Source organism: Kineococcus rhizosphaerae (assembly GCF_003002055.1).
Taxonomy (GTDB): domain Bacteria; phylum Actinomycetota; class Actinomycetes; order Actinomycetales; family Kineococcaceae; genus Kineococcus; species Kineococcus rhizosphaerae.
Map to the genome: position 1 here is coordinate 230,686 of NZ_PVZF01000002.1, position 229,579 is coordinate 460,264.

Annotated in this window: 217 protein-coding genes, 4 tRNA genes and 2 pseudogenes (1 of these 223 cut by a window edge); 134 read left to right on the top strand and 89 right to left on the bottom strand. The window is 74.3% G+C overall.

Features of this window, described 5'->3' with window-relative positions:
• The 3 genes in view from CLV37_RS05265 to CLV37_RS05275 are tightly spaced (at most 52 nt apart) and all read left to right on the top strand, a layout consistent with a single transcriptional unit that may run on beyond the window.
• Positions 1-446, top strand: partial view of an alpha-E domain-containing protein gene (locus CLV37_RS05265; RefSeq protein WP_106207863.1) — the final stretch only. 496 nt of this gene lie to the left of the window's left edge; 446 of the gene's 942 nt are visible here — the last part of the coding sequence; its start codon lies off the left edge, out of view; its stop codon occupies positions 444-446.
• Positions 425-1,294: a transglutaminase family protein gene (locus CLV37_RS05270; protein ID WP_211298413.1), complete on the top strand. Its 870-nt coding sequence runs from the start codon at positions 425-427 to the stop codon at positions 1,292-1,294. The genes CLV37_RS05265 and CLV37_RS05270 overlap by 22 nt, the downstream gene beginning before the upstream one ends.
• A 52-nt stretch (positions 1,295-1,346) precedes the next feature.
• Positions 1,347-1,856: a pyridoxamine 5'-phosphate oxidase family protein gene (locus tag CLV37_RS05275; protein WP_106207865.1), complete on the top strand. Its 510-nt coding sequence runs from the start codon at positions 1,347-1,349 to the stop codon at positions 1,854-1,856.
• A gap of 20 nt (positions 1,857-1,876) precedes the next feature.
• Here the strand turns inward: CLV37_RS05275 and CLV37_RS05280 are convergent, their stop codons facing one another.
• From CLV37_RS05280 to CLV37_RS05295, 6 genes are all read right to left on the bottom strand, one after another.
• The gene (locus CLV37_RS05280; protein WP_146149301.1) at positions 1,877-3,466 is read right to left on the bottom strand and encodes an LGFP repeat-containing protein; all 1,590 of its coding nucleotides are present in this window, start codon (positions 3,464-3,466) and stop codon (positions 1,877-1,879) included.
• A complete protein-coding gene (locus tag CLV37_RS28410) occupies positions 3,463-3,927 on the bottom strand; it encodes a hypothetical protein (protein WP_146149302.1) in 465 nt (154 codons plus the stop codon). The genes CLV37_RS05280 and CLV37_RS28410 overlap by 4 nt, the downstream gene beginning before the upstream one ends.
• On the bottom strand, positions 3,924-4,508 hold the full coding sequence (locus CLV37_RS26945; RefSeq protein ID WP_146149303.1) for a sulfite exporter TauE/SafE family protein: 585 nt from the start codon (positions 4,506-4,508) through the stop codon (positions 3,924-3,926). Before CLV37_RS26945 ends, CLV37_RS28410 begins: the two co-directional genes overlap by 4 nt.
• An 89-nt stretch (positions 4,509-4,597) precedes the next feature.
• Complete coding sequence (locus CLV37_RS05285; RefSeq protein WP_106207869.1) at positions 4,598-5,389, bottom strand: hypothetical protein; 792 nt, start codon at positions 5,387-5,389, stop codon at positions 4,598-4,600.
• Positions 5,386-5,928 (bottom strand): MauE/DoxX family redox-associated membrane protein, encoded by a 543-nt coding sequence (locus tag CLV37_RS05290; protein WP_170127070.1) that lies wholly within the window; start codon positions 5,926-5,928, stop codon positions 5,386-5,388. The genes CLV37_RS05285 and CLV37_RS05290 overlap by 4 nt, the downstream gene beginning before the upstream one ends.
• A 52-nt stretch (positions 5,929-5,980) precedes the next feature.
• Positions 5,981-6,916, bottom strand: a complete 936-nt coding sequence (locus CLV37_RS05295; protein ID WP_146149304.1) for a DUF4349 domain-containing protein — start codon at positions 6,914-6,916, stop codon at positions 5,981-5,983.
• A gap of 255 nt (positions 6,917-7,171) precedes the next feature.
• Between CLV37_RS05295 and lepA the strand changes: the two genes are divergently transcribed.
• Positions 7,172-9,040 carry a translation elongation factor 4 gene (gene lepA, locus CLV37_RS05300; protein WP_106207873.1) on the top strand — a complete coding sequence of 623 codons (1,869 nt, stop codon included), beginning with the start codon at positions 7,172-7,174 and terminating at the stop codon, positions 9,038-9,040.
• Between the two features lie 35 nt (positions 9,041-9,075).
• A complete protein-coding gene (locus CLV37_RS05305) occupies positions 9,076-10,161 on the top strand; it encodes a LacI family DNA-binding transcriptional regulator (RefSeq protein ID WP_211298414.1) in 1,086 nt (361 codons plus the stop codon).
• Here CLV37_RS05305 and CLV37_RS05310 read toward each other — a convergent pair.
• The 9 genes from CLV37_RS05310 to CLV37_RS05350 all read right to left on the bottom strand — a co-directional run bounded on the left by CLV37_RS05310 (position 10,122) and on the right by CLV37_RS05350 (position 19,396).
• Positions 10,122-11,438 (bottom strand): glycoside hydrolase family 32 protein, encoded by a 1,317-nt coding sequence (locus tag CLV37_RS05310; protein WP_106207875.1) that lies wholly within the window; start codon positions 11,436-11,438, stop codon positions 10,122-10,124. The two genes, CLV37_RS05305 and CLV37_RS05310, sit on opposite strands and share 40 nt — an antisense overlap.
• Positions 11,435-12,307 (bottom strand): carbohydrate ABC transporter permease, encoded by an 873-nt coding sequence (locus CLV37_RS05315; protein ID WP_106207877.1) that lies wholly within the window; start codon positions 12,305-12,307, stop codon positions 11,435-11,437. Before CLV37_RS05315 ends, CLV37_RS05310 begins: the two co-directional genes overlap by 4 nt.
• Positions 12,308-12,318: 11 nt before the next feature.
• Positions 12,319-13,278 carry a carbohydrate ABC transporter permease gene (locus CLV37_RS05320; protein WP_106207879.1) on the bottom strand — a complete coding sequence of 320 codons (960 nt, stop codon included), beginning with the start codon at positions 13,276-13,278 and terminating at the stop codon, positions 12,319-12,321.
• Positions 13,278-14,684 carry an ABC transporter substrate-binding protein gene (locus CLV37_RS05325; protein ID WP_106207881.1) on the bottom strand — a complete coding sequence of 469 codons (1,407 nt, stop codon included), beginning with the start codon at positions 14,682-14,684 and terminating at the stop codon, positions 13,278-13,280. Before CLV37_RS05325 ends, CLV37_RS05320 begins: the two co-directional genes overlap by 1 nt.
• Positions 14,685-14,888: 204 nt before the next feature.
• Positions 14,889-15,905, bottom strand: a complete 1,017-nt coding sequence (locus CLV37_RS05330; RefSeq protein WP_106207883.1) for an LLM class flavin-dependent oxidoreductase — start codon at positions 15,903-15,905, stop codon at positions 14,889-14,891.
• A gap of 1 nt (position 15,906) precedes the next feature.
• Positions 15,907-16,563, bottom strand: coding sequence for an aminoacyl-tRNA hydrolase (locus tag CLV37_RS05335; RefSeq protein WP_106207885.1), 657 nt, complete (start codon positions 16,561-16,563; stop codon positions 15,907-15,909).
• Positions 16,560-17,546, bottom strand: a complete 987-nt coding sequence (locus CLV37_RS05340) for an acetylxylan esterase (RefSeq protein ID WP_106207887.1) — start codon at positions 17,544-17,546, stop codon at positions 16,560-16,562. Before CLV37_RS05340 ends, CLV37_RS05335 begins: the two co-directional genes overlap by 4 nt.
• Positions 17,547-17,562: 16 nt before the next feature.
• Complete coding sequence (locus CLV37_RS05345) at positions 17,563-18,438, bottom strand: GTP-binding protein LepA (RefSeq protein WP_106207889.1); 876 nt, start codon at positions 18,436-18,438, stop codon at positions 17,563-17,565.
• 163 nt (positions 18,439-18,601) lie between these two features.
• The gene (locus CLV37_RS05350) at positions 18,602-19,396 is read right to left on the bottom strand and encodes a DUF1206 domain-containing protein (RefSeq protein WP_106207891.1); all 795 of its coding nucleotides are present in this window, start codon (positions 19,394-19,396) and stop codon (positions 18,602-18,604) included.
• A gap of 196 nt (positions 19,397-19,592) precedes the next feature.
• Between CLV37_RS05350 and hemW the strand changes: the two genes are divergently transcribed.
• The 3 genes from hemW to CLV37_RS05365 are packed head-to-tail and all read left to right on the top strand — an operon-like array spanning position 19,593 to position 22,332.
• Positions 19,593-20,798 carry a radical SAM family heme chaperone HemW gene (gene hemW / locus CLV37_RS05355; RefSeq protein WP_106207893.1) on the top strand — a complete coding sequence of 402 codons (1,206 nt, stop codon included), beginning with the start codon at positions 19,593-19,595 and terminating at the stop codon, positions 20,796-20,798.
• 56 nt (positions 20,799-20,854) lie between these two features.
• Entirely contained in the window at positions 20,855-21,307 is a 453-nt protein-coding gene (locus CLV37_RS05360; RefSeq protein WP_106207895.1) for an EVE domain-containing protein, read from the top strand.
• Complete coding sequence (locus CLV37_RS05365; RefSeq protein WP_106207897.1) at positions 21,292-22,332, top strand: LLM class F420-dependent oxidoreductase; 1,041 nt, start codon at positions 21,292-21,294, stop codon at positions 22,330-22,332. Before CLV37_RS05360 ends, CLV37_RS05365 begins: the two co-directional genes overlap by 16 nt.
• On the opposite strand, the gene CLV37_RS05370 is transcribed toward CLV37_RS05365, so the two are convergent.
• Complete coding sequence (locus tag CLV37_RS05370; RefSeq protein ID WP_146149305.1) at positions 22,316-22,741, bottom strand: DUF4870 domain-containing protein; 426 nt, start codon at positions 22,739-22,741, stop codon at positions 22,316-22,318. The two genes, CLV37_RS05365 and CLV37_RS05370, sit on opposite strands and share 17 nt — an antisense overlap.
• 22 nt (positions 22,742-22,763) lie before the next feature.
• Positions 22,764-23,630: a DUF3097 domain-containing protein gene (locus CLV37_RS05375; RefSeq protein WP_106207901.1), complete on the bottom strand. Its 867-nt coding sequence runs from the start codon at positions 23,628-23,630 to the stop codon at positions 22,764-22,766.
• Positions 23,631-23,772: 142 nt separating this feature from the next.
• On the opposite strand from CLV37_RS05375, the gene hrcA reads away from it, so the two are divergent.
• Positions 23,773-24,813, top strand: coding sequence for a heat-inducible transcriptional repressor HrcA (hrcA, locus tag CLV37_RS05380; RefSeq protein WP_106207903.1), 1,041 nt, complete (start codon positions 23,773-23,775; stop codon positions 24,811-24,813).
• Positions 24,814-24,852: 39 nt separating this feature from the next.
• Complete coding sequence (gene dnaJ / locus CLV37_RS05385) at positions 24,853-25,974, top strand: molecular chaperone DnaJ (protein ID WP_106207905.1); 1,122 nt, start codon at positions 24,853-24,855, stop codon at positions 25,972-25,974.
• Positions 25,975-26,009: 35 nt separating this feature from the next.
• Here dnaJ and CLV37_RS29295 read toward each other — a convergent pair whose 3' ends face one another.
• From CLV37_RS29295 to CLV37_RS05405, 4 genes are all read right to left on the bottom strand, one after another.
• On the bottom strand, positions 26,010-26,966 hold the full coding sequence (locus CLV37_RS29295) for a methyl-accepting chemotaxis protein (RefSeq protein ID WP_245885261.1): 957 nt from the start codon (positions 26,964-26,966) through the stop codon (positions 26,010-26,012).
• Between the two features lie 2 nt (positions 26,967-26,968).
• Positions 26,969-27,535, bottom strand: a complete 567-nt coding sequence (locus CLV37_RS05395) for a PAS domain-containing protein (protein ID WP_106207907.1) — start codon at positions 27,533-27,535, stop codon at positions 26,969-26,971.
• A gap of 130 nt (positions 27,536-27,665) precedes the next feature.
• Positions 27,666-28,799, bottom strand: a complete 1,134-nt coding sequence (locus tag CLV37_RS05400) for a Gmad2 immunoglobulin-like domain-containing protein (RefSeq protein WP_106207909.1) — start codon at positions 28,797-28,799, stop codon at positions 27,666-27,668.
• A gap of 37 nt (positions 28,800-28,836) precedes the next feature.
• Positions 28,837-29,355, bottom strand: coding sequence for an RNA polymerase sigma factor (locus CLV37_RS05405; protein ID WP_245885262.1), 519 nt, complete (start codon positions 29,353-29,355; stop codon positions 28,837-28,839).
• 133 nt (positions 29,356-29,488) lie between these two features.
• Between CLV37_RS05405 and CLV37_RS05410 the strand changes: the two genes are divergently transcribed.
• From CLV37_RS05410 to CLV37_RS05425, 4 genes are read left to right on the top strand one after another with little or no spacing between them, the layout of a single operon-like run.
• Complete coding sequence (locus tag CLV37_RS05410) at positions 29,489-29,854, top strand: HIT domain-containing protein (protein WP_106207911.1); 366 nt, start codon at positions 29,489-29,491, stop codon at positions 29,852-29,854.
• A gap of 22 nt (positions 29,855-29,876) precedes the next feature.
• Positions 29,877-31,661, top strand: coding sequence for an N-acetylglutaminylglutamine amidotransferase (locus tag CLV37_RS05415; protein WP_106207913.1), 1,785 nt, complete (start codon positions 29,877-29,879; stop codon positions 31,659-31,661).
• Between the two features lie 12 nt (positions 31,662-31,673).
• Positions 31,674-33,464, top strand: a complete 1,791-nt coding sequence (gene ngg, locus CLV37_RS05420) for an N-acetylglutaminylglutamine synthetase (protein ID WP_106207915.1) — start codon at positions 31,674-31,676, stop codon at positions 33,462-33,464.
• Positions 33,465-33,473: 9 nt separating this feature from the next.
• Positions 33,474-34,217 carry an Fpg/Nei family DNA glycosylase gene (locus CLV37_RS05425; protein WP_106207917.1) on the top strand — a complete coding sequence of 248 codons (744 nt, stop codon included), beginning with the start codon at positions 33,474-33,476 and terminating at the stop codon, positions 34,215-34,217.
• A 132-nt stretch (positions 34,218-34,349) separates the two neighbouring features.
• On the opposite strand, the gene CLV37_RS05430 is transcribed toward CLV37_RS05425, so the two are convergent.
• Entirely contained in the window at positions 34,350-35,285 is a 936-nt protein-coding gene (locus tag CLV37_RS05430; protein WP_106207919.1) for a hypothetical protein, read from the bottom strand.
• Positions 35,286-35,325: 40 nt separating this feature from the next.
• On the opposite strand from CLV37_RS05430, the gene CLV37_RS05435 reads away from it, so the two are divergent.
• Entirely contained in the window at positions 35,326-36,519 is a 1,194-nt protein-coding gene (locus tag CLV37_RS05435) for an osmoprotectant NAGGN system M42 family peptidase (RefSeq protein WP_106207921.1), read from the top strand.
• Between the two features lie 4 nt (positions 36,520-36,523).
• Here CLV37_RS05435 and CLV37_RS05440 read toward each other — a convergent pair whose 3' ends face one another.
• Complete coding sequence (locus CLV37_RS05440) at positions 36,524-36,961, bottom strand: VOC family protein (RefSeq protein ID WP_106207923.1); 438 nt, start codon at positions 36,959-36,961, stop codon at positions 36,524-36,526.
• A 120-nt stretch (positions 36,962-37,081) separates the two neighbouring features.
• Here CLV37_RS05440 and dhaK point away from each other — a divergent pair, with 120 nt between their 5' ends.
• From dhaK to dhaM, 3 genes are read left to right on the top strand one after another with little or no spacing between them, the layout of a single operon-like run.
• Positions 37,082-38,095 carry a dihydroxyacetone kinase subunit DhaK gene (dhaK, locus tag CLV37_RS05445; RefSeq protein ID WP_106207925.1) on the top strand — a complete coding sequence of 338 codons (1,014 nt, stop codon included), beginning with the start codon at positions 37,082-37,084 and terminating at the stop codon, positions 38,093-38,095.
• Entirely contained in the window at positions 38,083-38,679 is a 597-nt protein-coding gene (gene dhaL, locus CLV37_RS05450) for a dihydroxyacetone kinase subunit DhaL (protein ID WP_425433604.1), read from the top strand. Before dhaK ends, dhaL begins: the two co-directional genes overlap by 13 nt.
• Positions 38,676-39,065 (top strand): dihydroxyacetone kinase phosphoryl donor subunit DhaM, encoded by a 390-nt coding sequence (dhaM, locus tag CLV37_RS05455; protein WP_106207927.1) that lies wholly within the window; start codon positions 38,676-38,678, stop codon positions 39,063-39,065. Before dhaL ends, dhaM begins: the two co-directional genes overlap by 4 nt.
• Positions 39,066-39,168: 103 nt before the next feature.
• Here the strand turns inward: dhaM and CLV37_RS05460 are convergent, their stop codons facing one another.
• The 4 genes from CLV37_RS05460 to CLV37_RS05475 all read right to left on the bottom strand — a co-directional run bounded on the left by CLV37_RS05460 (position 39,169) and on the right by CLV37_RS05475 (position 42,986).
• Entirely contained in the window at positions 39,169-40,716 is a 1,548-nt protein-coding gene (locus CLV37_RS05460) for an alkaline phosphatase D family protein (protein ID WP_106207929.1), read from the bottom strand.
• A gap of 85 nt (positions 40,717-40,801) precedes the next feature.
• The gene (locus CLV37_RS05465) at positions 40,802-41,089 is read right to left on the bottom strand and encodes a hypothetical protein (protein WP_106207931.1); all 288 of its coding nucleotides are present in this window, start codon (positions 41,087-41,089) and stop codon (positions 40,802-40,804) included.
• Entirely contained in the window at positions 41,086-41,925 is an 840-nt protein-coding gene (locus CLV37_RS05470; RefSeq protein WP_170127071.1) for an aminotransferase class IV, read from the bottom strand. Before CLV37_RS05470 ends, CLV37_RS05465 begins: the two co-directional genes overlap by 4 nt.
• Positions 41,922-42,986 carry a Gfo/Idh/MocA family protein gene (locus tag CLV37_RS05475; protein WP_245885263.1) on the bottom strand — a complete coding sequence of 355 codons (1,065 nt, stop codon included), beginning with the start codon at positions 42,984-42,986 and terminating at the stop codon, positions 41,922-41,924. Before CLV37_RS05475 ends, CLV37_RS05470 begins: the two co-directional genes overlap by 4 nt.
• A gap of 253 nt (positions 42,987-43,239) precedes the next feature.
• On the opposite strand from CLV37_RS05475, the gene CLV37_RS05480 reads away from it, so the two are divergent.
• Genes CLV37_RS05480 through CLV37_RS05505 form a run of 6 tightly spaced genes read left to right on the top strand, consistent with a single transcriptional unit; the run spans position 43,240 to position 50,048 of the window.
• A complete protein-coding gene (locus CLV37_RS05480; RefSeq protein WP_106207937.1) occupies positions 43,240-44,301 on the top strand; it encodes a PhoH family protein in 1,062 nt (353 codons plus the stop codon).
• Positions 44,302-44,305: 4 nt separating this feature from the next.
• Positions 44,306-44,827, top strand: coding sequence for an rRNA maturation RNase YbeY (gene ybeY / locus CLV37_RS05485; RefSeq protein WP_106207939.1), 522 nt, complete (start codon positions 44,306-44,308; stop codon positions 44,825-44,827).
• A 3-nt stretch (positions 44,828-44,830) separates the two neighbouring features.
• Entirely contained in the window at positions 44,831-46,141 is a 1,311-nt protein-coding gene (locus CLV37_RS05490; RefSeq protein WP_106207941.1) for a hemolysin family protein, read from the top strand.
• Positions 46,134-47,066 (top strand): GTPase Era, encoded by a 933-nt coding sequence (gene era, locus CLV37_RS05495; protein ID WP_106207943.1) that lies wholly within the window; start codon positions 46,134-46,136, stop codon positions 47,064-47,066. The genes CLV37_RS05490 and era overlap by 8 nt, the downstream gene beginning before the upstream one ends.
• Before the next feature lie 20 nt (positions 47,067-47,086).
• Positions 47,087-49,117, top strand: coding sequence for a phage holin family protein (locus tag CLV37_RS05500; protein WP_106207945.1), 2,031 nt, complete (start codon positions 47,087-47,089; stop codon positions 49,115-49,117).
• Between the two features lie 49 nt (positions 49,118-49,166).
• Positions 49,167-50,048, top strand: a complete 882-nt coding sequence (locus CLV37_RS05505) for an MBL fold metallo-hydrolase (RefSeq protein WP_106207947.1) — start codon at positions 49,167-49,169, stop codon at positions 50,046-50,048.
• Here CLV37_RS05505 and CLV37_RS05510 read toward each other — a convergent pair.
• On the bottom strand, positions 50,033-50,965 hold the full coding sequence (locus tag CLV37_RS05510) for an aldo/keto reductase (RefSeq protein WP_106207949.1): 933 nt from the start codon (positions 50,963-50,965) through the stop codon (positions 50,033-50,035). The two genes, CLV37_RS05505 and CLV37_RS05510, sit on opposite strands and share 16 nt — an antisense overlap.
• Positions 50,962-51,861 (bottom strand): aldo/keto reductase, encoded by a 900-nt coding sequence (locus CLV37_RS05515; protein WP_106207951.1) that lies wholly within the window; start codon positions 51,859-51,861, stop codon positions 50,962-50,964. The genes CLV37_RS05510 and CLV37_RS05515 overlap by 4 nt, the downstream gene beginning before the upstream one ends.
• A 75-nt stretch (positions 51,862-51,936) precedes the next feature.
• On the opposite strand from CLV37_RS05515, the gene CLV37_RS05520 reads away from it, so the two are divergent.
• Positions 51,937-52,869, top strand: a complete 933-nt coding sequence (locus CLV37_RS05520) for a LysR family transcriptional regulator (RefSeq protein WP_106207953.1) — start codon at positions 51,937-51,939, stop codon at positions 52,867-52,869.
• Here the strand turns inward: CLV37_RS05520 and CLV37_RS05525 are convergent.
• From CLV37_RS05525 to CLV37_RS05550, 6 genes are all read right to left on the bottom strand, one after another.
• Entirely contained in the window at positions 52,812-53,585 is a 774-nt protein-coding gene (locus CLV37_RS05525) for a trans-aconitate 2-methyltransferase (RefSeq protein WP_106207955.1), read from the bottom strand. The genes CLV37_RS05520 and CLV37_RS05525 overlap by 58 nt on opposite strands.
• Before the next feature lie 24 nt (positions 53,586-53,609).
• Positions 53,610-54,935 (bottom strand): enolase C-terminal domain-like protein, encoded by a 1,326-nt coding sequence (locus CLV37_RS05530; protein ID WP_106208553.1) that lies wholly within the window; start codon positions 54,933-54,935, stop codon positions 53,610-53,612.
• Entirely contained in the window at positions 54,935-55,849 is a 915-nt protein-coding gene (locus CLV37_RS05535) for a 5-dehydro-4-deoxyglucarate dehydratase (protein WP_106208556.1), read from the bottom strand. Before CLV37_RS05535 ends, CLV37_RS05530 begins: the two co-directional genes overlap by 1 nt.
• 115 nt (positions 55,850-55,964) lie before the next feature.
• Positions 55,965-56,957 carry an adenosine deaminase gene (locus CLV37_RS05540; RefSeq protein WP_106207957.1) on the bottom strand — a complete coding sequence of 331 codons (993 nt, stop codon included), beginning with the start codon at positions 56,955-56,957 and terminating at the stop codon, positions 55,965-55,967.
• Positions 56,958-56,969: 12 nt separating this feature from the next.
• Positions 56,970-57,728 (bottom strand): aminoglycoside adenylyltransferase domain-containing protein, encoded by a 759-nt coding sequence (locus CLV37_RS05545; RefSeq protein WP_106207959.1) that lies wholly within the window; start codon positions 57,726-57,728, stop codon positions 56,970-56,972.
• Between the two features lie 7 nt (positions 57,729-57,735).
• A complete protein-coding gene (locus CLV37_RS05550; protein WP_106207961.1) occupies positions 57,736-59,001 on the bottom strand; it encodes a glucarate dehydratase family protein in 1,266 nt (421 codons plus the stop codon).
• 266 nt (positions 59,002-59,267) lie between these two features.
• On the opposite strand from CLV37_RS05550, the gene leuA reads away from it, so the two are divergent.
• The 4 genes from leuA to CLV37_RS05570 all read left to right on the top strand — a co-directional run bounded on the left by leuA (position 59,268) and on the right by CLV37_RS05570 (position 64,683).
• Positions 59,268-60,995 (top strand): 2-isopropylmalate synthase, encoded by a 1,728-nt coding sequence (gene leuA / locus CLV37_RS05555; RefSeq protein ID WP_106208559.1) that lies wholly within the window; start codon positions 59,268-59,270, stop codon positions 60,993-60,995.
• Between the two features lie 165 nt (positions 60,996-61,160).
• Entirely contained in the window at positions 61,161-62,723 is a 1,563-nt protein-coding gene (locus tag CLV37_RS05560; RefSeq protein WP_106207963.1) for a GGDEF domain-containing protein, read from the top strand.
• A gap of 83 nt (positions 62,724-62,806) precedes the next feature.
• On the top strand, positions 62,807-63,562 hold the full coding sequence (recO, locus tag CLV37_RS05565; protein ID WP_106208562.1) for a DNA repair protein RecO: 756 nt from the start codon (positions 62,807-62,809) through the stop codon (positions 63,560-63,562).
• Complete coding sequence (locus tag CLV37_RS05570; RefSeq protein ID WP_106207965.1) at positions 63,559-64,683, top strand: serine hydrolase domain-containing protein; 1,125 nt, start codon at positions 63,559-63,561, stop codon at positions 64,681-64,683. The genes recO and CLV37_RS05570 overlap by 4 nt, the downstream gene beginning before the upstream one ends.
• 1 nt (position 64,684) lies before the next feature.
• On the opposite strand, the gene CLV37_RS05575 is transcribed toward CLV37_RS05570, so the two are convergent.
• Positions 64,685-65,272, bottom strand: a complete 588-nt coding sequence (locus tag CLV37_RS05575) for a histidine phosphatase family protein (RefSeq protein ID WP_211298418.1) — start codon at positions 65,270-65,272, stop codon at positions 64,685-64,687.
• Between the two features lie 42 nt (positions 65,273-65,314).
• Here CLV37_RS05575 and CLV37_RS05580 point away from each other — a divergent pair, with 42 nt between their 5' ends.
• A complete protein-coding gene (locus CLV37_RS05580; protein ID WP_106208564.1) occupies positions 65,315-66,142 on the top strand; it encodes an isoprenyl transferase in 828 nt (275 codons plus the stop codon).
• Between the two features lie 66 nt (positions 66,143-66,208).
• Here the strand turns inward: CLV37_RS05580 and ppc are convergent, their stop codons facing one another.
• From ppc to CLV37_RS05595, 3 genes are all read right to left on the bottom strand, one after another.
• On the bottom strand, positions 66,209-69,046 hold the full coding sequence (gene ppc / locus CLV37_RS05585; protein ID WP_106207969.1) for a phosphoenolpyruvate carboxylase: 2,838 nt from the start codon (positions 69,044-69,046) through the stop codon (positions 66,209-66,211).
• A 208-nt stretch (positions 69,047-69,254) separates the two neighbouring features.
• The gene (locus CLV37_RS05590) at positions 69,255-69,533 is read right to left on the bottom strand and encodes an HU family DNA-binding protein (protein ID WP_106207971.1); all 279 of its coding nucleotides are present in this window, start codon (positions 69,531-69,533) and stop codon (positions 69,255-69,257) included.
• A gap of 202 nt (positions 69,534-69,735) precedes the next feature.
• Positions 69,736-70,137 carry a Fur family transcriptional regulator gene (locus CLV37_RS05595; protein ID WP_106207973.1) on the bottom strand — a complete coding sequence of 134 codons (402 nt, stop codon included), beginning with the start codon at positions 70,135-70,137 and terminating at the stop codon, positions 69,736-69,738.
• Positions 70,138-70,331: 194 nt separating this feature from the next.
• Here CLV37_RS05595 and CLV37_RS05600 point away from each other — a divergent pair, with 194 nt between their 5' ends.
• From CLV37_RS05600 to CLV37_RS05630, 7 genes are all read left to right on the top strand, one after another.
• Positions 70,332-71,714 carry a glycine--tRNA ligase gene (locus CLV37_RS05600; protein WP_106207975.1) on the top strand — a complete coding sequence of 461 codons (1,383 nt, stop codon included), beginning with the start codon at positions 70,332-70,334 and terminating at the stop codon, positions 71,712-71,714.
• A gap of 82 nt (positions 71,715-71,796) precedes the next feature.
• Positions 71,797-72,243 (top strand): MerR family transcriptional regulator, encoded by a 447-nt coding sequence (locus tag CLV37_RS05605; protein ID WP_106207977.1) that lies wholly within the window; start codon positions 71,797-71,799, stop codon positions 72,241-72,243.
• Complete coding sequence (locus tag CLV37_RS05610) at positions 72,240-73,436, top strand: benzoate/H(+) symporter BenE family transporter (RefSeq protein ID WP_106207979.1); 1,197 nt, start codon at positions 72,240-72,242, stop codon at positions 73,434-73,436. Before CLV37_RS05605 ends, CLV37_RS05610 begins: the two co-directional genes overlap by 4 nt.
• A 46-nt stretch (positions 73,437-73,482) precedes the next feature.
• Entirely contained in the window at positions 73,483-74,421 is a 939-nt protein-coding gene (locus CLV37_RS05615; protein ID WP_106207981.1) for an ABC transporter ATP-binding protein, read from the top strand.
• Positions 74,418-75,191: an ABC transporter permease gene (locus CLV37_RS05620; RefSeq protein ID WP_106207983.1), complete on the top strand. Its 774-nt coding sequence runs from the start codon at positions 74,418-74,420 to the stop codon at positions 75,189-75,191. Before CLV37_RS05615 ends, CLV37_RS05620 begins: the two co-directional genes overlap by 4 nt.
• A gap of 38 nt (positions 75,192-75,229) precedes the next feature.
• Positions 75,230-76,345, top strand: coding sequence for a sensor histidine kinase (locus CLV37_RS05625; RefSeq protein WP_211298419.1), 1,116 nt, complete (start codon positions 75,230-75,232; stop codon positions 76,343-76,345).
• Complete coding sequence (locus CLV37_RS05630) at positions 76,342-76,950, top strand: response regulator transcription factor (RefSeq protein ID WP_106207985.1); 609 nt, start codon at positions 76,342-76,344, stop codon at positions 76,948-76,950. Before CLV37_RS05625 ends, CLV37_RS05630 begins: the two co-directional genes overlap by 4 nt.
• Before the next feature lie 78 nt (positions 76,951-77,028).
• Here the strand turns inward: CLV37_RS05630 and CLV37_RS05635 are convergent, their stop codons facing one another.
• Together CLV37_RS05635 and CLV37_RS05640 are read right to left on the bottom strand one after the other, a co-directional pair.
• Entirely contained in the window at positions 77,029-77,961 is a 933-nt protein-coding gene (locus CLV37_RS05635; RefSeq protein WP_106207987.1) for a hypothetical protein, read from the bottom strand.
• A gap of 151 nt (positions 77,962-78,112) precedes the next feature.
• On the bottom strand, positions 78,113-79,126 hold the full coding sequence (locus CLV37_RS05640) for a LacI family DNA-binding transcriptional regulator (RefSeq protein ID WP_245885265.1): 1,014 nt from the start codon (positions 79,124-79,126) through the stop codon (positions 78,113-78,115).
• Positions 79,127-79,261: 135 nt separating this feature from the next.
• On the opposite strand from CLV37_RS05640, the gene CLV37_RS05645 reads away from it, so the two are divergent.
• The 3 genes from CLV37_RS05645 to CLV37_RS05655 are packed head-to-tail and all read left to right on the top strand — an operon-like array spanning position 79,262 to position 82,091.
• Positions 79,262-79,678 carry a universal stress protein gene (locus CLV37_RS05645; RefSeq protein WP_106207991.1) on the top strand — a complete coding sequence of 139 codons (417 nt, stop codon included), beginning with the start codon at positions 79,262-79,264 and terminating at the stop codon, positions 79,676-79,678.
• Positions 79,675-80,841, top strand: coding sequence for a tRNA dihydrouridine synthase DusB (gene dusB / locus CLV37_RS05650; RefSeq protein ID WP_106207993.1), 1,167 nt, complete (start codon positions 79,675-79,677; stop codon positions 80,839-80,841). The genes CLV37_RS05645 and dusB overlap by 4 nt, the downstream gene beginning before the upstream one ends.
• Entirely contained in the window at positions 80,838-82,091 is a 1,254-nt protein-coding gene (locus tag CLV37_RS05655; RefSeq protein ID WP_106207995.1) for a deoxyguanosinetriphosphate triphosphohydrolase, read from the top strand. The genes dusB and CLV37_RS05655 overlap by 4 nt, the downstream gene beginning before the upstream one ends.
• Here CLV37_RS05655 and CLV37_RS05660 read toward each other — a convergent pair.
• The 3 genes from CLV37_RS05660 to CLV37_RS05670 all read right to left on the bottom strand — a co-directional run bounded on the left by CLV37_RS05660 (position 82,077) and on the right by CLV37_RS05670 (position 84,616).
• The gene (locus CLV37_RS05660; RefSeq protein WP_106207997.1) at positions 82,077-82,574 is read right to left on the bottom strand and encodes a hypothetical protein; all 498 of its coding nucleotides are present in this window, start codon (positions 82,572-82,574) and stop codon (positions 82,077-82,079) included. The genes CLV37_RS05655 and CLV37_RS05660 overlap by 15 nt on opposite strands.
• A 126-nt stretch (positions 82,575-82,700) precedes the next feature.
• The gene (locus CLV37_RS05665; RefSeq protein WP_106207999.1) at positions 82,701-83,309 is read right to left on the bottom strand and encodes a CoA-binding protein; all 609 of its coding nucleotides are present in this window, start codon (positions 83,307-83,309) and stop codon (positions 82,701-82,703) included.
• Positions 83,309-84,616, bottom strand: coding sequence for an O-acetylhomoserine aminocarboxypropyltransferase/cysteine synthase family protein (locus tag CLV37_RS05670; protein WP_106208001.1), 1,308 nt, complete (start codon positions 84,614-84,616; stop codon positions 83,309-83,311). Before CLV37_RS05670 ends, CLV37_RS05665 begins: the two co-directional genes overlap by 1 nt.
• Positions 84,617-84,678: 62 nt before the next feature.
• Here CLV37_RS05670 and dnaG point away from each other — a divergent pair, with 62 nt between their 5' ends.
• The 7 genes from dnaG (at position 84,679) to CLV37_RS05705 (ending at position 91,666) form a co-directional block, all read left to right on the top strand.
• A complete protein-coding gene (gene dnaG, locus CLV37_RS05675) occupies positions 84,679-86,544 on the top strand; it encodes a DNA primase (protein ID WP_106208003.1) in 1,866 nt (621 codons plus the stop codon).
• A gap of 111 nt (positions 86,545-86,655) precedes the next feature.
• Positions 86,656-86,728, top strand: a tRNA-Asn gene (locus CLV37_RS05680).
• A 143-nt stretch (positions 86,729-86,871) separates the two neighbouring features.
• Positions 86,872-87,837, top strand: coding sequence for an AAA family ATPase (locus CLV37_RS05685; protein ID WP_106208005.1), 966 nt, complete (start codon positions 86,872-86,874; stop codon positions 87,835-87,837).
• Positions 87,834-88,742, top strand: a complete 909-nt coding sequence (locus CLV37_RS05690; RefSeq protein WP_106208007.1) for a DUF58 domain-containing protein — start codon at positions 87,834-87,836, stop codon at positions 88,740-88,742. Before CLV37_RS05685 ends, CLV37_RS05690 begins: the two co-directional genes overlap by 4 nt.
• Positions 88,729-89,172, top strand: coding sequence for a hypothetical protein (locus tag CLV37_RS27405; protein ID WP_106208009.1), 444 nt, complete (start codon positions 88,729-88,731; stop codon positions 89,170-89,172). The genes CLV37_RS05690 and CLV37_RS27405 overlap by 14 nt, the downstream gene beginning before the upstream one ends.
• Positions 89,169-91,019: a VWA domain-containing protein gene (locus CLV37_RS05700; RefSeq protein WP_106208011.1), complete on the top strand. Its 1,851-nt coding sequence runs from the start codon at positions 89,169-89,171 to the stop codon at positions 91,017-91,019. Before CLV37_RS27405 ends, CLV37_RS05700 begins: the two co-directional genes overlap by 4 nt.
• Positions 91,016-91,666, top strand: a complete 651-nt coding sequence (locus CLV37_RS05705; RefSeq protein ID WP_146149308.1) for a hypothetical protein — start codon at positions 91,016-91,018, stop codon at positions 91,664-91,666. Before CLV37_RS05700 ends, CLV37_RS05705 begins: the two co-directional genes overlap by 4 nt.
• A gap of 7 nt (positions 91,667-91,673) precedes the next feature.
• On the opposite strand, the gene CLV37_RS26950 is transcribed toward CLV37_RS05705, so the two are convergent.
• Entirely contained in the window at positions 91,674-92,474 is an 801-nt protein-coding gene (locus tag CLV37_RS26950) for a DUF4232 domain-containing protein (RefSeq protein ID WP_146149309.1), read from the bottom strand.
• Between the two features lie 112 nt (positions 92,475-92,586).
• On the opposite strand from CLV37_RS26950, the gene CLV37_RS05720 reads away from it, so the two are divergent.
• The 3 genes from CLV37_RS05720 to CLV37_RS05730 all read left to right on the top strand — a co-directional run bounded on the left by CLV37_RS05720 (position 92,587) and on the right by CLV37_RS05730 (position 95,396).
• A complete protein-coding gene (locus CLV37_RS05720; RefSeq protein WP_211298420.1) occupies positions 92,587-93,294 on the top strand; it encodes a response regulator transcription factor in 708 nt (235 codons plus the stop codon).
• 1 nt (position 93,295) lies between these two features.
• Positions 93,296-94,381 carry a sensor histidine kinase gene (locus CLV37_RS05725; protein ID WP_106208022.1) on the top strand — a complete coding sequence of 362 codons (1,086 nt, stop codon included), beginning with the start codon at positions 93,296-93,298 and terminating at the stop codon, positions 94,379-94,381.
• 223 nt (positions 94,382-94,604) lie between these two features.
• Positions 94,605-95,396 carry a peptidase gene (locus tag CLV37_RS05730; RefSeq protein WP_106208024.1) on the top strand — a complete coding sequence of 264 codons (792 nt, stop codon included), beginning with the start codon at positions 94,605-94,607 and terminating at the stop codon, positions 95,394-95,396.
• Between the two features lie 513 nt (positions 95,397-95,909).
• Here CLV37_RS05730 and CLV37_RS28420 read toward each other — a convergent pair.
• Positions 95,910-96,110: a hypothetical protein gene (locus CLV37_RS28420; RefSeq protein WP_245885301.1), complete on the bottom strand. Its 201-nt coding sequence runs from the start codon at positions 96,108-96,110 to the stop codon at positions 95,910-95,912.
• Here CLV37_RS28420 and CLV37_RS05735 point away from each other — a divergent pair.
• From CLV37_RS05735 to CLV37_RS05785, 11 genes are all read left to right on the top strand, one after another.
• A complete protein-coding gene (locus CLV37_RS05735) occupies positions 96,024-96,746 on the top strand; it encodes a BtpA/SgcQ family protein (RefSeq protein WP_245885298.1) in 723 nt (240 codons plus the stop codon). The genes CLV37_RS28420 and CLV37_RS05735 overlap by 87 nt on opposite strands.
• Positions 96,743-97,978, top strand: a complete 1,236-nt coding sequence (locus CLV37_RS05740) for an SIS domain-containing protein (RefSeq protein WP_106208028.1) — start codon at positions 96,743-96,745, stop codon at positions 97,976-97,978. Before CLV37_RS05735 ends, CLV37_RS05740 begins: the two co-directional genes overlap by 4 nt.
• Entirely contained in the window at positions 97,971-98,846 is an 876-nt protein-coding gene (locus CLV37_RS05745) for a carbohydrate kinase family protein (RefSeq protein WP_106208030.1), read from the top strand. The genes CLV37_RS05740 and CLV37_RS05745 overlap by 8 nt, the downstream gene beginning before the upstream one ends.
• Complete coding sequence (locus CLV37_RS05750; RefSeq protein WP_211298421.1) at positions 98,843-99,565, top strand: aspartate/glutamate racemase family protein; 723 nt, start codon at positions 98,843-98,845, stop codon at positions 99,563-99,565. Before CLV37_RS05745 ends, CLV37_RS05750 begins: the two co-directional genes overlap by 4 nt.
• Positions 99,562-101,082 carry an amidohydrolase family protein gene (locus tag CLV37_RS05755; RefSeq protein ID WP_211298422.1) on the top strand — a complete coding sequence of 507 codons (1,521 nt, stop codon included), beginning with the start codon at positions 99,562-99,564 and terminating at the stop codon, positions 101,080-101,082. Before CLV37_RS05750 ends, CLV37_RS05755 begins: the two co-directional genes overlap by 4 nt.
• On the top strand, positions 101,079-102,017 hold the full coding sequence (locus CLV37_RS05760; protein ID WP_106208032.1) for a polysaccharide deacetylase family protein: 939 nt from the start codon (positions 101,079-101,081) through the stop codon (positions 102,015-102,017). Before CLV37_RS05755 ends, CLV37_RS05760 begins: the two co-directional genes overlap by 4 nt.
• Entirely contained in the window at positions 102,014-103,819 is a 1,806-nt protein-coding gene (locus CLV37_RS05765; RefSeq protein WP_106208034.1) for an oligopeptide/dipeptide ABC transporter ATP-binding protein, read from the top strand. The genes CLV37_RS05760 and CLV37_RS05765 overlap by 4 nt, the downstream gene beginning before the upstream one ends.
• Complete coding sequence (locus CLV37_RS05770) at positions 103,816-104,676, top strand: ABC transporter permease (protein ID WP_106208036.1); 861 nt, start codon at positions 103,816-103,818, stop codon at positions 104,674-104,676. The genes CLV37_RS05765 and CLV37_RS05770 overlap by 4 nt, the downstream gene beginning before the upstream one ends.
• Positions 104,677-104,681: 5 nt before the next feature.
• Positions 104,682-105,608 (top strand): ABC transporter permease, encoded by a 927-nt coding sequence (locus CLV37_RS05775; RefSeq protein ID WP_106208038.1) that lies wholly within the window; start codon positions 104,682-104,684, stop codon positions 105,606-105,608.
• A gap of 33 nt (positions 105,609-105,641) precedes the next feature.
• The gene (locus CLV37_RS05780; protein WP_106208040.1) at positions 105,642-107,237 is read left to right on the top strand and encodes an ABC transporter substrate-binding protein; all 1,596 of its coding nucleotides are present in this window, start codon (positions 105,642-105,644) and stop codon (positions 107,235-107,237) included.
• A gap of 130 nt (positions 107,238-107,367) precedes the next feature.
• Positions 107,368-108,048 carry a GntR family transcriptional regulator gene (locus CLV37_RS05785; protein ID WP_106208042.1) on the top strand — a complete coding sequence of 227 codons (681 nt, stop codon included), beginning with the start codon at positions 107,368-107,370 and terminating at the stop codon, positions 108,046-108,048.
• Between the two features lie 15 nt (positions 108,049-108,063).
• On the opposite strand, the gene CLV37_RS05790 is transcribed toward CLV37_RS05785, so the two are convergent.
• The gene (locus tag CLV37_RS05790) at positions 108,064-109,119 is read right to left on the bottom strand and encodes an acetamidase/formamidase family protein (protein ID WP_211298423.1); all 1,056 of its coding nucleotides are present in this window, start codon (positions 109,117-109,119) and stop codon (positions 108,064-108,066) included.
• A gap of 44 nt (positions 109,120-109,163) precedes the next feature.
• Between CLV37_RS05790 and CLV37_RS05795 the strand changes: the two genes are divergently transcribed.
• The 10 genes from CLV37_RS05795 to CLV37_RS05835 all read left to right on the top strand — a co-directional run bounded on the left by CLV37_RS05795 (position 109,164) and on the right by CLV37_RS05835 (position 118,412).
• Positions 109,164-110,444 (top strand): pyridoxal-phosphate-dependent aminotransferase family protein, encoded by a 1,281-nt coding sequence (locus tag CLV37_RS05795; protein WP_106208046.1) that lies wholly within the window; start codon positions 109,164-109,166, stop codon positions 110,442-110,444.
• Positions 110,441-111,670 (top strand): allantoate amidohydrolase, encoded by a 1,230-nt coding sequence (locus CLV37_RS05800; protein ID WP_106208048.1) that lies wholly within the window; start codon positions 110,441-110,443, stop codon positions 111,668-111,670. The genes CLV37_RS05795 and CLV37_RS05800 overlap by 4 nt, the downstream gene beginning before the upstream one ends.
• Before the next feature lie 2 nt (positions 111,671-111,672).
• A complete protein-coding gene (locus CLV37_RS05805; RefSeq protein WP_211298424.1) occupies positions 111,673-112,518 on the top strand; it encodes a MurR/RpiR family transcriptional regulator in 846 nt (281 codons plus the stop codon).
• Positions 112,519-112,697: 179 nt separating this feature from the next.
• A complete protein-coding gene (locus CLV37_RS05810) occupies positions 112,698-114,158 on the top strand; it encodes an MFS transporter (RefSeq protein WP_106208052.1) in 1,461 nt (486 codons plus the stop codon).
• Positions 114,159-114,385: 227 nt separating this feature from the next.
• Positions 114,386-115,465, top strand: a complete 1,080-nt coding sequence (locus tag CLV37_RS28970; RefSeq protein ID WP_106208574.1) for a methyltransferase domain-containing protein — start codon at positions 114,386-114,388, stop codon at positions 115,463-115,465.
• Positions 115,427-115,500 (top strand) — tRNA-Ile (locus tag CLV37_RS05820). The genes CLV37_RS28970 and CLV37_RS05820 overlap by 39 nt, the downstream gene beginning before the upstream one ends.
• 371 nt (positions 115,501-115,871) lie before the next feature.
• The gene (locus CLV37_RS27410) at positions 115,872-116,174 is read left to right on the top strand and encodes a hypothetical protein (RefSeq protein ID WP_170127072.1); all 303 of its coding nucleotides are present in this window, start codon (positions 115,872-115,874) and stop codon (positions 116,172-116,174) included.
• The gene (locus CLV37_RS05825; protein WP_211298425.1) at positions 116,171-117,565 is read left to right on the top strand and encodes a DddA-like double-stranded DNA deaminase toxin; all 1,395 of its coding nucleotides are present in this window, start codon (positions 116,171-116,173) and stop codon (positions 117,563-117,565) included. The genes CLV37_RS27410 and CLV37_RS05825 overlap by 4 nt, the downstream gene beginning before the upstream one ends.
• Positions 117,565-118,062 carry an Imm1 family immunity protein gene (locus tag CLV37_RS05830; RefSeq protein WP_106208054.1) on the top strand — a complete coding sequence of 166 codons (498 nt, stop codon included), beginning with the start codon at positions 117,565-117,567 and terminating at the stop codon, positions 118,060-118,062. The genes CLV37_RS05825 and CLV37_RS05830 overlap by 1 nt, the downstream gene beginning before the upstream one ends.
• A 62-nt stretch (positions 118,063-118,124) precedes the next feature.
• Positions 118,125-118,412: a hypothetical protein gene (locus CLV37_RS05835; RefSeq protein ID WP_106208056.1), complete on the top strand. Its 288-nt coding sequence runs from the start codon at positions 118,125-118,127 to the stop codon at positions 118,410-118,412.
• A gap of 219 nt (positions 118,413-118,631) precedes the next feature.
• Here the strand turns inward: CLV37_RS05835 and CLV37_RS05840 are convergent, their stop codons facing one another.
• The 5 genes from CLV37_RS05840 to CLV37_RS05855 form a co-directional block, all read right to left on the bottom strand.
• Positions 118,632-118,802, bottom strand: coding sequence for a DUF4236 domain-containing protein (locus tag CLV37_RS05840; RefSeq protein WP_106208058.1), 171 nt, complete (start codon positions 118,800-118,802; stop codon positions 118,632-118,634).
• A gap of 145 nt (positions 118,803-118,947) precedes the next feature.
• Positions 118,948-119,109 (bottom strand): hypothetical protein, encoded by a 162-nt coding sequence (locus CLV37_RS27415; protein WP_170127073.1) that lies wholly within the window; start codon positions 119,107-119,109, stop codon positions 118,948-118,950.
• Positions 119,110-119,250: 141 nt separating this feature from the next.
• Entirely contained in the window at positions 119,251-119,523 is a 273-nt protein-coding gene (locus CLV37_RS05845) for a thioredoxin family protein (protein WP_106208060.1), read from the bottom strand.
• A gap of 45 nt (positions 119,524-119,568) precedes the next feature.
• The gene (locus tag CLV37_RS05850; protein ID WP_106208062.1) at positions 119,569-120,276 is read right to left on the bottom strand and encodes a response regulator transcription factor; all 708 of its coding nucleotides are present in this window, start codon (positions 120,274-120,276) and stop codon (positions 119,569-119,571) included.
• 1 nt (position 120,277) lies between these two features.
• The gene (locus tag CLV37_RS05855; RefSeq protein WP_245885266.1) at positions 120,278-121,450 is read right to left on the bottom strand and encodes a sensor histidine kinase; all 1,173 of its coding nucleotides are present in this window, start codon (positions 121,448-121,450) and stop codon (positions 120,278-120,280) included.
• Positions 121,451-121,595: 145 nt separating this feature from the next.
• Here CLV37_RS05855 and CLV37_RS05860 point away from each other — a divergent pair, with 145 nt between their 5' ends.
• The 3 genes from CLV37_RS05860 to CLV37_RS05870 all read left to right on the top strand — a co-directional run bounded on the left by CLV37_RS05860 (position 121,596) and on the right by CLV37_RS05870 (position 124,676).
• Positions 121,596-122,648 (top strand): 3-isopropylmalate dehydrogenase, encoded by a 1,053-nt coding sequence (locus CLV37_RS05860; protein WP_106208064.1) that lies wholly within the window; start codon positions 121,596-121,598, stop codon positions 122,646-122,648.
• 49 nt (positions 122,649-122,697) lie between these two features.
• Positions 122,698-123,801 carry a branched-chain amino acid aminotransferase gene (locus tag CLV37_RS05865; RefSeq protein WP_106208066.1) on the top strand — a complete coding sequence of 368 codons (1,104 nt, stop codon included), beginning with the start codon at positions 122,698-122,700 and terminating at the stop codon, positions 123,799-123,801.
• Positions 123,802-123,878: 77 nt separating this feature from the next.
• Entirely contained in the window at positions 123,879-124,676 is a 798-nt protein-coding gene (locus CLV37_RS05870) for a fumarylacetoacetate hydrolase family protein (RefSeq protein ID WP_106208068.1), read from the top strand.
• Between the two features lie 22 nt (positions 124,677-124,698).
• On the opposite strand, the gene CLV37_RS05875 is transcribed toward CLV37_RS05870, so the two are convergent.
• The gene (locus CLV37_RS05875; protein ID WP_106208070.1) at positions 124,699-125,355 is read right to left on the bottom strand and encodes a hypothetical protein; all 657 of its coding nucleotides are present in this window, start codon (positions 125,353-125,355) and stop codon (positions 124,699-124,701) included.
• Positions 125,356-125,522: 167 nt separating this feature from the next.
• Here CLV37_RS05875 and gltX point away from each other — a divergent pair, with 167 nt between their 5' ends.
• The 3 genes from gltX to CLV37_RS05890 all read left to right on the top strand — a co-directional run bounded on the left by gltX (position 125,523) and on the right by CLV37_RS05890 (position 127,329).
• Complete coding sequence (gene gltX / locus CLV37_RS05880) at positions 125,523-127,055, top strand: glutamate--tRNA ligase (protein WP_106208072.1); 1,533 nt, start codon at positions 125,523-125,525, stop codon at positions 127,053-127,055.
• A gap of 110 nt (positions 127,056-127,165) precedes the next feature.
• Positions 127,166-127,237 (top strand) — tRNA-Gln (locus tag CLV37_RS05885).
• A gap of 19 nt (positions 127,238-127,256) precedes the next feature.
• A tRNA-Glu gene (locus CLV37_RS05890) sits at positions 127,257-127,329 on the top strand.
• A 55-nt stretch (positions 127,330-127,384) separates the two neighbouring features.
• Here the strand turns inward: CLV37_RS05890 and CLV37_RS05895 are convergent.
• Positions 127,385-128,101, bottom strand: a complete 717-nt coding sequence (locus CLV37_RS05895; RefSeq protein ID WP_106208074.1) for an IclR family transcriptional regulator — start codon at positions 128,099-128,101, stop codon at positions 127,385-127,387.
• A gap of 49 nt (positions 128,102-128,150) precedes the next feature.
• Between CLV37_RS05895 and leuC the strand changes: the two genes are divergently transcribed.
• The 3 genes from leuC (at position 128,151) to CLV37_RS05910 (ending at position 131,075) form a co-directional block, all read left to right on the top strand.
• Positions 128,151-129,575, top strand: coding sequence for a 3-isopropylmalate dehydratase large subunit (gene leuC, locus CLV37_RS05900; protein WP_106208076.1), 1,425 nt, complete (start codon positions 128,151-128,153; stop codon positions 129,573-129,575).
• A 25-nt stretch (positions 129,576-129,600) separates the two neighbouring features.
• Entirely contained in the window at positions 129,601-130,206 is a 606-nt protein-coding gene (gene leuD / locus CLV37_RS05905; RefSeq protein ID WP_106208078.1) for a 3-isopropylmalate dehydratase small subunit, read from the top strand.
• 338 nt (positions 130,207-130,544) lie between these two features.
• The gene (locus CLV37_RS05910) at positions 130,545-131,075 is read left to right on the top strand and encodes an HU family DNA-binding protein (RefSeq protein WP_106208080.1); all 531 of its coding nucleotides are present in this window, start codon (positions 130,545-130,547) and stop codon (positions 131,073-131,075) included.
• A gap of 129 nt (positions 131,076-131,204) precedes the next feature.
• On the opposite strand, the gene CLV37_RS05915 is transcribed toward CLV37_RS05910, so the two are convergent.
• Entirely contained in the window at positions 131,205-132,734 is a 1,530-nt protein-coding gene (locus tag CLV37_RS05915; protein ID WP_170127100.1) for a UDP-N-acetylglucosamine 1-carboxyvinyltransferase, read from the bottom strand.
• A gap of 124 nt (positions 132,735-132,858) precedes the next feature.
• Positions 132,859-134,034, bottom strand: a complete 1,176-nt coding sequence (locus CLV37_RS05920) for a trans-sulfuration enzyme family protein (RefSeq protein ID WP_106208084.1) — start codon at positions 134,032-134,034, stop codon at positions 132,859-132,861.
• A gap of 38 nt (positions 134,035-134,072) precedes the next feature.
• Between CLV37_RS05920 and CLV37_RS05925 the strand changes: the two genes are divergently transcribed.
• Entirely contained in the window at positions 134,073-135,188 is a 1,116-nt protein-coding gene (locus tag CLV37_RS05925) for a D-alanine--D-alanine ligase family protein (protein ID WP_106208086.1), read from the top strand.
• A gap of 3 nt (positions 135,189-135,191) precedes the next feature.
• Here the strand turns inward: CLV37_RS05925 and CLV37_RS05930 are convergent, their stop codons facing one another.
• Positions 135,192-135,698, bottom strand: a complete 507-nt coding sequence (locus CLV37_RS05930) for a DUF3515 family protein (RefSeq protein ID WP_106208088.1) — start codon at positions 135,696-135,698, stop codon at positions 135,192-135,194.
• 45 nt (positions 135,699-135,743) lie between these two features.
• Here CLV37_RS05930 and CLV37_RS05935 point away from each other — a divergent pair, with 45 nt between their 5' ends.
• Complete coding sequence (locus CLV37_RS05935) at positions 135,744-136,685, top strand: thiamine-phosphate kinase (RefSeq protein ID WP_245885267.1); 942 nt, start codon at positions 135,744-135,746, stop codon at positions 136,683-136,685.
• A gap of 90 nt (positions 136,686-136,775) precedes the next feature.
• On the opposite strand, the gene rpmB is transcribed toward CLV37_RS05935, so the two are convergent.
• Complete coding sequence (gene rpmB, locus CLV37_RS05940) at positions 136,776-136,961, bottom strand: 50S ribosomal protein L28 (protein ID WP_106208090.1); 186 nt, start codon at positions 136,959-136,961, stop codon at positions 136,776-136,778.
• 307 nt (positions 136,962-137,268) lie between these two features.
• On the opposite strand from rpmB, the gene CLV37_RS05945 reads away from it, so the two are divergent.
• From CLV37_RS05945 to mutM, 11 genes are all read left to right on the top strand, one after another.
• Complete coding sequence (locus CLV37_RS05945; RefSeq protein ID WP_106208092.1) at positions 137,269-138,270, top strand: GGDEF domain-containing protein; 1,002 nt, start codon at positions 137,269-137,271, stop codon at positions 138,268-138,270.
• 23 nt (positions 138,271-138,293) lie between these two features.
• Positions 138,294-140,546 (top strand): ATP-dependent DNA helicase RecG, encoded by a 2,253-nt coding sequence (locus CLV37_RS05950; RefSeq protein ID WP_106208094.1) that lies wholly within the window; start codon positions 138,294-138,296, stop codon positions 140,544-140,546.
• 10 nt (positions 140,547-140,556) lie between these two features.
• Positions 140,557-141,282, top strand: coding sequence for an ABC transporter ATP-binding protein (locus tag CLV37_RS05955; RefSeq protein WP_106208096.1), 726 nt, complete (start codon positions 140,557-140,559; stop codon positions 141,280-141,282).
• Positions 141,279-142,916 carry a DUF6297 family protein gene (locus CLV37_RS05960; RefSeq protein WP_106208098.1) on the top strand — a complete coding sequence of 546 codons (1,638 nt, stop codon included), beginning with the start codon at positions 141,279-141,281 and terminating at the stop codon, positions 142,914-142,916. Before CLV37_RS05955 ends, CLV37_RS05960 begins: the two co-directional genes overlap by 4 nt.
• Positions 142,917-142,926: 10 nt before the next feature.
• Entirely contained in the window at positions 142,927-143,502 is a 576-nt protein-coding gene (gene rsmD / locus CLV37_RS05965) for a 16S rRNA (guanine(966)-N(2))-methyltransferase RsmD (RefSeq protein ID WP_106208100.1), read from the top strand.
• 10 nt (positions 143,503-143,512) lie between these two features.
• Positions 143,513-144,028, top strand: coding sequence for a pantetheine-phosphate adenylyltransferase (gene coaD, locus CLV37_RS05970; RefSeq protein ID WP_245885268.1), 516 nt, complete (start codon positions 143,513-143,515; stop codon positions 144,026-144,028).
• Between the two features lie 38 nt (positions 144,029-144,066).
• Entirely contained in the window at positions 144,067-144,615 is a 549-nt protein-coding gene (locus CLV37_RS05980; protein ID WP_146149312.1) for a F0F1 ATP synthase subunit B family protein, read from the top strand.
• Between the two features lie 124 nt (positions 144,616-144,739).
• Positions 144,740-145,333, top strand: coding sequence for a YceD family protein (locus CLV37_RS05985; protein ID WP_245885269.1), 594 nt, complete (start codon positions 144,740-144,742; stop codon positions 145,331-145,333).
• Between the two features lie 2 nt (positions 145,334-145,335).
• Positions 145,336-145,539: a 50S ribosomal protein L32 gene (gene rpmF / locus CLV37_RS05990; protein ID WP_106208109.1), complete on the top strand. Its 204-nt coding sequence runs from the start codon at positions 145,336-145,338 to the stop codon at positions 145,537-145,539.
• 76 nt (positions 145,540-145,615) lie between these two features.
• Positions 145,616-146,290 carry a ribonuclease III gene (gene rnc, locus CLV37_RS05995; RefSeq protein ID WP_245885270.1) on the top strand — a complete coding sequence of 225 codons (675 nt, stop codon included), beginning with the start codon at positions 145,616-145,618 and terminating at the stop codon, positions 146,288-146,290.
• A gap of 10 nt (positions 146,291-146,300) precedes the next feature.
• Positions 146,301-147,227 carry a bifunctional DNA-formamidopyrimidine glycosylase/DNA-(apurinic or apyrimidinic site) lyase gene (gene mutM, locus CLV37_RS06000; protein WP_106208111.1) on the top strand — a complete coding sequence of 309 codons (927 nt, stop codon included), beginning with the start codon at positions 146,301-146,303 and terminating at the stop codon, positions 147,225-147,227.
• 4 nt (positions 147,228-147,231) lie between these two features.
• On the opposite strand, the gene CLV37_RS06005 is transcribed toward mutM, so the two are convergent.
• The 4 genes and pseudogenes from CLV37_RS06005 to CLV37_RS06020 form a co-directional block, all read right to left on the bottom strand.
• Entirely contained in the window at positions 147,232-148,074 is an 843-nt protein-coding gene (locus CLV37_RS06005; protein WP_106208113.1) for a histidinol-phosphatase HisJ family protein, read from the bottom strand.
• Positions 148,075-148,176: 102 nt separating this feature from the next.
• Positions 148,177-148,491, bottom strand: coding sequence for an LLM class oxidoreductase (locus tag CLV37_RS06010; protein ID WP_106208115.1), 315 nt, complete (start codon positions 148,489-148,491; stop codon positions 148,177-148,179).
• A 139-nt stretch (positions 148,492-148,630) separates the two neighbouring features.
• A pseudogene (locus tag CLV37_RS29195) lies at positions 148,631-148,930 on the bottom strand (LLM class flavin-dependent oxidoreductase); the annotation flags it as partial.
• A 140-nt stretch (positions 148,931-149,070) separates the two neighbouring features.
• Positions 149,071-149,619: a DUF6083 domain-containing protein gene (locus CLV37_RS06020; RefSeq protein WP_106208117.1), complete on the bottom strand. Its 549-nt coding sequence runs from the start codon at positions 149,617-149,619 to the stop codon at positions 149,071-149,073.
• Positions 149,620-149,768: 149 nt separating this feature from the next.
• On the opposite strand from CLV37_RS06020, the gene CLV37_RS06025 reads away from it, so the two are divergent.
• Positions 149,769-150,503, top strand: coding sequence for a DUF4328 domain-containing protein (locus tag CLV37_RS06025; RefSeq protein ID WP_170127074.1), 735 nt, complete (start codon positions 149,769-149,771; stop codon positions 150,501-150,503).
• A 19-nt stretch (positions 150,504-150,522) separates the two neighbouring features.
• Here the strand turns inward: CLV37_RS06025 and CLV37_RS06030 are convergent, their stop codons facing one another.
• Complete coding sequence (locus CLV37_RS06030) at positions 150,523-151,515, bottom strand: TIGR03560 family F420-dependent LLM class oxidoreductase (protein ID WP_106208587.1); 993 nt, start codon at positions 151,513-151,515, stop codon at positions 150,523-150,525.
• A 102-nt stretch (positions 151,516-151,617) separates the two neighbouring features.
• A complete protein-coding gene (ppgK, locus tag CLV37_RS06035; protein ID WP_106208121.1) occupies positions 151,618-152,415 on the bottom strand; it encodes a polyphosphate--glucose phosphotransferase in 798 nt (265 codons plus the stop codon).
• Positions 152,416-152,646: 231 nt separating this feature from the next.
• Between ppgK and CLV37_RS06040 the strand changes: the two genes are divergently transcribed.
• The gene (locus CLV37_RS06040) at positions 152,647-154,071 is read left to right on the top strand and encodes a hypothetical protein (RefSeq protein WP_146149313.1); all 1,425 of its coding nucleotides are present in this window, start codon (positions 152,647-152,649) and stop codon (positions 154,069-154,071) included.
• A gap of 44 nt (positions 154,072-154,115) precedes the next feature.
• A complete protein-coding gene (gene pelF / locus CLV37_RS06045) occupies positions 154,116-155,924 on the top strand; it encodes a GT4 family glycosyltransferase PelF (protein ID WP_211298428.1) in 1,809 nt (602 codons plus the stop codon).
• A gap of 15 nt (positions 155,925-155,939) precedes the next feature.
• Here the strand turns inward: pelF and CLV37_RS06050 are convergent, their stop codons facing one another.
• The 3 genes from CLV37_RS06050 to map form a co-directional block, all read right to left on the bottom strand.
• Entirely contained in the window at positions 155,940-157,019 is a 1,080-nt protein-coding gene (locus CLV37_RS06050) for a putative glycoside hydrolase (RefSeq protein WP_106208125.1), read from the bottom strand.
• A 34-nt stretch (positions 157,020-157,053) separates the two neighbouring features.
• Positions 157,054-157,257 carry a PspC domain-containing protein gene (locus tag CLV37_RS06055; RefSeq protein ID WP_211298429.1) on the bottom strand — a complete coding sequence of 68 codons (204 nt, stop codon included), beginning with the start codon at positions 157,255-157,257 and terminating at the stop codon, positions 157,054-157,056.
• 124 nt (positions 157,258-157,381) lie between these two features.
• Positions 157,382-158,269, bottom strand: a complete 888-nt coding sequence (gene map, locus CLV37_RS06060) for a type I methionyl aminopeptidase (protein ID WP_106208127.1) — start codon at positions 158,267-158,269, stop codon at positions 157,382-157,384.
• Between the two features lie 111 nt (positions 158,270-158,380).
• On the opposite strand from map, the gene CLV37_RS06065 reads away from it, so the two are divergent.
• The 19 genes and pseudogenes from CLV37_RS06065 (at position 158,381) to CLV37_RS06160 (ending at position 182,365) form a co-directional block, all read left to right on the top strand.
• A complete protein-coding gene (locus CLV37_RS06065; protein ID WP_106208129.1) occupies positions 158,381-158,563 on the top strand; it encodes a hypothetical protein in 183 nt (60 codons plus the stop codon).
• Between the two features lie 257 nt (positions 158,564-158,820).
• Positions 158,821-160,089, top strand: coding sequence for a toxic anion resistance protein (locus CLV37_RS06070; protein ID WP_106208131.1), 1,269 nt, complete (start codon positions 158,821-158,823; stop codon positions 160,087-160,089).
• Positions 160,086-161,036, top strand: coding sequence for a hypothetical protein (locus CLV37_RS06075; RefSeq protein WP_106208133.1), 951 nt, complete (start codon positions 160,086-160,088; stop codon positions 161,034-161,036). Before CLV37_RS06070 ends, CLV37_RS06075 begins: the two co-directional genes overlap by 4 nt.
• Before the next feature lie 11 nt (positions 161,037-161,047).
• On the top strand, positions 161,048-161,893 hold the full coding sequence (locus CLV37_RS06080; protein WP_106208135.1) for a hypothetical protein: 846 nt from the start codon (positions 161,048-161,050) through the stop codon (positions 161,891-161,893).
• Positions 161,894-161,900: 7 nt separating this feature from the next.
• The gene (locus CLV37_RS06085; protein WP_106208137.1) at positions 161,901-162,731 is read left to right on the top strand and encodes a hypothetical protein; all 831 of its coding nucleotides are present in this window, start codon (positions 161,901-161,903) and stop codon (positions 162,729-162,731) included.
• Between the two features lie 54 nt (positions 162,732-162,785).
• Positions 162,786-163,595, top strand: a complete 810-nt coding sequence (locus CLV37_RS06090; RefSeq protein WP_106208139.1) for an AIM24 family protein — start codon at positions 162,786-162,788, stop codon at positions 163,593-163,595.
• A gap of 109 nt (positions 163,596-163,704) precedes the next feature.
• The gene (locus CLV37_RS06095; RefSeq protein WP_106208141.1) at positions 163,705-164,280 is read left to right on the top strand and encodes a TerD family protein; all 576 of its coding nucleotides are present in this window, start codon (positions 163,705-163,707) and stop codon (positions 164,278-164,280) included.
• Between the two features lie 139 nt (positions 164,281-164,419).
• Positions 164,420-165,541, top strand: coding sequence for a DUF475 domain-containing protein (locus tag CLV37_RS06100; protein WP_106208143.1), 1,122 nt, complete (start codon positions 164,420-164,422; stop codon positions 165,539-165,541).
• Between the two features lie 45 nt (positions 165,542-165,586).
• Positions 165,587-166,414, top strand: coding sequence for a hypothetical protein (locus tag CLV37_RS06105; RefSeq protein ID WP_106208145.1), 828 nt, complete (start codon positions 165,587-165,589; stop codon positions 166,412-166,414).
• Between the two features lie 64 nt (positions 166,415-166,478).
• The gene (locus CLV37_RS06110; RefSeq protein ID WP_106208147.1) at positions 166,479-167,057 is read left to right on the top strand and encodes a TerD family protein; all 579 of its coding nucleotides are present in this window, start codon (positions 166,479-166,481) and stop codon (positions 167,055-167,057) included.
• 6 nt (positions 167,058-167,063) lie between these two features.
• A complete protein-coding gene (locus CLV37_RS06115; RefSeq protein ID WP_106208149.1) occupies positions 167,064-168,308 on the top strand; it encodes an HpcH/HpaI aldolase/citrate lyase family protein in 1,245 nt (414 codons plus the stop codon).
• Positions 168,305-170,838, top strand: a pseudogene (locus CLV37_RS28975) (phosphoribosyltransferase). Before CLV37_RS06115 ends, CLV37_RS28975 begins: the two are co-directional and overlap by 4 nt.
• On the top strand, positions 170,838-171,656 hold the full coding sequence (locus CLV37_RS06130) for an HAD family hydrolase (protein ID WP_106208155.1): 819 nt from the start codon (positions 170,838-170,840) through the stop codon (positions 171,654-171,656). Before CLV37_RS28975 ends, CLV37_RS06130 begins: the two are co-directional and overlap by 1 nt.
• A 417-nt stretch (positions 171,657-172,073) precedes the next feature.
• Positions 172,074-173,327: a neprosin family prolyl endopeptidase gene (locus CLV37_RS06135; RefSeq protein WP_170127075.1), complete on the top strand. Its 1,254-nt coding sequence runs from the start codon at positions 172,074-172,076 to the stop codon at positions 173,325-173,327.
• Positions 173,324-173,575 carry a hypothetical protein gene (locus CLV37_RS06140; RefSeq protein ID WP_106208158.1) on the top strand — a complete coding sequence of 84 codons (252 nt, stop codon included), beginning with the start codon at positions 173,324-173,326 and terminating at the stop codon, positions 173,573-173,575. Before CLV37_RS06135 ends, CLV37_RS06140 begins: the two co-directional genes overlap by 4 nt.
• The gene (locus CLV37_RS06145; protein WP_146149315.1) at positions 173,562-175,904 is read left to right on the top strand and encodes a hypothetical protein; all 2,343 of its coding nucleotides are present in this window, start codon (positions 173,562-173,564) and stop codon (positions 175,902-175,904) included. The genes CLV37_RS06140 and CLV37_RS06145 overlap by 14 nt, the downstream gene beginning before the upstream one ends.
• A gap of 10 nt (positions 175,905-175,914) precedes the next feature.
• Positions 175,915-177,882: a hypothetical protein gene (locus CLV37_RS06150; RefSeq protein ID WP_106208162.1), complete on the top strand. Its 1,968-nt coding sequence runs from the start codon at positions 175,915-175,917 to the stop codon at positions 177,880-177,882.
• 24 nt (positions 177,883-177,906) lie between these two features.
• Positions 177,907-180,105 (top strand): hypothetical protein, encoded by a 2,199-nt coding sequence (locus tag CLV37_RS06155; RefSeq protein ID WP_106208164.1) that lies wholly within the window; start codon positions 177,907-177,909, stop codon positions 180,103-180,105.
• A gap of 19 nt (positions 180,106-180,124) precedes the next feature.
• Positions 180,125-182,365, top strand: a complete 2,241-nt coding sequence (locus CLV37_RS06160) for a hypothetical protein (RefSeq protein ID WP_106208166.1) — start codon at positions 180,125-180,127, stop codon at positions 182,363-182,365.
• 651 nt (positions 182,366-183,016) lie between these two features.
• On the opposite strand, the gene CLV37_RS27420 is transcribed toward CLV37_RS06160, so the two are convergent.
• Positions 183,017-183,454 (bottom strand): hypothetical protein, encoded by a 438-nt coding sequence (locus CLV37_RS27420; protein WP_170127058.1) that lies wholly within the window; start codon positions 183,452-183,454, stop codon positions 183,017-183,019.
• A 953-nt stretch (positions 183,455-184,407) separates the two neighbouring features.
• Between CLV37_RS27420 and CLV37_RS26960 the strand changes: the two genes are divergently transcribed.
• From CLV37_RS26960 to CLV37_RS06180, 3 genes are read left to right on the top strand one after another with little or no spacing between them, the layout of a single operon-like run.
• Positions 184,408-185,412, top strand: a complete 1,005-nt coding sequence (locus tag CLV37_RS26960) for a hypothetical protein (RefSeq protein ID WP_146149316.1) — start codon at positions 184,408-184,410, stop codon at positions 185,410-185,412.
• On the top strand, positions 185,409-186,326 hold the full coding sequence (locus CLV37_RS06175) for a hypothetical protein (RefSeq protein WP_106208169.1): 918 nt from the start codon (positions 185,409-185,411) through the stop codon (positions 186,324-186,326). Before CLV37_RS26960 ends, CLV37_RS06175 begins: the two co-directional genes overlap by 4 nt.
• Entirely contained in the window at positions 186,323-187,123 is an 801-nt protein-coding gene (locus CLV37_RS06180; protein WP_106208171.1) for a hypothetical protein, read from the top strand. The genes CLV37_RS06175 and CLV37_RS06180 overlap by 4 nt, the downstream gene beginning before the upstream one ends.
• Before the next feature lie 19 nt (positions 187,124-187,142).
• Here CLV37_RS06180 and CLV37_RS06185 read toward each other — a convergent pair whose 3' ends face one another.
• Both CLV37_RS06185 and CLV37_RS06190 read right to left on the bottom strand, forming a co-directional pair.
• The gene (locus CLV37_RS06185) at positions 187,143-187,937 is read right to left on the bottom strand and encodes an alpha/beta fold hydrolase (protein ID WP_211298430.1); all 795 of its coding nucleotides are present in this window, start codon (positions 187,935-187,937) and stop codon (positions 187,143-187,145) included.
• Positions 187,934-188,986, bottom strand: coding sequence for a PLP-dependent cysteine synthase family protein (locus CLV37_RS06190; RefSeq protein WP_106208173.1), 1,053 nt, complete (start codon positions 188,984-188,986; stop codon positions 187,934-187,936). The genes CLV37_RS06185 and CLV37_RS06190 overlap by 4 nt, the downstream gene beginning before the upstream one ends.
• Positions 188,987-189,045: 59 nt before the next feature.
• Here CLV37_RS06190 and CLV37_RS06195 point away from each other — a divergent pair, with 59 nt between their 5' ends.
• Positions 189,046-189,570 carry a hypothetical protein gene (locus CLV37_RS06195; protein ID WP_106208175.1) on the top strand — a complete coding sequence of 175 codons (525 nt, stop codon included), beginning with the start codon at positions 189,046-189,048 and terminating at the stop codon, positions 189,568-189,570.
• Positions 189,567-190,124: a hypothetical protein gene (locus CLV37_RS06200; RefSeq protein ID WP_106208177.1), complete on the top strand. Its 558-nt coding sequence runs from the start codon at positions 189,567-189,569 to the stop codon at positions 190,122-190,124. Before CLV37_RS06195 ends, CLV37_RS06200 begins: the two co-directional genes overlap by 4 nt.
• Here CLV37_RS06200 and CLV37_RS06205 read toward each other — a convergent pair.
• Positions 190,115-191,725 carry a glycoside hydrolase family 13 protein gene (locus tag CLV37_RS06205; RefSeq protein ID WP_106208179.1) on the bottom strand — a complete coding sequence of 537 codons (1,611 nt, stop codon included), beginning with the start codon at positions 191,723-191,725 and terminating at the stop codon, positions 190,115-190,117. The genes CLV37_RS06200 and CLV37_RS06205 overlap by 10 nt on opposite strands.
• 90 nt (positions 191,726-191,815) lie before the next feature.
• On the opposite strand from CLV37_RS06205, the gene CLV37_RS06210 reads away from it, so the two are divergent.
• Positions 191,816-193,006, top strand: a complete 1,191-nt coding sequence (locus CLV37_RS06210; RefSeq protein WP_170127076.1) for an ROK family protein — start codon at positions 191,816-191,818, stop codon at positions 193,004-193,006.
• On the opposite strand, the gene panB is transcribed toward CLV37_RS06210, so the two are convergent.
• Both panB and CLV37_RS06220 read right to left on the bottom strand, forming a co-directional pair.
• Positions 193,003-193,824, bottom strand: coding sequence for a 3-methyl-2-oxobutanoate hydroxymethyltransferase (gene panB, locus CLV37_RS06215; RefSeq protein ID WP_106208183.1), 822 nt, complete (start codon positions 193,822-193,824; stop codon positions 193,003-193,005). The genes CLV37_RS06210 and panB overlap by 4 nt on opposite strands.
• Before the next feature lies 1 nt (position 193,825).
• Entirely contained in the window at positions 193,826-195,562 is a 1,737-nt protein-coding gene (locus tag CLV37_RS06220; RefSeq protein WP_106208185.1) for an NAD+ synthase, read from the bottom strand.
• A gap of 361 nt (positions 195,563-195,923) precedes the next feature.
• On the opposite strand from CLV37_RS06220, the gene CLV37_RS06225 reads away from it, so the two are divergent.
• Together CLV37_RS06225 and CLV37_RS06230 are read left to right on the top strand one after the other, a co-directional pair.
• Positions 195,924-197,267, top strand: coding sequence for a glutamine synthetase family protein (locus CLV37_RS06225; RefSeq protein ID WP_106208187.1), 1,344 nt, complete (start codon positions 195,924-195,926; stop codon positions 197,265-197,267).
• Positions 197,264-200,410, top strand: a complete 3,147-nt coding sequence (locus tag CLV37_RS06230) for a bifunctional [glutamine synthetase] adenylyltransferase/[glutamine synthetase]-adenylyl-L-tyrosine phosphorylase (RefSeq protein WP_106208189.1) — start codon at positions 197,264-197,266, stop codon at positions 200,408-200,410. Before CLV37_RS06225 ends, CLV37_RS06230 begins: the two co-directional genes overlap by 4 nt.
• Positions 200,411-200,513: 103 nt before the next feature.
• On the opposite strand, the gene fgd is transcribed toward CLV37_RS06230, so the two are convergent.
• Complete coding sequence (gene fgd, locus CLV37_RS06235; protein WP_245885272.1) at positions 200,514-201,536, bottom strand: glucose-6-phosphate dehydrogenase (coenzyme-F420); 1,023 nt, start codon at positions 201,534-201,536, stop codon at positions 200,514-200,516.
• A gap of 166 nt (positions 201,537-201,702) precedes the next feature.
• On the opposite strand from fgd, the gene CLV37_RS06240 reads away from it, so the two are divergent.
• From CLV37_RS06240 to CLV37_RS06250, 3 genes are all read left to right on the top strand, one after another.
• Positions 201,703-202,053: a PLD nuclease N-terminal domain-containing protein gene (locus CLV37_RS06240; RefSeq protein WP_106208193.1), complete on the top strand. Its 351-nt coding sequence runs from the start codon at positions 201,703-201,705 to the stop codon at positions 202,051-202,053.
• A 67-nt stretch (positions 202,054-202,120) separates the two neighbouring features.
• Positions 202,121-203,131, top strand: a complete 1,011-nt coding sequence (locus CLV37_RS06245) for an acetamidase/formamidase family protein (RefSeq protein WP_245885273.1) — start codon at positions 202,121-202,123, stop codon at positions 203,129-203,131.
• A gap of 12 nt (positions 203,132-203,143) precedes the next feature.
• A complete protein-coding gene (locus CLV37_RS06250) occupies positions 203,144-203,902 on the top strand; it encodes an SDR family NAD(P)-dependent oxidoreductase (protein WP_106208195.1) in 759 nt (252 codons plus the stop codon).
• On the opposite strand, the gene CLV37_RS27430 is transcribed toward CLV37_RS06250, so the two are convergent.
• Both CLV37_RS27430 and glnA read right to left on the bottom strand, forming a co-directional pair.
• A complete protein-coding gene (locus tag CLV37_RS27430; protein WP_170127077.1) occupies positions 203,903-204,763 on the bottom strand; it encodes an NADase-type glycan-binding domain-containing protein in 861 nt (286 codons plus the stop codon).
• Positions 204,764-204,949: 186 nt separating this feature from the next.
• On the bottom strand, positions 204,950-206,374 hold the full coding sequence (glnA, locus tag CLV37_RS06265) for a type I glutamate--ammonia ligase (protein WP_106208201.1): 1,425 nt from the start codon (positions 206,372-206,374) through the stop codon (positions 204,950-204,952).
• Positions 206,375-206,535: 161 nt separating this feature from the next.
• Here glnA and CLV37_RS06270 point away from each other — a divergent pair, with 161 nt between their 5' ends.
• Positions 206,536-206,949: an RDD family protein gene (locus CLV37_RS06270; protein WP_106208203.1), complete on the top strand. Its 414-nt coding sequence runs from the start codon at positions 206,536-206,538 to the stop codon at positions 206,947-206,949.
• Positions 206,950-207,084: 135 nt separating this feature from the next.
• Here the strand turns inward: CLV37_RS06270 and CLV37_RS06275 are convergent, their stop codons facing one another.
• From CLV37_RS06275 to CLV37_RS06285, 3 genes are read right to left on the bottom strand one after another with little or no spacing between them, the layout of a single operon-like run.
• Positions 207,085-207,825 (bottom strand): DUF4191 domain-containing protein, encoded by a 741-nt coding sequence (locus CLV37_RS06275; RefSeq protein WP_106208205.1) that lies wholly within the window; start codon positions 207,823-207,825, stop codon positions 207,085-207,087.
• A 36-nt stretch (positions 207,826-207,861) separates the two neighbouring features.
• A complete protein-coding gene (gene lipA / locus CLV37_RS06280; RefSeq protein ID WP_106208207.1) occupies positions 207,862-208,878 on the bottom strand; it encodes a lipoyl synthase in 1,017 nt (338 codons plus the stop codon).
• Positions 208,879-208,898: 20 nt separating this feature from the next.
• Positions 208,899-210,272, bottom strand: coding sequence for a serine hydrolase domain-containing protein (locus CLV37_RS06285; RefSeq protein WP_106208209.1), 1,374 nt, complete (start codon positions 210,270-210,272; stop codon positions 208,899-208,901).
• Positions 210,273-210,323: 51 nt separating this feature from the next.
• Here CLV37_RS06285 and CLV37_RS06290 point away from each other — a divergent pair, with 51 nt between their 5' ends.
• Together CLV37_RS06290 and CLV37_RS06295 are read left to right on the top strand one after the other, a co-directional pair.
• The gene (locus CLV37_RS06290; RefSeq protein WP_211298431.1) at positions 210,324-211,244 is read left to right on the top strand and encodes an LLM class F420-dependent oxidoreductase; all 921 of its coding nucleotides are present in this window, start codon (positions 210,324-210,326) and stop codon (positions 211,242-211,244) included.
• 174 nt (positions 211,245-211,418) lie between these two features.
• A complete protein-coding gene (locus tag CLV37_RS06295) occupies positions 211,419-212,285 on the top strand; it encodes a glycosyltransferase family 2 protein (RefSeq protein ID WP_170127078.1) in 867 nt (288 codons plus the stop codon).
• 13 nt (positions 212,286-212,298) lie between these two features.
• Here CLV37_RS06295 and lipB read toward each other — a convergent pair whose 3' ends face one another.
• The 4 genes from lipB to CLV37_RS06315 form a co-directional block, all read right to left on the bottom strand.
• Entirely contained in the window at positions 212,299-212,967 is a 669-nt protein-coding gene (gene lipB, locus CLV37_RS06300) for a lipoyl(octanoyl) transferase LipB (RefSeq protein ID WP_211298432.1), read from the bottom strand.
• Positions 212,968-212,997: 30 nt separating this feature from the next.
• Positions 212,998-213,465 carry a hypothetical protein gene (locus CLV37_RS06305; protein WP_106208215.1) on the bottom strand — a complete coding sequence of 156 codons (468 nt, stop codon included), beginning with the start codon at positions 213,463-213,465 and terminating at the stop codon, positions 212,998-213,000.
• 200 nt (positions 213,466-213,665) lie between these two features.
• Complete coding sequence (locus CLV37_RS06310) at positions 213,666-214,400, bottom strand: Type 1 glutamine amidotransferase-like domain-containing protein (RefSeq protein WP_106208217.1); 735 nt, start codon at positions 214,398-214,400, stop codon at positions 213,666-213,668.
• Positions 214,390-215,718 (bottom strand): NAD(P)/FAD-dependent oxidoreductase, encoded by a 1,329-nt coding sequence (locus tag CLV37_RS06315; RefSeq protein WP_170127079.1) that lies wholly within the window; start codon positions 215,716-215,718, stop codon positions 214,390-214,392. Before CLV37_RS06315 ends, CLV37_RS06310 begins: the two co-directional genes overlap by 11 nt.
• Positions 215,719-215,786: 68 nt before the next feature.
• Between CLV37_RS06315 and CLV37_RS06320 the strand changes: the two genes are divergently transcribed.
• Positions 215,787-217,556: a serine/threonine-protein kinase gene (locus CLV37_RS06320; protein ID WP_170127080.1), complete on the top strand. Its 1,770-nt coding sequence runs from the start codon at positions 215,787-215,789 to the stop codon at positions 217,554-217,556.
• 12 nt (positions 217,557-217,568) lie between these two features.
• Here CLV37_RS06320 and CLV37_RS06325 read toward each other — a convergent pair whose 3' ends face one another.
• The 5 genes from CLV37_RS06325 to CLV37_RS06345 all read right to left on the bottom strand — a co-directional run bounded on the left by CLV37_RS06325 (position 217,569) and on the right by CLV37_RS06345 (position 224,328).
• On the bottom strand, positions 217,569-218,459 hold the full coding sequence (locus tag CLV37_RS06325) for a TIGR01777 family oxidoreductase (protein WP_106208222.1): 891 nt from the start codon (positions 218,457-218,459) through the stop codon (positions 217,569-217,571).
• Between the two features lie 87 nt (positions 218,460-218,546).
• Positions 218,547-220,364 carry a 2-oxoglutarate dehydrogenase, E2 component, dihydrolipoamide succinyltransferase gene (gene sucB / locus CLV37_RS06330; RefSeq protein ID WP_106208225.1) on the bottom strand — a complete coding sequence of 606 codons (1,818 nt, stop codon included), beginning with the start codon at positions 220,362-220,364 and terminating at the stop codon, positions 218,547-218,549.
• A 69-nt stretch (positions 220,365-220,433) separates the two neighbouring features.
• Positions 220,434-221,813 (bottom strand): dihydrolipoyl dehydrogenase, encoded by a 1,380-nt coding sequence (gene lpdA, locus CLV37_RS06335; RefSeq protein ID WP_170127081.1) that lies wholly within the window; start codon positions 221,811-221,813, stop codon positions 220,434-220,436.
• A 233-nt stretch (positions 221,814-222,046) separates the two neighbouring features.
• Positions 222,047-222,523, bottom strand: a complete 477-nt coding sequence (locus tag CLV37_RS06340; RefSeq protein WP_106208228.1) for a hypothetical protein — start codon at positions 222,521-222,523, stop codon at positions 222,047-222,049.
• Positions 222,524-222,828: 305 nt separating this feature from the next.
• The gene (locus tag CLV37_RS06345) at positions 222,829-224,328 is read right to left on the bottom strand and encodes a leucyl aminopeptidase (protein WP_106208230.1); all 1,500 of its coding nucleotides are present in this window, start codon (positions 224,326-224,328) and stop codon (positions 222,829-222,831) included.
• Positions 224,329-224,350: 22 nt separating this feature from the next.
• On the opposite strand from CLV37_RS06345, the gene CLV37_RS06350 reads away from it, so the two are divergent.
• On the top strand, positions 224,351-225,001 hold the full coding sequence (locus tag CLV37_RS06350) for a GNAT family N-acetyltransferase (protein ID WP_211298433.1): 651 nt from the start codon (positions 224,351-224,353) through the stop codon (positions 224,999-225,001).
• Here the strand turns inward: CLV37_RS06350 and CLV37_RS06355 are convergent.
• A complete protein-coding gene (locus tag CLV37_RS06355) occupies positions 224,947-226,113 on the bottom strand; it encodes a nicotinate-nucleotide--dimethylbenzimidazole phosphoribosyltransferase (protein ID WP_106208233.1) in 1,167 nt (388 codons plus the stop codon). The genes CLV37_RS06350 and CLV37_RS06355 overlap by 55 nt on opposite strands.
• Before the next feature lie 161 nt (positions 226,114-226,274).
• On the opposite strand from CLV37_RS06355, the gene CLV37_RS06360 reads away from it, so the two are divergent.
• The 3 genes from CLV37_RS06360 to CLV37_RS06370 all read left to right on the top strand — a co-directional run bounded on the left by CLV37_RS06360 (position 226,275) and on the right by CLV37_RS06370 (position 229,532).
• Positions 226,275-227,528, top strand: coding sequence for a GAF domain-containing protein (locus CLV37_RS06360; protein ID WP_106208235.1), 1,254 nt, complete (start codon positions 226,275-226,277; stop codon positions 227,526-227,528).
• Between the two features lie 122 nt (positions 227,529-227,650).
• A complete protein-coding gene (gene adh / locus CLV37_RS06365; protein ID WP_106208238.1) occupies positions 227,651-229,174 on the top strand; it encodes an aldehyde dehydrogenase in 1,524 nt (507 codons plus the stop codon).
• A gap of 1 nt (position 229,175) precedes the next feature.
• Positions 229,176-229,532 (top strand): DUF779 domain-containing protein, encoded by a 357-nt coding sequence (locus CLV37_RS06370; RefSeq protein ID WP_106208241.1) that lies wholly within the window; start codon positions 229,176-229,178, stop codon positions 229,530-229,532.
• Positions 229,533-229,579 lie beyond the last annotated feature (47 nt).

Consider the following 229,579-nt stretch of genomic DNA (forward strand, 5'->3'; position numbering starts at 1 on the left):
TGACGGCCCGGCTCGTCGACACCCGCGCCGTGTCCGGCACGGGCAGCCAGTGGCCCCTGCTGCTGCGCTCGACGGGGGCCTACGAGGCGTTCCTGCGGGCCTACCACGGGTCGAGCACCGGAGCGGCGGGCGAGGCCCACGCGGCCGAGTTCCTGCTGCTGGACCGGCTCTTCCCGCGCTCGGTGGTCAACGCGCTCGAGGTGGCCGAGGCCTGCCTGGACGCCCTCGACCCGGTGCCGCGGCGGGTGGGGTACACCGAGGACGCCCGGCGCGTCGTCGGGATGGCCCGCACCCGGCTGGAGTTCCAGAGCCCCGAGGACCTGCTCGCGGACCTGCACGAGCAGATGCGGCTGGTGACCCAGGCGTGCTCGGCGGCCTCCGAGGCTGTCGGCATGCGGTTCTTCCCGGTGGCGGGAGCGGTTTCGTGGACGGCGGGGAGGTCCTGATGCGGCTGCGCATCGTGCACACGACGACGCACACCTACGACGGCGACGTGGTGGCGAGCTTCAACGAGGCCCGCATGACCCCGTTGACGACACCGCACCAGACGACGCTCGACGCGCGCCTGGAGATCAGCCCGACGGCGACCGTGACGCCCTACTGGGACTACTGGGGCACGCACGTCACGGCCTTCGACCTGCACGCCCGCCACGACCGCCTCGTGACCACGGCGACCTCCCTGGTGGAGACCGACCGCGGCCGCGGCCGCGGCGGCACGGCGCACCGCTCGCTGTCCTGGGACGACCTGGGCGGTGACGACGTCACCGACACCCTCGCCGAGTTCCTCGCCCCCACGCCGCGCACCACCGCCCCCGCCGACGGCTTCGCCGACCAGGTCCGCGACCTCGTCGCCGGCGCCGACCCGCGCGAGGCGGCGCACCGGATCTGCAGCTGGGTCCACGACGCCGTCGAGTACGTCCCCGGCGCCACGGGCGTGCACGCCACGGCCGAGGAGTCGTGGGTGCTGCGCCGCGGGGTCTGCCAGGACCTGGCCCACCTCGCCCTGGCGGGTCTGCGGACCGTCGGGGTGCCCGCGCGCTACGTCTCGGGGTACCTGCACCCGCGGCGCGCCCCCGAGGTCGGCCAGGAGGTCGCGGGGGAGTCGCACGCCTGGATCGACTTCTTCGACGGCGCGTGGACGGGCTGGGACCCGACCAACGACATCGCCGTCGGGGACCGTCACGTGGTCGTCGCCCGCGCCCGCGACTACTCCGACGTCTCCCCGCTGCAGGGCGTCTACTCCGGTCCCCGCTCGACGGTGGACGCGCGGGTCCTCGTCACCCGCGTGGCCTGAACCGGCCGGCGCCGGGCCGCTCAGTCCGGGCCGCGGCGCGAGTCCTGAGGACGTGGACACCCCCGTGCAGACCTCGCTGGACCCGCGCTACTCGGCCGCCGAGGCGGCCCCGGTGCCGTGGGCGGACGCCGTGGAGCGGCTGCGCCGGGCCGAGCGCTGGCTCGTCACGACGGTGCGCCCCGACGGGCGCCCGCACCAGAGCCCCGTCGTGGGGGCCGTGCACGCCGGGGTCCTGTGGTTCTGCAGCGGGGCCCACGAGCGCAAGAGCCTGAACCTCGCGGGCAACCCGTCGGTGCTGCTCACGGCCCCGGGCGGCCCCGGCGGCCTCGACGTGGTCGTGGAGGGGACGGCCGAGGTCGTCGAGGACGAACCCCTGCTGCGCGAGGTGGCCGAGGCCGTCGTCGCCGCGCACGACGAGTCCTGGCGGTTCAGCGTCTCCGGCGGACGCTTCCACCACGGCCCCGCCGTCGCCGTGGTGTTCCGCGTGCGTCCCGTCGTCGGCTTCGGCTTCGCCACGGGGAACCCTCCCGGCCAGACGCGCTGGCGGTTCGGGGCCAGCTGACCCGGTCCCCGGGGGCGGGGTCAGCCGAAGGTGACGGCGCCGGTCGCCGGGTCCAGGACGGCCGTTCCCCGCTCGAACGACTGCCGCACCCGCCCGTCGGTGCGCTGGGGCTCACCCGTCGGGAAACCCCACGCCTGCGGGCCGCCGGCGTCGCGGAAGGCGTCCCGGACCGGCCCGGAGACCGTGTGTGCGACCCCGGCGGGGGACACGTAGACCGACCCGCCCTCGAAGTTCTCGAAGCTGCCGCCCGCCACGGGGGCCTCGTCCGTCGTGGGCAGCCCCAGCGGACCGGTCTCCCACCCGCCCGCCCGCCACAGGTCCCGCACCGCCCCGACGACGGCGTGCGCCCCCGTCGCCGGCGAGGAGTAGATCGACCCCCGTTCGAAGTGGTTGTAGACCGCCCGGCCGTTCGGCGTGGTGGCCTGGCCGGTCACGGGGAACCCCAGCCGGCCCGTCTCCCAGCCGAGGTACGCCCACGCGTCCCGGACCGCGTCGAGCACGACGTGCGCGCCCGTCTGCGGGGTCCAGTAGATCGAGGCGCCGGTCGAGGCCGCGGTGGTGGACCCCGTGAAGTGGTTGTACCGCCCCCGCCCGTCGGGGGTCGCGCGTTCGCCCGTCGTCGGGTACCCGACCGGGCCGGCCTCCCAGCCCCACGCCTTCCACTCCTCGCGGATCGCGCCCCACACGGCCTGCGCCCCGGTCTGCGGCGTCCAGTAGACCGACCCGCGCTCGAAGTGGTTGAACCGGCCGCGGCCGTCGGGGGTGCGCAGCTCGTCCGTCGTGGGGTACCCCAGGACCCCGGCCTCCCAGCCCAGGGCCGCGTAGATCGCCAGGATCGCCCCGTGGACCTCGTGGGCCCCCGTGGCCGGGGAGTGGTAGATCGAGCCGAAGTCGAACAACTGGTACGTCCCGCCCGGTGCGGGCGTCCCGAGCTCGGGGGTGCGCTGCTCGCCCAGGACGCTGCCGGGACCGCCGATCGCGGTGTACTCGCGGCCGATGGGGGTGCAGTCCTTCAGCGCCGGTGCGGTGTGCTGACCCGTGCGCTGGTCGGTCGCCGACGTCGTGGTGCAGTTCCACGCCGGGATCCGCCACGGGGGTGTGCAGGTGACGACGCGGCACCACACCGGACCGGTGCACCCGGTGTCCTGGTTGCACTGCCCGTACCGGAACTCGTTGCAGCACTCCTTGCGCTGGTCGCACTGCCCGGCCGGACCGCACCCGCACGAGCAGTTCCGGCAGCCCTCGCCGCAGAACCTGCTGCGCCCGCCGCACCCGCAGGAGCAGTAGCTGTGGCAGTCGATGTAGTAGCGCGCGCCGCCGCAGCAGTACCCCGAGCCGTCCGACTTCCACCAGCCGCCGACCAGACTGCCCGGGGGGCAGCGGTTCACCCCGTTGTTCACGGTCGCGCAGAACACCGTGTACCCCGACGAGCAGGTTGAGTCGATCCCGCAGACGGCCGCGTACGCGCTCTGCGGGCGGGTCAGGAAACCCCACGGCCCGACCGACAGGGCCGACCCCACCAGCGCGGTCCGGGTGAGGAACCCCCGTCGGTCCGTGCGGGCCGCCAGGAACTTCGTGACGGTGCCCAGGACCTTGTCGGCGACGTTCACGTGAGGTCTCCCTGCAGTCGGACCGAGCGGAGCAACGGGGTGAGCCGGTTGAACAGCTCCGCGCGGCGCGCGAAGGAGCCGAACACCACGTACAGCGTGAAGGCGCGCTCGCCGACGTGGAAGAACCACTGCCCGCCGCACTGGCCGGGGATGCTGCGCTGCAGCCGGTTCGGGGCGAAGTCGGACACGACGGGGACGGGGAACCCCTCGTCGGCGAACAGGGCCGTCCGGGCCGCGCCGGGGTCCTGCTCGAAGAGGCTGACGAACACGTCGGTGCTCGTCAGGGTGCCCGTGACCCCGCCGCCGAAGTCCCCGCGCACCGCGGGCAGCGGGACGGTCGCGGCGTGCAGCACGGGCCGGCGGTGCGCGCCGGGTTCGTGCCCCTCGGGAGCTCGCCGGGTGATGCGCACCTCCCAGCCGTCGGGGGCGTCCACGGACACGCCGTACGCGTCGAGCCTCACAGCACTCCTCCCGCCAGGGCCGCGACCGCGACCACCACCGACCACGAACCCGTCACGCGGCGGCCCACCGGGGCGAGCCGTTCCAGCCGGCGGTGCACCGCCGCGAGCCGGTCCGGGGTCGTCACCGACCGCGCCGCGAGCAGCGGCAGCGCCCGCACGAGCCCGAAGGCGAACCCCACGACGGCACCGGGTCCCGGCCCGCCGGTGGCGGTCATCAACGCCATCGCCAGGTACAGCACGGGCGAGGTGACGATGGTGACGACGCCGACGCCGAGCTGGGCGCCGTACCCGAGGCCGTAGACCCACCCGCGGTAGCGGTGCAGCCAGTCCTCGTCGACCTGCCGGTGCCAGCTCGGGAACCACGGTGAGCGGCCGGCCTCGGCGGCCACCGTCACGGCGGCCAGCAGCACCACGACGAGCGCGACGGCCGCCGCCGGGACGGGCAGCAGGGAACCGAGCCCGCCCAGCAGGGTCCCCAGCAGCGTTCCCCCCGCGGCCGAGCCGAGGAGGTGGAAGGCGACCGTGACCGACCACCGGCTGGCGCGTCCCCGCTCCCCGAGCGGGGTGATGCTCGAGAGCATCGACTCGCCTCAAGGCGACCAGAGGCTGCGCAGCGCCGCGACGGCGGCGGTCGGCACCCCCAGCACGAGGGCGGCCGTCGTGACGTCCATCAGTGCCGGTGGTCCGGGGCGGTCGCGTCCGGGCGCAGGCTCGGGTGGTCGGGCGTGATCCCCGCGGCCAGCAGCTCGGCGTCCGCGCGCGCCTCCCGGTGCGCGCCGCCGTGCCCCGACCCGTGCCCCGCGTGGCGCCCGTCGAGGTGGATCACCCGGTCGCCCACGGCTTCGGTGACGAGACGCTCGACCTGCTCCCAGTCGGTGGCGCTGCCCTCGCCGGTGACCCGGCCGGAGGCCGCGTCGACGTAGGCGAAGTAGGGCGAGCCGGGCACCTCGTAGGCCTCCCAGGCGCCCGTGGACATCACCACGTCGATCCCGCGGGCGTTCGGCCCCGCCGCGAGGGTCGCGACGGTGCTGGGCGACTCGGCCGTGCTGTCGCGGGTCACGACGACCAGGCGCGTCGCGGGCGGCAGCGCCAGCGGGGCCGGGTCGGCCAGGCGGTCCCAGACCCGTTGGCACGTCAGGCACCCGCTGGACAGGAACGCGACGAGGGTGTTCGTCGACCCGGCGCCGACCGCGACCTGGACGGCGTCGCCGGACGGGGTCGTACCCGAGATGGCCGTCGCCGCCAGACCCACCGGGCCGGTGCCCTCGACGACCCCGCGCCCCACCTCGAACGGCAGCTGCTGCCGGCCCGCGCCCGGCGCGGTGTCCTCCCGGCCGGCGCCGAGCTCGTGCAGGGACCGCAGGACCTCCGCGTGCGAGCGCAGGAGCCCGGCGACCAGGACGGCCAGCAGGACGACGGCCAGCAGGAGGCCGACCAGCAGGGTGGTGACGAGCGCGTTCACGCCGGGGTCCTCCGGATCGGGGGGCGCACCAGGTGCCGGGCGGCGACCAGGCGGGGCAGAGCGGTCAGGACGAGCAGCGTCAGCCCGGTCAGGACCGCCGCCACCAGCAGCGTCGCGACGGCCTGCGCGGCGGGTGCGGCCAGCGCGGCGTTCAGCCCGCGCGCGGGCCCGAGGGCGGCCGCCCCCGCGGCGAGGGCGAGCGCCGCGGTCACCGCCACGTGGACGCGGGTGGGCGGCAGGTCCGGTTCACCGAAGCAGCCGCAGGAGCTCAGCGGCCGCCGCCGGGTCAGCGCCAGGACGACGAACCCCGTGAACCCCGCGTACAGCGCCGCGCTCGCCCAGGCGGCGACGGCCAGCCCGGCGAGCGAGCCGGCGGCGACGAGGACCTCGGCGCCGCCCAGGGCGCGCACGAGACGGGCGTCGCCGGGCAGCCCCTGGGTCCGCAGGGCCTGCGCCGTGCCGGCGGGGTGCCGCAGCTTCGCGGTCCCGGCGACCAGCAGCAGGACCGTCCCGACGAGGAACAGCAGCTGCGCAGCCATCACCTGGACACACTCAGTGAGATCGTGCGGGTTGGTCAAGGGATCACCGGGATCAGCCGGCGCTCGCCGCCCCGCCCGCGGCCGGGTCCGTGTCGACGCCCCCGCCCGGGCGCCGGCGCCGGCGGCGCACCAGCACCCGCAGCGGGACGCCGACGAGCGCGAGGGGGAGGGCGAACGGGAGCACCGCGCCCACGACGACGGACAGCACGCGGCCCACCTCCCCGAGCGCGTGCCAGCCGGCCTCCAGCCCACCCCGGAACCCCGGCTGGGCCTCGGCCCGCACAGCCGCGAGCGGGGCGCCGCGCACGAGGTCGACGTCGATCGTCGACAGCGCCACCTGGTCGGCAAGCACCCGCTGGCGCGCCTGCAGCGCCTCCAGGTCGGCCTGGCGGCGGGCGATCTCGCCCTCGATCGCGAGGATGTCCGGCACCGTCGTCGCCCGGGGCAGCCGCGCGCGGAACGTCTCCAGCACCGCCTGCGCCGACGCGACGCGGCTGTCGACGTCGGCGACCTCGGCGCTCACGTCGTTCGACGCCGTCGTGCGGGAGGTCTGCTGCCCCAGGCCCGCCACGGCGTCCAGGACGTCCTCGAACGCCGGTGCCGGGACCCGCAGCGTGAGGTGGGCGGTCTCGTCCCCGGCGCCGCCGCCGGTGGTGCTGGAGGTGACGAGGCCACCCGCGCCCTGCGCGCGGGAGCGGACGTCGAGCACCGCGGCGGGCAGGTCGCGCACGCGGACCGCGAGGGTGGCGGTCGACACGACGGCGCGGCCGGTCTCGACGCCGTCCGTCCCGGAGCCCGCAGCGGTACCCGAACCGGTGTCAGCGCCGGTGTCCGCGCCCGAGGCCGCGTCCTGGGCGTCCGCCCGCACGGCGCCGGAGCCGGCCACCGCGCCGGCCCCGCCGGAGGAGCCGGAGGACTGGTCGGCGCCCCCGCCGCTGCAGCCCGCCGCGCCGATCAGCACGCCCGCCGCGAGGAGCAGGGCCGGCACCGGACCGGCGAGACGGTGCCGGGTGCGGGACGACGGGGTGGGTGACGCGGTGGGTGACGCCGTGGTGGACGGGGCGGGGGAGCGGGGTGGGGACGAGGACGAGCGCACGGGACACCTCCGTCGGTGGCGGTCGCCGTGACCGCGACGCTGGGACGCCGCGGGCCGGCGGCGGGTTCCGCGCACCGGACGCCACCGCGCCCGGACGTGCGACGATGGGGGCCAGCCGCCAGACCGATCGAGAGGTGCTTCCCGCCCGTGTCCCCGAGAGCCGCCGACGCACCGGCACCCGCCGCGACCGCGCCGGAGCTGCTGCGCAACTTCTGCATCATCGCCCACATCGACCACGGCAAGTCGACGCTGGCCGACCGCATGCTGCAGTTGACGGGTGTCGTCGACGAGCGGGCCATGCGCGCGCAGTACCTCGACCGGATGGACATCGAGCGCGAGCGCGGCATCACCATCAAGTCGCAGGCCGTCCGGATGCCCTGGGGCGTCGACGGCACCGACTACGCGCTGAACATGATCGACACCCCCGGCCACGTCGACTTCACCTACGAGGTGTCGCGGTCGCTGGCGGCGTGCGAGGGCGCGGTGCTGCTCGTCGACGCCGCCCAGGGCATCGAGGCGCAGACCCTGGCGAACCTCTACCTCGCCATGGAGAACGACCTCACGATCATCCCGGTCCTGAACAAGATCGACCTGCCCGCCGCGCAGCCGGAGAAGTTCGCCGAGGAGCTGGCCAAGCTCATCGGCTGCGAGCCCGAGGACTGCCTGCGGGTGTCGGGCAAGACCGGCGTCGGCGTCGACCTGCTGCTCAACCACATCGTCCAGCAGATCCCCGCGCCCGTCGGGGACGCGGACGCCCCCGCCCGCGCGATGATCTTCGACTCGGTCTACGACACCTACCGCGGTGTCGTCACCTACGTCCGCGTCGTCGACGGGATGCTCTCCCCGCGCGAGCGCATCGTCATGATGTCGACGAAGGCCACGCACGAACTCCTCGAGATCGGCGTCAGCTCGCCCGAGCCGACCCCCTCGAAGGGGCTCGGGGTCGGTGAGGTGGGCTACCTCATCACCGGGGTGAAGGACGTGCGCCAGTCCAAGGTCGGCGACACCGTCACCAACGCGGCGAAGCCGTCCACGCAGGCCCTCGGCGGGTACCGCGACCCCAAGCCCATGGTGTTCTCGGGGCTGTACCCGATCGACGGCTCGGACTACCCGCTGCTGCGCGACGCCCTCGACAAGCTCAAGCTCAACGACGCCGCGCTGTCCTACGAACCCGAGACGTCGGTGGCGCTCGGGTTCGGGTTCCGCATCGGGTTCCTCGGCCTGCTGCACCTGGAGATCGTCCGCGAGCGCCTCGAGCGCGAGTTCAACCTCGACCTCATCTCGACCGCGCCGAGCGTGCCCTACGAGGTGACGCTGGAGGACAAGCGCGTCGTGGAGGTGACGAACCCCTCGGAGTTCCCCGAGGGCAAGATCGCCGAGGTCCGCGAACCCGTCGTGCGCGCCACGATCCTGGCCCCCAGCGACTTCATCGGCGCCATCATGGAGCTGTGCCAGCAACGCCGCGGTGACCTGCAGGGCATGGACTACCTGTCCGAGGACCGCGTCGAGATGCGCTACCGGCTGCCGCTGGCCGAGATCGTGTTCGACTTCTTCGACCAGCTGAAGTCCCGCACCCGCGGCTACGCCTCCCTCGACTACGACGTGGACGGCGACCAGGCCGCGGACCTGGTGAAGGTCGACGTGCTGCTGCAGGGCGAGCAGGTCGACGCGTTCAGCCAGATCGTGCACCGCGACAAGGCGTACGGCTACGGCGTGATGATGGCCGGCAAGCTCAAAGACCTCATCCCGCGCCAGCAGTTCGAGGTGCCGATCCAGGCCGCCATCGGCGCGCGCGTCATCGCCCGCGAGAACGTCCGCGCCATCCGCAAGGACGTCCTCGCGAAGTGCTACGGCGGCGACATCACCCGCAAGCGCAAGCTGCTGGAGAAGCAGAAGGAGGGCAAGAAGCGCATGAAGATGGTCGGGCGGGTCGAGGTGCCCCAGGAGGCCTTCATCGCCGCGCTGTCCTCCGACGCCGCGGGCGACAAGTCGAAGGACAAGAACGTCAAGAAGTGAATCGGGACGGGGAGGCGGGCCGGTAACCTGACGCGGTGACCCGCCCGCCCTCCCGCAAGGCCACGTCCCAGGACGTGGCCGACCTGGCCGGGGTGTCCCGCAGCGCGGTCTCCCTCGTCCTCAACGGCCGCGGCGACGGGAACATCGCCCCGGACAAGCAGGCCGCGATCCGCGCCGCCGCCGCGCAGTTGGAGTACGAACCCAACCCGTCGGCGGTCTCGTTGCGCAGCAGCCGGACCCGCACGCTGGGGATGGTCACCGACGCCATCGCCTCGACGGCCTACGGCGGGGACCTGCTGCGCGGGGCGTCCGAGGCCGCGGCCCGTTCCGGGCACCTGCTCGTCCTCGTCGACACCCACTACGAGCAGCAGCGCGAGGCCGACGCGTACCGCACGCTCCGGGGGCGCCGCGTCGACGGGTTGCTGTTCGCCGCGATGAGCCTGCGCGAGTACGCCGTCCCCGCCGCAGCGGCGGGTGTGCCGTTCGCGCTCGCGAACTGCTACGACCCGGCCAGCCCGCAGGTCCCCGCGTTCGTCGCCGACGAGGTCGCCGGTGGCCGGGCCGCGGCGCGGTTGCTGCTCGAGGCGGGTCACCGCGACATCGTGCTGCTGGCCGGTGCCCGAGAGGCCGTGGCCAGCACCCTGCGCGAGGACGGGGTGCGCGCCGAGCTCACCGCGGCCGGGTGCCTGCTGCGGACGGTGGAGACGGGCTGGGACATCTCCGACGGCGTGGCCGCCGCCACGGCGGTCCTGTCCGGGCCCGGGCGGCCGACGGGGCTGGTGTGCGCGAACGACCGCGTCGCGGTCGGTGCCGTCCTCGCCGCGAACCGCCTCGGCCTCGACGTCCCGGGTGACCTGTCCGTCGTCGGGTACGACGACGACGCCGCGCTCGCCGCGCCGATGGTGCCCGCGCTCACGACGATCGCGTTGCCGCACCGTCAGATCGGGGAGGCCGCCGTCGCCCGGGTCCTGAGCGACCTGACCGGTGCGACGGAGGCGCGCACGACCGGACGCGCGACCGGGCACGGCACCGTCCTGGTGCCGTGCCCGGTCGTGGTGCGCGACTCGGTGGCGCCGCCGCGTCAGCCCACCGGCCGGGCCGGCGGTTCGCCCAGCAGGTAGCAGCGGGCCTGTCCGCGCACGTGCCAGACCGCGCCGGGCGCCGGGTAGGCGCGCAGCGTCGTCGCGCGGCCGGCCTCGAACACCTCGACGAGGCTGCCGTCGACGAGGATCCGGGCGGTCCCCTCGCGGCCGGCGGTGACGACCGTGCGCGCCGTCCCGCGCCGTCCGGTGAGCAGGAGTTCCACCGGGCCGTCCGCCTCGACCTCGAAGCTGCGCTCGGTGCGGACGGTGCCCGCGAGCGCTGCCCGGCGCAGGCCGAGGAGTTCGGGCGCGGGCTCCACGGCGGGACCGTCCGGTGTGGGCCGCAGGTCGCGCGGGAACGTGAGGACACCGGACCACCCGGAGGCCTCGACGTCGGCGGGGTCGCGCTCGTCCTCGCGCGACCACCCCCACACCAGGACGCGGCCGTCGTCGGTGGCGAGCAGTTGCGGGGCGTAGAACGTGCTGCCGCCGTCGAGCGCGCCACCGTCCGCGGGGACGAACCGCAGACCGGCGCCGGCCGGTTCGAGGTCACCCAGCAACCAGCTGACACCGTCCAGGGCGTGCGTCCCGTCCCGCCAGTGCCACAGGGACACCACGAGCAGCCAGCGGTCGCCGAAGGGGACCAGGTTCGGGCACTCCCAGGTGTTCGCGGGGGCCCACCGCGCGGCGAGGGGGTCGTCGGCGGTGAGGAGTTCCCCGGCCGGTTCCCAGGTGCGCAAGTCGTCGCAGCGCCACAGCAGCAACCGGCCGCGGCCCTGCGGGTGGCCGGCCCCCTGCACGGCCCAGCGGTGCCCGCCGTGGGTGAACAGGAACGGGTCCCGGACCTCCCGGACACCCTCCCGCGGGGCGGGCACGGCCACGGGAGCCGGCTCCCGGGTCCACGTCCGCAGCCCGTCGGTGGAGGTCGCGAGGAGCGTGACCGCGTGCTCCGGCCCGTCCGCGCCCACCCCGGTGTACACGGCCGTAGGGACGCGGTCCGGGCCGTCGAGGACGACGCTGCCGGTCCAGCACCCGACGGCGTCGGGGCCACCGGGGGCCGGACGCAGCGCGAGGGGTTCGGTGCGCCAGGTGATGAGGTCGGCCGAACTCACGTGCCCCCAGCAGATGTCGCCGTGGACGGGGGCGGCGGGGTTGTGCTGGAAGAACACGTGCCACACGCCGTCGACGTGGGCGAGTCCGTTGGGGTCGTTCACCCAGCCGAGGGCGGGGCGGCCGTGCAGCACGGGGAAGGCGGGATCCGCAGGACCCGCCAGTCCCTCCGCCGTGCTGCGTCCGGTCGTCACGTCGGTGCTCACTTGCCCACTCCTGCCGTCAGACCCTCGCGCAGCGGTCGCTGCCCGAGCACGAACACGACGAGGGCGGGCACCATCGAGAGCACCACCCCCGCCAGGACCGTCGACACGCTGCCCGTCCCGAGGTTGCCCTGCAGCGACACCAGACCCAGCGGCATCGTGAAGTTGCGTTCGGAGACGGTGAGGATCAACGGCCGGAAGAACTCGTTCCAGTGGTAGTTGAAGGCCAGGATCCCGACGATCGCCATGCCGGGCAGGGCCAGCGGCGCGTAGACGGACGAGAACGTCCGCAGCGGCCCGGCGCCGTCGATGGCGGCCGCCTCGGCGAGGTCGTCGGGCAGGCCGAGGAAGTACTGACGCATGAGGAAGGTGCCGAACGCGGTCGGGACCGCCGGCAGCACCAGGGCCAGCAGGGTGTCGGACAGCCCCATGCCGCGGATGAGCATGAACACCGGGACGATCGTCACCTGCAGCGGCACCATCATGGTCGCGAGAACGACGGCGAAGAGGGCTCCGGAGCCCCGGAACTGCACGCGGGCGAAGACGTAGCCGGCCATGGCGGCCGTCACCATCTGCCCGAGGGCGCACAGCGAGGTGACGAGGACGCTGTTCCAGACGAGCAGGAGGACGTCGGCCTGCCGGAACACGTCGACGTAGGCGGAGAACCCGGGCTGGACCCCGGCGCCGGCCACCTGGGGCCGGAAGGACGTCCAGACCGTCCAGGCGACGGGACCGAGGGTGAGGAACACCGCGACCGCGAGGACGGCGAACTTCCCGACGGTGCCCGCGCGGGGCACCGGGCGACGCCGGACGGGTCGGGGTCCGGGGCGGACCTGCAGGCCGGACGCGCCGGCCGGGGAGAGCGTGGCCATCGTGGTTCCCCTCACTGGTGGAAGACGTAGCGGCGGCTGAGCCGGAACTGGACGGCGGTGACCGCCATGATGAGCAGGGTGAGGACGACGCCGATGGCGGCGGCCCGGCCGAACTGCAACTGCTGGAACGCGGACTCGAAGATCACCATGACCGCGGTGCGGGTCGAGTCGCCGGGACCGCCGCGCGTCAGGACGTACGGCTGGTCGAAGATCTGCAGGGCGTTGATGACCGCCATGACCGAGGCGACGAGCACGGTCGGGCTCAGCAGCGGCAGCGTGATCCAGCGGAACCGCGCCCAGCCCTCGATGCCGTCGAGGGAACTGGCCTCGTAGACGTCGCGGGGGATCGCGGCCAGCCCGCCGACGAAGAGCAGGAACGAGAACCCGAAGTTCTGCCAGACGTAGACGAGCACGACGACGACCGCGGCACCCGTGGTCGAGGTGAGCCACGGCACGTCCGGCAGCCCGACCCCGGTGAGCACGGAGTTCACCAGGCCGAAGTCCTCGTTGAACAGGTACGCCATGACGAGCGAGACCGACGCCGCGGACAGGATCAGCGGGAAGAACAACGTGGACCGGAAGAACGACCGGAGCCATCCCGGCATCCTGGACTGGACCAGGACGGCCAGTCCCATCGCGATCCCGAGCTGCAGGGTGACGGCGACGACCACGAAGACGAACGTGTTGAGGAACGCGACGCGGACGGTCGGGTCGGCGCCGATGTCGACGAAGTTGTCCAGGCCCGCGAACGTCGGCGGGGTGATGACGTCCCAGCGGAAGAACGCCAGCAGCACCGAGGCCACGATCGGGACGAGCGTGAACAGCGCGATGCCGACGACGGTGGGAGCCAGGAAGAGGGTGACGAGGAGACGGCGGGCGCGTCGCTGCCGCGGGGTCTCCGGCCGTCGCCCGGCCGCCGGTGCGGTGCCGACCCGGAGGTCGGTCGTGGGGGTGGGGACCGTGGTGGCCATCAGTTCACCGATCCGTTCCGCAGGGCGCGCTCGAGGTCGCGCTGCATCGTGCCGAGGGCGTCGCGCACCCCACCGCCGGCCGGTGCGGTCACCGCGGCGAGGACGTTCTTGACCAGGGCCGTCTCCACGGCCGCCTGCTGCGGCGGGGCCGGGATGGGGCCGGTGTCGGGGAAGCGGTCGAGGGTGTCGTAGAACACCGACCAGTGCTTCGGGCCGGTGCCGGCGTAGAAGGCGTCGTCCACCAGGGAGCGCCGCGCCGGGGTGGTGGTGGGTTCGGGGAAGGACAGTCGCATGCCCCGACGGGAGGAGCAGAACTTGATCCACTCCCAGGCCTCGTCCTTGCGCCGGGAGGTGCGCATGACGGCGTAGCCGGCGGAGCCGAACTGGTGGCGCTGGGTGCGGGCGCGGGGGAAGAACGTCACGTCGAAGTCGTCGGGTCCCATCCCGCCGTCGGCCAGGCCCTGGGCCCAGAACCCGCCGGCCGGGGTCATGCCGATGACACCCTCGGCGAAGCGCGCGACGAGTTCGTTCCCGCCGCCCTGCGCGGGGGAGGATCCCAGCCCCTCGGCGGTGATCTCCCGCAGGAACTCGAACGTCTCCAGGACGGCCGGGTCGTCGGCGCCGGCCTCGAGCCACTGGTACCCGCCTGAGCGGGTGGCCGCGGTCGGGTCACCGGCGTAGAACTTCCGCCAGAACCAGTCCCCGCCGCCCGCGCGGGACTCGCGCAGGAAGCTCGTGCCGTGCACGTAGAGCCAGGGCACGACCCCGCCCCACAGGCGGTTGGTCCAGAAGTACGGCCGGAACGAGGAACCGCCGGCACCCTGCCGCATGGTGCGGGCGACGGTGACGAAGTCGTCGACGGTCCAGTCGTCGGCGGGGCGGTCGAGACCGGCGCGCTGCAGGGCGCCGGCGTTGTAGTAGACGTTGGCGGCGTTGAAGTCGGCGGGGAGCATGAACAGCGACCCCTGGTACATGAAGGACTCGACGAGCGAGGGGTGCACGTCGTCGAAGTAGTCCTGCAGCTCGGCGGCGTCGCGGGTGACGAACTCGTCGAGCGGGTGGGCGAGCCGGTCGGCGAACAGCTGCGCGCCCTCGGTGGCGATGAGGCAGACGTCCGGCGGGGTCCCGGCCGCGACCATCGTGAGGATCTTGGTGAAGAACTGGGTCCAGTCCTGGCCCTGAACGGCCTGCAGGCGGACGGGGATGTCGGGGTGGGTCTCGCGGAAGGCGTCCAGGAGGGCCTGCCGGGACTCCGCGTCGGCGGCCGTGCCGAGGATCGCCACGGTGAGGGCGTCCCCGTCGCGCCCGGGCACGTCGCGGCCGGTGAGGCGGTCCCAGGACAGCCCGGTGCCGAGGGCGGCCAGTCCGGTGACGCCGAGCACGGACCGGCGGGTGAGGTCTGCCATCGAGAGCTCCTTCGCGAGATGGCCTAACACGTGTGAGGGAAGGATGAACCCGCTCCCTCACACGTGTCAACCGTCTGCGGTACCCGGCTCGCCGCCGCCCCAGCGCGGGTCCGACCCGCTGCTCCACCGGCTGGAGGCACACCTCGCGCCCTCCGGGACCGGTCCTGGAGGGCGCGAGGTGTGCCTTCGGCGTGTTCGGGGCCCTCAGGGCGTGGCGGGGGTCCAGCCCAGCCGCGGGCCGAGGTGGGTGGCCATGTCGGTGAGGATCTGCACGTAGTCGTCCTGCTCGAAGCCGAACGGCAGGGCGAAGACGACCTCGTCGACGAGCTGGAACCCGGCGTCGGCCCACAGGCGTTCGGCGAGTTCCTCGCTGGTGCCCAGCAGGTCCTGGGCGAACAGCAGCCGACCCGGGCCCTGCGGCACGCCGACCCGGGCCGACCGCCCGGCGACGTACGCGCGGTACTTCTCCACCTGCGCGCCGGTCGCGGAGTCGGTCGGGACGACGACGAGCCCCTGGGACGTGCGGCCCGCGGGGTTCAGCCCGGCGAACGCCCGCAGGTGCGAGGCCTGGACCTGCGCGAAGTCGGTGGACCCGCCCTCGGCCCGCACGACGCTGGAGGCGAGCAGGTTCAGCCCCTGCGACCCCGCCCACCGCGCCGACGTCAGGCTCGCGCCGCCGTACCAGAGCCGGTCGGCCAGGCCGGGGGAGTGCGGTTCGACGCGGTCGGAGAACACCTCGACGCCCTGCGTCCCGGCGAAGTCGCTGGCCCGGTCCCCGCGCAGGAACCGGTGCAGGCGCAGGACGCGTTCGTAGCTGAAGTCCTCCACGTCGGCGGTGTCGGGGTAGAGGGACGCCTTGACGTGCTCCCACTGCATGGGCGGCCCGACGCTGACGCCGGGGTTCAGGCGCCCGCGCGCCAGGACGTCGACGGTGCCGAGGTCCTCGGCCAGCCGCAGCGGGTTCTCCCAGCCCAGCGGGGTGACGGCCGTGCCCAGGTGGATGCGGGAGGTCCGCTGGGTGAGCGCGGCGAGCACCGCGACCGGGGAGGAGATCCCCGGCTGCAGGTGCCGGTGCCGCAGCCACGCGCTGTCGAAACCGAGCCGCTCGCCCAGTTCGACGACCTGCAGCGTCGTCTCGTGCCCGGGTCCCGGGTCGGCCGGGTCGAACGACCCGATGGTCAAGAACCCCATGCGCCGCAGCGCGACACCTTCGACCGGCATGTCAGACCGTCCCTTCGAAACCTGCGCTGGCGGTGACGGTCCCCGGAGGGACCTCGGTGAAACCCCCGTCGCGCACGTCGACGCGCTCGTGCTCGGGCAGCACCGGCGCTCCGACGACGACGCGCACGCCGGAACCGCTCTCCTGCCAGCGACCGGCCTGCGGCAGCCGTTCGAGGGCCAGTTGCGCCGCGTGCCCGACCTGGGCCGCGGCCTTGCCGGTGCTCATCGTCACGCCCGGGGTCAGCCGGATCGTCAGCACCCCGTCGGGTCCGGGGACCGCCAGGTCCTCCGGGTCGCTCAGGTCCAGGCCGCCGACCTGCAGGGGCCTGAGCAGGTCGGGGACGTCGTCGCGCGGGTGCGGGGCGAACACCCGCACCACGGCGTCGCCCGAGCTCGCCTCGGCGTGCGGCAGCCCGGCCGTGCGGTCCCACTTCGCCCCCCGCGCCCGGCGGCAGATCTTGCGGATGCGGCGGTCGCGCCAGGCCTGGACGGCGGCCCGCAGCTCACCGTCGGGCTCGGTGACGCGGGGGTCGGACAGCAGCAGCACGACGGCCCGGGCCGCCGCGACCAGGGTGTCGGTGTGGGTCGGGGCGGGGTCGCGCTCGACGCGCGCCACCAGCGAGAGCGACCACGGGTCGACCTCGTCGGGATCGGTCACCGCAGCCCGAGCCGGTCGAGGAACCGCAACTGGCGCTGGGTCTGCCACCCCAGGCCGCCGCCGTGGTCGCCGAACTCCCACACGTCGATCTGCCGGTCCTCGTGCCCCCACCGGTTGAACGCGGCGAACACGGTCGACGGAGGGCAGACGGGGTCCATGAGGGCCGCGGAGAACAGCGTCGGGACGTTCGCGCGGGAGGCGAGGTTCGCCCCGTCGACGTAGGCCATCGTGGCGAACGTCCGCTCGACCTTCTCCGGGGAGTGCCGGCGCAGGTAGTCGACGACCTCCAGGTAGGGCCCGTCGCCGGCGACCTGCGCACCGCGGCGGACGTGGCACAGGAACGGGACGTCGACGAGCGCGGCGGCCACGCGGCCCGGGGACAGGGCGGCCGCGGCGATGGTGAAGGCCCCGCCCTGGCTGCCGCCGCGCACCACGACCCGGGAGGTGTCGACGTCGACGCCGAGGGAGGGCAGGGCGTGCGCGACGTCGACGGCGCGGGCGCAGTCGACGTAGGCGCGGCGGTAGAAGTAGGTCGCCGGGTCCTCGACGCCCTTGGTCATGAACCCCCGGGCCCACTGGCCCCCGGAGGCGTCGGGGTCGGGGTCGGGGGTGTCGGTGCCCTGACCGCGGGTGTCGACGACGAGCAGCGCGAAACCCGCCGCGGCCCAGGCGGTCCGGTCCAGGGGCAGGCCCCGGCCACCGGAGTAGCCGATGAACTCCACGGCCACGGGCAGCGGCCCGGGCAGGTGGGCGGGGCGGATCAGCCAGGCCGCGATGCGGTCCCCGTTCCACCCGGCGAACCGGACGTCGTGGACGGACAGGGCGGGCAGGGCCGGACCGTCGTGGTCGGTGAGCTCGACGGCGAGGTCGTGCCCGCGCGCCAGGGCCAGGCTCCCGGCCCAGAAGGCGTCGAGGTCGGCGGGTTCGGAGACGTCGCCGCGGTACTCGCGCAGCACGTCCAGCGGCAGGTCGGTCAGCGGCACGTGCTGACGCTACTGCTCAGGCGAAGGCGGCACGCCCCTGGGCCCGGAACTGCTCCACGGTGTCGCGCAGGGCGGCGAGGATGTAGTCCGGCACGCGCATGCCCTGCTCGCGGGCCCACAGCAGTTCGCGTTCGACGAGCCCGATCTGGGCGCCGAAGTCCTCGATGGTCGCGTCCAGGCCCAGGGTGGTCAGGACCTGGCCGAACTGCGCGCGCTGGCGCGGGGTGTGGGCCCCGACGGGGCTGAAGGACTTCCGGCGCAGCACCTTGGCCAGCCGCACCTGCCACGGGGCCAGCACGTTCTGCTGAATCATCTCCGTCGCCGAGAGGCGGTAGAAGGCGAAGTGGCCGGGCTCCTGGCGGCGGATGGGCTGCACGACGGTCCGGGAGATGGCGTCCTCGCCCATCTCGTCGAGGCCGTCCACCAGCAGGTTGTAGGCCACGACGGCCGCCTTCTCGGTGGCCGCGCCGGTCAGGTAGTAGAGCAGCCGCGCGACCTCCTGCACCGGCTTGAAGTGCGCCAGGGAGCCCAGGACGCGGATCTTGGCGCTGACCTCGTCGGTGTTCGGGTCGGCCGGGGCCAGGTCGATGTCCTGCTGCAGCCGGTCGAGGATCAGGCCGTGCTGGATCTCCTGCGGCTGCCAGACGTCGGCGTAGAAGAGCCGGTCGGTCTCGGACACGTCCGGCAGCAGCGTCAGCAGCTCCAGGACGTTGCGGTCGACCTCGAGCTCGACGCGGGCCAGGTAGTCGATGACGTGCCCGAAGGTCTCGCGCACCCGCCGGGGGTCCTTCACGGTCCGGTCGACGGACTCCAGGGTGATGGGCGGGTGCTTCTCACCGAGGCGCAGGACGTGGTCGCGGATGTCCCCGGGGGTGATGAGCTTTCGCGACACGTGCTTCTCCTGCTTCCTGGTGCCGACCGGTTCGAGCGCCCGCGCACAGTGTGCACTCCCGTGCACCGTGCTCATAAGGCCACCCTCAGTTCGCAACCGATCACCGGTCGGATGGGTTCCCGGTCCAGGGTGTGGTGCGGATCACGCTCGGGTCGTGCGTGGGTCACGCGCGGACGCGTCGGCGCGCCGTCGCGAGGGTGAAGACCGCGTACGCCGCCAGGCCCAGCGCCACGAGCAGCAGGAGCACCACGCCGAAGGGCTGGGCCGCGATCTCGTGGAAGGCCGCGTCCAGCCCGCGGGACTTGCCGGTGTCCCCGGTGGCCGAGACGACCACGAGCGCCCCCAGCACCCCGAAGGCGACACCGCGGGCCACCCACCCGGCCACGCCCAGCGCCGTCAGGGCGGGGGACAGGGAGCCGGAGACCTTCTCCTCGAAGTGCTTGCGCACCCCCTGCACGACGAGGGCGACCCCCACGCCGACGACCACCAGCCCCGCCACCACGACGAGGACGGCACCGCCCGGGGCCTCCAGGACCCGCTGGGTGAGGCTCTGCTGCTGGGCCCCCGAGGACGTGCCCGAGCCGGTGGCGAACTTCACGCAGGAGACCGCCAGGGCCGCCGCGACGACGGCCTTGACGACCGCCTTGACCCGGTGCGACGTCTTGTCCGCCGTCACGACCGTGACCACCTGCCAGGCCAGCAGGGCGAGGAAGCCGACGGCCAGCACGACCAGCAGCACCGTCCCGAAGGGCTTCGACGCGATCTGGGCCAGCGCCCCGCTGGAGTCGGCCGAACCACCCGAACCGCCCAGCGCGACCTGCGCGGCCAGCCAGGCCACGAGCAGGTAGACGACCCCCTCGGCCGCCACCCCCGCCCGCCCGACCCGTCGGAGCCCGTCCTCGTGGGCGCGCGCGAACTGCTCGCCCCTGCGGGCGTGGTGCTGGACCTGACCGGACATGCCAGAAGGGAACTGCCCGGCGCTCCCCGGCGCAACCGCAGACGCCGTCCAGTTGCGCCGGGGGAGCGACTCGGCTCTCCGGGTACCGGCACGTTGACTCCCCGGTCCCGATCAAAGGGACCGGGGAGTCAACGTGCCGGTACCCGGCGCCCGCAGGTGGACCGGAGCGGTCCCGGGCGGGGGTGACACTGGAGGGGTGCCGAGCACCCTGCCCGACGGTGAGACCGTCCCCGCCGACGGAGCCCTGCCCGCCGCCGCCCTGAGCGGCGCGGCGGAGCGCACCTTCGGCGTCTACCTGCACGTCCCGTTCTGCTCCGTGCGCTGCGGCTACTGCGACTTCAACACGTACACCGCCACCGAGCTGGGCGGCGGGGGCTCGCAGGCCGCCTACGCGCAGACGGCGGCGGCGGAGGTCCGCTTCGCCGCGGGCGTGCTCGGCGAGGCCGTCCGGCCCGCCGGGACGGTCTTCTTCGGCGGCGGCACCCCCACCCTGCTGCCCTCGGCCGACCTGGCGTCCATGCTCGCCGCCGTGAGGGACGAGTTCGGGATCTCGCCCGACGCCGAGGTCACCACCGAGGCGAACCCGGACTCCGTCAGCCCGCAGAGCCTCGCCGACCTCAAGGCCGCCGGCTTCACCCGGGTGTCCTTCGGCATGCAGTCCGCCGTCCCCCACGTGCTCGCGGTCCTGGAGCGCACGCACGACCCCGCGCGCGTCCCGCTGGCCGTGCGCTGGGCCCGCCAGGCCGGTCTCGACGTGAGCCTCGACCTCATCTACGGCACGCCCGGCGAGTCCCACGACGACCTGCGCCGCAGCCTGGACGCGGCGCTGGCCTGCGAGCCCGACCACGTCTCGGCGTACGCGCTCATCGTGGAGCAGGGCACGAAGCTGGCCGGTCAGATGCGGCGCGGGGAGGTGCCCGAACCCTCCGACGACGACGAGGCCGACAAGTACGAGATCGTCGACGACACCCTGGCCGCCGCCGGGTACGGCTGGTACGAGGTCAGCAACTGGGCCCGCGAGCCGCGGTTCGCCTGCCGGCACAACCTCGCCTACTGGCGCGGCGGGGACTGGTGGGGCGTCGGTCCCGGCGCCCACAGCCACGTCGGTGGCGTGCGGTGGTGGAACGTCAAGCACCCCACCGCCTACGCGGGCCGGATCGCGGCGGGGACCTCACCCGCGTACGCCCGCGAGCTCCTGAGCGCCGACGACCGCCGCCTCGAGGACGTCCTGCTGCGCTCGCGGCTGGGCGAGGGGTTCGACCCCGCCTGGTGGGGGGTCCGGACGCAGGCGGCGCAACTGCTGCTGGACGGGTTGCTGGAACCGGCCGCCGGCGGGCGCGTCGCGCTGACCCGGCGGGGCCGGTTGCTGGCCGACGCCGTGGTGCGCCGGCTCCTGGAGTGAACCCGCCCGTCTGAACCTGACAGGAGGTGTCGTGTTCAGCCGGGATCCTGGGGTCCATGGAGAACGCATGGCTCGGAGTCGTCAGCGCCGCCCACGTCCGCCTCGGCGTCGCGGGGGGTTTCGCCCAGGTCCAGCACGGCAAGCGGCACGGCCTGGACCGGATGCGCCGCGGGGACGGTTTCGCCTACTACTCGCCCGCCGAGACGATGGGCGGCAGGACCCCGTTGCGCGCGTTCACGGCACTGGGCGTCGTGGCCGACGACGCGACGTTCCAGCACGACGGGGCGATGTACCCGGGCACCTCGTTCCGCCCGTTCCGCCGCCGCGTGTCCTGGCTCGACGTCGAGGAACTGCCGTTGGACGAGGTGAAGGACCACCTCGACCTGACGAGCACCCCGAACTGGGGGTACGCGCTGCGCCGCGGGCTGCTCCCGTTGTCCTTGCACGACGTCGGGCTCCTGCGGGCGCGGATGGCCGCCGGTACCGTTCCGGCATGGACCTCGGCCTGACCCTCGGATACCTCACCGGCCCCGTGGGGCCCGCGGCCCGCAGAGCGCTCGAACTCACCCGCGCCGCCGAGGACGCGGGGTTCTCCTCGGTGTGGGTGGCCGAGGCGTACGGCACCGACGCCGTGAGCGTCCTGGGCTGGCTCGCGGGGCAGACGACGCGCATCGGCCTGGGCTCGGCCGTCCTGCAGGTGCCGGCGCGCGCGGCCGCCTCGACGGCCATGACGGCCGCCACGCTCGACGGCCTGTCCGGCGGCCGCTTCCAGCTCGGGCTCGGGGTCTCGGGCCCGCAGGTCGCGGAGGGCTGGTACGGGCAGCGGTTCTCCAGGCCGCTGGCCCGCACCCGCGAGTACGTCGCCGTCGTGCGGCAGTTGCTGGCGCGCCGGGAGTCGCGGTTCTCCGGGCAGCACCTGGAACTCCCGCTGCCCGGCGGTCCCGGCATCCCGCTCAAGCTCATGCAGCCCGCCCCGCGGGCGGACCTGCCGATCCACCTCGCCGCCGTCGGTCCCCGCAACGTGGAACTGGCCGGGGAGATCGCCGACGGGTGGCTGCCGTCGTTCCTCGTCCCGGAGAACGCGGCGGAGTCCTTCGACCGGCTGCGGGCCGGGTTCTCCCGGCGCACCCGCCCGGCGGAGGGCTTCGCCGTGACCGCCAACGTCCCGCTGGTCCTGACGGGGGCGACGGGTGCGGCGCGCGCCGAGGCCGAACTCCCGGTGCGCCACCTCGTCGCCCTCTACGTCGGGGGCATGGGCTCGCGCGAGCAGAACTTCTACGCCGACCTGGGCCGGCGGCTGGGTTTCGCCGACGCGGTCGACGAGGTCCAGGACCTGTTCCTCGCGGGCCGCAAGGACGAGGCGGCGCAGCGGGTCCCCGAGGGTTTCCTCGAGGCCACGGCCCTGGTCGGCTCGCCCGCGCACGTGCGCTCGAGGCTGCAGGACTACGAACGGGCCGGGGTCACGACGGTCGCGCTGGCGCCGATGGGGCCCGACCCGGTGGCGGACCTGCGCGCGGTCAGCGCACCATCCTGATGATCAGCGGGTAGCGGTGGACCCGGCCCTGGTTCGCCGCGACGGCCCCCAGGATGGTGAACACCAGGGCCAGGACCCCGGGCACGACCATGAGGACGTAGGCCAGGCCGAACGTGACCAGCGCGAGGACCGAGCACACGACGAACAGCCCGATCTCGTAGATCACGAGTGAGATCGTCATGTTCAGCGCCTCGGCGCTGTGCCCGCGCACGAACCCGCTGCGGTCCTTGAAGACCAGGAAGACGATCAGCGGCCCGAGGGGCGGCAGCGTCACGAAGCTCGCCGCGATCGCGGACAGGTGCGCGAACATGCCCCACATCCGCTCGTCGGACGGCGACAACGGCGCCGGGGCGTGGTGCTGCGGCGGGTACGGGGGCCGGTTCTGCGGCGGGTGCGGAGGCTGGCTCACGGTCTCGATCCTGACGCGTCCCTCAGCGGTCCGCCAGGTCCGCGGTCACGAAGTCGACGAGTTCCTCCACCCGGCCCAGCAGCGCCGGCTCGAGGTCGGCGTAGGTGCGCACGGTCCCCAGGATCCGCTTCCAGCCGTGCGCGACGTCGGCCTGGGTGGCGTGCGGCCAGCCGAGCTCGGCCAGGACGCCGTGCTTCCAGTCCTGCCCGCGCGGGATCGTCGGCCACGTCGTCCAGCCCAGCCGCTGCGGGCGCACCGACTGCCAGACGTCGATGAACGGGTGCCCCAGGACGAGCACGTGCGGGTTCGCGCCGACCTTCGCGACGATCCGCGACTCCTTCGACCCCGGCACCAGGTGGTCCACCAGCACCCCGATCCGCCGGCCCGGCCGCGGTGCGTGGGAGCGGATCGCGGCGTCGAGGTCGTCGACGCCGTCGAGCATCTCCACGACGACGCCCTCCACGCGCAGGTCGTCGCCCCAGACCTTCTCGACGAGCTCGGCGTCGTGCCGGCCCTCGACGAGGATCCGCGAGGCGCGGGCCGTGCGGGCGCCCGCGCCGGGCACGGCGACCGACCCCGACGCCGTGCGGGTGGGCCGGACCGGGCCCGCGGCCTTCGGGGCGACCAGGCGCACCGGCTGCCCCTCGACCCAGAAGCCCGGCCCCAGCGGGAAGGTGCGGGTCCTGCCCTTCGCGTCCTCCAGGACGACGACGTGGACCCCGCCGCTCTTCTCCACGCGCACGACGGCGCCGACCCAGCCGGTGTCGACGTCCTCGACCACCAGCCCCCGCACGGCGGGCTCGTCGCGGTGCGTCGGCTTCAGGTGGGAACGGGCGTGGGGGTCGGCGGAGAGCACGTCCGCGCCGTACCTGTCGTCGTACCGGGTCACCCGGGCACGGTAACGACGCGCGAGGGGTGGACGGGGGAGGCGCCCCGGCCGCGGGAGCGCCTAGACTTGGCACTCACGGGTCAGGAGTGCCAACAGGGGTGCCACCGGGAGTGGCACCAGGATCGCCCGCAGGGAGGGACGGATGAGCGACGACCGCAGGCTCGCCGTGCTGCGCGCCATCGTCGAGGACTACGTCTCCAGCCACGAACCCGTCGGCTCGAAGACGCTCGTCGAACGCCACCAGCTGGGGGTCTCCCCGGCCACCATCCGCAACGACATGGCCGTGCTGGAGGACGAGGGCTACATCACCCAGCCCCACACCAGCGCCGGCCGCATCCCCACCGACAAGGGCTACCGGCTCTTCGTCGACCGCCTCGCCACCGTCAAACCCATGAGCCCGGCCGAGAAGCGGGCCATCGAGACCTTCCTGCACGGCGCCGACGACCTCGACGACGTCGTCGACCGCACCGTGCGCCTGCTGGCCCAGATCACCCGGCAGGCCGCCGTCGTGCAGTACCCGTCCCTGACGCGGGCCACCGTCCGGCACGTCGAGCTCGTCGGCGTCGGCGGGCGCAGCGCCCTGCTCGTGCTCATCACCGACTCCGGCCGCGTCGAGCAGCGGGTCCTGGACGTGCGCTCCGCCGTCGACGTCGAGTCCCTCGGGGTGTCCCTGGCCGCGCTGCGCACCCGGGTCAACGCCACCGTCGCCGGCAAGCGGCTGCGGGAGGCCCGCGACGGGCTGACCGACCTCGTGCAGCAGACGCCGCCCGCCGACCTCGCGATCGCCGCCGAGGTGGCAGCGGCGCTCGGGGACTGCCTGACGGCCTCGCTGGAGGAACGCGTGGTCATCGCGGGCACCTCCAACCTCGTCAAGTCCGGGCCCGACCTGGCCACCTCCCTCGGCAGCGTCCTGGAGGCACTCGAGGAGCACGTCGTCCTGCTGCGCCTCGTGCAGGAGATGGCCGAGGACCCCACCGGTGAGCGCGGCGCCCTCACCGTCCGCATCGGCGCCGAGAACCTCCACCTGGGCCTCGACGGCACCTCCGTGGTCACCAGCGGGTACGGCTCGGACGGGGTGCTGGCCCGCCTCGGCGTCCTGGGCCCGACCCGCATGGACTACCCCACGACCATGGCCGCGGTGCGGGCGGTCTCCCGCTACGTCTCGCGCATCCTCGCTCAGTGATCGCCCAGTGATCAGAACCGACAGGAGAACCCCGACCTCGTGAGCGACTACTACGACGTCCTCGGCGTCTCCAAGGACGCGTCGACGGAGGACATCAAGCGCGCCTACCGCAAGCTGGCGCGCAAGCTGCACCCCGACGTCAACCCCGACGCCGGGGAGCGGTTCAAGGAGGTCTCGCAGGCCTACGAGACGCTGTCCAACCCCGACAAGCGCTCCGCCTACGACCGCGGCGGCCCCGGGGCCGGCGGCGCCCCGGGCGGTTTCGGCGCGGGTTTCGGGTTCTCCGACATCATGGACGCCTTCTTCGGCCAGGGCGGCGCCGGCGGCCGCGGGGCGGGCCCGGCCAGCCGCACCCAGCGCGGCCAGGACGCCCTCATCCGCGTCGACGTGGACCTGTCCGAGGCGGCCTTCGGCGGCGAGCGCTCCATCCAGGTCGACACCGCGGTCCTGTGCCCCACGTGCAAGGGGACCTGCTGCCAGCCCGGCACGAGCCCGCAGACGTGCGACATCTGCCACGGCCAGGGCTCGGTGCAGCGCGTCGTCCGCTCGCTGCTCGGCCAGGTCATGACGACCCAGGCGTGCCCCACCTGCCACGGGTTCGGCACGGTCCTGCCCTCGCCGTGCCTGGAGTGCTCCGGCGAGGGACGCGTCCGCGCCCGCCGCCCCCTGACGATCCGGATCCCCGCCGGCGTCGACACCGGCACCCGCATCCAGCTCGCCTCCCAGGGCGAGGTCGGCACCGCCGGTGGCCCGCCCGGGGACCTCTACGTCGAGATCCACGAACGTCCCCACCCGGTGTTCACCCGCTCCGGCGACGACCTGCACTGCACCCTGCAGGTGCCCATGACGGCCGCCGCCCTCGGCGCGACCATCCCGCTGGAGACCCTCGACGGCACCGAGGACGTCGACGTGCGCCCCGGCGCCCAGGCGGGGGAGACCGTCACCCTGAAGCAGAAGGGCGCCGAGCACCTGCGCGCCCAGGGCCGCGGGGACCTGCACGTCCAGCTCGAGGTCGTCACCCCGCGCGACCTCGACGACGAGCAGGAGGAGCTCCTGCGCCGCCTCGCCGAGCTGCGCGGGGAGGTCCGCCCCTCCGGCAAGCTCTCACCCGCCCACCAGGGGGTCTTCTCCAAGCTGCGGGACCGCTTCTCCGGGCGCTGAGGACCGGCAGGGGCCCGGCAGACCCGGCGGGGGGCTCAGCCGCGCATCCCCGCCAGGAACCCGCTGATCTGGGTGCGCAGCTCCTCGGCCAGCTGCGACAACCCGGTGGTGTCCTGCGCCGAGCCCCAGCCGGACGACCCGTCGACGGCGGTGCGCACGCCGTCGACGAGGCCGTTCATCTCCACGATGGTGCCGCCGATGCCGGTGATGGCGCGCACGGCCTCCTGGGCGTTCTGCCGGATGCTGTCGACGCGCTGGCTGACCTGCTCGGTGGCGCGCCCGGACTGGTCGGCCAGCTCCTTGACCTCGGCCGCGACGACGGCGAAGCCCTTGCCGGCCTCCCCGGCGCGGGCCGCCTCGATCGTCGCGTTCAGCGCCAGCAGCCTCGTCTGGTCCGCGATCGCGTCGATGACCGAGACGACCTGCTGGATCTCGCGCGAGGCCTCGGTGAGCGCCTGCATCGTCAGCGCCGCCTGGTCGGCCTCCTCGCTGGCCGCACCCGCGGCCGTCGCCAGACCCTGCGCGGACGCGCTGAGCTCGGTCGAGGCCGTGGCCAGCTGCTCGGAGACGCCGAGCACTCCCGCCTCGAAGTCGTCGGCCAGCGCCAGGCGCGTCGTCCGGGCCCCCTCGACGGCGGCGTTGCCCGCCTGCATCGTGGTGCGGCCGGAGTTGATCGCCGAGGCGGAGTGCCGGAACGCCCCGCCCAGGCCACCCAGCAGCAGACGACGGTGGAACCGCCCCTCGGCGGCGGCGGTCAGGACCTCCCCGGCCTCGCGCACGAAGGCGTCGGAGACGTCCAGGGAACGGTTGACCGAGGTCGCCAGCCGGGCCAGCTCCGGCACCGCGTCCGAGCCCGGCACCCCGGCCACGCGGGCCTCCAGGTCCCCGGCGGCCGCCTTCTCGCAGACCTCGGCCACCTGCCGGACGACCTCGCGGTACAGGGCCACCTCGTCGGCGGACGAACGCCCGCCACGACCGCTGAACAGCTTCACGCTCAGACCTCCTCGGGGACGATGGACCAGACGAACTCCTCGTAGGAGACGCCGCGCTCGGCGAGCACCTGCGCCAGCAGCGCGCTGGACGCCTGCACCGCAGCCTTGCCGCCGCTGTGGCGCCGCTCCTCGGCCAGCAGCCGGTCGTAGAGCGCGCTCGCGGCGCGCACCCCCTCCGCGCTGGGCTTGCGGCGGTTCGAGTGGTACCCGACGATCCGCCCGGAACGGTCCAGGCTGGGGGTGATGTGGGCCAGGACCCAGTAGTTCGCACCGTCCGCGGCGAGGTTGTTGACGTAGGCGAACAGCTCACGGCCGCTCGAGACCGTGTCCCACAGCAGCTTGAAGACGGCCTTGGGCATGTCGGGGTGCCGGATGATGTTGTGCGGCTGCCCGATCACCTCGTGCCGCTCGAAGGCGCCGACGCGCAGGAACACGTCGTTGGCGTAGGTGATGAGCCCCCGCGGGTCGGTCTTGGAGACGATGAGCTCGTCCGCCGAGAACGTCCGTTCCTGTCCCGTGGGCCGCACGGGAGCCCGTCGCTCCCGGCCCGTCGCCACCGTCGTCGTCATCTGAGCGCCTCCCGACCCGTGCTGGATCCGCAGCGTCCCGCCCCGGTGCTCCGGGACGGTGACGCTCTAGAAGGATCGGCAGCCGGTGATCGTCCTTGAGCCGTCCGGGCGACGGGCCCGGACCACCGGCTCAGCGGACCGTGACGACCTTCGTGTCGCCGACCTGCGGCGTGCCCTCACCGCCGGACTCGTCGGGGGCGAACACCGCCACCGTGTACGTGCCCGCCGGGACCTGCGCCGTGAACGAGAAGTCGCCGAACGTGCCGTTCGCCCCGGCCTGCACCGCGTTCCGCGCCACCTCCGCACCGGCGGCGTCGGTGATCGTGTACAGCAGCGTGCCCTCGAACGCCGTCCCGACGCCCTCGACCCGCACCGACCCCGTCCCCGGCGTCACCGCCGTGATCCACGCCGGGGCCTGGACGTCGGCCTGCGGCGCGCGCGAGACCGTCTGCGCCACCGCCGAGCCGAACAGGGTCGGCTGCGCCTTGCCGTCCACCCGGATCTCGACGGGCTGGTTCGAACCCGCGGCCGCCGTCACGGTGTAGACGAGCTGCTGCACCGCCGTGCTCGCGTCCGCCGTCGTCCCCGACGCCGCCGAGGCCGCCGAGGCCGCCAGGTCCACCACCAGCCGGCCGTCCGAGGCGCTCACGGTCGCGGACGGGTCCGGCGACCACGGGCTGGAGTAGTCCGGGTCGCTCGCCTTCCCCGCGAGCATGGCCCGCAGCGCGTTCGTGGCGTCGTCCTGCCCGCCGCCGGCCTCCACGTACTCCCGGAACAGCTTCGCGGGCTGCCCACCCAGCCAGTACACGGGCACGGTGCCCGCCCCGGACGGCAGCGTCCCCGACGACGCACCCGTCGTCGTCGTGTCCCCCGTGGCCACGGGCTGGGTCGTCGCGGCCGTCGCGGGCCCGGACGTCGCGCCGCTCGAGGGCGAGGGGCCCGCCGTCGTGGTCGCGGACGAGGCGGACGGGGAGGGGGACGTCGACGCGGCCACGGTGGTGACCGCGTCGTCGCCGCCGCGCTGGCTCAGGGCGAACGCCCCGCCCCCCACGACCACGGCGACGGCGGCCCCGGCGACGGCGACCCAGGCGCGGGAACGGCGGCGGTTGGCACGGCTGGACATGCGGATCTCCTCGAGACGGTCGGCGGGTCGGGCGTCGGCCGCGCGGGCGGCCAGGGCGTCGCGCAGCCTTCGCGCGGTGGGGCTGAGGTCGTCGTCGCCGTCGGGGTCCGGCAGGGGGCCCGACGGGGTCACGTCACTCACGGTTCGACCCCGTCCGCTCCGTCGCGCCGCTCGTCGCTCACTGCCGTTCCTCCCGGCTCATCGCCTCGCGCAGCGCGGACAACCCGCGGTGCGCGTGCGTCTTGACCGCGCCCCGGCTGATGCCGAGGGCGTCGGCGATGTCCTGCTCGGACATCTCCCCCTGGTAGCGCAGCACCAGGACCTCCCGCTGCCGCGGCGGCAGCCCGTCGAGGGCGCTCAGCACCGAGCGGTGCTCCGAGGCCCGCACGGCGTGCTCCTCCGGGCCGTCCGGCGCGGGGTCCGGCAGCGGCCGCCCGCGGTCGGCCACGACCCGGTGCCGCAGCACGTCCCGGACCCCGTTGACCACGCTCGTGCGCAGGTACGCGACGGCGGACCCCTTGTCCGCCATCCGGTCCCAGCGTCGGTGCAGGGCGACGAAGGCGTCGGCCACGACCTCCTCGGCGCTCGCCGTCTCGCCCAGGAGCGAGGCCGCGAGCGCGACGAGCCGCCGCCAGTGCGCCGCGTACAGCGCCCCGACGGCCTCGTCGGCCGACCACGAGCGCGGGTCGTCAGACACGACCGCACGCTCCCTCATCACCATCACGCCGTGTAGACGAGTCACGCAGGGTCACGGTTGACATCCAACCCGAGAAGTTTTCCGTGGGGCTCGTGGGGCGGGTGGCGACCGCCCGGACGGGTACCGTCGGGACATGGCCGAGGTCTCCCGCGTCGAGCGCGCCCCCGACGACCTGTTCCTCAAGATCGTCGCGGGTGAGATCCCCGCCACGATCGTCCACAGCGACGAGCAGGTCGTCGCCTTCGAGGACGTCGCCCCCCGAGCCCCCGTCCACGTCCTCGTCGTCCCGCGCGAGCGGTACGAGAACGTCGCCGAGCTCGCCGCGGCGGCCCCGCAGGTCCTGGCGCGCCTGGTGCAGGTGGCCCAGCAGATCGCCGACGAGCGGTGCGGCGGGGAGTACCGGCTGGTCTTCAACACCGGGACCGCGGTGGGCCAGTCGGTCTTCCACGTCCACGGCCACGTGCTCGGGGGCCGCGACTTCGAGTGGCCACCGGGCTGATCACGCGGTTCCATGGGGCGCCATGTGCGGTCTTTGCGGTGAGGTCAGGTTCGACGGGCGCGCGGCGGACGTCGCGGCGGTCCAGCGGATGTCGCAGACGCTCGCACCGCGCGGACCGGACGGGGAGGGCGTCTGGGCGCAGGGCCCGGTGGCCTTCGGGCACCGGCGGCTGTCGATCATCGACCTGTCCGCCTGCGGCGCCCAGCCCATGCAGGACCCCGAGCTGGGCCTGACGGCCGTCTTCAACGGCTGCGTCTACAACTACCCGCAGCTGCGCGAGGAACTCATCGGCCACGGGTACCGGTTCGTCTCCACCTCCGACACCGAGGTCATCGTCAAGGGCTACCACCGGTGGGGGGCCGACGTCGTCGACCACCTCGTCGGCATGTTCGCCGTCGCGGTCCACGAGCGCGACACCGGCCGCACCGTCCTCATGCGCGACCGCCTCGGCGTCAAACCCCTGTACCTGGCCGAGACGCCCGGGCGGTTGCGGTTCGCCTCGAGCCTGCCCGCGCTGCTGGCGGCCGGCGACGTCGACACCACGATCGACCCCGTCGCGCTGCACCACTACCTGTCCTGGCACGCGGTCGTCCCCGCGCCGCGCACGGTGCTGACGGGCGTCCGCAAGCTGCCGCCGGCCACCGTCCGCACGATCGAGGCCGACGGGACGTCGAAGGAGCACCGCTACTGGGCGCCGGACCACGTGCGGCGCGAGGAGTTCGCCGGGTTCTCCGAGCGCGACTGGGAGGACGCCGTCCTGCAGTCCCTGCGGACCGCCGTGGAACGCCGCACCGTCGCCGACGTCCCCGTCGGGGTCCTGCTGTCCGGGGGCCTGGACTCCAGCCTCATCACCGCGCTGCTGGCCGAACAGGGGCAGACGGGCCTGGCCACGTACTCCATCGGGTTCGAGTCCGTCGGCGGCCGCGAGGGCGACGAGTTCGCCTACTCCGACGTCATCGCCGAACGGTTCGCGACGAACCACCACCGCATCCGCGTCACGGGTGACGAACTCGTCGGGGCCCTCGGGCACGCCGTCGGCGCCATGAGCGAACCCATGGTCAGCCACGACGTCGTCGCCTTCGACCTGCTCTCGCAGCACGTCTCGCAGACCATCAAGGTCGTGCAGTCCGGCCAGGGGGCCGACGAGGTGTTCGGCGGCTACCACTGGTACCCGCCGCTGACGGGGCTCACCCCCGAGCAGGGGGTGGACGCCTACGCGACGGCGTTCTTCGACCGCGACCACGCGCAGGTGGCGCAGGTGCTGAACCCGCAGTGGCTGACCGCCACCGACGTCTCCCGGGAGTTCCTGCGCGAGCACTTCACCCGGCCCGGGGCCGACACCGCCGTCGACGCGGCGCTGCGCCTGGACACCGAGGTCATGCTCGTCGACGACCCCGTCAAGCGCGTCGACAACACGACGATGGCGTGGGGGCTGGAGGCGCGCGTGCCGTTCCTCGACCACGAGCTCGTCGAACTCGCCGCGGCGATCCCCCCGGAGCTGCAGCTCGCCAACGGCGGCAAGGGGATCCTCAAGCAGGTGGGGTACCGCGTGATCCCGCGCGAGGTCATCGACCGCCCCAAGGGGTACTTCCCGGTCCCGGCCATCACCCACCTCGAGGGCAAGGTCCTCGGCCTCGTCAAGGACGCGCTGTCGAGCCGGGCGGCCCGGGACCGGGCGCTGTTCCGCCCCGAGTACGTCACCGGCCTGCTGGACGACCCCAACGGGGAGCTGACCCCGTTGCGCGGCAACAAGCTGTGGCAGCTCGGTCTGCTGGAGATGTGGCTGCAGCAGCACGGCATCGGCTGAGGCGGGGTTCGGATGAGCGCGAGCACGAAACGGCGCAGCACCGTCGCGGGGCTGCGGCACCGCGGTCTGGACAGGCCCACGATCTCCAGCCGGACGTGGCAGCGGCCGTCGTCGTGGTTCACCGACGACATGGGCAGCGACGTCGTCCTCGACATGGGGTGGGGACGGCTGGTGTTCGGCCAGACGTTCACCGACCGGTCCGCGATCGTCGACGCCCTGCGCGCGGAGGAGACCGGCGAACGCGACATCGCGATGTACGTCCGCGAACCCCAGGTCCTCGTCGGGCTGGCCCCGCACGAGGTGTTCCTGGACCCCTCCATCACGTTCCGGCTGAACCTGTCCCGCTACCGGGCGCCGCGCGACCGCAACCCCGACGTGTTCGTCAGGATGGTCCGCGAGCGCGCCGAGCTCGACGAGGTGAACCGCATCTACGCGGCCTGCGGGATGGTCACCTCCGACGTCGACGTCATGTGGGCCAACCACCGGACCCGCACGTTCACCTACCTCGTCGCCGAGGACACCCGCACCCGCGAGATCGTCGGCACCGTCACCGGTGTCGACCACGTCCTGGCCTTCGGCGACCCCGACCAGGGTGCGAGCCTGTGGTGCCTGGCCGCGGACCCGCAGGCCGCCCCGCGCGGGGTGGGGGAGGCCCTCGTGCGGGTCCTGGCCGAACGCTACGTCGCCCGCGGCCGGGCGATCCTCGACCTGTCCGTGATGCACGACAACGCCGGCGCCATCGCGCTGTACCGGCGGCTGGGTTTCCGGCCCGCCGCCCCCGTCGTCGTCAAGCGCAAGAACCCCATCAACCGTCCGCTGTTCTCCCCGCAACCGGAGGGGCTCGCCGAGCTCAACCCGTACGCGCGGATCATCGCCGACGAGGCGTTGCGCCGCGGGGTGCGGGTCGAGGTCACCGACGCGCCCAGCGGTGAGATGCGGCTGACGTACGCCGGGCGGTCGCTGCTGACGCGCGAGTCGCTGTCCGAGCTGACCAGCGCCGTCGCGATGAGCCGCTGCGACGACAAGCGCGTCACCCGCCGGTTGCTGGCCGCCCAGGGGGTCCGGGTCCCCCGCGCCGTCGAGCTGGCGCAGGACCCGTTGCGGGACACCGAGGGTCTCGCCGCGTGCGAACGCCTCGTCGCCGAGACCGGCCCCGTCGTCGTCAAACCCGCGCGCGGGGAGCAGGGCAAGGGCATCACCGTGGGCGTGCGGGGCGGCGACGAGCTGCGCGCCGCGGTCGCCGAGGCCGCCGGGCACTGCCCCGACGTCCTCGTGGAGGAACTCGTCGCGGGTCAGGACCTGCGCGTCGTCGTCATCGACCACGAGGTCGTCGCGGCCGCCGTGCGCCGGCCCGCCACCGTCATCGGCACGGGCACCGACGACATCCGCACCCTGGTCGCGCAGCAGAGCCGGCGCCGGCAGGCCGCCACGGGCGGGGAGTCGAGCATCCCGCTGGACGCGACGACCGAGGCCGTCGTCGCCGACGCCGGGTTCGGCCTCGACGACGTCCTGCCCCGCGGGCGACGGCTGGAGGTGCGGCGCACCGCGAACCTGCACACGGGCGGGACGATCGACGACGTCACCGACGACCTGCACCCCGACCTCGTCGACGCGGCCGTGGCCGCGAGCCGGGCCATCGGGATCCCGGTGACGGGCCTGGACCTCCTCGTCCCCGACGTCTCCGGCCCCGAGCACGTCGTCATCGAGGCGAACGAACGACCCGGTCTGGCGAACCACTCACCCCGGCCGACGGCGCAGCGGTTCCTCGACCTGCTGTTCCCGGAGACCCGGGCGCAGGGGTAGCGGGCGCCGGTGCCCGAAGGCCACGTCCTGCACCGCCACGCCCGCGACCAGCGCGAGGCGCTGGCGGGGCAGGTGCTGTCCGTGACGAGCCCGCAGGGCAAGTTCGACGTCGCGCCGTTCGACGGGCACCGGCTCAGCGACGTCCAGGCCCACGGCAAGCACCTGCTGTACTCCTTCGACGGCGCGCCCGACGTCCACGTGCACCTGGGGATGAAGGGGTTCTTCCTCCGCACCGACGACGTCGCGCTGCCGCCGCTGCGCGCGACGCGGATGCGGTTGGCGGGGCAGCGGGAGGCGTTCTCGCTCGTCGCACCGGGCCGGTGCGAGGCGCTGGAGCAGGGCCGGGTGCAGGCCCTGCTGGACACCCTCGGCCCGGACCCGCTGCGGGTGGGGGAGGCGGGTCGCGACGAGGCCGCCCACCGGCTGAGCTCGGGGAAGGCCGCCGTCGGCGCCGCGCTGCTGGACCAGTCGGTCTGGGCGGGCATCGGCAACGCCTGGCGCGCCGAGCTGCTCTTCCTCGCCGGCGTCGACCCGGCGCGGCGCGCGACGCCGGAGGAGGCGGGGCTGCTGTGGGACCTCGCCGTGGAGCACCTGCGGCTGGGGGTCGAGGCCGGGCAGGTCGTCTCGGACGTCGCGGCCCCCGACGAGCGCTGGGTGTACGAGCGCGAGACGTGCCGGCGGTGCGGGACGCCCGTGCGGAGCTGGACCCTCACCGGCCGCACCGCCTACGCCTGCCCCGTCGACCAGCGCTGACGTTCGCTCTCCTCCCGCCGAAGGCACACCTCGCGCCCTCGCGCGGGCGTGGTCCGGGCGCGAGGTGTGCCTCGCGCAGAGGAGGAGGCACGGGAAGGGCGCGAGGTGTGCCTTCGGCGGGAGGAGAGCGCGTCAGTCGGGCAGGCGGGCCCGCAGGTGCTCCAGCTCGCGCTCGGCGGCGGCGACGCGCTCGTCCGCGCCGTGGGCGGCGCGCTCGGCGGCCCGCAGCGCCTCCCCGGCCGACGACAGCTGCTCGCCGACGGCGTCCAGCTTCGCCCGCAGGTCGTCGCGGCGGCGGGTGAGGTCGTCGTGACGGCGCCGGGCCGAGGACAGGTCCGCGGTCGTCGAGCCCGCCTCGTCCCGGGCGTCGTCGAGCTCGGTGCGCGCCGCCTCCACCGCCTCGCGCAGCTCGGCCAGTTCCCGTTCCCGGCGTTCGGCCTCGACGCGCTCGCGCTCGGCCTGCCGGGCGGCCTTCTCCTCCCGGCGGGCCTTCAGCTCGTCCCGCGGGACCGGCTGTCGTCGAACGGGTCCCGCCCCCGCCCGGGGGACCCCGGCGTCGGTGGCGGTGGCCCCGTCCAGGTCGACGGCACCGGAGGCCCCGCCGAAGCCCGTCGACTCCAGGGGCCGCACCAGCAACCCCGAGCGGACGGCGTCGGCGGCCGCGGGGTCGCTCATCGCCGCCCGCAACGTCGCGACCACCTTCTCGCCCGCGTCGAGCGACAGCTTCACGCCCGCCTCGCGGGTCAGGCGCCCCGCCTGCACCCGCACCGCGTCCAGCACCCTGCCCTGCTGCACGCTCATCTCCCGCAGCTCGGACCCGGCCAGCGAGGCCGTCGCCTCCCGCATCGCCGCGCCGAGCTGCAGCAGCTGCTCGACCTCCTCGCGCGCCCGCCGGACCAGCAGGTTCACGGCCCACGCCGGGACCGGGGGCTTCCTCAGGCCACCGATGCGGGCGGCGAGGTCGCGGTCCCCCTCGGCGCGGGCCCGGCGCGCGCAGGCGTCGCGCGTCGCGGTGAACTCCACGGGCGGGGAGCCGTAGAGGTCGTCGAGCACGTCAGCGAGGTCCACGAGGAGCATCCTCGCGCGCGACCTGGCAGCATCGCCGCCGATGAGCACCGCGAACGCCTCCCAGCCCGCACCCGTCGACGTCCCGATCGACGTCGAGTACCTCACGGCGACGTTGATGGAGATGCTGCGCATCCCGAGCCCCTCGGGGCGCACCGACGCCGTCATGCAGGCCGTCGGGGACCACATCGTGGCCCTGGGGCTGCCGTTCGACCTCACGCGCCGCGGCATCCTGCGGGCCACGCTGTCCGGGGGCACCGACACGGTCCGCCGGGCCGTCGTCGTGCACGCCGACACCATCGGGCTGATGGTCAAGCAGGTCAAACCGTCCGGCCGCCTGGAGGTCGTGCCGGTCGGCAGCCACAGCGCCCGGTTCTCCGAGGGCGCCCACGTGACGATCTTCACCGACGACCACGACCGCACCTACACCGGGACGGTCCTGCCGTTGAAGAGCAGCGGGCACACCTTCGGCGACGAGATCGACACCCAGGGCGTGGGGTGGCCCTACGTCGAGGTCCGCATCGACGAGCCGGTGGACTGCGCCGCCGACGTGCGCGCCCTCGGGATCGAGGTCGGCGACCACGTGGCCCTCGACGCCTCCCCGCAGCTGACCCGCGGCGGGTACGTGAAGTCGCGCCACCTCGACGACAAGGCCGGGCTCGCGGCGTGCCTGGCCGCGCTGAAGGCCCTCCGGGACGCCGACCTGCCGCTCGCGGTGAGCGCGCAGTTCCTCGTCACCATCGGCGAGGAGGTCGGCTTCGGCGCCACCCACGGCCTCGCGCCCGACGTCGCCGAGCTCGTCGCCGTGGACAACGCGGTCGTCGCCGCGGGGCAGAACTCCCGCGAGGAGCTCGCGAGCATCGCGATGCTCGACATGACCGGACCCTTCGACTACCACCTGACCCGGCGCCTGCACGCCCTGGCCCGCGAGCACGCGATCCCCGCGGTGCGCGACGTCTACCGGCACTACCGCTCCGACGCCGCACCCGCGCTGGAGGCGGGGATCGAGGCCCGGCACGCGCTGCTGGGCTTCGGGCTCGACTCCAGCCACGGCCACGAGCGGGCCCACGTCGACGGGCTGGTGGCCCTCGCGCGGCTGCTCGTGGTGTACCTGCAGTCCGGGCTCACCTTCGACGACTGGGACCGGGCCGAGGCCGGTCCGCTGGCCGACTTCCCCAGCCACAGCGTGCAGCCGGCGGACCTCGAACCCGTGGACCGGACGGTCGTCGCGGACTGAGCGCTCAGCCCCGGGGCGCGGCCAGTTCCAGGGCGATGCCGTCGGGGTCGCGGAACTCCAGGATCCACAGGCCGCCGGCGTCCTTGACGCCCTCGTGCGGGGCGCCGAGGGAGTCCAGGACCTCGACGGCCCCGTCCAGCGCGGCCCGGTCGGCCACGGCGAAGGACAGGTGGTCCAGCCCCACCCGGTCCTCGGAGAAGGAGTCGTGCGCGGCGGCGACGGGGCGCAGGCCGAGCAGCCCGAAGGGCGTGCTGTAGATGATCCCCCCGAACAGGAACCAGAGCCGTTCGCGGGTGGCGTCGTCGGCGTCGGCGGGCAGTTCGACGGCGACGTCCCACCCGAACAGCGCGTCGTAGAACCGTCGGGAGGTCGTCAGGTCGCGGACGGTGAGCCGGACGTGGCTGACCCCGGTCGTGACGACGGGGCCGGGGGTGCTGGTCATGGGCCGAGGGTGGCACGGCCACCCGGGTGGCGCCGTCCGAACCGCCGCCGCGACCCGGGGGCTGTTCCGTCCGTCGCCGACGGGGGATAGCTTGGGCGCACCCGGGCGAAGGAGCTCCTGATGACCGCTGTTGCCAAGCTGCTGGACGACCCCGCGGACGCCGTCACCGACGCGTTGCGCGGGCTGGCCGCCGTCCACCCCGAACTGTCCGTCGACCTGACGCAGCACGTCGTCTCCCGCGGCGACGAGCGGCGTCCGGGCAAGGTCGGTCTCGTCTCCGGCGGCGGGTCCGGCCACGAACCCCTGCACGCGGGTTTCGTGGGCCTGGGCATGCTCGACGCCGCGGCCTGCGGGGCCGTGTTCACCTCACCCGTACCCGACCAGGTCCTCGCCGCGACGAAGGCGGCGTCCTCCGGCGGGGGTGTGGTGCACATCGTGAAGAACTACACCGGCGACGTCCTGAACTTCCAGATGGCCGCCGAACTCGCCGACGACGAGGACATCGAGGTCGAGACCGTCCTCGTCGACGACGACGTCGCGGTCACCGACAGCCTCTACACCGCCGGGCGCCGGGGCACGGGCGGGACGCTGTTCGTCGAGAAGGTCCTCGGGGCCGCCGCCGAGAAGGGCCTGGCCGTGGCCGAGGTCGCCGCCCTGGGCCGGGACGTCGTGTCCCGCAGCCGCAGCTTCGGGGTGGCGCTGAGCCCCTGCACCACACCGGGATCGGACCAGCCCGGGTTCGACCTGCCGGCCGGCGAGATGGAACTGGGCATCGGCATCCACGGCGAACCCGGCCGCCGCCGCGTCCCGGTCCCCGCCACCGGGGTCGCGCGCGAGGTCGCCCGCACGGCGGTCGCCGCGATCGACGAGGACCTGCCGCTGGCCCACCAGGACCTGCTCGTGCTCGTCAACGGCATGGGTGGCACCCCGCTGCTGGAACTGCAGGTCCTGGCCGCCGACGTCGTCGCCGAGCTCGACGCCCGGGGGGCCCGGGTCGCGCGGGCCCTGGTCGGCAACTACGTCACCAGCCTGGAGATGGCCGGGGCGATGGTCAGCGTCTGCACGACCACCCCCGAACTGCTCGAGCTGTGGGACGCCCCCGTCCGCACCCCGGCCCTGCGGTGGGGCGTGTGAACCTCGACGCCGCGACCGCGCTGGCCTGGTTGCGGGCGTTCGCCGGGCTCGTCGACGAACGGGCGGGCGAGCTCACCGACCTCGACCGGCCCATCGGCGACTCCGACCACGGCGTGAACCTCCAGCGCGGGATGCACGCCGTCGTGGCCGCGTTCGAGCAGGAGGCCCCCGACACCGCGGGGGCCGTCCTCACCAAGGCCGGGTCGACGCTCGTCAGCACCGTCGGCGGCGCCAGCGGGCCGTTGTTCGGGACGCTGCTGCGGCGGACCGGGAAGGCGCTCGACGGCGGTGACCTCGCGAGCGCGTTGCGGGCCGGCCTCGACGGCGTCGTCAAGCTCGGCGGGGCGCAGGTCGGGGACGCCACCCTCGTCGACGCCCTGACCCCGGCCGTCGAAGCGCTCGAAGCGGGCCGCTCGCCGTTCGAGGCCGCCGAGGCCGCCGCCGAGGGCGCCGCCTCCACCGAACCGCTCGTGGCCCGCAAGGGCCGCGCCAGCTACCTCGGCGAGCGCGGCGTGGGGCACCGCGACCCCGGCGCCGAGTCGGTCGTGCTGCTGTTCACCGCGCTCGAGCAGGTCGCCGCGTGAGCGTCCGGGTGGTCCTGCTCTCGCACAGCGCCGCCGTCGCCCGCGGGGTGGCGGACCTGGCGGGGCAGATGGGGCGCACCGCCACCGTCGTCCCCGTCGGCGGGACCCCCGACGGCGGGCTCGGCACCGACGCCGACGCGCTGGAGACCGCTGTCGCGCAGGCGCTGGCGGCCGGCGACGACGTCGCCCTGCTCGTCGACCTGGGCAGTGCGGTGCTGACGGCGAAGACCGTCCTGGCCGACGTCGACGAGGACGAGCGCGTCGTCCTGGTCGACGCGCCGTTCCTGGAGGGCGCCGTCGCGGCCGTCGTCACGGCCTCGACGGGGACCGGGCTCGCCGAGGTCGTCGCCCAGGCCGAACTCGCCCGGACCCTGCGCAAGACCTGATCCGCGATCGAGGAGACCCTCACCGCGATCGAGGACGACCGTGACCCCCGGGCCGGATGCCGTCCTCGATCGCCGCGAACGAGTCCTCGATCGCGGGGAGGGGTCAGGTGGTGGGGTGCAGGGCCCTGCTCCACAGCGCGGCGCCGCGCAGGTCGCGCAGCGTCACGGTGAGGGTCTGGGAGTCGGGGTCGATCTCGACCTCGCCGAAGAACTGCGAACCCTCCAGCGGGGAGGTGTTCGCGTGCGGGGGGACGGCCTGGAACTCCACCGTCGGCCCGAACGTCGGGTCGAGGGCGCTGGGGCCGAAGGACCCCGCGTGCAGGGGCCCGGACACGAACTCCCAGAACGGGTCGAACTCCGTGAACGCCGCGCGGGAGGGGTCGTAGCGGTGGGCGGCGGTGTAGTGCACGTCGGCGGTGAGCCACACGTGGTTGCGCACCCCGCGGTTCTTCAGCTCCCGCAGGATCCAGGCGATCTGCCGTTCGCGGCCGCGGGGGACGCCCGGGTCGCCCTGGGCGATCGCCTCGATGCCGGCGGGGTCGGTCTGGGTGTCGGGGACCACGAGCCCGATGGGCATGTCGGCCTGCACGACCTTCCAGCGGGCCCGGGAGGCGGCCATCGCCTGCACGAGCCACTGCGCCTGCTCGGTGCCGAGGATCCCGCCGTCCGGGCGGATCCCGCCACCGGCCCAGCCCCGGGTGTTCTCGTCGCGGTAGCTGCGCATGTCGAGGACGAACACGTCCAGCAGCGGCCCGAACGAGAACTTCCCGTACACGTCGGAGGTGCGGCGGTGCGAGATCGGGACGTACTCGCGCCAGGCCCGCTCGCCGCGGGCCCGCAGGACGTCGACGCGCTTCTCGGTGTACTTCGCGTCGTCGAGGATCTCGTGCGGGAACCAGTTGTTGTGGACCTCGTGGTCGTCCCACTGGTTCACCTGCGGGACGCGGGCGAAGAACGCGCGGTAGGCGTCGTCCTCGAGGTTGTACCGGAACGCGCCGCGGAAGTCGTCGAGGGTCTGGGCCACGTGCGACTTCGCCTCGGTGACGACGTTGCGGTAGACGCGCCCGTCGGGCAGCGTCACGTCCCCGGTGATGGGGCCGTCGGCGTAGATCGTGTCGCCGGAGTGCAGGAAGAAGTCCGCGTCGCGGCGCGCCATCGCGCGGTAGATCGGGAAACCCCCCAGGTCGGGGTTGCGGCCCCAGCCCTGCCCGGCCTGGTCGCCGCTCCACAGGAACCGGATCCGCCGGTGGTCGCCCCGGGTGGGGGCGGTCCGCAGGAAACCCTCGGCGGAGGTGCCGTCGGGCCGGTGCGCGTCGGGGGCGCCGAGGACGACGCGGTACGGGACGTCGGCGGCCGACGGCAGCCCCCGCACGTCGTAGCGGCCCGTGAAGTCGGAGGCGGCCGTGAGCAGCGGGCCGCGGTAGGTGCGGCAGTCGCGGCCGAACCGGCCCGTGGGGGAGACCTGGACGAACATCCGGGCCGGGCGGTCCGCGCGGGTCCAGATCGTGGCCGTGCTCGAGGTGACGTCACCGGACTGGACGCCGTGGGTGATCGCGGGAGCGCCGCTGCGCAGCAGGGTGGGGGCCAGGAGGCCGGTACCGCCGGCGGCCAGCAGGGAACGGCGCGAGAAGGGGGAGGAGGGGATCTGCACGACGCGAGGCTGTCGAGCGCAGGTGAAACCCCCGTGCCGTCGGGGAGAACTCCCGGTGAAGCGCTGGACCCGGTGACGCGAGAAGTCAGCCGGGCCCGGAGCGGAAACCCGTCCCGCACACCTCGGCGTGCAGGCCCGCGGCCTGCAGTTCGCGCGTCACGCGGACGGTGGCCGCCGTGACGTCGACCGACGTGGGGCGGTGCTCGCACGGCACGGCCACCACCACGACGGGGTCCTCACCGGTGGGGGTGACCCGCTCGATCGCGGCCTCGAGCCCGGCCCGGCGCAGGACGGCGAGGCACCGGTGCTCCTGCTCGGACTCCGCGGCCAGGACCACGGTCAGGCGGGCGCCGTCGTACGCGCTGGTGCTCACCCCCCGAGCGTGGCACCCCCGGACCCGGACGGGAACTCGCGGCGTGTTCCCAGCGCGATGCCCCGCAGCACCTCCGTGAGCCGCGCGTCGTGCGGCACCCGGGCGCCGTCGACCCGCAGCACGGGGGCGGCCCCGCGGACGCTGGACAGCAACCACGCCCCGTCGGTCCCGGCGAGCTCACCGGGGCGCACGTCCGCCTCCACGACGCCGAGGCCCGCGGCGACCGCGGCCAGCGTCGTGCCCGGCAGCACGGTGCGCCCGGCGTGCGGCGGGGTGCACCACGCACCGCCCGCGCGCCACAGCAGGTTCGCCGTGGGGGCCTCCAGGACCAGTCCGTCGGCGTCGACGAGCAGCGCGTCGTCGGCCCCGCGCCGGTGGGCCTCGCGCGCCGCGGCGGAGTTCACGGCGTACGACGACGTCTTGGCCGCCGTCAGCAGCCACGGCGCGTCGGGGACGGTCGTCGTCCCCCGGGCCAGCGTCACCACCCCCACCCCGTCGCGGCCCGCCCGCACCCCGGCGGGGACCGGGCGGACGGTGACCAGACCCACCCCGTCCCGCGCGAGCGTCAGCCGCAGCACGGCCTCGTCGCCGGCGGGGACCGCGCCGACGGCCTCGTGCGCCAGGCCGGTCCACGCGGCCCGGTCCACGTCCACCCCGAAGGCGGCGGCCGAACGCTCGAACCGGTCCAGGTGCGCGGACAGCCGCACCGGCTCCGGACCCCGGCAGAGCACGGTCTCGAAGAACCCGTCCCCACGCAGCCCGGAGTCGTCGGCCGCGGCCACGGGCGCGTCCCAGACCACCTCGCCGACCCCCAGGACGAACGTCCGGTTCCTCACGCCCACGGGCCGCGCGCGGAGGTGACCGGCCCGCCGCTCGTCAGCGACTCCTCGATCGCCAGGCCCAGCGCGTGGTCCTGCGCCGCCTCGGCCAGCGGGTACGGCGCCGGTCCCTCGCCGCGGGCGTGGGCGGCGCAGGCGTCGAACAGCGTCGCCAGCGCGATCTCCTCGTCGGACAGCCGGGCCCCGGGGAAGGGGTTGCGGAACAGCACCGCGCCGTCGAGGGAGAGGTGGTCGAGGTCGTAGCCCTGGACGTCCTGGTGGTGGCCCGTCCAGCGGCGCTCGATCGTCGAGGTCAGCACCGTCGTGGCGTCGGCCAGGCGCACGAGCCGGTCGTCGACGAGCTCGCCGGTGCTGCCGCGCACCACCAGCCGCCGGGCGCGCAGCGGGTTGCGCGTCTGGGTCTGGGTGAAGTCGTACAGCGCGCTGCGGCCGTCGCCGAAGTCGAACGTCGCGATCGTGGTGGTCTGCGGGCGGGGTTCGGCGTCCCCCGTCCAGCCCGCGCGGGTGATCGGGTCGGCCAGGGGCGACGTCGTCCGCGAGGCCACGACCCGGGCGGCGGTGGAGCCCGTGCCGAGCAGACCCCGCACCAGCGAGGTCGCGTGGTAGGTCTGCGTCGAGGAGACCTGCACCGACGTGGGGGTCCCCACCGCGCCGCGGCGCACCAGCTCGGCGCGCGCCGCGTTGTGCGGGAACAGCAGGTACTGCTCGGCCACCTGCACGCGGCCACCGCTCCCGACGGCCTCCCACAGGTCCACGAGACCGGCCAGGTCGGCCGCGGGCGGGGTCTCGGTGACGACGTGCGCGCCGCGCCCGTCCAGCTCGCGGACCAGGCCCGGGGCGTCCCGGGCCGGGACCGAGACGACCACGACGTCCGGGCGGGTGCGCAGCAGGCCGTCGAGGTCGCGGTGCACGGGCAGGCCCCGGTCCGCGAGCGACGCGGCCGTCGCGGCGCTGCGCGCGAGGACCCCGGTGACCTCGAAGCGCTCGGGCAGGCGGCGCAGCAGGTCCAGGTGCAGGCCCGCGCGGTAGCCCCCGCCGGTGAGGGCGATCCGGTTCACGGCGCCGACGCTAGTGCGTGCACGATCGATGCACCCCCCGCGCGACACGCCGGGCGGGAGCGCCCGAGGACGGGCTCTCCCGGGGACGGGCGCATCGATCCTGCCCGTGCCCGGCCGGACGGCGGTGCGGGCGGGGTGAGCCGGGGGAGAACACGAGCGGCCCCCGCGCGCCCGGCTCGTTAGGATCGGGGCACGGCGCGCACCCCCTGCGCGCACCTTTCGACACGGAGGCGAACGGCCCCTCGGGGCGATCATGGCCAGCACCGACCCCACCCCCGAACCCACGGCCCAGCCGACCGGCCAGGCCCCCGCACCGGTGCGGCACGTCGTCGTCGTGCCGCCCGAGGTCCCGATGGTGGGCCTGCTCGGCGCCCGCGACGAGCTGCTGCGCGTCCTCGAGCGCGCCTTCGCCAAGGCCGACGTCCTGGTGCGCGGCAACGAGATCACCGTCACCGGAGCGGCCGCCGAGGTCGCCCTGCTGGAGCGTCTGGTCGAGCAGATGACGGCGGTCCTGCGCAGCGGGCAGGCGCTCTCGCCCGACGCCGTCGAGCGGTCCGTGGCGATGCTGCGCGCCCAGGTCAACGGCACCGGCGACGACCGGCCCGCCGACGTCCTGACCATGAACATCCTGTCCAGCCGCGGGCGCACGATCCGGCCCAAGACGGTGAACCAGAAGCACTACGTCGAGGCCATCGACGAGCACACGGTCGTCTTCGGCATCGGCCCCGCCGGCACGGGCAAGACCTACCTGGCGATGGCCAAGGCCGTGCAGGCGCTGCAGGCCAAGCAGGTCAACCGCATCGTCCTGACCCGCCCGGCCGTCGAGGCCGGCGAGCGCCTCGGGTTCCTGCCGGGCACGCTGACCGACAAGATCGACCCGTACCTGCGCCCGCTGTACGACGCGCTGCACGACATGCTGGACCCGGACTCGATCCCGCGGCTCATGGCGGCCGGCACGATCGAGGTCGCGCCCCTGGCGTACATGCGCGGGCGCACCCTCAACGACGCGTTCATCATCCTCGACGAGGCGCAGAACACCTCACCCGAGCAGATGAAGATGTTCCTGACGCGCCTGGGGTTCGGCTCGAAGATCGTCGTGACGGGTGACGTGACGCAGGTCGACCTGCCGAGCGGGACGGAGTCGGGGCTGCGGGTCGTGCAGGACATCCTCGAGGGCATCGAGGACGTCCACTTCTCGCGGCTGACGTCCAGCGACGTCGTCCGGCACCGCCTCGTCGGCGACATCGTCGACGCCTACGGCCGCTGGGAGGAGGCGCGTCCGCGCGTCTCGGCGGCGCACGGGCGGAAGCGGTGAGCGCGTGAGCATCGACGTCGTCGACGAGAGCTCCTTCGCACAGGGCCGCGGGGTGGACACCGTCGAGGTCTCGCACCTGGCCCGCTACGTCCTGGACGAGATGCGCGTGCACCCGCTGGCCGACCTGTCGGTCCTCATGGTGGACGCCGAGGCCATGTCCCGGCTGCACGTGCAGTGGATGGACGAGGAGGGCCCCACCGACGTCATGTCCTTCCCGATGGACCAGCTCCGGCCCGGCCGCGAGGGCCGCACGTCGGAGCCGGGGCTGCTGGGGGACGTCGTGGTGTGCCCGGAGGTGGCCGCGGCGCAGGCCAAGGCGTCCGGACACGCGACGGCCGACGAGGTGCTGCTGCTCGTGACGCACGGCATCCTGCACCTGCTGGGCTACGACCACGCCGAACCGGACGAGGAACGCGAGATGTTCACCCTGCAGCGCCGGCTGGTGCTGGGCTTCCTGGCCCGCATCGGCCGTCCCGGCGACCCGACCCCCACGGTCGGGCACCGGTCGCTGCCCTCGGGGGACTGAGGCGTGGGCGCACCCGCCGGCCCGCTGCTGGTGCTGGCCCTGCTGCTGGTCGTGGCGGCCGGGCTGATCGCGGCGGCGGAGTCGGCCATCGCGGTGACCTCCAGGCGCCGCGCGCGCGACCTGGTGGACGACGGCCGCCGGGGTGCCCCGGCGCTGGCCCGCGTCCTGGAGTCGGCCGCCCCGGTCATCGCGGTCTGCACGCTGCTGCGGGTCGTGTTCGAGACCCTCGCGGCGGTGTGCGCGACGGTCGTCGTGGCGAGCTGGGTCGACTCGTGGTTCCTCGTCCTGGTCCTGGCGGGCCTGGGGATGTCCGCGCTGGACTTCGTGCTGGTCGGGGTCGGCCCGCGCACGCTGGGCCGGTTGCACGCCGAGACGGTGGGGCTGCTGGCCGCCCCGGTGCTCGCGCCGCTGACGACGGTGCTGGGCCCGGTGGCCCGGGCGCTGGTGGCCGTCGGCAACGCCGTCACCCCGGGCCGGGGCCTGCGCCACGGGCCGTTCGCCTCGGAGGCCGAGCTGCGCGAGATCGTGGAGCTGGCGGGGGAGACGTCGGTCATCGAGGCCGGTGAGCACCGGATGATCCACTCGGTCTTCGAGCTCGGCGACACCCTGGCCCGCGAGGTCATGGTGCCGCGCACCGACCTCGTGACGGCCCGCCGCGGCGCCGGGCTGCACGACGTCGAGGCGCTGTTCCTGCGCTCGGGGTTCTCGCGGATGCCCGTCATCGGCGAGGACGCCGACGAGGTCCTCGGCGTCGTCTACCTCAAGGACGTCGCCCGCCGCTTCCACGCCCACCCCGAGCAGGCCCGCACCGAACGCGTCGAGGACGTCGCCCGCCCCGCTGTCTTCGTCCCCGACAGCCTGCCCGTCGACGACCTCATGCGGCAGATGCAGCGCGACAACGTGCACGTGGCGATCGTCGTCGACGAGTACGGCGGCACCGCGGGCCTGGTGACGATCGAGGACATCCTCGAGGAGATCGTCGGGGACATCTCCGACGAGTACGACCGCGCCGGCCCCGAGGTCGAGCCCCTCGACGACGGCGGTTTCCGCGTCTCCTCCCGCCTGCACGTCGAGGACCTCGGGGAGCTGTTCGACCGCGAGATCGACGACGAGGACGTCGACACCGTCGGCGGCCTGCTCGCCAAGACCCTCGGCGAGGTCCTCGTCCCCGGCGCCGTCGCGCAGGTTCACGGCCTGCGCCTGGAGGCCGACGCGCGCGAGGGCCGCCGCAACCAGGTCCGCACCGTCCTGGTGCACCGCCTGCCCGACCCCGAACCCGAACTCGTCGACGCCGGAGGCCGAGACCATGACTGACACCACGACTTCGACGACTCCCACGCCCCCCCACCGTTCCGGGTTCGCCTGCCTGGTGGGCCGGCCCAACGCCGGCAAGTCCACGCTCACGAACGCGCTGGTCGGCCAGAAGGTCGCGATCACCAGCTCGCGGCCGCAGACGACCCGGCACACCGTGCGCGGCATCGTGCACCGCCCCGACGCCCAGCTCGTCCTCGTCGACACCCCCGGGCTGCACCGGCCGCGGACCCTGCTGGGGCAGCGGCTGAACGACCTGGTCCACGAGACGCTCGCCGAGGTCGACGTCGTGGCGCTGTGCATCCCGGCCGACGAGAAGATCGGCCCCGGGGACCGGTTCATCGCCGAGGCGCTGGCCGCGGTCCCGCGCTCGACGAAGGTGGCGCTGGTCACCAAGACCGACAAGGCGAGCCGGCAGCAGGTCGCCGAGCAGCTCCTGGCGGTCTCGGCCCTCGGCGAGGAGCTGCTCGGGGGGTTCAGCGACGTCGTCCCGGCCTCGGCGCTGACGGGCGAGCAGGTCGACACCGTCGCCGACGTCCTCCTGCAGCACCTGCCGGAGGGGCCGCGGCTGTACCCCGACGGGGAGCTGACCGACGAACCCGAGCAGGTCATGGTCGCCGAGCTCGTGCGCGAGGCCGCCCTGGAGGGGGTCCGCGACGAGCTCCCGCACTCCCTGGCGGTGGTGGTCGAGGAGACGCAGGAGCAGGAGAACGGCGTCCTGAAGGTCTTCGTGTGGCTCTACGTGGAGCGCGAGTCCCAGAAGGGCATCGTCATCGGCAAGGGCGGGGCGCGCCTGAAGGACGTCGGGACCCGCGCCCGCCACCAGATCGAGGCGCTGCTGGGCACGAAGGTCCACCTCGACCTGCGGGTCAAGGTGGCCAAGGACTGGCAGCGCGACCCGAAGCAGTTGCAGCGCCTCGGCTTCTGATCGCAGCCCGTACCCGACCTGTGCGCACCTGGTTCGCCCTCACCGCCCGCGACACGCGCGACCTGCTGCTGTCGCTGCTGCCGACGGCGTTCGCGCTGTGGATCAGCGCCCACCTGGTCACGGGGGTCCGCTACGAGTCGCCGTTCTGGTTGCTGGCCTCGGCGGCCGTGCTGGCGGTGGGCGACCTCCTCGTGCGGCCCCTGCTGGGGCCGCTGAGCGCCCTCATCGGCCCCGGCCCGACGGTCGTGGTCGGGGTGGTGGTGCAGCTCGGGCTGCTGCACACGGCGCTGACGGCCGTCCCGGGGCTGGACCTCAGTTCCCTCAACGCGCTGTGGCAGGTCTACTTCTGGACCGGCCTCGTCGGCGTCGTCGTCCGCTGGGTCGTGGGCTCCAACGACAGCCGGTGGGTGGTGCGCGGGCTGCTGCGCCGGCGCCCGCGCAGGCCCGGCGACGTCCGGCCGCCGGGGTTGCTCGTCGTCCAGGTCGACGGGTTGTCGATGCCGTTGCTGCAGTTCGGGCTGCACTCCGGGACGCTGACGACGATCGCGCGCTGGCTGCGCGAGGGCACGCACCTGGCCGAGGGCTGGCACGCGCAGCTGCCCTCGACGACCCCGGCGAGCCAGGCCGGTTTCCTGCACGGGTCCACCGACGAGATCCCCGCGTTCCGCTGGTGGGACCCCGAGCTGGGCCGGGTGCTGGTGGCGAACCGGCCCGCCGACGCGGCCGTCATCGAACGCCGGGTCCGCGAGGCCGCGCACGCCGCCGGCCGCACCGGGCTCCTGGCGGGCGACGGGGCGAGCATCGGCAACCTGTTCTCCGGGGAGGCCTCGCACGCCCACCTGGTGGTGTCCACGTCACGGGCCGGGGGGTCGGGCCGGCCCTACCTGCGCTACGTCGCGCGGCCGTTCGTGCTGCTGCGCAGCCTCATCCTGACGATCGGGGAGATCGTCAAGGAGCTGTACCAGGGGTGGCAGCAGCGGGTGCGGCGCATCGAGCCCCGGATCCCGCGCCGCGGCTGGTACGTCCTGCTGCGGGCCCTGACGAACGCCCTGCTGCGCGACCTCAACGTGTCGCTGGTGGCCCAGGAGCTGTCCGAGGGACGGCCCGTGGTCTTCGTCGACTTCCTCGACTACGACGAGGTCGCCCACCACGCGGGGGTCGCGCGGGCCGAGTCCCTCGACGCGCTCGCGGGCATCGACCGGGTGCTGCAGACCCTCGCCGACGTCGCCGACGTCGCCCCGCGCGAGTACCGGGTCGTCGTGGTCTCCGACCACGGCCAGGCGCAGGGGGCGACGTTCGAGCAGCTGGGCGGGCGCACCCTCAACGAGGTCGTCGCCGAGCTGCTGGAGTCCGACGCGCAGGGCCGGCCGGGGTCGGACCACCCGACCGTCACGACGGCGGCGGGGGAGGAGATGCGCGGCCGGGTCGACGTCCTCGTCCGCGAGTTCGCCCCGCACGCCAAGGCGGAGCGCGTGAGCACCCGGCACGAGGACGAACCGGCGGCCGAGGAGGACGCCGTGGTGGTGGCGACGTCGGGGTGCACGGCGCTGCTGTCCGTCCCGGACGCCGCCGGCGGCCGCATCGACCTCGCCGAGTTCGACCGGCGCTGGCCGGCGCTCGTGCCGGGGCTGCTGCAGACGCGCGGCGTGGGGTTCGTCGCGGGTCACCGGGGCGGCGACGTCGTGGTCATCGGGACCGAGGGCGAGCACGACCTCGTCTCCGGCCGCGTCACCGGGTCCGACCCGCTGGCGGCCGTGGGACCGCGGGCGGCGGCGGACCTGCTGCGCGTCATGCGCTTCCGCACGGCCCCGGCGCTGTTCGTGCACTCCACGGTGGACCCGGTCACGGGGGAGGTGCACGCCTTCGAGGAGCAGGTGGGCTCGCACGGCGGTTTCGGCGGGTGGCAGACGCAGGCCGTCCTCGTGCACCCGGTGGAGTGGAAGGTCGACGAGGACCTGCGGGACCGGTCGGTGCCGGGGGAGTCGCCCCTCGTGGGGGCGGCCACGGTCCACGACCAGCTGGTGCGCTGGATGCGGGAGGTGGGGTTGTGAGCCCTGCCGCGGCGAGGACGACGAGGACGGACGAGGACGGGGGACGACGGTGAGCGTCGACGTGACGTGGCTGGGGCACTCGACGGTGACGGTCGACGTGCGCGACACCACCGGGGACACCGGCGGGGACCCCGCCGGACGGCTGCGGATCGTCACCGACCCCGTCCTGCGCGCGGGGCTGGCCCACCTGCGCCGGCGCCCCCGCACCCCCGACCCGTCGGCGTCGGCGGGCTGCGACCTGGCCCTGGTCTCGCACCTGCACCACGACCACCTCGACCTGCCGTCGCTGCGGCGGCTGCGCCCGGCCGTCCTGGTGACCCCGCCGGGAGCCTCGGACTGGGTGCGGTGGCGGCTGCGGTTGCCGGCGACCCGGGTCCTGGAGGTCGCGGTGGGGGGCACGGCCGAGCTGGAGCTCGCCGGCGGCGCGGTGCGGGTGAGCGCGCTGCCCGCCCACCACGCCGGGCACCGCACGGGCAGCGGCCTCAGCCGCGCGCCGCGGGACGCGCGGGCCGTCGAGCACCTCGTGCGGGTGCCCGGGGCGTTCCCCGCCCGCGCCGAGACCGACCTGCTGCTGTGGGCCGTCGGCGACACGGGCGAGTTCGAGGCCTCCGACGCCGTGCTCGACGCCGCCGGGCGCGCACCCGACGTCGCGCTCGTCCCCGTCGGCGGCTGGGGGCACACCCTGGGCCCGCACCACCTCGACCCGCGCCAGGCCGCCGAGCTCGTCGCCCGGGTGCGGCCGGTGCACTCGGTGCCCGTGCACTGGGGGACCCTGCACCCCGTCGCCCTGAGCCGGACGATGGGCGACCGGTTCGTCGACCCCGGGCCCCGGTTCGTCGAGCACGCTCGACGACTCGGGGTTCCCGGGGCCGTGCACCTGCCGGTCGGCGGGAGGCTGACCCTGGACGGGACGGGTCAGGGAACCCGGTAGCCCGCGGCGCGGAACAGCTCGTACCACTCCGCGCGGGTCAGCGGGATCTCCGACCCCTGCGCGGCGGCCCGCACGCGTTCGGGGTTCGTCGTGCCCAGCACGACCTGGATGTTCGCCGGGTGCCGGGTGATCCACGCCGTGGCGATGGCGAGCTTGGGGACCTCGTACTGCGCCGCGAGGCGGTCCAGCACGACGTTCAGCTCCGGGTACCGGTCGTCGTCGAGGAACACCCCGTCGAAGAACCCGGCCTGGAACGGCGACCACGCCTGCACGGTGATGTCGTGCAGGCGGCAGTAGTCGAGCGTCCCGTAGTCCCGGGAGATCGACTGGTCGAGCCCCTGCATGTTCGCCGCGACGCCCTGGGCGACGAGCGGGGCGTGGGTGATGGACAGCTGCAGCTGGTTCGCCACGAGCGGCTGGCGGACGTGCTTGCGCAGCAGGTCCAGCTGCCCCGGCGTCTGGTTGGAGACCCCGAAGTGCCGCACCTTGCCGGCGGCGTGCAGCTCGTCGAAGGCCTTGGCGACCTCCTCGGGTTCCACGAGCGCGTCGGGACGGTGCAGCAGGAGGACGTCGAGGTAGTCGGTGCCCAGAGCCTGCAGCGAGCCCGCCACCGAGGCGACGATGTGCTCGTAGGAGAAGTCGAAGTACGGGCCGTCGGGGACGATCCCGGCCTTGGTCTGGATGACCGTCTGCTCGCGCTCGGAGGAGCTGAGCTGGACGGCCTGGGCGAACCGTTCCTCGCAGCGGTGCTTGGACCCGCCGTACACGTCGGCGTGGTCGACCATCGTGATGCCGGCCTCGCGGCCGGTGGCGACGAGGGTGCGGATGTCCTCGTCGCTCATCTCCGCGATGCGCATGAGGCCGAGGACGACGTTCGGGACCTGCAGGTCGCTGGTGCCCAGGGCGAAGGTCTTCACGAGCGGTCCTCCCCGGAGGTCGCCGCGGACAGGCGGGCGATCTCGTCGGTCGACAGGTCCAGGTCGGCGGCGGCCAGGGAGTCGGTGATGCTCGCGGGCCGCGACGAGCCGGGGATCGGCAGGACGACGTCGGCGAGGGCCAGTTCCCAGGCGAGCGTGACCTGCTGGGGGCTGACGTCGTGGGCCTGGGCGACCTCGGCGAACACCGCGTGGCGGGAACCGAGCTCGGCGGCGTTGGAGATGCCGCCCAGCGGGGACCACGGCAGGAACGAGATGCCGCGCGAGGCGCAGTGCTCGAGCTCGCCCTGGCTGCTGCGGAAGGCGGGGGAGAACTGGTTCTGCACCGAGACCAGGCGGCCGCCCAGGACGCGGTCGGCCTCCTCGATCTGGTCGACGTCGGCGTTGGAGATCCCGGCGCGGACGATGACGCCCTCGTCGAGGAGCTCGGCCAGCGCCCCGACGGAGTCGGCGTAGGGGACGTCGGGGTCGGGGCGGTGGAACTGGTAGAGGCCGATGGCCTCCACGCCCAGGCGGCGGGCCGAGGCCTTCGCCGCCTCCTTGAGGTAGGCCGGGTCGCCGTTCTTCGTCCACGACCCGTCGCCGGGGCGCAGGTGCCCGCCCTTGGTGGCGACGACCACGTCGTCGGTGGAGGAGCCGTGCTCGCGCAGGGCGCGGGCGATGAGCTCCTCGTTGTGACCGACCTCGTCCGCGTCGCGGTGGTAGGCGTCGGCGGTGTCGATGAGGGTGACGCCGGCGTCGAGGGCGGCGTGGATGGTGGCCAGGGCCCGCTCGGTGTCGGGGCGGCCCTCGATGCTCAGCGGCATGCCGCCGAGGCCGATCGCGGAGACCTGTCGGGTGGTGGGGGCGCCGGGGCGCCCGAGGCTGCGCTGCTTCACGTCGTGAACCCTAGGAACCGGCCCGCTAGAAGTCCAACAACTGCTCCTTCTCGCCGCCAGAAGTACAGTTCATGCGTGGACCTCCGTCAGATGCAGTACGTCGTCGCCCTCGCCGACGAGCGCCAGTTCACCCGCGCCGCGGCCGTCAGCGGCGTCTCGCAGTCCGGCCTGTCGGCGGCGATCCGCACCCTGGAGGACGAGCTGGGCACCGCGCTGTTCGACCGCAGCCCGCGGCTGGTCCGGCCGACGGACGCGGGCCTGGCCCTGCTGCCCTTCGCGCGCTCGATGCTCACCCAGGCCACCGCGGCCCGCGACGCCGTCGTGCAGGCCACCCACCGCCTGTCGGGCTCGCTGCGCGTCGGGGCCGAGCAGTGCCTGGGCTTCGTCGACGTCTCGACGCTGCTCGAACGGTTCCACCGCAGGTTCCCGCAGGTCGAGGTCCACTTCGAGCAGTCCGGTTCGCACGACCTGGTGGCCCGGCTGCGCGAGGGCGAGCTCGACCTAGCCTTCGTCGCGACCACCGAGCACCTGGGGGCGATGTCGGCCGCCGAACTCGGCCGTGAACCGCTCGTCCTGCTGACCCCGGGCGACCACCCGCTGGCCGGGCGGGGCCGGGTGGACTGGGCCGACCTGGCCTCGGTGCCCTTCATCGACTTCGTCCCGTCCTGGGGGATCCGTCCCCTCACCGACACCGCGTGCGCCAGCCGCGGCGTGCACCGGCGGGTGCGGTTCAGCGTGGGCGACGTCCACGCGCTGCTGGACCTGGTGCGGCGGGGGCTGGGGGTCGCCGTCGTGCCCCAGCACGTGGCCGCCAAACCCGAGGCGGCGACCTCCGCCGTGGTGGCGATGCCCGTGGACGCGCCGCAGTGGGTCGTGTCCGTCGTCACCTCGCCCGTGGGGGCGTCGGTGGCCTCCCCGGCCCCGCAGCTGCTCGAACTCCTGGAACTGGATCAGCCCGGCACGGTGGAGACCGCGAACGTGCGCCGGAACCCGAAGGGCGTGCCGTAGGGGCGGGCGGGGTAGGCCTGCCGCAGCGCGGCGGCGTACTCGCGTTCGAACTCGGCGGCGGACGGTGCGTCGAGGGCCTGCAGCACCGGGCGCAACCCCGTCCCGCGCACCCACTCCAGCACCGGGTCCTCGCCGGGCAGGACGTGCACGTACTCGGTCTGCCAGACGTCGGCCTGCAGTCCTGCGCCCGCCAGGACGTCCAGGTACTCCTGCGGGGCCGCCACCGACTCCGTGCCGCGCAGCACTCCGGCGAGGCGGTGCCGCCACGGGGGCGAGTCCGCGAGTTCGCGCATCAGGACGTGCGAGGGGGCGTCGAAGTTCGACGGCACCTGGAACGCCAGCCACGCACCCGGGGCGAGCTGGGACGCCCACCGCCGCAGCAGGTCACGGTGCCCGGGGACCCACTGCAGGACGGCGTTGCTGACGACGACGTCGACGCTCGTCGCGTCGAACTCCTGCGCGGGCGCGACGGTGAACTCGACCCCCTGGTCCGTCGGCGCCTGCGCGATCATCTCGGGGGAGGAGTCGAAACCCCGGACGCGCGCGCCGGGCCAGCGGCGGGCGAGGTCGAGCGTGAGGTTTCCCGGCCCGCAGCCGACGTCCACGACGACCCGCGGGTCCTGCGCCCCGACCCGCGCCACGAGGTCGTGGAACGGGCGCGAGCGGGGGGAGGCGAACCGGGCGTACTGGGCCGGGTCCCACGTCGGCGAACTCACGGACCCGACCCTACGCCCGGGCGTTCAGCCCCGGTCGAGCGCCGGCCGCTTCGGGTCGAACGTCCACCCGGGGTGCAGGAACTGCATGGCGACCGCGTCGTCGCGGGCCCCGAGACCCTCGCGCAGGTACAGCTCGTGCGCCTCGGCGAGGCGCTCCTCGTCGAGCTCCACCCCGAGCCCGGGGGTGGTCGGCACGTCGAGGAACCCGTCGCGGATCCGCAGCGGTTCCCTCGTCAGCCGCTGCCCGTCCTGCCAGATCCAGTGCGTGTCGATGGCGGTGACGTCCCCGGGCGCGGCCGCGGCGACGTGGGTGAACATCGCCAGCGAGATGTCGAAGTGGTTGTTCGAGTGCGACCCCCACGTCAGCCCCCACGCGGCGCACAGCTGCGCGACGCGGACCGAACCCGCCATCGTCCAGAAGTGCGGGTCGGCCAGCGGGATGTCCACGGCGTTCGTGCGCACGGCGTGCCCGAGCTGGCGCCAGTCGGTGGCGATCATGTTCGTCGCGGTCGTCATCCGCGTGGCGCGCTTGAACTCGGCCATCACCTCCCGGCCGGAGTACCCGCCCTCGGCCCCGCACGGGTCCTCGGCGTAGGCGAGGACGTCGCGCAGGCGCTCGCCGTACCGGACCGCGTCGGCCAGCAACCAGCCGCCGTTGGGGTCCAGGGTGATCCGGGCGTCGGGGAACCGGCGGGCCAGGGCCGTGACGACCTCGACCTCCTCCTCACCGGGCAGGACCCCGCCCTTGAGCTTGAAGTCGGCGAACCCGTACTTCGCCTGCGCGGCCTCGGCCAGCCGGACGACCGCGTCGGCGTCCATCGCGGGCTCGTGCCGCAGGCGTTCCCAGTCGTCGCCGTCCGGCTCGGACCGGTAGGCCAGGTCGGTCTTCGCCCGGTCGCCGACGAAGAACAGGTACCCCAGCGCCTGGACGCGGTCGCGCTGGCGGCCGTCCCCGAGCAGGTCCGCGACGGGCACCCCGAGGAACGTGCCGAACAGGTCCAGCAGGGCCGCCTCGAGGGCGGTGACCACGTGGACCGTGGTGCGCAGGTCGAACGTCTGCAGGCCGCGGCCGCCGGCGTCACGGCCCGCGAACGTCCGCTGGACCTCCTGCAGCAGGTTCCGGAACTGCGCGACCGGCCGCCCGAGGAGCAGCCTCCCGGCCTCCTCGAGCGTCGAGCGGATCGCCTCGCCGCCGGGGACCTCCCCGACGCCCGTGCGCCCGTCGGAGTCGGTGAGGACCACGACGTTGCGGGTGAAGAACGGCGCGTGCGCGCCGGAGAGGTTGAGCAGCATGTCGTCGTGGCCGGCGACCGGGACGACGCGCACCCCGGCGACGACGGGGGAACCCATCACAGGACCCGCTTCACGAGGTCCGTCAGCTCCGCGAGCTCGGCCGCGGTGAGGTCGGTCAGCGGCGGCCGGACGGGCCCGGCGCTGCGGCCGGCCGCGGTCATCCCGGCCTTGACGATGGACACCGGGTACCCGGCGGCGCGGTCGCGGATGTCGAGGTAGGGGATGACGAACTCGCGCAGCTTGTCGTAGACGGCGGCGCGGTCGTGGGCGCGGACCGCGGTGTAGAAGTCCATCGCCCACGCCGGGGCGAAGTTGAAGATCGCCGAGGAGTACGTCGTGGCGCCGAGTTCGAGGTAGGGCAGCGCGTACGTCTCGGCGGTGGGCAGGCCCCCGACGTAGACGAGGCGGTCGCCGTGCGTGGCGTGCAGCGTCGCGAGCAGGTCGATGTCGCAGATGCCGTCCTTGAACCCGATGAAGTTGTCGAACTCCGCCACGAGCCGGGCGACGGTGCGGGCCGTGAACCTCGCGTTGGCCCGGTGGTAGACGACGACGCCGAGGGTGGTGGCCCGGCAGACGGCCGCGACGTGCGCGTACAGGCCGTCCTGGGTGAGCTCGTTGAGGTACGGCGGCAGCACGAAGACGCCGTCCGCGCCGGCGGCCTCGACCTCCTTCGCCATCGCGACGGCCGTGGCCGTGCCGTACCCGACGGGCCCGACGACGGGGGACTTCCCGGCGTTCGCCTCGACGGTGGCGCGCACGATCGCCAGGACCTCCTCGTGGGTGAGGGCGGGGAACTCCCCGGTGCCACCGGCGGCGAACAACCCGGCCGCGCCGAAGCCGGACAGGTGCTCGACGTGGTCGCGGTAGCCGGCCTCGTCGAAGGACAGGTCGGCGCGGGTGTGGGTCACGGGGAACGACAGCAGGCCCGCGCCGAGGGCGCTGCGGAGCTGGTCGGGGGAGTAGCTGCTCACGGGGGTCTCCGGGTGCGGGTGCGTGCGGATCACGGGGGAGGCTTCGCCGCCTCAGGTTCCCGTCGACCGTACCAGGTGACCACGATGAAGAACAGTGTCCACGGACGTGGACACCTCACACGCGGGCGGTGAGCCAGTCGTCGATCCGCCCGAGGAGCTCCGTCTTCCGCCCGGCGCTCGCGAACGACCCCTCGACGGCGTTGCGGGCCAGCAGCGCGGCCGTCGTGTCGTCGGGGGCCACGGCGTCGAACGTGTCGCCCACGTACCCGCCGAAGTAGGCCGGGTCGTCGGAGTGCAGGCTGACCTTGAGCCCGGCGGCGAGCATCGCGGGCAGCGGGTGGTCGGCGAGGTCGTCGACGACCTTCAGCCGCAGGTTCGACAGCGGGCAGACGGTCAGCGGGACCGCCTCGCGCACCAGCCGCGCGACGAGACCGGGGTCGTCGAGGCAGCGCACGCCGTGGTCGACGCGCTCGACGCCCAGGTGGTCCAGGGCCTCGGTGACCGACGACGCGGGGGCCTCCTCCCCGGCGTGCGCGACGCGGTGCAGGCCCAGCTCGGCCGCCCGGGCGAACACGGCGGCGAACGGGGCGGGCGGGAACCCGACCTCGGCCGAGTCCAGGCCGACGCCCAGCAGCACGTCGAGCCGGTCGCGGGCCTGCTCCAGCGTCCGCGCGGCCTCCTCGACCGGCCGGTCGCGCAGGAAGCACAGGATGAGGCCACCGGTGACGCCCAGCTCCGCCTCCGCCCGGGTCAGGGCGTCGTGCAGGCCGTCGACGACGTCGGTGAACGCGACCCCGCGCGGGGTGTGCGCCTGCGGGTCGAAGAACACCTCGACGTGCGCCAGGCCCTGCGCCGCGGAGCGTTCCAGGTACGCCCAGAGCAGGTCGTGGAAGTCCCGCCGGGTGCGCAGCACGGCGGTCGTGGCGTAGTAGAGGTCCAGGAACGACTGCAGGTCGGTGAAGTCGTAGGCCGCGCGCAGGTCCTCGACGGAGGCGAAGGGCAGGTCGACGCCGTTGCGGCGGGCCAGCTCGAAGGCCAGTTCGGGTTCCAGGGTCCCCTCGGCGTGGAGGTGGAGCTCGGCCTTGGGGAGTTCGGTGAAGCGCGACACGCCGTCATGGTGTCACGCGGTGCTGCGGGCCAGGACGTGCCGGTGGAACCCCTCGGTCTGCGCCACGACCGTCGCCGGGGTGGGCAGCGCGCCCCGGTCCCAGCCCAGGCCCCGGCCCGCGACGGCCTCACGGACCAGGGGCCCCCACTCCGGCGCCGTCTCCTGAACCCACTGCGCCGCAGCCGCCTTGGACACCACGCGACCGTGCCGGGCCCGGTGCAGCAGCCGGCACAACCCCAGGACGTGCTGCTGCTGGGCCAGCAGGTCCCCGAACTGCTCGGGCCGGGCGCGCACGTCCTCGTCCCAGCGCCGCAACGTCTCGACGGCGTCGGTACGCAGGGCGTCGGGGCTGACCGGGTCGACGAGGTCGCGGCCCGCCGGACCGGTCAGGACGAGGCCGTGGTGGCGCAGGACCCAGCGCACGGCCAGGGAGTTGTCGTGCGTCGACCACTGCATCCGCCGGTGGCCGTTGTCGACGTACAGCCACGGGTCCGTCCCCGGCCGCCGGAGTTCGGCCCGGGGCGCGTAGCTGCCCTCCAGGTGCCGTGCCCAGCCGGAGTCGAGGTCGGGCAGGCGGGCGTGCAGTTCGCGCAGGCCCCGTTCGGCGTCCGCGTCGAGCGCCCCGGCGGTCACCACCAGGACGTCGACGTCGCTGGCGGCGTCGGCGGCGCCCAGGGCGAAGGACCCCACCTGGTAGGCGCCCACGAGGTCCTCGCCCAGCACGTCGCGCGCGCCGCGCACGAGTTCGGCGAGGACCTCCTCCAGCCTCACCCGGGGCTCACCAGTGCGCGGACCGGGGCGAGAACCCCGGGGCGGACCGGCGCATGTACCCGGTGTCGTCGCGCTCGCGGATGTCGGTCCGCTCGTACTGCTCGTGCAGCCGGGCGAGGGCGTCGCGGTCGAGGTCGACCCCCAGGCCCGGGGTGGTCGGGACCTTCACCGCGCCGTGCGCGAACTCCAGGACGCCGGGGACGACGACGTCGTCCTCGGGCCGCTTCCAGGGCCAGTGCGTGTCGCAGGCGTAGTCCAGGTTCGGGGTCGCGGCGGCCAGGTGGGTCATGGCCGCCAGGCTGATCCCGAGGTGGGAGTTGGAGTGCATCGACAGCCCCCTGCCGAACACCTCGCAGATGCGGGCCAGGTCCTGCGAGCGCCGCAGACCGCCCCAGAAGTGGTGGTCGGACAGGACGACCTGCACGGCGTCCTGCGCGATCGCGGGCGGCAGGTGCCCGAAGGCGACGACGCACATGTTCGTCGCCAGGGGCACGTCGACCCGCGCGGAGACGGCGGCCATGCCCTCGATGCCGGGGGTGGGGTCCTCCAGGTACTCCAGGACCCCGTCGAGCTGCTCGGCGACCCGGACGGAGGTCTCGACGGTCCAGGCCCCGTTGGGGTCCAGGCGCAGGGGCAGGTCGGGGAACTCCGCGCGCAGGGCCCGGATCGCCTCGACCTCCTGCTCGGGCGGGAACACCCCGCCCTTGAGCTTGACGGCGGTGAACCCGAACTCGTCGACCATGCGCCGGACCTGCGCGACGACGCCCGCGGGGTCCAGGGCGGCGCCCCACTCGTCGTCGGGCCCGCCGGGGTGGGCGGCCCACTTGTAGAACGCGTAGGCGCTGTACGCGACCTCCTCGCGCACGGCCCCGCCGAGCAGGTCGCTGACGGGGCGGCCCACGAGCCGGCCCTGCACGTCGAGGGCGGCGACCTCGAAGGGGGAGAAGACGCGGTCGGCGGTGTTCGACGTCGTGATCTGCAGCCCCATGCCGTGCCCGCCGGAGGTGTCGGCGGGCAGGGAGTCGACGACCTCGCGGGCCATGGCGTGCAGGTCGAAGACGTCGACGCCCTTCAGCCGCGCGGCGGCCGCGCGCAGGCGGTCCAGGTGGGCGGCGTCGCCGTAGCTCTCCCCGAGGCCCGTGACCCCGTCCTCGGTGCGGACCTCCACGACGCTGCGCAGCGCGAAGGGTTCGTGGACGCCGACGTTGTTCAGCAGGGGCAGGTCGCGGAAGGCGACCGGGGTGATCTCGACGTGCGTGATGCGGCTGGGCATGGCGGTGTGCTCCGGGGGCGTCGTCGGCTGGAGGTGACGGCATCGTGTCACACGTCCACATCCGCGGACAATGGACGCGGACGTGACGGGCGAGCACGGCGACCGGTTGCCGTCCCATGCGTCCCGGGGAGTACGGTGGTCCCGTGGCTCGTCTGGAGAACCTCCTCCTTCGTCGCCGCGGCGGGGCCAGCTAGGCCGGTCTCCCCGTCGCGGGACCTCGTCGTGCGCGCCGGCCGCCACACCGCCCCGCCTCTGAGGAGATGACGATGCACAACCCCCAGACGTCCAGCCCGATGCCGTTCCACAAGTACGTGCCCTTCCACGAGCAGATCACCGTCGACCTGCCCGACCGGACGTGGCCGACCAAGCGCATCGAGAAGGCGCCGCGCTGGTGCGCGGTCGACCTGCGCGACGGCAACCAGGCCCTCATCGACCCGATGAACGCCGAGCGCAAGCTGCGCATGTTCAACCTGCTCGTGCAGATGGGCTACAAGGACATCGAGGTCGGCTTCCCGTCGGCCTCGCAGACGGACTTCGACTTCGTCCGCACCCTGATCGAGAACGACCTGATCCCCGACGACGTCCGCATCCAGGTGCTGACCCAGGCGCGCGAGCACCTCATCGAGCGCACCTACGAGTCGCTGCGCGGGGCGAAGCAGGCGATCGTCCACCTCTACAACTCGACCTCGGTGCTGCAGCGGCGCGTCGTGTTCGGCTCCGACGAGGACGGCATCGTCGACCTGGCCCTGCAGGGCGCGCGGCTGTGCCGCAAGTTCGAGGAGACCACCCCCGAGACGACGGTCTACTACGAGTACTCCCCGGAGTCCTACACGGGCACCGAGCTGGAGTTCGCGGCGCGCATCTGCAACGCCGTCGTCGAGGTGTTCGAGCCCACCGCCGAGCGCAACGTCATCGTCAACCTGCCCGCCACGGTGGAGATGACGACCCCCAACGTCTACGCCGACTCGATCGAGTGGATGTCGCGGCACCTGAACCACCGCGAGCACGTCATCCTGTCCCTGCACCCGCACAACGACCGCGGCACCGGCGTGGCCGCGGCCGAGCTCGGCTACCTGGCCGGCGCCGACCGCATCGAGGGTTGCCTGTTCGGCAACGGCGAGCGCACCGGCAACGTCGACCTGGTCACCCTGGGCATGAACCTGTTCAGCCAGGGCATCGACCCGCAGATCGACTTCTCCGACATCGACCACGTGCGCCGCACCGTCGAGCACTGCAACCAGCTGCCCGTCGGCGAGCGCGTGCCCTACGGCGGCGACCTGGTCTTCACGGCCTTCTCCGGCTCCCACCAGGACGCCATCAAGAAGGGCCTGGAGGCCATGGAGCGCGACGCGGCCGCCGCCGGCAAGGGCGTCGACGAGATCCCGTGGGCCGTGCCGTACCTGCCCATCGACCCCAAGGACGTCGGCCGCTCCTACGAGGCCGTCATCCGGGTGAACTCCCAGTCCGGCAAGGGCGGGGTCGCCTACCTGCTGAAGGCCGAGCACCAGCTCGACCTGCCGCGCCGCCTGCAGATCGAGTTCTCCCGCGTCATCCAGGAACGCACCGACGCCGAGGGCGGCGAGGTCTCGGCGAAGCAGATCTTCGACGTGTTCTCCGACGAGTACCTGCCCTCGACGACGGGCACCCCCGAGTGGGGCCGCTTCGCGCTGCGCGGCACGCGCTCGGTCAGCGTCGCCGGCGGGGCCGACACCCTGGAGGTCGACCTCTACGACGGCGGCGAGACCGCCACGGTGCAGGGGACGGGCAACGGCCCGATCGCGGCCTTCTGCTCCGCGCTGCACGAGCGCGGCGTCGACGTCCGCGTCCTGGACTACGCCGAGCACGCCCTGTCCGCCGGCGGGGACGCCCTGGCGGCGGCCTACGTCGAGTGCGCCGTCGAGGGGCGCGTCCTGTGGGGCGTGGGCATCGACCACAACATCACCACGGCCTCCCTGAAGGCCATCGTCTCGGCCGTCAACCGCGCCCTGCGCTGATCGGCCCCGCCCGACGTCCCTCGCCTCGTGATCTTGCACCGTGTAGCGTGCGGGACCACGAGGCGAACGTCGGGGTCGACGGAGTCCGCTCCCGCAGTGCCGCGCGAAACGTTAGGATCGGTCACTACGCGTGATCGGCGCGACGGGTGAGGGGTGTGGGGCGCGATGGGCACGGACCTCGAGGTCGTCGGCCCCTTCGGACCGTTCGACGTCCTCGCGGAGTGGTCCCACCAGCTCTACCTCGACGGGTTCGGGGAACGGGCGATCCTCGCCAGCCGCGAGGCCCTCGCCTTCGTCGAGGCCGCCGGGGACGAGCGCACCGCCCGCTACCTGCAGTTCATCGCCGGCGTCGCCCTGCACCAGCTCGGCCGCGCCGCCGAGGCCAGCGAGGAGGCCGGCCGGCTCCTGCGCCGCCTCGGCACCGGCGCCGACCCCGTCTGGCGCGCCAAGGCCCTGGCACTGCTCGCCGAGTCCCGCGTCGACCTCGGCATGACCGCGCTGGCGATGGACCACCTCGCCGAGGGCAAGCTCATCGTCTCCGCCCAGCGCATCCGCACCTACGACCACCTGTCCGCCACGATGTCCGTGGCGCTCGCGCTCAACGCCCTCGCCCTGTTCGAGCCCGCCGACGAGCTCATGGTCCAGATGCTGGCCCTGACGTTCCCGCCGGCCCGCGTCCGGCTCAACGTCGCCCAGGAAGCCGCCGTGCTGCAGGCGTCCTGGGCCTCCATGCTCGAGGTCGCCGGCCGCGCCGAGGAGGCCCGGCCGCACTACGCCGAAGCCCTCGCCCGCGCCGCCCGCATGCGCCAGCTCGCCGTCGAGGCCGACTACCCCGAGATGCACGCGCGGGCCGAGGCCATCGAGGCGTTCGCCCTGCAGCGCACCGGCGACGTCGGCCTCGGCCTGGCCCGCCTGCGGCCCGCGATGGCCGCCTTCCGGCTGCGCGAGGAACTGGCCGAGACCCAGATCGCCCGCATCGCCCTGGCCATGGCGACCTCCGACGCCGGCGACCCCGACGCCGCCGCCGAGCTCCTCACCGCCGTCCAGCGCGTCTCCTCCGCCACCCAGCTCGACGTGTGGGGGTTGACCGCGCTCGCCGTCCGGGCCCGCAACGCCGTCGTGCGCGACGGGCGCAGCGAGGCGGCCGACGCCCTCGAGCAGCTCGCCCAGGTGTCCCTGGCCCGGTTGTGGGAGGACCGCCACTCCCGCTTCGAGGCGCTGCAGGACCGCATCCGCCAGCGGGAGATGGCCGAGCAGCACGAACGCATCGGCCGCGCCTCCCTCGTCGACCCCATGACGGGCCTGGGCAACCGCCGCCGCCTGCAGCAGCTCCTCGAACGCCCCGACCAGCGCTTCAGCGCCGTCCTGCTCGACGTCGACCGGTTCCGCTCCGTCAACGACGAGCACGGGCAGGACGCCGGTGACGCCGTCCTGCGGCGGATCGCGGACCTGGTGCAGCGCAACGTCGGCGACGGGGACGTCGTCGTCCGCTACGGCGCCGACGAGTTCGTCGTCCTCGTCCCCGGCGGGTTCGGCGCCGCCGCCACGGCCGAACGGCTGCTCGAGGTCGTCCGCAAGGAACCGTGGCTGGAGATCTCCCTGGGCCTGCGGGTCACCGTCTCGGCGGGGCTGGCCGGCCCGGCGCCGGCCGCGGAGGCCCTCGCGGCGGCCGACCTCGCCGCGAGCGAGGCCAAGCGCCGCGGGCGGGACCGGCTCGTCGTCGCCTGAGCGCCCGTGTCGGTGCCGCGACCTACAGTGGTCCGGTGCCGGGAACTTCGAGCGGGTCCAGCGGGTCGAGCAGGGGTTCCAGCATCGGCGGGGCCAAGAGCTACCGCGACGAGGCCGTGGTCCTGCGCGCCACCAAGCTCGGCGAGGCCGACCGCATCATCACCCTGCTGACGCGCCACCACGGCCGCGTCCGCGCCGTAGCCAAGGGCGTGCGCCGCACCTCCTCCCGCTTCGGCGGGCGGCTCGAACCGTTCACGTGCGTCGACGTCCAGCTGCACCGGGGCCGCTCCCTGGACACCGTCACCCAGGTCGACGTCCTCGACGCCTACGGACAGGCCCTGGCCGCCGACTACGGCCTCTACACCGTCGGGCACGCCCTGGTCGAGACCGCCGAGCGGTTCACCGAGGTCGAGCGGGAGAGCGCCACCCAGCAGTACCTGCTCCTGGTCGGGGCCCTGCGCACCCTGGCGCGCCGCGAGCACGACGCGCCCCTGGTCCTCGACGCGTTCCTGCTGCGCTCCCTCGCGATCGCCGGGTACGCGGCCAGCTTCGCCGACTGCGCCAAGTGCGCCGAGCCCGGACCGCACTCCTCGTTCAACATCGCCGCCGGGGGAGCGGTGTGCCCGGTGTGCCGGCCGCCGGGCTCGGCCGCCCCGGACCCGCAGACCCTCGAACTGCTCGCCGCGCTCCTGACGGGTGACTGGGCGCTCGCCGAGGAGAGCGAGGACCGGTGCCGGACCGAGGGCAGCGGGCTGGTCGCGGCGTTCCTGCAGTGGCACCTCGAACGGGGGATCCGCTCCCTGCAGCACGTCGAACGCGAGCGCAGCCTCCTGCGATGAGTCCTGGGCGCCCCGGGAGTCCACCGGGGGTGCTGAGCGACCTGCTGCAACGCCACGTCGACGCCCGGACGATCGCCGGAGCCGTCGCGCTCGTCGACCGCGACGGCGCCCGGGAGGTCGCGACCGTCGGGGTCGCCGACCTGGCGAGCGGGCGGCCGATGACCCGCGACACCGTCTTCCGGTGGGCCTCGATCACCGGACCCGTCGTCACGGTCGCCGCGCTCACGTTCGTCCAGGACGGTGCGATCGGCCCCGACGAACCCCTGGACCGGTGGCTGCCGGAGCTGGGCCGGCTCCGCGTCCTGCGGACCCCCGGGGCCGACCTGACCGACACGGTGCCCGCCGAGCGGCCCCCGACGCTGCGGGACCTGCTGACCTCGACGTGCGGGTGGGGCTTCCCCTCCGACGCGGGCGGCGCCTGGGTGGCCGCGCTGCACCGGTGGCAGACCGGGCTGGACATCACCGGCCCGCCGCCGCCGCAGGAGTGGCTCGCCGGGCTCGCGACCCTGCCGCTGCGCCACCAGCCCGGGACGACGTACCTGTACAACACCAGCTACGACGTGCTCGGGGTCCTGCTCGCCCGGATCGCCCGCCGGCCGCTGCCCGACGTCGTCCACCAGCGCGTCAGCGTCCCGCTCGGCATGGCCGACACCGGGTTCGCCGTGCGCGACGACCAGCGGGAGAGGTCCAGCGCCGCCTACCGGGCGACACCGCAGGGACTGGAGCTCTTCGACGGCGTGGACGGCCGGTGGAGCTCACCGCCCGCGTTCCCCTCCGGTGCCGGTGGTCTCGTCGGCACCCTCGACGACTGGGCCGCCGTCGCCGGGGAGCTGCACGGCGGTGGGCGCGTGCTGAGCGCCGAGTCGTTGCGGCAGCTGACGACCGACCAGCTGCAGCCTGGTCAGGGCAGGGAGGGGCAGCTGTTCCTCGCCGGGCAGGGCTGGGGTTTCGGCGGCTCCGTCGACCCGGCCACCGGGCGGTACGGGTGGGTCGGGGGAACGGGCACGAGCGCCCACGTCACCCCCGCCACGGGAGGCACCGCGATCCTGCTGACCCAGACGACGGTCGACTCACCCGTGCCGCCGACGTTCCTGCACGACTTCTGGGACGTCGCCTTCTGAGTCAGGCCCGCTGGGGTTCGCGGGCGAGGGACCACTGCCCGCCCGAGCCCTCGAGCACGACGGACGTCGCGTTCGCCATCCGGGGCAGTTCGACGCCGGTGAGCCCCTCGACGGTGGCGCGCAGGAACGTGCCGTGCGCCACGACGACCAGCGGTACGTCACCGTGCTCGGCCCGCAGCCGGCGCAACGCGGCCGCACCCCGCGCCACGACGTCGTCCCAGGGTTCCTGGCCGGGGCGCTCGCCGTTCGGGAACCGCCCGCGCAGCTCCGCGAGCGTGCCGCCCTCGGCCTCGCCGAACTGCCGCTCCACGAGGTCGTCGTGCGGCGGGAGGAGTTCGAGGCCGAGCTCGGCCGCGATGATCTGCGCCGTCTCCCGGGCCCGGGACAACGGTGAGGAGGTGATCGCCGCCCACCCCTGACTCTTCAGCTGCTCGGCCAGCGCCTGCGCCTGCGCGCGGCCCGTGTCGTTGAGGGGGATGTCGGTGCGGCCCTGCAGACGGCCGTCGCGGTTCCAGTCGGTCTCGCCGTGGCGGACCAGCGCCGTGACGGGGGCGGGACCGGGACCAGGGGCGGGGGTGTGGGCAGGCACGTGCCCCATGGTCTCACCTGGCACCCTGGGGACGTGCCAGTCCTGCGCCGAGCCAGCCGCCCCGCCCCGTCCCCGGGACAGCCCCGGGAGGTCGTCGCCCCGCCGCCGCACCCCTCCGGCGCCCGGCCCCCGCAGCTGCCCGCGGACCTCGTCCCGAAGCACGTCGCGATCGTCATGGACGGCAACGGCCGCTGGGCCAACCAGCGGGGCCTGTCGCGCGTCGAGGGCCACAAGATGGGCGAGGCGTCGCTGCTCGACGTCGTCGCCGGTGCCGTCGAGATCGGCGTGACGCACGTGTCGGCGTACGCGTTCTCCACCGAGAACTGGAAGCGCAGCCCCGAGGAGGTCAAGTTCCTCATGGGCTTCAACCGCGACGTCATCCGCCGCCGCCGCGACGTCATGGACTCCTGGGGCGTGCGCGTGCGCTGGGCCGGGCGTCGTCCCCGCCTGTGGCGCAGCGTCGTCAGCGAACTGGAGTCGGCCGAGGAACTGACGAAGGACAACACCGTCTGCACGCTGACCATGTGCGTGAACTACGGCGGACGGGCCGAGATCGCCGACGCCGCACGGGCCCTGGCCCAGGACGTCGCAGCGGGCAGGGTGAACCCCGACCGCGTCGACGAGAAGGTCCTCGCCCGCTACCTCGACGAGCCGGACATGCCCGACGTCGACCTGTTCTGGCGCTCCTCCGGGGAGCAGCGGACGTCGGGTTTCCTGCCGTGGCAGTCGACGTACGCGGAGATGGTGTTCTCCGACGTGCTGTGGCCCGACGTGGACCGCCGGGCGCTGTGGGCCGCGATCGAGACGTACGCCACGCGCAACCGGCGCTACGGCGGGGCGGCGGACACCCCCACCCCGGGTCCGGCCTGAACGGACCGTTGACGCATCGGTACGGAAGGTTCGTACCGATGCGTCAACGGTCCAGTGGGCCGTGGATCAGCCCGTGTTGCGCATCCCGGCGGCGATCCCGTTGATCGTCAGCAGCAGCGCGCGGCGCAGCGCGGGGTCGACGTCGTCGCCGCTGGCGCGCGAGCGGGCGAGCAGGGAGACCTGCAGGGCGTGCAGGGGCGCCAGGTAGGCGTCGCGCAGTTCCAGCGTCCGCTTCAGGACGGGGGCGGATTCCAGGAGTTGGCGCTGGTCGGTGAGCCACAGGACCTGCTCGAGCGTGGTGGCGTGCTCGGCGCGGATCACGTCGAACGCCGCGCGGGCGTCGGCGGAGACGAGCTCCTCGACGTAGTGCGCGGCGATGCCGAGGTCCGTCTTGGCCAGGGTCATCTGCACGTTGGACACGAAGCTGCGGAAGAAGTTCCAGTTCGCGAACATCTCGCGCAGGTCGTCCTCGTGCCCGGCCTCGCGCGCGGCCTTCAACCCCGACCCCACGCCGAACCAGCCGGGGACGTTGATGCGGCTCTGGGTCCAGCCGAACACCCACGGGATGGCCCGCAGGTCCTCCAGACCGCCGAGCCCGCCGGGGCGGCGGGCCGGGCGCGAACCGATGTTGAGGTTGCCCAGTTCCTCGACGGGGGTGGCCGAGACGAAGAACGCCACCAGGCCCGGGTCGCGGACCAGCGCCCGGTAGGCCTCCTGGCCCTTGGCGGCCACGACGGACATCGTCTCGTCCCAGCCGTCGAGGACCTCCCCGGACTGCAACGGCGTGCGGTGCAGCGTGGACGCCTCGAGCGCGGCGGACAGGGCGACCTCGAGGTTGTGCCGGGCCAGCCGGGGCTGGACGTACTTGTCGGAGATCACCTCACCCTGCTCGGTGACCTTGATCGGGCCGTCCAGCGTCCCGTACGGCTGGGCCAGGATCGCCTCGCCGGTGGGACCGCCGCCGCGGCCGACGGACCCCCCGCGGCCGTGGAACAGGCGCAGGGTCACGCCGTGGCGGGCGGCGACGTCGCGCAGGGCGCGCTGCGCGCGGTGGATCTGCCAGCGGGAGGCGGCGATCCCGGCGTCCTTGGAGGAGTCGGAGTAGCCGAGCATGATCTCCTGCACGTCGCCGCGGGCGGCGACGACGCGGCGGTAGGAGGGGTCCGACAGGAGTCCCTCGAGCAGCTCCTCGGCGTTCTCCAGCTCGGTGACGGTCTCGAACAGCGGGGCGAACCCGATGCGCGCCACGTCGCTGGCGCCCGGGGTCTGCGCCAGGTCCACCAGACCGACCTCGCGGGCCAGCACGACGACGGCGAACAGGTCGTCGATGCCCTTGGTCATGGACACGATGTACGTCTCGATGACGTCGTCGCCGTAGCGGTCCAGCGAGGTGCGGATCGTGGAGAACAGCTCCACGACCTTGGCCGGGGTGCCCGTGAGGGTCTGCGCGGCGGCGCCGATGAGCGGGCGGTGGCCGGTCAGCTCCTTCGACAGCAGCTTCGTGCGCGCGGAGCGGTCGAGGTCGGCGTAGGGGGTGATGAGCTCGCCCAGGCGGTCGTAGATCGCGGCCAGCGCGGTGTGGTGCTTGCCGGCGTCCTCGCGCACGTCCAGGGTGGCCAGGCCGAACCCGACGGCGCGGACCACGCGCAGCAGGCGGGCCACGGCCCCGTCGGCGACGAGCTCGCCGTCGTTGGCGCGCAGCGAGTCCTGCAGCATCCGGATGTCGGCGGTGTACTCCTCGACCGAGGCGTAGTCGCGGCCGGGCACGTGGTCGGCGCCGCTGTGCCAGCGGGTGCGGGTGCCCTCCAGGCGGGCCAGGACGTAGGACAGCTTGAAGCGGTAGGGCTCCTCGCCGTTGAGGTGGGCGCGGGCGGCGCGCACCTCGGGCAGGGCCTGCGCGTCGGCCTCCAGGGAGGCCAGGAGCTCGTCGGAGAACCCGACGATCTGGGTCGAGGCGGCGAGCTCGGTCATGAGGTCGCGCGTGGCGGCGGCCAGGACGTCGAGCGCGGCGTCGTGCTGCATGCCCAGGACCTCGGCCGTCACCTCGGGGGTGACGTTGGGGTTGCCGTCGCGGTCGCCGCCGACCCAGTTGCCGAAGCGCAGCGGCTGGGCCTGCTCGGGCAGGTCGAGGCCGAGGGCCTCGAGCCCGACGGCGAGGTCCTCGAGCAGGTCCGGCAGGACCGTCGAGGTGAGGTTGCGCAGGTAGTGCAGCGCCGAGCGGGCCTCGTCGGCGGGGCGGGGGCGCAGGACGCGCAGCTCGTCGGTCTGCCACAGCTCGTCGACGAGCTCGGCCAGGCGGCGCTGGCCGCGGGCGGCGTCGACGGGCCGCTGCGCGGGGTCCTCGGACGTCTCGACGATGCCGGTGATGCGCAGCAGCAGGTCCAGCACCGAGCGCCGGCTGGACTCGGTCGGGTGCGCCGTGAAGACCGGGCGCAGCTGCAGGCGCCCGAGGATCTGCTGGGCGGTGGCGCGGTCCAGGTCGCCCGTCGCCAGGGCCTGGCCGAGGCGCTCGAGCGTGGCGTCCAGGCCGCCGGTCGAGACGCGGGACAGCTCCAGGCCGCGGTGCAGCTGCTCGGAGGCGTTGGCCAGCTGGAAGTAGGCCGTGAAGGCGCGGGCCAGGACGATGGCGGTGGCGTCGTCGACGCCGGACAGCAGCGCGGCGAGCTCAGCGCCGTCGTCGGGGCGGCGGGCCAGGGCGCGCACCTGCTCGACGAGGTCGAGCAGCTCACGGCCCTCGTGGCGGGTGAGGGACTCACCGAGCAGCTCGCCGAGCTTGCGGACCGAGGCCCGCAGCGCGGCGTGACCCTCGTCGGAGGACACCCCGTCGACCGCGAGCGCGTCCTGGGCCGTGCGTGCGGGTACTTCCTCGGGACTGTGCAGTCCCTCGTGGGTCGGTGCGCTCATGCGACGCCTCGCCTCCCTGCCGGGTGCCCGGGGGTCGACGCTGACTCCGTGTGCACGTGCTGACTGACTGCCTGGTTGCTGTGCCGTTCTGTGTCGATCATCACAGCACCGCTCGCGGACGAGCGGCGGGGGCAGTCTGTCGTGTCGGCGCCCCGGTGCGAAACCGGTGGCGGAGGCGAGGCGTCCTGAGGTGCCCTGGGGGCCGGCCTCAGCTGCCGTTCGCGGCGGCCTTGAGCTTGGAGCCGGCGGTGAGCTTGGCGCCGAAGGACGCCGCGATCTCCATGGTCTCGCCGGTGCGCGGGTTGCGGCCCGTGCGCGCGGCGCGCTCGACGCGCTCGACGGTCAGCAGCCCCGGCAGCTTGACGGCCTCGCCCTTGGCGACGGCCTCGACGAGGACGTCGCCGAAGGCGTTGAGCAGGGAATCGGCGTCGGACTGCGTCAGGCCGGCGCGCTGGGCGACGGCGGTGACGAGTTCGGAGCGGTTCACGGTCTCTCCCGGTGTTCGTAGGCGGTTGTCGGGGGTTGACGTTACCCGTGGTCACCGCTCGTGCTCGGCACGTGCCGTCGCCGCTGGCGCGTCGGGCGGCTCACCGGCACCCGCTGGACCGGCCGGAGGCACACCTCCCGCCCTCGCGGACGGCGTTCCCGGGCGGGAGGTGCGCCTCCGACGGGGCGGGTGCGGACGGGCGTCAGAGCTTGGCGGAGCACTCCGCGCAGACGCCGAAGACCTCGACGACGTGCTGCACGGCCGTGAACCCGTGCTCGGCGCCCACGCGCCGGGCCCACGCCTCGACCTGGGGCCCCTCGACCTCGACCGTCGCGCCGCACCGGCGGCACACCAGGTGGTGGTGGTGGCCGGTGCTGCACCGGCGGTAGACGGCCTCGCCGCCGTCGTCGGTGCGCAGGACGTCGACGTCGCCGTCCTCGGCGAGCACCTGCAGCGCGCGGTAGACCGTGGCCAGCCCGACGTTCTCGCCCCGCTCGCGCAGCCTGGCGTGCAGGTCCTGGGCCGACAGGAACGCGTCCGCCTCGTCCAGGACCGCCGAGACGGCCGAACGCTGCTTCGTGGACCGACGGACGGGCGTCGACACGTCTACTCGTCCTCCTAGGTCGACCCGGGGGCCGTTCCCGGGCGGGTCAGGACACCCTACGTCGCGCAGCCGGTCTGCTCCGAACGGATGCGCCCCCTCGGCGCGGGTGCTCGCTCAGCGCGTAACCTCGTCCACGCGCGGGCCGCTCCAGGGCCGGCGCACCGCCGACACCCAGCCGGACAGGAGACCCCAGCGTGGCCGCATCCCGCCTCGACGCCGTCATCAACCTCGCCAAGCGGCGGGGGTTCGTGTTCCCGTCGGGGGAGATCTACGGCGGCACGCGCTCCGCCTGGGACTACGGACCCCTGGGCGTGGAGCTGAAGGAGAACATCAAGCGCCAGTGGTGGCGCACGATGGTCTCCACCCGCGACGACGTCGTGGGCCTGGACTCCGCCGTCATCCTGCCCCGGCGCGTGTGGGAGGCCTCCGGGCACGTCGCCGTCTTCACCGACCCCCTGGTGGAGTCGCTGCAGACGCACAAGCGCTACCGCGCCGACCACCTCCTGGAGGCCTACGAGGCCAAGCACGGCCACCCGCCGGAGAACGGCCTGGCCGACGTCCCCGACCCCGACACCGGCGTGCGGGGGCAGTGGACCGAGCCCAAGGACTTCTCGGGCCTCATGAAGACCTACCTCGGCGCGGTCGACAACGAGGAGGGGCTGCACTACCTGCGCCCCGAGACCGCCCAGGGCATCTTCGTGAACTTCGCCAACGTCATGGGCTCGGCCCGCAAGAAGCCGCCGTTCGGCATCGGCCAGATCGGCAAGAGCTTCCGCAACGAGATCACGCCGGGCAACTTCATCTTCCGCACGCGCGAGTTCGAGCAGATGGAGATGGAGTTCTTCGTCGAGCCCGGCACCGACGAGCAGTGGCACCAGTACTGGCTCGACGAGCGCATGTCCTGGTACACGGGCCTGGGCATCGACGCGGGCAACCTGCGCTTCTACGAGCACGCCCAGGAGAAGCTGTCGCACTACTCCAAGCGGACCGTCGACATCGAGTACCGCTTCGGGTTCCAGGGCTCGGAGTGGGGCGAGCTGGAGGGCATCGCCAACCGCACCGACTACGACCTGTCGACCCACTCCAAGGAGTCCGGCGTCGACCTGTCCTACTTCGATCAGACCAAGGGCGAGCGCTGGGTGCCCTACGTCATCGAACCCGCAGCCGGGCTGACGCGCTCCCTCATGGCGTTCCTCGTCGACGCCTACACCGAGGACGAGGCCCCCAACACCAAGGGCGGCGTCGACAAGCGCACCGTCCTGCGCCTTGACCACCGCCTCGCCCCCGTCAAGGCCGCGGTGTTCCCGTTGTCCCGCAACGAGCAGCTCTCGCCCAAGGCCAAGGACCTCGCCGCCGAGCTGCGCAAGCACTGGAACGTCGAGTTCGACGACGCCGGCGCCATCGGCCGCCGCTACCGCCGTCACGACGAGGTCGGCACGCCGTACTGCATCACGGTCGACTTCGACACCCTGGAGGACCAGGCCGTGACCATCCGCGAACGCGACACCATGGCGCAGGAACGCGTCGGGCTGTCCCAGGTCGCGCAGTGGCTCGGGGCGCGCCTGCTCGGAGCCTGACCGCCCGGCTCCGGGGCCCGCACCCGTCCCGCTCGCGCGGGAGGGGTGCGGGCCCCGGCGTCGTCCCGGTTAGATTCGGCCCGTGGAACAGCGGTTCGGCATCGGCGAGGTCAGCGACCTGACGGGCATCGGCGTCGACGCCCTGCGCTTCTACGAGCGCGAAGGGCTGATGGTCGAACCCGTCCACCGCGACAGCGCCGGCCGCCGCAGCTTCAGCCCCGCCGAGGTCGAGTGGCTGCGGATGTGCGCCACGTTCCGCACCACGGGGATGCCGCTGTCCGACATCGCCCGCTACGCGGCCCTCGTCCGCGCGGGCGAGGGCAACGAGGCCGAACGGCTCGACCTGCTCGCCGGGCACCAGCGCCGCGTCGAGCAGCAGCTCGCCGACCTGGCCGGGGCCCGCGACACCATCGCGTTCAAGGTCGACCTGTACCGGGCCCGGCTCGCCGAGGGCACCGCCGCGCAGCTGTGGACCGGGCAGCCGCCGGACTGCACCCCCGCACCCGCGGCGCACGACGAGGTGGCGTGAGCGCCCAGCACCGACGACGTGCGGAAGGACTCACCCAGCCCGTCTCGGCCGGGGCCGTCGCGGCCGTCACCGGGTTCGCGTCGTCCTTCGTCCTCGTCCTGGCGGGGTTCGCCGCCGTCGGCGCCGGCCCCGAACAGGCCGCGTCCGGGTTGTTCGCGCTGTGCCTGGCCCAGTTCGCCGTCGCCTCCCTGCTGTCCTGGCGGACCCGGCTGCCGCTGTCCTTCGTGTGGTCCACCCCCGGCGCGGCGCTGCTCGTCGCCGCCCAAGGGCGGACGGGGTCGATCGCGGCGGCCGTCGGGGCCTTCCTGCTGTGCGCGCTGCTCGTCGTCGTGACCGGGGCGTGGCCCGCGCTGGCCCGGCTCGTGCGCCGGGTCCCCACGCCCGTGGCCGGTGCGCTGCTCGCCGGGGTGCTGCTCCCGCTGTGCCTGGCCCCCGTCTCCGCCGTCCGCGTCCACCCCGTCGCGGCCGTGTGCGTCACCCTCGTCTGGCTCGTGCTGCGCCGCCTCGCGCGGGCCGCCGCGATCCCCGCCGCGATGGTCGTCGCCCTGGGGTTCACCGTCGCCGGGCTGCCCGCGGCGGTGTCCCTGGAGTGGGTCCCGCGCCTGCTGCCCGTGACCCCTCAGCTCGACCCGTTCGTCCTGGTCTCCCTCGGCGTCCCCCTGTACGTCGTCACCATGGCCGGGCAGAACATCCCGGGCTTCACCATCCTGGAGACCCTCGGGTACGACCGCGTCCCGACCGGTCGCGTGCTCGTCGGGGCGGGCGTCGGCAGCGGTCTCGCCGCGGTGTTCGGCGGGCACGCCGTGAACCTGTCCGCCCTGGCCGCCGGGATCATCGCCGGGCCCGGTGCGGGCCGCGACCCCTCGCGCCGCTGGATCGCCGCGGTCGCCGGGGGAGCGGGCTACCTCGTCCTGGGTCTGCTCGCCGCCCCCATCGCCGGTCTCGTCGGGGGCACCGACCCGGTCCTCGTCGAGGCCGTCGCCGGGTTGGCCCTGCTCGACTCGTTCGTCGGCGGGCTCGTCTCGGCGCTCGCCGAACCCGCCCACCGCGTCACGGCCGGGCTGACGTTCGCCGTCGTCGCCTCCGGGGTGGCCTTCGCGGGCATCGGCAGCGCCTTCTGGGGCCTGGTCGCCGGGCTCGTCGTCCACGCCTGGCTGTCGCGACCCGTGACATCCGTCACGGGTGGGTCGTGACGCGGGGCCGAGGTGCCCGGCCGGCGGGCGCGCCAGAGTTCCCGTCATGGAGAGCACAGCAACGTCAGCGGCGGGCGTCTCGACCCGGACCGGGGCACCGCCGGCCATCGCGATCGACGCCCTGACCAAGCGGTTCGGCCAGGTCAGCGCCATCGACGGGCTCGACCTGGTCGTGCAGCCGGGCGAGGTCGTCGCGTTCCTCGGTCCCAACGGGGCCGGCAAGACCTCCACCATCGACGTCGTCCTGGGCCTGTCGCAGCCCACCTCCGGGTCGGTCTCCGTGTACGGCACGACCCCGCGCGAGGCCGTCGCCCACGGCTGGGTCTCGGCCGTCATGCAGACCGGCGGGCTGCTGCGCGACCTCACCGTCCGCGAGACCGTCGAGATGACCGCCTCCCTGTTCGCCCGCACCCAGCCCGTCGACGTCGTCCTCGAACGCGCCGGGATCTCCCCGATCGCCGGCCGCCGCGTCGGCAAGTGCTCCGGCGGTGAGCAGCAGCGGCTGCGCTTCGCGATGGCCCTGCTGCCCGACCCCCGCCTGCTCGTCCTCGACGAACCCACCACCGGCATGGACGTCGAGGGTCGGCGCGCGTTCTGGTCCGCGATCCGCGACGACGCCCGCCTCGGGCGGACCGTCGTGTTCGCCACCCACTACCTCGAGGAGGCCGACACCTACGCCGACCGGATCGTCCTCGTCGCCCACGGCAGGGTCGTCGCCGACGGCACCCCCTCGCAGATCAAGGCGTTGTCCTCCGGCCGCGTCGTGCGCGCCACCTGGCCCGGCGTCCGGCTCGCCGACCTCGACGGCCTGCCCGGCGTCGACGACCTCGAAGTCAACGGCGACGTGGTCCTCGTGCACGCCAACGACTCCGACGCCGTCGCCCGCCACCTGCTGACCCGCACCCCCGCCACCGACCTCGAGATCACCGCCCGCGGGCTCGAGGACGCCTTCGTCTCCCTGACCAGTTCGGAGGTCACCCGATGAGCACCACCCCCGCCGCCGTCACCAGCGCGCCCGCCCCCGGCGTCCCGCGCGGACTCGTCAACCCCGTCTACGTCCGGCTCGACGTCAAGCGCGTCCTGCGCAACCGCCGCACGCTGATCTTCACCGTCGTCATGCCGATCGTCTTCTACTTCGCGTTCGGCGCCTCCCAGAGCTCGGCCGACGCCAAGGGCTACGTCATGCTCAGCTTCGCCGTCTACGGGGCGATGGTCGCCGCCACCAGCGTCGGGGCGTCCGTGGCCGTCGAACGCGCCAGCGGCTGGAGCCGGCAACTGCGCCTGACGCCCATGCGCCCGGCCACCTACGTCGCCAGCAAGGTCATCGCCGCGGCGAGCATCGCGTTCGTCCCCGTCGTCGTCGAGCTCGTCATCGGCGCCGTGACGGGTGCTCGGATGCCGGCGCGGGCCTGGGTGATCGGCGGGCTCGTCGCCTGGATCGGCTCGCTCGTCTTCGCCGCCCTCGGCCTGGCCATCGGCTACCTCGTGCCGTCCGAGAACGCCATGCAGGTCATGGGGCCGGTGCTGGCCCTGCTGGCCCTCATGGGCGGGCTCTTCGTCCCGATCTCCCTGTTCAGCCACGGGCTGCAGACGGTCGCCTCCTTCACGCCCGCCTACGGGGTCGGGATCCTCGCGCACTGGGGGCTGGAGCACAGCGGCTCGTTCGTCGGCGCCGTCGCGAACCTCGTGGTCTGGACGGTCCTGTTCGGCGCGGCCGCGGCGTGGTTGTTCCGCCGCGACACCGGGCGCGTGTGACCGGCGGGAGGCCGGCGGCGGCGTGGGAGGGTTCTCCCGTGCCGCCGCCCGAACGCCTGCCCGCCATGCTCGTGCCGCGGATGCGCGGTGCGGGTTTCCTGTTCGCCGGGGTCTGGCTGCTGATCCTCGTCCAGACCGTCGAGGACGCCTGGGCCAACCCCGACCGGGAACTGGGCCTGGCCTCCATCGCCGCCACCGCGGTGTTCGGCGCCACCTACTTCCTGCTGCTCAGCCGCGGGTGGGCGCGGATGCGCAGTTCCGGCAAGCTCGGCGTCTCCGCCCGTGAAGCCGTCCTCGGCCTGCTGGTGCTCGTCGCCCTCACGGCGCTCGTCGTCCCCGGGGCCGGGACCAGCGGGTTCAACACCGTCTACTTCGTGTGCGCGTACGCCGCCTTCGCGCTGCCCGTGCGCCCGGCCCTGGCGGTGTTCGTCGTCCTCATCGGCGGGGTGGCCCTGCTCGGGCGGTTCGTCCCCGGCTGGTCCGACCTGGAGGGCACCGCGATCGGTTCCTTCTTCGCGGCCGTGGCGACGCTGGGCACGAGCCGGCTCATCGCCCGCGGCCGGCAACTGGCCGCCGCCCAGCAGGACCTCGCCCGCCTCGCCGTCACCGAGGAACGCGCCCGGTTCTCCCGCGACCTGCACGACCTGCTCGGGCACTCCCTGACCGTCATCACCCTCAAGGCCGAACTCGCCGGCCGCCTCCTCGACGTCGACGTCGACCGCGCCCGCACCGAGGTCGCCGACGTCGAACGACTGGCGCGCACCGCGTTGACCGACGTCCGCGCCGCGCTGGAGGGGTACCGGGAGGTGTCGCTGGGCACCGAGGTCGCCGGGGCCCGGCAGGCCCTGGCGGCCGCGGGGATCACCGCGAACCTTCCCGGCTCCGTCGAGGAGGTCCCCGCCGAGGCGCAGGAACTGTTCGGCTGGGCGGTGCGCGAGGGCGTCACCAACGTCGTGCGGCACTCCGGCGCCCGCACCTGCTGGGTCTCGGTGTCCTCGTCCTGCGTGGTCGTGGCCGACGACGGGTGCGGGCCCCGGCCCGGGGTCGGCGGGTCGGGACTGGCCGGGCTGTCGTCGCGCGCGAAGGAGGCCGGGGCCGCGGTGACCGTGGGCCGTTCCGAGCACGGCGGTTTCGAACTGGCGGTGCGCCGGTGATCCGGCTGCTGCTGGTCGACGACCAGGCCCTCGTGCGCGGCGCCCTCGCCGCGCTGCTGTCCCTGGAGGGCGACCTCGAGGTCGTCGGGGAGGTCGCCCGCGGCGACGCCGTCGTCGAGGCGTGCCGGGAACTGCGGCCCGACGTCGTGCTCATGGACATCGAGATGCCCGGCCTGGACGGCATCGCCGCCACCGCCGCCGTCCGCCGGGCCCTGCCGGCCGTGAAGGTCCTCGTCGTCACCACCTTCGGCCGCCCCGGCTACCTGCGGCGCGGGATGGAGGCCGGTGCGTCGGGGTTCGTCGTCAAGGACACCCCCGCCCGCGAACTCGCCGACGTCGTGCGCCGCGTCGCCGCGGGCCTGCGCGTCGTCGACCCGGCCCTGGCCGCCGAGTCCCTCGCCGCCGGGGTGAACCCCCTCACCGAGCGGGAGACCGGGGTGCTGCGGGCCGCCCGGACCGGGTGCACCGTGGCCGACATCGCCGTCGCGCTGAGCCTGTCCGAGGGGACCGTGCGCAACCACCTGTCCGCCGCGATCGGCAAGACCGGCGCCCGGACCCGCGCCGAGGCCGTGCGGCTGGCCGACGAGCGGGGGTGGCTGCTGTGACCGCGGCGGGGGCGAGGTATTGGCACGTTGACTCCCCGGTCCCTTTGATCGAGACCGGGGAGTCAACGTGCCGGAACCTCAACGTCGGCGGCGGGCCGTCTCGAGGATCCGAGTCAGCTGGCGCAGGAACCCCTGCGGGTCAGCCCGCACGTCGTGCGGTGCTGTGGTCATGACCAGCAGGCCCGCTTCCGCGTACCGACGTTGCTTCGCCTGGGTCCGGCGGACGGCGGAGGGGGACGAGTGCCACTGGAAACCGTCGACCTCGAGCACCACGCCGAGTTCCGGCCAGTAGGCGTCACCCAGACCGAGGAACACGCCGTCGACGACCACCGCCTCGTTCCAGAGCGGCTGGGGGAGAGCGGTCCCGGCGATGATCGCCCGGACTTCCCCCTCGGCGGCGCTGCGGGTGCCGTCGGCGACCTCGCCCACGACCAGCCGCGCCGGTGCGCTCCGTTGGCGAGGGCCCCTGAAGACCTCGTCGCGCAACTGACCCACGGTGCAGCGTCGTTGCTGGAGCACCTGACCGAAGATCTCACGTACGGACGCCACGTCGGCTCCGTGACGGGACGCGTCAGCGGCGGCGCGAGACGGTGATGCGACGCGGCAGCCGTTGACGACCGTGGTGTCGGGTCGACGCTGGGTGCGTTCGACCACGACGAAACCCGACGACAATCGTTTCTGGGACCACGGGATGAGGACCAGGACCTCGTCGGGGACGGGGATCCGGTTCTGGGTCAGGCCGTGCAGGTCGAGGGCGTGCACCCCGCTGAGCACGGCGTGCGGTCCGCAGTAGGCCAGCGCTGCCCGGCGTCTCTGGTCGACGCTCAGTCGCCCCCGGTGGCCGGCGATGACGCCGGGGACCACGCGTTGCCACGGCCCGTGGGCGATCCACCGCGAGATGGTGCCCTTGCGCAGGCCGACGGCCTGCAGTTCGCGGTGCGTGGCGATGGAGTCCTGGCGGGCCAGCAGGGCGTCGACGTCGGCGGTGTCGAAACTTCGGTGGCGAGGCATGCTGCGGATGGTGCGCCGATCCCGGGACCCGGACGGCGCACGGGGCCGGGGACGTGTGGACAACTCGGGGCTTCTGCGCCTGTGCACACCGTTGATGGCGCCGGGGAGCGGGCACGTTGACTCCCCGGTCCCGATCAAAGCGACCGGGGAGTCAACGTGCCGAAACCCCCGACCCCGCGCAGCCGCAGGAGTCGCGGTGGCGGAAGGTGGGGGGGATCCGCTCACGGCGGGGGGTCGGGGGGGCGGTGCCGTCGAGGCGCTCGAGGATCATCGTCACCGCGCGGGTCGCCATCGCGGGGACGTCCTGGTGGATGGCGGTGAGGCGGGGCTCGACGAGGTCGGCCCACTCGGGGTCGTCGTAGCAGACGAGGGCGACGTCGGTGGGGATGCGCAGGCCCAGGGTCCGCAGGGCGCGCAGGGTGCCGACGGTCATGGAGTTGTTGCCGACGACGACGGCGGTCGGTCGCTCACCCGCAGAGCTCGAGGAGAAGGCCGACAGGACGGCGGCCTCGGCGACGGCGGTCTCGCTGCGGCCGTCCAGGACGGTCCCGCTCAGGCCCCGGGCCGAGACGACGCGGGTGAAGCCCTCGCAGCGTTCGGACGTGGAGCTGAGCCCCTCGAGGCCGGCGACGAAGGCGAGGCGGGTGTGGCCGGCGTCGGCGAGGTGGCCGGTGAGCAGCGCGGTCGCCTCGACGTTCTCGGGAGCCACCTGGTCGAAGACGGAGCCGGCGAACCGGTCGAGCAGGACGGCGGGGATGCCGGCGCGCTCCAGGAAGGGCAGGGCCTCGTCGTCGGCGTGGACGGAGGGGGCCAGCAGCAGCCCGTCCACGCGCCGGTCGGCGAGCTCGTGGACGGCGCGCAGCTCCTCGACGGGGTCGTCGTGGGTGTCGGCCAGGACGAGGGAGTACCCGGCGCGGCGGGCGCTGGACTCGATGGAGGTCACGAGGTCGGCGAAGTGGGGGTTGGACACGAACCGGCTGGCCAGGCCCAGGGTCGTCGTGGAGGAGCGGGCCAGCGAGCGCGCCAGGGTGTTCTGCCGGTACCCCGTGCGGGCGATCGCGGCGAGCACGGCCTCGCGGGTGGGACCGCTCACGGTCCGGGTCCCGTTGAGGACGTGCGAGACGGTCGAGGCGTTCACCCCGGCCAGGCGGGCCACGTCGGCCATCGTCACCACGGTCCCAGCCTCCTCTCCGTGGCGTCACGGTCCGGCAACACCGCCGGACAAGCGCTTGCGCAAGCGCTTGTCAGGATTCTAGGGTCTGACGTGCTAGAAGATCCATCGACGCGAGGGAGCGTTCGCATGCGCGATCCGGGACACCACCAGCACCCCCTGGTCGTCGTCGGGTACGAGCCGGGTGACGAGCACGCCGTCCTCGAAGCCCTCGCCCAGGCCCGGCTGCGCCGCGGGACGCTCGCGGTGGTGGCCGCCGCCCCGCTGCCCGACGGGCTCCTGGTCCGCTGCCGCGCGGCGCCGGTCGGCCTCGACGTGCGGCTGCCGCCCGAGGGGGCGGACCTCGCCGAGGCACTGCTCGACCTCGCCGAGCGCGAGCACGCGGCCCTGCTCGTCGTGGGTCTGGCCCGCCGCGGGGTCGACGACCTGCTCGGCGGCCGCGCCCGTCTCGTCGTCCTCGAAGCCCCCTGCCCCGTGCTGTCGGTGCCCGAACCGGAGGCCGCCGGCTGCCTGGCCCCCGCCGGAGCGGTCACAATGGGGGTGTGAGCGCACCCACCCTGACCGCGACCCGGCCCCTGAGGATCGGCCCGCTCGTCTCGCCGACGCCCGTCGTCCTGGCGCCGATGGCCGGGATCACGAACTCCGCCTACCGGCGGCTGTGCCGCGAGCAGGGCGAGGGCTTCTACGTCAGCGAGATGATCACCTCGCGCGCCCTCGTCGAGCGCACCCCCGAGACGATGCGCCTCATCACCTTCGAGGCCGACGAGACCCCCCGCAGCCTGCAGCTGTACGGCGTGGACCCGCTGACGGTCGCCAAGGCCGTCGAGATGATCGTCGCCGAGGACCTCGCCGACCACGTCGACCTGAACTTCGGCTGCCCCGTCCCCAAGGTCACCCGCAAGGGCGGCGGTTCGGCGCTGCCGTGGAAGGCCACGCTCTTCCGCGACATCGTCCGCGGTGCCGTGCGCGAGGCGTCCAAGGGCGGCATCCCGGTGACGGTGAAGATGCGCAAGGGCATCGACGACGACCACCTCACCTACCTGCAGGCCGGCAAGGCCGCGGAGGAGGAGGGCGTCGCGGCCGTCGCCCTGCACGGGCGCACCGCCTCCCAGCACTACTCCGGCACGGCCGACTGGGACGCGATCGCGCGCCTGAGGGAGACCGTCACGACGATCCCCGTCCTGGGCAACGGGGACGTGTGGAGCGCAGAGGACGCCCTGGAGATGGTGCGGCGCACCGGGGTCGACGGTGTCGTCGTCGGCCGCGGCTGCCTGGGGCGGCCGTGGCTGTTCGCCGACCTGCAGGCGGGTTTCGCCGGTCGTCCCGAGCGGGTCAGGCCCGGGCTGCGGCACGTCACCCAGGTCCTGCGCCGGCACGCCGAGCTCCTGTGCCACTTCTACGAGGACGAGCTGCGCGGTTGCCGCGACATCCGCAAGCACATCTCCTGGTACTTCAAGGGCTACGCCGTCGGTGGGGACATGAGGGCCAAGCTGGGCCTCGTCGACACCCTGGAGGCGCTCGACGAGCTCATCGCCGGTCTCGACCTCGACCAGCCGTACCCGGGTGAGGCCGCCGAGGGCTCGCGCGGGCGGGCGGGGTCCCCGCAGGCGAAGGTCGCGCTGCCCGAGGGCTGGCTGGAGAGCCAGGAACTGACCGGCGTCGCCGCCGAGATGATCCGCCAGGCCGAGCTGTCGGTGTCCGGCGGATGAGCGGGTACGGGGACCAGGACACCGAGCGGTGGGCGAGCGAGCCCCCCAAGAAGCACTCGCGCAGCGCGTTCGCCCGCGACCGCGCCCGGGTCCTGCACTCCTCGGCGCTGCGCCGGCTCGCGGCCAAGACCCAGGTCGTGGGTCCCAGCACGGACGACTTCGTCCGCAACCGGCTGACGCACTCCCTGGAGGTCGCGCAGGTCGGCCGTGAGCTCGGCGCGGCCCTGGGCTGCGACCCCGACGTCGTCGACACGGCGTGCCTGGCCCACGACCTGGGCCACCCCCCGTTCGGGCACAACGGCGAACGGGCGCTCGCCGAGGCCGCCGCGGACATCGGCGGTTTCGAGGGCAACGCGCAGACGCTGCGCATCCTGACCCGGCTGGAACCGAAGTCGGTCGCCGCGGACGGTTCCCCGGTGGGGCTGAACCTGACCCGCGCGAGCCTGGACGCCTCGACGAAGTACCCGTGGCTGCACGGCAAGGCGCCGCGCGTCACGTCGAAGTTCGGCGCCTACGCCGACGACGCGGACGTGTTCGCCTGGTTGCGCGACGGGGCGCCGGAGAACCGACCCTGCGTCGAGGCGCAGGTCATGGACTTCGCCGACGACGTCGCCTACTCGGTGCACGACGTCGAGGACGCCGTGGTGGCCGGTCACGTGCGCCTGGACTGGCTGCAGCAGTCCGACATCCGCGCCCGCGTGGCCGCGCAGGTGCGCGACTGGTACGTCGCCGACGCCACCGACGAGGCCGTCGGCGCTGCGCTGCAACGTCTGTCGACCTCGGGGTTCTGGGCGGCGGAGGAACCCGGTGAGGTCTTCGGCGGCCGCCGGCACCTCGCGGCGCTCAAGGACATGACGTCGCAGCTCATCGGCCGGTTCGCCAACGCGGCCGAGCACGCCACCCGGGAACGGCACGGCGACGGCCGGCTCACCCGCTACGCCGCCGAGGTCGTCGTCCCGGCGGAGACCGCGCTGGAGGTGGCCGTGCTCAAGGGCGTCGCGGCGACGTTCGTCATGAGCGCCCAGGAGCGGCAGCCGTTCTACGCCCGCCAGCGCGAACTGCTGCACGAACTCCTGGCCGCGCTCGTCGATCGCGGGCCCGACGTCCTCGAACCGCCGTTCCGCGAGGACCACGACCTGGCCGCCGACGACGCGGGCCGGTTGCGCGTCGTCGTCGACCAGGTCGCCTCGCTCACCGACGTCTCGGCCCTGGCGTGGCACGAGAGGCTCACCCGCTCACTCCAGCGGTAGGGGTGGCGACGGCGGGTGCAGATCGCCCGCCGTGAGCGACCCCACGAGCGGGATGCGGTCCGCGCCGACGAGGAAGCAGCTGACGCGCGCGTCCCGACCGGCCACCGCGGTGGAGGGGTAGGACGAGGCGTACGTGACCGCCGCGGGGGTGAGCCCCGCGGTGAGCGCGAAGACCGTGCGTGCGCAGACGGCGTTGGCCGTCCAGCGCCGGGCTCCCTCGGTGGGCAGGTCGCCGGGATCGGGGAGCGCGACGACCTCGGCCTCGTGGGCGCGGGCACAGGACACGGCCCGCCCGTCGTCGAGGCACGTGCCCACGGCCCACGGCGGTGCGGAGTCCCGGCGCACCGCCGCGGGCGGGTCCACGTACGTCGTGCGGCCGTCGTCGGTCGCCACGGCCACGACCGTGACACCGAGCAGCACGACGCCGTGGGCGACGATCGCGGCGCCGGCGCCGACGGCGATCCAGGGGAGTCGTCGGGTCATGGGCAGGACGCTAGGAGGCTGCACTCGCCGGCAGGGCCGGTCCGGCGCCCGCTGTGGACGGCGGGTGCCTGTGGGTCCCGCGACGACACCCCGCTCCGGTCGTCCACAACCGGTGCGCGGGGCCGGTCAGCGGGCCCGGCGCCGCGCCGAGATCACCCCGGTGTCGAAACCCGCGAGGTGGAGGCCGCCGTGGAAGCGGGCGTGCTCGATCTTCAGGCAGCGGTTCATCACGACGGTGACGCCGTGCTCGGCGCCGCGGCGGGCGACGGCCTCGTCGGCCAGGCCCAGCTGCATCCACATCACGGGCGCACCGACCGCGATGACGTCGTCGAGGACGGCGCCCAGCTCGCTGGGTCGGCGGAACACGTCGACGAGGTCGGGGACCCCGGGCAGTTCCTCCAGCGACGGGTAGCTGGGCCGGCCGAGGACCTCGGTCTCGTTCGGGTTGACGAACCACAGCTCGAAGTCGGAATCGGCGAGCAGGTACGTCTGGACGAAGTACGACGCGCGCGACGGTTTGTTCGAGGCGCCCAGGATCGCGACGGTCCTGGTGCGGCGCAGGATCCGCAGGCGCTCCCCGGCACCGGGGGCGGTCCACCCGCTCGTCCCGCTCGTCGCGGGGGCGTCCTTGGAGCCGGTCGCGGCGGCGGCGTCGGCCGCGGCCTCCTGCAGGTTCCCGGGCGCCGCGACGGTGCCGGTGTCGGCGCTGGCGTCGGGCACGTTCTGCGCGGTCATCAGTTCCCCTTCACGGCGGCGGCGAGGGCCTGGTCGAGGTCCCAGAGCACGTCGTCGACGTCCTCGAGGCCCACGCTGATCCGGATGAGGTCGGCGGGGACCCCGGCGGCCTGCAGCTGCTCGGGCGAGAGCTGCTGGTGCGTCGTCGAGGCCGGGTGCAGGACGAGCGTGCGCGCGTCGCCGATGTTGGCCAGGTGCGAGCAGAGCTGGACGCTGTTGATGAAGCGTTCCCCGGCCGCGCGCCCGCCCACGACGCCGAAGGAGAAGACCGCACCGGGGCCCTCGGGCAGGTACCGCTCCGCCCGCGCGTGGTGCGGGTGCGAGGGCAGACCGGAGTAGCGGACCCAGGACACGCGCTCGTCGGCCTCGAGCCAGGCGGCGACCCGCTGGGCGTTCGCGACGTGCTCGCGCATGCGCTGCGGCAGGGTCTCCACGCCCATGAGCAGCAAGAACGCCGAGTGCGGGGACAGGGTCGCGCCGATGTCGCGCAGCTGCTCGCTGCGCAGCTTGGTCAGGAAGCCGTACTCGGCGAAGTTGCCCCACCACGACAGACCGCCGTAGGAGGCGACGGGTTCGGTCATGGCCGGGAACTTCCCGTTGTCCCAGGGGAAGGTCCCGGCGTCGACCACCACCCCGCCGAGGGTGGTGCCGTGCCCGCCGAGGAACTTCGTCGCGGAGTGGATGACGATGTCGGCGCCGTGCTCGATGGGGCGGCACAGGTAGGGCGTCGCCGTCGTCGCGTCGACGACCAGGGGGATGCCGGCCTCGTGGGCCACGTCGGCCAGCGCGCGGACGTCGGCGATCACCGTGGAGGGGTTGGCGACGAGCTCGGTGAAGACGAACCGGGTCTTGTCGGTGATCGCGGCGCGCACCGTCTCGGGCTCGGGGTCGACGAACACGGTGTCGACCCCGAAGCGGCGCAGCGTCACGTCGAGCTGGGTGACGGTCCCGCCGTAGAGGTTGTTGGAGGCCACGACGTGGTCGCCCGCCCCGGCGAGCGCGGCGAACGTGAGGAACTCCGCGGACTGCCCGCTGGCGCAGGCCAGGGCGCCGAGGCCGCCCTCCAGGGAGGCCATCCGCTCCTCGAACGCGGCGACCGTCGGGTTGGAGATGCGCGAGTAGATGTTGCCGTACTTCTGCAGCGCGAACAGGTTCGCGGCGTCGGCGGCGTCCTCGAAGACGAAGCTCGTCGTCTGGAAGATCGGGACGGCCCGGGCGCCCGTCGTCGGCTCCGGGACCGCCCCGGCGTGCACGGCGCGCGTGCGGAAGCCCCACGTGCGGTCGGTCGGGCTCGAGTGTTCGCTCACGGCCCGATCCTGCCACCCGCCGCCGGCGCCGGGGCGTCGGAGGCGGCGCCTACACTCCACCCGTGGCCGGGCGCATCCATCCAGACGACCTCCTCGCGGTCAAGGAGCGGGTGCGGCTCGACGAGGTCGTGGGGGAGCAGGTCACCCTCCGCAGCGGCGGGGTCGGCTCGTTCAAGGGGCTGTGCCCCTTCCACGACGAGCGCACCCCGAGCTTCACGGTCCGCCCCGCGACGGGGCGCTGGCGCTGCTTCGGGTGCGGTGAGTCCGGCGACGCCATCGAGTTCGTCATGAAGATCGACGGCCTGGGGTTCGCCGACGCCGTCGAGCGGCTGGCCCAGCGCGCGGGCGTGCAGCTGCGCTACGTCGACGACGGCGGCCGCACGGCGCAGCGGCCGGCGTCCAACGCCGGCCAGCGCCAGCGCCTGCTGGCGATGCACCAGGTCGCCGAGGAGTTCTACTCCCGCCAGCTCGAGGCGCCGGGGCCGGCGGAGACGGCGCGGACCTTCCTGGCCGAGCGGGGTTTCAGCCGGGAGGACGCGGCCCGCTTCGGGGTGGGTTTCGCCCCGAACACCGGCGACGCGCTGCTGCGGCAGTTGCGGGCCAAGGGGTACGGCGAGGAGGACCTCGTCACCTCGGGGCTGGCCGGGCAGGGGCAGCGGGGTCTGTACGACCGGTTCCGCGGGCGGCTCGTGTGGCCCATCCGCGACGTGTCCGGGCACACGGTCGCCTTCGGCGCGCGCCGGTTGTTCGACGACGACCGGATCGAGGCGAAGTACCTGAACTCGCCCGAGACGCCCGTCTACAAGAAGTCCCAGGCCCTCTACGGCCTCGACCTGGCCAAGCGGGAGATCTCGCGCACCAAGCGCGTCGTGGTCGTCGAGGGGTACACCGACGTCATGGCGTGCCACCTGTCCGGGGTGGGCACGGCCGTGGCGACGTGCGGGACGGCGTTCGGCGAGGACCACGCCCGGATCGTGCAGCGGATGCTGGGCGAGGCCGACGCCTCGGCCGAGGTGGTGTTCACCTTCGACGGGGACGCGGCCGGGCAGAAGGCCGCCATGAAGGCCTACGAACTGGACCAGCGCTTCAGCGCGCAGACGTACGTGGCCGTCGCCCCCGACGGGCAGGACCCGTGCGAACTGCGGTTGTCGGCGGGGGAAACGGCTGTGGCGCAACTGGTCGACGGGCGGGTGCCGCTGTTCGAGTTCGCCATCCGCTCGACGATCGAGAAGTTCGACCTGAACTCCGAGGGGGGCCGGCTCGCGGCGCTGGACGCCGCCGCCCCCATCGTCGCCGCGATCCGCGACCGCGGGCTGCAGCAGCGGTACGCCATCAACCTGGACCGCTGGACAGGGTTCCTCGACGAGCGGTTCGTCCTCGACCGAGTCCTGCGGGCCGGGGGCCGCCCGGCCCACTCCACCCCGCCTGCGCCGCCGCAGCGCCCGGCCGTGGACCTGAACGACCCGGTGGCCCAGCTGGAGCGGCGGGTGCTGTCGTGCGCGCTGCAGGCGCCGTGGTCGGTCGCGGAGGTCTTCGACGCCCTGGAGGCCGACGCGTTCGGCGCTCCCGGGCACCGGGCCGTGCACGACGCCGTCGTGGCCGCGGGCGGCCCGGCCGAGGCACCGCAGGGTCCGGCGTGGCTGGCCGCCGTGCTGGAGTACGCCGACGGGCCCGTGGCCTCGCTGGTGGACGAGCTGGCCGCGGCCGACCTGCCGGTCTCCAGCGAGGAGGAGCTGGAACGCTGGGCGCGCTCGCTGGTGGCCGCCCTGGCCGGGCAGGCCGCGACCCGGGCCGTGGCGGCGGCGCGCCGCACCCTGCAGCGGCTGGACCCCTCCTCGCAGGCCGAGGAGTACGCCGCGGCCTCGGCGGAGCTGTTCCGCCTCGAGACCGTGCGCCGGACCTGGCAGGAGCGGGCCCAGGGCGGCTGAGGCCCCGGGGTGTCCCGGGCCCGTGGAGCCTCAGGTGTGCACGGGCACCGCCGATGGACTGGTACGGTTGGACAGTCGTCACGGGGGGTTCACCCCGCTGACGAGAAGTAGTCCCGCATAGCTCAATTGGCAGAGCAGCCGGCTGTTAACCGGCAGGTTGTTGGTTCGAGTCCAACTGCGGGAGCACACGACAGGAGCTGCAGACCAGTGGTCTGCAGCTCCTTCTGCGTCCTGGCCCGGACGACGGTCCCGGCGTCGCCTCCCGGAGCGGTTCAGTTGCCTGGGGCATGATGTCGACGCCCACCGCCGACACGCCGGGAGACGACGATGAGCACGCCCACCCCGCCCGACGACGGCGAGCTGCAGCGGGCCGCCGCGGTGTTCGACGAGCTGCGCGCGGCGTTCGCCGTCCGCGTCGTCGGTCAGCACCGGTTGTTCGAGACCCTCGTCGTCACCCTCGTCGCCGGGGGGCACGTGCTGCTGGAGAGCATGCCGGGCCTGGCCAAGACGACGGCGGCCTCGACGCTGGCCCACGCGCTCGGCGGGACCTTCCAGCGCGTGCAGTGCACCCCCGACCTGTTGCCCAGCGACATCGTCGGCACCCAGGTCTTCGACGCCGCCCACGCCGAGTTCACCACCCGCCTCGGGCCGGTGCACGCCAACGTCGTCCTCCTGGACGAGATCAACCGCGCCAGCGCCAAGACGCAGAGCGCCATGCTGGAGGCGATGGCCGAGCACCAGGTGACCATCGCCGGCGTCACCCACCCGCTGCCCGACCCCTTCCTCGTCGTGGCCACCCAGAACCCCGTCGAGTCCGAGGGCACCTACCCGCTGCCCGAGGCGCAGCTCGACCGGTTCCTGCTGCAGGACCTCCTCGACTACCCCGCCGCCGCGGAGGAGGAGGAGATCGTCCGCACCCACCGCAGCGGCGCGGCCGCCGCCCCGCACCTGGCGACCGTCGCGCTCGAGGAGGTGCTGGCGCTGCGGGGACTGGCCCGGCGGGTGCACGTGGACCCCTCCCTGGTGAGCTACGTCGTCGCCCTGGTGCGCGCCAGCCGCACCGACCCCGCCACCGAGTTCGGCGCCAGCCCGCGCGCCAGCATCGCCCTGACCGGCGCCGCCCAGGCCCGGGCGCTGCTGCAGGGCCGCGACCACGTCCTGCCCGCCGACGTGCAGGCCCTGGCCCACCGCGCGCTGCGCCACCGCGTCGGCCTGAGCTTCGAGGCCCTGGCCGAGGAGGTGCGACCCGACGACGTCGTGGACCGGCTGCTGGAGCAGGTGCCCGCGCCGTGACCGCGCCCGCCCCGGCCCGGCGGGCTCCCGCCCCGTGCCGGGTCTCCCCGCGGCTCGCCGCGCTGCTCGCGGTCCCCGCGCACCGGCGCAGCTACGGCCTGCTGGAGGGGGACTGGGCCGCCGTCTTCACCGGACGCAGCCACGACTTCGACGACCTCCGTCCCTACGTGCCGGGCGACGACGTGCGCGACATCGACTGGAAGGCCACCACCCGCGGACCCCTGCCGCTCGTCAAGCGCTACGTCGCCCGCCGCGACCAGACCCTGCTGCTGATCGTGCCCACCGGCCGTGAGCTGGTCGCCGCCGCCCCGGGGGGCGGAGCGAAGCTGGCCGTCGTGCACCTGCTCGTGGAGGTCCTGGCCGCCGTCGCCGACGCCCGTGGCGACGGGACCGCCCTGCTCACCGGCCGGCCCGGCACCGTCACGGTGCTGCCCTCGCGGCGCGGTCTCGCCCACCGCGCGCGGCTGGTCACCACCGTCACCGCCGTCGCCGACGACCCACCCGTGGACGTCCCGGGCCTGCTCGCGCACGCCGCCCGGCTCCGGTTCCGGCGCTGCCTGGTCGTCGTCCTCGCCGACGACGTGGACGTCGACGCCGACACCGAACGGGCCCTGCGGCGGCTGGCGGTGCGCCACGAGGTGCTGTGGGTGACGGTCTCCGACGCCGACCCCACCACCGTGCCCGGACGGCTGCGGACCCTGCCCGGGCGCACGCTGCTGCCCGGCCGGGTCCGGCGCTCGCCGCGGGTGCGGCACGAGCACGCCGCGGCCGAGCGCGAGCGCCGCCGCGGCACCGTCACCGCGCTGCGGCGCTCCGGGGTCAGCGCCGGGCGCGTCGACGGGCCCGACGGCGTCGTCGCGGGCCTGCGCGCCCTCGTCCGGGAGCACGGCCGTGCCCGCCGCTGACGCCGGTCCCGGCGCCGGTGACCTGCGTGCCCCGGTGCCCTTCTGGCCGGGGTGGACCGTCCTGGGGGTCGTCCTGCTGCTGCTGGCCGTCGTCGTGCTGGCCTGGGCGGTGCGCCGCCCCCGCCGACCCCGGCCCGTGGCCCCCGCCCCGCCGGACCCCGTCACCGAGCCGTCCCCGGCGCTCACCGCGGCCGAGCGCCGGGCGGCCGCGCTGCGCGCGCTGGCCGAGGTCGAGCGCGAGGTCCGGGCCGGGACCCTGCCGGCGCGCGAGACCGGTCACCGCACCGCGGCGGCGCTGCGCCTGGCCGCGACCCCGGCCGCCACCGCGGCGCTGGCCGAGTGCCTGCCCTGGCAGTTCCGGCCCCGGCCCCCGCAGGACCCCGCGCCCCTGCTGCGCGCGGCCCGCGCCGCGCTGGAGGCCGAGGCGTGAACGCGCTCCTGCACCCCTGGCTCGTGCCCGTCGTCCTCGTCGCGGTGCTGCTCACCGCCGTCGTCCTGCTGCGCCGGGCCCGGGGCCGCGGCGCACCGGACCTCCTGCTCGCCCACGCCGACCGGCTGACGGCGCTGCCCGCCCACGCCCGGGCCCGGCGACGCCACCGGGTCCTGCTCGCCGCGCGGCTGCTGAGCCTGCTGGTGGCCGTCGTGGGCTGCGCGGTCCTGCTGGCCCGGCCCGTGGACGTCACGACGGTCGCACCGGACAGCCGCAGCCGCGACGTGGTCCTGTGCCTGGACGTGTCGAGCTCCATGTCCGCCACCGACGCCGCCGTCGTCGACGCCTTCGCCCGCATCGCCCGCGACAGCCCCGGGGACCGCGTCGGCCTGGTGCTGTTCGCCAGCCGTCCCGTGCAGGCCTTCCCGCTCACCGACGACGCGTCCTACGTCGCCGACCAGCTGGCCCGGGTCCGCGCCGCCTACGCGACCGGCACCACCGGATCGGTGGCGTGGGCGGGGACCACCGGCGGGGACGGCACGTCGGTCATCGGGGACGGGGCCGCGACGTGCGTGACCTCCTTCGACCGACTGGGCTCGCCGCGGGCGCGGTCGGTGGTGCTGGACACCGACAACGTCGTCTCGGGCCCGCAGCGCGTCACGATCGATCAGGTCGGGCGGCTCGCGGTCCAGCGCGGGGTCCGGCTGTACGCCCTGAACCCCGCCGAGCTGACCGACGACGCCACCCGCGGCGCCGCGGCGAGCCTGCGCGCGGCCGCCGAGGCCAGCGGCGGGCAGTACTTCCCGGTCTCCGCGCCGGGCACGGTGCCCGCCGTCGTCGACGCCCTGTGCGCCCGCGAGGCCGCACGGGGGACGGGAGCCCCGCAGCTGCTGCGGGTCGACGACCCGGTGGTGGTGGCCGTGGTGGTGGCGCTCGCCGTCGGGGTCCACCTGCTGCTGGGGGCCCTGACCGGGGACGCGCGCCGGCGGTGGGGTGCGTTCGTCGTCGCCGGTCTGGTCGCCGCATCCGTGGCCCTGGTCTGGGGACCGGTCGTCCCGGGCGGGTCCGCGCCGCTGCGCAGCCGCGACGTCGACGTGTACCTCGTCGTCGACGGGACCCTGAGCATGGCCGCGCAGGACGGCCCGGGCGGGCGCACCCGGCTGGCCGCGGTCGGCGACGACGTCGCCGAGCTGACCCGCCGCTACGCCGGGGCGCGGTTCTCCACGATCGTGTCGACCACGACGGCGGTCCAGACGATGCCGCTGACCACCGACGCCTCCGCCGCGCTCACCTCGGTGACCTCCCTCGTGCCGTCCACGGCGGGTTCGGCCTCCGGCAGCGACCCCCGGCAGGCGTCGGCCCTGCTGGGCCGGGTGCTGAGCGCGGGGGCGCGCACCGCCCCGGGGCGGGCGCAGCTGGTGTTCTACTTCGGGGACGGGGAGAGCACCAGCGACCGTCCCTCCGGACGCTTCGGCGCCGACGGGGTCGCCGGGGGAGCGGTGCTCGGCTACGGCACCGAACGGGGAGGACCGATGCGCGAGAGCCCGCTGGACGGCGGGTCCGACGCCTTCGTCCAGGACACCCGCCCCGGGCACACCGGCGACGCCGTCTCGCACGAGGACCCCGCGACGCTGCGCGCCATCGCCACCGAGCTGGGGGTCCCGTTCGTGCAGCGCGACGCCGGGGCCTCCTTCGACCCCGTGGTCGCCGACGCTGCCCCCGGGCGGTTGCGGCCGGTGGACGGTGGGCGTGGCACGGGCACCCCGCTGACGTGGGTCGTGGCCGGGCTGCTGCTCGTGGCCCTGGTGGCCGACGGGGCGCACTGGTGGACCCGGAGGCGTTCGTGAGGCCCCGCACCCGGCGGCGGCTGGTCGCCGTCCCGCTGCTGGCGGTGCTGCCCGCCGTGGTGGCGCTCAAGCTCCTGACGCTGGGGCCGGTGCTGGAGCACCGCCCCGACCTGCTGCGCGTCGCCGACGTCGTCGAGCCGTGGAAGTCCAGCCTGGCCCGCGGCGACGCCCGCTTCGCCGCCGGGGACCTGCCCGGGGCCGCGGCGCAGTTCGCGACGGGCCTGCGGCGGGCCCCCGACGACGGCAGTCGCTGCCGGGTCCGGGTGAACCTCGCCCTCACCCAGCTGCTGCAGGCGCAGGCCGCCCTCGACGCGGGGAAGGACGACGGCCTGGCGCTGATGACCACGACGGCGGCGACCACCGACGACCGCTCCGGCGAGCGGTGCGCCGCCGCGGACGAGAAGACGCTGGCCGACGTCTCGGAGGCCGCGCGCCAGGCCCAGGCGCAGGCCCAGCTGCCGGACCTGCCCGGCCGGCAGGCCACCCCGGTGGCCCCGCCCGAGGGGGCACCCCCGGCCGTCCCCGATCAGGAGGACCTCGACGCCCTGGCCCGCGACGCGCAGCAGGGCGCGGCCGAGCGCTCGGCCCAGGGCAGCCGGGACGCCTACGCGGGCGACGACTTCCGGATGTCCAGCACTCCCTGGTGAGCAGACCTCAGGCCGGGGTGTAGGGGGTCTGGGTCAGGGTGCCCTGCTCGCACACGGGCCCGGCGACCCACGGGACCGCGAGGTGGTCGACCTGGTCGGGGGGGATGACGAGCAGGGAGGTCGGGACCGCCTCGCAGTCCCCGCTCGCCGGTTCGCCGACGCCGGTGTCCGCGACCGTGGACCACGTCAGCGTGGAACGGGCCGCGCCGCCGGGCACCAGGACGACCGTCGTAGAGGCCGTGCCGCTGCGCACCTGCCGGGACAGGACGGGCACCCCGTCGCTGCGAGCCAGGGAGACGCCGCCGAACCCCTTGAGCCGGCAGGTGGCGTCACCGAGGTTGGTCAGGGTGAGGGTCGCCGTCGAGGTGGACCCGTCCGCGGTGGCCGGGGACACGGCCGCCACCAGGGAGGCGACCGTGCACGTCGTCACCGGCGCCCGGCTCGTCGTGGGCGAGGCCGGCGACGAGGTGGCCGATGAGGGGGCCGATGAGGGGGCCGGCGAGGTGGCCGACGAGCTCCCCGAGGCACCGGCCGTCGGGGTCCGCGCGGGTCGGTGGGGAACGGCGGGTGCGGTGGTGCTCGCCGGTGCGCTCCCGGGGGCGGCCGTCGGCCCGGTGGTGGCCGGGGTCGTGGCCGGGGCGGGTGCAGGGGTGGTCGGGGTCTCGTCCGGCTGCTGGACCGACAGGCCCACCGCGGCACCGCCGGGGTCCCCGGGCCGCACCTGCACCCCCGCCTGCACCGAGCATCCGGTCAGGGCCGCGAGCGCGAGCAGGCAGGACAGCGCCCGGGCGGGCAGGCGGTGGGGCACCGGCCCATCGTAGGAACCCGGGGCCGGCGGCGGGGCCCGTGTGTCAGGACGGACACACGACCTCCCTGCCGGGACACCTCCCCGGGCGGTGGGCGCGCGAGATGATCGGCGCGTGCCGACCATCCTGCTCGCCGACGACGAGTCCGCCATCACCGACAACCTGGCACCGCTGCTGACGCGCTCCGGGTTCGACGTCGTCGTCGCCCACGACGGCCAGGAGGCCCTGGACCGGTTGCGCGCCAACAGCCCCGACCTCGTGGTCCTGGACGTCGTGATGCCGCGCCTGGACGGTCGCGCCGTCCTGCGGCGCCTGCGCCAGGAGCGCTCGACCACGCCGGTGATCCTGCTGACCCAGGTCGGGGAGTCCAGCGAGCGGGCGATGGCGCTGGAGGAGGGCGCCGACGACTACCTCAACAAGCCGTTCGACCCCCAGGAGCTCATCGCCCGCATCCGTGCCGTGCTGCGCCGCGGCGAGGGCGGCGGGGCCGGGGGCCTGGGGCAGTTCCAGCGGCTGCGCAGCGGGGCGGTCCTGCTGGACCGGGTGTCCCAGCGCGTGTGGAAGGACGGGCGCGAGGTCGTGCTGACGCCGCGGGCGACGGCGCTGCTGGCGTACCTCATGACCCACCCGGACGAGGTCATGACCCGCGAGCGCCTGCTGGAGGCGGTGTGGGGGTGGAGCTTCCAGACCAGCACGCGCTCGGTCGACACCCGCGTGGCGGAACTGCGCCGCGAGCTGGAGGACGACTCCTCCGACCCCCAGCTGATCACCACCGTCCTGGGGACCGGGTACCGGTTCTCCGGGCACGTCGAGAAGGCCTGACGTGGCGCTGCGCACCCCCGCCCGCACCACCCGTCCCGTCCTGCGGCGGCTGCTGACCCCGCTCCTGCTGCTCGGCGTGCCGCTGCTGCTGGCGGTCGCGGCGCGGTGGGCCTGGAGCAGCGGCCGGCTGCCGGGTGGGCACGACCGGGTCCTCGTCCACGCCGCGGCCGAACCCGGCGACTGGGCGCTGGTCGCCGGGGCGGTGCTGTCCGTCGTCCTCGTGCTGCGCTGGTGGCTGCGCCGCCGCGCCCGGGCCGCGGTGCGCCGGGCCGGGCAGGAGGCCGCCGCCCGGGCCGGGGCGCAGTCCGCCCGCGACCGCCAGCTGCTGCTGGGCCGCCTGGACCACGAGCTGAAGAACCCCCTGACCGCGATCCGGCTGGCCCTGGCCAACGTGGCCGCCGAGGAGTCCTCCCCGGAGCAGCGGGAACGGGGGTTGCGCAGCATCGAGGAGCAGGTCCTGCGCCTGAGCCGGCTGACCGCGGACCTGCGCAAGATCGCCGACGTGCGGACCGCTCCGCTGGCCCGCCACCGGGTCGACCTGACGGCGCTGCTGGAGGAGGCCGTCGAGGTGGTCGGGGAGCAGCCGCGCGCCGAGGGCCGGCGCATCAGCCTGGACCTGCCGCGCGCGCCGTGGCCGTTGCCGCCGGTGCCCGGCGACGGGGACCTGCTGTCCCTGGCCCTGGTGAACCTCGTCGACAACGCGGTGAAGTACACCCCGGCCGGCGAGCACGTCGAGGTCCGCGGGCGCGAGACCCCCGAGGGTGTCCTGGTGGAGGTGGCCGACACCGGCCAGGGGATCCCGGCCGAGGACCTGCCCCACGTGTGGGAGGAGCTGTTCCGCAGCCAGTCCGCCCGCTCGGTCGCCGGCAGCGGGCTGGGGCTGCCGCTGGTGCGGGCCGTGGTGGAACGTCACGGCGGGACGGTGTCGGCGCAGAGCCGGGAGAACCGGGGGACCGTCGTGCGCGTGGTGCTGCCGGTCACCGACCCCCCGGACGACGTGAGCGCCGACGCGAGCGCGGATCCGGGCGCCGACCCGGTCGGGGGCGCGCCCGGGGACGTGGCGGCGGGGGTCGTCGAGCGGGGGTGAGGACCGGGCCCGGTCCTGGACCCGGACGGTCTGCGACGCGGACGGTCGGGCCTCCGTGGCGGCCCGGTGGTCCCGGTGTGTCGAGACGGTTGCACGAGGTCCCGGGACGGTGTCAGCGCCGTCACCCCGGTGCCACACCGCGTCCCTAACGTCGTGGGTACGGCCGCAACGGCGGCCGCACCCGGGGCCTGAGCGCCCCGACCGACACGTCGAGGAGAACACCATGCGTGGGAAGATCACCGTTGCCGCCGCCGTCCTGGCCGCCGCCGGGATCGCCGGAGCCGGCGCGGCGTCGGCCGCCACCTCCAGCGCCTCCACCGCTGCGAAGGTGCCGACCGCCACGGCCATCCACTTCGCCCCCGGCAGGAGCTCGGCGCACGTCTCGGGCCACGTCGCCGCCGGCGGGGACCGCCGCTACACCTTCGTCGCCCGCGCCGGGCAGACCGCCACGTTCCACCTGTCGCGCAGCACCTCGGCGATGACGTGGACTCTCGTCGGCCCGACGGGCCCGTCGGTGCACAACGCCCACAGCCCCCGCCAGAGCGACTTCACCTACCGCCTGCCCGAGTCGGGCACGTACTACGTCGACATCGTCTCCACCCGCGCCGCCAGCTACGACCTGAGCCTGGCGATCCCGGCCACGACCTCGTCCTCGTCGGCGACGCCGGTCACGGTCCAGCAGAACGGCGACGCGACCTCCAGCACCGGGCAGAAGCTGCGCTTCGCCCCCGGCACCACGGCCCTGACCGTGGCCGGCGGGGTGGGCACCACGGAGACGGCGCACTTCCGGTTCGACGCCGTCGCCGGGCAGCGCGCGGTGGTGGACTTCAAGGACATCTCCCCGCAGGGCAACTGGACGCTGGTGGCTCCCGACGGCTCGCCGCTGCACACGGGCATGACCGAGCAGCAGGCGCACGCGACGGTGACGTTGCCGCAGACGGGGACCTACCGGCTGGACGTGCACTCGCCCTCGGGCAGCACGTTCGACCTGTCGCTGTCCATCCCGCGGAACTGACCGAACTGACGGAACTGACGGAACTGACGGGGAAGGACTGACGGCGCCCCGGACCGGGGCGGGGTCCGCGCGCGGAGGGGAGGCGCGGACCCGACCCGGGGTGCTGGTCGGTCCGGATCCGGGGAACCCCGACGGGCTGCGGTGACCGGGGGTGGGCCGTCGGGGAGGCGGTTCGCGGGTTCGCCGGGCGGTCGGCAGGAGTTCCCGGTCACGGGGGACGCGCAGTGGCGAGCACCCCGGAAACCTGCGAGAACCCGTGGCGGAACGTGTGAACCGCAGGACCGGGAACCCACGACGACGTGGGTGCAGGTCGGCGGCGACCGGAGGCACGCGGCGACGGGGTCGCCCGCTGGTCCGGTCGGACGGGTCGGCAGCGGGTTCCGTCCTGCAGCAGGTTCCTCCTGGGCGTTTCGGGAGCTCTGCGCCGCAACGGGTCTGAGGACCGCTGAGGCCCGGTTCGCGCTGGAGGAGAACCCCGCCGACCCGGTCGCTCCGTCCGGCTGACCCCGGACCTCAGGTGTTACGTCGAGGAAACACGCCCGAAACGCACTCCGGTATACCGTTCTTCTCGTGCCCTTCCAGTTCCGCCTCGTCGGCGTTCTGCACCTCCCGCCCCTGCCTGGTGCGGTGAACTACGCCGGAACCCCTGTTCGGGAGATCGCCCGCCGTGCGGCCGAGGATGCCGTTGGGCTGCAACAGGCTGGCTTCACCCACGTGATGGTGCAGGACGCCAGCGACATGCCGCAGGCCGTGCGGGTGTCCGCCCCGACCGTCGCGGCACTGTCGGTCGTCGGGGCGGCGGTCACCGAAGCGGTATACCTTCCGGTGGGCGTCGTGGTGGGCCACAACGACGGCCCGAGCGCGGTCGCGGTCGGCCACGCGATCGGGGCGCGGTTCGTCCGGGTCAAGGTCCTCACCGGCGTCGCGATCGGCCCCACGGGCTGGATCGAAGGGTGCGCGCACGAGGTCGCCGCGGTCAAGCGCACCCTCGGCTCCGACGTGGAGGTCTGGGCCGACGTCCACGAGGCCACGAGTCTCCCGCTGGCCTCCACGCCCCGGTGGGCAGCCCGCGAGGCCCGCGAGTTCGGCCGAGCCGACGCGCTCGTCGTCACCCGCGACAGCGGCGTGCCCGACGCCCTGGCCGCCATCGCCGACCTGCGCGACGTCGTGCCCGGCGTCCCGCTCCTCGTCGGCGGCCGGGTCGGCCTGGGCACCATCGACGCCACCGTGGCGGGCGCCGACGGCGCGATCCTCGGCAGCGCGATCAAGCGCTCCAGCGCCCCCGACGCCCGCGTCGACCCCGACGTCGCGGCCCGGTTCGGTGCCGCGCTGACGGCCGGTGCCGCGTGAGCACCCTCGACGTCCACCCCACCCGCACCCCGGAGCCCCCCGTGACCAGCACCACCCCGGCCAGCCCGTTCCTCGGCCCCGGCAGCCCCCTCGACGCCCGCCAGCAGGAGGTCGTGCAACGGGTCTCCGACGCCGAGCACGCCTCGATCGTGGCGCTGCCCAGCGACCACCCGCTCGACCCCAAGCGCCGCGCCCGCGACGAGGCCACCTACCCCGAGCTCGTGGCCCAGCCCGACCGCATCCGCGAGACCCTCGCTGTCAACGACGCGGCCCTCGACGAGCTCGCCGACCTCGTCGCCGCCACCGACCTGGACCGGGTGTTCGTGACCGGGGCGGGGGACTCCCTGGCCGTCGCGATCGCCGCCCGCCAGGTGCTGGAGTCGATGCTCGGCGTCCCGTGCGAGCCCGTGCAGAGCCTGGACCTGGCCTACTACCTGGCCCCCCTGGTCACCGGCCGCAGCCTCGTCGTCGCCCTGTCCAGCTCCGGGGAGACCACCCGCACGGTCGAGGCGGCCCTGGTCGCCCAGCACGCCGGTGCCCTCACCGTGGCCATCACCAACACCCCCGGTTCCACCCTGGCCCGGGAGAGCGAGCGCACGCTGGTGCTGCGCGCCACCCGGGTCGGCTGGCCCACGCAGTCCTCCACGACGGCGCTGGCCCTGCTCGTCGACCTCGCCGTCCGCGTCGGGCAGCGCACCGGACGGCCCGGAGCCCACGACCTGGCCGCCGAGCTCTCCCGGCTGCCCGGTCTCATGGAGCAGGTCATCCGCGACGTCGAGGCCCCGCTGGCGGTCATCGCCGAGCGTGAGCAGGGCAGCGGCACGTTCCTGTTCTCCGGCGCCGGGCCGACCTGGGGCCCGGCCGTCATCGGCGCGGCGAAGGTCAAGGAGTGCACGCCCGACCACGCCGAGGCGGTCCAGGTAGAGGAGTTCCACCACTACAACTCCCTCAAGGCGGGCGAACCCCTGTGGGTCCTCGCCCCGGCCGGCCCCTCCGTCCCGCGCGCGGTGCACACCGCCAGCGAGGCCAAGCGGTTCGGCGGGCGGGTCTACGCCGTCACCACCGAGGGCGTCGACGCCTTCGACGGCGTCGCCGACGAGGTCATCGTCCTGCCGCGCGTCTCCGAGGCGCTCAGCCCGCTGCTGACGGTGCTGCCCGCCCAGCTGACCGGCTACCTGCTGGCCATGGCCCAGTTCCGCACCGCCGAGGCGCGGGAGACCACCGGTGGCTGACGCGTCGCTGCTGTGCGTCGGCAACCTCACGATCGACGACCTCGTCCTCGACGGGCAGGAGACGACCGCGCTCGGCGGCGACGCCCTCTACGCCGCGCTGGCCGCCCGCCGCGCCCTGACCGACGTGCGGATGCTCGCCCCCGTCGGGACGGGTCTGCCCCCGACCCTGCTCGACACCGTCCGCGACCTGGGCATCACCGTCGAGACCGGCCGTCCGCGCGACGTCCCGACCGTGCGCAACCGCGTCGAGTACGCCCCCGACGGCTCCCGGACCTGGCACCTGCTGCACGGCGAGGAGGCGTTCGACGCCCTGTCCGCCTACCCCGAGGACGTTCCCGCCGACGTCGCCGCGCTCGACGGGGTCCTGGTGTGCGCCATGAGTCTGCGCTCCCAGCTCACGCTGGGGCCGTGGCTGCGCGCCGCCACCGGTGCGACGGTCTTCCTGGACCTGCAGGAGGACTACGTCGCCGGCCACGAACCCGAGCTGCTGGACCTGCTCGCCACGTGCGACGTGTTCCTGCCCAGCGAGGTCGAGGCCGTCGCGCTCGCCGGCACCACCGACCTGCACCGCGCCGCCGCGCGCTTCCTGGCCGCCGGTCCGGACGTCGTGGTCGTCAAGACCGCCGAGCGCGGGTGCGTCGTCGCCACGGCCGCGGGCGTCGTGCAGGTGCCCACCGAAGCCGTCGTGCCCGTCGACTCCACCGGCGCCGGGGACGCGTTCTGCGGCGCCTTCGCCGCCGCCCACGTCGCCGGGGCGGACCCGGTGCAGGCCGCGCGCGCCGGGGCCGCGGCGGCCCGGGTCGCGATCGGCGGGTACGGCGTGGCCGGGCTGCTGGCCGACCTCGGCGTCCAGGGGAGCCTGCTGTGAGCCACGTGCGGGTCCTGAACCCCAACACCAGCGCCGCGATGACCGACGCCGTGCTCGCCGCGGCCCGGGCCGTGGCCCGCCCCGGCACGACGGTGACGGCCTCGCGCTCGCGCCGCGCCCCGGCGACCGTGGAGACCCACGTCGACGAGGTCTTCGGCGCCGCGGGGGTCCTGGAACAGGTCGAGCAGGGCGAACGCGACGGCGTCGACGGCTACGTCGTCGCCTGCTTCGGCGACACCGGCCTGCCCGCGGCCCGCGAACTGGCCCGCGGGCCCGTCGTGGGCATGACCGAGGCCGCCCTGCAGGCCGCCTCGCTGCTGGCCCACCGCTTCAGCGTCATCACCATGCCCCCGCGCACGATCGCGATGACCGACCGCGTCGTCGCCGGGCTCGGGTTGTCCCACCGCTGCACCGTCCGCGCCGTGGACGTCTCGGTCGAGGAGATCGAGACCGGCGCCGGGCCCGCCTTCGACGCCTTCGCCGACGAGGCCCGCCGGGCGCTGGCCGCCGAACGGGCCGAGGCCGTCGTGCTCGGCTGCGCGGGTCTGACCGACCTCGTCGACGGTCTGCGCGCGGCCCTCGGGGTCCCGGTGATCGACGGGGTGGCCGCCGCCACGACGGCCCTCGAAGGCCTCCTCGCGCAGGACCTCACGACGTCGCGCGCGAACACCTGGGCCGAACCCGCGGGTTCGCCGACGACGGGGGAGGTGTGGGGGTGAGCGTCCTGTTCACCGACGTCCTCCTCTGGGCGCCCGCGCAGCCGTCGGGGATGGTCGGACCGACCGACCTCCTGGTCGACGGCGACGTCGTCACCGCGATCGGGCCGCGGGCCCGGGAACTGGCCCCCGCCGACGCGCGCAGGGTCGACGGCGCCGGTCACCACGTCCTGGTCCCCGGGCTGATCAACGCGCACTTCCACTCGCCCGCCAACCACCTCAAGGGCGCGTTCCGCAGCCGACCGCTCGAGACGTTCATGCTCTACGAGTCGCCCGCCGACCCGGCCCTGGCGCCGACCCCGCGCGAGGCGTACCTGCGGACGATGCTCGGGGCGCTGGAGATGCTGCGGACCGGCACGACGAGCGTGCAGGACGACGCGTTCCTCATGCCGTCCCCGGACCCCGAGGTCATCGACGCGGTCCTGCAGGCCTACGCCGACAGCGGGATCCGCGCCTGCGTCGCGCTGGACCAGCCCGAACTGCCCGACGCGGAGAAACTGCCGTTCCTGACCGGGGCCGACGGGGGTTTCGCCGACGCCCTGAACACCCCCGCCCCCGCGGGCGCCGGCGAACTCCTCGCCGCCTACGACCACCTCTTCGACACCTGGCACGGCAGTCACGGCGGCCGCCTGACGGCCGCGGTGTCGATCTCCGCGCCGCAACGGGTCAGCCCCGAGTACTTCGCCGCCCTCGACGACCTCAGCCGTCGCCACGACGTCCCGCTGTTCGCGCACTTCCTGGAGACCCGGGTGCAGCGCGCGCTGTCGGTCCCGGGGACCGGCCAGGAACGTTTCTCGGGCCGCAGCCTGGTCCGCTACACCGCCGACCTCGGTCTGCTCAGCGAGCGCGTCAACGTCATCCACGCCGTCTGGGTCGACGACGACGATCTGGACCTCATCGCCGCCGCCGGGGCCGTCGTGGCCCACAACCCCGTCAGCAACCTGCGCCTGGGCAGCGGCGTCATGCCGTTCCGGGCGGTGCGCGACCGCGGGATCCCGATCGCGCTCGGCGTGGACGAGGCGATCTGCGACGACAGCGTCAACGTCTGGGGCGTGGTCAAGGCCGCCGGGCTGGTGCACAACGTCTCCGGCCTGGACGCCGAGCAGTGGCCCACGCCCGCCGAGGTCCTCGACGCCCTCTGGGAGGGCGGCGCGGCCGCGATGCGCCAGACCGGCCGGATCGGGCGGGTGGCGGTCGGCGCGCAGGCCGACCTCGTCCTGCTCGACCTGCACGCCCCGGCCTTCACCCCCTTCAACGACCTGCGCGGTCAGCTCGTCTACTGCGAGAACGGCGGCAGCGTCGTCATGACCCTCGTCGCCGGCCGCGTGGTGGCCGAGGACGGGCGCGTGGTGTCCGTCGACGAGAACTCCCTCCTGGCGGAGGCGCGCGACCTGCACGCCGCCCGCCTGCCAGCCCTCCAACGCACGTGGGCCGCGGCCGACGCCCTGCTCCCGGCGTACGACGCCGTGGTCCGCCGGGCCGCCCGCACCGACGTCGGCATGAACAGGTGGATCGGATGACGCACGACGCAGTTCCCGCCCCCGGGCACGCCCTGTGGGACTACCGGCCCATCACCGCGGCCCCGGGCCCGGTGTGGCCCGGCGGCCGGCGCCTGGCCGTCTACGTGGCGATCGGCCTGGAGGAGTACCGGTTCGGGGCCGGGCAGACCGAGGACATCGTCCCCGACGTCGCCGCCCCCGACCTGGTCAACACCTCCTGGCGCGACTACGGCAACCGCGTCGGTGCCTTCCGGTTGCTGGAACGGCTGGAGCGCCACGGCATCCCGCCGACGGTGCTGCTGAACACCGCCCTGTACGACACCGCCCCCGAACTCGTCGCCGCCGCCCGGCGCGCGGGCGCCGAGTTCGTCGGCCACGGCGTCTCGAACTCCGACTCCCTGGCCGCGATGTCCGCGGCCGACGAGGCCGGGTACCTGCGTGCCGTCGCGGCCCGCATCGAGGCCGAGGAGGGTGTCGCCCCCGGCGGCTGGTCCAGCCCGTGGCTCACGCACACGCCCTCGACGCTCGACAACCTCGCCGCCGCCGGCTACCGCTACCTGCTCGACCTGCGCCTGGACGACCGGCCCGTGCCGCTCGCGACCGGGGCCGGTCCGCTCCTGACGCTGCCCTACGCGCTGGAGGTGAACGACAGCACGACCGTCGTGGGCCGCGCGGCGTCGGCCACGGAGTTCGCGGACATGGTCGTCGACGAGTTCGACGAACTGCTCGAACGCTCCGAGGAGCAGCCGCTGGTCATGAGCGTCGTCGTGCACTCGTTCATCTCCGGGGCCCCCTTCCGGCTGCGCGCCCTCGACCGGGCCCTGCGGCACCTGGGCTCCCACCGCGACCGGGTGTGGTTCACCCAGCCGCGGGCCATCGCCGCCCACCTGGCGGACCACCCGGGGGACCAGCAGGCGGGCGCGGTGGCGGTCCCGGCCGGGGGAGGGCTCGCGTGAGCGCCGCGGCGGCCCCCACCGCCGTCCCGGCCCCCACGGCCAGCGTCCGCGACCTGCACGTGTCGCTCGAACGCGGCGGGGTCCGCTCCGAGGTGCTGCGCGGCGTCGACCTCGACGTGGCCCGCGGCGAGATCGTCGGGCTCGTCGGGGAGTCCGGTTCGGGCAAGAGCATGCTCGCCCTCAGCCTCCTGGGTTTGCTGCCCGAGACCGCCCGCCCGCACGTCACCGGCCGCGTCGACGTGCTCGGGACCGACATGGCGCACGGGCCGGAGTCCGCTCGTCGCGCCGCCCGCCGCAGCGCGCTCGGCGCGGTGTTCCAGGACCCGATGACCTCGCTGAACCCGACCATGCGCATCGGCCGGCAGATCGTCGAGGCCGGGCAGGACCGGGACGGGGCCGTCCGGCTCCTGGGCGCGATGGGCGTGCCGGACCCGGAACTGCGGTTCCGGGTGTACCCGCACGAGCTGTCCGGCGGGCTGCGCCAGCGGGTCATGGCGGCGATCGCCATCGCCGGCCGCCCCGCCCTGGTCGTGGCCGACGAGCCGACGACCGCGCTCGACGTCACCGTGCAGGCGCAACTGCTCGCCCTGCTGCGCGAGCTGCGCGACGACCTCGGGTGCAGCGTGCTGCTCATCACCCACGACCTGGGCGTCGCCGCGCAGATCGCCGACCGCATCGCCGTCATGTACGCCGGCCGGCTCGCCGAGGTGGGATCGACCGCGCAGGTCCTGGGCGCGCCCGCGCACCCCTACACCGCGGGCCTGCTGCGCTCGCGGCTGTCCCTGACCCTCGACCGCTCCCGCCGTCTGCCCACGCTGGTCGCCGACACCCTGACCCCCGCGGACCGCGCGCACGGCTGCGCCTACCGGGCCCGCTGCCCGCTGGCCGTCGACCGCTGCGCCACCGCGGCGCCGGGGCTCGACGACTCCCGGCCGACGCCCGGGCACGGCGCCGCCTGCTGGTTCGGGGACGAGACCGTCCGCGCCGCGACCGCCACGATCACCGCGCCGGCCCCCGCCGCGGCGGTCCCCGTCCGCGCCACCCCGTCCACCCCGTCCACGCAGGGACCGGCGGTCGTCCTCGACGACGTCGCGGTCACCTACACCACCGGCCACGGCCGCCGTCGCCGCACCGTGGAGGCCGTGCGCGGCGTCAGCCTCGAGGTCGCCGCGGGACAGGCCCTGGCCATCGTGGGGGAGAGCGGGTCGGGCAAGTCGACGGTCCTGCGGGCGGTCGCCGGGCTCGTGCCCGTCACCTCCGGGCGCGTCACCGTCGCCGCCGGCGGGGCCCAGATGGTGTTCCAAGACGCCGGGTCCTCGCTGACCCCGTGGCTCACCGTGGGGGAGACCCTGCGCGAGCGGCTGGCCCCCCTGCGCCTCGGGCGCGCCGAGACCACCCGGCGGGTCGAGGAGGCCCTCGCGGGCACCGGGCTGCCCACCTCGGTGGCCCGGCTGCGCCCGGCCGACCTGTCCGGCGGCCAGCGCCAGCGGGTCGCCCTGGCCCGCGCGACCGTCGTGCGGCCCGCGGTGCTGCTGTGCGACGAACCGACCAGCGCCCTGGACGCCTCGCTGGCCGCGACGACCCTCAACCTCATCCGCGACATGCGGGCCGAACTGGCCATGACCGTCCTGTTCGTCACCCACGACCTGGCCGTCGCCCGGTTCGTGGGTGACCGGATCGCCGTCGTCGAACGCGGGCGCGTCGTCGAGATCGACGACGCCGAGGCCGTCGTCGGCGCCCCCCGCGAGCCGTACACCCGGGCGCTGGTCGCCTCCGTCCCCGAGATCGAGGTGGTCCGGTGAGCACCGTCGTCCTGCCCCGCCGCACCGCGCGGCCGGTGATCACCGGCCGCGGTCGCACCGGGCGGCGGGCCGCCTGGGTGCTGGTCGGCCTGCTGGTCGCGCTGACCCTGCTCGCCGTCCTCGCGCGCTTCCTGGCCCCCGACGACCCGATCCAGCCGGTCGCGGCCCCGCAGCTGCCCCCGGGCTCTCCCGAGCACCTGCTGGGCACCGACTCCATCGGGCGCGACGTCCTGTCCCGCACGCTGTTCGGCCTGCAGACCTCGTGGTTCTCGGCGCTGGCCGTGGTGGCCGTGGGACTGCTCGTGGGGGGCGTCGTCGGCGTCGCCGCGGGGGTCGGCGGCGGCTGGGTCGACGCGGTGCTCATGCGCGTGACCGACCTGTTCCTCGCCCTGCCCTCCACCCTCGTCGCCATCGCCCTGGTGGCCGCCCTGGGTCCGGGACTGCGCAACACCCTGCTCGGCATGTCGATCGTCTGGTGGCCCTACTACGCCCGGCTGGTCCGCGCCGAGGTGCGCTCCGTCGTCGCCCGCCCGCACGTCGAGGCCGCCCGCCTGGCCGGCGTCGGCCGGGGCCGCCTCGTCCTGCGGCACGTGCTGCCCGGGGTCGTCCCCACGGCCGTGGTCACCGCCAGCCTCGACATCGGCAACGTCGTCCTGCTGCTGGCCGGGTTGTCCTTCCTCGGCCTGGGCCAGCCCGCACCGGCCGCCGAGCTCGGCGCCGACACCGCCGCCGGCACCCAGCTGCTGCTCAGCGCCTGGTGGGTGCCCGTCGTGCCGGGGGTGGCGGTGCTGGTGCTCAGCCTCGTCGCCAACCTCGCCGGTGACGGCATCCGCACCCTGCTCGGACCCCGGAGGTGAACCCCGTGCTGCGGTTCCTGCTGCGCCGCACCGGCGCCCTGGCCGTCGTGCTGCTCGTCCTCAGCGCCGTCGTCTTCCTGCTCCAGCAGATCTCCCCGGGCGACCCCGCCCGCGCGGCCCTGGGGGCCAACGCCTCCCGGCAGGCCGTGGCCGCCGAACGGCGCCGCCTCGGCCTCGACGACCCGCTGCCCGTGCAGTTCCTGCGCTTCCTCGGCCACGCCGTGCGGGGGGACTTCGGGACCTCCTACCGGACCCACCGGCCGGTGGCGACCGACCTGGCCACCGCGTTCCCGGCCACGCTCGAACTCGTCCTCGCGGCGTTCGTCGTCGCCCTGCTGCTGGCCGCGCTGTTCGCGGCGTCCTCGGCGCTGTCCTGGCCGCTGGCCGGGATCGGCCGCGGGGTGCTGCTGGTCGTCGCGACCGCCCCGCCGTTCCTGCTCGCCCTGGTCGGCATCGTCGTGTTCTACGCCCACCTCGACTGGCTGCCGGGCTCCGGTCGCGGCGACGGTGGCCCGGGCTCGGAACTGGCGCACCTGGTCCTGCCGGCCACGGTGCTGGCCATCGCCCCGGCGCTGGCCATCGGCCGCATCCTGCGCGCGGGGCTGGAGGCCACCCTGGCCGCCGACCACGTCCGCACCGCCCGCTCCAAGGGGCTGGGGCAGGCCGCCGTGCTGGCCCGGCACGTCGTGCGCAACTCCATCGGCCCGTCGCTGGCCATGGCCGGTCTCCAGCTCGGTTTCCTGTTCGCCGGGACGGTCGTGGTGGAACAGGTCTTCAGCTGGCCCGGGATGGGCAACTACCTCGCCAGCAGCATCCCCACCTCCGACTACCCCGCCATCGCCGCCGTGACGCTCGTCCTCGGCGCCGTCTACGTGGTCGTCAACACCCTCGCCGACGTCCTGCAGACGGCGGCCGACCCCCGCCTCGCCTGAGGGCGAGCGCCACCCACCCCCTTGAGGAGAACCATGAGGTTCAGCTCGATCGGCCGCCGGACGCGCACCCTGCTCGTCGCCGCCGCCGCGGTGCCGTTGTTCGCCCTCGCCGCCTGCTCCGGCGGGGGAGACGACTCCGGCGCCCCGAAGGCCGCCCCCACCGACGGCACGCTCACCGTCGGTCTGCTCGGCGACATCGGCCAGCCCCCGGACCCGGACGTCTACTACGCCAACAACGGCCTGGCGATCGTCCTGAACACCTACGAGGGGCTGGTGCAGTACGCCGACGACAAGGACTCCGTCGAGATCGCCCCGCGACTGGCCACGACGTGGGACGTCAACGCCGACAACACCGTCTTCACGTTCCACCTGCGCCAGGGCGTGACGTTCCACGACGGAACCCCGTTCACCTCCGCGGCGGTGAAGGTCGCCTTCGACCGGCGCACGGCCGTCAAGGGCGGTGCGGCGTACATGGTCGAGGGCGTGAAGGACGTGGCGACCCCGGACGACCTGACCGCGGTCGTCACCCTGTCCGCCCCCAACTCGGCGTTCCTGGACTACCTGGCCTCCCCGTTCGGGCCGAAGATGGAGTCTCCGACCGCCCTGGCCGCCAACGCCGGCTCGGACGACACCCAGACGTACCTGCAGACCCACGACGTCGGCACCGGCCCGTACACCATCGCCGCCGCGCAGCCGGGGACCTCGTGGACGCTGAAGCGCTACGACGGCTACTGGGGCGACAAGTCGCCGTTCACGACGGTGCAACTGCCCATCTACACCGACGCCTCGGCCCTGCAGTTGGCCTTCGACCACGGCGACGTGTCGGCGGTCGTGGCCGCGCTGCCGTCCTCGAGCCTGAAGAAGTACGAGGGTTCGAAGGACTACGCCAGCTACCTGCTGCCGACCCTGCAGTCCGCCCTCGTCACCGTGAACCCGACCAAGGAGTTCTTCAAGAGCCAGCAGGCCCGGCTGGCGTTCCTGCAGAGCATCGACCAGAAGTCCCTCGTCGACCAGGTCCTCGGCAACCGGTCCGAACCGGCGACGACCCTGTACGCCAAGGGGATGATCCCCGGCGGTGCGGACAAGCAGGAACTCACGTACGACCCCTCGGTCATGGAGGCCTACGCCAAGACGCTGCCGGCGGGGACGGACATGACCATCGGGTTCGCCAGCGGGAACACCAACGCCGAGCAGATGGCCAACATCCAGGCGGCGAAGCTGCAGGCCCTGGGCATCAAGGCGACGGCGGCGTCCTACCCCACGTCGCAGGTGTTCGGCTGGATCAACGACCCCACCCAGGGACCCGACGCGTTCTTCGACGGCAACAACGGCCCCGACGGCGGGTCGCCCTACATGTGGGGCCACGTGTTCTGGGACGCCTCCGGCGGCATCAACTACTTCGGCTGCGAGGTCCCCGAGGTGAACGCCCAGCTCGACCGGGCGGTCGCGACCGGCGACGACGCCCTGTACGTCGCGGCGGCGGAGGAGTACGCCAAGACGGGCTGCTACTACAACCTGTCCTACAACAAGGACTGGGTGCTGGCCCAGAAGTGGCTCACCGGCGTGGAGCAGTCGCACAACATCGGCGCCAACGAGCTGGACTTCAGCAAGCTCGGGATCGCGCAGTGACCCCCACCCGTCCACGGCGCTAGGTTCTCCGGGGGACGGTCCGGGCCCACCGGCCCGGGCCGTCCCTGCCGACGACTGCCGAGGACCCAGGACCGAGACCGCCCGAGACCACCCCGAGAGAACCAGGTCGATGACCCTTCTGACGTCTCCTGCGGACACCGTCCCGGTGTCGCTGTCCCGCCAGATCCACACCCGCCTGCGCGAGCTCATCATCCGCGGGCAGTACCCCCAGGGTCACAAGCTGGTGGAACTGCGCGTCGCCGAGGACCTGGGCGTCTCGCGCGTGCCGCTGCGCGAGGCGGTGCCCATGCTGGAGATGGAGGGCTTCGTCGTCACCGCGGCCCGGCGCGGGGCAGTCGTGACCACCTGGACCGAGCAGCTGGTCAACGACCTGTTCGACCTGCGGGAGGTCCTCGAGGTGGGGGCGGCCGGCCACGCCGCGCGCGCCGCCGGCCGGGGCGCGTCGACCGCGGCGCTGGAAAAGGCCCTGCGGCACGCCGAGGCGGTCGTCGAGGAGGGTGACGCCTACCGCATCGCCGAGGCCAGCACCCGGTTCCACGAGGCCGTCGTGGAACTGACGGGCAACGTGCTGATGCAGGCGTCCATGCGTTCGGTCTCCGGGCGGGTGCAGTGGCTGTTCCACCTCACGTCCGAACTCGACGTGCACGACGCCTTCCACGACCACGTCGAGCTCGCCGCGGCCATCACCCGCGGCGACGTCCGCATGGCCGAGGCCCTGGCCTTCGCCCACATCGAACGCGACCGGGCCCCGTCGCTGGCCGTGCTGCAGCACCAGGGGCGGGTCGGCTGACCCGCCCCCGCGGGTTCAGCGCCCCCGCACCCCGGGCAGTTCGACGAGGTCGGCCTTGCGGATCAGGCCGTGGACCCCGCTGACGCGGTCGACGACCTGGGAGACCGCGAAGTCGCCGGCGGCCGACAGGTAGGCCAGGGCGTGGGCGGGGTCCATGCCCAGGTCGACGAGCAGGGCGATGGCGGTGCGCACGGCCTTGCGCAGCGCCTCGTCGAGGTCGAGGTCGATCCCGAGGGGCACGAGCAGGTCCGGGGTCTCGCCCCACAGCGCGTCGCGGACCCGCACGGCGTCGGCGGGCAGGAGGTCGAGGCGCAGCCGGGCCCGCAGCGGCGCCTCGAACGCGGTGAGCGCGACCTCGCCGTCGCCCTGGGAGTAGTGCGGGTCGCCGGTGTGGAACAGGGCGCCGTCGACCTGGACGGGCAGGTGCAGCGTGGAACCGACCCCGAGGACCGACACGTCGAGGTTGCCGCCGTGCATCCCGGGGGGCACCGAGTGCAGGCGCTGCGGGCCGGGGGTGCCGACGCCGACGAGGCCGAGGAAGGGTTTGAGCGGGAACCGGACGCGGGCGCCGGTGTCCGGGCCGATCGGCATCGAGCCGCGCCGCGCACCGGTGGCGGGGTCGGTCTCGACCCGGGCCAGCACGGAGAACACCTCGGCGCCCCCGGCGGGGTACTCGGCGGGCAGCGCGCCGCGGCCGTGCCGGTTGCTGACGACGCCGTGGTCGGCGCGCAGGACGAGCTCCTCGACGGTGACCGACAGGACGTCGCCGGGACGGGCGCCGCGGACCAGGACCGGACCGGTGACGACGTGCGGGCCGTGGACGGCGGGGTCGTGGGGGACCGAGCGGGCGATCTCGACGGCGTCGGGCAGCACCGCGGCGGCCTCGATCCCGCGGGCGGTGAAGAACGCCACGGGGTCGCGGCCCTGGTCCTCCAGGATCCCCTCGTGGCTGACGGTGTCGACGACCACGACGTCGCCGGGGTCGACCTCGAGCACGGGGCGGTCGCCGGCGACGGGCAGTTCGCCCCACCGGACGGTGGCGGGGGTGGAGGGCAGGTGGTGGACCGTCACGAGGCGCTCCCAGGGGTGTCGGGGTGGAACGATCGTTGCATAGGATGCCGTACGTGGAACAGACGATCCGAGACGCCGCCCTCCTGCGCACCGCCGTCGGGGCTCCCGTCGCTCCGCCGCCGCGCCTGCTCATGGGCCCGGGGCCCATCACCGTCGACCCGCGCGTCCTGCGGGCCATGTCCGCCCAGCTCGTCGGCCAGTACGACCCGGCGATGACGGCGTACATGAGCGAGACGCAGGCGCTCTACCGCGAGGTGTTCCGCACCCGCAACGAGGCCACCGTCCTCATCGACGGCACCTCGCGCGCCGGCATCGAGGCCGCCCTCGTCTCGCTCATCACCCCCGGCGACAAGGTGCTGGTCCCGGTGTTCGGCCGCTTCGGGCACCTGCTGCGCGAGATCGCCGAGCGCTGCGGCGCCGAGGTCCACGTCCGCGAGGTCCCCTGGGGGCAGGTGTTCACCCTCGAGGCCCTCGAGGAGGCCGTCCGCGAGGTCCGCCCCGCCCTCGTCGCCCTCGTGCAGGGCGACACCTCCACGACGATGAACCAGCCCCTGGAGGGCGTCGGGGCGATGTGCCACCGCTACGACGCGCTGCTCTACGTCGACTGCACCGCCTCCCTGGCCGGCAACCCCTTCGAGATGGACGCCTGGGAGGTCGACGCCGCGACGGCCGGGCTGCAGAAGTGCCTGGGCGGCCCTTCGGGCAGTTCCCCGCTGTCGCTGTCCCCGCGGGCCGTGGCCGTCGTCGACGCCCGGCGCAGCGTCGAGGCGGGGCTGCGCGCCGACCCCGACTCCGAGGAGGACACCGTCCCGCAGGCCGTGCGGATCCGGTCCAACTACTTCGACCTCGGCATGGTCCTGGACTACTGGGGCCCGAAGCGGCTGAACCACCACACCGAGGCCACCACCATGCTCTACGGCGCGCGCGAGTGCGCCCGGCTGGTGCTGGAGGAGGGGCTGGAACAGGGGATCGCCCGGCACCGCCTGCACGGGGAGGCGATGCTCGCCGGGGTCCAGGGCCTGGGACTGGAGGTCTACGGCGACGTCGCGCACAAGATGACCAACGTCGTCGCCGTCCACATCCCTGCGGTCGTCGACGGCGAGGCCGTCCGCGCTGAGATGCTGCACGACTACGGCATCGAGATCGGCACCAGCTTCGGCCCGCTGGCCGGCACGGTGTGGCGCATCGGCACGATGGGCTACAACGCGCGCAAGGACGCCGTCCTGGTGACGCTGGCGTCCCTGGAACAGGTGTTGCGGGCGCACGGTGCGCCTGTCGCACCCGGGGGCGGAACCGCTGCCGCGCAGGAGGTCTACGCCCGATGAGCGCTGCGCAGCGGGTGCTGGACCGGTGCGACGAGCTCGCCGCGGTCTCGGCGATCGAGCACGGCATCGAGCGCGTCCACCTCTCACCCGAGCACGCGAGGGTCAACGCGATGGCCGCCGGTTGGATGACCGAGGTGGGGATGCGCACCTGGCGCGACCAGGCCGGCAACCAGTGGGGACGGCTGGAGGGGCGCGAACCCGGCCTGCCGGCCCTGGTCCTGGGCTCGCACCTGGACACCGTCACCGACGCCGGCCGCTACGACGGGATCCTCGGGGTGCTCAGCGCGATCGAGGTGGCCCGCCGGCTGGCTCCCCGGGCCGGGGACCTGCCGTTCGCCCTGGAGGTCGTGGCGTTCTCCGACGAGGAGGGCACCCGGTTCTCGACCGCGCTGATGGGCAGTTCCGCGGTCGCCGGGAACTGGCACGAGGAGTGGTGGGACCGCGCCGACCGCGACGGGACCACCGTCCGCCGGGCCGCCGAGGCGTTCGGCCTCGACCCGGCCCGCGTGCACGAGGCCGCGCGAGAACCCGCCGAACTCGTCGGCTACCTCGAACTGCACATCGAGCAGGGCCCGCTCCTGGAGGCCGCCGACCGTCCCCTCGGGGTCGTCACGTCGATCGCCGGGGCCCGCCGCTTCACCGGCCGGGTGGTGGGCCAGGCCCGGCACGCGGGCGGAACCCCGTACCCGCGGCGCCGGGACGCGCTCGTGGGTGCGTCGGAGGTGGTCCTCGCGGTGGAACGGCTCGCGGTGCAGCGCGGCGGCATCGCGACCGTCGGTCGGCTGCAGGCGTTCCCGGGCGGCGTGAACGTCGTCCCGGGGCTCGTGGAGTTCTCCCTCGACGTGCGCGCCGAGCACGACGAGGACCGCGACGGGCTGGTCGAGGCGATCCGCGCGCACGCCGAGGAGTTCTGCACCGGCCGCGGGCTGGGGTTCGAGCTCACGGAGGTGCACAGCGCGCCCGGGGTGTACTGCGACGCGGGGCTGACCGGGTCGGTGACGGCGGGGATCGCGGCCACCGGCGACACCGCCCCGCTGCGGATCTGGAGCCGCGCCGGTCACGACGCCATGGCCATCGCGGCCATCACCCCCGTCGCGATGCTGTTCGTGCGCTGCGAGGACGGGGTCAGCCACGCCCCGGCGGAGAACGTCACCCACGACGACGTCGCCGCGGGGCTGGATGCGTTCGAGGCCACGGTCCTCGACCTCGCCGCCCGGCGGTCGTGACCGTGGCCGGGCCGCAGGGGGGCAGCGTCCGGGAACGCATCGAGGGTTCCTGGGCGCAGCTGACCCCCGCCGAGCGGCACCTGGCCCGGTTCGTCCTCGAGCACGACGTCGACCTGGCCGGGTACAGCGGTGCGGAACTGGCCGAGTTGTGCGGGGCGTCGAAGGCGACGGTCAGCCGGTTCTTCCGCCGGCTGGGTTTCTCCTCCTACGCCCAGGCCCGCGCCGACGCCCGCGCGCTGCGCACCCGCGGGGTCCCGCTGGGGGGCCTGCCGGCCGGACGCAGCCCGGTGCAGGCCCACGTCGCCCACGACACCGAGAACCTGTCCCGCGCCGCCGCCCACCTCGCCGACGTGGACCTCGAGGCCGTGACGGACCTGCTGGCCCTGGCCCGCCGCGTCCTCGTCCTGGGCTGGCGCAACAGCTACCCCGTGGCCCTGCACCTGCGCGAGCAGCTCCTGCAGGCCCGGCCCGACGTCACCGTGGGGCCGGTGCCGGGGCAGACGGTGGCCGAGGAGCTCACCGGCCTCGACGGCCGCGACGTCCTGGTCGTGGTGGGTTTCCGCCGGCGCACGCCGTCGGTGGCCGCCGCGCTCGAGCACGCCGCCACCCTCGGCGTCCCCTGCGTCCTGCTCACCGACCCCGCCGCCGGCCCGGCGGCGGCCCCGGTCGCGCACCGGCTCGTGGTCCCCGTCGAGGGTCCCGGGGCCTTCGACAGCTACGCCGCCGTCATGACCACCGCCGCGCTCCTGGCCGAAGGGGTGCTGGCCCGGAGGGGACGGCGCGGCCGGGAACGGGTGCAGGCGCTCGCGCAGGCCCACGACGCGCTGGGTGAGCTCGAGACCGGCTGACGGTGCCTCGTGCGGGTCAGGACCGGTCGCCCACACCGGCGCCGGGGTGGTGGGTCGTGGACGCATCGCGCCAACAGGTTCGGCGCGATGCGTCCACGACCCGGCCCGCGGCCGGTCGTGCCCGCCCGCCTCGTCGCGGCGGGGTACCCGGGCGTCCGGCCCTGCCCTAGCCTGCGCGCATGGCCGCCGCAGGAGACGGGATCGCCTACGCCAGCCCCGCAGGGCGCTGGGTGCTGCTCACGACGATCCTCGGCTCGGGCCTGGCTTCCCTCGACGCCAGCGTCGTCAACGTCGCGCTGCCCACGATCGGCCGCGACCTCGACGTGGACCTCACCGCGCTGCAGGGGGTCGTCACCGCCTACACCCTCACCCTCGCCGGGTTGCTGCTGCTCGGCGGCAGCCTCGGGGACCGCTTCGGCCGCCGCCGGGTGTTCTGCCTCGGCGTCGCCTGGTTCGCGCTCGCCTCCCTGCTGTGCGGGCTCGCGCCCGGCGCGGGCACCCTCGTCGCCGCGCGGGCGCTGCAGGGCGTCGGTGCCGCGCTGCTGACCCCCGGCAGCCTCGCGATCCTCGAGGCGTCCTTCCGGCCCGCGGACCGGGCCCGCGCCATCGGCGCCTGGTCCGGGCTGGGCGGGGTCGCGACGGCGCTCGGACCCCTGCTCGGCGGGTGGCTGCTGCAGGTCGCCTCGTGGCGCTGGCTGTTCCTGCTCAACGTGCCGCTCGCCGTCGTCGTCCTGGTCGTGGCCGCCCGGCACGTCCCCGAGACCCGGGCGCCCGGCGCGCACGGACGCGTCGACTGGCCCGGTGCCGTGCTCGTCACCGCGGCGCTCGCCGCCGCGACCTCCGGGCTCGTGGGCGCCGGTGCGACGGGGTGGGCGTCGGGCTCCGTCCTCGTGCCCCTGGTGCTCGGGGTCGTCCTGCTCGGAGCCTTCCTGCTGCGCCAGGCCCGGGCCCGCGACCCGTTGCTGCCGCTGGACCTGTTCCGCCGCAGGCAGTTCAGCGGGGTCAACGCCGTGACCTTCGTCGTCTACGGCGCCCTCAGCGCCACCCTGTTCCTGCTGCCGGTGGTCCTGCAGGACGGCGCCGGCTACAGCCCGCTGGCCGCGGGCGCCACGCTGCTGCCCGTCACGCTGGTCATGCTGCTGCTGTCCGCCCGCTCCGGGGCGCTCGCCGCCCGTCGCGGGCCGCGGCTGCAGCTGAGCGCCGGCCCGGTCGTCGTCGCCGCCGGGTTGCTGCTGCTGGTCCGCGTCGACCAGCGCGGCGACTACCTCACGCAGGTCCTGCCGGCCGTCCTCGTCTTCGGTCTCGGGCTGGCCGTCACCGTCGCGCCCCTGACCTCGACGGCGCTCGCGGCGGCCCCGGTCGAGCACGCCGGCGTCGCCTCGGCGACGAACAACGTCGTCGCCCGCACCGCCGGGCTGCTGTCGGTCGCGGTGCTGCCCGCGCTCGTCGGGCTCGACGCCTCCCGGGCGCTCCCGCCGGCCGCGCTCGTCGCCGGCCTGCACACCGCCGCGGTGCTCGCCGCGGGCGTGTGCGTGCTCGGGGGAGTCCTCGCCGCGCTGACGATCCGCGACCCGGGCCGCGCGCCCACCGCCCCCGCGTGCAGCCACTGCGCGGTCGACGCCCCGGCGTTGCGCCCGTGAAGTCGACCCGCCCGGGTCGGTGACCCAGCCGGCCGGAGCGGGGAACTCCTGGTCCCCGGTGTCCCGGCCCGCACCCCGCCGGGGTGAGGAACGGGTGAGGGGTGACAACGGCACGGCGGACGAGGATCGTGCGACCCGTGACCACCACCGGTGACGGGGACCCCGAGGACGAGGAGCCGGCCGCCGACCTCCTCGCGGAACGACTGGGCGAGGCGGCCCTGGGCACGATGGACCTGCTGTCGGTGCACCTGGGGGACCGGCTCGGCTGGTACCGGGCCCTCGAGGCCGCGCCCGCGGACCCCGACGAGCTGGCCCGGCGCACCGGCACGGCCCGCCGCTGCGCCCGCGAGCGGTGCCGTCAGCAGGCGGCGACGGGACTCCTGCGGCAGGGACCGGACGGCCGGTACGGCCTGGCCCCCGGAGTGCGCCAGACCCTCGTCGACGAGCACGACCTGCGGTTCTCGGTACCCCTGGCGCGGCTGCTCGCCGGGCTCGCGGTGCAGGTGCCGCACCTGCTCGAGGCCTACCGCGCCGGTACCGGCGTGGGGTGGGCGCAGTTCGGCGACGACGTCCGCAACGCTCAGGCCGCCGCCAACCGGCCCTGGTTCGAGAAGGCCCTCGCCGGGACCGTGAACTCCGTCCCCGACCTCGCCGACCGGTTCGCGCGGGCCGGGACCGTCGCCGACATCGGTTGCGGCGCAGGCTGGTCCAGCATCGCCATCGCCCGTGCGTGGCCCGCGACGACCGTGGTGGGCCTCGACGTCGACGCGCCCTCGGTGGACTCCGCGCGCGCCGACGTGCACGAGGCGGGACTGGACGACCGTGTCCAGATCCGGCTCGCCGACGCGGGCGACGCCACCGGCTTCGGCGGCCCGTTCGACCTCGTCACGGCCTTCGAGTGCGTCCACGACCTGCCGCACCCCGTCGCGGTCCTCGACGCCGCGCGGCGATCGCTGACCGAGGCAGGGGCGGTCCTGGTCGTCGACGAGGCCGTCGCGGAGGAGCCCGCCCCCGTGGGCGACCCCGTCGAACGGATGATGCACGGGTGGAGCGTCCTCGCCTGCCTGCCCGACAGCATGACGACGCCCGGTTCCGTGGCGACGGGCACCGTCATGCGTCCCTCGACGCTGGCCCGGTACGCCCGGTACGCCGGGTTCTCCCTCGTCGAACCGCTCGGCGTGGAGGGGTTCGGTCTGCTGGCCTTCACGTTGCTGGTGCCCTGGCCTGCCGGGCCGGCCGGAGACGAGCCGCCGGTAGGCTGGAAGTCCGGGGCGGTAGCTCAGTCGGTCAGAGCAGGGAACTCATAATTCCTCGGTCGTGGGTTCGAGCCCCACCCGCCCCACCCTCGTTCGCCCAGCTCGGGGGCTTGTGCGACGTCGCCGACGGCCTTCCGCAGATCCAGGACCCGGACGTCGGTCCGCAGTTGTCCGCACGGGCCACCGCGGCATCCATCCGGTCCGCCACGCCGTCGAGCTCGTCGTCGAAGAGGCCGGCGCAGACGTCGAACGTCATCGCTGCCGACGCATGTCAGTCGCGCCGTCGTGCTCGCCCGTCCTCACGTGCGGGGTCCCGCTGCTGGTGACGGCCTGTGGGGTGCCGTTCGTCCCATCGTGACGCGCGTACCGCCGCCGGGTCACGCCCGCGGGGGCGATCGGGTGAGCCTGCCCCGAACAGTCCCGGTACAGCTCGGACGCGGCCCTACGGTCGCTCACCGTGGCCGATCTGGAGATGAACACCCTGGCGGTGATCGGCCTCGGCGTCGAGGTCGGCCGGTGGGGCACCGAACTGGACCAGGCCCGCACCGCCTCGGCGTTCTCCTTCGACGCCGGCGCCGAGTGCCCCGGCGGTCTGGACGCCGCGGTCTCCGGCGTCGTCGGCGCGGCACAGGCCGCGTTGACCGCCCTGGCCACCGCCACCTCGGCCGTGGGTGCCTTCGACGTGCTGAGCGCCCGCACGTTCCAGGAGGAGGACGACGCCCTCGCCGGCGCTGTCCCGCACACCGGGGTCCCGAAGTGAGCACCGCCACCGCAGCAGAGGCTTTCGCGCCGATCACCGGTGACCCCGGCGCCCTGCGCGCGGCAGCGGCCACGTTCACCGACCACGCCGACACTCTGAGCCGGACCTCGTCCCGGCTGGTCGGTGCGTCCACGGTTGCGGGGTGGAGCGGGCAGGCGGCCACCGCCCACGGCGCGATGACCCTCGACACCTCCGGGAAGGCCTCTCGCGCTGCGACGGCCTGCGAGGCCACCGCCCACGACCTGACGGTGGCGGCGCGACTGCTGGAGCAGGCGCAGGACCGGATGCGCTCCTTGGCCGTGCAGGCCGACGCGACCGACCGCGACCTCAGTGCTGCGCAGGGACGCTCGGCGATGGCCGCCGCCGTGCTGGACCCGGCTGCTGCCGCCACGGCGGACGGCGACGTGCAGCACGCCACCGCCCGCCTGCAGCACCTGCGGCGGGAGGCTGAGGGGCTGCGCGCGACGTGCGAGGCGGACCTGCGCCGGTGCGCGAACCTCATCGACGACTCCGCCGACCACCTGCGCTCCATCACTCCGCCGGCTCCGTCGGCGGGGACCGTCGACACCGACGTGCCGTGGTGGGAGCAGGCGCTGTCCGCTGCTGCGGCCGTGGCGTCCCTGCCCGTCTTGAACACCGTGCACACCTGGGACGTCCTGACCGGGGTCGCCGAGCACTACCGCGACGACCCCGGCGAGCTGCTGGACCTCCTGGCCCACTCCAGCGAGCTGCTCGGCGGGATGACGCTGATGCTCGGTGGCGGGGCTCTCTTCCTCGGTGGGGTCGGCGCCGACATCACGGGTGTCGGCGCAGTGGTCGGGGTTCCCGCCAACGCCGCCGGCGCCGCAGTCGCCGTGGGCGGCGCCGGGATCACAGCTGCGGGTGGGGCTGGGCTGGCCGGCGACTTCTCCACGCTGGACCGGTCGTTGAAGGACCGCCAAGCCGACCCCGGGTGGCAGGGCCGGCCCGGCAACAACGACGGGAGCACCCCGGCGACACCGGCTGGTGGTCGCCCCTACGACCCGAAGATCGCCGACGACGTCCCGCCCTGGGGCACGAAGGACCCCAAGACCCGGGGAACGCTCGTCACGGGCGACGGCACCCGCCGAGTCGTCCAGGACCGGGCCAGCGGGATCGACCCCACGGTCGAGGCCATCGCCAGACCGCGCCCCGGCATGAACGGTCGCCTCAAGACCCACGTCGAAGCCCAGGCCGCGGCTGAGATGCGCGCCAGCGGCACGCGGGAAGCCACCCTGTACATCAACCGTCTGCCCTGCACGGGCGCCAAGGGCGGGTGTGAGGACTTCCTGCCGAGGATGGTCCCCAAGGGCTCCAAGCTCACCGTGTACGGTCCCGACGGGTACGCCCGTGTCGTCGTTGGAGAAGGCTGATGATCTTCCACCCGCCGTCGGAGGACTACCCGTACCAGGTTGCGGCGCACGGTGACCTGTCGGTGGGAGGGCTCACGAGCCTGGCCGCGATCGACGCGGCCCTCGACCGTCTCGACGCCCTCCGCAGGGGGGTGGACGGTGGTGTGTACCCCGACGGTCACGTCGAGAACGAGATGTGGGTGGTCTGCGTCGTGCCCACCTTCGTCACCACCCTGCCCTTCGAGGAGCGTCTCGACGTCCCGACCATGGACGTCGGCGTGGGCAGTGACCGGGTGCCGGTGCACTGGGACCACGAGGAGGGCGGCCACAACGCCACCGCCCGCAGCGAACGCCCCGAGGACGCTGAGGACCGGACGGAGCTGACGTACCGCACCGGAGGTGACTGGGGCTGGACCACCCCGGCCGAACTCGTGCCCGCGGACGCCGCTCGCGAGGCGGTGCGCCAGTGGCTGACCACAGGACGGCGGCCCACGAACATCGCCTGGGAAGACCTGTAGTCGTCCCTGCTGCCGCCATCGAGCGACGAGAGGGCCCAGGTCACGGAGGAGGTGCAGCGGAAGTGCTCGAGTGTCATCCCGACGACCTGTGGAACGGGCACGACTGGGCGACCTGGTGGGCCTGGCTGCAGCCGGCTCAACGCCGGCAGCTCCTCGACCTCGCGTGGGGCGAGGAGCCCGCCCAGGTCCTCGGAGACCGCGTGACGAGGTTGCGCGGTGCGACCTACCCGGTCACGGACCAGGCCGTCTCCGCGATCGGCCGGCACTGGACCCGTACCCGCAACCTCGCCACCGACGCCTTCCTCGTCTTCCTCGACGAGCAGCGCGCTGCTGCTGCTGACCACCTCTGACCCGACGACCGCGCCGACCCGCGTGGGCGGTGACGTACTGGCGAGTGCTGTCGCTGACGTCGTCGCGGTCGGGGCCGGCAGGACGGGGTGGCCGCCCTCACCGGTAGCCGGGCCCGCAGCGGGTGCGTCCACCGTGGTGCCGTCGGCGAACCTCGGTCGTGGGTTCCAGCCCCACCCGCCCTGCTCGCTGCCCCTCCGGGGCCGGAGAGGTCCCGCCCCTCACCACAGCTTCCCGCGCCAGCTCAGGCCCTTGAACAACCGCACCGTCACGCGCCCGGTCGACGAGACGGTCGCCCGTCCGAGTCGCTTCGACACGCTCACGCCGCGCCTGCCCGCGCTGACGCGGACCCCACGACCGAGGCTCTTGGACCAGCGGAACGAGAACGGCACCCTGCACTCCTGACGTCGACTGCTCACCACCTCGGCAACGGCGGGCCGGCCGCGGGCGTGCCGCCCGCAGCCGCACCTCCGCCGGGCGCCCCCGCCCCGGTGCGGGACCGGGTGCGGCGTGCGGGTCCGGCCGGTGGAACCGCTCTCAGCGCGAAGCCCTGGCCCGCAACGTCTCCAGCAGCCGCCCGCGCGACGTCTGCGGCCGCGGCGGCAGGACCGCGGTCGCCGCGTTCCCGACCCGCGGCGTCGTCGTCGCGGTGGTCGCCGTCGAGGGCCGGTCGGTGGCGGTGGGCGTGCGGGTGGTCATCGGGGAACCTCTCTGTCGGGTCGGCGCAGCGGACGTCCGCGGCGAGCGCACGGGGACGCCCGGGAGTCAGCCGGTCGTCCCAGGAAGTTCGGGCGATCGTGCCGGTGACGACAGCCGCTGATCGGGTGAGACCCGGTGGGCTCACCCTTCCGGGGGAACGGCGCGGGCCATCGCGGCGAGCAGGTGCGGCAACCTCGGGGCGCCGGCGGCCCGGAACACCTCGCGGCCCGCCCCGTCGCGGACGACGATCGTGGGGGTGCTCGTGATCTGCTGCGCCGCAGCACGTTCGACGTCGTCGGCGACGTCGAACTCGGAAACCTGCGCCGCGGGCACGAGGCGCGCGGCGTCGTGCACGACCCGGCGCGCGGTGCGGCACGGGGCGCAGAACGCGGACGAGTACAGCTCGACGATCACCCCGTCCACAACACCGCCGCACCCGCGCCGCTTCCCCCGCGGGGCCTACCGCGCGTCGCGCAGGACCTCGCCCGGCTGCACGAGACCGGCGGAGAACGCCAGCACGACGGCCTGCACGCGGTCGCGGGAACGGGTCTTGGCCAGCACCCGCCCGACGTGCGTCTTGACGGTCGCCTCGGACACGACGAAGCGCTGGGCGATCTCACCGTTGGTCAGGCCGTGCGCCATGCACTCCAGGACCTCGAGCTCGCGCGGGGTCAGGTCGGCCGGGATCGTCTGCGCCGCAGCCGGGGACACCGCCGAGCTCGCGCGCAGCAGCGGACCGACGTGCTGCAGCAACCGGCGCGTCGAACTGGCCGCGATCACGGCGTCGCCGGCGTGGACGGTGCGGACCGCGGCCAGCAGCTCCTCCGGCGGGGCGTCCTTGAGCAGGAACCCGCTGGCCCCGGCGCCGATGGCCGACACCACGTACTCGTCGAGGTCGAACGTCGTCAGCACGACGACCTTCGGCGCCCCCTCGCCGAGGGAACCGGTGATGCGGCGCGTCGCCTCGATCCCGTCCAGCCCGGGCATGCGCACGTCCATCAGCACCACGTCGGCCGCGGTCGACGTGACGACCCGCACCGCGTCGGCGCCGTCGGAGGCCTCCGCCACGACCTGCAGGTCCGGCTGGGAGTCGATGACCATCCGGAAACCCGCCCGCACGAGCTGCTGGTCGTCGACGAGGATCACGCGGATCGGCGAGGGACTCACCTCAGGAACTGTAGGGAAGCCTCGCGCGCACCGAGAACCCGCCGCCGGGCCGGGGGCCGCTGAGCACCGTCCCGCCGTGCAGCCGGGCGCGTTCGGACATCCCCACCAGCCCCTGCCCGCCGGGGCTCGGCTGGACCATCGCGGCGGCACCCCGGCCGTCGTCGTCGACCTCCAGCCGCAGGCCGTCGTCCTCCCAGCGCACCCGCACGCGCGTCCGCGCCCGGGGACCGGCGTGCTTGAGGACGTTGGTCAGCGACTCCTGCACGATCCGGTACGCGGCCAGCCCGATGGCCGGGGGCAGGTCCCGGCGCTCGCCGGTGACCTCGGCGCTGACCGGCAGCCCGCTGGCCCGCACCTGCTCGACGAGGTCGCCGATCATCGCGGCGTCGGGCTGGGGCGCGCGGTCGTCGCCGGGGCCGGTGCGCAGGACCCCCAGGAGGTTGCGCATGTCGGTCAGGGCCTGGCGCCCCGTGCCGGAGATCGTCTCCAGCACCTGCACCGCGACCTGCGGGTCCGCGGTCGCGGCGTAGCGGCCGCCGTCGGCCTGGGCGATGATCACCGACAGCGAGTGGGCCACGACGTCGTGCATCTCGCGGGCGATGCGCTGGCGCTCGGTGGTCGCGGCCATCCGCGACTCGTTCTCCCGCTCGTTCTCCAGCAGCCGGGCCCGTTCGACCAGGGCGAGCTCGTTCTGGCGCTGCGCCCGGCGCAGGCTGCCCAGCGACCAGCTGGCGAGCACGGAGAACCCGATGAGGAAGGACAGCAGGACGACCCCGCCCACGGTGACGGGGAAGTAGCGCACCGAGCAGATCACCGCCCCGGCCAGGCCCAGCAGCAGGCCTGCGCGCGAGGCCCACGGCCGGGCGTACCCGGCGAGGGAGAAGACCGAGACGAGCACCGCGACGTTGGCGTAGGAGGGCGAGGGCAGGAGCAGCTGGACCAACCCGAAGACGGCGACCAGCCCCCCGGAGACCTCCGGGAACCGGCGGCGCACGGCCAGCGGCAACGTCATCCCCAGCGCGACGACCGCAGCCGGGGCGCCGACGTCGTCGGCGAGGCTGCCCGCCCAGGCCAGGGCGGCCAGGCCGAGGGCCAGGGAGGCGTCGATCAGGACGCTGTTCGCCCGCGTCCAGCTGACGACGCGGTCGAAGACGTTGCGCTGCTCGGCCGACACCTCACCAGCGTAGGAGCGGGGTGGGCGGGGGTCGTCGGACCACGGGACGATCCGCCGGGTCGGTCCCCGGTCTGATGTCCACCAGGTGAGACGTGGTGACCGCATGCCGGACACCCGACGGGTGGGGTCCAGTAGCCTCGCGCGCATGGCGGACACCTTGCGACTGGCAGTCATCCCCGGCGACGGCATCGGCCAGGAGGTGACGGTCGAGGCGCTGAAGGTCCTCGCAGCCGTGCTCGACGGGTCCGGGCACCGGGTCGAGACCACCGAGTACGACCTCGGCGCCCGCCTCTACCACCGCACCGGCGAGACCCTGCCCGACAGCGTGCTCGAGGAGGTGCGCGGCCACGACGCCATCCTGCTCGGCGCCATCGGCGACCCCAGCGTCCCCTCCGGCGTCCTGGAGCGCGGGCTGCTGCTGAAGCTGCGCTTCGCCCTGGACCACTACGTCAACCTGCGCCCCTCCAAGCTGTTCCCGGGGGTCCCGACGCCACTGGCCGACCCCGGCGAGATCGACTTCGTCGTCGTGCGCGAGGGCACCGAGGGGCCCTACGTCGGCAACGGCGGGGCGGTGCGCGTCGGCACCCCGCACGAGATCGCCACCGAGGTCAGCGTCAACACCGCCTTCGGCGTCGAACGCGTCGTGCGGGACGGTTTCGCGCGCGCCGCGGCCCGCCCCCGCAAGAAGCTGACGCTGGTCCACAAGCACAACGTCCTCGTCCACGCCGGTCACCTGTGGCGCCGGACCGTCGAGGCCGTCGCCGCCGAGTTCCCCGACGTCGCCGTCGACTACCTGCACGTCGACGCCGCGACGATCTTCCTGGTCACCGACCCCTCGCGCTTCGACGTGATCGTCACCGACAACCTCTTCGGCGACATCCTCACCGACCTCGCCGCCGCGGTCACCGGCGGCATCGGGCTGGCGGCGTCCGGCAACGTCAACCCCGACCGGACCACCCCGAGCATGTTCGAACCCGTCCACGGCACGGCCCCCGACATCGCCGGGCAGCAGATCGCCGACCCGACCGCGGCGGTGCTCTCGGTGGCCCTGCTGCTGGACCACCTGGGCCTGGGCGACGCCGCGGCCCGCGTCGACGCCGCCGTCACCGCCGACCTGGCCCGCCGTGCCGCCGGGGAGGTCGGGGCCCGTCCCACGGCCGCCGTCGGGGACGCGCTGGCCGCCGCGGTCGTCGCCTGAGGGCGGGGTACCGTCGGACCACCCGTTCTTTCACGACTGAGGAGCACGCATGACCGCCACGCCGACCGCTGGGTTGACGTTCCCCGTGACGCCGTCGGCGGTGCCGGTCTCGGAGCAGCGCCGGGCCGAGATCCTGGCGGCGCCCGGGTTCGGGAAGTTCTTCACCGACCACATGGCGGTGGCGACCTGGACGCAGGGCGCCGGCTGGCACGACGCGGCCGTCGTCCCCTACGGCCCGCTCCAGCTCGACCCGGCCGCGGCGGTGCTGCACTACGCGCAGGAGATCTTCGAAGGTCTCAAGGCCTACCGGCACGCCGACGGCTCGGTCTGGACGTTCCGCCCCGAGGCCAACGCCGCGCGCCTGGCCCGCTCGGCGCGCCGCCTCGCGCTGCCCGAGATCAGCGAGGAGATGTTCCTCGAGGCCATCACCCAGCTCGTGCGGGCCGACGAGGCGTGGGTGCCCTCCGGCGGGGAGAGCTCGCTGTACCTGCGCCCCTTCGTCATCGCCACGGAGGCCTTCCTCGGCGTGCGTGCCGCGCACGAGGTGAAGTTCCTCGTCATCGCCTCCCCGGCGGGCGCGTACTTCCCCGGGGGCGTGAAACCCGTCTCCATCTGGTTGTCGCAGCACTACACCCGCGCCGCGGTGGGCGGCACGGGGGCGGCCAAGTGCGGCGGGAACTACGCCGCCAGCCTCCTGGCCCAGAACGAGGCGAGCGAGAACGGGTGCGACCAGGTCTGCTTCCTGGACGCGGCCGAGAACCGCTTCGTCGAGGAACTCGGCGGGATGAACCTCTACTTCGTCCACGACGACGGCTCGATCGTCACCCCCGAGCTCACCGGGACGATCCTGGAGGGCATCACCCGCGACTCGATCGTCGAACTGGCCCGCGACCTCGGCCACGAGGTGAGCGAGCGGCGCATCAGCATCGACGAGTGGCGCGAGGGCGTGGCGTCGGGCCGCATCACCGAGGTGTTCGCCTGCGGGACCGCCGCGGCCGTGACGCCCGTCGGCAAGCTCGTCTCGCCCGAGGGTGAGCTGGTCCACGGCGGCGGTGTCGCCGGCGAGGTGACGATGAAGATCCGCAACACCCTGCTGGACCTGCAGTACGGCCGGACGCAGGACACCCACGGCTGGCTGCACCGCATCGTCTGAGCCGCGCCCGGCCCCGGGTCCGAACCCCGGTCCGAACCCCGGGACCGACCCGCGGGCCGGATCACTAGGGTGAACCCATGCGCATCGCCAGGTTCACGTCCGGTGGTTCCGACCCGCGGTTCGGCGTCGTGGAGGGCGCGCCGGGCGAGGAGGAGATCCTCGTCGTCAGCGGCGATCCGCTGTTCTCCCCGCTGAACCCCACGGGCGAACGCGTCCCGCTCGTCGACGCCCGGCTGCTGGCGCCGGTCATCCCGCGCTCGAAGGTCCTGGGCGTCGGGCGCAACTACGCCGCGCACGCCGCCGAGCTCGGCAACGAGGTGCCGGCCGAACCGCTCGTGTTCACCGTCCCCAACACCTCCGTCGCCGGACCCGGTGACCCGCTGGTGATCCCGGCGTGGGCGGGGGAGGAGCTGCACTACGAGGGCGAGCTCGCGATCGTCATCCGGCGCATCTGCAAGGACGTGCCGCAGGAGCGCGTCGCGGAGGTGGTCTACGGCTACACCATCGCCAACGACATCACCGCCCGCACGCTGCAGGAGAAGGACAAGCAGTGGTGGCGGGCCAAGGGCGCGGACGGCTTCACGCCGCTCGGGCCGTGGATCGAGACCGACCTCGACCCCGCGGACCTGCGCATCGAGACGCGACGGGTCACCGGCGAGGACGTCGAGGTCGTCCAGGACGGCCGGACCTCCCTCATGGTCCACGACATCCCCGCGATCGTCGCGCACCTGTCCTCGGCCATGACCCTGCTGCCCGGTGACGTGATCATGACGGGCACCCCCGCCGGGGTCGGCCCGGTGCGGGCCGGTCAGCGCGTCGAGGTCGAGATCGAGGGCATCGGCACCCTGTCGACGACGTTCACCGCCCCCGAGTGAGCGGGGGCGGTCCCCGGCCGCGTCAGCGCGTCGTGGGCTGGGCGATCGCGAGCGTGAGGCTGTCCGTCGCCGTCTGCTTGGAGTAGTCGGCGGCGCCCGGGGCGCTCTGCTCGAGCACGTCGTAGCTGATGAGCAGCTCGACGCTGCGGGTGCCGGCCGGCACGGCGGGGATCACGAACGACGTCGAGTACGCGTACGGCGCCATCGCGAGGTAGCCCGGGGTCTGCCGGGAGGTGTCCTGGACGGTCGCCCCGGTGGTCTCGGTGCCGTCCGCGGCGACCAGGGAGCTCGTGACCGTGAAGTTGCTGACGTAGGCCTTCTGCTGCTTCTTCGCCGTCCCCAGGTTCGGGCCGGTGATGGTGGCGGCGAGTTGGACCGGCTTGGCGGCCTCGGCCGTCCACGCGCCCATGTCCAGCGTCGACCAGTAGTTCACGGCCAGGGTCATCCCGCCGGCCTGCAGCTCGTGGTGGGCCGAACCGAGCGCCAGGTCGTTCTGCACGGGGACGACGGCCACCGGCGTCGGCGTCGCGGTCGGCGTCGCGGTGCTCGTGGCGGCCGCGGCGGGGGCGGGGGTGAGCCCGGCGGCCGCCTGGACGGAACCGCAGCCGGTCAGGGCGGCCAGCGGCAGCAGCAGGCCGGCGGCGGCGACGAGCGTCTTGGTGGGGCGCGAGGTCATCACGGGTTCTCCTGGGCGGCGGTCAGGCGGGGGACTGTCTCGACGACGTTGACACGCGTGACGCTGCGTGAGCAGCGTCGTCACCTCAACGGCGGATCGGTCACGGGGAGCAACCACCCTGCTGGGCGCACCCGCCACGGGCGGGCTCACCCGAATAGGCTGGGCGGGCCATGACTGAGACCCCCGCCCCCACACCGTCCGCCCCCACCCCGTCCGTGCCCGCCCCGGGCAGCTCGCCCGTCCGGGTCCGCTTCTGCCCCTCGCCGACCGGCACCCCGCACGTCGGGCTCATCCGGACCGCGCTGTTCAACTGGGCGTACGCCCGGCACACGGGCGGCAGGCTCGTGTTCCGCATCGAGGACACCGACGCGGCGCGCGACTCCGAGGAGAGCTACGCCCAGATCCTCGACGCCCTGGACTGGCTCGGCCTGGACTGGGACGAGGGCATCGGCGTCGGCGGCCCGCACGAGCCGTACCGGCAGTCCCAGCGCCGTCCGCTGTACGACGACGTCGTGGCGCGGCTGAAGGAGGCGGGCCACCTGTACGAGTCCTTCTCGACGGCCGAGGAGATCGAGGCCCGGCACGAGGCCGCCGGCCGCCCGAAGGTGCTGGGCTACGACGGTTTCGACCGTGACCTGAGCGCCGAGCAGGTCGCCGCGTTCCGCGCCGAGGGCCGCGAGCCCACCCTGCGGCTGCGGCTGCCGCAGGGGCGCGACTACTCCTTCGACGACCTCGTGCGCGGGCGCATCGAGTTCAAGGCCGGCTCGTTCCCCGACCCCGTCCTCGTGCGCGCCAACGGCGACCCGCTCTACACGCTGGTCAACCCCGTCGACGACGCGCTCATGGGCATCACCCACGTCCTGCGCGGCGAGGACCTGCTGTCGTCCACGCCGCGGCAGGTCGCGCTGTACGAGGCGCTCGTGGACATCGGGGTGGCGCAGGCCGTCCCGCGCTTCGGGCATCTGCCCTACGTCATGGGGGAGGGCAACAAGAAGCTGTCCAAGCGCGACCCGGAGTCCAACCTCTTCCACCACCGCGACCGGGGCTTCATCCGCGAGGGGCTGCTGAACTACCTGGCGCTGCTGGGCTGGGGCATCGCCGACGACCGCGACCTGTTCAGCGTCGACGAGCTCGTCGCGGCGTTCGACGTGGCCGACGTCAACGCCTCCCCGGCGCGCTTCGACGTCGTCAAGGCCGAGGCGATCAACGCCGCGCACCTGCGGCTGCTGGCGCCGGAGGACTTCCGGGCGCGGCTGGTCCCCTACCTGCAGGCGGGGGGCGTGCTGCCGCAGGAGCCGAGCGCCGACCAGCTCGAGCGGCTGGCGGCGGGGGCGCCGCTGGTGCAGGAGCGCATGACGCTGCTCGGGCAGGCCCCCGGCATGCTCGGGTTCCTGTTCGTCGACGACGCCGACGTGGCCCTGGAGGAGGCGGCCGTCGCGGCGCTGCGGCCCGAGGCCGCGGACGTGCTGGACGCCTCCCTGGCCGCCCTGGAGGCGCTGCCGGAGTGGACCACCGCCGCCCTGGAGGCCGCGCTGCGGGCCGCCGTCGTCGACGGTCTGGGGGTCAAGCCCAAGTTCGCCTTCGCGCCGCTGCGCACGGCGGTGACGGGACGGCGCGTCTCGCCGCCCCTGTTCGAGTCCATGGAGATCATCGGGCGGGACTCCTCGCTGGCCCGCCTGCGCCGGCTGCGCGCCACGCTCTGAACCGGGTCCCGGCGGCCCGACGGGCCGCCGGGGCACCGATTTGGGAAGCGGGCCGCGGACCGGCTAGAGTTCATCTCGTTCGGGCGGTCCGCCGCCCGGGTGCAACACCATGGGGTATGGTGTAATTGGCAACACGGCTGATTCTGGTTCAGTTGTTCTAGGTTCGAGTCCTGGTACCCCAGCGCTTGTCCAGCAAGCTAGGGCCCCGTTGTGTAGCGGCCTAGCACGCCGCCCTCTCACGGCGGTAGCGCGGGTTCGAATCCCGTCGGGGCTACAGACGAGGCCCCCGGTCACCGACCGGGGGCCTCTTCCTTTTGTGCGGCAAGCCCTCAGCCGGCCGGTGTGAGCGCGGCCGTGAAGGCCGCGGCGGTCGACAGCACCGCGTCGGCGTGCCGGCGGCCCGGGTGCCGCCCGAACCGCTCCGCCGGTCCCGAGACCGACACCGCCGCCAGCACGCGCCCCGAGGGCCCGCGCACGGGCGCGCTGACCGAGGCCACCCCCGCCTCCCGCTCGCCGCTGGAGTGCGCCCAGCCGCGCCGGCGGACGCCCGACAGGACGCTCGCGTCGAAGCGGGAGCCGAGCAGCTCCACCGACAGCCGCTCGGGGTCGTCCCAGGCGACGAGCACCTGCGCGGCGGACCCGGCGTGCATGGTCATGGACGAGCCGACGGGGACGGTGTCGCGCAGGCCGTGCAGCCGTTCGGCCGCGGCGATGCAGACGCGGTGCTCCCCGTGCCGGCGGTACAGCTGCGCGCTCTCGCCCGTGGCGTCGCGCAGGGCGGTCAGCAGGGGCCCGGCGACGGCGACGAGGCGGTCCTCACCCGCGGCGGCCGCGAGCTCGGCGTGCCGGGCCCCCAGGACGAAGCGGCCCTGCAGGTCGCGGCTGACGAGGCGGTGGTGCTCCAGGGCTACCGCGAGGCGGTGCGCGGTGGGACGGGCCAGGCCGGTCGTCGTCACCAGCTGGGCCAGGCTCGCGGGCCCGGCCTCGAGGGCGTCCAGGACCAGCACGGCCTTGTCCAGGACGCCGACTCCGCTACTCTTGTCCACGAAGCGATACTGGCGTCTCAATCCGTGAGACGCAAGAGGGGAGCCGGTCATGGGACGCACGCTGGCGCAGAAGGTCTGGGACGACCACGTCGTCCGCCGGGGCGAGGACGGGGAACCGGACCTGCTCTTCATCGACCTGCACCTGGTCCACGAGGTGACGAGCCCGCAGGCCTTCGACGGCCTGCGGATGGCCGGACGCCCCGTCCGGCGCCTCGACCTCACCATCGCGACCGAGGACCACAACACCCCGACCGCCGACATCCAGCGGCCGCTGTCCCTGCTGGAGGACAAGACCTCCGCCAAGCAGCTGCAGACGCTGCGCGACAACTGCGCCGAGTTCGGCGTCCGGCTGCACCCCCTCGGCGACGCCGAGCAGGGCATCGTCCACGTCGTCGGCCCGCAGCTGGGGCTGACCCAGCCCGGCATGACCGTCGTGTGCGGGGACTCGCACACCTCCACTCACGGCGCGTTCGGGTCCCTGGGCATGGGGATCGGCACCAGCGAGGTCGAGCACGTCCTGGCCACCCAGACCCTGCCGCTCAAACCCTTCCGCACCATGGCGATCACGGTGGACGGGCAGCTCAAGCCCGGCACCACGGCCAAGGACATCATCCTGGCCGTCATCGCCGAGATCGGCACCGGCGGCGGCCAGGGCTACGTCCTGGAGTACCGCGGCGAGGCCATCCGGGGTCTGTCGATGGAGGGCCGGATGACCATCTGCAACATGTCGATCGAGGCCGGAGCACGCGCCGGCATGGTCGCCCCCGACGACACCACCTTCGAGTACCTCAAGGGCCGCCCGCACGCCCCGCAGGGCGAGGACTGGGACGCGGCCGTGGCCTACTGGCGGACCCTGGCGACCGACGAGGACGCCGAGTTCGACGCCGAGGTCGTCCTCGACGGCGCCGCGCTCGAACCCTTCGTCACCTGGGGCACCAACCCCGGCCAGGGCGTCCCGCTGTCCGGTTCCGTCCCGGTCCCCGACCGCATCGGCGACGACGGCGTCCGCCAGGGCGTCGAGCGCGCCCTGGAGTACATGGGCCTGGAGGGCGGGACGCCCATGCGCGACATCGCCGTCGACACCGTGTTCCTGGGCTCGTGCACCAACAGCCGCATCGAGGACCTGCGCGCCGCCGCCGACGTGGTGCGCGGGCGCAAGAAGGCCGACTCGGTCCGCATGATGGTCGTCCCCGGCTCCGCGAAGGTCCGGCTGCAGGCCGAGGCCGAGGGTCTGGACACGGTCTTCAAGGAGTTCGGCGCCGACTGGCGGTTCGCGGGGTGCTCGATGTGCCTGGGCATGAACCCCGACCAGCTCGCCCCGGGGGAGCGCTGCGCGTCCACCTCGAACCGCAACTTCGAGGGCCGGCAGGGCAAGGGCGGGCGCACGCACCTGGTCTCGCCCCTGGTGGCCGCGGCCACCGCCGTGCGGGGGACGCTCAGTTCCCCGGCCGACCTCGACCCCGTGAACGCCTGATCCGACGACTGCGAGGAGCACCACCGTGGAGAAGTTCACCGTCCACCGCGGGGTCGGCGTCCCGTTGCGCCGCACCGACGTCGACACCGACCAGATCATCCCCGCCGTGTACCTCAAGCGGGTCACCAAGACCGGCTTCGAGGACGCCCTGTTCGCCGGGTGGCGCACCGACCCGAACTTCGTGCTGAACCAGGAGCCCTATCGCCCCGGGTCCGTGCTCGTGGCCGGCAAGGACTTCGGCACGGGCTCCAGCCGTGAGCACGCCGTTTGGGCGTTGCGCGACTACGGCTTCAAGGCCGTCCTCGCACCGCGGTTCGCCGACATCTTCCGCGGCAACTCCGGCAAGCAGGGGCTGCTCGCGGCCGTCGTCGAGCAGAGCGACATCGACCTCATCTGGAAGGCGCTGGAAGCGCACCCGGGCACCGAGGTGACCGTCGACCTCGTCGAGCGGATCGTCCAGGTCGACGACTTCACCGCCCCCTTCGAGGTCGACGAGTACGTGCGCTGGCGGCTCATGGAGGGGCTGGACGACATCAGCCTGACCCTGCGCCACGCCGACGCGATCGCCGACTTCGAGACCCGCCGGCCGTCGTTCAAGCCCACGACGACCCCGCTGACCCCGACCGCCTGACCGGTCCGGACCCCGGCCCCGGCACCCGCTGCAGCACAGCGGGACCGGGGCCGTTCTGCGTCCTGAGCCGTTGGGGGGCAACGACTCCCGCGGTGGTCCCGCGCGGTGCGTCCTCGCCCGCAGGAGCCGTGCGGAAGGCCCTGCGGCGCAGGGCGCCGAGAACTTTCGGAGATGAGGTGTGCTGCGGCACAACGACTCGCCGCCACACCGGTGGTGGACTCCGGTGATCCCCGGTCGTACCGTTTCCCCGTCGGGCTCCTGCTCGGCCCTGCGCGACCCGTTGCGCGAGGAGATGTTCGGTACGCACGCCGCCCGGTGTCCCCCAGAAGGAGCCCCCCGTGAACAAGGCAGAGATCGTCGACGCGCTCGAGGCTCAGCTCGGCGGCCGCAAGCAGGCCGTCACCGCCGTCGAGGCCTTCGTCGAGCTGATCACCGTCACCGTCGCCAAGGGTGACAAGGTCGCGATCAGCGGCTTCGGCACCTTCGAGAAGCAGGCGCGCAACGCCCGCACGGGCCGCAACCCGCGCACCGGCGAGGCCGTCAAGATCAAGAAGACGTCCGTCCCGCGCTTCCGCCCGGGCACGGCCTTCAAGGAGGTCGTCTCCGACACCAAGGCGCTGCGCGCCTACCAGGCCGCGGCCAAGGAACGTGCGGCGGGCACCACCGCGGCCCCGGCCACCACGACCGCGGCGGCCAAGAAGGCCGCCCCGGCGGCCCGCACCACCACCACCGCCGCTGCGAAGAAGACCGCGCCGGCCGCTGCGAAGAAGGCCGCCCCGGCGGCCCGCACCACGACCGCGGCGGCGAAGAAGGCCGCTCCGGCCACCAAGACCGCGACGACCACCCGTCGGGCGGCCAAGAAGGCGTGAGCTGGAGCTCCGGCTCCGTGGGCTGATCAGGGCCCGGTGTCCGCACCGAGCAGCCCGCACGCACGAGAGCGCCGACGCGACCAGGAACTCACCTGGCCGCGTCGGCGCTGTCGTGCTTCCCGGGACGGGTCAGTCGCGGAACGTCTCGATCTGCGCGCCGAGCGGGGTGAGGCGCTCGGCGAGCTGCTCGTAGCCGCGGGCGATGATGTCGACGTTGCGCAGCACCGAGGTGCCCTTGGCGGCCAGCATCGCCAGCAGCACCACGACGGCCGGGCGCAGCGCCGGCGGGCACACGACCTCGGCGCCGGACCAGCGCGTCGGGCCCTCCACGAGCACGCGGTGCGGGTCCAGCAGCTTCATGCGGGCCCCGAGCCGGTTGAGCTCGGTGAGGTAGATCGCGCGGTTGTCGTAGACCCAGTCGTGGACCGTCGTCGACCCCTCCGCGGTCGCCGCGATGACGGCGAAGAACGGCAGGTTGTCGATGTTCAGGCCCGGGAACGGCATCGGGTGGATCTTGTCGATGGGCGCCTTGAGCTCGGAGGGGTGGACGGTGATGTCCACCAGGCGGGTCCGGCCGTTGGCCGCGGTGTACTCCGGCGACAGGTCGTACTCCAGCCCCATCTCCGCCAGGATCGCCAGCTCGATCTCGAGGAACTCGATGGGCGCGCGGGTCACCGTGAGCTCGGAGTGCGTGATGATCGCGGCGGTCAGCAGGCTCATGGCCTCGACCGGGTCCTCCGAGGGGGCGTACTCGACGTCGACGGAGATGTCCGGGACGCCGTGCACGACCAGGGTGGTGGTGCCGATCCCCTCGATGCGCACGCCGAGCAGCTCCAGGAAGAAGCACAGGTCCTGGACCATGTAGTTCGGGCTGGCGTTGCGGATCGTCGTCACGCCGTCCATGCGCGCCGCGGCCATGAGCGCGTTCTCGGTGACCGTGTCCCCGCGCTCGGTCAGGACGATCGGGCGCTGCGGGGTGACGGAGCGGTCGACGCTCGCGTGGTAGAAGCCGGTGGTCGCCGTGACCTGCAACCCGAAGGGGCGCAGGGCGACCATGTGCGGTTCGACCGTGCGGGTGCCGAGGTCGCAGCCGCCGGCGTAGGGGAGGGCGAACTCCTCGTACCGGTGCAGCAGCGGCCCGAGCATCATGATGATCGAGCGGGTGCGGCGGGCGGTCTCGCCGTCCATCGCGTCCAGGTCGAGGTCGTTGGGGACGTCGAGGACGAGGTCGGCCTCGTTGATCCACTGGTACTTCACGCCGATGCTGGCCAGCACGTCGAGGATGCGGTGGATCTCGAGGATGCGCGCGACCCCGCGCAGCGTCGTGCGGCCCTTGTTCAGCAGGGCGGCGCACAGCAGGGCGACGCCGGCGTTCTTGCTGGACTTCACCGCGATGCTGCCGGACAGCTTCACGCCGCCGTGCACGCGCAGGTGGGTGGGCCCGGGCCGGCCGATGGAGACGATGTCGTCCTGCAGGGCGTGCCCGACCCGCTGCAGCATGTCGATGGAGACGTTCTGCTGGCCCTGCTCCATGCGGTGCACGGCGCTCTGGGACGTGCCCAGGCGCTCCGCGAGCTGGACCTGGGTCAGGCCCCGGTGCTTGCGGGCGTCACGGATGAGGGCGCCGATCTGCGACAGGTGGTCGCCGGTCTGCGTCATCTGCTCGGTGGAGACTGCCATGGGGGCCACGTTATCTCATGGATGAGATAGAGCCTGTCAAGGACCCGCACCGGGCGTGTCACACGCTTGCAGCGTGTCACACGCCCGGTCTGTTCCCCGGGGCTCAGCCCCGCGTGTCCCGAGCCGCGTCCAGCGCCGCGTCGAGCGCCGCGCTCAGGTCCCGCCACAGGTCCTCGACGTCCTCCACGCCCACCGACAGCCGCAGCAGGTCCACGGGCACGACGTGCGGCTCGCCCGCGTGCCGGCGGCGGCGCTCGACGAGCGACTCCACCCCACCCAGGCTGGTCGCCGGGACCCACAACCGCACCGCGTCGACGACCGCGTCGGCCCCCGCCGCCCCACCGGCGACCTCGATGGAGACCAGCGCCCCGAAGCCGAGCATCTGCTCCTTCGCCAGCGCGTGACCGGGGTCGGCGGGCAGCGAGGGGTGGCGCACCCGCGTCACCGCCGGGTGGTCCTGCAGGCGGCGGGCCAGGTCGGCGGCGTTGGCCTGCGCCCGTTCCAGGCGCAGCGGCAGCGTGCGCAGCCCGCGCAGGGCCAGGAACGCCTCCAGGGGCCCGGGGATCGCCCCGTGCAGCGTCCGGTGCGCCGCCAGGGCGGTCAGGAGCTGCTCGTCGCGCGCCACGACCGCGCCCAGGACGACGTCGGAGTGGCCCGAGAGGAACTTCGTCACCGAGTGCACGACGACGTCGGCGCCCAGGTCCAGCGGCCGCTGCAGCAGCGGGGTGGCGAAGGTGTTGTCCACCACGACGACGGCGCCGCGCTCGTGGCCCGCGGCGGCCAGGGCCGCGAGGTCGGCGACCTCCAGCAGCGGGTTCGTCGGGGACTCCAGCCACAGCACGACGGGGCTCTGCACGGACCCCAGGGCGGTGCGCACGGCGTCGACGTCGGTGATGTCGACCGGCTGCACGCTCAGCCGTCCCTGGGCCGCCAGCAGGCCCGTGAGGGAGTGCGTGCCGTTGTAGGCGCCGTGCGGGACCAGGACCGTGCCGTCGGCGGGCACCAGGTGCAGCGCGGCGGCCACGGCGGCCATGCCGGAGGCGAAGGTCAGCGCGCGCCCGCCCTCCAGTTCGCCGATCGCCGTCTCCAGCGCGGCCCACGTCGGGTTCCCGAACCGGCCGTAGCCCAGGTCGGCCGCGCCGAGGGAACCGCCGCCGACGTACGTCGCCGACAGGGACACGGGGGTGTTGAGCTCGCTGTCCAGCGCGCGGGCCGGTCGTCCGGAGACGACCGCGACGGTGTTGGGGGACAGCGGGGTGGGGGACACGTTCTCGGGCACGGGGGAACCCAACCACACCACGGGTATGGTCGGCGCCGATGAGCAGCCAGCCCAAGCCCCGCGTCGCCGTCGTCTTCGGTGGACGGTCCTCCGAGCACGCCATCAGCTGCGTGACCGCCGCCGGGGTCCTCGCGGCCCTGGACCGCGACGTCTACGACGTCGTGCCGATCGGCATCACGACCAGCGGCCGGTGGGTGCTCGTCGACGACGACCCCGCCCTGTTCCAGCTCGCCGACGGCAAGCTGCCCGAGGTCCCCGCGGCCGGGCCCTCGGTCGCGCTGGCGCAGGACGTGGAGTCGAAGGCGCTGCAGAGCGTCTCCGGCGAGGCCCTCGGCGGGCCCGTCGACGTCGTGCTGCCGCTGCTGCACGGCCCGTTCGGCGAGGACGGCACCCTGCAGGGCCTGCTGGAGCTGTCCGACACCCGGTACGTGGGCTCGGGGGTGCTGGCCTCGGCCGCCGGCATGGACAAGCAGGTCATGAAGCTCCTGCTGGCCGGTCAGGGGCTGCCCGTCGGGCCGTGGACGTCGTTCCGGGCCAGGCGCTGGGACACCGACCGCGACGCGGTCGTCGCCGAGGTCGAGGCCCTCGGGTACCCGGTGTTCGTCAAGCCCGCGCGCGCCGGGTCCAGCATCGGCATCAGCCGCGTCACCGGCCGCGACGGCCTGGAGGCCGCGGTGGCCGAGGCGGTCGCGCACGACCCCAAGGTCGTCGTCGAGGCCGCGCTGGCCGGGCGCGAGATCGAGTGCGGCGTCCTGGAGGACCTCGACGGCGGGGAACCGCTGACCAGCCTGCCCGGGGAGATCGAGGTCGTCGGCGGCCACGACTTCTACGACTTCGAGGCCAAGTACCTCGACTCCGCCAACGTGCGGCTGTCCTGCCCGGCGGACCTGCCCGCCGAGATCACCGCCGCCGTGCGGCGCACCGCGGTGCGGGTCTTCGAGGCCATGGGTGCCGAGGGCCTGGCCCGCGTCGACCTGTTCGTCGACCCCTCGCGGGGCGAGGACGGGATCGTCGTCAACGAGATCAACACCATGCCGGGGTTCACCCCGTTCTCGATGTACCCGCGGATGTGGGCGGCGACGGGCGTGGACTACCCCCAGCTCGTCGACCACCTGCTGCAGCTCGCGCTGCGCCGCCCGACGGGGTTGCGCTAGGCGTCAGAGGCAGGTGCGGGTCTGGCGGATCCGCGAGACCGGCGCCGCGAGGTCGACGAGCTGCGACGTCGCCTGGTCGCTGGTGATCCCGTCGCCGAACCGGACGGTGACCTCCACCGCCGGGGTCCGGCCGTAGGTCAGGAACCGCACGGCGCGCTCGTTCTCCGCGTCCTGCACCCAGTCCACGCTGGGCCCGGCGTCGGGGCCGACGGGGATGCACGCCTTCGTCGTCGGCCCCAGGACCAGTGCGCCGCAGCGCAGGACGACCTGGTCCTCGCCCCAGACGGCGACGCCCGCGGCTCCCTGCGGGGTGCGGCCCAGGCCCGCGAGCGTCTGCGGCAGCGCGGCCAGCAGCGGCGCGCAGGCGGGGTCGTCGGCGTCGGCGGCGGCCTCGACCCCGCGCGAGTTCGCGACGTAGGCCCACACGGCCGCGGCGGCCACGGCGACGACCACGAGGGCCACCACGAGCCGGTGCGCGGGGCGGGCGGGGGGTGCGGGCTGGGCGGGCATCGCCCCGTAGTGTGCCCGTCTCGGCTGTGACGGGAGGACGAGGGTTTGCGCGACGGTGACACCCTGCGGGTCGGCGACCTGGACGAGACCGACCTCCTGGCCCGGGTGGTGCCGCTCATGCCCACGCAGGCCCTCCTCGGGCCCGGGGACGACGCGGCGCTGGTGGCGGCCCCCGACGGGCGCGTCGTGGCGACCACGGACGTCCTGGTCGAACTGCGCGACTTCCGGCGCGACTGGTCCACCGGGGCCGACGTCGGCTGGAAGGCCGTGGCGCAGAACGTCGCCGACGTCGCCGCCATGGGGGCCCGGTGCTCGGGGCTGCTCATCGGCCTCGGGATGCCGGTCGACCTCGAGGTCGCCTGGGTGGAGGACTTCGCCGCCGGGGTCGCGGCCGCCTGCCGCGAGTTCGGCGCCGTCGTCGTGGGCGGGGACCTGTCCGCCGCCTCCGAGGTCGTCGTCGCCGTCACGGCGCTGGGCGACCTCGCCGGCCGCGCCCCCGTCCTGCGCTCGGGAGCCCGCCCGGGGCACGTCGTGGCCGTCGCCGGACGGCTGGGGCGGTCCGCGGCCGGGCTCGACCTGTTCCTGCGCGGCGTGCCCGACGGCCCGGCCGACCTGCTGGACGCGCACCGCCGGCCCCGCCCGCCCGTCGCCGCCGGACCCGCCGCCGCCGACGCGGGGGCCAGCGCGCTCATGGACGTCAGCGACGGCCTCGTGCGGGACGCGGGCCGGATCGCGCGGGCCAGCGGGGTGTGCCTGGAGCTGACCACGTCGGGGGCGCTGGGGGAGTGGATCACCGAGCTCGGGGACCCCGCGTTCGTGCTGACCGGCGGTGAGGACCACGCGCTGCTGGCCTGCTTCCCGCCCGACGCGGTGCTGCCCGGACCCTTCGTCGTCGTCGGGCGCGTCGGGCCGCGCGGAGCGGACCCGGTGCTCGTCGACGGGCGGGCCTGGACCGGCCCGGCCGGCTGGGACCACTTCGCGCGCTGAGGTGGACCACGACCCGGTTCGCGACGGAGCCCGGGAACGACGAAGGGCCGGATCCCGCAGGATCCGGCCCTCAGTCGATCTGGAAGGGGGTCAGCGCGTGACCTTGCCCGCCTTCAGGCAGGAGGTGCACACGTTGAGGCGCTTGGGAGAACCGTTCACGGTGGCCTTGACCCGCTGGATGTTCGGGAGCCACATGCGGTTGGTCCGCCGGTGCGAGTGCGAGACGCTCTTGCCGAAGCCAGGGCCCTTGGCGCAGACGTCACAGGTGGCAGCCACGGGGAACTCCTGAAGTCGAACGATCGTGCGGCCCCGACGGGACGCGCAGGTGCCGGCCTTCCGGACACCGTCGAACACCATAGCCGAGGACGGCCGCCCGGGTGAAACCGGCGCCCGCCCGGGCGCGTGTCGTCAAGCGCTGGCCCACCGGCCCCGATGCACCGGTGTGCCGTCGGGGAGCGCAACGCCGCCGGCCGCGCGGTCCCGGGGCCGGCGCGGCCCCCGTTGCGCTGCCCGCCGGGCGCACCCGCACGCCGGGCACCGGGCCCCCGCACCGGGCGGCAGCCGCTGGGGTGCCCGCGACCGCGTGGCCGCCGCCCGGGTCATCGGGCTCATGACGACGATCGGCAGCGCCTACGCCGTCGTCAACGGCCTGCTGTCCCCGCAGACGGTGGGGACCCGGCCCGGAGGCTGGGCCGCGATCCTCGGCGCCGTCGTCGTCGTGGCCTGCGGCGGGCTCGTCCTGCTGCTGCGGGCCCACCGGGCGCCGGCGATCGCCCCGGTGGTCCTCGGGCTGGTCTGCGGGGCCACGATGCTGCTGCTGTGCCTGTGGACGCGGGACGCCTCCTTCGGCGCCCAGATCTGCCTGGGGTGGCCCGCGCTGTTCGCCGCGTTCCACCTGCGTCCCCGGGGGGCGTGGCTGCTGACGCTGCAAGCCGTCGTCGGCGACGCCGTGCTGCTCGGCGTCGAGGAGGGCCTCGCCGGCGTCCTGCGCGACACCCCGGCCCACCTCGCGACGTTCGGCCTGGTCACCGCCCTGCTCACGACGGCGGGCGAACGGCAGGAGCGGCTCACGGCGAGGCTGCGCGCCGAGGCCGAGCAGGACGCGCTGACCGGGCTCCTGGCGCGGGGGGCCTTCGACCGCGCCCTGGCCGGGCACCTGGCGGACGGGACGGCCGCGGGACTGCTGCTCGTCGACGTCGACCGCTTCAAGGAGGTCAACGACACCCACGGCCACCCCGTGGGCGACGCCGTCCTGCGCGCGGTGGCCGCCGAGCTGCGCGCCGCCTGCCGCGAGCAGGACGTCGTGGCCCGCGTGGGCGGGGACGAGTTCGCCGTCGTGCTGGTCGCCGACCCCGGCGCCGACGGGGGGACGGACCGGGACCTGCGGGGCGTCGCCGACCGCTTCCACGCCGCCGTGCGGCGTTCCCACGTGCCGGCCGAGCCCGCGCGCCCGCTGTCCGTCAGCGTCGGGCTCGCCCGCGCCGGGGCGCACGAGCCGGCGCGCGGCCTCGTCGAGCGCGCCGACGCCGCGCTCTACGAGGCCAAGCGCGGTGGACGCGACCGCGTGGCCGAGGCCGTCCGGTAGGGCCCGGCGGGTAGCCTGCCGGGGTGGTTGACCTGGACGCCCCGCTGTCCAGCCTGCTGCCCGCGACGGGCGGCGGCAAGAAGTCCGACCCGGCGAAGTGGCTCGCCAACCTGGGCCTGGAGACGGGCCGGGACCTCCTGTGGCACCTGCCGCGCAAGTACGCCGACCGCGGGGCCCTGACCCCCATCCGCGACCTCGTCGTGGACGAGAACGTCACGATCCTGGCCGAGGTCGTCGCGGTCGCCGAACCGCAGTTCCTGCGGCAGAGGTCCGGGTCGCGGATGACGGTCACGCTCACCGACGGCCACGACGAGATCACCATGACCTTCTTCATGGCCAAGCCGTGGCAGTTCAAACCGCATCAGGACGCGCTGGAGGAGGGGCGCCTGGTGCTGGCCTCCGGCAAGGCCGGGCAGTTCAACGGCAGGTGGCAGCTGGCCAAGCCCGACTACGAGCTCCTGGACGACCCCGCCCAGGGCGTGGCGGCCGCCACGGCCGTCGACCGGCCGATCCCGCTGTACCCGGCGACGAAGGACTGCCCCAACTGGCTGGTCCGCGACAGCGTCGCGGCCCTGCTGGACCTGCTCGGGTCCTCGGCGCAGGGGCTGGAGGAGTTCCTGCCCACCGACGTCGTCGCCGCCGAGGGGCTGCCCGCGCCCCTGGACGCGCTGCGCCAGGTGCACCACCCGCTGAACCGCGCCGAGCTGGAGGCCGGGCAGCAGCGGCTGCGCTTCGAGGAGGCCTTCGTCCTGCAGACCGCCCTGGCGCTGCGCCGGGCCTCCACCGCCACCCAGCAGGCCATCGCGCGCAAGGCGAGCGCCGACGGCATCTCGGCCGCCTTCGACGAACGGCTGCCCTTCCCCCTGACCGGGTCGCAGCGCGCGGTCGGGGAGGAGATCGCCGCCGAGCTCGCCCGCCCCCACCCCATGCAGCGGCTCCTGCAGGGCGATGTCGGCTCGGGCAAGACGCTCGTGGCGCTGCGGGCCATGCTCACCGTCGTCGACGGCGGGGGCCAGGCCGCGCTGCTGGCGCCCACCGAGGTCCTCGCCGCCCAGCACCTGCGCTCGATCACCGCGATGCTCGGCGACCTCGCCGGCGGGGGGCTGCTCGGCGGGGACCCCCGCGGCACCCGGGTCGTGCTGCTGACGGGCTCGATGGGCGCGGCGGCCCGCCGCGAGGCGCTGCTGGCCGCGGCGAGCGGGGAGGCCGGCGTCGTCATCGGCACCCACGCCCTGCTGCAGGAGGGCGTGCAGTTCGCCGATCTCGGGCTCGTCGTCGTGGACGAGCAGCACCGGTTCGGCGTCGAGCAACGGGACGTGCTGCGGCGCAAGGGCAACGGCATCCCGCACCTGCTGGTGATGACGGCCACCCCGATCCCGCGGACCGTCGCCATGACCCTGTTCGGGGACCTGGAGACGTCGGTCCTGTCCGAACTGCCGCCCGGGCGCGCCGAGGTCCAGACCGTCGTGGTGCCCGTGGACCGCCCCGCCTGGGTCGACCGGACGTGGCACAAGATCGCCGAGGAGGCCGCCCTCGGACGGCAGGCCTACGTCGTCTGCGCGCGCATCGACACCGACGACGACGAGGTGGCCGACGGGACCGAGGAGGCGCCGCCGGAGGAGGAACCGGCCACCCCCAAGGGCGGGCGGCCCAAGCCCCGCCCCGCCGCGGCCGTCTCCCAGGTCGTCGAGGTCGTGCGCCAGCACCCCGCCACCTCGGGGCTGCGCATCGACGTCCTGCACGGCCGGCTCGCCCCGGCCGACAAGGACGACGTCATGTCCCGCTTCGCCGTCGGTGAGCTCGACGTCGTCGTCGCCACCACCGTCGTCGAGGTCGGCGTCGACGTGCCCAACGCCAGCGTCATGGTCGTCGTCGACGCCGACCGGTTCGGCATCTCCCAGCTGCACCAGCTGCGCGGGCGCATCGGCCGCGGCGGCCTGCCCGGGACCTGCCTGCTGCTGTCCGGGACCACCGAGGGCTCGCGCGCCGGGCGCCGCCTGGCCGCCCTGGCCCGCACCCGCGACGGGTTCGAGCTGGCCCGCCTCGACCTGCTCGAACGCCGCGAGGGCGACGTCCTCGGCTCGGCGCAGTCCGGGCAGCGCACCTCCCTGCAGCTGCTCGGCGTGCTGCAGCACAGCGAGATCATCGAACGGGCCCGCCACCGGGCCCGGCGCCTCGTGGAGGCCGACCCCGACCTGGCCGGTCACCCCGCGCTGGCCGCCGCGGTCTCGGCCCGCGTCACGGGCGACACCGAAGCCTTCCTCGGACGAGCGTGAACGGACGGGCATGAGCACCAAGAGCAGCAGGAGACCCGGGCAGAAGGCCAAGCGCGACGTCGTCCTGGCCCTGAAGGACCTGCGGGTCGGCTACGGCGAACCCGTCTGCGCCCCCGTCACCGTCGACGTCGCCCGCGGCGAGGCCCTGTGCCTCGTCGGGGCCAACGGCGCGGGCAAGTCCACCGTCCTGCGCGCCGTCGCCGGGCTCCTGGAGCCGCTGGGCGGCACGGTCGAGCTGCACGGGCAGGCCGTCGACGAACGCTCCGTCCGGTTCCGCCAGGAGGTGGCCTGCGTCTTCGACGAGGACGCCTGGTTCGCCGAGCTGTCCGTCGCCGAGCACCTCGAGCTCGTCGCCCGCGGGCACGGCGTGCGCGACGTCGTCGAGGTCGTCGACGCCGAGCTGGAGGCCCAACGGCTCACCGACGCCGTCGACCAGCTCCCCACCTCCCTGTCCAGCGGGCAGAAGCGCCGACTCCTGCTGGCCGCCGCCCTCGTGCGGCCCCGCTCGGTCCTGCTGCTGGACGAACCCGAGCAGCGCCTGGACCCCACCGGCCGCGAGGCCCTGGCCGAGCGCCTCGTCGCCGAGCGCGACGCGGGGACCGCCCTCGTCCTGGCCACCCACGACGTCGTCCTGCTGCGCCGGCTGGCCACCCGCGCGGTCGTGATCGACGACACGCAGTGCCGCGTCGTGGACGCCGAGGAAGCCGCGCGCATCGTCAGCGACCCCGTCCGGTGAGCGAGCGCCCCACTGACCTCGTCGGCCCCCTCGCCGACCAGCCCTACCCGACCCGGCGGGAACTGCTCGACGAGGCCGCCCCGTCGAAGGCGGCCCGCGGTCTGCGGGCCACGTTCGTCGACACCTACACGACCCTGCTGCAGGTCGGCATCGCGTTCCTGCTGCTCCTGGGCGGCAGCGCGGGCCTGCGCAACGCGCTGCGGGCCGGGCTGTCCACGAGCGGGAACGGCCCCGGCTGGGTCGCGCAGACCTCCGCCGTCCTGACCGCCGTCGGGCTGTCCCTGGCCTTCACCGCCTTCGGCCTGGCCGTCTGGTGCCGCCTGGGCCCGGTCTCCCTGGGCACCGCCCCCACGACCTGGTGGACCCCGCTGCCCGTCGACCGTGGCCGGCTCCTGCGGCCCGTGGTGCGCAACCGGGCGCTGGGCTCGGCGCTGGCGGGCGGGCTGTTCAGCGCCTGGGCGACGTCCGTGGCCTTCGGGGTCGCGGGGCAGCTGTCCGGGGCCCTGGTCGCCGGCGGTCTGCTCGGCGGGTTCGCCGTCGGGGCCGGGCTGGCCGGGCTCGGGTTCCTGCTCGTCGTGCGCCCCGCGGTCGGGGCGGGGGTGCCCGCCCTGCTGCGCGCGAGCCGGGTCCTCGACGCGGTCGGGGTCGCGCTCGTCGTGGCGCTGGCCGCCAGCGCCGTCGTCGGGATCTCCCTGGACGCCGTGCAGCCCCGGCAGGTGCTCGTCCCCGCTCTCGTCGTGGGCCTGGGGGCCCTCGTGGGGCTGGTCCTGCTGGCGCGGCCCACGGCCCGGCGGGCGGGCGACGTCCCCTCGCCCTCGTTGCGGCGCGGCGCCTCCCGGCTGGAGCGGCTGACGTCCTCGGTCCTGCAGTTCGACGTCCGCGAGATGGGCCGGGCCCTGTCGGCCGACTCCGACGGCCGGGTCGCCCGCCGTCGGCGCTTCCCGCGCGTGCACGGGCCCGTCGCGGCGATCGTCGCGGCCGACGTCACGCTCCTGCGCCGCCAGCCGCGCCGGCTGGTGACGGCCGGGGTCCTCGCGCTCGTGCCGTTCGTGCTGGCGGCGGGCACGTCCGCGCACCGGGCCGTGGCCGCGCTGCTGCTCTGGCTCGCCGGGTACGCCGCGGCCACGACGCTGTCCGAACCGGCCCGCGGCCTGGCCCTCGTGCCGGCCGCGGCGCGGACCCTGCCCATCGCCGCGTCGACCGTCGTCATCGTGCGCTGGATCCCCGTCGCGGTGCTGTCGGCGCTGTGGGGTGCGCTCGCGTACCCGCTGGCGGTGACGACCTCCGGTCTGCTGCACGGGGAGTCGATCGGGTCGTCCTGGTGGACCTGGGCGCTGCTGGGGGCGCTGGCCGGGCCCGGGTTCGCCGCCGCCGCGCTGCGCGGGGCCGTGCGGCCCGACCCGGACCTGTCCGCGCCCGTCATCGCCACGGCCATGGGGTCGCTGCCCCCCGGGGCGGCCGCCGCGACCACGACCGGGCCCGACCTCGCCGTCCTCGTGAGCGTGCCGGTCCTGCTGGCCGTCCTGGCGCGCGGTGCGTTCGACTGGCTGGTGCTGGGACAGTTGCTGGCCTCGGCCGCCGCCGTGGGCATCGGCTGGGCCTACGCCGCGCACCGGGCGCGCAAGATCTCCTGAAGGGTTTCGAGTGACACGGATCGTCGCGGGCACGGCCGGGGGACGCCGGTTGAAGGTGCCGCCGGGGGAGACCACCCGCCCCACCAGCGACCGGGTCCGCGAGGCCGTCTTCTCCGCCCTCGAGGCGGCGGGCGCGGTCGACGGCGCGCGGGTGCTGGACCTGTACGCCGGGTCCGGGGCGCTCGGGCTGGAGGCCGCCAGCCGCGGCGCGCAGCGGGTCGTCCTCGTCGAGGCCGCGCGGGCGGCGGCGGCCACGGCCCGGGCCAACGCGACCGCGGTCGGGCTGGCGGGGGTGCGCGTCGCGCCCGAGCGGGTCGAGCGGTTCCTCGCCTCGGCCGCGGCCGTCGTCGAGGGGGGCTGGGACCTGGTCTTCGTCGACCCGCCGTACGCCGTGGACTCCGACGACGTGGCCGCGGTCCTGGCGACCCTCGCGCCCCTGCTGGCCCCGGGTGCGACCGTCGTCGTCGAACGGTCCTCGCGCACGCCCGAGCCGCGCTGGCCGGACGGCGTCGACGACGTGCGCGAGCGCCGGTACGGGGAGACCTCGGTCTGGGTGGCCCGCCTCGGCGGGCGGACCGGTGGGTAGCGTTCCGCGCGTGAGCGGAGCGTGCGTGTGCCCGGGCAGTTTCGACCCCGTCACGCTGGGGCACCTCGACGTGCTGCTGCGGGCGGCCGCGATCTTCGAGGTCGTCCACGCCGGGGTCGCGGTCAACCCGGGCAAGCGGGGGCTGTTCACCGGCGCCGAGCGCGTCGACCTCCTGCGCCGGGCGCTGGCCGACTCCGGGGACCCGCGGGCCGGGCGCGTCGTCGTGGAGGAGTTCGCCGGCGGCCTGCTCGTCGACCACTGCCGGCGCCTGGGCACCTCCGTCGTGGTCAAGGGCCTGCGGGGCGGTACGGACTACGCCTACGAGTTGCCGATGGCGCTGATGAACCGGCACCTGGCCGACGTCGAGACGGTGTTCCTCGTCGGGGACCCGCGCTTCGAGCACGTCTCGAGCTCGCTGGTGAAGGAGGTCGCCCGCCACGGCGGTGACGTGTCGGGCCTGGTCCCCGCGGCGGTGCGTGCAGCCCTGGCGGTGCGGCTGGGGGAGGATGGGTCCGGTCCGGGCTGAGAACGGGACCGGACCAGGACTCACGGGAGGCAGTTGCTGTGGAGGTGCACGAGAAGCTCGGCGAGCTCGCCGCGCTCGTGTCGGGTGCGCGGGGCGTCCCGTTGTCGTCGTCGGTGATGGTCGACCGCGAGCAGCTGCTCGCCCTGGTCGGCGACGTCCGGCGGCTGCTGCCCGCCGAGGTGCAGCAGGCCGGTGACGTGCTCGCCCAGCGCGACGAGGTCCTCGAGGCCGCGCGCCTGGAGGCCGAGAAGGTGCTGACCGAGGCGCGGGTGCGGGCCGAGGAGCTCGTCGACGCCCAGGCCGTGACCCGCGCCTCGCGCGAACGGGCCGACCACATCGTGGCCACGGCCCGCGAGGAGGCCAAGCGGCTGCGCGTGGACGCCGACGCCTGGGTGGACCGCAAGCTGTCGGACTTCGAGGACGAGCTGGACCGGCTCAAGCAGCAGGCCGCCCGCGGCCGCGACCGGCTGAAGGTGCGCGACGCCGAGCCCGTCGCCGAGCCCGCTCCCGAGGCCGCTGCGGCGGCCGGCGAGCACTCCGGGGCGACGGCGGCCTCGGCCGCGACCGAGACGACCGGCGGGTCCTGAGCCCACGATTGGGTCGCAGGCCGCACCCTCGGTTACGCTGGGGGACGGCCTCGGCGCACGTGGGAACACCTCCACCAGCGGCGGGGCCGTGTGGTGTGTCGAAGGCCGTGCGAAGGGTGTGGACGTGAGCAAGAGGCAGCTGCCGGAGGGTCACCTCGACCCGAACGCGCCGCTCGTGCTGTCCACGCACGAGCTCGGCCACCGTCCGGGCACGATGCGCACCCTGCAGCGCACCGTCCCCGCCCCCGCCGACCTGGGGATCGCCGTCATCGGCGTCCCCGAGGGCAGCGACCTCGAGCTCGACCTGCGCCTGGAAGCCGTCATGGAGGGTGTGCTCGTCTCCGGCACCGTCCGCGGCACCGCCGTCGGGGAGTGCGTCCGGTGCCTCACCGAGGTGACGCAGCCGATCGAGGTCGACGTGCAGGAGCTGTTCGCCTACCCCGGCAAGACGCCGGTCGAGGTGGCCGACGACGAGGACGAGATCCGTGAGGTCGCCCCGGGCGAACTCGTCGACCTCGAACCCGCCGTGCGGGACGCGATCGTGCTGGAGCTGCCGTTCCAGCCCGAGTGCGACGGCCCCTGCCAGCAGGACTACGAGATCGGGGTGTCCGAACCGGCGCCCGTCTCCGAAGAACCGGCGGACCCGCGGTGGTCCGCCTTGCAGTCCCTGCTCGACAGCAGTGACGACTCCCCGTCCGGAACCAGAGAGAAGAGCTGATCGTGGCCGTCCCGAAGCGGAAGATGTCCCGCAGCAACACGCGCGCCCGCCGTTCGCAGTGGAAGGCGTCCGAGGAGACGCTGGTCCGCAGCACCGTCCGTGGCCAGGTCGCCTACTCGCGCCCGCACACCGCCCGCGTGGTCACCGACTCCGCCGGCACCCCGCTGTACCTGGAGTACAAGGGCCGCAAGGTCAAGGACCTCTGAGCTGACCGCTCAGCAGACTCCCGCCGTCACGCCGGGCGACGTCCGCGACGTCGCCCGGCTGACTGCTGCTCTGGGTGTGCAGATCGAGGCCGAGCTGCTGGTCCTCGCGCTCACGCACCGCTCCTACGCCTACGAGCACGGCGGGCTGCCGACCAACGAACGTCTGGAGTTCCTGGGGGACTCCGTCCTGGGCCTCGTCGTGACGCACGAGCTGTACACGCGGTTCGCGGACGTTTCCGAGGGCCGGCTCGCCAAGCTGCGGGCCGCTGTCGTGAACTCCCGCGCGCTGGCGGACATCGCCCGTGAGCTCGAGCTCGGTGAGTACGTGCGCCTGGGCAAGGGCGAGCTCGGCACGGGCGGGCGGGACAAGAGCTCGATCCTGGCCGACACCATGGAAGCCGTCATCGGCGCGTCCTTCCTGTCCGTCGGCATGGACGAGACCCGCGACTTCGTGCTGCGCCTGACCTCGCCGCTGATGGAGTCCTCCGAACGCCTCGGCGCCGGGACGGACTGGAAGACGGCGTTGCAGGAGCTCACGGCGTCGGAGAACCTCGGGGTGCCCTCCTACGCGATCACCGAGTCCGGGCCCGACCACGCCAAGAGCTTCACGGCGGACGCCGTCGTGGGGGGCACGGCCCTCGGGCACGGTGAGGGGCGCAGCAAGAAGGAGGCCGAGCAGAAGGCCGCCTCGGCCGCCGTCGAGGCGCTGCGCGCGGCCACCGCCGCGGCCGCCGTCCGCGCCTCCTCCTGAGGGGCCGGTCGTGCCCGAACTGCCCGAGGTCGAGGTCGTCCGCCGCGGCGTGGCCCGCTGGGTCGTGGGCCGGACGGTCTCCTCGGCCCGGTTCCTGCACCCGCGGGTGACCCGCCGCCACGTCGAGGGCCCCGCCGACGCCGTCGCGCGCACCGAGGGCCTCGTCGTGGCCGACGCCGTCCGGCGCGGGAAGTACCTGTGGATGCCGCTGGCCGCGGCCGACGGGTACGCCGCCGACGCGCTGGTCGTCCACCTCGGCATGAGCGGGCAGCTGCTCGTCGAGGCCGCCGACGCCCCCCACGAGAAGCACCTGCGGGCGCTCTGGGAGTTCGACGACGACCGCGAGGACCTGCGCTTCGTCGACCAGCGCACGTTCGGCGGGATCGCTGTGGTCCCCCTCGTCGGGACCGGTGACGGCGGGCTCGGCGGGGCGGGGGAGTCCGCCGACGCGTCGTGGTCGCGGTTCGTGCCCGCCCCGGTCGCGCACATCGCCCGCGACCCCCTCGACCCGGCCTTCGACGACGAGGCCTTCTTCCGGCGGGTGCGCTCGCGCACCACGGGCCTCAAGCGGGCGCTGCTGGACCAGACGCTGGTCTCCGGGGTGGGCAACATCTACGCCGACGAGTCCCTGTGGCGCGCGAAGCTGCACTACGCCCGGCCCACGAGGTCCCTGACCCGCGCCCAGGCCGCCGCGGTGCTGGCCGGGCTGCGCGAGGTCATGACGGCGGCCCTGGCGGCGGGCGGGACGAGCTTCGACTCGCTGTACGTCAACGTCAACGGCGCCTCGGGGTACTTCGACCGGTCGCTGGCGGTCTACGGCCAGGTCGGCCGGCCCTGCCCGCGGTGCGGCTCGCTCGTGCGGCGCGACGCCTTCATGAACCGCAGCTCGTTCTCCTGCCCCGGGTGCCAGCCGGTGCCGCGCGCCGCCCACTGGTGAGGCCTCAGGCCCGGCCCCACAGCGCCGTGGGGTCGTCGGCGGGACGGAAACCCGCGGACTCCACGGCCCGCGCGACCTCGCGGAAGCGCTGACCGAGCTCACCCGGGCTGTGGGCGTCGCTGCCGAACGCGACGGCGTCGCCCCCGGCCTCGCACCACCACCGGACGATGCGCAGGTCCAGCGGCAGGGACGTGTTCACCTCCAGCGCCCGCCCTGAGGCGGCGAGCACGGACAGGGTGTGCCGCAACGGTTCCTCCAGCTCCGGCCACGGGACCTCGAGCCCGGCGGGCCAGTGCCGCAGCGGGTAGTCGACGTGGCCCAGCACCTCGAAGCGCACGTCGGAGGCCACCATCTCGCGCACCTGCTCCAGGTAGGCCAGGACCACGTCCACGGCCGTGCGCTGGGCGAACGCCGAACTCACCTCGAGGAACTGCCCCGGGTCGGCCAGGTCCGCCAGGGCGTGCACCGACCCGACGACCCGGTCGAAACCCGTCCGCAGGAGGTCGGCGACCTCCTGCGGGTACCGGTGGCCCGCGTCGAGCTCGATGCCGGTGCGGATCGTCAGGGCGGGGAACAGGTCGCGGCAGCGCGCGACCTCGGCGACGTACGCCTCGACCTCCAGCGGTGCCCCGAGGAACCGGCCGTGCCCGTCGATCGTGCCGCGGACCCCCTCGGGCCACCGCCACCCGCCCGGCGGCGCCGACCACGCCTCGAAGTCGACGTGCTCCGTGAAGGAGACCGCCGGCAGGCCGAGGTCGACCGCGCGCCGGCAGGTCCCCTCCATGTCCCCGGCGAACGCGTCCCAGGAGAAGCGGGAGTGGACGTGGTCGTCGGCGGGCAGGCTCACCGGTGCCCTGCCGGGCTGCTCGCGGGGTGGGGCGGGTGAGCGACGGTGACCACGGGCTCACCGTACGGCGGGCACGGGAGGCGGACCAGGACCCCGACCCGGTCAGAGCCGGTCGCGCACCCGGACCAGGCGGTCCAGGGCCTCCTCGGGGTCCGGGCCGTCGGCGTCGTGGTCCAGCCAGACGACGCACCGGTGCACGCCCGCGTCCCGGAACCCGGCGAGGACCGCGGCATCCGCCGGGGCGGCCCCGATGGTCAGCGGCACCTGACGCCCGGCGCGCTCGCACGACCGGCGCCACCGCCCCAGCAGTCCCGGGGCCTCGGGGACCGGCATCCACTGCGCGTCCAGGGCGATCACCCGGTCCTCCGCGCTGGGGCCGTCGCCGCCGACGAGGATCGGCGGGTGGGGCCGCTGCACGGGTTTGGGCCAGGACTTCAGCGGGCCGAAGTCCGTGGAGGCGCTGGGGGCACCTCCCGGCGCCCTGGCGCCGGGGGAGGAACTCGGCCACGTCGTGGGTCCAGATCTCGCGGATCGCCTGCGTCCGTTCGAGGCTGGTGCGCATCCGGTCCCCCGGGGCGGTGCCGTGGGTCTGCATCTGCTCGCGGATCCAGCCGGCGCCGACCCCGAACTCGACCCGGCCCCCGGACAGGACGTCGAGGGTCGCGACGGCCTTCGCCGTGACGATCGGGTCCCGTTGCGCGACCAGGCAGACACCGAACCCCACCCGCAGCGTCGTCGTGGCCGTCGCCGCGGCCGTGAGCCCGACGAACGGGTCGAGCATCCGGGCGGTGTCGTCGGGGTGCGGTTCCCCCTCGTCGTCGCGGGCCCCCACCGGCAGGTGCGTGTGCTCACCCATCCAGAACGACTCGAACCCCCGTTCCTCGGCCAGGCGGGCGAGGACGTCCGGGCGGGTGCGGCCGTCCAGCAGCGTCGAGGCGACCCCGAGGTGCACGCGGGCAGCGTAGGAGCGGAGGGGGTGGGCGCGCCAGGAGCCCGCTACCAGTCGGCGGGCGGCGGTTCGAGGTGCGCGTGCCACAACCGGGACAACCGCGGGTTGGCCGGGGCCGGGTTCGCCGGGCACACGACGGCGTGCTGCACGCGCGCCCCGACGGAGTCCTCGTCGTCGGGGTCGTCGTCGGGGGCGGGCAGCGCCCGGCCGTCGCGGACCCGCCAGCGCGCGTCGTCGGGGACCCCGGCGGCCAGGACCGGTTCCTTGGCCAGCGCGACGGTGCCGCCGTCCGGCCCGGGGTAGCGGTGGACGAGGTGGCCGCAGTGCGGGCAGTCCTCCTCGACGTAGGGCCGTTCGGCGGCCAGGCGCTGCATCCGCCGCACGTGGTCCAGCACGACCGAGGACTGCTGGCCGAGGGTGGGCGGCAACCCCTCCACGGGTTCGTCGACCGGGACCGGGCGCGGGGCGGGTCGGGCGGCGAACCGTTCCCGGCACGCCGCGCACACCGCGACGGCGACCCCGAGACGTTCGCTGACCTGCACCCCCGCGTCCTCGTCGTCCGCACCGCAGAACGCGCACACCGCGACCCCACCCACGGGACCAGCATGCCGTGCGCGCGGTGGCGTCCGGCAGGGGGGACGGTCTGCGCCGTCCGGGTGGAAGGGGACGGGAACCGCCCCTGCCCTCCGGCCCGGTCACGCAGAGTGTTCACAGAGAACCTGCACCCGCACCCTGGAGGACGTCCGTGACCGGCCAGCAGTTCCCGACCCCGCAGTTCCCGGGCCGGGGACCCCGCCGCCCCGCCGGCGACGTGCCGTTCTTCGCCCCCGCCGCGGGGGAGTTCGGCACGGTCCCCCCGCCGCCCGGAGTCTGGGGCACGGCGGGAACGGCGGGCACGGCGGTACCGCACCGCGTGGACCTCGAACCCCTCGGCGGTCTCGGCCGGGCCGCGGTCGTCCTGGCCGTCGTGGTCTCCGCCGGTGACGTCCTGTCGGCGCTCGCGGAGTTCGGCGGGGACGACTCCCTGCTCGCGGGCCTGGTGAGCCTGCTCGGGCTCCTGGCCTACCTCGGCGGGTTGCTGGCGAACTGGATCGTCGTGGCGCTGTGGACGAGCCGCGCCCGGCGCAACGCCGCGCGTCTGGCCCCCGGGTTCCCGCACCGCCGGGCCGCGGCGTGGGCGTGGTTCGGCTGGATCGTGCCGATCGCCTGGTTGTTCGTCCCCCGCCAGGTCGTCCAGGACGTGTGGACCGCTTCCCGGGGCGGGGCCCTGCGCGGGGCCGACCCCAGGATCGGGCTCTGGTGGGGGTTCTGGGTCGCCGGGATGCTCCTGGGGGGTGCTGCGTTCCGGCTGTCGGTGGAAGGGGCCGGTGGGGCCGCCGACGCCCTGGGGTTGCTGTCCGCGCTGGTGTGGGCCGCGGGGATCCCCTTCTTCCGCACCGTCCTGCGCACGGTGGCCCAGGCGCAGGACGGCGTGCGCTGACGCCGTCCTGCGCCCCGGCTCAGCCCAGCAGGGCGGGCACGACCTCGCGTTCGAACAGTTCCAGCCCCGAGGTGTCCGTGGAGATCTCGGGGAAGTAGAAGTTCGCGTACCCCAGTCCGGCGTCGAGCAGGGGTTTGAGGTTCTCGACGATCTGCTCGGGCGTCCCGGCGGCGAGGCTGGAGCTCAGCCCGGCGACCTCGCGCTCGGTCGCCTCGGCGCTCACGTGCCGTTCCAGGACGGCCCGCCGCGCGGCGACGCGGTCGGCGACCTCCTTCTCGTCCCGCCCGATCGCGACGTTGTAGTCCGCGGACCGGGTGATCGAGGCGAAGTCGCGGCCGACGTCCTGGCAGTGCTTCTCCAGCACCGAGGACTTGTGGGTGAAGGTCTCCAGGGTGCCGTCGAAGTTCGTGTAGTCGGCGTACTTCGCGGCCGTCAGCAGCGTCTTGCGCTCCCCGCCGCCGGCGATCCACAGCGGGATCCCGCCCTCCTGCACGGGCAGCGGCCGGTTGATCGCCCCGGCGGTCTGGTAGTGCTTGCCCTCGAACGTGGAGATCCCGTCCTGCCACAGCTGGCGGAAGATCTGCACGCCCTCGTCGAGGCGGGCCAGGCGTTCCCCGGCGCCGGGGAACCCGTAGCCGTAGGCCCGCCACTCGTGCTCGTACCAGCCCGCGCCGATGCCCATGTTGATGCGCCCGCCGGAGACGACGTCGACGGTCGTGGCGACCTTCGCGAGGTAGGCGGGGTTGCGGTAGCTCAGGCAGGTGCACATCTGCCCCAGCCGGATGCGTCGCGTGGAGGCGGCGAAGGCGGCCATGAGGCTCCAGGCCTCGTGGGTGGCCTGGTCGGTGGGTTCGGGGACGGTGTGGAAGTGGTCGAAGACCCAGATCGAGTCCCACACGTCCCCGGCGTCGGCGCGCTGCGCCAGGCCGTTCATCACCGTCCAGTGGTCGACCGGGTCCACGTCCACCAGGTCGTGCTTCCAGCCCTGCGGCACGAAGAGTCCGAACTTCAGCCGCGGCGTCGCGTCAGTCATGTCCGCGACCCTAGTGCGCCCGGGCCACCACCGGAAGGAGCCGTTCCAACGTTGTCAGGGAACGCTCCCAGCCTTACGTCCTCAGTCCACCACGCTCGCCGCCAGGCAGGCCGCCCCGATGATCCCCGCGTCGTTGCGCAGCTGCGCCGGGACGATCGGGGTGCGCAGGTCGAGCAGCGGGAGGAACTTCTCGTGCTTCTTGCTCACCCCGCCCCCGACGACGATCAGGTCCGGCCACAGCAGGTCCTCGACGTGGGAGTAGTAGCGCTGCAGGCGCTTGGCCCACTGCGACCACGACAGGTCGTGGCGCTCGCGCGCGGAGTCGGCGGCCTTCTTCTCCGCGTCGTGCCCGTCGATCTCCAGGTGCCCCAGCTCGGTGTTCGGCACGAGCGTGCCGTCGACGAACAACGCGCTGCCGATCCCGGTGCCCAGCGTCGTCACCAGGACCACGCCGCGCACGCCCTTGCCCGCCCCGAACCGCACCTCGGCGTACCCGGCCGCGTCGGCGTCGTTGACCACGAGCACCTTGCGGCCCAGGGTCTCGGAGAACAGCGTGCCGGCGTCGGTCCCGATCCAGGACTCGTCGACGTTCGCGGCGCTGCGCGCGATGCCGTGCTGGATGACGGCGGGGAACGTGATGCCCACGGGGGCGTCGTCGGCGAGCCCGTCGACGTGGGCCAGGTCCGCCAGCGTCTGGGCGACCACGGGGGCCACGGCCGCCGGGGTGGACGGCTGCGGGGTCTCCAGGCGGACCCGGTCGGCGGCGAACTCCCCGGCGGCGAGGTCGACGGGCGCGGACTTGATGCCGGAACCGCCGATGTCGACGCCGAGGGCGTACCGGAGGGCGGGGGGCTGCGAGGCGTCGGCTGCAGTGGTCACGGCGACTGAGCTTAGGGCGCGTGGACGGCACCGCACCCGGCGACGCTCCCGGCGACGGTCCGTGTCCCCGCCTCGGCCGAACGGGGTTCGTTGGGCAGTCCGGGTGGGGTTGTGCCTGCCTCCGAGTGACGGACCGGGACCTGCCGTTCGCGCACGGCTACTTTCGAACTCATCCCCGCAATTCGATCGACGCCCCCTGCCGGGGGGCCGCTGAGAGGCTGTGCACCGAGCATGAGCACCCCCGTCGTGCCGCCCCGAGAGACCCCCGCCCGGGTTCGCCGGCCGGTGACCGGTGTCGTGGTCCTCGCCGGCACGCTCGCCCTCACGGCGGCCGCGCCGTGGGTCGCTCCCACGACCCTGTCCGTGGTCGCCGTCCTGGTAGCCGTCGCGGCCCTCGTGGTGGTCGCCCGCCACCACCGCGGCCCGCGCGACCTGGGCGGCTGGACCGTCCAGCTGCTGCTGAGCCTGGCCCCCGTGGTCCTCCTGACCCTCGCCTACCCTGTCGCGAGTCGGCACTTCACCGGGCACGAGGTCGGTGGGACGCCCTTGACCACCCTGCTCCTGGCGTCCTCGCTCACCGTCCCGTGGCTGAGCCAGGCCGTGTGCATGCCGCTGTACCGCGGGTTGGGCGACCGCTCGGGCGGCCACCGCGCCGTGGAGGACCGGTTCGCCGAGATCTGGCCGGCCCTGTTCGTGCAGGGCCTGCCCGTGGTCGCGGCGTTCGCCGTCCCGGTCGCCCTGGCTCTGCACCTGAGCCCGGCCGCGGTCGGCGCCTACCTCCTCCTGACCCTCACGCACTCGGCCTTCGCGCAGCTGCTCGTCGTGTCCAACGGAGCGGGCAGGCGCCGCGAGTGGGCCCTGGCCTGGGCCGTGTACGCGCTGGCCCTGCTGGTGGCGCCCACGGCGTGGCTGCTGCCGCCGCTGGCCGGCGTGCTCGTGCAGCTGGTCGTGCTGCGCCGTTCGCTGCCGACGCTGGTGCGCGGGGTGCGCGCCCCGGTCCGCCTGCCGAACCGCGACGTCCTGGCCGACCTGGGCCGCGGTCTGGTCCTGGGCGCGGTGCTGTGGAGCGACAAGCTCGTCCTCTTCCTCGTGGCCGACGCCCAGATCGCGGTGCAGACCATCTTCACGGCGCTGCTTCCCGCCGTCCTGGCCTACAACGTGTACTTCGTGCGGCTGGCTCCGACCGTCGACGAGTCGGTGGCCGTGATGCGCACCGCGATGACCAGCGAGGCGTACTCGGTCCTCGCCCGTCGTTCCGCCGAGCTGTCCGCGACCGTCGGGCGCTCGGTCCTGCGCACCGGGCTGACCGCGTCCGTGGTCGGCCTGGTCGTGACCGCTGCCGTGGCGCGCCTGTCGCCGGTGTCGCTGCACCTGTCGGTGCCGGTCACGCTCGCTTCCTGGCTGCTGCTGATGATCACGCTGCTCAGCTACAAGCTGGATTACATCGGCCGTCGCGCTGTCGCGCTCGGGGTCTCCGGTCTGCACCTGCTGGTCTGCCTCGTCGCGTTCACCGTTCCCGGGATCGCCGTGGCCGACGCCTTCTGGTTCATGGCCGCAGCCGACGTCGCCCTCGCGGTGGCCGCCCTGGTCGCCGTGCGCCGGCACTGGGCGAGCGCCGAGTACACCCTGTTCTGGCGCCTGGCCACCTCGTGGTGACGCGACCTCGAACCCGACCCGCAGGACCGACCGCAGGAGTGACCGTGTACAGCACCCACCGCAGCAACGGCCGCGAGGTCGACCTGACCGCGGGCCCGGGAGACCGCACCGAGGCGCGTCGCCAGGACCGGCGGTCGCTGTGCGACGTCGACGTGGCGATCGTCATGGAGTCGACGTACCCCTACCTCAAGGGGGGTGTCTCGGCAGTGGTGCACGACATCGTGGTCGGGAACCCGGACCTGACGTTCGGGATCATCCACATCACCTGGGACCGCGACTCCCCGCACGAGGACCTCTACGGCGTGCCGGAGAACGTGCGCTGGGTCGAACCGGTCTACCTGAGCATGCAGGAGCACCGCGAGGACTTCATGCGGATGTCCCCCCAGGCGCTGCGGATGCGCGCCTCGGGCCGTCGCCGGCTCGCGCACCGGCTCTACGACGCGCTCGAGGCGCTGGCCCGCAAGGGTGACCCCACGCCCCTGTGGGAGCTGTACGACGTGGGGGCGAACCCGCTGACGCAGGAGTTCCCGATCTGGGGCCTGCTGGGGACGCGGGAGTTCATGGAGGCCACCCGCGACCGGCTGCCCGGCCTCGGCCTGCCGCTGACCGACACCTTCTGGCTGATGCGGGAGTTCTTCTCGCTCGCCTACGCCCTGTTGTCCGTCGAGTTCCCGAAGGCCCGCGTCTACCACGCGCACACCACGGGTTACGCGTCGCTGCTGGGGGCCGCGGCGGCCCGCCAGCACGGGACGGGTTTCCTGCTCACCGAGCACAACCTCTACGTCCGCGACACGGTGAACACGCTCCTGGAGCGGAGCATGGCGCTGCCGCTGACCCGGAACGACTACCGCACGTTCGACGTGACACCCACCCAGCGGGCCTGGATGGCGTGGTGGACCGAGATGGGGCGGTTCTGCTACCCGAGCGCGCAGACCATCACCTACCTCTACCCGCGGGCGATCACCGAGGCGGCCGACCTGGGTGCACCGGTCGAGCGCAGCGTCGTCGTGCCCAACGGCATGGTCGTCGAGCAGTTCGCCGACGTGGCCGCCGTGCGCGCCGCCAGGACCGCGGAGATCCTGACCGCGGACACCGGACGCACCTGGCGCTTCGCGTCCATCGCCCGCGTGGTCCCGATCAAGGGCGTGCACGACCTGATCGACTCGGTGGCCGCGCTCGTCGAGCGGGGCGTCACGAACCTGGTCGTCGACGTCCTCGGCCCCACCGACCACGTCCCTGCGTACTACGAGGCCTGCAAGGCGAAGGTCGAGGCCCTCGGCCTGACGGAGCACGTCGTGTTCCGGGGGGTCGTGAAGGTCCGTGAGCTCCTGGAGGACTACGACGCGCTCGTCCTGTCCTCCTACAACGAGGGGCAGCCGATCGTGGTGCTGGAGGCCATGACGGCCGGGATCCCCACCGTCGGGACCGAGGTGGGCGGCATGGCCCAGCTCATCGACGACCCGCTGACGACCACGGCGGGCCGCACGTGGGACGCCTGCGGCCTGCTCGTCACGCCGGGTGACGTGCTCGAGATGGCCGACGGGATCGAGCGGCTCATGGGCGACCCCGAGCTGTACGAACGCCTGGCCCGCAACGCCCGCGGTCGCGTCGAGGCCTTCTTCCAGCTCGCCGACGCCAACGACGCCTACAACGCGCTGTACCGGGAAGCGGGTGGTCTGCCCCCCCGGGAGCCGGCCTCGGTGCGCGAGCAGGTGCTGGACGTCGTCCAGGCGGGCGTGCCGGCGCCCAGGGTGTCGACGGGACCGCGGGTCATCGACCTGCGTGACGTGGTGCTCGAGGCCCTCGACGGCGAGGACGCGGCCGGACGGGACGTGGAACCGGAGGTCGTTTGAGCAGTGCTCGCCCGACTACCCCCGCCGGAACACCTGACCCCGGTGGGGGTCGAGCACCAGCTGCTCCGGAGCGCTGGTCCCGTCGGCCCCGACGAGTCCGGCGGGGACGTCGTAGCGGATCCGGCGGCGCTTCGCCTCGTTGAGGTTCACGACGGCCCACCCCCCGGTGAACTCCCGGGACCAGCCGTTGCCGCGCTGCACGGCTGCCCCCCGGGGGGTACCGAGGTCCCAGTCGAGCTCCGGGATCCACGGGGTCGTCGAGTAGGCGTCGTGCGCGGTCGCAGCGATCGCCACGTCGGCGTCACCGCCGAACACCCAGGACGCCGCGAGGGCGTAGCGGAAGTTCGGGTGCTCGTCGGTGCCGTCGCTGGGCACCCGCAGGACCGTCAGCCCGGGGCCGGTGAGCTGGGGCATCTGAGCGAGCGTCGTCGCCGGGTCGAAGTAGTCCTCCGTCGTCCACCCGAGCCAGACCTCCTCGAAACCGCCTCCGTAGGAGGCGTGCCGGTCCCAGCGGCCCGGGTCGCGCCGCGACTCGGCGATGTTGGGGACCAGCAGCTTGCCCATCGAGTTCAGCCGGCGCCCCGCCCGGGGCACGAAGGCGTCGAGCACGGCCCGCAGGTCGGCCATGGTCCGCCCGCCCTCCAGGGGCGGGCGCAGACCGTAGTAGTCGTCGTACACGTCGTTGTCCGCCATGACCCCGTCGAAGGGGGAGTCCTCGAGCTCGTCGGCGACGTTGTCGCACCAGCGCTCCTGGTACTCCTCCTCCCACGTGGCCATCTGCCAGTGGCCGGGGTAGGTGCTCCACTCGATGCGCGAGCCGTCGAGGCGGTGGGCGAACCAGTGCTCACCCGCTTCCTCGGCCTCCTCGGAGCAGACCCCGGAGGAGTACCGGGGTCCGGGTTCGTAGGAGCGGGTCGAGCTGAGGCACTTGTAGGCCAGCACGGTCGTGGCGGGGGACAGCGCCTTGAGGCGGGCGGCGCCCGCGGTCTCCCAGGGTTGGAGGACGGCGACGCGGTAGTGCCGGGCCGCGAACTCGACCTGCTCGTCGCTCAGGCGGTCCCCGTACCGGATCCACGCCCCACGTCGCCTCGTCACCCCTCCAGGTTAACGATGGTCCGTGATCCAGCGATCACGAACGGTAGCCGCCCGTGTCCTTCGGCAGCACGATCCACAGCACGACGTAGACGATGAACTGCGGGCCCGGCAGGAGGCAGGACACCAGGAACAGCAGCCGGACCACGTTCGGGGACAGCCCGAAGCGGCGGGCCAGGCCGGCGCAGACGCCGGCGATGAGCTTGCCCTGGGTCGGGCGGGACAGGACGGGGACGCTCACGGGGGCTCCTCAGGTGGTCGGGGTGGTCTCCTGCGACCATCCAACGCCCGAGACCCCCGGTTCGTCGCACCCCCGGGGACCGATCTTCGACTGCGACCACGGGCGGACCCCCGGGGGGCGCTCGTCAGACGAGCGTCAGGACCTCCGAGCCCGTCTCGGTCACCACGAGCGTGTGCTCGAACTGCGCCGTGCGCCTGCGGTCCTTGGTGACGACCGTCCAGCCGTCCTCCCACATGTCCCACTCGTGGGTGCCCAGGGTCAGCATGGGCTCGATGGTGAAGACCATGCCCGGCTCCATCACCAGGTCGTGGGCCGGGTTGTCGTAGTGGGGGATGACCAGGCCGGTGTGGAAGGCCGGCCCGACGCCGTGGCCCGTGAAGTCGCGCACCACGCCGTAGCCGAAGCGGGCGGCGTACTTCTCGATGACCCGGCCGATGACGTTGACGGCGCGGCCGGGGGCGACGGCCTTGATGGCGCGCACCGTCGCCTCGTGGGTGCGCTCGACGAGCAGCCGCGACTGCTCGTCGACGTCCCCGCACAGGTAGGTGGCGTTCGTGTCGCCGTGCATGCCGTCGAGGTAGGCGGTGATGTCGATGTTCACGATGTCGCCGTCGGCCAGCACCGTGGAGTCCGGGATGCCGTGGCAGATGACCTCGTTGACGCTGCTGCACAACGACTTCGGGAACGAGCGGTAACCCAGCGTCGAGGGGTAGGCGCCGTGGTCGCAGAGGAACTCGTGACCGATGCGGTCCAGCTCGTCCGTCGTCGTGCCCGGCACGACGTGCTCGGCCACCAGCGCCATGGCCTGCGCGGCGAGCCGGCCCGCGCGGCGGATCCGTTCGACGCCCTCGGGGTCGATGACGTTGGAGCCCGTGTAGGGGCGCGGGGCCGGCTGGTCGACGTACTCGGGACGGGCGATCGAGGCCGGGACCGCACGGCGCGGGGAGACGGTGCCGGGCACCAGGGTGCCCAGGGGTGCGGTGTCCACGTGCGTGCCGGTTCCCGTGCTCATGGGGCGAGTCTAGGTCGCCGCGCGCGGCCCCCTCGCGACGATCCGTTCCCGGACGGACGGACGGACGGGACGGGGGAGGCGGACGGGGCGCGTCCGCGCGAGGATGCGGGCATGGCGACGCAGTGGTTCTACGACACGAGCACCGGCACGGTGCAGGAGCTGGAGAAGAAGGGGCAGCAGAAGGACCTGCTGGGGCCCTACGCGACCCGCGAGGAGGCCGAGAACGCGTTGGCCACCGCCCACGCGCGCACCGAGGCCAACGACGCGCGGGACCGGGAGGAGGACGACTGGTGAGGGGCTGAGTCCGTCGGGGAGGACCCCGACCCGGGTCGGGGGCACCCCTGAGGTCGTCCGCGCGTTGGCCTGGGTGATCCGCGACGACGGACGTACGGGGAGGCACCGTTCCTCCACCGTGGGGTGGATGCCCGGGGCTCGCACCGTCGGTGAGGATCGGACGACCGCCCGCGACGGCTCCGGGCACCGACCTAGGATCGGGGCCACGCCCGAGGGGGCGCGGGTGGACGCACGCCGTGACGAGGGGAACGCACCACATGTCGGAGTCGCTGGACCTGAGCAAGCCGCTGAACCCGCCGGCCGCGGCGACCCCGCCGGCCCCGGCCGTCAGCGACCTGCAGCTCACCCCGCCCGCCCCCGTGCCCGTGGTCGCCGAGGACGCCGCCGAGGGCATGATCCCGCTGGACGAGGCCACCAGGGTCGAACTGACCCGCAAGGCCCAGGCGTTCGTCGCCGACCTCGCCGCCCAGGACCCGCGCAGCCCCGCCTTCCAGAAGAAGGTCGACGACATCACGCGCATGGGCGAGCAGGAGGTCCGCTCCTCCGCCCAGGTCTCCAACCGGATGCTCGAACGGCCCCAGTCCAGCCTGGCCGGGGCCAAGGGGCAGAAGGCCTCCGGCCCGGGCGCCGACGCGCAGGTCAAGGTCGCGAACACGCTGCTGGAGCTGCGTCAGACCGTCACCGACCTCGACCCCGGTCGCGCCGACCTGCGCGGGGCCAAGAAGGTGCTGGGGATCATCCCCTTCGGCAGCAAGATCCAGCGCTACTTCGAGCGCTACCAGGACGCCCAGTCCCAGCTCGACGCCATCATCAAGGCGCTCGCCAGCGGGCAGGACGAGCTGCGCAAGGACAACGCCTCCATCGAGTCCGAGAAGCAGAACCTGTGGACGACGATGGGCAAGCTCACCGAGTACGCGACCCTGGCCAAGGCGCTCGACGCGGCCACGGTCGCCAAGATCGACGAGCTGCGCGTGACCAACCCCCAGGCCGCTGACGCCCTGACCTCCGACGCGCTCTTCCCCATCCGCCAGCGCCACCAGGACCTGCTGACCCAGCTCGCCGTCAGCGTCCAGGGCTACCTCGCGCTGGACCTGGTGCGCAAGAACAACATCGAGCTCATCAAGGGTGTCGACCGGGCGCAGACGACGACGGTCGCCGCGCTGCGCACGGCCGTGATCGTCGCCCAGGCCCTGGCCAACCAGAAGCTCGTCCTGGACCAGATCAACGCCCTGAACACGACGACGAACCAGATGATCCTGTCGACGTCGGAGATGCTCAAGCAGCAGACCGCGCAGATCCACCAGCAGGCCTCCACCGCGATGGTCGACGTCGCGACGCTGCAGAAGGCGTTCGACAACGTCTTCGCGACGATGGACGCCATCGACACCTTCAAGCAGCAGGCCGTCGTGAGCATGGCCTCCACCGTCGACGCCCTCGAGGGCCAGGTGCACCGGTCGCGGTCCTACCTCGAGCGCGCGCGCAACGGTGAGCAGGGGGCCGGTCCGGCCCTCGAAGGTCCCCGGTGAGCTCGGTGGCCGGCCCGACCGCGCGCTCGCGCAGCGACGTGCGACCCTCGCGCGCCCTGCGGCGGCCACCGGGCGCGACCGGGGCGGTCGAGGGGGCCGTCGAGGGGGCGGTCGTGCGCCGGGGAGCCGCGCAGGCCCCGCCCGAGCTCGTCTCGCGGCGGCTGCGCAGCCGGACGTGGCGGGCCGCGAACTCGTGGTGGCTGGCGATCCCGGCGGTGGGGTTGCCGTGGTTGTCGTTCCTCTACATGGGGCTGCGGGCCCGCCGGGTCCGCTGGGTCCTGGCCGCGATCGCCTACCTGCTCGCCTTCGTGGGGGCGGGGACGACGATCGGGCTGGGGCTCGTGGGAAGCGAACTGCTGATCGTGCTCGGGGCCCTCGTCGGCACCGGCGCGTGGGGTCTGGGGTTGATGCACTCGGTCATGGCGAACTCGACGTGGTTGCGGATCAAGGCGGCCTTCACGGGCGAGCCGGTGGTCGAGGCCGTCCCGGCCCCGGCGCCGGTGGGACCGGCCGCGCCGGCCGACCCCGTCGCGGCGCTGCAGGAGCGGCTGCGCGACGTCGTGCGCACGGCGAACCGCGCCGGCGGGCGCCTGCCCGACGGGGCCGTGCCCGCCGTCCGCGAGATCGAGGACGTCCTGAGGCCCCTCCTGGCCCACGTCGCCAAGCGCGGCGCCGACGTCGAGGAGCTGCACAACCTCGAGGCCATCGTCACCGAGTACCTGCCGGGCGCGCTGGAGCACTACCTCGACCTGCCCGAGGACTACGCCCTGACGAACCGAGGACCGAACGGCGCGACCCCGGCCGAGGAGCTCGTGAACCAGCTCGGCCTGCTCGTGGAGGGCTCGCGCGACCTGCAGCGCGCCGTCTACGACCAGGACGCGCGCAAGCTGTCCGTCCAGGGGCGCTTCCTCGACGCGAAGTTCCGCCGCTCGGACCTGGACCTGTAGGGAGGACGCCGGTGGGAGTCGAACTCGGCAAGGGGGACGGCGGCAAGCCCCGGGAGCGGGTCGAGCCGCTGCCGCAGGTGCGCACCGACGGGGCGCTCGCCCGGACCACGCCGCCGCCCGCGCCCTACGAGAAGCGGGAACCGTCGGTGCCGGCCCAGGCCGAGCCCGCCCGGGGGGTGAGCCCGCAGGCCCTCGGTCTGCTCACGGCGGCCTGGACCGCGGGCTGGATCATCGCCTTCGCCAACGGCGTGTGGTGGCTCGGCCTGGTCATGCTCATGGTGAACGGCCCCCTGTTCGGGTACGTGCGGCACCGGGGCGTGCCGTGGGCCGGCGGCGAGCGCCGGGCCCGGCGCCTGGAGCGGCACCGCGCCCGGGCCCTGCGCCACCAGGGCACCCCGCTGCAGGGACCACCCGCGCCGCAGGCCCTCCCGGACCCCGTCTCGCAGGCCGAACGGGCGCTGGCCGGTGCCGTGGTGCGTTCCGAGACCTCCGGCGGGCGCATCGACGCCGAGTCCGTGGAGCTCGTCCGGGAGGTCGACCACCTGCTGCGGCCCATGCTCGCGCAGCTGCGCACGCGCGAGGCCGACCCGCAGGTCCGCCACGACCTGGAGACCCTGGCGGGCGAGCACCTGCCGCGCACCGTCGACGACTACCTCGTCCTGCCCGACGACTACGCCCACGAGCACCGCACGTCGGCCGGGACGACCCCGGCCGACGAGCTGCGCAGCCAGCTGCAGCTGCTCGTCGAGGGCTGCCGGCAGCTGCGCGAGGCCGTGCTGGCCCGCGACGTGGACCGCCAGCAGCAGCAGAGCCGGTTCCTGGAGTCGAAGTTCCGCAAGAGCGACCTGGACCTGTGAGCCCGGCGTGGGGATCGAGCTGAGCAGACCCGGCGAGGAGCCGCGGCGGGCCGTGGTGCCCGAGCGGGAGGTCGAGGTCGTGCGGGCCGAGGACCTCGAACCGCGGCTGGGGGCGGACCTGCCGGTGCTCGGCTGGATCCCGGACGCGCAGTTCCAGCTCTTCCGCTTCGTCGGTCTCGGGGGCTGGATCGTGCTGTACGCGGTCCTCGGCCCCCTCGGGTTGTGGTGGGTCGGGTTCCTGGCGATGTGGGCGTGGATCGGGGCCAACGTCGCCTACGAGAACGAGGCCCGTCGCCGTCGCCGGCTGCGCCGGCACTACCGGCGCGCGGTGAAGCTCGGCTTGGCCGTCCCGGCGTTCGGGGTCGAGGCGGCCCCACCCCGGCGGGCGCCCGAACCCGCCGTCGCCACCCCGGCCGCGCCGCCCGCCGCCCCGGCCCCCCGGGTCAGCGCCGCGGAGAAGGCGCTCGTCGCGACCGTCCGCCGCGTCGACACCAGCGACCGCTTCGAGCGCACCGACGTCGTCCTGGTCCACGAGGTCGCCGACCTGCTCGGGCCGCTGCTCGTGCGGGTCGCCGAACGCGGGGCCGACCCGCAGGTCCGCCACGACCTGGAGACGGTCGCCGGTGAGCACCTGCCCCGCACGGTCGACGACTTCCTGTCGTTGCCGCGCGACGTGGCCAGCGACGGTCCGGCGCAGGAGCTGCGCAGCCAGCTGCACCTGCTCGTCGAGGGCTGCCGGCAGCTGCGCACGGCGGTGCTGGCCGCCGACGTGGACCGCCAGCAGCAGCAGAGCCGGTTCCTGGAGACCAAGTTCCGGCGCAGCGACCTCGACCTGTGACCCCCGGGGACCGGTGATCCCCCCGGGACTCACCTCGTGCGGTAGGAAGGGATCATGACCCTCGACGTTCAGCTCGTCGGCTCGACCACGCAGATGGCCGTGGTGACGCTGCGTCCCGGCCAGACGGTCTACTGCGAGGCCGGCAAGTTCCTCTTCTCCTCCGGCGACGTCGTCATGGAGACCAAGCTGTCGGCGCCCAGCGACCCGAACGGCCCCGGTGGCGGCGGTGCCGGGGGGCTCGGCGGTCTGCTGCGCGGTGCCGCGAACGCCGGCAAGCGGATGCTGGCGGGGGAGTCGTTCGCCTTCCAGCACTTCCACACCCCCGGTGGGGACGGTCTGCTCGGCCTGGCCGGGGTCCTGCCCGGGGAGATGCGCGTCCTGGAGCTCGACGGGCGCACGACGTGGTTCGCCGAGAAGGACGCGTTCGTGGCCGCCGAGGCGGGGGTCCACTTCGACATCGCCTTCTCGGGGTTCGGGCAGGGCCTCATGGGCGGGGAGGGCTTCATCCTGGAGAAGTTCACCGGCCGCGGCTCGCTGATGATCGCCGGCGCCGGGGACTTCATCGACATCAACCCCGCCGACTACGGGGGCACCATCCGCGTCGACACCGGCTGCATCGTGGCCTGGGACGACCGGATCACCTACGGCGTCGAGACCGTGGGCCGGCTCAACCGGCAGGGGATCATGAGCGCCGTCTTCGGCGGCGAGGGGCTGACGCTGGCGACCCTGCGCGGCAACGGGCGCGTCATCCTGCAGTCGGTCACCATCGAGGCCTTCGCCAAGGCCCTCGTCAAGAACAGCGCCAAACCCGACCAGCAGGGGTTCGGCGCGCTCGGCGGCCTGTTCTCGGGGTCGCGGGACTGAGCCCGCGGGACCGGACGGGCCCGCCGGGCACTTCCGTGGGCCGGTGATCGTTGGCCCACCGTCAGCACCACCGACACGATCCAGAACGACACCAGAGGAGCGACACACCATGGGCGTCAGCCTCAGCAAGGGCGGCAACGTCTCCCTGTCCAAGGAAGCGCCGGGCATGACCAAGGCCGTCATCGGCCTGGGCTGGGACGCCAACTCCTTCACCGGGTCCGAGTTCGACCTGGACGCGCAGGCCATCATGGTCGGCCCGAACGGCAAGGTGCCCAGCGACGGCTACTTCGTCTTCTTCAACCAGCTGAAGTCCCCCGAGGGCTCGGTCGAGCACACCGGCGACAACCGCACGGGCGAGGGCGAGGGGGACGACGAGGTCATCAACGTCAACCTCGCGACCGTCCCGGCCGAGATCGACAAGGTCGTCTTCACCGTCGCGATCTACGACGCCGACACCCGCAAGCAGTCCTTCGGCCAGGTGCGCAACGCCTACGTGCGCGTCGTGAACGCCGAGGGCGGCACCGAGGTCGCGCGCTACGACCTGTCCGAGGACGCCTCCACCGAGACCGCGATGGTCTTCGGCGAGCTGTACCGCAACGGCAGCGACTGGAAGTTCCGCGCGGTCGGCCAGGGCTACGCCAACGGTCTGCGCGGCATCGCGACCGACTTCGGCGTCAGCGTCTGACCCTCGCGCTCCCCACCGACCGCGCGGCCCGCAGGACGGGGCCGCGCGGTCGGTGCGTGTGCGTGTGCGTGGGCTGGGCGTCAGGTGAGAGGGTGCGGTGTCCGGCCCTCACGGGCCCCAACGAACAGGAAGCTGACTGGTGATCCTCAAGACCTACGGGTGGGCCTTCGGCGTCACCGCACTGGGCCTGGTGCTGGCCGTGCTCTACGACGGCTGGGCCGGCATCGGGCTCGTCGCGATCCTGGCCGTCCTGGAGATCAGCCTCTCCTTCGACAACGCGGTCGTCAACGCGACGGTGCTGCGGCGGATGAACGCCTTCTGGCAGAAGATCTTCCTGTCCGTCGGCATCATCATCGCCGTCTTCGGGATGCGGCTGGTCTTCCCGCTGCTGCTGGTCGGCATCACGGCCAGCCTCACCCCCGTCGAGGCGGTCCGGCTGGCTCTGCAGAAGGGCGACCCGGAGGAACCGGGCACCTACGGGTACCTGCTCAACGCCGCGCACCCCACGATCGCGGCCTTCGGCGGCATGTTCCTGCTGATGCTCTTCCTCAACTGGATCTTCGGGGAGAAGGAGCACCACTGGCTCGCCCCGCTGGAGCGGCTGCTGGAGAAGGTCGGCCGCGTCGAGGCCATGTCGACCATCGTCGGCGGCGCGATCCTGTTCCTCGTCGCGGAGACCTTCGCGCAGGACCACGCCCAGACGGTGCTGGCCTCCGGGATCCTCGGCATGGTCGTGTACCTGCTGGTCAACGGGCTGGGTGAGCTCTTCAACGTCGAGGACGACGACGAGGAGGACGACGAGGACGCACCGGAAGGCGCCGGGGAGCCCAGGGCGGCCCGCGGGCCCTCGCAGCTGGCCGTCGTCGGCGGCAAGGCCGCCTTCTTCCTGTTCCTCTACCTCGAGGTCCTCGACGCGTCCTTCTCCTTCGACGGCGTCATCGGCGCGTTCGCCATCACCAACGACGCGATCGTCATCGCCATCGGCCTGGGGGTCGGCGCGATGTACATCCGGTCCATGACGGTCCACCTGGTCCGCGAGGGCACGCTCTCGCAGTACGTGTTCCTCGAGAACGGCGCCCTGTGGGCCATCGGGGCGCTGGCGGCGATCCTGCTCTACAGCATCGAGCACGAGGTGCCCGAGGTCGTCACGGGGCTGATCGGGGTCGCGTTCATCGTGGCGGCGCTGATCACCTCGATCGTGCACAACCGGCAGCACCCCGAGGACAAGCACCTGGACCGGACGCCGCAGCACGCGAGCTGACGCCGGGGACGCGGGACGGGACGGGGAGGAGCAGGAGGGACGACGGTGAGCGGGACGAACGGCCGACCGGCCGAGGCGGTGCACAACTTCCTCGGGCGCCCCGGGCCCCGGCGCAGCACCCGCTCGCTCGCCGACCACCTGAACCCGCCCCGCCCCGCCCCGCGACCGGCTCCGAGCCCCGCACCGCGACCCGCCCCGACGCCCCCCGCGGCACCGGCGCGGGTCTCCGCCCCGCCACCGGAGGCCGTGGTCGGGCAGGCCAGGGCCAGCGAGCGCCGGGTCGTCCTGGACGACGAGCGCCCCGTCCTGACCATCCCGGCGGCCGAGCGCGGCGGCGGCACCCTGCGCTTCACCCTCGCCTGGGAGCAGATCGTGACGTCGTCCGGGCTGCACCGTTCGTCCGACGTCCACCTGGGGTGCTTCTGGCAGACGCGCGACCGTCGCTCGGGGGCGCTGCAGTCGCTGGGTGAGCTGCTCGCCGCCCCGGGGTTCGGCGCCCGGCAGGTGCTGCGCCTGGGGGCGCGCAGCGAACAGGCCGGCGAGGAGGTCCTCGCCGACGCCGCGCACCTCGACCTGCTGCGCCGGGTGGTCTTCTACGCCTACTCGCAGGGCTCGCGGCCCCCGGACTACGCGCGCCTGGCACCGCACCTGAGCATCGCCCGCCGGGCAGGGGGCACCGTCCAGCTGTGGACGGGGGAGCCGCCCGCCGGGGCCCGCACGTGCGCGCTCGCCTCGATCCACGACGTCGGCGGTGACCTCGTCGTGCGCCGCGAGAACGAGTTCTTCGAGGGCCCTGCGCGCGACGTCGCCCTCGCCTACGGTTTCGACGACCTCGACTGGAACGCCGAGGGCACCGTGCCCCGCCCGTCCTGAGCCGTCGTCCCGAGCCGTCCGTCCCGAGCACCGCCCGCACCCGTCCGACCCACGAGGAGGAACCATGGCCGTGAGCCTGACCAAGGGCCAGAAGCTGTCGCTGAGCAAGACCGGGGGCGGTGAGCTCACCCGCGTCTTCATGGGCCTGGGCTGGGACGCCGTGGCCAGGGGCCTGTTCCGCAAGAAGTCCGTGGACATCGACCTCGACGCCAGCGTCCTGCTCTTCGACGCCTCGAGGAAGCTCGTCGACGAGGTGTGGTTCCAGCAGCTGCGCAGCAAGGACGGCTCGGTCACCCACACCGGGGACAACCTCACCGGCGAGGGCGACGGCGACGACGAGGTCATCCACATCGACCTGCCCGCCGTGCCCGCGAACGTCGCCTCGCTGGTCTTCACGGTCTCCAGCTTCACCGGGCAGAACTTCTCCCAGGTGCAGAACGCCGTGTGCCGGCTCGTCGACGCCGGCCAGCCCGCCGAGGTCGAGCTCGCCCGCTACGAGCTGTCCGACGCCGGCCCGCACACCGCCCAGATCATGGCCAAGCTGACGCGCGAGGGGTCGGGCTGGGCCATGACCGCCATCGGCGCCCCCGCCCAGGGCCGGCACATCCGCGACCTGCGCGACGCCGTCGCGGCCCACCTGTAGCCACCGGTGCGGCACTTCAGCACCCTCGACGAGGACCAGACGCAGCGGCTCTTCCTGCACCGCCCGCGCCCCGTCGACGTCACCGCCGACCGCGACCAGCTCGCGGTCGCCCTCGGGGCCACGCTGTACTGCCCCGCGACCCGGCAGAAGCTGGCCGGGGACCTGCTCAAGCTCGCCCGCCGCGGGGTCCTGTCCGCCGTGGCGTGCCTGGAGGACTCCGTGCCCGACCACCGCGTGGCCGAGGCCGAGGAGATCCTCGTTCGCGAGCTCGCGGGCCTGGCCCGGACCCCCGAGTGGACCGCGGGGTCCCCGCTCATGCTGTTCGTCCGCACCCGGACCCCCGCGCAGCTGCTCGACGTCGTCGACCGGGCCGGGGTGGGCCTGGAGTGCCTGCAGGGCTTCGTCGTGCCCAAGTTCGGCGGCGCGGGCCAGCCCGACCCGCACGAGTGGCTCGAGGCCGTCCGGACCGCCTCGGCGCGCGCGGGCCGGCGGCTGTGGGCCATGCCCGTCCTGGAGAGCCGCGACGTGGCCCACCTCGACACCCGGCAGGCCGCCCTGTTCGCCATCCGCGACGTGCTGGACGCCCACCGCGACGTCGTCCTGGCCGTGCGCACCGGCGCCACCGACCTGTCCGCCGCCTACGGCCTGCGCCGGCCCCGCGGGCAGACCGTCTGGGACGTGCGCGTCGTCGCCGACGTGCTCGGCGACGTCATCAACGTCCTCGGCCGCGCCGACGGGACCGGGTACCCCATCACCGCCCCCGTCTGGGAGCACTTCAGCTCCGGTGAACGCGTCTTCCGCACCTCCCTGGCCGCCTCGCCGTTCGCCGAGGGGGCCGAGGAGCTGCGCGAGCAGCTCATCGCCGACGACCTCGACGGCCTCGTGCGCGAACTCGTCCTCGACCGCGTCAACGGGCTGCAGGGCAAGACCGTCATCCACCCCTCGCACGTCGCCGTCGTGCACGCCACGTCCGTGGTCACCCACGAGGACTTCTGCGACGCCAGCGACGTCGTCGCCCAGGACGGCGGCGGGGCGATGGCCTCGGCCTACCGCAACAAGATGAACGAGGCCGGACCGCACCGGGCCTGGGCCGAGCGGGTCCTGCTGCGCGCGCGGGCGTTCGGGGTGGCCCGTGAGGACGTCTCCTACGCCCACCTGCTGCAGGCCCAGGACGACGCCTGGCGCGCCTACCGCGCCGCCGCCGACGCCGCCACCGCCGACGTCGCCACCGACGGGGCCGACGTCGCGTGAGGCCCACCACGACCGGCACCACCCGGCAGTGGGTCGCCGACCGCCTCGGGGTGCGCGTCGAGGGGGACCCCGGCGTCGACGGGCTCACCGTCGGCGACCTCGTGGGCCTGGCCCTGCGGCGCAACCCCCGCCGCGCGCACCTGCTCGTCAGCCGCGTCCTCGGCAAGCACGTCCCCACCGACCCCCGGCTGGTGCGCGCCGCCGGGCTGCGGCTCGGGGCCCGCGTCGCGGCCGTCCTCGGCGTCCCCGATACCCCGGGCGCCGACCCCGCCACCTGGCGCGCGGCCCTGGACTCCGAGCCCGTGGCGGCCGCGGCCGTGCTCGCCGGCGCCCGCCGCGCCCCCGCCCGCCCGGACGCCGTCGTCCTCGGCTACGCCGAGACGGCCACCGGCCTCGGGCAGACCGTCGCCGACGCCCTCGGCTGCGCCGGGCTGCACTCCACCCGCCGCGACGTGCCCGGCGCGCCCGACTGGGCCGGTTTCGAGGAGGAGCACTCCCACGCCACCGGCCACCGGCTGCTGCCCACCGACCCCGCCGTGCGCGCGGCGCTCGCCGATCCCGCGGCCCCCCTCGTCCTCGTCGACGACGAGCTGTCCACCGGCCGGACGGTCGTGAACACCCTGCGCGCCGTCCACGCGCTGGCCCCGCACCGGCACTACGTCGTGGCGGGTCTGGTGGACCTGCGCTCGCCGGCCGACCGGGCCCGGCTGGACGACCTGGCGGCCGAGCTGTCCACGCGGATCGACGTGGTGGCGCTCGCCGACGGCCGGGTGGAGCTGCCCGAGGACGTCCTGGTGCGCGCCGCCGAGCTCACCGCGAGCGTCGAGCCCGTCGTCCCGGCCCCCGCGACGGCCCGCGCGACGGCCGGCGAGGTCGAACCGGTCCGGGTGGACTGGCCAGCGGGCCTGCCCACGACGGCCCGGTTCGGGACGGCCCCCGGGCACGGGGAACGCGTGGCGTCGGCCGACCTGGTGCGGCACCTGCTGCCCGGGCTCACCCCGGGCGGCGACGTCCTCGTGCTGGGCTCGGAGGAACTCCTGCACGCGCCGCTGGCCGTCGCGACCCAGCTCGCCGAACGGTTCGCCGGCACCGTCCGGTTCTCCTCCACGACGCGCTCACCGGTGCTGGCCGTGGACGACCCCGGCTACGCCGTCCGCAGCTCCGTCGCGTTCGGCTCCCACGACCCGGCGCAGGACGGGCCGGGGGTCCGCTACGCGCACAACGTGTCCCGGCCCACGCCCTGGGACGCCGTCGTGCTGGTCGTCGACTCCGCCTCCGACCCCGCCGCCCTGCGCGCCCCCGACGGCGTCCTCGCCGCCCTGGCCCCGCACACCGCGCGCCTGCTGCTCCTGACGCTGCCCGCCGACTCCTGGAGGAAACCCGCGTGAGCCTGCCCCCGGCCCTGAGCGGCCCGCAGTTCGGTTCCTACCGTCCCGACGAGGTGAGCTGGTTGCTCACCGACCTGTCCGGTGCCGAACTCGAAGCCCCCGCCGAGGAACGCGAGGAGGCCATCCAGAGCGGCGGCGCGCACTACGCCGAGTCGCTGCCCGTGGAGTACCAGCCCAGCCCCGAGTACCAGCGGCTCTTCCTCGACGCGCTGGCGCGCGGCGCGCGGCGGGTGGCCCTCGGCGTGGGCGTCGTCGCCGAGCTCCTGCAGGCCGACCGCGGCGAGGACCTGCTCCTGGCCTCGCTGGCCCGCGCCGGCACCCCCATCGGAATCCTGTTGCGCCGGTGGGCGATCCGGCAGGGCCGGCACTGGCCGCACGTCGCCGTCTCCATCGTGCGCGGCAAGGGGATCGACGAGGTCGCGCTGCGCTGGATCGCCGCGCACCACGACCCGGCGAAGGTCGTCTTCGTCGACGGCTGGACCGGCAAGGGGGCGATCGTGCGGGAGCTGTCCGCGGCGCTGGCCCGGTTCGGCGGGTTCAGCGACGACCTCGCGGTGCTCGCCGACCCCGGCCGCTGCGTGCGGACGTTCGGCACCCGCGAGGACTACCTGATCCCGTCGGCGTGCCTGAACTCCACGGTCTCCGGGCTCGTCTCGCGCACCGTCCTGAACGACCGGCTCACCGGACCGGGGCAGTTCCACGGCGCGAAGTTCTACGCCGACCTCGCCGGCGCCGACCTGTCGAACCGCTTCCTGGACGAGGTGGCGGCGTGCTTCGACGACGTCGCCGCCGAGGTCCCCGCGGCGCTCGCGGCGATCCGGGCCGGGGACCGGGAGGCCGCCTTCACGGGCTGGGCCGAGGTGGAGCGCGTCAGCGAGCACTACGGCATCGGTGACGTGAACCTCGTCAAACCCGGGGTGGGGGAGACGACGCGCGTCCTGCTGCGGCGCGTGCCGTGGCGGGTGCTCGTGCGGCCCGAGGCCGAACTCGCCCACCCCGACGACCTGGCCCACGTGCGGTTGCTCGCCGACCAGCGCGGCGTGGTCGTCGAGGAGGTCCCCGGGCTGTCGTACTCCGCGATCGGCCTGATCCACCCGCGGTACACGCGCGGGGCGACCGGGGCGGACGGGAAGGCCGTCTGATGCGGTTGCTCGCGGCCAGCGACCTGGACCAGACGCTCGTCTTCTCCTCCCGCTCGGCGCAGGCCGACCCCGCCGGGCTGGTCCCCGTGGAGGAGTACCGGGACGCGACGATCTCCTGGGTCACCCCCGGGGCGTGGTCGGTGCTCGCCGACCTCGTCGCCTCGGGCGGTTTCGTCCCGGTGACCACCCGGACGCCCGAGCAGTACGCCCGGATCCGGTGGCCGCAGGAGCCGCCGCGGTACGCGGTGTGCGCCAACGGCGGGGTCGTCCTCGTCGACGGGGTCCCCGACGCGGACTGGGACACGGCCGTGCGGGAACGGCTGCGGGCCTCGGCGCCGCTGGCGGACGTGGTGGCCGTCCTGACGCGGCTGGCCCGCGAACTCCTCGCCGTGGTGCCCGGGTCGCAGGAACCGTCGGTGCGGGAGGTCCCCGGCCTGTTCGGCTACGTCGTCCTGCGCGAGGGCCAGCGGGAGGCGCTCGAGGGCCCCCGGTTGGGCGACCTCACCGCCCGGTTCGACGCGTGGGGGTACGCGGTGTCGCTGCAGGGGCGCAAGCTCTACGCCGTCCCGCGCCCGCTGACGAAGTCGGCGGCCGTCGCCGAGGTCGTCACCCGTTGCGGAGCGGAGGGTTTCGTCGCCGCGGGGGACTCCCTGCTGGACGTCGACCTGCTGCTGGCGGCGCAGTCCGCGCGTCGTCCGCGGCACGGGGAACTGCTGCGCACCGGGTGGCAGGACCCGGGCGTGGAACTCACCGACGCGGCCGGGGCCGCGGCGGGTGAGGAGATCGCCCGCTGGTTGCTGGCCCGGACCGCGGGCTGAGCCGCCCCGGACCGGCGCGCCGGCTGTCGTCGATGGCCGCTCCTGGTCCGGGCCCTCAGCTGATCCTCGGGGGACCACCAGCGTTCTCCCGCGACGCAGCGCTGTCAAGGCGTTGCGTCGGAACCGCTTTCCGGGGCGAACCCCGGAAACCCCCGGGGGTGGTGACCCCCTTCCGGGTGCCTTGACGCTCCGTGCTGGGGGGAGTACACCTTCATGCGTTCGGTACGCACGTCGGGGAGCGTCGGGGGGCGCGCCCGGACGGCGCCGGGCACGTGCCGGTGCGGACACGTCGGTGTGTCCGCCACCCCCCCGCTCCCCGCCGGGCCGCGAGTCCTCCCCACGTCACGTCCGGGTTCCTCGACGGTGGCCACCGGGCGCCGGCCCACTTCCGCTGCACGCGAGAACCAGGAGACGGCGATGGACGTCGGCACCATCGAGGAGAACCCGCAGGCCGGTCGGCGCCGGTCGCTGCTGTCGGCGCCCCACCTCGACCGGCCCCCGCTCGACCGCCCGCCGGGCGACCCGGCGGTCGCCGCGGAGCGGCTCGAGGAGATCCGCCAGCACCACCTCGACCGCTACCGCCGGCGGGAGGTCGTCGCGGCGACGACCACACCCGCCGGGGACCGGGTCGACTGGGTCCCCGTGGAGTCCCAGGCGCCGGGGCGGCCCGCCGAACCCCCCGAAGCTCCCGAAACTCCCGAAGCCCCCGAGGCCGCGGGGTCCGGCGTCGGCGCCGAACGGCCCACCCGGTCCGCGGCACGGCCGCCCGTCGAGCAAGGGCCACCCGGAACGGTTCCGTTGCTGCGCAAGGACATCGACGCCATGCGGCCGGTCGGCACCCTGCAGGACTACCTGGCCAAGGGCTTGCACCCGCGCATCGTCACCCCGCCCGACAACCCCAACCGGCCCGAGACCGGCGCCGCGCACGAGTACGCCCACGCCTGGCAGACGGTCACCAACTACGGGACCGAGGGGTACGTCAACACCTGGAAACCCTACGTGCAGTGGTCGAACGAGTTCTCCCTCGGCCAGCAGTGGACCGTGCGGGGCACCGGCACGGGGCTGCAGACCCTCGAGGTGGGCGCGCAGACCTACAAGGACGTCTACGGCGACTGGGAACCGCACCTGTTCATCTACTACACGACCACCGGGTACACGAGCAGCGGCGACGACGTCGGCGGCTACAACACCGACGTCCGGGGGTGGGTGCAGGTCGCCACGAGTTCCTTCCCGGGCATGCGGGTCGCCGAGAGCGTCGCCGGTGGCGACCAGTACGACCTGTTCGTCAAGGTGCAGCTGCACCAGGGCAACTGGTGGGTCCGCATCGGGGCCGAGTGGATGGGGTACTACCCGGCCAGCTTGTACTCCGAGACGGGGCTGCGGTCGATGGCCGACCAGACCGACTGGGGCGGGGAGATCGTCGACGACACGGTCAACCACCCCGAGAGCTCCCAGACCGACATGGGCAGCGGCGCCTTCGCCCGCGAGGGGTGGACGCACGCGGCGTACATGCGGAACCTGCGCTACCAGAGCGACGACGCCGGGACCATGACGGACCTGCAGGGGACCCCGCAGGTCACCGACGCCACCGAGTACGACATCTCCGCCGACTTCAGCGGGACCAGCGGGTGGGGTTCGTACTTCTACTGGGGCGGACCGGGGGCCGCGTGATGCCGGACGGCGCCCCGGACCTGCCGCAGGTCCTGCCCTCGGCGGCCGACGCCGAGTTCGAGTGCGTGCTCGCCGACCCGGCGGCGGCCCGGGCCCCCTCGACCGGCGGTTCCCCGACGGCGGTGTGCCCGCCCGGGTACGTGCCGCGCCGCAAGCAGACGACGGCGTACCGCCTGCGGGGCAAAGAGGCCGTCACCGAGGGGCCGCCGCAGGAGAACCCCGGGGGGAGGGACGGTGCCGGGAGCTGAGGTGCTCGGCGGACCGGCCCGCCGGGCCCTGCTGGGGATCGACCTGGAGGTGCTGCACCGCGTCCTGCCCTTCCGTCCCGGGGTCCCCCGCGCCGAGGTCGGCGTCCCGGTCAGCCCCACCGGGCGGGTCGACGACACCGTCCTGTTCGAGGACCCCCTCGATCCCGCGGCGGTGTCCTACCTGCCGCGGTACCGGTTGCGGGTGCTCGCCGAGACCGGTCGCTACGACATCGCCACGACCCTGGTGGACGGGCTGTGGCGCACGGTGTTCGGTCTGGAGAGCTACCCCGCCCCCGAAGTGGACCGCCCCGGCGCGGCGATCCTGCCGCACGAGCTCTCCGTCACCGTGTCCACCCGCGGGGAACTCGCCCGCGAGTACCCCGTGGCCGAGCTCGACCCCGGCCTGGGGCCGACCCGCAACACCCCGCAGGTCGTGCTGCTGCTGACCCTGCCGGAGCGGGACGCGCTGCTGCGGGCGTTCACGCGCGACGAGGACCAGGCCCTGCTCGTGGTGCACCGCAGCGTCTCGGTGGCCGTCCCCGCCCACCGGCTCCCGCCACGTCCCGACCTGGCCGTCGCCCTCGGGCCGGACGTCCTGGCCACCCACGTGATCCTGCCCGACCTCCTCGTGGACCCCGACCCGGGCCCTCACCCGGAGCCGGTGCAGGAGCTGGTCGAGCACGTCGAACGCGTGCCGGTCGACCGGCCGCGACCGGAGGAGACCGGCACCGCCGTCGTCACCGCCGGCCTGGCCCGGGCCGCCGGGCTGCACGTGGACTTCCGCCAGCAGCTCACCGTCGACCGGGGCTTCGCCGGTGCCCTGCGCCCCGTCGACGTGGGCGCCGGTGCGCTGCTGCGACGGTTCCAGTCCCCCGAGGTGGCCGAGGTCGGCGAGGTCGCCGAGGTGGCTGACCTCGCCCGCCTGGAGCGGTTCCGGGACGTGGTGCGCGACCACCGGGGGCTGCCCGGTCGGGGACCGGTCCGGGGCTGGCCCCGGCCCTTCCCGAAACCCTTCCCGTGGCCCTTCCCCGCACCCGTCCCGGACCCCGATCCCGACCCCGGTTTCGTCGTGACCAGCTCGAGGCAGGACTGCGGGATCGCGCTGCGCTTCGACGTCGCCACCCACCCGTACCTGTTCCCCTCCGGGCAGCCGCCCACGACGAAGGGCTTCGCGACGTTCGTCGTGCCCTGGCCCCCCGAGGGACCGGCCTCGCGCGGGCACGTCTACCTCCAGGACCAGGACTGCGGCAACGTCTTCCTGCACCTGCCCGACGTCTTCCTCGTGGGCCGGGCGGGGGAGGCGCCGTACGGGCCCGAGCTGTCGTTCACCGTGGGCCGCGCGAGCGCGCCCGACGGCACGGAGCAGGCGCTGGCGCTGGTCAGCGCGCACCTGGTGCCGCAGACGTCCGCGGCCCGGCTGGCCGACGCCCGGCGGGCCCTGGCCGCGCACGTCCCCGCCGGTGGGGCCCCCGTGGAGCTGCGACCGGCGATCCAGCCCGCCACCTGCCGCCTGGACCTGCCCGGCGGTCCCGTGACGACGGCCGCCGCCCCCGACCTCGTCGCCGGCTGGTGGATCGCGGAGAGCTTCTCCTTCGAGGCGTTGCGGGAGGTCTACGCCGTGCTCGGGTCCGGGGCGGGGAACCCGCTGCGCGGGCGGGTCGACGTCACGGCCGGGGACGCCACCCACCAGGTGCCCGTGGAGCTGCGGCTGGACCGGCCCGCGGTGCCCCCGCTGAGCTGGACCGAGACGCCGCGCGAGGACGGGTCCTGGACCGTGACCCTGACGAACGTCGGTACCGACCCGCTGAGCGTGCCCGGACCCCCGGCGTGGGTCGTCACGGACGCCGGCCCGGTCCCGGCCACCGTGACGGGCCCGACCCCGGCCACGATCGCCCCGGCCGCGACCCTGGACCTGGTCGTCACCGGTCCCCCCGGGGCGAGCGACGTCCAGCTGGACGTGACGGGCGTCCGGGTCGTCGTGACCCCCGAGGCCGTCGTGGCCCAGACCCTGGACCGGCGCGTCGAGCGCCTGCCGCGCAGGGTGAAGCTGCTGACGACCGCCGCCGGCCTGGGACGCACGGGCGACCCGGCGCAGGACCTCAGCGCCATCGGCGTCGAGTTCGAGGGGGTCGCCGGCGCGGTGCTGCTCGACGCCGACACCCTGCAGCTCGACGTCGCCGTCCCCGTCCCGCTGCGCGACTGGCTGCTCGACCGCGGGGAGGGGACGTACTCGTTCCGGCAGACGCTCGTCCACGTCGCGGGCACCAGCACGGCCGACACCGCGTGGCGGTCCTCGGACAGCAGCCTCCTCACGTTCCCGCAGGCGTAGGGGGACGGCCGTGTTCACCGGACTGCCCGACCTCGGCCGGCCCGACGGGCCGCGCGGTTTCGCCGTCCACGACGAACCGGGGGCGGTGTGCGTGCTCCCGACGCGCCTGAGCGCGCACCCGCTGCGGATCGACCGGTACGTGCAGGACCGCGGCGACCGCGTCACGCGCTTCACCCTGGTGCAGGCGGGTTTCGAGATCGGCGGGGACGAACCGGGCCCGTCCCGGGTCCGCCCGGCCCCGCTGGGGTCGGGGTGGGTCCGGCTCAGCGCCCCGGCGGCCCTCGACGTCCCCGCCGCCGCCCTCGCCCCGCAGCCCTGGGACGCCGCGACCGGGGTCGTGCTGCCCACCCTGGTCCGGCTCGACGACGTCACCGGCGAACTGCTCGCCGGGGCCGTGCGGGGCGGGCTGCAGACCCTCGGCGCCGTCGTGCTCGTGACCGTGCCCGGCGTCGCCGCGCGGTGCCCGGGGCAGGTCACCGTCGACGCGCGACGGTTCCTCGCCGACGTCGGGACCGACCCCGTGGCCCCGGACGACCTCCTCGACCGCACCGCCGCCGGCTGGGCCGGGGTGTCCGTCGCGGGCGGGCCGCAGGACCCGCGGACCTGGGCCGCGGCGGTGCTGGACCGCCTCGTCGCACGGCTCGCGGTGCCCGCCCTGGACGCGGACCGCGAGGGCTGGCGCTTCGCGGCCGACCCCGGCGGGACGCCGACGTTCTCCTGGGACCTGACCGGACCCTGCGCGGCGCGACGGCTGCTCCGGCTGGCCTGCGACCCGCTGCGGGGAACGGCCGCGGTCGTCACCGACCACGTCGTGGCCCCGCTGAGCGACGGCCGGGAACGGGTCCTCGTCCACAGCACCCTGCCCGGCCTGCCCGCGGGGGTGCTGGCCGCCACCGCGACCCTCACCGCCCCCGCGACCCCCGCCCGGCCGTTCCCGGCCGAGGTGACCGCCGACCTGCGACCCCCCGGCCCCAGCGAGGTCGTCCTGGCGCTGGCCCCCGGCGAGACGCTCGCCTACGACCTCACCGGCGCCGCGGCCCTGGAGACCGACCGCGGCCCCCGCACCGTCGAGGGCGCCGCCCGCCCCGTCGCCGAGGACCGCACGCCCGTGCTCACCCCCGCCGACCTCGGGATCCGGGTCCTGCCCGTGCACGCGACCCGCGCCCTGCTCGACCTCGCCGACGTCACCGTCAGCGCCCGCACCACCCGGCTCGTGCGCGACCCCGCGGTGTGCACCGCCTCCGTCGTCCTGCGGGCCGGGGCGGGGGACGGCTGGCTGGCCGTCCCCCGCGACGCGCACCAGGTGAGCCTCACGGCGCTCGCGAGCGCCCACGCCGACCCCGCGCGGACCGTGGGCCGGGACCTGCCCGACGCGGAGGTCTGGCTCGACCCGTTCTCCTTCCCCGACGCCCCGTGGGCCGACCCCGGACCCCGGCCCGAACCGGTCCTGGTCGCGGAGGTGGACGGGCTGCGGGCGGCCGGGACGGCGACGGACCCCGACTGGCGGTTCCTGCCGCTGCGCGCCGGGGTCGTGCGCGACGGGACGGGACAGCCCCAGCTCACCCTCGTGGAGGCGGCCGGGCTGGCCTGGCTGACCGTCGGCACCGCCCTGGAGCTGTCCGACGCCGCCCAGGACGCGCTGCGCACGCGGGCCCTGGCCGCGGGCGCGCCCGCCGGGCTGCGGCTGGCCCCGGCACCCTTCGAGGTCGACGGCGCGGCCGAGCTCCGGCTCGCGCGCGACGGCTCGGACACCACCCTGGCCACGGCCGTGACGTCGGCGACCACGAGCCAGGACGCCGCGTTCAGCGTCCAGCTCGCCCCCGACGACCTGGCGCCGGTGCACCGGGCGCTGGCCGGTGAGACGGGCCTGCTCCGGGTCCGGTACGTGCTGCGGGTCGCCGCCTCCGGCCCGCTCGCGCAGGCCCTGGCCGCCGGGCCCGTCACCGTCGAGACCGACGCCGCCACCTGGCGGCCCTGATCCCCGCTGCGAGAGGAAGACGAGATGCTCAAGCTCGACGACGTCCGGCTGCTCGAAGGCCACCAGATCCACGGTGACGACGACCCCGGCCGGTCGAACGTGTTCTACGTCATGCCGCGCTACCCGCGGATCGCACGGCTGGAGACCGGGGGACTGGCCCTGCGGTTCGTCGAGTACGACGCGATCCGCCGCCAGGGGGAGAGCCAGTTCGGGGGTTTCGTCGCCTTCGACACCGACCTCAGCTTCCTGCCCGGGACGATGGACCTCATCCGCAAGGGGCTGCAGGACGAGCTGGACCACCGGTTCAGGCCGTTCGGGGGGGACGCGCTGAAACCCGACATCCAGACCGTCCCGTGGCTGAGGGGCGCCGTGAAGCTCCTCCTGCAGCAGGACGGCAAGATCGTCGAGAAGCTCAGCGGTTCCACCGTCCCCTCGCTGACCGGGTACAACACCGCCTGCTTCTTCCTGGAGCTGACCGTCCTCGGGACGGCGATCTTCAAGGAGACCCTGAGCCGGGGGACCGCCTCGGCCATCCAGGTGATCTACGACCTCGACCACTACGTGCGCCTGCCGCAGTCGCACGCGTGGGGCCACTGGCACGCGGACTCGTTCTACTCGTTCTTCCAGGACGTCGACACCGAGGACAACTTCTGGAGCGAGGACAGCTACACCGAGATCACCAACTCGACGCGGTACAAGAACGAGGTCACCGAGACCCACTTCGACCTCGTCGCCGACCCGGGCCTGACGGGGGAGCAGCAGGCCGAGTTCGACGCCGCCATGCGGGCCTCGATCATGAGCCAGCTCGACGCGGCCGTGCAGCGCAACCTCCTCGAGGCCGTCCAGGCCGTCGACCCGAACGTGAAGGGCTGGACCGAGGACCAGGACATCGAGGACGTCCACCGGGAGATCTCCACGACGCAGATCTCCGACGTCCGCGTGGAGTGGACCGAGGCCAAGGCGGTGATCCGCACCATCCACCCGCAGGGGATGCTGCCGACCGTCACCAGCCTGCAGGACACGAACGGCGCCGCCCTGAGGTGGGAGGACTACTACTCCAGGATCAGCGTCGACGAGTTCCTGCGCTCCCTGCTCGTCTCGGTCCGGGTGGACGCCGACTTCCCGGGGTACGGCATCACCCTCGTCGAGGTGAAGATCCGCTACCCGCACGGCGAGAACGCCAAGACCGTCGAGGCGACCTTCACGAAGGACGACGCCGGCACGCCCCAGAAGGCGGAGTTCATCGTCGCGGACAAGATCCGGACGTTCTTCTGGTCGTACACGGTGAACTTCACCGGGGACACCCCGCCGTGGACGTCGCCGGAGGTCGAGGACGACGGGACGGACCTCAACGTCAAGGTGCACGACCTGCCGGTCCTCAAGCTCGACGTCGTCAACGGGGACATCAACTTCGAGCAGGTCGCCCGGGCCCGGGTCCGGGTGCGCTACGAGGGGGGCGAGCACCCCGTCGAACGGTTCTTCAACCTCACCGAGCAGGACGGCACGCACCAGCTGCTGGAGGTGATCGGCGAACCCCGCGCGGGGGACGTCACCTACCAGACCACCTACACGATGAAGGGTGACGGCCGGGAGATCACGGGCCCCGAGCTGCGGACGGACGCGAGCACCATCTCCGTCGACGACCCGTTCCGGGCCCTGCGCACCGTCACGTTCCAGGCCGTGGGGGACCTGACGGACGACATCGACGACGTGACCGTGCAGGCCGTCTACGAGGAGCCCGCGAACACCTACCGCCGCGACTTCGCGGTGACCCTCAGCGGCACCGGCAAGCCGTTCGACGTCTGGACGTTCCCGACGGTCGACGAGGCGCAGGGCAAGCTCTCCTACACCGCGACCGTGCGCCACCGCGACGGCACGAGCGAGGACGTCGAGGTCACCGACGCCAAGGGCACCCGCTTCGAGCTCGGCCGCAAGTTCGTCGACAAGCTCGACGTCGCGATCGTGCCGGACCTGCTGGACTGGACGAAGCTGAAGCTGGTCAACGTGTCGCTGAAGTACCTGCACAGCACCCCGCCGAAGACCGACGACTTCCTCTTCCGGTCGGGGGACACCGGCGCCAGGACGTGGTCGGTGTTCCTGCCGAAGGGCGAACCGGCCTCCTACAGCTACAGCGCCACGTTCTTCCTCCTCGACGGCAGCAAGAAGACCGACGCGAAGGACGACGCCACCGAGGAGTCCCTGTTCCTGGACCTTCCCGCCTGACCCGTCGCGAGGTGACGTGATGCTGCTGCTCGACTCCCGCTGCGCCGTGATCGACGGTGTCTCGGTGTTCCCCGACCACGCCGACCCGGCGCAGTGGTACTACCTGCCGACCCGTCCCCACCTGTCGGTCGTCGACGGGACACCGGTGTTCCAGCTCATCGGCTTCCGCGGGGCCCGCACCGGTGGCCTGTTGTCCTTCGACTGCGACCTCTCCCTGGGGCAGGCGCAGGTCGACGCCCTGCGGGGGAAGGTCAAGACGCAGTTCGACCTCGACGTCGCACCGCGGCTGGCGCCGGTCCCGCCCGTCGACGGGACCGTCCACCTCATCAGCATGGGGACCGACAGCTCCGCACCCGCGGGCGAGGCGCCGGCCTTCGTCGTCGACGCCGTCCACAACGCGAAACCCTCGCTCGTCGACGACAACACGGCCTCGTTCTCGGTCCTGCTCGACGAGACCGGTTACGCCCTCGTCGAGGGGACCCTGGACGCGGCGATCCTGCCCGTCGCCGTCGTCTACTCCCTCGACCACCTCGCCCTGCGCCCGGCGTACCGGGTGACGCTGTCGATCGACTGGGACCGGGTGCAGAAGCACCTCGACGAGACGTTCGGGGCGAAGGCGTGGATCTTCTCCGCCGACATCTCCCGGGCCGTCGACGAGCTCGACGACTCCAAGGCCATCGACCTGCGCGCCGACACGTTCGTCACCGAGGACACCGAGGGGGTCGTCGACCGCCGCGACGCGGCCCTGGCCCAGGTCAAGGCGATGATCACCTCCGCGTTCTTCGAACCGAGCCTGCCCCCGTGGAAACCCGACGAGCCCTCGGGGTGGGTCCAGGACCTCGAGGCGCTGGGGGACTTCGCCACGAGGACGGCCGCGGCCGCCGCCGGGGGACCGGCGGTGACGAACCCACCGGTCACGTTCTCCTACAAGAAGACCGACTACACGCGGATCGACCGGAAGAACCTCGACGTCACGTTCTCCGAGCGGACAACGGTGCGCCGCTCGATCTACCCGCAGGGGCACCTCGCGTCGCTGTTCTCGGCCATCAGCGCCTCACCGGAGCTCAGGGGCCGGCTCGTCCGGGAGATCAGCCCGGACGAGTTCTTCACCAAGCGCAAGCTCCAGGTCCTCTACCGACCCAACCTCGGGGCCCCCTTCATCGACAGCATCGACGTCAAGGCCCGCTACGGCGGGCTCACGCGCAACGCCCTGCTGACCCCCGACGACTGGTCCACGACCTTCGAGTGGCTCAGCGACGTCCACGACGGGGTGGTGACGAAGGACGTCGACGTGTCCTACGACGTCCGGTTCAAGGCCGCCGACACCTCCGAGCGACCCGGCCAGCTCACCAGTGCGCACCGACCCGCCGACGCCGACCTCGTCTCGCTGCTGCCCGAGGACGAGGTGTTCACCGTCCGCTCGGTCGCGGTCCTGGCCGAGCGGATCCCCTGGACCCGGTTCGACACCGTCGAGGTCCACGTCCGGTACCGCGACGCGGACCACGGCGTCGACCAGCAGGACGTGTTCCGGCTCGTCGAGAAGGCCCCCTCGACCGTGTGGCCGGTGTTCGTGGTCGACCGCGACCACCGGGTCTACGAGGTCCGCACCGTCCTGCGCGCGGTCGACGGCAACGACGTCGACTCCGGCTGGGCGACGAGCGACCTGGAGGAGATCCAGGTCCGCAACCCGTTCCGGGCGCGGACGCTGGCCGTGCTGGCGAACGTGCGGTGGACCGAGGTCAGCGACGTGTTCGTCGACGTGACGTACGAGGACCCCGCCCACGACGTCCTCGTCCAGGAAACGTTGCACCTGACCCAGACCGTGACCCCACCGCCGTTCGTGGTGGACCTGCGCGACCCCACCCGCACCGGGATCGAGTTCACGGTGACGTTCAGCTACCTCGACGGCCGGGTCGTCCAGACCCCGCCGTCGACCACCTTCGCGCCCCGCATCACCGTCGACCCCGCGATGCGCGGTCACCGGGTCGTGCAGGTGCGGCCACCGGCGGACTGGACGGCGAAGGGCGTCGAGCGGGTCACCGTGGAACTGCGGTTCGAGGACTTCGCCGAGAACCTCAGCTTCGCCGACCGCTTCGAGCTCGACGGCCCCGGCACGACGGCGCGGTTCGAGTTCGACTACGCCGACGTGACCCGGGACCGGTACGAGTGGCGCGAGACGGTCCTCTACCGCAACGGCCTGCGGCACACCACCGACTGGACGACCGGGGCCGACGCCGTCCTCGTGCCGAGACTGCCGTGAGGGAGGGGCCGTCGTGCTGAGCCTGGAGAAGCCGCTCGTCGTGGACGGCATCACCGTCTACCGCGACCACGCCGACAGGAGCCGGTTCTGGTACCTGCCCGGCCGGGTCGCCCTGGCGCACCGCACCGACGGCGCGCCGGCCCTGTCGCTGCTCACCTACCGGCCCGCCGAGGCCGGCGGGGTGCAGCGCGGCGGCGGCTTCATGCAGTTCGAGAGCGCCCTGGAACTGCCGCGGACGACCCTGAGCCGGATCGAGTCGCGGGTCTCGTCCGAGCCCGGGGTCGAACTGCCCGTGAGCCTGGCCCCGCCGCCCTTCGAGACCGGGACCGTGCAGTGCATCGCGCTGGACCTGCAGGGCCCGGGCGGGACCTCCGCGGGACCGGCCCCGGAGGGGGCGTTCCGGGCCACGGAGCAGATCCTCGGTGCCACCGTCCCCACGATGGACGCGGCGAACCGGGCCGCGTTCAACCTGGTCCTCAGCCAGGAGGGCGCCGTCATCGCCGAGGCGGCGCTGAGGGAGGGTGCGACCCCGTTCGGCGTCGTCTACTCGTTGCAGTACCTCGCGCTGCGGCCCACGCTCGACGTCACCGTCACCGCCCACCTCGACCAGGTCTACACCGGTCTGACCGCGGGGCTGGAGGGGCAGTACGTCTACTTCAAGGTCGGGCTGGAGGCCGCGCTGGAGTGGTTGCACTCCCGGGGGGCCATCGAGATCGTCGTGCACGACTTCACCGGCGACCTGACCCAGGCGGACCAGGAGAAGTGGGCGCTGCAGCTGTTCACCGACCACCTGCTGAGCACCTGGTTCACGCCGACCCTCGCACCGGGGAAGACGGCTGCGGGGACGCCCGCGCCGAACCCGACGCCGAACCCGACGCCGAACCCGACGCCGAACCCGACGCCGAACCCGACGCCGAACCCGACGCCGAACCCCGCCCCCCCTCCGAACCCCGCCCCCGCACCGGGGCCCGGTGCACCTCCCGCCCCGGGCGGGACCGGCCGGCCCGCGGTCCCCGAGGCCGCCCCCTCCGGGGTGGTCACCGCCCCCGTGGCGCCGGCGCCGGCCACGCTGGAGGTCCGCAGCAGCACCCCCGTCCCGCTGCCCGCGGGTCAGGCGGTGACGTTCACCGCCGCCACCACCGGCACGGTGGAGACCCTGCACGTCGCCGGGCCGGGGGCCCGCGTCCGGGTCGACGGTCAGGACGTCGCGCTCGGCCCGGACGGGAACCTCACGCGCGACGTCGCCGCGGGGGGTTCCCTGACCGTCGACGTCACGTGGGACGCGCCCGCGTCCGCTGAGGTGTTCTGCCTGTTCTTCGACATGGACCAGCCGGCCGAGGACGGCTGGTCGACGCAGCCGCCGAGCGCCGGGTTCCGCTCCTACGTCGAGAACACCACGACCGACCCCCGGTTCCGCTCCGCGACGGGCGTCCAGCGCGTCGAGGGGGACGGTTCCTGGACCGGTCCCGAGGTGGGGGCCGACCGGCTGACCCGCTGGATCGACGGGCTGCCGGCCCCGCAGCGGGTCGAGGTCCGCGGGTACGCCAGCCACGAGCACGCGACCCCGCAACCCGACCCCGCCCGCGCCGCCCACAACGCGCGGTTGTCGCGCCGCCGCCTCGACGTCGCGGTCGCGCTCGTGCGGCGCGCCGGCGGCGACCCCGTCGTGCAGGAGGCCCTGGGTGACACCGTCGCCGCGGCCAGACCCGGCAGCCACGGGCCCTTCGGGGGCGACCCGGACAACCGCGTCGCGCAGGTCCGGGTGGCCGGGGGCGGGACGACGTCGAGCTGGAGCGGCGTGCTGCGACGAGCCGCCGCCGTGAACCCGACGCCGAACCCGAACCCGACGCCGAACCCGAACCCGACGCCGAACCCGAACCCGACGCCGAACCCGAACCCGACCGAACCCGAACCCCACGCCGAACCCGAACCCGAACCCGAACCCCACGCCGAACCCGAACCCGACGCCGAAGCCGGGCGAGCTCCCGACCCTCGCCGCGTTCAAGCTCCGGTTCGTCCGTCAGGACGAGCGCAAGGACCTGGTGCTGAAGTACCAGCGCACCGACGCCGTCCGCCGGACCCTGGCCCCGCAGGGTTTCCTCGGCCTGCTCGCCGCGGACCTCGCCGCCGCGGAGAAGGTCGTCACGCTCGTCGACCTGGACCACCCCTTCTTCCGCGAGCTGACGGTCACCGCGAGGATGCCCGGGGACGTCAGCGCCCTCGGGCTCACCGAGGCCCACCTGTCGATCGACTACGGCCCGGCGAGCCACGTCCGGCACGGCGACCTCGTCCTCACCCCGCAGCACGCCGACCCGCAGACGTTCACGACGTTCCTCGACGAGGAGCTGACCCTGAGCTACGACGCCCTCCTCGAGCTCACCTTCGACGCCACGTCCGGCTGGGACGGCGACGCGCTGCGCTACGCGGTCCCGCTGCCCGGCTCGACCGACCGGGACGTCGTCGTCAACCCCTACGAGCACCTCGACCTGCGCACGTACACCGTCCAGCCGGGCGACGTGGACTGGGACGTCGTCGCCTCGATCGACGTCCAGCTCAGCGCGACCGGCTACGGCGACCGCGAGCTGCGGCACCTGGTGACCCTCGAGGAGGGCACCCCGCCGCAGGTCTGGAAGCTGCGGGGCGCGTTGCCCGCCCCGGCCGACCGGGGGGTGCGGGTCGCCTACCGGCAGGTGCTCACCGACGGCACCGTCGAGCGCACCGGGCCCGTCGACGTCGACCTCACCCTGCTGCGGGTCGACGACCTGTTCACCGACGCCCTGGACCTCGTCCTCGTGCCGTCCTTCGTCCCGGCGGGCATCGACCGGGTGATCGTCGACATCGAGTACCACAGCGACCTGCCCACGCCCTACGACCGCACGGTCCGGGAGGAACTGCCGGGCACCGCGACCGAACCGCTGCGGGTGCACCTCGCCCTGCGCGACCCGACGCAGCGCGAGTACTCCGTGCGGTTCACGTTCACCGGGCCCGGGGTGTTCGACCAGCGCGCCTTCGTGCGCACGAGCGAGGAGGTGCTCCCGATCCGGTGAGGACCGCCCCGGCCCTCGACGCCGCCTGCACCCGGGGTCTGGCCCGGTGGCGGGCCTGCCCGGGCGTCGACCCGCGCGACGTCGACGCGTCCGGGGCCGAGCTGGCCGACGTCCTCGCCCCGCTGGCCCGGTCCGCGTGGCCGGAGGTGGCGTGGCGCTGCGGCGTGCTCACCGCGACGGGCTACCCCGTCGAACTGGCCTGGGCCTCGCGCGACGCCGCCGTCCGCTGGACCTGCGAGGTCGCCGGCCCCGAAGCGCCCCAGGCGGGGCGGCTGGAGCGGGCCGGGCAGCTGGCCGGGGTGGACGTCGCGGCGTGGGGAGCCGCGCAGCGGGGTGGGCCGCTGCGCTACGGGGCCTGGCTGGGGGTGCGGTGGCTGGCCGGCGCGCGCCGGGCCAAGGTCTACGCCGAACTGCCCACCGGGACGCTGCCCCCGGGGTCGTGGACGCCGGCGGCGCGGGACCTGGCGCGCGCGGTCCTGGACCTGACGTGGCGGATGGCCGGGGTGAACGACGACGGCTCGGTCGAGCTGTACGCCCGGGTGCCCGAACCGTCGTGGGCGCAGCTGCGGGCGGTGTCGGCGACGGTGGGCGACACCGGCGCCCTGGTGGCCGGGGTCCGTGGACTCCTGGGCGAGCGGGGCGAGCACCTGCCCCGGCCGTCGGGGCTGAGCCTGGCGGTCTCACCGGCGGGGGTCCCGCTGGCGCTGACCTGGTTCACCGTCGCCGCCCGCGTGTGGTCGCGCGACGGGTCCGTCGGCCGGTCCCTGGAACGGGTGGTCCCCGCGCTGCGCGCCGGGTCGTACCCGGCGCTGGCGGCCGGCCCCGCGGACGGGCGCTGGCGGCACGGGGTGGTCGGGGCAGGGGTGGACGCGGCCGGCCGGACGTGGTTCCAGGCCGGTCTGCGGCCGACGTGAACGACCCCCCGCCCAGCGTCGTCCGCTGGGCCGACGGGCGCACCGCGCAGGACGCGAACGGCTTCGTGACGGGGTTGCTCGTGCGCGAGCTCCGGCTGGCCGGGCACCGGGCCCCGGCGGGCTGGCTCGACGCGCTGGGCCGCTGCGCCCGCCCCGACGGGTCGTTCGGCTTCTGGCCCGAGGGTGGGCGGCCCGCGTGGGCTCCCGAGCTGCCGCCCGACAGCGACGACACGGCCGTGCTCCTGACCGAGCTGCACCTGGCGGGCCGCCTCGACCGCACCCGGACGCGCCGGGTGGCGTGCCGGACGCTGGGCAACCGGCGGCTGCGCCGGGTCCTGGACCCCGGACCGCCCTGGATCCGGGTGGGGACCTTCACGACGTGGCACCGGGGCCGTGACGCGGGGGTCGTCGACCTGACCGCCGTGGCCAACGTCCTGGCCCTGCTGCGGGTGACGGGGCTGCAGGCGGTCCCGGGGTTCGAGGAGTCCAGGGCGTCGGTGCTCGCGGGGGCGCGGTGGGCGGGGTCCTCCCGGGCCCGGTGGGAGAGCCTGTCGCCGTTCTACCCCGAACCGGACGAGCTGCGGCGGGCGCTGGTGAACGCCGCGCGGTGCGGGGTCGAGGGGCTCGCCGGGGCCGTCGCCGCGGTGGCGCGGGCCTGCCCCCGCCGCGACCCCGACGTCGTGTGCTCCCGGGCCTACGGACCACCCACCTGGCACAGCCCCGCGCTGGCCGCCCTGCGCCGGGACGGGCCGGTGGCGGGCGCCGCCACCGGCCGGGGGACGACCGCGGGACCCTGACGGTCCGGGCCGCCGCGGTTCAGCGGGAGATCTCCTCGAGCACCGACAGGTGCCCCGCGCCGGGCACCGTCACGAGGTCGGCGCCGGGGATCAGCGCCGCGAGGCGCCGGGCGTGGGCGAGGGGGACCACCCGGTCCGCCTCGCCGTGCACGAGGGTGACCGGGACGGTGATCGCCGCCGGGTCGAAACCCCAGGGGTTCACGTGGGCGACGTCGTCGTCGACGACCCCGCCGCGACCGTCGGCCGTCGCCTCGGCGACCACGGTCCCGAACCAGCCCCAGGGACCCTCCAGGGTGGCCCAGTCGTCGTCGGTGAAGTCGACCCCGCCGGACCCGCCGGCCGCCTCGAACTGCTCCTTGGCCCTGCGGCCGCCGGTGGCCCGGCCCAGGGAGGCGCGCGAGTGCGGACCCATGCCCTCGAACCAGTCGGCGCCGGAGAAGGGGGCCAGCCCCGAGATCGACAGCGCCGACGTGGTGCGTTCGGGCAGCAGCGCCGCGCACGCCAGTGCGTGCGACCCCCCGCCGGAGTGCCCCACCGAGCGGCAGGTCTCGACACCGAGGTGGTCCAGGACGGCCCGCACGTCCGCCGCGACGTCCGCGACCCGGCGACCGGGCAGGCGGGGGGAGCGGCCGAAGCCGGGACGGTCCACGCCGATCCAGCGCGTGTCGGTCTCGCGCCAGGGCGCCGGCGGTTCCCCGGTGTTCGGCGTCCCGCCGTGCCACAGGACGACGTCCCCCGCCCCGCCGGTGTCGTGGATCCCGAGGGTCCGGCCGTCGGGGAGTTCCAGTTCGGTGCGTTCCACGGTGCGGGTCACGGGAAGAAGGGTTCCACCGCGGCGCGGCCGGCGTCCAGGTCGATGCCCCTGGCCCGTACCCAGTCGTCCGCGTAGTAGGTGTCCAGGTAGCGGTTCCCGTCGTCGCAGATGAGCGTCACCACCGAACCCGGCCGACCCTGCCGCCGCATCCGGTCCACCAGCCGCAGCGCCGCGGACAGGTTCGTGCCCGTCGAGGCACCCGCCCGGATCCCGTTGCGCTCGAACAGGATCCGCATCGCCGCGACCGACTCGGCGTCCGGCACGGTGAACACCTCGTCGACGACCGTGGGCACGAACGAGGGTTCGACACGGGGGCGGCCGATGCCCTCGATGCGCGAGCCCGGCCCGGTCACGGCGCGCGAGCCGGTGCGCCACGCCTCCTCGAACACCGACCCCTCCGGGTCCACCACGGCCAGCCGCGTCGCGCGCTTCGAGTACCGGCAGTACCGGCCGATCGTCGCGCTCGTGCCGCCCGTCCCGGCGCCCACGACGATCCACTCGGGTTCGGGGTGGGGTTCGAGGGCGAGCTGCTCGAAGATGGAGCAGGCGATGTTGTTGTTGCCGCGCCAGTCCGTGACCGTCGAGGCGTTGGCGAACTGGTCGAGGTAGAACCACCCGTCCTGCGCGCCGAGGGCCTCGGCCGCCGCGTACACGTCCCCGGGCTCGACCAGGTGCAACCGGCCGCCCTGACGGGTGATGAGGTCGAGCTTGGCCGCCGACGTCTGCGCGGGCACGACGGCGACGAACTGCAGCCCCAGCAGGCGGGCGAAGTACGCCTCGGAGACGGCCGTCGACCCGCTGGAGGCCTCCACGAGCGTCGTGCCCTCGGTGATGTCGCCGTTGCTGAGGCCGAACAGGAACAACGACCGGGCGAGGCGGTGCTTGAGCGAGCCCGTGGGGTGCACCGACTCGTCCTTGAGGTAGAGCCGGACGCCCCACTCCTGCGGCAGGTCGAACACCCGCAGGTGGGTGTCGGCGCTGCGGTTGGCGTCCGCCTCGATGATGCGGACGGCGCGGTGCACCCAGTCGCGGGCGGTGGGGGAGCTCACCGGGTGACGGTACCGACGATCCGGGTCCCTCCCGCCCCCGCGCTCCGTAGCCTCACCCGGTGCCCGTCCCGCCCCGTCCACCCCTGACCACCCTGAGCGTCGCTGCCGTCCTCGCCGCGGCGCTGCCGGTCGTCCTCCTGCTCGGCGACCTCGTGGTGAGCACCCTGCCCACTGACGACGACGCCGTGTTCACCGCGACCGGGGGTGACTGGGCCGTGGCGGTGGAGGACGTCACCGAGCCCGGCCCGGTCGAGCAGCTGCTGCAGACGCTGGCGACCACGTCCGTGGCCCCGGCCCTGCTGGCCTCCTGCTTGGGCCTGGCCGTGCTGGGGGCCCTGAGCGTCGCCGGTCACCGCCTGCGCCCGGGGGTGCGCGCCGGGGGAGTCGTCGTGGCCGGTGCGGTCGTCGCGGTGGCGCTCGCCGCGGCCGCCGCGGCCGTGGTGGAGGTGCCGTACGACGGAGGCCTGGTCCCCGATCCGGGCGGGGCGCTGCGGGACGCTCCCGTCGTCGGGCCGCTGGTGGCGCTGGCGGTCCTGTCCGCGCTGGCCGCCGCGGCGCTCGGACGTCGGGCGCCGGGCGCGTGAGGGTCCGGTCCTGGCGGCACGCGGCGCTGCTGGCAGCGGCCCTCGTCCCCGTCCTGATCACGGTCGTCGCGGCGGCCCGGGCCTGGACGGGCGCCGGGTCCTACGTGCCGCCGGAGGTCGCGGTCGTGGGTCTCACCCCGGTGCCGGGCGTCGTGGACCGCCTCGGCTGGGTCAGCGCCGAGGTCGGGTTCTCGACGGCCCTGGCCTGCGCGGCGCTCGCCTGCACCCTGCTCGCCGCGTGCCGGTGGGCGCCCGGGACCTGGCGGCTGGACGGGGTCCTCGTACCGGCCGCGGCTGCGACGGCGGTGTTCAGCGCGGTCGTCGGGGTCGTGGCCGCGGCTGCGCGGCTGGTGGCGTGGTTCGCCCCGTCCACGGGGTTCGGGTGGAGCACGACGTACTCGGGCGTCTACCTGGCCCTGGACGCGGGCGTGGACGCGGTGCCCTGGCCGGTGGTGTCGGCGGGCCCGTACGTCGACGCGGCCACCGCGCTCGTCCCGGCGGGGATCTGCGCGGCGGCCGCGTGGCTCCTGCTGCGGCGCGAGCCTCAGGCCTGAACCCACACCGTGGTGTCCGGCGGGACGCGGTCGCCGTCCAGCGGGCCGCTGGCCAGCACGAGTTCCCCGGCGGGTACGTCCACGGGCTCGGTCCCGGCGTTCGTCAGCACCGTCCACCCGCCGGGGCGGGAGAACGACACCACGTCCGGGGCCGAGGGGAGCCAGGTGAGGTCCTCGGTGGTCCGCAGGCGCCGGCGCGCGGCCAGGGCCTGGCGGTAGAACTCCAGCGTCGAGCCCTCGACCCCGTCCTGCCGGTCGACGGCGACGTCGGCGAACCACGCCGGTTGCGGCAGGTGGGACCCGCCCGGCCCGAACCCGTGCGAGGACCCCTCGGCGGTCCAGGGCAGCGGGACGCGGCAGCCGTCGCGGCCCTTCTCCTCGCCCTGCGAGCGCAGCCAGGTCGGGTCCTGCAGGTCCTCGGCGGGCAGGTCGGCGACCTCGACCAGGCCGAGTTCCTCGCCCTGGTAGAGGTAGGTGCTGCCGGGCAGGGCGAGGATGAACGCCGTCGCGGCGCGGGCCCGGCGCAGCCCGCCCGCGGTGTCGGGCGCGGGGTCGGTGCCGTTCGAGAGCAGCCAGGCGTTCTGGTCGGCGCCGGCGGGCAGGGCGTAGCGGCTGGCGTGCCGGACGACGTCGTGGTTGGACAGCACCCACGTCGAGGAGCTGCCGGCGTCGGCGGCGAAGCGCAGGTTGTCGGTGACGATCTCGCGGAACGCGTCCGCGGCGAAGTCGGCCTTGAGCAGGTCGAAGTTGAACGCCTGGCCGAGCCCCTCGGGGGAGGCGTAGCGGGCGCGGCGGTGGGCCGGGACCCAGGCCTCGGCGACGGCCGTGCGCGGCGGGTCGTACTGGTCGAAGAGCTTGCGCCACTCGGCGTACACCTCGTGCACCTCGTCGCGGTCGAGGTAGCGGTGCGCGCCGTCGACGAGCCCGTCCAGCTCGGCCGTCGTCGGCAGCGGCTCGCTGAGGTCCTTGGTCAGGGCGTTGGCGACGTCGATGCGGAACCCGTCGACACCGCGGTCGGCCCAGAACCGCAGGGTCTGCAGGTGGTCCGCGCGCACGTCGGGGTGGTCCCAGTTCCAGTCCGGCTGCTCGGGGGCGAACAGGTGCAGGTACCAGTCGCCGTCGCCGACGGGTTCCCACGCCGACCCGCCGAACATCGCGGTCCAGTCGCTGGGGGGCAGTTCGCCGTGCTCGCCGCCGCCGCGGCGGAACACGTACCGCTCCCGCTCGGGGGAGCCGGGGCCGGCGGCCAGGGCGGCCTGGAACCAGCGGTGCCGGTTCGAGGAGTGGTTGGGGACGATGTCGACGACGAGCTTGATCCCCGCGCCGTGCAGGGCGGCGACCAGTTCGTCGAACTGCTCCAGGGTGCCGATCTTCGGGTCGACGTCGCGGTGGTCGTCGACGTCGTACCCGCCGTCGGCCAGGGCCGAGGGGTAGAAGGGCGAGAGCCACACGGCGTCGACGCCGAGGCGGGTCAGGTACGGGACGCGGGAGGTGATGCCGGGCAGGTCGCCGATGCCGTCGCCGTTCGAGTCGGCGAAGCTGCGCGGGTAGACCTGGTAGACGACGGCCTGCCGCCACCAGTCCTTCGTGGGCTGTTCCACGGTGGATCTCCGATGATCGTGTACTTGATGTTGGCCCTAAATCTAAGGCCTGGTTAAAGTGTGCCCAGGTCGGGCGAGAGGGGTCAAGGGGTGCCGACGGGAGTCTCGGTGACGCGCCGGCTGCGCGACGAGAACGCGCTCGCGGTGCTCCACCACGTCTGGGACCTGCCCGCCGGCCCGGACGGCTCCGAACCCGCCGTGACCGGCACCGACCTCATCGCCGCCACGGGGCTGTCCCGCGCGACCGTCCACGACGTGTGCGAGGAGCTCATCGGTCGCGGGTGGTTGCGGGAGCTGCCCAACGAGCGGGCCGCCGGCACCTACACCAAGGGCCGCCCCGCCCGCCGGTACGCGTTCGACGTCCACGCCGGGGTCGTCGTGGGGATCGACGCGGGGCAGCACCGGATCGCGGCGCGGGTGGGCGACCTGCGCGGACGTCCGCTGGCCGACGTCGCGCGCGAGGTCGCCCACGAACCGGCGAGCACCCCCGCCGCCGAGCGCCTCGAGGTCGTGGCGGCGACCGTCCGGCAGGCCCTGGCGCAGGCCGGTTCCCCGCAGGTGCTGTCCGTCGTCCTCGGCGTCCCGGCCCCCGTGGGGCCCTCGGGCCGCACCGAGTTCTCCGGCAACCCCTACTGGGGGTTCGTCAACGCCGACCTGGCCGGTGGGCTGTCGTCCCGGCACGGGTGGCCGGTCCTGGCCGAGAACGACGCCAACCTCGCCGCGCTGGCCGAGGGGTGGATCGGCAGCGGCCGGGGCGTGCGCCACCAGGTGACCCTGCTCGCCGGCGAGCGCATCGGGGCCGGTGTCGTCGACGACGGCCGGCTGCTGCGCGGGGCCCGCGGCGGGGTGGGGGAGATGCGCTACCTGACCATCGTCGACGGCGTCGGTTCCCCCGCCGGGCTCGGCAAGGTGCTGCGCGACCTGGTGGCCGAGGCGGGCGGGACGGGCGCGGCCGAGGACGTCGTCGCCGCGGCCGCCGCCGGCGAGGAACTGGCCGGGTCGCTGCTCGCCGTGGCCGCCGACCGGCTGGCCCGCGTCGTCGTGACCCTCGCGAGCCTGTTCGACCCCGAACGCGTCGTCGTCGCCGGCGGGGTCGCCGGGGCGCTCGGCCTCGTCGAGCGGGTCAACGCCGAACTGCCCCGCTTCCTCGACGAACCCCGGCCCCTCGTCGTCGCCTCCACCCTCGGGCGCGACGTCGTCGTCCTCGGCGCGGTGCGCCGGGCCCTGGACGACGTGCGGGACCGGGTGCTGTCGCTGTCCCTGGAGCGGGCCGGGAGCTAGAAGGAGTGCTCCGGGCCGGGGAAGCTCGCGTCCTCGACCTCGGCCGCGTACGCGCGGGCCGCGTCGCCGAGCGCGGTGCGCAGGTCGGCGAACTTCTTCACGAACGTCGCCGTGCGGTCGCTGAGGCCCGCGAAGTCCTGCCACACCAGGACCTGCGCGTCGCAGCCGTTCCCGGCGCCGATCCCGACCGTGGGGACGGCCAGGGACTCGGTGACCTGCCGGGCCACGTCGGCCGGGACCATCTCCAGCACCACCGCGAACGCCCCCGCCTCGGCCACCGCGCGGGCGTCCTGCAGCACCCCGGCGGCCGCCTCGCCCCGGCCCTGCACGCGGTACCCGCCCAGGGCGTGCTCGGACTGCGGGGTGAACCCGATGTGCCCCATCACGGGGATCCCGGCGTCCACCACGGCCCGCACCCGCGAGGCCGTCCGGGCCCCGCCCTCGAGCTTGACGGCGTGGGCGCCGCCCTCCTTCATGAGCCGCACGGCCGACTGGACGGCCTGCTCGTCGGAGGCCTCGTAGGAGCCGAACGGCAGGTCGGCCACCACGAGGGCGTTCGGGGCACCGGCCACGACGGCGCGGGTCAGCGGCAGCAGGTGGTCCAGCGTGACGGGCAGGGTGCTGGACATGCCGAACACCGTGTTCGCCGCGGAGTCGCCGACGAGCAGCACCGGGATGCCGGCCTCGTCGAAGACCTGGGCCGTCATGGTGTCGTAGCTGGTGAGCATGGCCCACCGGTGGCCCGTCTCCTTCCACTGCTGCAGGTGGTGGACGCGGGTCCGGCGGCGGCGGGCGGGAGGTTCGGTCGCGTACGACACCTCAGTTCGCCCCCAGCTCCTGCTGGGCCTCGCGTTCGCGCCAGCGGTTCGTGATGGGCAGCCGCCGGTCGCGGCCGAACGCCTTGAACGAGATCTTCGGACCCGGCGCGAACTGCCGGCGCTTCCACTCGGCGCGGTCGACGAGCGTGACGATCGAGTCCACCAGCGCCCCGTCGAAACCCGCCGCCAGCATGTCCGCGCGGCCCTGGTCGCCCTCGACGTAGTCCTCCAGGATCGCGTCGAGCACGTCGTACGGCGGCAGCGAGTCCTGGTCGGTCTGGTCCGGGCGCAGCTCGGCCGACGGCGGCTTGTCGATCGTGTTCTCCGGGATCGGCGGCTGCTCGCCGCGGGCCGCCGCGTCGGCGTTGCGCCAGCGCGACAGTTCCCACACCAGCGTCTTCGGGACGTCCTTCAGCGGTGCGTAGCCGCCGACCGAGTCGCCGTACAGCGTCGAGTACCCGACCGCGAGCTCGCTCTTGTTGCTCGTCGCCAGCGTGAGGTGGCCCTCCTGGTTGGCCAGGCCCATGATCGTCGTCCCGCGCACGCGCGCCTGCAGGTTCTCCTCCGCCACGCCCTTCAGCGGGACGGTCGCCAGGAACGCGTCGACCATCGGCGCGATGGCGTACTGGCGGTACTCGAAGCCGCAGCGCCGCGCGAGGTCCTCGGCGTCGTCGCGGGAGTGCTGGCTGGAGTACCCCGACGGCAGCGAGATCCCCACGACGTTCTCCGCGCCGATCGCGTCGCACGCCAGGCTCGCCACCAGCGCGGAGTCGATGCCGCCCGAGACGGCGATGACCACCGAGCGGAACCCGTTCTTGCGCACGTAGTCCCGCAGGCCCAGCACGATCGCGGCGTGCACGTCGGCCACGTCGGGCAGCGGTTCGTGCAGCTCGGGGGTGCGGGGCTCGTAGGCGGGGACGAGCTCCTCGCTGACCGTGACGCGGGAGATGTGCTCCTCCCACCCCGGCGCCCGGGACGCCTCGGGCAGGTCCAGGTCGGTGACGACCAGGGCCTCGCGGAACTGCGGCCCGCGGTTGAGCACCGTGCCGTCCTGGGCGACGACGAGGGAGTCGCCGTCGAAGACGAGCTCGTCCTGGCCACCGACCGCGTTGACGTACGCGATGGGGCACCCCGCCTCCGCGGCCCGGCGCGCGACCAGCTCGAGGCGGACGTCGTCCTTGTTGCGCTCGTACGGCGAGCCGTTGATGACGGCGAGCAGCCCGGCGCCGGCGTCGTCGGCCATCTGCACCGGCCCGCCGTCCTGCCACAGGTCCTCGCAGATCGCGATCGCCACGTCCACGCCCCGCACCCGCGCCACCAGGAGGTCGTCGCCCGGGGTGAAGATGCGGTACTCGTCGAACACCCCGTAGTTCGGCAGGTGGTGCTTGGCGTAGCGCCCCACGACCCGCCCGCCCTGCAGGACCGCCGCGCAGTTCTGCGGCCGGCCGGAGCCCTCGTGCTGGTCGACGTAGCCCACGACGACCGTCACGTCCCCGAAGCCGTCGTCGGCGATCTCCGCCGCCAGCCGCCCCACCGCCTGCTGCGAGGCGGCGACGAAGCTGCGCCGCAGGGCCAGGTCCTCCACCGGGTACCCCGTCACCGCCGTCTCCGGGAACAGCACCAGGTGCGCCCCGTCGCCCGCGGCCCTCCTCGTCCACTCCCGGATCGCCGCGACGTTGCCGTCGAGGTCGCCGACGGTCGTGTCGATCTGGGCCATGGCCACGCGCAGCTGGGGCATGGGGCCAGCGTAGTGAGCCGCGGCGGGGTCCCCGCGCGGTGGTGCGCGGCCCGCGCACCGTCGGCGCACCCCCGTCGCACCCACCGGTGCACCGACCGGTCCACGCAGCGGCGGCGAGGGGGTGCAGCGGCGCGCGCCGGGACCCCGCGCCCCGGGCTCCAGGGGGCTGGGACGCGCCGGTGCGCCTGCGGGCGCGCGGACGGGTGCGACGCGAGGGGGCGGCGCGGGGGAGGCGACGGGTGCGGCGCGGCGGGGTGCCGGGCCCGCCCGGAGCCCCGGTGCGCGATGATGACCACCACTGACCCGCGGGGGCCGCGGGTCCGCCGGGGGACCGGCGAGCGGATGCGACGGAGAGGGTGCCATGGACCGCCAGCAGGAGTTCGTGCTGCGGACGCTGGAGGAGCGGGACATCCGCTTCGTCCGGCTCTGGTTCACCGACGTCATCGGCACCCTGAAGTCGGTGGCGATCGCGCCGGCCGAGCTCGAGGGGGCCTTCGGCGAGGGCATCGGCTTCGACGGGTCGGCCATCGAGGGCCTGAGCCGGGTCTCGGAGTCGGACATGCTGCTGCAGCCCGAACCCTCGACGTTCCAGGTGCTGCCCTGGCGCACCAGCGACGAGCACCAGGGCACCGCGCGCATCTTCTGCGACATCCTGACGCCCGACGGCCAGCCGGCCCGCTCAGACCCGCGGTTCGTCCTCAAGCGCGCCCTCGACAAGGCCGCGCAGGCGGGCTACACCTTCTACACGCACCCCGAGATCGAGTTCTACCTCTTCAAGGGACCGCTGGAGCGGGGCCAGACGCCCGAACCCGTCGACTACGTCGGGTACTTCGACAACCACCCCGGCAGCACGACGACCGACTTCCGGCGCACCGCGATCTCCACCCTGGAGAGCATGGGCATCTCCGTGGAGTTCAGCCACCACGAGGGCGGCCCCGGGCAGAACGAGATCGACCTGCGCTACGCCGACGCGCTGACCACGGCGGACAACATCATGACGTTCCGCACGGTCCTGAAGGAGGTCGCCCGCGACCAGGGCGTCTACGCCTCCTTCATGCCCAAACCCCTCGCGGGGGAACCGGGGTCGGGGATGCACACGCACCTGTCCCTGTTCGACGGCGACGCCAACGCCTTCTACGAGGCGGGGGCGGAGTACCAGCTCTCGCGGACCGGCCGGCAGTTCATCGCCGGGATCCTGCGCCACGCCGCCGAGATCACCGCGGTGACCAACCAGTTCGTGAACTCCTACAAGCGGCTGTGGGCCGGCGGCGAGGCCCCGAGCTACATCTGCTGGGGCCACAACAACCGCTCCGCCCTCGTCCGCGTCCCGATGTACAAACCCTCCAAGGGCCAGTCGGTGCGCATCGAGTACCGCGCCCTGGACTCCGCGGCCAACCCCTACCTCGCCTTCGCGCTGCTGCTGAGCGCGGGCCTGAAGGGCATCGAGGAGGGCTACGACCTGCCCGACGGCGCCGAGGACGACGTCTGGTCCCTCACCGACGCCGAACGGCGGTCCATGGGCATCGAGCCGCTGCCGCAGAGCCTCGAGCACGCGATCTCGGTCATGGAGAAGTCCGAGCTCGTCGCCGAGACCCTGGGCGAGGGCGTCTTCGACTACTTCCTGCGCAACAAGCGCCAGGAGTGGGCGGACTACCGCGCGCAGGTCACGCCGTTCGAGCTGCAGCGGTACCTGCCCCTGCTGTGAGCACCACGACGGGGCGCAGGTCGTCGGCGGCGGCGCAACTGGTCCGGGCCGGGTTCGCCGACCCGGACCGCGCGCTGCGGCTGCTGCGCGACCCGGTCCTGACCGGCGTCGTGCGCGCCGAGGGCGACGGTGAGCTGACCGACGGGACCGCCGACCTCGTCAGGGCGCTGGGGCGCACGGCCGACCCCGACCAGGCCCTGCTCGGCGTCGTGCGCTGGGCCGAGGCCCTCACCGCCGGCCTCGACCGCGACTCCGAGGCGGCCGACGTCGAGAGCGCCGCCGCCGCGCTGAACCTGCTGCGCGGCGGGGACGCCCCCGACGTGGTGGGCACCCTCGCCCGGCTGCTGGGGGTCCTCGGCGGCTCCCTGGCCCTCGGCGACCACCTCGTGCGCCACCCGCGGCAGTGGACCGTCCTGGCCTCGGCGAGCCCGCCGGACCCCGACGAGCTGCGCGCCGAGCTCCTCACCGCCGTCGGGGCCGACCCCGCCGACCCCACCCCCGTCGCGGGGACGGCGCGCTCCGGCCGGACCCCCGTCGACGCCCTGCGGGTCGCCTACCGGCGCCGCCTCCTCGCCCTCGCCGGCCGCGACCTCGCCTCCGCCGACCCGCTCGCGGTCCTGCACATCACCTCCGCCGAGCTCGCCGACCTCGCCTCCGCGGCCCTCGAGACGGCGCTCGCGATCGCACGCTCCGAACTGCCCGGCCACGACCCCGGCACCGGTCCGGGCTCCTGGCGGGCCTGCCGCCTGGCCGTGCTCGGCATGGGCAAGACCGGCGGGCGGGAACTGAACTACCTCTCCGACGTCGACGTCGTCTACGTCGCCGAACCAGCGGCCGGGGCCGGCGAGGACGACGCCCTCGCCGTCGGCACCAAGCTCGCTGCCGGGCTGCAGCGCACCTGCTCGGCACCCACCGGCGAAGGGGCCCTGTGGGAGGTCGACGCGGCCCTGCGGCCCGAGGGCAAGAACGGCCCCCTCGTGCGGACCCTGGCCAGCCACCTGGAGTACTACCGCCGCTGGGCCAAGACGTGGGAGTTCCAGGCCCTGCTCAAGGCCCGCCCCGTCGCCGGCGACGCCGGGCTCGGCTGGGACTACGTCACCCGCATCGCCCCCCTGGTCTGGAGCGCCACCGAACGCGAGGGGTTCGTCGGCGAGGTCCAGGCCATGCGCCGGCGCGTCGAGTCGCTCATCCCCTCCAAGGAGGCCGACCGCCAGCTCAAGCTCGGGGTGGGCGGGCTGCGCGACGTGGAGTTCAGCATCCAGCTGCTGCAGATGGTCCACGGCCGCACCGACGAACGGCTGCGCCGCAGCGCGAACACGCTGGAGGCGCTGGAGGCGCTCGCGGCCTACGGGTACGTCGGGCGCAGCGACGCCGGGGAGCTCGACCGCGACTACCGGCTGCTGCGCTCCCTGGAGCACCGCATCCAGGTCCACCGGCTGCGGCGCACCCACGTCCTGCCCACCGCCGAGGCCGACCTGCGCCGCCTCGGCCGCTCGCTGGGGTTGCGGCCCGACCCCGTCAAGGCCCTCGACGAGGTCTGGCGCGGGACCCGCCGCGACGTCCGGCGGCTGCACGAGAAGCTCTTCTACCGCCCCCTGCTGACGGCCGTCGCCAAGCTGCCCGCGGCCGACGCCCGCATCGGCGTCGACGAGCGGCTGTCCGCCGAGGCCGCCCGCGAACGGCTCGCCGCGCTCGGCTACCGCGACCCCGCCGGGGCCCTGCGCCACCTCGAGGCCCTCACCGGCGGGGTCAGCCGCCGCGCGAGCATCCAGCGCACTCTGCTGCCCGTCATGCTCGGCTGGTTCGCCGACGGCGCCGACCCCGACGCCGGGCTGCTGGCCTTCCGGCAGGTCTCCGAGGCGCTCGCGGGCACCCAGTGGTACCTGACGATGCTGCGCGACGCCGGGGCCGCCGCCGAACGCCTGGCCTACGTGCTGTCCGCCGCGCGCATGCCCACCGAGCTGCTCATGCGCTCGCCCGAGGCCGTGTCCGTCTTCGCCGACGACGACCGGCTCGCCGCCGAGGACGTCGACGAGGTCCTCGCCGACGCCGAGGCGGCCGCCTCCCGCCGCGACGACCTCGCCGCCGCCGTCCTCGCCGCCCGCGGGGTGCGCCGGCGCGAGCAGTTCCGCACCGTCGTCGCCGACCTCGTGGGGGTCCGCGACCTCGCCGGGGTCGGGCGGGCGCTGGCCGACGCCGACCAGGCCGTCCTCGACGTCACGTTGCGCCGCACCGTGTCCGAGGTCGAACGGCGGCGGGGTGCCCCGCTGCCGACCCGGCTGCTGGTCGTCGGCATGGGCCGGCTCGGCGCGGGGGAGACGGGCTACGGCAGCGACGCGGACGTCCTGTTCGTCCACGACCCCGTGCCCGGGGCCGACGAGACGGACGCGCAGAAGGCGGCCACCGAGGTCGTCGCCGAGCTGCGGCGGCAGCTGGGAGCCGCGGGGGCCGAGCCGGCCCTGGAGGTGGACGCCGACCTGCGCCCGGAGGGACGCAACGGCCCCCTCGTGCGGTCCCTGGACAGCTACCGCGCCTACTACGAGCGCTGGTCGCTGTCGTGGGAGGCGCAGGCGCTGCTGCGCGCACGGCCCGTCGCCGGGGACGCCGACCTCGGGGAGCGGTTCCTCGAGCTCGTCGACCCGTTGCGCTGGCCCGCGGGGGGTCTGCGGGAGGCGGACCTGCGCGAGGTCCGGCGCATCAAGGCCCGCGTCGAGGCCGAGCGGCTGCCGCGCGGGGCCGACCCCGCCCGCCACCTCAAGCTCGGTCGCGGCGCCACCTCCGACGTGGAGTGGACCGCGCAGCTGCTGCAGCTGCAGCACGCCGCCGAGCACGAGGCCCTGCGCTCGTTGTCGACGCCGGGGGTGCTGCGGGCCGCCTCGGCGGCCGGGCTGCTGTCGGGTGAGGACGCCGAGACGCTCCTGACGGCCTGGGACCTGGCCTCCCGCGCCCGCAACGCCGTCGCCCTGTGGCGGGGCAAGGCGGGGGACTCCCTGCCCACCCAGGCGCGCGACCTGGACGGGGTGGCCCGCATGTTCGGGTTCGAGCCGGGCAGCTCGCGCGAGTTCGAGGAGCTGTACCTGCGCACCACCCGGCGCTGCCGGGCCGTCGTCGAGCGCGTCTTCTACGGCCGCGCCGAGGACTGACCCGCACCCCTCCCCGCGCAACGCACACGTCGGGCCCTCGTCAGCGACTGACGAGGGCCCGACGTGTGCGTTGCGCGGGGAAGGGGAGAGAGGGGTCGCCGGGTCAGGGGCGCAGCAGGGGGACGACGTCGGCGGTGAACTGGGTCAGGAACCGCGACTGGTCGTGACCGGGGGCGTGGAAGACCAGGTGCGTGAACCCGGCGTCGACGTACTGCTGCACCTGCGCGGCCACCTCGGCCGGGTCCGAGGCCACGATCCAGCGCTTGGCGACCTGCTCGATGGGCAGCTCGTCGGCCAGCCGCGCCATCTCGATCGGGTCGTGGACCTGCGACTTCTGCTCCGCGCTCAGCGACAGCGGCGCCCAGAACCGGGTGTTCTCCAACGCCTGGGCGGGGTCCTCGTCGAAGGACAGCTTGATCTCGATGGTCCGGTCGATCTGGGCCTCGGTGCGCCCCGAGGCCTCCAGACCCTCCTTCAGGGCCGGCAGCAGGGTCTCGGAGTACAGGTCCATGCCCTTGCCGGAGGTGCAGATGTAGCCGTCCCCGGCGCGCCCGGCGTACTTGGTGACCCCCGGCCCGCCGCCGGCGACGTAGATCGGGACCGGCACCTCGGGACGGTCGTAGACGGTCGCGTCGTGCAGGCGGTAGTAGTCGCCCTCGAACGTGACCCGTTCCTCGCTCCACAGGCGCTTGATGAGCCGCACCGCCTCGCGCAGGCGGGCGAAGCGTTCCTTGACCTCGGGGAAGTCCACGCCCACGGCGTGCTCGTTGAGCGCCTCACCGGTGCCGATGCCCAGGATGGCCCGCCCGGGGGCCAGGACGCCGAGGGTGGCGAAGGCCTGGGCGACGACGGCGGGGTTGTAGCGCAGCGTGGGGGTCAGCACGCTGGTGCCGAGCTGGACGCGCGACGTCTTGGCCGCCACCCACGGCAGCCACACCAGGGCCGAGGGGGCGTGCCCGTCGACGTGGCGCCAGGGCTGGAAGTGGTCGGAGATCCACACCGAGTCCAGGCCCTGCTCCTCGGCCTGGACGGCGAAGTCGGCCAGCTGGGCGGGCTCGAACTGCTCCGCGGAGGCCTTGTACCCCAGCTTCAAGGGCTGGCCGTGCGTGTCCACCGTCTGACTCACCGTTCCACCTTCTCCACTCCAGCACTGCGACGCTTCGTGTGCGCTCAACCTACGACGCCGCGCGCGGCGCGCCCGTCCGGGTGGTGGCAGCGCAGAACGCCTCCCCGAGGCGGCCGCCCGCCCCTGGGGTCTGTGCGCCCGCACAGCCCACCCACCGGGGAACCACGTGATCCGCTTCCTGCCCTTCGCCGTCGAGTTCGCGCTCCTCGTCTTCTGCCTGGTCGACCGCGTCCAGGCCGACTCCGGGCGGATCCGGAACCTCGGCAAGGCGACCTGGGCGTTCCTCGTCGGCCTGCTGCCGCTCGTCGGCGGCATCGCCTGGCTCGTCGCCGGCCGCCCCGAGGGGCCTGCGCCGCGCGGCCGCTGCAGCCCCGGCTCCCCCGAGCACGAGCGTCCCGACGGACCCACCCCGTCCCAGGTCGACCGGCGCGTGCGCGAGGAGCAGGCCCGCGTCGACGCCGAGTTCGACGCCGCCGTCCGGCGCGCGAAGGCCCGCCGGCCCTCGCCGGGGGCCTGAAGGGCCTTCCCCCTCCCCGTCGTGGTGCGGTAGAAGTTCGGGACACCGAGATCACGAGGGAGCCCGAGTGCACACCCTGGACGACAGCGTCGAGGTCGTCGAGTTCACCCCGACGCCCGAGCAGTACGCGTGGACCTTCGGCGGTGTCGCCCCCGTGGCCACCGTGCGCCCCGGCACGGCGCTGAAGCTGTGGAGCGACGACGCGTTCTGCGGCCGGCTCCGGTCGGTCACCGACCTGCCCGGCGCCAGCCTGCAGATGCCGTACGTCAACCCCCAGACCGGGCCGTTCTTCGTCGAGGGCGCCGAACCCGGTGACACCCTCGTGCTGCACGTCGTCGACCTCGAACCCGCCCGCGACTGGGGCGCCTCCGCGCTCATCCCGTTCTTCGGCGGTCTCACCTCCACCGACCGGACCGCGACCCTGCAGGACCCGCTGCCCGAACGCACGTGGATCTACCACCTCGACTCCGCCCGGGGCACCATCGGGGTCCAGCTGGGGGAGACCACCCTCGAACTGCCCGTGGAACCGATGCTCGGCACCGTCGGTGTCGCCCCCGCCGCGGGGGAGGTGCGCAGCTCCCTGGTCCCCGACACCTTCGGCGGCAACATGGACACCCCCGAGCTGAAACCCGGGACGACGGTCTACCTGCGCGTCAACGTCGAGGGCGCCCTGTTCTCCCTGGGGGACGGGCACTACCGGCAGGGCGAGGGGGAGTCCTGCGGGACCGCGGTCGAGGGGGCGATGAACTCCCTCGTCCTCGTCGACCTGCTCAAGACGCCCGGCCCGGCGTGGCCGCGCCTGGAGAGCGACACCCACTGGACCGTCGTCGGGTCCTCGCGCCCGCTCGAGGACGCCTGGCGCGCGGGGCAGGTCGACGCCGTCGGGTGGATCCGCGAACTCACCGGCCTCGACGTCCTCGACGCCTACCAGGTGCTCTCGCAGATCAGCGAGGTGCCGCTGGCCAACGCCGTCGACGTGAACTACAGCGTCGCCACGAAGCTCCCGAAGCGGCTGCTGCCCACCCGGCGTCCGGCCTACGACGGGATCCACGACCGGTTGCGCGCCCTGGTGCGCTGAGAGGAGTTCTGCGTGGACCTGCAGCTGGACGGCGCCCGCGTCCTCGTGACGGGCGGCACCCGGGGGATCGGGGCGGCCATCGTCGCCGAGTTCCTCGCCGAGGGGGCCGACGTGGCGATCTGCGCCCGCACCGGCGCCGACGTCGAGGTCGCCGTGGAACGGGCCGTGGGACCGGGAACCCTGCGGGGTTCGGTCGTCGACGTGTCCCGGCGCGAGGACGTCTTCGCCTGGGTCGAGGAGAGCGCCGCCGAACTCGGCGGGATCGACGTCGTCGTCGCCAACGTCAGCGCCATCGCCGCCGCGAACGACGTCGAGTCGTGGCGGTTGTCCCTCGACGTCGACCTGCTCGGCACCGTCTCGCTCGTCGACGCCGCCCTGCCCCACCTGCGCCGCTCCGGAGCCGGGGCGATCGTCACCATCGGCAGCGTGTCCGGTCGGGAGGTCGACGCCTTCGCCGGGCCCTACGGCACCGTCAAGGCCGCGCTCGTCGCCTACACGCAGGGCCTGGCGCACCAGCTGGCCGCCGAGGGGATCCGCGCCAACACCGTCTCCCCGGGGAACACCTACTTCGACGGTGGCGTGTGGCAGCTCACCGAACGCAACGACCCGGAGTTCTTCGCCGAGGCCCTCGCGCTGAACCCCACCGGGCGGATGGCGACGCCGCAGGAAGTGGCCCGGCCCGTGGTGTTCCTGTCCAGCCCGGCGGCGAGCTTCGTCACGGGCACCAACCTCGTCGTCGACGGCGCCCTGACCCGGGGGATCCAGCTGTGATCAGGCGTTCGCGAACGCGACGTCGCTGATCGCGGTGCGGTCGAACCGGCCGCCGGCGCCGGGCGAGGTGACGCCGTCGATCGTCAGGTCCACCGACGTCACCTCGACGGGGGTGACGGTGAGCCGTTGCAGGCCCCGGTCGCCGTCCTGCAGCTGCTGCGTCACCTGCAACGGGCCGGCAGCCGTCCGGAACGTCCACGTCACCGACGTGATGCGCCGGCCCTGGGCGTAGCGGTCGGTGCCGTCGTACGGGTCGACCTTGGCGAAACCGTTCACCAGTCCCACCTCGGTGAGGCGGACCGTGCCGGCGAAGGAGAACGTCAGCGTCGACCCCGTGGCGTTCCCCTCGGTGCGCCACGCCGTTGCCGGGTCCTGGTCGAGCAGGTTGGCTGCGGCGTAGGAGGTGGTGCGCCCGCCCGCGTCGGCGCTGTCGGGGGAGGTCCTCGGTGCCTGCACGCCCGACGGGACGACCGGGCCCACGGCGTAGCTCGCCGTGGGGGTGGGGGTGGGGGTGGGCGTCGGAGCGGGTGAGGCGGGCGCCGGGGTGGTGGCCACGGGGGAGGCGGCCTGCGCACCGGCCCGCGGGGGCGACGGACTCGCGGCCGCCGCGGTCGTGGCCGTGTCGGACGGTTTCACCAGCCACCACCCGGAGACGCCCACGGCCGCGACCAGCGCCACCGTGAACACCGCGAGCACCGGCCAGGAACGGCGCCCACCCGGGTGCCCGTCCTGCGCCCCGGGGGCGTGGACGACCTCCAGGCGGTCCGGTGCCGCGTCCCGGGGTTCCCCGCAGGTCCAGCAGAAGCGGTCCGCCTCGCGCATCCCCGCCCGACACGACGAGCAGGTGGTGGTGGTCGGCACGCGGAGCGCCCCCGTCCTTGGGTTCGTCGATCGGCGACGTCCTGTCACCGGGAGGTGCACAAGGTACTCCGAGCGGGCGAACGACCGCCAGCGTCCGGACCCGGCGGGCGCCGACCGCGCCGGGGACGACGGAACCCCCGTCCCGACCGGGACGGGGGTTCCGCAGAGCACGGCGGACGCCGGGACTCAGATGTCGTAGTAGAGCTCGAACTCGTGGGGGTGCGGGCGCAGACGGATCGGGTCGATCTCGTTGGTGCGCTTGTAGTCGATCCACGTCTCGATGAGGTCGGCGGTGAACACGCCGCCCTCGAGGAGGTAGTCGTGGTCGGCCTCGAGCGCGTCCAGCACCGAACCGAGGTCGTAGGGGACCGTCTTGATGTTCGCGTGCTCCTCGGGCGGGAGCTCGTACAGGTCCTTGTCGACCGGGTCCGCCGGCTCGATGCGGTTCTTGATGCCGTCCAGGCCCGCCATCAGCTGGGCCGCGAACGCCAGGTACGGGTTCGCCGACGGGTCCGGCACGCGGAACTCGATGCGCTTGGCCTTCGGGGAGTTCCCCGTGATCGGGATGCGGATGCACGCCGAGCGGTTGCGGGCCGAGTAGACCAGGTTGACCGGGGCCTCGTAGCCGGGGACCAGGCGGTGGAAGGAGTTCACCGTCGGGTTCGTGAAGGCCAGCAGCGACGGCGCGTGGTGCAGCAGACCGCCGATGTACCAGCGGGCCAGGTCCGACAGACCGCCGTAGCCCTTCTCGTCGTAGAAGAGCGGCTCGCCGTCCTTCCACAGCGACTGGTGGCAGTGCATGCCTGAGCCGTTGTCGCCGAACAGCGGCTTGGGCATGAAGGTCACGGTGTGACCGTTGCGCAGCGCCACGTTCTTGATGATGTACTTGAAGAGCAGCAGCTGGTCGCCGGCGTTCTTCAGCGTGTCGAACTTGTAGTTGATCTCGGCCTGGCCGGCGGTGCCCACCTCGTGGTGCGCGCGCTCGACCGTCAGGCCGGCCTTCTCCAGCTCCACGACCATCTCGTCGCGCAGGTCGGAGAAGTGGTCGATCGGGGCGACGGGGAAGTACCCGCCCTTGTAGCGCGTCTTGTACCCGAGGTTCCCACCCTCCTCCTTGCGGCCGGTGTTCCACGCGGCCTCGATGGAGTCGATGTGGTAGTAGGACTCGCGCTGGTTCGTCTCGAACCGCACGTCGTCGAAGATGTAGAACTCGGCCTCGGGGCCGAAGAAGACGGTGTCGGCGATGCCGGTGGTCTTCAGGTACGCCTCGGCCTTGGCCGCGATGTTGCGCGGGTCGCGGCTGTACGCCTCGTCCGTGAACGGGTCCACGATCGAGTGGTTGATGACGAGGGTCTTCTCCTTGCGGAAAGGATCGATGAAGGCCGACGTCGGGTCCGCGATGAGCTTCATGTCCGACTCGTGGATGGCCTGGAAGCCGCGGATCGAGGACCCGTCGAACATCTGGCCCTCGGACAGGGCGTCCACGTCCACCGTGCTGGCGGGGACGGTGAAGTGCTGCATGACACCCGGCAGGTCGCAGAACCGGATGTCGACGAACTTCACGTCCTCGCGCGCGATGAAGTCGACGACCTCTTGGGCGTTGCTGAACATCCAACCTCCAGAGACGGGTCCGGCCCGGATGTCGAGCCGCCGCGGACGCGCTGACCGTACGAGCCCGGTGTTTCGGACGTGTTACGCCAGCGTTTCCGCAACCTTACCGACGCCGTCCGCGCGACGACAGGGCGCCCGCCCCGGCCACGTACCCTGGGCCCGTGGCCGACCGGACGAGCGCGACCCCCGACCCCGCCCCCGGAGTGCGACTGGGGCTGCCCGCGACGGGACGGGGCGCCGTGGCCTCCTGGGGCCGGCGCTTCCTGGGCCTGCTCGTCGACTGGGGGATCGCGACGCTCGTCGGGCGGGCCTTCCTCGACGGCCTGGGCCGCGAGACGGCGCCGCTGGTGGTCTTCTTCGTCATGCAGGTCCTGCTCGTGTCCACGATCGGAACGAGCATCGGCCACGCCGTCACCGGGATCGCCGTGCGCCGCCTCGACGGGCGCCCCGTCGGCTTCGCCCTCGGGACCGCCCGCGCGATCCTCCTGCTGCTCGTCGTCCCGCCCGTCGTCTACGACCACGACCGCCGCGGCCTGCACGACCGCGCCGCCCAGACTGTCGTTGTCCGTCGCTAGGAGCGGGCGGGGCTCCACGTGTCCCGCCCCCGGACGCACGAGAGCCTCCAGACCCAGCGAGCCCTGGCGGGCTCGCGGGGTCCGGAGGCTCTCGCACGTCCGGGAGCGGGACGTCGCCGCCTGCTCCCAGCGATGTCACCTCCCGCGCATGGCCCTGCGGTCGGGGCGGGCGTTCATCGGGTCGATGCCCTTGGGCACCGGCGGGCGGATCCCGCCGAGGGCCTTGAGGCGCTTCTGCACGGCCGCGACCTCCTGCTTGGTCAGCTGCGGCTTCAGGCGCTGGACGCGGCCGGCGAGCTTGCGCAGCGGCACCTCGTTCTCCGAGCCGCCGTCGCCCACGGTGAACAGGTGGACGGGGACGTTGGGGACGATGCGGGTGACCTTGCGGCGCTCGGCCTCGAGGAGCTTCTTGACCCGGGTGGGCGGGCCGTCACCGACGAGGACGACGCCGCCGCGACCGATGGCGCGGAAGACCATGTCCTGCGAGCGGGCCTCGGCCGCCACGGGCTCCTGCTCGATCGTCCAGCCGCGCCGGATGGACGACAGCGCCGCGCCGGCCGCGCCCTTCTGGCCCTCGAGGTTCATGTAGGCGGCGCGCTCGGCGCGCCGGCCCAGCAGGAACATGCCCAGCAGGATCCCGACGAGCACGCCGAGGATGGTGAAGTAGATCGGGTGCCCGGTGAGCAGGCCGATGAGCAGGCCCACCACGATCGGGCCGACGAGGGCGGCCAGCAGGACCCACTTGGCCGACGGGTCCACCCGCACGGTCATGTCGTAGACCTGCTTCAGCTGACGGGTCCGCGCCCACCGCTGCTTCTTCGGTCTCGGTGCGGCGGTGCTGCCCCCGCGTCCGGCGTCGGATCCACGTCGTGCCATGCGCGCAAGGATACGTGCCCCGCGCAGGGCGGACGCTCAGCGACGGGCGAGCAGGCTGGAGGCCTCCTGGGCCGCGGGGGACTCCTTGTCCAGGTGCGCGAGCTGCTCGGGGATCGCGACCCCGCGCTTCTTCATCGCCCCGGCCCACAGCCGGCCCGCCCGGTAGGACGAGCGGACCAGCGGCCCCGCCATGACGCCGGCGAAGCCGATCTCCTCCGCCGCCCGGCTGAACTCCACGAAGGCCTCGGGCTTGACCCAGCGCTCCACGGGGTGGTGCCGCGGCGTCGGGCGCAGGTACTGGGTGATCGTGATGATGTCGCAGCCGGCGTCGTGCAGGTCCTGCAGCGCGGCCAGGACCTCCTCGTCGGTCTCGCCCATCCCCAGGATGAGGTTCGACTTCGTCACCAGGCCCGCGGCGCGGCCCTGCGAGATGACGTCCAGCGACCGCTCGTAGCGGAACGCCGGGCGGATCGACTTGAAGATCCGCGGCACGGTCTCGACGTTGTGCGCGAAGACCTCCGGGGCGGCGTCGAAGACCTGCTGCAGCAGCTCCGGGCGGCCGTTGAAGTCCGGCACGAGGATCTCGACGCCGGTGTGGAAGTCGCCGTCGGAGTTCAGCGCGTGCGTCTGCCGGATGGTCTCGGCGTACAGCCACGCCCCGCCGTCGGCGAGGTCGTCACGTGCGACGCCGGTGATCGTGGCGTAGCGCAGCCCCATCGTGCGGATGCTCTCGGCCACCCGGCGGGGTTCGTCGCGGTCCAGCGGCGACGGCTTGCCGGTGTCGATCTGGCAGAAGTCGCAGCGGCGGGTGCACTCGGAACCGCCGATGAGGAACGTCGCCTCGCGGTCCTCCCAGCACTCGTAGATGTTGGGGCAGCCCGCCTCCTCGCACACGGTGTGCAGGCCGCCGGACTTCACCAGCCCCTTGAGCTCGGTGTAGTCCGGGCCGGTGCGCGCCTTGGTGCGGATCCAGTCGGGCTTCCGCTCGATCGGCGTCTCGGCGTTGCGCGCCTCGATGCGCAGCATCCGACGGCCTTCCGGTGCGATCGTCACCGGGCCAGCGTACGTGGGGGTCACGACAACGGCGTCCACCCCCGGGCGTCGACCCCACCGGGCACGTCCGCCGCGGGGTCGTAGGGCGTGCGCGTGAGCCGGAAGCTGGCCAGGTCGAGGTGGCTCAGGACGCCCTCCGGCGTCCGCACCGGGCGCAGCAGTTCCCCGGCGTAGTAGTCGTCCAGTCCCCGCCACAGCCCGTCCCCGGCGCGGACGAAGCGCGACCCGCGACCCCTGCCCTGCATCCCCGCCAGCGTCAGGCCGTCCGGCGTGGCCCGCACGAGCAGGGGAGCCGGACCCCAGTACCAGGGGCCCACGAGCTCGAGGGCGTCGGCGGGCACGTCGTGCGGCACCCACGGCGTCGGGCGGTGCGGTTCGGCGTCGGTCATCGTCGCCAGCAGCCGGGCGGGCAGGTCGCCGAAACCCGTCGTCGAGTTCGTCAGGGCGACGACCCCGTCGCCCGTCGCGACGTCCACGCGCAGCATCGCCACGAAGCCCGGCATCGACCCGGAGTGCCCCGCGTGCCGGCGGCCGGCCGTGTTCCAGACCTGCAGGCCCAGCCCGTACCCGCTCGTCCACGCCCCGTCGCGGGCGTCGTCGACGCTCTGCGGTTCCCACATGCCCTCGACCGTGCTGCGCCGCAGGACCTCGGAGGTGCCCGCGACGACGGTGGCCCACCGGGCCAGGTCCGCGACCGTCGACCAGATCTGCCCGGCCGGGGCCATCGCCCCGCCGTCGTGCTCGGGTTCGGCGAGCACGACGTCCGCCCACGGGTGCACGGCCAGCCCGCGGGCGGCGGGCTGCTGCGGGCGCATCGTCGTGCGCGCCATCCCCAGCGGGTCGAGGAACTGCGCCTGCACGACCGTGCGCCAGTCCTCGCCACGCACCCGGCCCACGAGCTCGCCCAGGACGCCGAACCCGACGTTGGAGTAGTGGAAGCGGGTCCCGGGCCGGTGCCGCAGCGCCGAGGCCCCCAGCAGCGGGAGCAGCGTCTCCCAGCCGCCGCCGGCGGTCCGCTCCCACCACGGGCCGTCGGTCTCGGCCTGCACCCCGCCGGCCTGCCCCAGCAGCTGGCCGACCGTGACGCGGCCCACGCCGGCGGCGTCGAGCTCGGTCAGGTGCGCGCGCACGGGGTCCTCCAGCGCGACCAGACCGTCCTCGACCAGCCGCAGCACCGCGGCCGCCACGAACGTCTTGGTGATCGACCCGACCCGGTACTGGGTCTCGGCGCCGGGCCCGGCGTCCACCCCCGTCGTCCCCGCGGCCCCCGTCCACACGAGCTCGCCGTCGCGCACCAGGCCCGCGACGACCGACGGCAGTCGCGACGTGCGCTGCTCGGCGGCCAGCAGGTCGGCCAGCGTCCGGTTCGTCGTGGGCAGCAGAGCGGTCGTCATGCACCGACCTTGCCAGACGGCCCTGCTCGGGGGTGGGGCAGGATGACGGCCGTGGATCTGCGCATCTTCACCGAACCCCAGCAGGGCGCCCGCTACGAGACCCTCCGCCGGGTCGCCGTGGCGGCCGAGCAGAACGGGTTCTCCGGCTTCTTCCGCTCCGACCACTACCTGACGATGGGCGGCGACGGTCTGCCCGGTCCCACGGACGCGTGGACGACCCTGGCGGCCCTCGCCCGGGACACCACCACCATCCGGCTCGGGACGATGGTCACCTCGGCCACCTTCCGGTACCCCGGCGTCCTGGCGGTCCAGGTCGCCCAGGTCGACGAGATGTCCGGCGGCCGCGTCGAGCTCGGCCTCGGCTCGGGCTGGTACGAGGCCGAGCACGCCGCCTACGGCATCCCGTTCCCCTCCGTGGCCGAGCGGTTCGAGCGGTTCGAGGAGCAGCTCGCCGTCATCACGGGCCTGTGGGCGACGCCGGTGGGGGAGACGTTCTCCTACTCCGGTCAGCACTACGCGCTCGAGGACTCCCCGGCGCTGCCCAAACCCGTCCAGACCCCCGTCCCGGTCATCGTCGGCGGGGCCGCCAGGAAGCGCGGGGCGGCGCTCGCGGCCCGCTACGCGCACGAGTTCAACGTGCCGTTCTCCTCCCCGGCCGAGACCGCCGCGCGCATCGAGCGGGTGCGGGCGGCGTGCGCGGCGGCCGGCCGCGGCGACGAGCCCGCGTACAGCGCGGCGCTGATCGTGTGCTGCGGCCGCGACGAGGCCGAGGTCGGGCGCCGGGCCGCGGCGATCGGCCGCGAGCCGGCCGAGCTGCGCGAGAACGGCCTCGCGGGGACCGTCTCCGAGGTCGTCGACGCCATCGGCCGGTACCGCGAGGTCGGGGTGGAGCGCGTGTACCTGCAGGTCATGGACCTCACCGACCTGGACCACCTCGAACTCGTCGCCGGGCAGGTCGCCCCGCAGCTGTGACGGCCGCGCGACCCTCCCCTCGCGGGAGGGTCGCGCAGGGTGTTCAGGTGTCCGAACGTCACCTCTGGTGAGAGTTGAACGACCGGTGCCGGCAGGGCACCCTCGCTGCACCAGACACCGCCGGGGTGTCGACGGTGACCGGGGGGCCACGTGCACGACCGCGAGCGAGGGGACGTGCCGCTCGTCAGCGTCGGGGTCCCCGTCTACAACGGCGAGACCTACCTCGAGCAGACCCTCAGCGCCCTGCTCGACCAGACGTTCACCGACTTCGAGGTCGTCGTGTGCGACAACGCCTCGACGGACCGGACCCCCGAGATCGTCGAGAAGTTCGCCGCCGCCGACCCGCGGATCCGCTCCGTGCGCAACCCCGCCAACATCGGTCTGGCCCGCAACTTCAACCGGGTCTTCCAGCTCTCGCGGGGTCGGTACTTCCGGTGGGCGATGGCCGACGACCTCGTCGACGCGACGAACCTCGAGGACTGCGTGGCTGCGCTGGAGGCCGACCCCGGCGCCGTGCTGGCCGTCCCGTCGTGGGACCTCATCGACGCCGACGGCGAACCCGCCCGGGGTGGTCGCGAGCTCGCGTCGTTCACGTGGGAGGCCGACGTGGCCGTCCGCATGCAGCAGTTCGTCGACATGGTCAACGGGGCGTCGTCCATCGCCGTCCTGGCGTACCTGTCCGGCCTGGTGCGCACCGAGGCCGTCTGGACCACCGACCAGCTCGGCAGCTACCCGTCCTCCGACCACGTCCTGCTGGCCCAGCTGCTGCTGCGCGGCCGGTTCGTCGAGGTTCCCCGCCGCTCCCTGCACGTCCGGCTGCACGAGGCCTCCGCCGGGCACGGCATCGGCACCGGCGACTGGGCCGCCGTCCACCGCACGTTCTTCCCCGGCGTCGAACCGGAGAACCTGCTGCGCTGGCGCACGACCCGCTACCGCAGGATGTGGGACGTGCTGGAGCGCGCGGGATCGTCCCGCTCGCAGCGGGTCGCGCTGCAGGCGCACTACGCCAGGACGTCGGCCCGGGTCCTGCTGCCCTTCTGAGCGCCTGCCCGCGTCAGCCGGGCAGGTCCGTCCCGGGCAGCAGCCGCGTCACGACCTCGGCGGCGTCCAGCACCCCGATCCGCCGGCCCGCCCGGGCGCTCAGCGACGTCGCGCCGGCGTCCGGCAGCCCGCACGGCACGATGTGGCTGAAACCCTGCAGGTCCGTGTCGCAGTTCAGGGCGAAACCGTGCATGGTGACGCCCCGGGCGACGCGCACCCCGATCGCCGCGAGCTTGTTCTCCGCGCGCCAGCCGGGCACGAGCGGTTCGTCGGCCGTCCAGACGCCCGTGCGGTCCGGCACGCGGTAGCCCTGCACGCCGAACTCGGCGGCGACGGCGATGAGCAGTTCCTCCAGCCGCCGCACGTACCCCACGACGTCGAGGGAGCCGCGCAGCCTTACGATCGGGTAGCCGACGAGCTGCCCCGGTCCGTGCCAGGTGATGCGGCCGCCGCGGTCGACGTCGACGACGGGAGTCCCGTCGTCGGGCCGTTCCCACGAGTTCGTGCGGCGGCCGGCGGTGTAGACGGGGGAGTGCTCCAGGAGCAGGACGGTGTCGGGGACCTCACCCGCGACGACCTGCGCGTGCCGGGTGCGCTGCAGCTCCCACGCCTCGACGTAGTCGACGGGTTCGACGCCGAGGCGGACCGGTTCGACGAGGAGTTCGCGGGTGCGCACCGTCACGCCAGCAGAGTACGTCCCGCACGCCGCACCTCAGGTGGTCGTCCCGTCCGAGGTCCCTGTGCCCGTGCCCGTGCCCGTGCCACCGTCCTGCTGGCCGAGCTGGGTGCCGTCGGGCAGCTGGCCCCGTCCCTGGTCCGTCGTCCCGTCGGGGAACCCGCCACCGAACGGTCCGCTGCCGTCCGCGGACCCGGGGAACTGCCCGCTGCCCGGCACGAGCTGGCTCGTGGCCGTCGAGGTCGTCGAGTGACCGATCGCGTACCCGGCGCCCCCGCCGCCCAGCAGCAGCACGAGCCCGGCCCCGGCCAGGGCGAACGGCACCCACCGGCGGCGCGGCCGGACGACGGGGACGGCGTTCACGCCCGTCACCCAGGCCGCCGGGGGCCAGTTCGGGGCGTGCGCGGCGTACCCGGTGTGCGGGACGGGGGTGGCGCCCGGCGCGGTCGCGCCGGAGAAGCCGACGACGGTGCCGTCGAGGGGCTGGTTCTCGTTCTGGTCCATCAGGTCCTCCTGCGCGCGAGCTGCGGTCGGAGAACACCGTCACAGGCCCCACCCAGCGCAGCCGGTGGGCCGGCTGTGCGTCGGCCGTGACGCGCCCGACGACCGGGCCTCGGAGCGCGAGGTGTGCCTCCGGCCGGAGGATCGGGTCCGGGAGGGCGCGAGGTGTGCCCGGCGCCCCGGGGCGGGTCGGTGAGGACGGGTCAGCGGTGCAGCGGACGGGGCTCCACCCGCGTCTCGACGACCCCGCCGCCCTCGCGGCGCACGATCCAGGCGCCCTTGCCGGGCACCTCCGAGACGGCTTCGACGAGCTCGGTGCCCTGGTACACCAGCCCCACGCCGTCGTCGCTGCAGTGCGTCTCCCCGAGGACGCCCGAGCCCACGAGCTCGTGCACGAGCGGCCGGCGCCGGGCCTCGGAGTCGTAGTGCACGCCGTTGCCGTAGGGCAGCAGACCCAGCCCGTTCGTCACCGGACGCAGCTGCGGACCGAACGAGTCCGTCGTGCCGCCCGCGAACCAGCAGATGGACCCCGCGCTGACCCCGCCGAGCACGACCCCGGCCTCCCACGCGGCGCGGAACGCCTCCTCCAGCCCGTGCACGCGCCACACCGCCAGCAGGTTCGCCACCGAACCGCCGCCGACCCACACGACGTCCGAACCCAGCAGCAGGCCCGCGGGGTCGTCCACGCTCGGCAGGGGGAACAGGTCCAGCACGGTCGTGCGGAACCCCGCGCGCTCACCCGCGGCGTGGACCTCCGCCGCCCACGACCGCTGGTCGCCGCCGGCCGTCCCCAGGTACGTCAGGCGCGGGGCGCGCCCGGCCGGGACCCGGGCCAGCTCCACCGCCAGGTGCGCGGTACCGGCCCAGTCGACCCCGCCGAGATCGCGGCGCGTCCAGCCCCCCGACGTCGCGACGATCGTGGGCGCCTCAGCGGGCACTGTGGAAACCGTTGCGGCCGAAGGCCTTCACCAGCACCGCGTCCGCGGCGCGGCGCCCCGAGACCAAGGCACCCTGCAACGAGGCGTTCTCCCGGTGGTCACCCGCCACGAACACGTTCTCGCCGGCGTCGACGGGTTTCGGCCCCTCGAAGGGAGGCGCCACGACCGGCAGCGCGTGCGGGATCGCGTGCGCCGCGACCCGCGTCCAGGCCGCCGCGTTCACGCCGTACACGCGGCCGAGCTGTTCGCGGACCCGCGTCTCGGTGGCCTCGCTCACGTCCGCGCCGAGCACCTGCGCGCTGACCAGCGCCCGGTGGTCGGAGCCGGCCAGGACGTACCCGGGCGCGACCGCGGAGACGACCGCGGAGTTCACGACGGGACCGGTCCGGTCACCGTCGAGGTGCAGCAGCTTCTCGCGCGCGGCGGGAGCCGGTGACGTGGCGGCACCGAACCAGAACGTCGAGATGGCGTTGCTCTCGGGGACCTGCAGACCCGGCACGAGGTGGCCGGCCGCGTGCGCGTCCGTGGCCACGACGATGGCCTCGCAGTTCACGCCACCCTCGGCGGTCTCCACCACCAGGGAACGGGGCGCGTGCCCGATGTGCCGGACCTCCACGCCCGTCACGACGCTGCCCGCCGGCAGCCCCGCGGCCAGCTGGTCGGGGACGGCCTGCATGCCGCGTGCGGGGACCCCCGGGGTCCCGCGCAGGAACGTGCGGACCAGCAGGTCCACGAAGCGGCGCGACGTCGTCCCGTCGACCTCGCCGACGACCCCGGCCAGGAACGGTTCGAGCACCGACCAGCGCAGCTCGCCGTGGACCTCGGCGGCGTCCAGACCGTCCGACCAGCCCGAGTCCTCGCCCTTGAGGTCCGCGGCCGACGTCACGCGCAGCAGCCACCGGGCCACCGCGGCCTTCTCCTTCGCGGTCCCCAGCGGGAAGCGCAGCGCCTCCAGCACCGCCGCGGGGTGGCGGCGCGGGTCCCGCACCGCGCTGACGCGGCCCCCGCGGTGCACGGCCACCCCCGCGTCGAACGGCTGCAGGTCCAGGGCGTCCAGGTCGAGGACCTTCGCCACCTCCGGGTACGCCGGGTTCAGCAGCTGGAAACCGCGGTCGACCCGGAAGCTGCCGATGGTCTCCGAGCGCACCCGCCCCCCCACCGCGTCGGCGGCCTCCACGACGAGCACGTCGATCCCGGCGGCCGCGAGGTGCCTGGCGCAGACCAGGCCGGCCAGCCCCGCGCCGACGACGACGACCTCGGCCGACGAGCGCAGCGCGGCGGGCGGGTGGGGGGTCTCGAGAGTGGAGCTGACGGTCACACCCCAGAGCGTATCGACCCTGTGGACAGCGAGCGCGGCAGTCCCCGCCCGTGCGTCACCCTGTCCCCGTGACCCTCTCCGAGCCCACCACCGGCCCCCTCGGCGCGCGTCGTGACGCGCCCGGGGACGGCGGACCCGCGGACCCCGCGAGCCCGGTCCGGCAGTGGCGCCGCGCGACCCTGGCCGCCCTCGCCGACGACCCGCGGCGGCAGCCGCCGGTCGTCGACGGGTACGCGGTGGGCGCGCTCCTGGGCGCCGGTGGGTCCAGCGTCGTGTGGTCCGGGACCGGCGTCGACGGCGTGGAGCGCGCCCTGAAGGTCCTCGCACCCCACACCGACACCGACCTGCTCGCCGAACTGTCGGTGCTGCGCCGGGTGCGTCACCCGCGAGTGGTTGCCGTGCAGGACATCTCGACGACCTCCGACGGCCGGCCCGTCCTCGTCCTCGACCTCGTCCCCGGCGGGTCGCTGGCCGGGCTGCTCACCCGCCGCCGGCGGTTGTCGGCCGGTGAGGTCTCCGGGCTGCTCGCCGTGCTGGGGCCCGCTCTGGAGGACCTGCACGCCGCCGGGGTCGTCCACGGCGACATCGCCCCCGGCAACGTCCTGCTCGACGCCCGGGGCGAACCCGTGCTGGCCGACCTCGGGGTCGCCCGGGCCCTGGGACGCCGCCACGGCAGCGTCCTGGGCACCCCCGGCTTCGCCGACCCCGCGGCCGTGGCCGGGGAGGGCGTGGGCGCCGCCTCCGACGTCTACGGCCTCGCGGCGCTGGCCTGGTACGCCCTCACGGGTGAACCTCCCGCCCCCGGCGGGGCGCTCGCCGCGCGGGCCGCACGGCGTCGCGCGCTCGCGGACCTGCCGCCCGGCAACGGCGCCCCGGTGCTCGAGGCGCTGCGCGAGGGGCTGCACCGCAAGCCGTCCCGGCGCCCGACCCCGGGGGAGCTGGCGAGCGCGGTGGCCGCCGCCGCCCGGCCCCGGCCCGTGCGGGGGCTCACGGCTCCCGCGGCCGGTGCGGTCCCCGCTGCGCCCGTGCCGGCGCCTCCGCGGGTCACGCAGCTGGTGGCGGCCCCGGCGGTCGGTCCGGAGGTGGACCCGGCGCCGGTTCGGACCTCGCACCCTCGCCCGGCGTCGGCTCGCGGATCGGCTCGTGCCTCGACCCGCAGCGACGCGCGTCGCGTCGCACGACCGCAGCGGGGGCGTCCGTCGCGCCGCCTGGTGGTGGCCGGGACCCTGCCCGTGGTGGCCGCGGTCGCCGTCGTCCTGCTCTGGCGCACCGGGGCGTTCGAGGGCCCGGCCCCCGCTCCGTCGACCGCTGCCGCCGGCGCGACGCTCGCACCGCGCGCGGCGGCTCCGGTCCCCGCCGAACCCGCCCCCGACGAACCCGCCACCGCCGAGCCGGTCGCAGCCGAGCCCGTCACCGAGCCCGTCACCGAGCCCGTCACGGAGGTGACGGGGTCGGACGTCCTGCGCGGCGACGACGCCGGGGCGGTCGTCGCCGAGCTCGCCGACCGGCGGGCCCGGGCGCTGTCCTCCGGACAGACCACGGGCCTCGACCTCGTCGACGTCGCCGGCTCACCGGCGCGCACCACGGACGAGCAGCTCCTCGCCGAGCTGACGGCGGGCGGCGCGACGGTCGAGGCCCTCGGGTTCGACGTGCGGGCCGTGCGCGAGGTCGACCGCGCGGCGGACCGGTGGGTGCTGCAGGCCGACGTCACCACCGGTGAGCACGTCGTCGTGTCCGCCTCCGGGACGCGGCGGACGGTCCCGGCGGGCCGGCCGCGCACGTCCACGCTGACCCTGCAGCGCGTCGCGGGGGAGTGGCGGGTCAGCGACGTCGGCTGACCCGCACCCGTCTCAGGCCCGGGCGAGCCAGCCGGTGACCGCCGCGACGTCGGGGTGCCGGAACTCGAAGCCGTTGTCCTGCAGCACCTGCGGGACGACGCGCTGGCTGGCCAGCGTCTGCCCGGCGAACTCGCCGAGGGCCAGGCGCAGGGCGAAGGCGGGCGCGGGCAGCACCGTCGGGCGGTGCAGCGCGGCCCCCAGCGCCGCGGTGACGGCCAGGTTCGTCGCCGGTTCGGGGCAGACGAGGTTGACCGGGCCGGAGACGTCGTGCGTCAGCAGGAACTCCAGGGCGGCCAGCTCGTCGGGCATGGAGATGGGGCTCCACCACTGCGTCCCGCTGCCCAGCGGACCGCCCAGGCCGAGGCGGACGAGCGTCAGCAGCTGCCCGAACGCGCCGCCGACGGGGTTGGCCAGCAGACCCGTGCGGGCCAGGGCGACCCGGAGGCCGGCGTCCGTGGCCGGGGCCGTGGCCCCCTCCCACTCCTGCACCACGTGGGCCAGGAAGTCGCCGCCGCGGGGGGAGTCCTCGGTCAGGACGGCCGACCCGCCGTCGCCGTAGGCCCCGATGGCCGAGGCGTTGACCAGCACCTGCGGCTGCTCGGCCAGGGCGAGCAGCGCGCGCACGAGGGTCGAGGTCGACTCGGTGCGCGAGCGCAGGATCGTCTCCTTGTACTGCGCGGTCCACCGCTTGTCGCCCACGCCGGCGCCGGACAGGTTCACCGCGCCCTGGACGCCGGTCAGCCGGCGCGGGTCGAGGCGCCCGGCGGAGGGGTCCCACTGCACCTCGTGCGGCTCGCGCTCGGCGTGCCGGACCAGGGTGAGGACCTCGTGCCCGCCGTTGCGCAGGTGGGCGACGAGGTGACGGCCGATGAGGCCGCTGGCCCCGCTGACGACGATGCGCACGAGCTGACTCCCGATCGACGGAGGGTGTGAACGGGACAGCCCCGCCCTCACGAGGAGGGGCGGGGCTGCCCGGGGTGCTGCGGTGGGTCAGAGCCCGAGGTCGCCCTCGAACTCGCCGGCCTCGATGCGCTTCTTCACGGTCTGCAGGAAGCGGGCCGCGTCGGCACCGTCCACGATCTGGTGGTCGTAGGACAGCGCCAGGTACATCATCGAGCGGATGGCGATGGTCTCCTGGCCGTCGGCGTCGGTGAGGACGACGGGCCGCTTGACGATCGCGCCCGTGCCGAGGATGGCGACCTGGGGGGCGTTGAGGATCGGGGTGTCGAACAGGGCCCCGATGCTGCCGGTGTTGGTGATGGTGAACGTCCCGCCGGACAGGTCGTCCGGGGTGATCTTGCTGGCGCGGGTGCGGGCCGCCAGGTCGGCGATCTTGCGGGCCAGGCCCCCGAGGTTCAGGTCGCCCGCGTCCTTGATCACCGGGGTGATGAGGCCCTTGGGGGTGTCGACGGCCATCGAGATGTTCTCGCTGCCGTGGTAGACGATGTTCTCGCCGTCGATGCTGGCGTTGAGCGAGGGGTGCTGCTTGAGCGCCTCGACCGTGGCCTTGACGAAGAACGGCAGGAACGTGAGCTTGGCGCCCTCGGTGGCGGCGAAGGAGTCCTTGGCCCGCGCCCGCAGGCGGGCGACCTTGGTGACGTCGACCTCGATGACCGTCGTCAGCTGGGCCGAGTTCTGCAGGGACTCCTTCATGCGCTGGGCGATGACCTTGCGCAGGCGCGACATCTTCTCGGTGGTGCCGCGCTTGGCGGAGACCTCCACCGCCGGTGCGCTCTTCGCGGCCGGGGCCGCGGGAGCCGTGCTCGGGGCGGGAGCGGCGGCGGCCGCGGCGGCCTTCGCCTTGTCCGCCGCCTCCTGGACGTCCTGCTTGCGGATGCGACCCCCGACACCGGTGCCGGTGAGCGAGCCGAGGTCCACGCCGAGGTCCTTGGCGAGCTTGCGCACCAGCGGGGTCACGTAGGTACTGCCCCCCGTGGGCTGCGGCGCCTCGGCCGGGGCCGGGGCCGACGGCGCGGCGGGAGCAGCAGTGGCCGGGGTGGCCGGGGCGGCGGCCTGGGCCGGGGCGGCGGCGGGTTCGGCGCTCGGGGCGCTCGAGGGCTGGGTCGCGGCCTCGGCCTGCGACTGGGCCTCCTCCTGGACCTTCACCTCGTCGGCCAGCGTCTCCTCCTGCTGCGGGGCAGCGGGTGCCGCGGCGGGTGCGGACTGGGCGGAGGCGTCACCGATGCGGGCCAGGTCGGCGCCCACCTCGGCGGTCTCGTCCTCGCCGACCAGGATCTCCAGCAGCGTGCCCGCGACGGGGGAGGGGATCTCGGTGTCGACCTTGTCGGTCGAGACCTCCAGCAGCGGTTCGTCCACGTCGACGCTGTCGCCGACGCTCTTGAGCCAGCGGGTGACGGTGCCCTCGGTGACGGACTCGCCGAGCGCCGGCATCTTGACGGCTTCGCCCCCGCCGGAGCTGGGGGCCGCGGCCGCGGCGGGCGGCTGCTCGGGGTCGGGTTCCTGCGCCGACTCCGGAGCGGCCTGCGCGTCCTGCGTCGAGGGCGGGGTGGGTGCCTCTGCCTCCTGCGCCGGGGCGGCGGGGGCGTCCCCGCCGCCCCGGCCCTGCTCGGACTCCTCGCCGATGCGGGCCAGGTCCGCGCCCACCTCGGCAGTCTCGTCCTCGGGGACCAGGATCTCCAGCAGGACACCGGCGACCGGGGAGGGGATCTCGGTGTCGACCTTGTCGGTGGACACCTCCAGCAGGGGCTCGTCCACGGCGACGGTGTCGCCGACCTGCTTCAGCCACCGCGTGACGGTGCCCTCGGTCACGCTCTCGCCGAGAGCGGGCATCTGCACCGAGTTCGACATCTCTTCGGTTCTCCTCACGGACGTTCTCCGGCGCCCGTGGACGCCGCGGGTTCAGGGGTTCGGGGACGGCTAGGAGTGCGAGTGCAGCGGCTTGCCGGCCAGCGCCAGGAACGCCTCGCCGACGGCCTCGTTCTGCGTCGGGTGCGTGTGGACCAGGGCGGCCACGTCCTCGGGGTAGGCCTCCCAGTTCACGATGAGCTGCGCCTCGCCGACCTGCTCGCTCATGCGCGAACCGATCATGTGCACGCCCACGACGGGGCCGTCCTTCTGCCGCACCAGCTTCACGAAACCGGTGGTGCCCAGGATCTGGCTCTTGCCGTTGCCGCCCAGGTTGTACTCGACGACCTCGACGTCGCCGTGCACCTCGCGCGCCTTGGCCTCGGTCAGCCCCACGGAGGCGATCTCGGGCTCGCAGTACGTGACCTTCGGGATGCCCAGCTCGTCGACCGGCGTGGGGTCGAGCCCGGCGATCTCCTCGGCGACGAAGATGCCCTGCGCGAAGCCGCGGTGGGCCAGCTGCAGGCCGGGGACGATGTCGCCGACGGCGTAGACGCCCGGGACGCTCGTCTGCAGGCGCTCGTTCGTCAGGACGAACCCGCGGTCGGTCGTGACGCCCTGCTCCTCGTAGCCCAGGCCCGCGGTGTTCGGCCCGCGGCCGACGGCGACCAGCAGCAGGTCGGCCTCGAAGGTCTTGCCGTCCTCGAGGGTGACGACGACGCCGTCGTCGTCCTGCTCCACGCCCTTGAAGCGGACGCCCAGGGAGAAGGCGATGCCGCGCTTGCGGAAGGCCCGCTCGAGCGCCTTGCTGACGGCCTCGTCCTCCAGCGGCGCGAGGTGCGGCAGGGCCTCGACGATCGTGACCTCGGCCCCGAAGGAGCGCCACACGCTGGCGAACTCGACGCCGATCACCCCGCCGCCGAGGACGACGACCTTCTTCGGCACCGAGTCGAGCTGCAGGGCCTGCTCGCTCGTGATGACGCGGCCGCCGATCTCCAGGCCGGGCAGGCTGCGGGAGTAGGACCCCGAGGCCAGCACGACGCTCTTGCCGGTGTACCGGACGCCGTCGACCTCGACGGCGTTCTTCGCGACGAGCTTGCCGGTGCCGGCGACCAGCTCCACCTTGCGGGACTTCACGAGGCCCTGCAGGCCCTTGTACAGGCGGGCGATGATGCCGTCCTTGTACTTGTTGACACCCGCCATGTCGACCGAGTCGAAGCTGGCGCGCACGCCGAACGCCTCCGACTCCCTGGCCGTGTCCGCGACCTCGGCCGCGTGCAGCAGGGCCTTGGTGGGGATGCAGCCGCGGTGCAGGCAGGTCCCTCCCAGCTCACCCTTCTCCACGAGGGCCACCGAGAGGCCCAGCTCGGCGGCGCGCAGGGCGGCTGCGTAGCCCCCACTGCCTCCCCCGAGGATGACGACGTCGTACTCCTGCCCGGCGGCACCTGCCACGAAATGCTCCTGAAGTCGGCTGTGCTGGCGACTGCTCCTTCGCGATCCTCTCACCACCGCGACCGGGCGCTTCGTCAGGGGGTGTTCGCGCCGCGCGAGCGCGGCGCCTGCCGTGCCCGGGCGCCGCGACGGGCCCGCAACGCCGCGACGGCACCTCTCCCGGGTGGGGAGAGGTGCCGTCGCGTCGGGGGGCGTTCGCGGTGCGGGGTGCTGACGGGGGAGGGGGGAGCCGGTCAGCGCTCCTTCTCGGCGGTGCCGGACTCCTTGCGTGCGACCGTGGACTCCTTGCGCGCGACGGTCGATTCCTTGCGGGCGATCGTGGACTCCTTGCGCAGGACGGTGGACTCCTTGCGGGCGATCGTGGACTCCTTGCGCTGCACGGTGGATTCCTTGCGCAGGACCGTCGATTCCTTGCGCAGGACCGTCGATTCCTTGCGGGCGACCGTGGACTCCTTGCGCGCGACGGTCGATTCCTTGCGCGCGACGGTCGATTCCTTGCGCGCGACCGTGGACTCCTTGCGCGCGGTCGTGGCGGCGCTGCTCGCCGTGGACGAGGTGAGGACGAGGGCCGGCGCGTTCCCGCTGACCGTGGCGGACGCCGACGCCGCGGAGGCCGCGCCCAGGCCACCGCCGGCGATCACGGCGGCCGCGGTGAGGGACAGGGCGGCACGACGGGCGATGCGCGAGACGGTGTTCGAACGCGTGGACATGTTGCCTCCGTGACGAGTGCCCCGGTGCACACCGGGAGCCTTTTCTGGAACCGAACCGGTCGGAAGTGACGCCCCCGAACAAGGTCGTCACGGTGAGCATATACATGGTTGCTCAGGGTGTACGAGTCCAGAACGAGGACGATCACCCGAACGGCGGATCGATCGACGATTGATCGGAAAAGCCAGGAATGAACGACCTGTGAGGCAACGGGTCCCGTTCCGAGAACGTTACCGGAAGATCATCGGGAAAGGGAGACGCGAGTGGACCGGTGAGGTGGCCCTCCGTCCGAGGGCCACCCGTGCGGTCAGCGCGCGGCGTGGTCCTCGGCGAGCGCCACCAGCGTCCGGACCGCCACACCCGTGCCCCCGCGGTGCGTGTAGCCCCACGGCTCCCCGGTGACGAAGGCGGGACCGGCGATGTCGAGGTGCGCCCACGGGATCGGGGCACCGGAGGGGCCCGACCCGACGAACTCGCGCAGGAAGACGGCCGCCACGAGCATGCCGCCGGCCCGGTCCCCGATGTTCGCCAGGTCCGCGACGGGCGAGTCCAGGGTCGCGCGCAGCTCGTCGGGCAACGGCATGGGCCAGAACGACTCCCCGGCGCGCTCGGCCGCCGCCAGCACCGCGGCGCGGAAGTCGTCGTCGTTGCCCATGACCCCCGAGACGCGGTTGCCGAGGGCCACGACCTGCGCCCCCGTCAGCGTCGCGACGTCGACGACGGCGTCGGGCTGCTCGGCCGAGGCGGCCACCAGGGCGTCGCCCAGCACCAGCCGCCCCTCGGCGTCTGTGTTGAGCACCTCCACCGTCGTCCCCCCGAACATCGTCAGGACGTCGGAGGGGCGGATCGCGGTGCCCGAGGGCATGTTCTCGGCGACGGCGAGCCAGCCCGTCACCTTCACCGGCAGACCCAGCTCGGCCACGGCGCGCACGGCCGCGAGGACGGCGGCGGCGCCGGACATGTCGCTCTTCATGGTCTCCATGCCCGCCGCGGGCTTGATCGACAGACCGCCGGAGTCGAACGTGATGCCCTTGCCGACGAAGGCGAGGTGGCCCTTGGCCCGCGCCGGGGCGTGCTCGACCACGACGAGGCGCGGGGGGCGGGAGGACCCCTGCCCGACGCCGAGGATCCCGCCGTAGCCGCCCGCGGCCAGCGCGTCCTCGTCCAGGACCCGCACGGTGAGCGTGGTCTCCGCCGCGGCGCGCACGGCCGCGGCGGCCAGGTCGGCCGGGGCCAGGTCCGCCGGTGCGGTGTTCACGAGGTCGCGGGCCGAGGCGACGGCCGCCGCGACGACGCCGGCGCGCTCGACCGCCGCGCGCAGCGCCTTGTCCCGCGGCTTGTCGACGAGCAGCGTCACCTCGGCGACGGGCTCGCGCGTCGCGGCCCGGTAGCGGGTGAAGGCGTAGGCGCCGAGCGCGGCGCCCTCGGCCAGCGCGGCCGCCGTGGAGGCGTCCGGCACGGGGAACCCCAGGGCCACCCGCCGCTGACCGCTCAGCGCGCGCACCGCCGCCCCGGCGCCGCGGCGCAGCGTCTCGTGGTCGGGGTCGGACCCGACCCCCGCCAGCGCCACGAACGAGGTGCCCAGGCCGGCGATGCCCGGGACCAGGTGCACCTGACCGGCGGCACCCGTCGCGCCGAGGGAGACGGCCGCCTCGACGAGCGCGCTGCGCGTCGCCCGGGGCAGGTCCTCACCCCCCAGCAGGACCGGAGCGGTGGACCGGCCGGCCGGGGCGGGGGTCAGCCCCAGCACCAGGGCGTCCACGGACACGCTCTTGACGGACTTGCTGCTGAGGAGGAGACGCGGCACCCGGGCACCTTAACGTGACCCCGTGGAGGCCAGCAGGAGCAGCGACACCGGAACCGTGGTCCGCGGGGTCAGCGCGCAGGACGTCCCCGCGCTGCGGGAGATCTGCCGGGTCACCGGGGACTCCGGGGGTGACGCCAGTGCGCTCACCGCGTTCCCCGACCTGCTCGGCGACGTCTACGCCGCGCCGTACGCCCACCACGAGGCCGCCTTCGGGTCCGTCGTCGTGGACGAGGGCGGACCCGCCGGGTACGTCCTCGGCTGCCTCGACACCGCCGCCTTCGAGCGCTGGCGGGAAGAGCACTGGTGGCCGGGTCTGCGCCGCCAGCTGCCGGCCGCCGAGGAGTTCGCGGGCCGGTTCGACGAGTGGCTCCTGAGGATCGTCCACACCGGCGTGGCGCCCGAACCCGTGTGGTCCACCCACCCCTCGCACCTGCACATCGACCTGCTGCCCCGGGTGCAGGGCCGCGGGATCGGCCGCCGGCTCATCGAGCGGGTCTGCGCGCAGCTGGCGGCGGCGGGTTCACCGGGGGTGCACCTGGGCGTCTCGGCCCGCAACCCCGGTGCGGTGGAGTTCTACCGCCGCAACGGGTTCGTCGAACTGTCCCGGACCGCCGCGGCTCACACGTTCGGGCGGGAGCTGTCCTCGACCGGGTCTCCCTCGGACGCCCCCTGAGCACTCGGCTCCGAGGCCGGCTCCGGCTCCGGTTCGGGCTCCGGTTCGGGCTCCGGCTCCGGCAGGGGCGGGAGGTCGGCCTCGTCCGCCGCGGCCAGCGCCTGCGCCGCGCGCAGGACGCCCAGCGCCGTCAGCGCCCCCGTGCCGCCCCCGCGGCCGGCGCCGAGGTCCAGCACCGGCGTCATCTTCATCCGGTCCGCGGCCAGCGCCTGCGCCGGCTCGGCGCTCGCGGCCGCGACCTGCCACCACTTCTCCACCCCCGGCACGCCGCGCGAGGCGAGCAGGGCCGCGGCCACCCCCACCACGCCGTCCAGCAGCACCGGCGTGCGGCGGGCGGCGGCGCGCAGCAGGAAACCCACCGCGGCGGCGACGTCCGCGCTGCCGACCGCGCCCAGCACCGCCGTCGGGCGCGTCGCGAGCTTGCGGGCCCGGCGGACGGCGTCGCGGATCGCGGCGGTCTTGCGCATCCACGCGTCGTCGTCGATCCCGCTGCCGCGGCCCACCACGTCCACGGCCCCCTTGCGCAGGCAGGCCGCGACCAGCGTGGCGGCCACGGTGGTCGCGCCCGCCCCGAGGTCACCCAGCAGCAGCAGGTCCACGCCCGCGTCGACCGCCGCGTCGGCCACGGCCGCCCCGGCGCGCACGGCCCGGTCGACCTCCTCCTCGGTCAGGGCGTCCTCGACCGCGATGTCGCCCGAGGGCCGCACCGCGTCGGTCACGACGGCGGCCGGGACGTCCACCGGACCCTCGGCCCCCCAGTCGACGCCCAGGGCGTGCACCTGCACCGGGACCCCGACCTGCGCGGCGAGCGCCGCGTACGGGCCGCGGCCGGCGCTCAGGTCCCGCACGGCCCGCGCCGTCCAGCCCGGCTCCAGCCGCGAGATGCCGCGGGCCGCGATCCCGTGGTCGCCGGCGAACACGACGAGCCGCACCCGTTCCAGCGGGGCCGCGACGTCGCGGTCCTGGGTGCCGGCCAGCCAGCGCGCCAGCTCGTCGGCCCGCGAGGGGGCCAGCAACGGGGCCAGGCGGCGCGGTCGGGCCGCGGAGGTGTGCGGCGAGTACAGCCCTTCGGCGATCTCGCGCAGGTTCAACGGCCGCGGGCCGTCGGTCATCGGGACTCCTCGGGAGGTCGGTGTCGTCCCCGCATGCTCCCACCCGTGGGCGCTCCCGGACGTCGTGCGGGCGGGTGGCGCGCACTTGTGGACGTCCTGCGGGCCCGCCTACCGTGGCGCCACCCGGGTCCCACGCAGGGGCCCGGCGGGGAGGTCTGCAGGTGGCTGGGGAGCTGACGCGCGCCCGGGAGGACTGGCTGGCCTCCACGGCCGGGGGGGCCGTCGGCACCCCGCTGCCGGGAGCGCGCGAGCTGGTCTCCTCCTCGTGGTGGCGCGCCCGCACGACCGGGCTGGACCCCGACCGGGTGCTGCCCCCCGTCCTGGCCGACCCCGGCGACGTGCGCACCCGCCGCGAGGCCCACCCGCTGGCCGCGGTGCTGCCCACCGCCCGGCGACTGCTGCTGGCCGAACCCCTCGGCGTCCCCGTCCTCATGGCCGTCAGCGACGCCGACGGCACCCTGCTGTGGGTCGAGGGCGACGCGGACCTGCGCCGGGCCGCCGAGCGGATGGCCTTCACCGAGGGCGCCCGCTGGAGCGAGGACGTCGTCGGGACCAACGCCCCCGGCACCGCCCTGGCGCTCGGGCGTCCGGTGCGGGTGCGCTCGGCCGAGCACTACGCCACCGCCGTCGCCGGCTGGAGCTGCTCGGCGGCCCCCGTGCGCGACCCGCTCACCGGCGAGGTCCTCGGCGTCCTGGACCTGACCGGGGGTGACGACCTCGGGCGCGAACGCGCGCTGGAGTTCGTCCGCGCCGCCGTGGGCGCCGTGGAGGCCGAGCTGCGCGTGGTGGCCCTGCGCCGCCGGCTCGCCCCGGCCGCGCCGGGACCGACCACCCCGAGGCTGACCGTCCTGGGCCCGGCCCCGGCCCTCGAGGTCAGCGGGGTCGCGCGTCCGCTGTCGTTGCGGCACAGCGAGATCCTCCTGCTGCTGAGCAAGGGACCCGAAGGGGGGCAGTCCGCCGCCCAGCTCGCGGCCGACCTCGACGACCGCCACCTGGCGCCCGTCTCCGTGCGCGCCGAGGTGCACCGGCTGCGCGCGGTGCTGGCCGAGCGCACCCACGGGGCGCTCGACCTGTCCGCGGCGCCCTACCGCCTCCTGGGCACCCTGCGCTGCGACGTCCTGGAGCTGCGCGACGCCGTCCGGGACGGGCGCGTGCGCGAGGCCGTGCGCGCCGTCACGGGCGCCGTGCTGCCCGGTTCCGACGCCCCCGGGGTCCGGGAGCTGCGCGAGGAGCTGCTGCTGGAGCTGCGCGCCTGCGTCCTGGAGGGCGACGACGACCAGGCCCTGCTGGAGTTCTCACGCACGCCCGCCGCGCGCGACGACGTCGTCGTCGCCCGCGACCTCCTGGCCCGCCTGGCCCCCGGCGACCCCGGCCGCGCCGAGGCCGTCGCCCGCTGGCAACGGCTGCGGGGCTGAGGGCGGGACCGCCGGTCGGTCGGGGGGTTCGAGGCGGGTGCAACGCAGGTGCAACGCACCGGCGCGCACCCTGGGGCCACGGCGACGGAGCAGTCGCCGGTTCCTCACCGTGGAGGTCCCCCATGACGGTCTACGAGGCACCAGGACGCCCCGGCAGCCTGGTCGAGTACAAGAGCCGCTACGACCACTACATCGGCGGCGAGTGGGTCGCCCCCGCCGAGGGGCAGTACTTCGAGAACCCCAGCCCCGTCAACGGCCAGACGTTCACCGAGGTCGCCCGCGGCACCGCCGCCGACATCGAGCGCGCCCTCGACGCCGCGCACGCCGCCGCCCCCGCCTGGGGCCGCACCTCCGTGGCCGACCGGGCGCTCGTGCTCAACCGCATCGCCGACCGCGTCGAGGCCAACCTCGAGAAGCTCGCGGTCGCCGAGACGTGGGACAACGGCAAACCCGTCCGCGAGTGCCTGGCGGCCGACCTGCCCCTGGTCGTCGACCACCTGCGCTACTTCGCCGGCGTCGTCCGCGCCCAGGAGGGCGGGATCTCCCAGATCGACGACGACACCGTCGCCTACCACTTCCACGAACCGCTCGGCGTCGTCGGGCAGATCATCCCGTGGAACTTCCCGCTGCTCATGGCGATCTGGAAGCTGGCCCCGGCGCTCGCGGCCGGCAACGCCGTCGTCCTCAAACCCGCCGAGCAGACGCCGGCCTCGATCGTGCTGCTGATGGACCTCATCGGCGACCTGCTGCCGCCGGGGGTCGTCAACGTCGTCAACGGGTTCGGGGCCGAAGCAGGCAAACCGCTGGCCAGCAACCCGCGCATCCGCAAGATCGCGTTCACGGGGGAGACCACCACGGGCCGGCTGATCATGCAGTACGCCAGCCAGAACCTCATCCCCGTCACGCTCGAGCTCGGCGGCAAGAGCCCGAACATCTTCTTCGACGACGTCGCCCGGGCCCACGACGAGTTCTACGACAAGGCGCTCGAGGGTTTCACGATGTTCGCCCTCAACCAGGGCGAGGTCTGCACCTGCCCCTCGCGCGCGCTCATCCAGACCGGGATCTACGACACGTTCCTCGCGGACGCCTTGCAGCGCACCGAGGCCGTGAAGCAGGGCAACCCGCTGGACACCGAGACGATGATCGGGGCGCAGGCCAGCAACGACCAGCTCGAGAAGATCTTGTCCTACATCGACATCGGCCAGAAGGAGGGCGCCAAGCTGCTCACCGGTGGTGAGCGCGCCGACCTCGGCGGTGAGCTGTCGGGCGGGTACTACGTCACGCCGACGGTGTTCGAGGGGGACAACTCGATGCGCATCTTCCAGGAGGAGATCTTCGGTCCCGTCGTCTCCGTCGCCCGCTTCGACGACCCCGACGACGCCCTGAAGATCGCCAACGACACGCTGTACGGCCTCGGGGCCGGGGTGTGGTCGCGCGACATCCACCTCGCGTACCGGATGGGCCGCGGGATCCAGGCGGGCCGGGTCTGGACGAACAACTACCACGCCTACCCGGCGCACGCGGCGTTCGGCGGGTACAAGAGCTCGGGCATCGGCCGGGAGAACCACCGGATGATGCTCGACCACTACCAGCAGACGAAGAACCTCCTCGTCAGCTACGCCACGTCCAAGCTCGGGTTCTTCTGAGGTGCCCGTCGGTCTGACCCCGGAGGCCGCGGAGGAGCTCCGCAGCCTCCGGGCCCGGCACGGGGACCTGATGTTCCACCAGTCCGGGGGGTGCTGCGACGGCAGTTCCCCGATGTGCTTCCCGGACGGGGACTTCATCGTCTCCGAGGCCGACGAGTTCCTGGGGAACCTCGACGTCCCGACCCGGGAGGGGGCCGAGGGGTTCACGGTGGGGGTGTGGATGTCCAAGGAGCAGTACCGCCTGTGGGCGCACACCGAGCTCACCATCGACCTCGTGCCCGGCCGGGGGGCGGGGTTCTCGCTGGAGGCGCCCGACGGAGTCCGGTTCATCGTGCGCTCGGAGGTCTGCCGTGCGTGAGCGGCGGGTCCGCCGGGGTCACCTGCGCGGGGTCGCTACGGTGCGCG

Bases quoted from the DNA above. Each gene is read 5' to 3' on its own strand.
- CLV37_RS28970 (WP_106208574.1), top strand. From the start codon at position 114,386: ATGGACCTGCTGTCGGTGCACCTGGGGGACCGGCTCGGCTGGTACCGG.
- CLV37_RS05640 (WP_245885265.1), bottom strand. From the start codon at position 79,126: ATGGCCGACGTGGCCCGCCTGGCCGGGGTGAACGCCTCGACCGTCTCG.
- CLV37_RS06355 (WP_106208233.1), bottom strand. From the start codon at position 226,113: ATGACCGACGGCCCGCGGCCGTTGAACCTGCGCGAGATCGCCGAAGGG.
- map (WP_106208127.1), bottom strand. From the start codon at position 158,269: ATGAGCACGGGAACCGGCACGCACGTGGACACCGCACCCCTGGGCACC.
- CLV37_RS06225 (WP_106208187.1), top strand. From the start codon at position 195,924: ATGGACCGCCAGCAGGAGTTCGTGCTGCGGACGCTGGAGGAGCGGGAC.
- CLV37_RS05655 (WP_106207995.1), top strand. From the start codon at position 80,838: ATGAGCGGGTACGGGGACCAGGACACCGAGCGGTGGGCGAGCGAGCCC.
- CLV37_RS05350 (WP_106207891.1), bottom strand. From the start codon at position 19,396: ATGTCCGGTCAGGTCCAGCACCACGCCCGCAGGGGCGAGCAGTTCGCG.
- CLV37_RS05415 (WP_106207913.1), top strand. From the start codon at position 29,877: ATGTGCGGTCTTTGCGGTGAGGTCAGGTTCGACGGGCGCGCGGCGGAC.
- adh (WP_106208238.1), top strand. From the start codon at position 227,651: ATGACGGTCTACGAGGCACCAGGACGCCCCGGCAGCCTGGTCGAGTAC.
- CLV37_RS05870 (WP_106208068.1), top strand. From the start codon at position 123,879: ATGCGCATCGCCAGGTTCACGTCCGGTGGTTCCGACCCGCGGTTCGGC.
- CLV37_RS27415 (WP_170127073.1), bottom strand. From the start codon at position 119,109: ATGACCACCCGCACGCCCACCGCCACCGACCGGCCCTCGACGGCGACC.
- era (WP_106207943.1), top strand. From the start codon at position 46,134: ATGACTGACACCACGACTTCGACGACTCCCACGCCCCCCCACCGTTCC.
- CLV37_RS05830 (WP_106208054.1), top strand. From the start codon at position 117,565: ATGATCTTCCACCCGCCGTCGGAGGACTACCCGTACCAGGTTGCGGCG.
- CLV37_RS05800 (WP_106208048.1), top strand. From the start codon at position 110,441: ATGAGCGCTGCGCAGCGGGTGCTGGACCGGTGCGACGAGCTCGCCGCG.
- CLV37_RS05955 (WP_106208096.1), top strand. From the start codon at position 140,557: ATGAGCACCAAGAGCAGCAGGAGACCCGGGCAGAAGGCCAAGCGCGAC.
- CLV37_RS05440 (WP_106207923.1), bottom strand. From the start codon at position 36,961: ATGACCAGCACCCCCGGCCCCGTCGTCACGACCGGGGTCAGCCACGTC.
- CLV37_RS05325 (WP_106207881.1), bottom strand. From the start codon at position 14,684: ATGGCAGACCTCACCCGCCGGTCCGTGCTCGGCGTCACCGGACTGGCC.
- CLV37_RS05365 (WP_106207897.1), top strand. From the start codon at position 21,292: ATGGACCTCGGCCTGACCCTCGGATACCTCACCGGCCCCGTGGGGCCC.
- CLV37_RS05550 (WP_106207961.1), bottom strand. From the start codon at position 59,001: ATGCCCAGCCGCATCACGCACGTCGAGATCACCCCGGTCGCCTTCCGC.
- leuA (WP_106208559.1), top strand. From the start codon at position 59,268: ATGCACAACCCCCAGACGTCCAGCCCGATGCCGTTCCACAAGTACGTG.
- CLV37_RS06340 (WP_106208228.1), bottom strand. From the start codon at position 222,523: ATGTCCACGCGTTCGAACACCGTCTCGCGCATCGCCCGTCGTGCCGCC.
- CLV37_RS05395 (WP_106207907.1), bottom strand. From the start codon at position 27,535: ATGACGACGACGGTGGCGACGGGCCGGGAGCGACGGGCTCCCGTGCGG.
- CLV37_RS06285 (WP_106208209.1), bottom strand. From the start codon at position 210,272: ATGACGACCGCTCTGCTGCCCACGACGAACCGGACGCTGGCCGACCTG.
- CLV37_RS05760 (WP_106208032.1), top strand. From the start codon at position 101,079: ATGACGCACGACGCAGTTCCCGCCCCCGGGCACGCCCTGTGGGACTAC.
- gltX (WP_106208072.1), top strand. From the start codon at position 125,523: ATGACTGAGACCCCCGCCCCCACACCGTCCGCCCCCACCCCGTCCGTG.
- CLV37_RS06160 (WP_106208166.1), top strand. From the start codon at position 180,125: ATGCTGCTGCTCGACTCCCGCTGCGCCGTGATCGACGGTGTCTCGGTG.
- ppc (WP_106207969.1), bottom strand. From the start codon at position 69,046: ATGAGCGCACCGACCCACGAGGGACTGCACAGTCCCGAGGAAGTACCC.
- CLV37_RS05530 (WP_106208553.1), bottom strand. From the start codon at position 54,935: ATGGGTTCCCCCGTCGTCGCCGGGGTGCGCGTCGTCCCGGTCGCCGGC.
- leuC (WP_106208076.1), top strand. From the start codon at position 128,151: ATGGGACGCACGCTGGCGCAGAAGGTCTGGGACGACCACGTCGTCCGC.
- CLV37_RS05660 (WP_106207997.1), bottom strand. From the start codon at position 82,574: ATGACCCGACGACTCCCCTGGATCGCCGTCGGCGCCGGCGCCGCGATC.
- CLV37_RS05780 (WP_106208040.1), top strand. From the start codon at position 105,642: ATGAGGTTCAGCTCGATCGGCCGCCGGACGCGCACCCTGCTCGTCGCC.
- CLV37_RS06130 (WP_106208155.1), top strand. From the start codon at position 170,838: ATGCGGTTGCTCGCGGCCAGCGACCTGGACCAGACGCTCGTCTTCTCC.
- CLV37_RS05570 (WP_106207965.1), top strand. From the start codon at position 63,559: ATGAGTCCTGGGCGCCCCGGGAGTCCACCGGGGGTGCTGAGCGACCTG.
- CLV37_RS05685 (WP_106208005.1), top strand. From the start codon at position 86,872: ATGAGCACGCCCACCCCGCCCGACGACGGCGAGCTGCAGCGGGCCGCC.
- CLV37_RS05865 (WP_106208066.1), top strand. From the start codon at position 122,698: ATGACCGCCACGCCGACCGCTGGGTTGACGTTCCCCGTGACGCCGTCG.
- CLV37_RS05320 (WP_106207879.1), bottom strand. From the start codon at position 13,278: ATGGCCACCACGGTCCCCACCCCCACGACCGACCTCCGGGTCGGCACC.
- CLV37_RS06110 (WP_106208147.1), top strand. From the start codon at position 166,479: ATGGCCGTGAGCCTGACCAAGGGCCAGAAGCTGTCGCTGAGCAAGACC.
- CLV37_RS05915 (WP_170127100.1), bottom strand. From the start codon at position 132,734: ATGACGCAGACCGGCGACCACCTGTCGCAGATCGGCGCCCTCATCCGT.
- CLV37_RS06220 (WP_106208185.1), bottom strand. From the start codon at position 195,562: ATGCCCCAGCTGCGCGTGGCCATGGCCCAGATCGACACGACCGTCGGC.
- sucB (WP_106208225.1), bottom strand. From the start codon at position 220,364: ATGTCGAACTCGGTGCAGATGCCCGCTCTCGGCGAGAGCGTGACCGAG.
- CLV37_RS05795 (WP_106208046.1), top strand. From the start codon at position 109,164: ATGCCGTACGTGGAACAGACGATCCGAGACGCCGCCCTCCTGCGCACC.
- CLV37_RS06135 (WP_170127075.1), top strand. From the start codon at position 172,074: ATGGACGTCGGCACCATCGAGGAGAACCCGCAGGCCGGTCGGCGCCGG.
- CLV37_RS05360 (WP_106207895.1), top strand. From the start codon at position 20,855: ATGGAGAACGCATGGCTCGGAGTCGTCAGCGCCGCCCACGTCCGCCTC.
- CLV37_RS05665 (WP_106207999.1), bottom strand. From the start codon at position 83,309: ATGACCGCGCAGAACGTGCCCGACGCCAGCGCCGACACCGGCACCGTC.
- dhaK (WP_106207925.1), top strand. From the start codon at position 37,082: ATGACCGCTGTTGCCAAGCTGCTGGACGACCCCGCGGACGCCGTCACC.
- CLV37_RS06040 (WP_146149313.1), top strand. From the start codon at position 152,647: ATGAGCACCCCCGTCGTGCCGCCCCGAGAGACCCCCGCCCGGGTTCGC.
- CLV37_RS05620 (WP_106207983.1), top strand. From the start codon at position 74,418: ATGAGCACCACCCCCGCCGCCGTCACCAGCGCGCCCGCCCCCGGCGTC.
- CLV37_RS06065 (WP_106208129.1), top strand. From the start codon at position 158,381: ATGGCGACGCAGTGGTTCTACGACACGAGCACCGGCACGGTGCAGGAG.
- CLV37_RS05615 (WP_106207981.1), top strand. From the start codon at position 73,483: ATGGAGAGCACAGCAACGTCAGCGGCGGGCGTCTCGACCCGGACCGGG.
- CLV37_RS05435 (WP_106207921.1), top strand. From the start codon at position 35,326: ATGAGCACCGCGAACGCCTCCCAGCCCGCACCCGTCGACGTCCCGATC.
- CLV37_RS05810 (WP_106208052.1), top strand. From the start codon at position 112,698: ATGGCCGCCGCAGGAGACGGGATCGCCTACGCCAGCCCCGCAGGGCGC.
- CLV37_RS06275 (WP_106208205.1), bottom strand. From the start codon at position 207,825: ATGGCACGACGTGGATCCGACGCCGGACGCGGGGGCAGCACCGCCGCA.
- glnA (WP_106208201.1), bottom strand. From the start codon at position 206,374: ATGTTCAGCAACGCCCAAGAGGTCGTCGACTTCATCGCGCGCGAGGAC.
- CLV37_RS06305 (WP_106208215.1), bottom strand. From the start codon at position 213,465: ATGGACCAGAACGAGAACCAGCCCCTCGACGGCACCGTCGTCGGCTTC.
- CLV37_RS05730 (WP_106208024.1), top strand. From the start codon at position 94,605: ATGCGTGGGAAGATCACCGTTGCCGCCGCCGTCCTGGCCGCCGCCGGG.
- CLV37_RS05560 (WP_106207963.1), top strand. From the start codon at position 61,161: ATGGGCACGGACCTCGAGGTCGTCGGCCCCTTCGGACCGTTCGACGTC.
- CLV37_RS06070 (WP_106208131.1), top strand. From the start codon at position 158,821: ATGTCGGAGTCGCTGGACCTGAGCAAGCCGCTGAACCCGCCGGCCGCG.
- hrcA (WP_106207903.1), top strand. From the start codon at position 23,773: ATGAGCGACGACCGCAGGCTCGCCGTGCTGCGCGCCATCGTCGAGGAC.
- CLV37_RS06095 (WP_106208141.1), top strand. From the start codon at position 163,705: ATGGGCGTCAGCCTCAGCAAGGGCGGCAACGTCTCCCTGTCCAAGGAA.
- CLV37_RS05925 (WP_106208086.1), top strand. From the start codon at position 134,073: ATGAGCAGCCAGCCCAAGCCCCGCGTCGCCGTCGTCTTCGGTGGACGG.
- CLV37_RS05645 (WP_106207991.1), top strand. From the start codon at position 79,262: ATGCGCGATCCGGGACACCACCAGCACCCCCTGGTCGTCGTCGGGTAC.
- CLV37_RS05860 (WP_106208064.1), top strand. From the start codon at position 121,596: ATGGCGGACACCTTGCGACTGGCAGTCATCCCCGGCGACGGCATCGGC.
- CLV37_RS05315 (WP_106207877.1), bottom strand. From the start codon at position 12,307: ATGGCCACGCTCTCCCCGGCCGGCGCGTCCGGCCTGCAGGTCCGCCCC.
- CLV37_RS05410 (WP_106207911.1), top strand. From the start codon at position 29,489: ATGGCCGAGGTCTCCCGCGTCGAGCGCGCCCCCGACGACCTGTTCCTC.
- CLV37_RS05330 (WP_106207883.1), bottom strand. From the start codon at position 15,905: ATGCCGGTCGAAGGTGTCGCGCTGCGGCGCATGGGGTTCTTGACCATC.
- CLV37_RS05480 (WP_106207937.1), top strand. From the start codon at position 43,240: ATGGCCAGCACCGACCCCACCCCCGAACCCACGGCCCAGCCGACCGGC.
- CLV37_RS06155 (WP_106208164.1), top strand. From the start codon at position 177,907: ATGCTCAAGCTCGACGACGTCCGGCTGCTCGAAGGCCACCAGATCCAC.
- CLV37_RS05785 (WP_106208042.1), top strand. From the start codon at position 107,368: ATGACCCTTCTGACGTCTCCTGCGGACACCGTCCCGGTGTCGCTGTCC.
- CLV37_RS26945 (WP_146149303.1), bottom strand. From the start codon at position 4,508: ATGCTCTCGAGCATCACCCCGCTCGGGGAGCGGGGACGCGCCAGCCGG.
- CLV37_RS05290 (WP_170127070.1), bottom strand. From the start codon at position 5,928: ATGGCTGCGCAGCTGCTGTTCCTCGTCGGGACGGTCCTGCTGCTGGTC.
- CLV37_RS05930 (WP_106208088.1), bottom strand. From the start codon at position 135,698: ATGCCCGCCCAGCCCGCACCCCCCGCCCGCCCCGCGCACCGGCTCGTG.
- ngg (WP_106207915.1), top strand. From the start codon at position 31,674: ATGAGCGCGAGCACGAAACGGCGCAGCACCGTCGCGGGGCTGCGGCAC.
- CLV37_RS06090 (WP_106208139.1), top strand. From the start codon at position 162,786: ATGACCCTCGACGTTCAGCTCGTCGGCTCGACCACGCAGATGGCCGTG.
- CLV37_RS05635 (WP_106207987.1), bottom strand. From the start codon at position 77,961: ATGCCTCGCCACCGAAGTTTCGACACCGCCGACGTCGACGCCCTGCTG.